The sequence below is a fragment of the Streptomyces dryopteridis genome, assembly GCF_049606955.1.
Taxonomy (GTDB): domain Bacteria; phylum Actinomycetota; class Actinomycetes; order Streptomycetales; family Streptomycetaceae; genus Streptomyces.
Window position 1 is genome coordinate 4,995,827 of sequence record NZ_CP187113.1, and the last position, 228,806, is coordinate 5,224,632.

A 228,806-nucleotide genomic window follows, 5' to 3' on the forward strand; every position below is an offset into this window, starting at 1 on the left:
CGTGATCAACGGCTTGCCGCCCGCCCCGTCCGGGGTGGTCGTCGCGTGCTTGGCCCACACCCCCGCGTAGCAGTCCGCCTGGAGCTCCACCTTCACGGCGTTGCTGTTCGCGCCCTGCCGGCCGTCCTGGGCCCGCTGGAGGGTGCCGGTCAGGTTCTGGATGTGGTGCCCGTACTCGTGGGCGATCACGTACGCCTGCGCGAAGGGCCCGCCGCTCGCCCCGAACTTCGTCCGCAGCTCCTGGAAGAAGCCCAGGTCCAGGTAGACCCGCCGGTCGCCCGGGCAGTAGAAGGGCCCCACCGCCGCCGTGGCCGCCCCGCACGCCGTGTTCACCCGCCCGGTGAAGAAGCGCGTGGTCGCGGGGGAGTAGCTGCCGCCGCGCCGGGTGAACTCCTGCCGCCAGAAGTCCTGCACGCTGTTGACCACCCCCACCAGCCGGCAGTCCTCCCGCGCGTTCGCGTCCCGCCCGGTCTTGCACGCCTGCTGCACCTCGGCCACCGAGGACGAGGTCTCGCTGGGCTCCGGCTCCCCCGAGGACAGGCCCAGCTGATCCGGCCCGATCCCGAAGAACAAACCCAGCAACAGGGCGATGAACCCCACGATGCCGCCGCCCACGGCGGCCCGACGGCCCCCGAGCCGGCCGCCGCCCCGCGAGTCCTCGACCTCCGAGGTGTCCAACCGGGCGTCGTCGTCGAACTGCATGCGGCACCGCCTCGTGCTCCGCGGGCCCGCCCCAGCGGCGACCCCACCCATTCGTCCTGCTCATTCATCCTGATGGGCCCCCGGTCCCACCGCCCACCGCGCCGGGGCCGAACGGGCGAACACGTGTGCGCCACGGCGGGTCCGAGGCCCCGGAAAGAGCTTGCGGGCCCCCGGTAGACTCGTTCCCATGGCTTTTTCCCTCACGGACTAGCGAGACGGCCCCGAGGCCCCGGATCCTCCCCGGCGCCCTGTCCTCCCGCGTTCCCACCCCCTTCCGCCGTACCCGTCCCGCCCTGGAGTAGTCCGTGATCACCGCCACCGGCATCGAGCTGCGCGCCGGCGCCCGCATCCTCATCGAGAACGCCTCCTTCCGCGTCGCCAAGGGCGACCGGATCGGCCTGGTCGGCCGCAACGGCGCCGGCAAGACCACCCTCACCAAGTGCCTGGCCGGCGAGGGCCAGCCCGCCGCCGGCAGCATCACCCGCTCCGGCGAGGTCGGCTACCTCCCCCAGGACCCGCGCACCGGCGACCTCGACGTGCTCGCCAAGGACCGCATCCTCTCCGCGCGCGGCCTCGACAGCCTGCTGCGCAAGATGCGCGCCAACGAGGAGCGCATCGCCAACGGCAGCGGCGCCACCCGCGACAAGGCGCTCAAGCAGTACGAACGCCAGGAGACCGAGTTCCTCACCAAGGGCGGCTACGCCGCCGAGGCCGAGGCCGCGACCATCTCCGCCGCCCTCGGCCTGCCCGACCGGGTGCTCGACCAGCCCCTGCACACCCTCTCCGGCGGCCAGCGCCGACGGGTGGAGCTGAGCCGGATCCTCTTCTCCGACGCCGACACCCTGCTCCTCGACGAGCCCACCAACCACCTCGACGCCGACTCCATCGTCTGGCTGCGCGACTACCTCAAGACCTACCGCGGCGGGTTCATCGTGATCTCCCACGACGTGGACCTGGTCGAGACGGTGGTCAACAAGGTCTTCTACCTCGACGCCAACCGCTCCGTCATCGACGTGTACAACATGGGCTGGAAGCTCTACCAGCAGCAGCGCGAGGCCGACGAGAAGCGCCGCAAGCGCGAGCGCCAGAACGCCGAGAAGAAGGCCGCGACCCTCAACGCCCAGGCCGACAAGATGCGCGCCAAGGCCACCAAGACCGTCGCCGCCCAGAACATGGCCCGCCGCGCCGAGCGCCTGCTCTCCGGGCTGGAGGGGGTCCGCGTCCAGGACAAGGTCGCCAAGCTCCGCTTCCCCGACCCCGCGCCCTGCGGCAAGACCCCGCTGACCGCCGAGGGGCTCTCCAAGTCCTACGGCTCGCTGGAGATCTTCACGGACGTGGACCTCGCCATCGACAAGGGCTCCCGCGTGGTCATCCTCGGCCTCAACGGCGCCGGCAAGACCACCCTGCTGCGCCTGCTCGGCGGGGTGGAACAGCCCGACACCGGCCAGGTCACCCCCGGCCACGGCCTCAAGCTCGGCTACTACGCCCAGGAGCACGAGACCCTGGACCCGGAGCGCACGGTCCTGGAGAACATGCGCTCCTCCGCCCCCGACCTCGACCTCGTGAGCGTCCGCAAGACCCTCGGGTCCTTCCTGTTCTCCGGCGACGACGTGGACAAGCCCGCCGGGGTGCTGTCCGGCGGCGAGAAGACCCGCCTGGCCCTGGCCACCCTCGTGGTCTCCTCCGCCAACGTCCTCCTCCTCGACGAGCCCACCAACAACCTCGACCCGGCCAGCCGCGAGGAGATCCTCGGGGCCCTGCGCACCTACAAGGGTGCCGTCATCCTCGTCACCCACGACGAGGGGGCCGTCGAGGCCCTCGAACCCGAGCGGATCATCCTCCTGCCCGACGGCGTGGAGGACCTCTGGGGCCCCGACTACCGGGACCTGGTGGCCCTCGCCTGACCGGTCCGGGCGTCCCGGAGACACCCTGATGGATCATTCGGCCCACCGGTGATCCACCATCTGTGTGAGACGGTCTCGTACCCCCGTCGTCTGTACATCGACCCCGCCGACGCGCCCCGCGCGCGCCCCCGGCGGGGTCGACGCTTTCCCGGCGCCCCCGCTGACCTGCTGATTCATTCCCGATTCCGGAAAATGTGACCGAGGTCATGCGAGGGAAGGGAAGATTCCGTTCTGCACCCTCGTGCCCGGCGACGGAAATGCCACGCCGCCGACCTTGTCGAATGGGTGGCCAGGAACGCCGGGAGGGGTGATCATGAGAAGTCCAGAGCGCACTTCCCACGAGGAGGCACGGGTGGCCGAGACTCTGAAGAAGGGCAGCCGGGTGACCGGCGCCGCGCGCGAGAAGCTCGCGGCAGACCTGAAGAAGAAATACGACGCCGGTGAGAGCATCCGGGCGCTGGCCGAGTCAACGGGCCGGTCCTACGGATTCGTGCACCGGATGCTGAGCGAGTCCGGAGTCGTCCTGCGCGGACGCGGCGGGGCGACCCGGGGAAAGAAGGCGGCAGCGGCCTGACGCTGTGACCATCGGATGAGCCGAGGAATCGAAACCTTTCGGTGACCCCCCGGTCGGTCCGCGGACCGATCCGGGTGGTTACTGTGCAGTCACTTGTGAGGTGACCGCACACACCGGAAGGGTGGGCACGCATGACTCTGCTCGACAAGGACGGCGTACGGGTGACCGCGGAGGACGCGGTCGCCACGGTGACCCTGACCAACCCGGCCAAACGAAACGCCCAGTCCCCCGCGCTCTGGCGGGCATTGGCACTGGCCGGCCGGTCACTCCCCGGCTCCGTTCGCGTCGTCGTGCTCACCGGCGAAGGACCCTCCTTCTCCGCCGGGCTCGACCGGCAGGCGTTCACCCCCGAGGGCTTCGAGGGCGAACCCTCCTTCCTCGACCTGGCGCGGGGCTCCGACGAGGAGCTCGACGCCACCATCGCCGAATACCAGGAGGCGTTCACCTGGTGGCGGCGCAACGACATCGTCACGATCGCGGCGGTCCGGGGCCACGCGATCGGAGCGGGCTTCCAGCTCGCGCTCGCCTGCGACCTGCGGGTGGTCGCGGACGACGTGAAGTTCGCCATGCGCGAGACCAGCCTGGGACTGGTGCCGGACCTCACCGGCACCCGGCCGCTCACCGAGCTGGTCGGCTACGCGCGCGCCCTGGAGATCTGCGCCACCGGACGGTTCGTCCACGCCGAGGAGGCGGAACGGATCGGCCTGGCCAACCTCGTCGTTCCCGGAGCCGAACTCGACGGCGCCGTCCGTGACCTCACGGGCGCGCTGCTCGCCGCGCCCCGGGACGCCGTCATCGAGACCAAGGCGCTGCTGCGCGGCGCCCTCGACCGCGACCCCGAGGCCCAGCGGGCCGCCGAGCGCGCCGCCCAGGCGCGCCGACTGCGCGACCTGGCCGGACTCTCCGACTGACCCCGCGGGCCCGCGCGCCGCGCCCGCACACACGAACGAGGACCCGCCCCGGCACGACCGGGGCGGGTCCTCGTCGTTGGCATGGCGACCCGCGTGCGGGGCACAAGCGCGGAACACGGCCGACCGGCACCGACCGGTCACGTCACCCGGGCTCCGGGCCCCCGCCCCCGTACCGTGGGCGAGGGCGCCGCCACCGAGCGTGACGGCGGCGCCGTCGTCCGGCCCCGAGGAAAGGCGAGAGCGGCATGAGCGAACCCACAGCGGCCTCCGAACGCACCACCCCCAAGGACCCGGGCGAACGGGGTCGCACCACCATCGCCGACGGCGTGGTCGAGAAGATCGCCGGCCTCGCCGCCCGCGAGGTCCTCGGGGTGCACGCCATGGGCAGCGGGCTGTCCCGCACCCTGGGCGCGGTCCGCGACCGGGTGCCCGGCGGCGCCCGCTCCTCCGTCACGCGCGGGGTGAAGGCCGAGGTCGGCGAGGTGCAGACGGCCCTCGACCTGGAGATCGTGGTCGACTACGGGGTCTCCATCCGCGAGGTGGCGCGGGCCGTCCGCGAGAACGTGATCTCCGCCGTCGAGCGGATGACCGGACTCCAGGTCGTCGAGGTCAACATCGCGGTCAGCGACGTGAAGCTGCCCGACGAGGAGGACGAGGAGCCCGAGAGCCGCCTCCAGTGACCCCCCGCCCCCACCACACCCCCTCGGAGACCGGATGAACAGGGCCGCCCTCGGCCTCGTGGCCGGCATGGCCCTCGGCTTCGCCGCCTGGTTCGGCGGCTTCGGCGCGTTCCTGCTGGTCGCCGCCCTCGGTGCGGTCGGCCTCGGGATCGGCCGGTGGCTCGACGGGGACCTCGACCCCGGCGAGTTCCTGCGCCCCCGCGACCGCGACGACCGACGCCGGTGAGCCGGGTGCCCGCCCCGGCCGCGCCGCGCCGCCCGGCGCCGGCCCCGCCCGAGGCCGCCGACCGGGGCGCCACCCGGATCGCGGACCGGGTGATCGCCAAGATCGCCGCGCAGGCGGCCCGGGAGGCGCTGCGCGCGGCCGACCGCCCGCCGCCCCCCGAGGCGGCCCCGCCGCACGCCACCGTCGTCGTCCACCACGACACCGCGCGGGTGCGGATCGTGATGGAGACCGGCTACCCCGTGGACCTCGCCGGGCAGGCCGCCGCCGTGCGCGCCCGGGTGATCCGGCGGGTCGCCGAGTGCGCGGAGCTCACCGTGCGCGAGGTGGGCGTGGACGTGGAACGGCTGCACCCGAACGCGCCGGGGGCCGCGCGGGCCGCCGGCGCCGGGCGGGTGCGATGAGCGGCCCGCCCGTCTCCCTCGCCAAGGACTCCGGGGCCGGCGCCGCTCCCGAGGTCGCGCCGCCCGCCGCGATCCGGCCGCGCCGGTTCCGGGCCGGGCGCCGGCTGCCCGCCGTCCTGGTCGCGCTCGGGCTGGGCGGCGCGGCCGGACTGTTGCTGTACGACGTGCTCGCGGACCGGGCCGGGCGGGGTCACTGGCGGCTGCGGGGCCGGGCCGCCGACCTGCTCGCCGAGCACACCCCCGCCGACCCCGCCGTGCTCGGATCGGCCGTGGTGCTCGCGCTGCTCGGGCTCGCGCTGCTGTGGTTCGCGCTGACCCCGGGCCGGCGCGGGCTGGTCCCGCTGGCCGCCCCGCCCGGGGTGCGGGTCGGGATCGGGCGTCGGGACGCGGGCCGGCTGCTGCGCGACCGGGTCCTGGAGGTGCCCGGGGTGCGCGGCGCGCGGGTCAGGGTGCGCGGCGCGGGCCGGGTCCGGATCGGGGTGCGGGCCTCCTCGCACTTCCGGGACCTCGACGAGGTCCGGGCCGACGTGGTCGAGGCCCTCGACGCCGGGATCGCCGAACTCGCCCCGGCCCGGGCGCCGCGCCGGCGGGTCCGGGTCGTCCGCCCCACCGAGAAGGGATGAGGTCCGTCGTGCTCGGAGTCGTCAACCGGATCCTGCTCGCCCTCGTCGGCCTCGTGCTGCTCGGCGGGGCCCTCGTGCTCGCGCTGGGCCCGGCCCCGTTCGGCTCCGGCCGGCACCGGCCGCTGCTCGACGCGGCGCACCGGGACCGGCTGCTGCCGGACGGGCTGCCCTGGTGGGTGCCCGCGCTGGGCCTGGGCCTCGTGGTGCTGCTCGCGCTGTGGTGGCTGCTGGGCCAACTGCGCCGGGACCGACCGGCGGCGGTGGTCGTGGACACCGGCGACGGGGGCGGGGCGCGGCTGCGGGCGACCGCCCTGGAGGCCGCCGTCCGGGCCGAGGTGCTGGCCCTGGACGGGATCGACGGCTGCCGGGTCTCGCTCCGGGGACGGCGCCGGCGCTCGGCCCCCGGGCTGCGGGTGGTGCTGCGGCTGGAGCCCGACGCGGCCCCCGACGCGGCGCTGGCGGCGGTGGCCGGACCGGTGCTGGAGCACGCCCGCGCGGTGACGGGCCTGCCCGGGTTGACCGCGCACCTGCGGCTGCGGGTGACGGCCCCGGGATCGGGGCGGGTGACCTGAGGCGGTACGGGGCAGGGATGCGTCATGACGTCCATTCAGCCCCGCCCGTCCCGTCCGTCCCCTCCGTCTCCTCAGTCCGCCGCGTCCCCGTTGATCACCGCCGAGCTGCGGGACCGGCTGACCGCCCCGCACCTGTGGTTCGTGGCCACGGTGGACGAGGAGGGCGCCCCGCACGTCACTCCGATGTGGGTGGGGACGGACGGGGACACGGTGTGGTTCAACACCGCCGAGGGCCGGATCAAGGAGCGCAACCTGCGGCGGGACCCGCGGGTCACCCTCGCGCACGTGGCGCCGGACAACCCCTTCGACCGGGTGTGGATCCGGGGTCGGGTCGAGTCCTTCACGACGGGTCCGGAGGCGGACGCGGACATGGACGCGCTGGCGCGGGCCTACGCGGGCACCGAACGCTACGAGTTGGGCATCCCCGGCGAGCGCCGCGTGACGATCCGGGTGCGGCCGGAGCGGGTGCGGCGGGTGGTCGGGGTGGAGCCGATGCCGCCGGGCACCCCCGGGTCGGTGCCGCCGTCCCGGGGGTGAGCGGGCTCAGAAGCCGTGCCGGGCGCCGCCGTCGACCGGGAGCATCAGGCCGGTGAGGTAGGAGGCGGCGGGGGAGAGGAGGAAGGCGGCGGTGGCGCCGAACTCCTCCGGGGTGCCGTAGCGGCCGAGCGGGATGGCGGCCTCGTTGCGGGCGCGGGCGGCGGCCGCGTCCCCGGACAGGGCGTCGAGCTCGCGGACCCGGTCGGTGTCGATGCGGGCCGGCAGCAGGCCCACCACGCGGATCCCGCGCGGGCCGAGGTCCACGGAGAGGGACTTGGCGAAGCCGGCCAGGCCGGGGCGCAGTCCGTTGGAGATGGTCAGGCCCGGGATCGGCTCGTGCACGGAGCCGGAGAGCACGAAGCCGATGACCCCGCCCTCGCCGAGTTCGGCGGCGGCGGCGCGGGCGAGGCGGACGGCGCCGAGGAACACGGACTCGAAGGCGGCGGCCCACTGGTCGTCGGTGTTGTCGGCGGCGGCGCCGGGGGCCGGGCCGCCGACGCTGACGAGGACGCCGTCGAAGCGGCCGAAGCGTTCGCGGGCGAAGGCGATCAGTCGGGCCGGGGCCTCAGGGTCGGCGTTGTCGGCGACGAGGCCGGCGGCGTTCGGGCCGAGTTCGGCGATGGCGTCGGCCACCCGCTTCTCGTCGCGGCCGGTGATCACCACCCGGGCGCCGTCGGCGGTCAACTGCCGGGCGGAGGCGAAGCCGAGGCCGCGGGTGGCGCCGGTGACGAGGTAGACACGGTCCTTCAGTCCAAGATCCATGCCCCTACGCTACGCCGTCGGCGACCCGGACCCCAGCGGTCGGCCGGCGGCGTCGGAGCCCTCCGGATCGGCCGCGGCGGGCTCGTCCCCGTCGGGGCCGTCCCCGGCGGTCGCGGCGGCGCGAGCGGCGGCGCGGGCCCGGTCGCGGACCTCGCGGCGGACCAGGACCACCCAGCCCACCGGGACCATCGCGGCGAACAGCCACCACTGCACGGCGTAGGCCATGTGCGGGCCGATGGACTCGTGGTCGGGGTCGGAGACGAGTTCCGGTGTGCCGTTCGCGGGCAGCGGGGCGGTCTGCTCCAGGTAGCCGGCCAGCACCGGCTTGCCGATCCGGGCCGCCTGCTGCTCGCTGTTGATGCGCATGACCTGCCGCTCGGGCAGGCCCTTCTTCTCCTTGATGCCGCTGGAGTCGGTCTCGTCGGCCTTGAGCCGGCCGGTGACGGTGACCTCGCCGGCGGGCGCGGGCGGCACCGGCGGGTAGGCCGTGAGGTCGTCGCCGCGCGGGATCCAGCCCCGGTTCACGAGCACCACGCGGCCGTCGTCCTGGACGAGCGGGGTGACGACCATGAAGCCGACCTCGTCGTCGTTGGAGGTGCGGGTGCGCACGACGACCTCGTTGGCGGGGTCGTAGCGGCCGGTGGCGGTGACCGCCCGCCAGCGCTGGTCGGAGCGGACCTCGCCACCGGGGGCGGACAGTTCGGACATGGGGACCGGCTTCGCCGTCAGGTTCGCGGCGATCATCGCGTTCTGCGCGACCCGGCGTTCGTGGCGGTGGAACTGCCAGAAGCCCAGCTCGATCATCGCGGGGATGAGCACGAGGCCGATGAGGGCGAGGATCACCCACTGACGGGTCAGGAGGAAGCGGTACACGCCACGACGGTACCCCGCCGGGCCGGCCGGTCGGCGCCCGGGGGCCGGGCCGCCGGCCGGGGGCTCAGCGGGCGCCGGCGGCGGTGGCGCTGCCCACCTTGTCCACGATGCCCTTCCTGCCCTCGGCGCGGGCGCAGTGCCCGCCGCAGTACCAGTGCCCGTCGACCTCGACGCCCTGTCCGATGATCTGGACCCGGCAGTGCTCGCAGATCGGCGCCATCCGGTGGATCGCGCAGGAGAAGGAGTCGAAGACGTGCCGGGCGCCGTCCTGGGTCTCCACGTAGAACGCCAGCTCGTAGTCGTTTCCGCAAACTTCGCATCGTGCCATGAGCGGCATGCTCGGGGGCGCGGTGGGCGGCGGCAAGGAGCCGGGCACCGGCGCGGACCCGGGTTCAGCCGTTCGGCGGAACCCGGGGCGGGCGGGACGGGCGGGGAGGGGTCAGGAGTCGGCGGGGGCCACGTCGCGCAGCAGGTGCGTGAACGCCGCCTCGTCGAGCACGGGGGTGCCCAGGGTGCGCGCCTTGACGATCTTGGAGGTGCCGGAGTCGGGGTCGTTGGTGACGAGCAGGCTGGTGAGCCGGGACACGCTGGTCGAGACGTGCAGTCCGGCCGCGACGGCCCGGTCCTCCAGCAGCTCGCGCTCCACGGAGGTGTCGCCGGAGAACGCCACCCGCATGCCCTGCTTCAGGGGCGCGCCGTCGGCGTACCGGCCCGGGTTGGGGTACGGGCAGGCCGGGCGGCGGCGCGAGGGCCGCCAGGACGCGGCGGCCGAGCGGTACCCGCCGGGGCCGCCGGGCTGCGCGCCGATGGCGGGGCGGGCCGGGCCGTCGGACCACTCGGTCAGCGGCCGGCACTCCAGCAGCGGCAGCCGCACCCCGGCCCGCGCGGCGGCGTGCAGGGAGGGGCGGAACGCCTCGGCCAGCACCCGGGCGTCGTCGAGGGCGTTGTGCGCCTGACGCTGCTCCACCCCGTAGTGCGCGGCCAGCGATTCCAACTTGTGGTTGGGCAGCGGCAGGTCGAGTTCCTTGGCCAGGGCGATCGTGCACAGCCGGCGCCGCACGGGCACGGTCACGGCGGCCCGCGCGTACTCGCGGGCGATCATCTGCCAGTCGAACATCGCGTTGTGCGCCACCAGGACCCGGTCCGCGAGCCGTTCGGCGAACTCGCCGGCGATGTCTTCAAAGAAGGGGGCGTCGGCGAGTTTCTCGCTGGTCAGGCCGTGGATCCAGACCGGTCCGGGATCGCGGCGCGGGTTGACCAGGGTGTACCAGTGGTCCTCCACCTCGCCCCGGGCGTCGACCCGGTAGACGGCGGCGGACACGATCCGGTCGTCGCGCGCGAGACCGGTGGTCTCCACGTCGACCACGGCGTACCCCTGGGGCCAGGTGTCGGGCCAGGCGGCGGTGCCTGCGGTCTGTCGGTCGTCGAGCATGGTCACCGAGCATACGGGGCCCGGCCGACACCCCGGTCCGCCCAGGGTCGGGTTCCGGCCTCGGCCGGGCCCCGCGAGGAGGCCCTCCGGGGTCGGCGGCAGCGGTCCCGGCTGCCGGCCGGCCGGCTCGGGGAACGTGCGCTGCGCCGGCCCGCGCGCGCCCTCGGGCAGGGGGCCGCCCGGCGTCCCGGCGCGGAACGGGGGCGGCCCGTCGGGGTCTTGGGGGCCGGTCGGGGGCGCGGGCGGGAGGTCCGGGCCGTCGGGGTCGAGGCCGGCGAGGATCCGGTCGGCGAGGTGTGGGGGCCGCTCGCCGGGCCGGCGCGGGAAGCGGAGGGCCCCGGACGCACGTTCGCCGGCCGGGTCCGGGACCTTCGGCCCGAATCCCTCCCGACCCCCGGTTCGACCCTCGGTCGGACTCGCGACAGGGATGCCGAGGGGTCCCCCGGGGTGAAACGCCCCACGCCCCCCCGGCGCCGCCGGGCGGGTTCCTCCTGCGCGCACGCGAGCACGCCTCCCGCCGTCGGCCGGAGGTCCGGGGGTCAGCCCGCCGGGGGCACGTCCGGGTCCGTGATCAGGGCCGTGACCAGGGCCCGCACCGAGAGCGCGAACAGCCGGTCGGGTCGGGCCGGGCGGGCCAGGGCGCGGGAGAGCGCCGGGTCCTCGGGGCCCTGCGCCTCCTCCCACAGCGCGCCCTCGCCGGCCGTGTGCGCGGGGGAGCGCTCGCGGCTGCGCTCCACCAGCACGAAGCCCACGATCTGGAACTGCACCGCCCGCACCGCGTCCGCCGCCCGCGCCCCGCGCAGCCCGGCCGCGTGCAGCTCGTGCGCCAGGGCACGCTGCGCGGGCAGGAACATGCGCTCGGTCAGGCCGCGTTCGTGGACCATCGCGATCAGGTGCGGGTGGGCGTGCACCTCGCGGCGCAGGGCGCGGGCCACCGACAGCACCCGTTCGACGGGGGTGCGGCCCCGGGCCCGGACGGCGCCCATCTCGGCGACCGTCCGTTCCACCAGGGCCTCCAGCAGGCGCTCCCGGTTGCCGACGTGCCAGTAGATGGAGGTGACGGCGGTGCCGAGGTCGGCGGAGAGGCGGCGCATGGTGAGGGCGCCGGGGCCCTCGGCCTTGACCAGGGCGGCGGCCCGGTCGAGCACGTCCTCGCGGGTGAGCGTGGTGCGCGGCATCGGTGTCCCCCGGATCGATTCGGCACCGAATTCTCTGAGTAATCGTCAGAATCGGTGTGTGAAGCGGTATTTACCCTTCATCGCCGTCGGTGTAACTGTGTTACAGACACCCCGTCGCGGGGGCTCGGAACCACACCGGTGAAAGGTGGATCCCCATGGCACGCGTACGGTACGGAGCGCGCACCGAGGCCGAGATCTCGGCCGCGCGCGAGAAGAGCACCAAGCTCCCCGACATCTGGTCCACCGGCGTGGTGGCCGTCTGGGAGACCGACCCGGCCGTGGTGGCGGCCGTGCTGCCACCGCCCCTCAAGCCCGCCGAACGCCCCCTGGTCCGGGCCAACATCAGCGCCGTGGACCTGCCCGGCTACCCGCTCGGCGCCGGCTCCGTGGCCGTGGCCGCCCGGCACGGCGGGGTCGAGGGCTGGTACCCGCTGGTCATGCCGATGAGCCACGAGCGGGCCCTGATCGGGGGCCGCGAGGTCTTCGGCGAGCCGAAGAAGCTCGGCGAGGTCACGGTGGACCGCGAGGGCCTCGTCGTGCGCGCCGCCCTGGCCCGGCACGGCATCGCCTTCGTGGAGGTGCGCGGCGCCGTGTCCGAGGCGCTGCCGCTGCCCGAGACCACCGTGAAGACCGACTTCTACTTCAAGTTCCTGCCCGCCGTGGACGGCCGGGGCTTCGACGCGGACCCCGTCCTCGTGCACGTCACCCGTGAGGAGAAGGTCCGCAGGCTGGAGCGGATCACCGGCGACGTGGTGCTCCGCGAGTCCATGTACGACCCGGTCGCCGACCTCCCCGTGCGCCGGCTCGTCGAGATCACCATCGGCGAGAAGACCACCGACCAGAAGGGCCGCGTCGCCGAACGCGTCAGCGCCCAGGCCCTGCTCCCGTTCATCCACCAGCGCTACGACGACCCGCAGCAGATCCTCGACGGGCCGCCCGAGGGGAGCGTGTGATGCGACTCGAACCCGGACAGACCGCCGTCGTCACCGGCGCCGCGAGCGGCATCGGCCTGGCGATGGCCCGCCGCTTCGCCGCCGAGGGCCTGCGCGTGGTCCTCGCCGACGTGGAGGCCGCGGCCCTGGAGCGCGCGGCCGAGGAACTGCGGGCCGAGGGCGCCGAGGTCCTCGCGCACCGCGTGGACGTCTCCGAGCGCGACTCCGTCCTCGCGCTGGCCGACGCCGCCTACGACGCGTTCGGCGCCGTGCACGTGCTGTGCAACAACGCCGGGGTCGGCTCCGGCGCCGAGGGCCGGATGTGGGAGCACGAGCCCAACGACTGGAAATGGGCCTTCTCCGTCAACGTGTGGGGCGTCTTCCACGGCATCCAGGCGTTCGTGCCCCGCATGATCGCCGGCGGCGCCCCCGGGCACGTGGTCAACACCTCCTCCGGCGACGGCGGCATCGCCCCGCTGCCCACCGCCTCCGTGTACGCCGTCACCAAGGCGGCCGTGGTCACCATGACCGAGTCCCTCTACGCCCACCTCAAGGCCGAGGGCGCCTCCGTCGGCGCCTCCGTCCTCTTCCCCGGACCGCACATGCTGCGCACCGGGCTGTGGGAGTCGCACCGCAACCGGCCCGAGCGCTACGCCAAGGAACGCCCGCGCCGCAGCCCCTACCGCTCGCTCGACCAGTACGAGCGGGCCATGAAGGACGCCGGCCACGAGGTCGAGTTCACGCCCGTCGAGGAGGTCGCCGAGCACGTCGTGGACGGCATCCGCGCCGACCGCTTCTGGATGCTCCCCGACAGCGAGCACAGCGACCGCCAGATCCGGGCCCGCAGCCGGTCCATGTTGGACCGCGCCAACCCCGGGTACCTCGAACAGTTCATCCTCGACCGATAGGGAGCAGGACCGTGACGGCACAACCCGACCTCCCCGCGGGTCCCGAGGACCCCTACCTGATCATCTCCTCCGACTGCCACGCCGGACTGCCCACCGAGCGCTACCGGCCCTACCTCGACCCCCGCTTCCACCGCGAGTTCGACGCCTTCCTCGGCGAGCGCGACGCCCGCCGCGCCGAGGCCACCCGGCTCGGGATCCGCAACGAGGCGTTCGCCGAGAAGTGGTTCCACGACCACGAGGAGGGGCTGCGCGGCGGCTGGGACACCGGCCAACGCCTCAAGGAGCTCGACGGGGACGGGGTCGCCGCCGAGGTGGTCTTCCCCGACGCCGACGCCGTGGACAGCCAGACCGCGGCCCCCTTCGGCGTCGGCCTCGGCCTCTCCGGCGACCAGGACCCGGCCCTCGGCATGGCCGGCGCCCAAGCCCACAACCGCTGGCTCGCCGAGTTCGTCTCCGAGAACCCCGAGCGGCACCGCGGGGTCGCGCTGCTGCCGATCACCGCCGACCCGAAGGCCGTGGTCGCCGAGATCCACCGCGCCAAGGAGTCCGGGCTCGGCGCCCTCATGATCCCCTCCATGTGGGTGGACCAGGCGCCCTACCACGACCGGCGCTACGACCCGATCTGGGCCGCCGCCGCCGAGACCGCCATGCCGATCCTCACCCACTCCGGGGCCGCGCCCCGCCACGAGTACGGCGAGCACCTCGGCATCTACGTCTCCGAGGTCACCTGGTGGCCCGCCCGCCCGCTGTGGTTCCTGCTCTGGTCGGGGGTCTTCGAGCGGCACCCCGGGCTGAGGTTCGGGGTCGCCGAGTCCGGCTGCTGGTGGCTGCCCAACCTGCTGTGGTTCATGGACCGGCTCTACCTCGGCGCGCACGGCGGCAAGAAGCTCTCGCCCTTCGCCGAACTGCGCCGCCCGCCCAGTGAGTACGTGGACCGGCAGGTGTTCGTCTGCGCCACCAACACCAAGCGCCGCGAGCTCGCGCAGCGCTACGAGATCGGCGTCGACAACATCCTCTGGGGCTCGGACTTCCCGCACCCCGAGGGCACCTGGCCCAACACCCGCACCTGGCTGCGGAACACCTTCCACGACATCCCCGTGGACGAGACCCGCCGAATGCTCGGCCTGGCCGCCGCCGAGGTGTTCGGCTTCGACACCGAGGCCCTGGCCCCGATCGCCCGCCGGATCGGCCCCACCCCCGCCGACCTCGGCCAGCCCGCCGACCAGGCCGCCGTCACCGCCTCCTGGGCCCGCTCCCGCGAGACCGGCCGGCACTGGCTCACCGGCTCCGACTTCCCCGTCCTGGGGGCCGACCGGTGAACGCCGACGCGAGGGCCGGCGCGGACCGGTACACGGTGATCTCCGCCGACTGCCACGCCGGCGCCGACCTCCTCGACTACAAGCCCTACCTGGAACGCCGACTGCACGAGGAGTTCGACGCCTGGGCGGCCACGTACGTCAACCCCTACGAGGACCTCCTCGCCGACACCGCCGACCGCAACTGGAACTCGGCCCGCCGGCTCGCCGAACTGGAGGCGGACGGCATCGTCGCCGAGGTGGTGTTCCCCAACACCATCCCGCCGTTCTTCCCCAAGGCCGCCCTGATGGCCCAGCCGCCCACCCGCGCCGAGTACGAACTGCGCTGGGCGGGTCTGCAGGCCCACAACCGGTGGCTGGCCGAGTTCTGCCGGGACGCCCCCGGCCGGCGCGCCGGCATCATCCAGATCCTGCTCAACGACGTGGACGCCGCCGTCGCCGAGATCCGCCGGGGCCGCGAGGCCGGGCTCACCGGCGGGATCCTGCTGCCCGGGGTGCCGCCCGGCTCCAGCGTGCCCGAGCTGTACTCCGAGGCGTACGACCCGATCTGGGCCGTGTGCGCCGAACTCGACGTGCCCGTCAACCACCACGGCGGCTCCGCCTCCCCGCCGCTCGGCGAGGAACCGGCGGCCCGCGCCGTGTTCATGGTGGAGACCACCTGGTTCTCCCACCGCGCCCTGTGGCACCTGGTGTTCGGCGGGGCCTTCCGCCGTCACCCCGACCTCCGGCTCGTGCTCACCGAACAGGGCTCCGGCTGGATCCCGGGCGTGCTGCGGATGCTGGACTACTACCACGGCCGACTGGTCGGGGCGGCCACCCGCGCGGCCACCGCCGAGTCCAAGTTCGGCGCCGGACTGGCCGAGTCCATGGGGGCCCCGCCCAGCGAGGTGTGGCGGGAGAACTGCTTCGTCGGGGCCAGCTTCATGCGCCCGCACGAGGTGCCGCTGCGGGACCTGATCGGCCTCGACAAGATCATGTGGGGCAGCGACTACCCCCACGACGAGGGCACCGCCCCCTACACCCGCGAGGCCCTGCGGGTGGCCTACGCGGGCCTGCCCCGCGAGGAGGTGGCCGCGATGGTCGGCGGGAACGCCGCCCGGGTCTACGGCTTCGACCTGCCGGCCCTCGACAAGATCGCCGAGCGGTGCGGGCCGCTGGTCTCGGAGGTCGCGCGGCCCCTGACCGAGGCCCCGGCCGACGCCACCAGCCCGGCCTTCGCCAAGGGGGGCTCCGTCCGGGTCTGGTGACCGGGGCGGGTGGGCGGCGCGGCACTCTCCCCGGTGTCGCGCCGCCCGTCCGGGGCCCGCTTCGCCCCGTTTGGGCTACCGTCGGTAACTTCCGGGTGGCGGTCGGGAATACCGATCGGTAACAACCTCTTCCGTCGGCCCGCGGGGCCGCCCTATGGTGCCCCCATGTCCAATCTGCCCGACGTCGTGCTGTGGTCCGTGCCGGCCTTCGTGCTGCTCACCGTCATCGAGATGGTGGCGCACCGACTCCATCCCGACGAGGACGCCGCCGGCTACGAGACCAAGGACACCGCCACCAGCCTGGGCATGGGCCTGGGCAGCCTCGCCTTCGACGCCCTGTGGAAGATCCCGGTCGTCGCCGTCTACACCTTCGTGTACGAGCTCACCCCGCTGCGGGTGCCGCTGCTCTGGTGGACCTTCCCGCTCATCCTGCTCGCCCAGGACTTCTGCTACTACTGGCAGCACCGCGGCCACCACGTGGTCCGCATCCTGTGGGCCTGCCACGTCGTGCACCACAGCAGCCGCAAGTTCAACCTCAGCACCGCCCTGCGCCAGCCCTGGACCAGCGTCACCTCCTGGCCCTTCTACCTGCCGCTGATCCTGCTGGGCGTGCACCCCGCGCTGATCGCCTTCTGCTACTCCGTCAACCTGCTCTACCAGTTCTGGATCCACACCGAACGCATCGGCCGGCTGCCGCGCCCCTTCGAGTACGTCCTCAACACCCCCTCCCACCACCGCGTCCACCACGCCTCCCAAGGCGGCTACCTGGACCGCAACTTCGGCGGGATCCTGATCGTCTGGGACCGGATGTTCGGCTCCTGGGTCGGCGAGACCGTCCGACCCGAGTACGGCCTCACCAAGAACATCGACACCCACAACCCGCTGCGCGTGGCCACCCACGAGTACGCCGCCATCGCCCGCGACCTGCGGGCCGCCACGAGCGCCCGCGAGGGCTTCGGCCGGGTGCTGCGCGGCCCCGGCTGGCAACCGACCGCGAAGCCCGCGCCCGCCGCCGAGAGCGTGCCCGCGCCCGCTCCCGAGGCCGCGCCCGCCGTCCGTCCCGCCGAGCCCGCCGAGCCCGCCGCGTGAGCCCCCGTCCCCGGCCCCGTCCCCTCGTCCCGCCCCGGTCCGCCCGCCGCGAGCGCGTCGCCCGCGCCGCCCTGATCGCCTTCGCCCTCGCGGCCGCCGCCGACCTCGGCTCCCTGCTCCTGGGCTGGAGCCCCGGCCACCCCCTGTTCAAGCCCCTCCTGATGCCGCTGCTGGCCGCGCACGCCGCCGCCCTCGGCGCCCCCCGGCTCCTGCTCGCGGCCCTCGCCTTCGGCTGGGGCGGGGACGTGGCCCTGCTCTTCGACGCCGACCCCGCCTTCCTCCTCGGCATGGGCTCCTTCGCCCTCGGCCACGTCTGCTGGCTGCTGCTCTTCCGCGGCCGCCGCACCGACCGCCGGCTCGCCCTCGGCTACGCCCCGGCCCTCGTCGGCACCCTCGTGCTGCTCTGGCCGGACCTGCCGCCCGAGCTGCGGGTCCCGGTGGCCGGGTACAGCCTGCTGCTGACCGCGATGGCCTGGCGTTCGGCCGCCCTCGGGCGCGCCGCCGGGATCGGCGGGGCCCTGTTCCTGCTCTCCGACACCCTCATCGCCACCGGCGTGGCCCAGTGGCCGCAGGCCCCCCGACCCGACTTCTGGATCATGGCCACGTACCTCGCGGCCCAGCTCCTGCTGACCCGGGGAGTGCTCGCCGGCGAACAGGCGTACGGTGGGGAGGCCGTCACCGCGGCACGAGCCACCACGGCACGACCTGCTGTCTGAACCACCGAAGGACCACCCCCCTATGCGCGCCACCGTCATCCACGCCCCGCACGACATCCGCGTGGAGGAGGTGCCCGACGCCGCGATATCCGCCCCCGGCGACGCCGTGGTCCGCGTCCTGCGCGCCTGCATCTGCGGCAGCGACCTCTGGGCCTACCGGGGCGAGGCCCGGCGCGAGCCCGGCCAGCGGATCGGCCACGAGTTCCTCGGCATCGTCGAGGAGATCGGCGCCGACGTCGGCGGCGTCCGCGTCGGCGACCTCGTCGTGGCCCCCTTCATGTGGTCCTGCGGCACCTGCGCGTACTGCGTCGAGGGCCTGCACACCTCCTGCGTGCGCGGCGGCTTCTGGGGCTCGGTCGGTTTCGACGGCGGGCAGGGCGAGGCCGTGCGCGTCCCGCAGGCCGACGGCACCCTGGTCCGACTGCCCGCCGACGCGGCCTCCGACGACCGGCTGCTGACCTCGCTGCTCGCCCTCTCCGACGTGATGGGCACCGGCCACCACGCCGCCCTCGGCGCGGGCGTGCGCCCCGGCTCCACCGTGGCCGTGGTCGGCGACGGCGCGGTCGGCCTGTGCGGGGTGCTGGCCGCCAAGCGGCTGGGCGCCGAGCGGATCATCGCGCTCGGCCGGCACACCGCCCGCACCGACATCGCCCGCTCCTTCGGCGCCACCGACGTGGTCGCCGAACGCGGGGAGGCCGCCGAGGCCGCCGTGCGCGAGCTGACCGGCGGCGCCGGCGCGCACGCCGTGATCGAGGCCGTCGGCACCGAGCAGTCCATGCGCACCGCCCTGAACATCACCCGCGACGGCGGCTCCATCGGCTACGTGGGCGTGCCCCACGGCAGCGGCACCGGCCTGGACCTCGGGGTCATGTTCGACCGGAACATCTCGCTGCGCGGCGGGGTCGCCCCGGTCCGCGCCTACCTGCCCGAGCTCCTCGGCGACGTGCTCGACGGGATCATCGACCCGGCTCCCGTCTTCGACCGCGCCGTCACCCTCGCCGAGGTCCCCGAGGGCTACCGCGCGATGGACGACCGCAGCGCCCTGAAGGTCCTCATCACCCCCTGAGCCCCGCGCCCGCGGACAGCGCGGACACGGGGCCCCGTACCGGCCCGCTCAGCGGGTCACTTGACGGCCTTCAGGGCGTCGACCACGCCGGCCCCGTAGTAGCCCGTCTGCCCCCACTTGGCCTCGCAGGTGACCGCGTCGATCAGGGCGCCGGAGGCGTCGTAGATCTGCGTGGGGCAGCCGGTCCGCGTGGCCTGCGCCTTCAGCAGGGCCTGGAGCTGCGCGGGCGAGGCGTTCGGGTGCCGGCTCTTGAGCAGGGCCGCGACGCCCACCACGTGCGGGGTGGCCATCGAGGTGCCCTGCTTGTAGCCGTAGCCGCCGCCCGGGAGGGTGGACAGGATCCGCCCGTTGGCGTCCGGGGTGGCCGGGATCTGCCACTTGTCGCCGCCCGGGGCGGCCACGTCGGCGACGCCGAGCCCGTAGCTGGAGTAGTACGAGCGCAGGCCCTTGTCCCCGGTGGCGGTCACGGTGACCACGCCCGGCAGCTGGGTCGGCAGGTCCAGGCAGACCTTCGGGTCGATCTCGCGGGGCACCGGGGTGCCGTCGTCGGGGCTGGTGTTGTCCAGGATCCGGTCCGCGGACAGGTCCCAGTTCTCGTTGCCGGCGGCGGCCACGTTGAGCACGCCCTTGCGCTCGGCGTAGCGGCTCGCCCGGGTCAGGGCCTCCACCAGGGCCTTCTGGTCGTCATCGGTCTTGCAGTTGAAGTACCAGGGGTCCACGTAGTACGAGTTGTTCGTGACGGCGATGCCCTTGTCCGCCGCGAACATGAAGGCGCAGACCACGGCCTCGGTGTAGAAGAGGCTGGTGGTGGGCTCGCTCACCTTGATCGCGGAGACCCTCACCCCGGGCGCGACCCCGGCGATGCCGGCCCCGTCCCGCGCGGCGGCGATCGTGCCGGCCACGTGGGTGCCGTGGTCGCTGCCGTCCGGGTAGGGCCGCCAGGCGCCCTCGGTGGTGTCGGGCACCCCGCCCACGCAGTTCGCGGACTGGCCCTTGGAGAAGTTCGGCGCGAGGTCGGGGTGGGTGTCGTCCACGCCCGTGTCGATCACGCCGACGGTGACCCGGCGGCTGCCGTCGTCGATCTTCTGCGCCTGGTCGGCCTTGATGGCCCGCAGGTCCCACTGGTTGGGCTCCAGCGGCTCCTGGCCGGGCGTGGCCTTCGCGGCGGACCGGGCGGCCTCGGCGGCCGTCAACCGGACCGTGCTGCCCTCCTCCGTGGTCTGCACGGCCTGCAACGGGGCGGTGCGGGTCGCGCCCACCGACACGAACAGGCGCTTGTCGGCGCGCAGGGTCCGGGCGAACTCGGGATTGTCCGAGCGGGCCACGACCACGCCGATCCTCTCGTGCGCGATCACGACGGTGCCGCCGGCGCGGGTGATCGCCTTGCGGGCCTGCGCCGCCGTGCCGTACGCCGTGAGGTTGGCGACGTAGCTGAGCAGCGGGCCGGTCGCCCGGTTCGCGGCCGGCGCGGCGGCCGTCCCCGAGCCCGCCGTCGTCCCCTGCGGGGCGGCCGAGGCCCCGACGGCGGGGAGGAAGGCGAGCGAGGCGGTGAGGGCCAGCCCGAGGGGGACCGTCAGCCGCCGGCGGCCGTTTCCGAGATGAGTCATGGGGTCTCCGGATCATCCGCGAAAAATCCGTCCGAACGCCGATTGCGTCGGACGCGTACATGACACGCGAAACTAGCGGTTTCGCAGCACCGCGCGCCACGGTCGCGACCACATCCGATCACCCTCTTTTCACCGCTGATCGCCGCTCGGCCCATCTCCTTCACCCGCCGAGGTGAACCGGTCCGCGCCCCGGCCCGTGCCGTTGACAAGGGGGACCCCCACGCCGTCCCCTCACGAACACCGGCGGCGGCCCGACTGCCCCCGCACACCTGCCTGCCCGCCCCAGCGAGGAGAGTCGCCCGTGTCCCCCGAAGCCGCGTCACCGCCGCCCCCCGCGCCGCCCACGCCGGAGGATTTCCAGCGGGTCCAGGCCAGTGCGGAGTTCGCCGAACTCCGCCGCGCCCACCGCTCCTTCGCGTTCCCCCTCACCGTGGCCTTCGTGGCCTGGTACCTGCTCTACGTGCTGCTCTCGAACTACGCGGGCGGCTTCATGGGCACCAAGCTCGTCGGCAACGTCAACGTCGCCCTCGTGTTCGGCCTCGCCCAGTTCGCCACCACCTTCCTCATCGCGTGGTGGTACTCCCGGCACGCCGCCCGCTCCCTCGACCCCAAGGCCGAGGCCATCAAGTCCCGCCTGGAGGCCGGAGAATGAGCAACGCCCCCACCCTCGTGCTGGCGGTCGGCGCCGACGAACGCCCCCTGGTCATCACCCTGTTCGGACTCTTCGTGCTGGCCACTCTCGGCATCACGATCTGGGCCGGCCGGCAGACCCGGGACGCCGCCGACTTCTACGCCGGCGGCCGAGGCTTCACCGGCTTCCAGAACGGCCTGGCCATCTCCGGCGACTACATGTCCGCCGCGTCCTTCCTCGGCATCGCGGGCATCATCGCCCTCAAGGGCTACGACGGCTTCCTCTACTCCATCGGCTTCCTCGTCGCCTGGCTCGTCGCCCTGCTCCTGGTCGCCGAGCCGCTGCGCAACTCCGGCCGCTACACCATGGGCGACGTGCTGGCCTACCGGATGCGGCAGCGGCCCGTGCGCACCGCCGCCGGCACCTCCACCATCGTCGTGTCGATCTTCTACCTGCTGGCCCAGATGGCCGGCGCGGGCGTCCTGGTCTCCCTGCTGCTGGGCATCACCAGCGAGGCCGGACAGATCGGCGTGGTCGCCCTCGTCGGCGTCCTGATGATCGCCTACGTCACCATCGGCGGCATGAAGGGCACCACCTGGGTGCAGATGGTCAAGGCCGTCCTCCTCATCGCCGGCACCCTCCTCATCACCTTCCTGGTGCTGTGGAAGTTCGACTTCAACATCTCCTCCCTGCTGGGCAAGGCCGCCGAGAACAGCGGCCACGGCTCCGCCTTCCTCGAACCCGGCCTCAAGTACGGGCTCACCGGCACCTCGAAGCTGGACTTCATCTCGCTGGGCATCGCCCTCGTCCTGGGCACCGCCGGACTACCGCACATCCTGATCCGCTTCTACACGGTGCCCACCGCCCAGGCCGCCCGGAAGTCCGTGAACTGGGCCATCGGCATCATCGGCGCCTTCTACCTGATGACCATCGTGCTCGGCTTCGGCGCCGCGGCCCTGCTCAGCCCCAAGGCCATCACCGACTCCAACCCCGCCGGCACCACCGCCGCCCCCATGCTGGCCGAGGAACTCGGCGGCGGGGCCGGCACCACCGGCGGCGCGATCCTGCTCTCCGTGATCTCCGCCGTGGCCTTCGCCACCATCCTCGCCGTGGTCGCCGGCCTCACCCTCGCCTCGTCCTCCTCCTTCGCCCACGACCTGTACGTGAACGTGATCCGCAAGGGCGAGGCCACCGAGAAGGAGGAGGTCCGGGCGGCCCGCTGGTCCACGGTGGCCATCGGCGCCGTCGCCATCGGCCTCGGCGCCCTGGCCCGCGACCTGAACGTGGCCGGGCTGGTCGCCCTGGCCTTCGCCGTGGCCGCCTCCGCCAACCTCCCGACGATCCTCTACAGCCTCTTCTGGAAGCGGTTCACCACCCAGGGCGCCCTGTGGTCCATCTACGGCGGCCTGATCTCCTCCGTGGTCCTCGTGCTGTTCTCGCCCGTGGTCTCCGGCAACCCCAAGACCTCCATGTTCAAGGGCGTCGACTTCCACTGGTTCCCCCTGGAGAACCCCGGCATCATCTCCATCCCCCTCGGTTTCCTCCTCGGCTGGCTCGGCACCCTCCTGTCCAAGGAGGAGCCGGACGCCGCCAAGTACGCCGAGCTGGAGGTGCGCTCCCTCACCGGAACAGGCGCGCACTGAAATCGTCCGAACACCTTCCGTGGCCGCGTCGTACGTCCCTACGACGCGGCCACGTCGCGTCTCGTCCGTTCCGGCACCCCGTCCCACCCGTCCGGTCGCGTAGGCTCGAATACAGCGCGCGACCTTCGACGAATCGGACCAGGGAGGGGGCCACCCGTGCTCATCGACACCTTCGGCCGCACGGCCACCGACCTGCGGGTCTCACTCACCGACCGGTGCAACCTGCGGTGCACCTACTGCATGCCCGAGGAGGGCCTGCAGTGGCTGGGGAAGAGCGACCTGCTCACCGACGACGAGATCGTCCGGCTGATCGACATCGCCGTCACCCACCTCGGGATCACGGACGTCCGCTTCACGGGCGGTGAGCCCCTGCTCCGTCCCGGCCTCGTCGGGATCGTGGAGCGCTGCGCCGCCCTCGAACCCCGGCCCCGGATGTCGCTGACCACCAACGGCATCGGCCTGGCCCGCACCGCGAGCGCCCTCAAGGCCGCCGGCCTCGACCGCGTCAACGTCTCCCTGGACACCCTGCGGCCCGAGGTCTTCAAGACCCTCACCCGCCGCGACCGGCACAAGGACGTCATCGCCGGCATGGCCGCCGCCCGCGACGCGGGGCTGACCCCCGTCAAGGTCAACGCCGTCCTGATGCCCGGCCTCAACGAGGACGAGGCCCCCGATCTGCTCGCCTGGGCCGTGGAGAACGAGTACGAGCTCCGCTTCATCGAGCAGATGCCGCTGGACGCGCAGCACGGCTGGAAGCGCGAGGGCATGATCACCGCCGGTGACATCCTCGCCTCCCTGCGGACCCGCTTCGAGCTGACCGAGGAGGGCGCCGAGGAACGCGGCACGGCCCCCGCCGAACGCTGGATCGTGGACGGCGGCCCCGCCACCGTCGGCGTCATCGCCTCCGTGACCCGCCCCTTCTGCGGGGCCTGCGACCGCACCCGGCTCACCGCCGACGGCCAGATCCGCACCTGCCTGTTCGCCACCGAGGAGTCCGACCTGCGCGCGGCCCTGCGCTCGGGCGCCCCGGACGAGGAGATCGCCCGGCTGTGGAAGGTCGCCATGTGGGGCAAGAAGGCCGGCTCCGGCCTCGACGACCCGAGCTTCCTCCAGCCCGACCGGCCGATGTCGGCGATCGGCGGCTGAGCGCCGACTCCCGCACGCCCGAGAGCCGGGCACCCCCGCGATCCGCGAGGGGTGCCCGGCTCTCGGCGTACCGGGATCGCGGGGGAGGGGGGCTCAGGCGCCGGGCGCGGGCCGCTCCGAGCCCGGCGGCGGGGACCACTCGGCCAGGGGCACCACGTCCTTGAGGAACCCGCGGATCCCGAGGAACTTCGTCAGGTGTTCGCGGTGCTCCGCGCACGAGAGCCAGGTCTTGCGCCGCTCGGGCGCGTGCAGCTTCGGGTTGTTCCACGCCAGCACCCACACGGCCGGGGCACGACAGCCCTTGCCGGAACAGATCGGGTCCTCGGGGTGCTCGCTGGGGGCGCCGAACAGGAAGCCGGCGCCGGTATCGGGGGAGTTCACGCACTCCACCCTACGAAACCCGCGCCCCGACCGCCCCGCCCCGACCGCCCCGCCCCGACCCCGTTCCGGGATCCGGACACGACGACGCCGGGCAGCCACGGGGGGAGCTGCCCGGCGTCGGACTGTCGCTCCGACGGGGGATGCGGAGCGCGTAGGCAGTATGGCACGGGGGACCCGTCCCGGTGCAGCCAATCGTCAGGATTGCTCTGAGCTTTCCTTGAGGTTTCCCGTCCCGAGCATCGGACGGGTCGGCGGCGGCACGAAGGTCGAGGGCAGGTGGGGGGTCGACTCCCGTCCCGCGTTCGCGATCACCACCGCGATGTACGGCAGCAGCACGCCCGCCGCGAGGGCCACGATCGCCACGATGCGCTGCACGTCCCACAACACCACCGTCGCGATGACCGCGACCGTGCGGATGAGCATCGAGATCACGTAGCGCCGCTGCCGGCCCCGCACGTCCTCGTCCAGGCCCATCCGGGCCCCGGTGATCCTGAAGACCTGGGCCTGACCGGCGCCGTTCCGTTTCGTCCCTGGCACTGTCCCACCACCAAAAATCCACCGCCGGGACCGGATCCCGGGCCCCTTCACGGTACGCGGTGCCCGCCGGACGGGGGAGGGCGGGTGCCCCCCGAACGGACCTGTCCGACATGCGGAGTACGTCCATCCGGTCGAGACTGGGCCCACGTGCGCACACCGCGCCCTGAGGAGGCGACATGCACTGGTTGTGGGCGATCATCGTCGGACTGGTCCTGGGTCTGATCGCCCGGGCGATCCTGCCCGGCAGACAGCACCAGCCGCTCTGGCTGACCGTCATCTTCGGCATCATCGGCGGGGTCCTCGGCAACGCGGTCGCCGGGTGGATCGGGGTCCACGACACCCGGGGCGTGGACTGGATCAGGCACCTGCTCCAGCTCGCGGGCGCCGTCGTGATCGTCGGCCTCGGCGACATGGTCTACCTGGCCCTGCGGGGCAACCGGCGCACGGTGTAGGGCGCGGCGACGGCGAAGGGGCCGGTCCCGGACTTCACGTCCGGGACCGGCCCCTTCTTGCGCGTGGACGACGGGTCAGCCGGTGACCTCGACCGCCGCCAGGTTCTTCTTGCCGCGCCGCAGCACCAGCCAGCGGCCGTGCAGCAGCTCACCGGCCTCCGGCACCGCGTCCTCGGAGAGGACCTTCGCGTTGTTCACGTACGCGCCGCCCTCCTTGACCGTGCGCCGCCCGGCCGACTTGCTGGCCACCAGGCCCGTCTCGGCCAGCAGGTCCACCACCGGCGCGAGCTCGGCGACCTTCGCGTGCGGCAGCTCGGAGAGGGCCGCCGCCAGCGTGGCCTCGTCCAGCTCGGCGAGGTCGCCCTGCCCGAACAGGGCCTTGGACGCCGCGATCACGGCGGCCGCCTGCGCGGGGCCGTGCACGAGCGCGGTCAGCTCCTCGGCCAGCGCGCGCTGCGCCGCCCGGGCCTGCGGACGCTCGGCGGTCTGCGCCTCCAGCTCCGTCAGCTCCTCGACGGACTTGAAGGACAGGATCCGCATGTACGTCGAGATGTCCCGGTCGTCCACGTTCAGCCAGAACTGGTAGAACGCGTACGGCGTGGTCATCTCCGGGTCCAGCCAGACGGCCCCGCCCTCGGTCTTGCCGAACTTGGTGCCGTCCGCCTTCACCATCAGCGGGGTGGCCAGCGCGTGCGCGGTCGCCCCCGGCTCCAGGCGGTGGATCAGGTCCAGGCCGGCCACGAGGTTGCCCCACTGGTCCGAGCCGCCCTGCTGGAGGGTGCAGCCGTAGCGCCGGTACAGCTCCAGGAAGTCCATGCCCTGGAGGAGCTGGTAGCTGAACTCGGTGTAGCTGATGCCCTCCTGCGACTCCAGCCGGCGGGCCACGGAGTCCTTGGTCAGCATCTTGTTGACGCGGAAGTGCTTGCCGATGTCCCGCAGGAACTCGATGGCCGACAGGCCGGCCGTCCAGTCCAGGTTGTTGACCATGACGGCCGCGTTCTCGCCCTCGAAGGACAGGAAGGGCTCGATCTGCGTGCGCAGCCGGTTCACCCAGTTCGCGACCGTCTCGGGGTCGTTCAGGGTGCGCTCGGCGGTCGGGCGCGGGTCGCCGATCTGGCCGGTGGCCCCGCCGACCAGCGCCAGCGGCCGGTGCCCGGCCCGCTGGAGCCGGCGCACGGTGAGCACCTGCACGAGGTGACCCACGTGCAGGGAGGCCGCCGTCGGGTCGAAGCCGCAATAGAACGTGACCGGACCGTCCGCGAACGCCTTGCGGAGCGCTTCCTCGTCGGTGGACTGGGCGAACAGCCCGCGCCACTTCAATTCGTCGACGATGTCCGTCACGGTCTTTTCGACTCCTCGGTGTGTGGTCAGATGTCCGACCAGTCTAAACGGGCCCGTCCCCCGCCCCGCCCCGACGTGTCGAGGCGGCGCGGGGGACGGCCGGGGGAGGGGCGGGAGCGGGCGGGCTCAGACGCCCTGGCTCACCGAACTCATGTTGAAGTCCGGCACCCGCAGCGCGGGCATCGCCGTCCGCGTGAACCAGTCGTTCCACTCGCGCGGCAGGGTCCGCTCGGTGCGCCCGGCCTCCACCGCCCGCGACAGCAGGTCCACGGGGGACTCGTTGAAGCGGAAGTTGTTGGCCGCGCCGACCACCTCGCCCCGCTCCACCACGTACACCCCGTCCCGGGTCAGCCCGGTCAGCAGCAGCGTCGCCGGGTCCACCTCGCGGATGTACCACAGGCAGGTCAGCAGCAGCGCGGGACCGTCGTGCCCGAGCCCGGCGACCATCTCGTCCAGGGACTTCACGCCCCCGGCCTCCAGCACCAGGTTCCCGAACGCGGGGGAGACCGGCAGCCCGGTCAGCTCCGCGCTGTGCCGGGTGGTGGTGAGCCGCTTCAGCTCCCCGTCGCCGATCCACTCCACGGGACCGATCGGCAGCCCGTTGTCGAACACCGACGCGTCGTCGCCCGAGCTGTGCGCGATCACGAACGGCGCCGACTCCAGGCCCGCCTCGCGCGGGTCGCTGCGCAGGGTCAACGGCAACGGCGACAGCCGCTCGCCCACCCGCGTCCCGCCGCCCGGCTTGGAGAACACGGTGCGGCCCTCGGCCGCGTCCCGGGCCGCCGCCGACCACATCTGGTAGATCAGCAGGTCCGCGACGGCGGTCGGCGGCAGCAGGGTCTCGTAGCGGCCGGCCGGCAGCTCCACCTTCCGCTCCGCCCAGCCCAGCCGGACCGCCAGCTCCTCGTCCAGGGCCAGCGGGTCCACGTCCGCGAAGTCCCGGGTGGCCCGTCCGGCCCACGCCGACCGCGAGCGGTCCGGGGACTTGGCGTTGACCTCCAGGGTCCCGTTGGGCTGGTCGTGCCGCAGCCGCAGGCCCGTCGAGGTGCCCAGGTAGGTGGAGACCAGCTCGTGGTTGGCGAAGCCGTACAGCTCCCGCCCGCCCGCGCGGGCCCGCGCGAACGCCGCGCCCAGGGCCGGCGCGAACGCGTCGAACACGGCGGAGGAGGTCTCGGCGGGCGGCGCCGTGAAATCGGCCGACGCGGGCACGCCGGACACCAGCTCCCGCGCGTCCTCCGCCGGCGCCGCCGTGCGCGCCGCCGCCTCGGCGGCCCGCACCAGCCCCTCCACCTCGTCGCGGGTGACGGCCGCGCGCGAGACCACGGCCGAGGCCGTGCCCTCCTTGCCGTCCACCGTCGCGATCACCGTCAGCGTCCGCCCCCGGGTCACCCCGTTCGTGGTCAGGGCATTGCCCGCCCACCGCAGGTTCGCGCTCGACTCCTCGTCCGCGATCACCACGCAGCCGTCGGCGGTGGACAGCTCCAGCGCCCGCTCGACGATCTCGTGCGGCTTGTGACTCGTCGCCATCAGCGTCCGGCCTCCTGGGTGGTGTTGAGGATGTTCACGTCGCGGAACAGGGCCGAGGGGCAGCCGTGGGAGACCGCCGCGACCTGCCCCGGCTGGGCCTTGCCGCAGTTGAAGGCCCCGCCCAGCACGTAGGTCTGCGGGCCGCCGACCTTCTCCATCGAGCCCCAGAAGTCCGTGGTGGTCGCCTGGTAGGCCACGTCCCGCAGCTGCCCGGCCAGCCGGCCGTTCTCGATCCGGTAGAACCGCTGCCCGGTGAACTGGAAGTTGTAGCGCTGCATGTCGATGGACCAGGACCGGTCGCCGACCACGTAGATCCCGCGCTCCACGCCCCCGATCAGATCCTCCGTGGACAGCCCGCCCGGATCCGGGGCCAGGGACACGTTCGCCATCCGCTGCACCGGCACGTGACCGGGGGAGTCGGCGAAGGCGCACCCGTTGGAGCGGCCCAGGCCGGTCAGCGCCGCGATCCGACGGTCGAGCTGGTAGCCGACCAGGGTGCCGTCCTTGACCAGGTCCCAGGACTGGGCCTCGACGCCCTCGTCGTCGTAGCCGATCGTCGCCAGCCCGTGCTCCGCGGTCCGGTCGCCCGTCACGTTCATGATCGGCGAGCCGTAGCGCAGCGAACCCAGCTTGTCGAAGGTCGCGAACGAGGTGCCCGCGTACGCGGCCTCGTAGCCCAGCGCCCGGTCCAGCTCGGTGGCGTGCCCGATCGACTCGTGGATGGTCAGCCACAGATTGGAGGGATCCACCACGAGGTCGTAGCGGCCCGCGGTCACGCTCGGCGCCCGCATCTTCTCCGCGAGCAGCCCCGGGATCTCCTCCAGCTCCCGGTGCCAGTCCCAGCCCGTGCCCGTCAGGTACTCCCAGCCGCGCCCGGCCGGCGGGGCGATCGTGCGCATGGACTCGAACTCGCCGCCCGCGCCGTCCACCGACACCGCGGTGAACTGGGGGTGCACCCGCACCCGCTGCTGGGTGGTGGAGGTGCCCGCGGTGTCCGCGTAGAACTTGTTCTCGTGCACGGCGAGCAGCGAGGCGTCCACGTGCGTGACCCCGTCGGCGGCCAACAGGCGCGCGCTGTGGTCGGCGAGCAGCGCCGCCTTCTCCTCGTCGGGCACGGAGAAGGGGTCCACCTCGTAGGAGGAGACCCACACCTTGTCGGCGTGCACCGGCTCCTCGGCCAGCTCCACCCGCTCGTCCGAGCCGGCCGCCCGGATCACCTTCGCCGACAGCTTCGCCATGGCCACGGCCTGCCCGGCCACCCGTGCCGCGGCGTCCATGGTCAGGTCCACGCCCGAGGCGAAGCCCCAACTGCCCTCGTGCACCACGCGCACCGCGTAGCCGAGGTCGGTGGTGTCCGAACCACCCGCGGGTTTGGCGTCCCGCAACCGCCACGAGGCGCTGCGGATCCGCTCCAACCGGAAGTCCGCGTGCGTGGCCCCCAGGGCCCGCGCCCTGGCCAGGGCCGCGTCCGCGAGGGCCCGCAAGGGCAGCGCGGTGAAGGACGGATCGATTCCGTGGACCACGGGCGGCCTCACTCTCCTGATCTCGGTGCCGAAGACTCGCACGGGGAAGTCAACCACGCCCGGTCCCGCCGACCACCCCGGTTTTCCCCGGCCTTTCTGTAGGGATTCGACACAGACCCGGGTGTCGCCCTGTCGATGCCGGATTCTGCGGAACCCCGACCGGCCCGATAGGTTTCCGGTATCCAGACTGCTAGCGAAAGGGTGATCCGTTGAGCCGCTCGGTTCTCGTCACCGGAGGAAACCGGGGCATCGGCCTCGCCATCGCCCGCGCCTTCGTCACCACCGGTGACAAGGTCGCGATCACCTACCGCTCGGGCGAGCCCCCGGAGGCCCTCACCGAGCTGGGGGTCCTCGCGGTCCGCTGCGACATCACCGACTCCGAGCAGGTGGAGCGGGCGTACAAGGAGATCGAGGAGAGGCACGGGCCCGTCGAGGTGCTGGTGGCCAACGCCGGCATCACCAAGGACACCCTGCTCATGCGCATGTCCGAGGACGACTTCACGTCGGTCCTCGACACCAACCTCACCGGCACCTTCCGCGTCGTCAAGCGCGCCAACCGCGGCATGCTCCGCGCGAAGAAGGGCCGCGTCGTCCTCATCTCCTCCGTGGTCGGCCTCCTCGGCTCCGCGGGCCAGGCCAACTACGCCGCCTCCAAGGCCGCCCTGGTGGGCTTCGCCCGCTCCCTCGCCCGCGAGCTCGGTTCCCGCAACATCACCTTCAACGTCGTCGCCCCCGGCTTCGTGGACACCGACATGACGAAGGTGCTCAGCGACGACCAGCGCGCCGGCATCGTCTCCCAGGTCCCGCTCGGGCGCTACGCCCAGCCGGAGGAGATCGCCGCGGCGGTCCGCTTCCTCGCGTCCGACGACGCCTCGTACATCACCGGAGCCGTCATTCCCGTTGACGGCGGATTGGGCATGGGTCACTGATCACCATGAGTGGAATTCTCGCCGGCAAGCGCATCCTCGTCACGGGTGTGCTGATGGAGTCCTCCATCGCCTTCCACACCGCGCGACTCGCCCAGGAGCAGGGCGCCGAGATCATCCTCACGGCCTTCCCGCGCCCCACGCTGACCGAGCGCATCGCGAAGAAGCTGCCGAAGCCGGTCAAGGTGATCGAGCTGGACGTCACCAACGACGAGCACCTCGCCCGCCTGGAGCAGGTGGTCCGTGACGAGCTCGGCGGCCTCGACGGCGTCGTGCACTCCATCGGCTTCGCCCCGCAGGACGCCCTCGGCGGCAACTTCCTCAACACCCCGTTCGAGTCCGTGGCCACCGCCATGCACGTCTCGGCCTTCTCCCTGAAGTCCCTGACCATGGCCTGCAAGCCGCTGTTCCCGGCGGAGGGCGCCTCGGTCGTCGGCCTCACCTTCGACGCGAAGTTCGCCTGGCCGCAGTACGACTGGATGGGCCCGGCCAAGGCCGCGCTGGAGGCCACCAGCCGCTACCTCGCCCGCGACCTGGGCAAGGAGAACATCCGCTGCAACCTGGTCGCCGCCGGCCCGATCGGCTCCATGGCCGCCAAGTCCATCCCCGGCTTCAGCGAGCTGGCCTCCGTCTGGGACCACCGCTCCCCGATGGAGTGGGACATGTCCGACCCGGAGCCCACCGGCAAGGCGATCGTGGCGCTGCTCTCCGACTGGTTCCCCAAGACCACCGGCGAGATCGTGCACGTCGACGGCGGTCTGCACGCCGTGGGCGCCTGACCGCACCCGCACCCCGCGTCCCGAGGGGCCGCGCGCACCGGAACGTTCCGGCGCCCGCGGCCCCTCGCGCGTTTCTTCGCTCGGACGCACGCCCGACCGGCTCCCCCCGGGTCGTGAACCGGGACGAACCCGGTCAGACTGGCCGAGTTGAGGGAGGGTGCGAGGATCCGGTCCGCCGGCCCCGCCCCGTGCGATCGACGACGAGGAGGTGCCGGGGTGCGCGCGAGGCCCGGACGAGCGGTGGCCCTCCTGGCGGGCGCGGTGGTGGTGACGGGCCTCGTGGCCCCCGTCCTGCCCACCGACCCGCCGCTCCCGCCGGCCGACGTGCGCGCGGTCGCCGCCCTCGCGGGCGCCACCGCCCACGGCGACCTCGCCCGGGTGGACGCCCTGCGCGAACCCGGGGCCCGGCCGCCCGTGGACCCGCCCGCAGAACCCCCGGCCCCACCGCCCCGGCCCGCGTCGGGGGGCCTGTTCGGCGCCGACTGCGCGGTGGTGGTCACCGGCTCCACCGTCGCCGCCGACTGCCACAACCCCTACCCGGACACCGACCGGATCCGGCTGCACGTGGAGTGCGACCGCTGGTGGGACGTGGACGGCGACAGCGCCGCCACCGCCGTCCTCCCCGCCGGCCGGACCCGACTGCTGGGCCGCTGCTGGAAAGAGGTCCGGGCCGCCTGGGTCACCCACCACCGGCAGGACTGACCCTCAGCTCGCGGCCGGGACCACCGCCACCCCGTCGCGCAGGCAGACGAAGGGGTAGCCGGCCGCCTCGGAGGCCGCCGCGTCCCCGTCCCCGCGCCGGATCGCCTCGATCAGCCGGGCGTGGTCCAGGTGCGCGGCCGGGGTCAGCTCGGTGCCCACGTCGGTGCGCAGCCACTCGGCGACCAGATCGCCGAGGTCGGCGTACAGCTCGATCAGCACCTCGTTGTGCGAGGCCGCCACCACCGCCATGTGCAGGCTCACGTCGGCCGCCACGAACAGCTCCGCGTCCCCGCTCGACCACGCCTCCTCCCGACGCGCGAGCAGCGCGTCGAGCTGGGCGAGGTCCCGTTCGGTGCGCCGCTCGGCGGCCAGCCGGGCCCCGGAGGACTCCAGGGTGGAGCGCAGCTCGGCGATGTGCCGGGGGTCGGCGCCCGCGAACCGGCGGTGCATCACCCCGGCGAGCTCGCTGGTGGCCAGCACGTAGGTGCCCGAACCCTGCCGGATGTCCAGCAGCCCGTTGTGCGCCAGGGCGCGCACGGCCTCGCGGACGGTGTTGCGGGCCACCCCCAGCAGCTCCACGAGTTCCGGTTCGGTCGGGATCCGCGATCCCACCGGCCATTCACCGGTGGTGATCTGGTTCCGGAGCTGGGCGATCACCTGGTCGACGAGGGCGGCGCGACGGGGGGAGGTCAGCGGCATGTCGTTCTCTCTCGGGGACGGCGCGAGTTTCCGGCGGACACTGGACAACCAATCATCCCATGATTCTATGATGGTCCGATGCACGACGACGAACTCCGTACCCTCGATCGGCCCACCGGCCGCCCGGACGCCCCCGCGTCCCCCGCCCTCGCGACCCGCGCCCCCGCGACCCCGCTTCCCGAAGGGCCCCGGTCCCGCCGGCTCGGCGCCTTCCTCGTCGTCGGCATCGTGCTGGCCGCCCTCAACCTGCGGCCCGCCATCACCAGCCTCGGAGCCCTCTTCGAGGAGACCCGCGAGGGCCTCCACATGAGCGGCACGGTCGCCGGCCTCATCACCTCCGTGCCCGCCCTGTGCTTCGCCGTCTTCGGCGTCACCGCGCCCCGCCTCTCGCGCCGCTTCGGCCCCGCCGCCGTGGTCTGCGCGGGCATGGCCGCCGTGGCCGCGGGCCTCATAGTGCGCCCCTTCGCGGACGGCGCCGTCGGGTTCCTGGCCGCGAGCGCCCTGACCCTGGCCGGCATCGCCCTGACCAACGTGCTGCTGCCGGTGGTCGTCAAGCGCTGGTTCCCCGACCGCGTCGGCACCATGACCGGCCTGTACTCGATGGCCCTGGCCGCCGGCACCTCCCTGGCCGCCGCCGCCACCGTCCCCCTGACCACCGCCCTCGGCGGGAACTGGCGCGACGGGCTCCTGGTGTGGGCCGTCCTCGGCGTCCTCGCCTTCCTGGTCTGGCTGCCCCTGGTCCGCGCCGTCCGCCCCGCCAAGGCCGACGCCGGCGCGAGCGCCCCGGCCGCCGCCCCGAGCGCCGGCCCGAGCGTCCTGCGCAGCCGCACCGCCTGGGCGCTGGCCGTCTACTTCGGCCTCCAGGCCACCGGCGCCTACATCACCATGGGCTGGCTCCCGCAGATCTTCCGCGACGCGGGCGTCTCCGCCGAGACCGCCGGCGTGCTCCTCGCCGTCACCATGGCCATGGGCGTCCCGCTGGCCTTCGTCATCCCCAACCTCGCCGGCCGGATGCGCAACCAGGGCCCGATAGCCGCCGGACTCGGCCTCTTCGGCCTCGTCGGCTACCTCGGCCTCTACCTCGCCCCCGCCGGCGGCGCCTGGGCCTGGGCCCTCCTCCTCGGCGTCTCCAACTGTGCCTTCCCACTGGTCATCACGCTGATCGGGCTGCGCGCCAAGTCCCCGGCCGGCGTCGTGCGGCTGTCCGCCTTCGCCCAGTCCACCGGCTACCTCATCTCCATCCCCGGCCCCCTCCTCGTCGGCACCCTCTACCAGCACAGCGGCGGCTGGGACCTCCCGCTGCTGCTGATGAGCGGGCTGCTCGTGCCGCAGATCGCCCTCGGCCTGCTCGCCGGCCGGGACCGCACGATCGAGGACGAATGCGGCATGAAAGACTGACGGCATGAGCGTCCTCGAACCGAACCCGAAGAACGGGCACAAGAAGCTCGGCCTCGTCCTCGGCGCCATGCTCGGCGTCACCGTGATCATCGCGATCATCGCCACGATCGCCTCCCCCTGACCGGCCCGGGCCCCCACCCCGACCCCGAGACGATCTCGGGGTCGGGGTGGGGGAAACCCCCGAGAGAAGCGGGGGACAGGCTCAGGGACGACTGGGGGAGAAACCCGATGGGCCCCGGCCCCCGCCTTCCGTAGATTCGACGGCAGAGCCCACCGCGCGCCCGCGCGGGCGGGCGCCAGCCCCTCGCCCACGGAGACGGACATGCCGGTCGACCCCCGCACCCCCGCGCGCCCCACCGCCTCCGCCCGTCCCGGCACCCGCCTCACCTGGTGGACCCCGGTCCTGCCCGCGCTGGTCTTCACCGCCCTGCTCCTGCTGCTCACCCTGGGCACCGGCGACGCCAACGCGGCCTCCGAGGGCGGCACCCTCGGCCGGATCACCGGCCGCGTCCTGACCGTCCTCGGCTGAACCCGACCCCGATGAGGGCCCCGGCCGGCGCGCGCCCGCACGACACGCCGGGGCGCGGTCGCCCGTGCGGGTGAGCCCCGATCCGCCCCGCACCCCGTCCCCCGATCCGTGCGAAGCTGAGGGCCATGAGCGCCGACACCATCCGCAGGATCGTCCTCCTCCGGCACGCCAAGGCCGATTGGGGCCAGGAAACCGACCACGAACGCCCGCTCGCCGACCGGGGCCGCAAGGACGCCCCCGTCGTCGGCCGCCGGCTCGCCGGGCTCGGCTTCGACCTCGACCTCGCCGTCTGCTCCACGGCCGCCCGCACCCGCGAGACCTGGAAGCTGGCCGTCGCCGAACTCGCGACCCGCCCCAGGACCGTCTACGAGGAGCGGGTCTACGAGGCTTCCCTCGGCGAACTCATCGCGGTCCTGAACGAGACCCCCGACGGGGTGGAGAACCTGCTGCTCGTCGGGCACAACCCGGGGATCCACGCCCTGGCCGACGCCCTGGCCGGGGAGGCCGAGGGGGACGCCCTCGCCCGCATGAACCGCTCCGGCTACCCCACCTCCGGACTCGCCGTGCTCACCTTCACCGGCACCTGGAAGTCCGTGGAACACGGGGTCGGCACCCTCGTCGACTTCTGGAGCCCCCACTCCTGACCCGCCGTGGGCACACCCCGCCACGACGAAGGGCGGGGGCGCGCACGGGGAAGACCCCGTCGCACCCCCGCCCCCGCGCGGCCGACCGACCTCACACCAGGTCGGCGGCCTCCACCTCTTCCCGGGTGATCCCCAGCAGGTACAGCACGGCGTCCAGGAACGGCACGTTCACCGCCGTGTGCGCGGCCTCCCGCACCACCGGCTTCGCGTTGAACGCCACCCCCAGACCGGCCGCGTTCAGCATGTCGAGGTCGTTCGCCCCGTCCCCGATCGCCACCGTCTGGGCCAGCGGCACCCCGGCCTCCGCCGCGAACCGCCGCAGCAGCCGCGCCTTCCCGGCCCGGTCCACGACCTCGCCGACCACCCGGCCGGTCAGCTTCCCGTCCACGATCTCCAGCGTGTTGGCCGAGGCGAAGTCCAGCCCGAGCCGCTCCCGCAGATCGTCCGTGACCTGCGTGAACCCGCCCGAGACCACGCCCACCTGGTAGCCCAGTCGCTTCAGGGTGCGGATCAGGGTCCGCGCGCCCGGCGTCAGCCGCACCTCGGCGCGGACCTTGTCCACCACCGACTCGTCCAGACCCGCCAGCAGCGCCACCCGCGCGTGCAGCGACTGCTCGAAGTCCAACTCCCCGGCCATCGCCCGGGCCGTCACCGCCGCCACCTCCTCCTCGCAGCCGGCGTGCGCGGCGAACAGCTCGATGACCTCGTCCTGGATCAGCGTGGAGTCCACGTCCATCACCACCAGGCGCTGGGCCCGCCGGTGAAGCCCGGCCGAGACCACCGCCACGTCCACGCCGAGAGCCGAGGCCGCCGTGGCCAGCGTCGTGCGCAGGGGCTCGGTCTCCACGCCCGACACGGCGAACTCCACCGCCGTCACCGGGTACTTCGCCAGCCGGAAGATGCGGTCGATGTTGCCGCCCGTGCCGGTGATCCGGGCCGCGATCTGCGCCGTGGACTCGGCGGTCAGCGGATGCCCCAGCACCGTCACGTGCGAGCGGCCGCTGCCGCGCGGCCGGTTGTCGCCGGTGCCGGAGATGATCTCGGCCTGCAACTTCAGCGACTCGGCCCAGCTGTGCACGGTCGCCCGCAGCTCGCCCTCCCCGCCCGGCGAACCGGGACGGGTGACGAGGGCACACAGCACGATCCGGCCGCGCGTGACGACCTGCTCGATGTCGACCACGTCGACCGAGTAGGCGGCGAGGGTGTCGAACAGTCCGGCGGTGATCCCGGGACGGTCCTTGCCGAAGATCTTGACGAGGAGGGTGGGGGCGTCGGAAATCTGCGAAGCGCTCATGGTGCCCTCACCGTATCGTCCCCGCTCGGCCGCCCCACCCCCCGTCCCACCAGACGGTCACCCGCTCCGCCGAACTCCCTCACCCCACCCCGGACCCCGGCGGCCGGGGCGGCGGGAACGACGGCGGGGGCGGCGGCCCCGGGGGTGGCGGTGGGACGAACGGCGCCCGCCCCGCCGCCCGCGTCCGCCCGTCCGGATCCGCCCCCGGCCCCGGCCCCGACCCCGAGGGCCCGCTCCGGTACGGGTTCACCACCGGCCCCGCCCCGCCCGGCGGCACCGGAGGCCGGTACGGCCCCCACGCGCCCTCGCCCTCGCCCCCGCCCCCGCCGGCCGCCGGGCCCGGCCCGCCCGCCGCGCCCCCTCGGCCCCGTCCCACCAGCCCCGCCACCACTCCGATCCCCGCACCCCACACCGCACCCCACGACACCGCCCGCACCGGATCCACCGCCAACCGCGCCCCCAACCCCGTCAGATCCACCCCGAGCACTCCCAGGGACGCGTCCAGCGAGAACCGCGTCGCCCACGCCACCACCCCCAGCCCGGCCGCCGTCACCACCACCGACCGCGCCACCGCGCCCGGCACCCGCACCCCCGGCGAACCCCGCCCCACCACCACCCCCACCAACACCGCGAGCACCACCGACCCCACCGTCGGCAGCCACACCCACCACCCCTCCCACCCGGCCACGTCCCCCACCGACACCGACCGCCCCACGAACCACCGCGCCACCGGCTCCGGCAACCACCGCGACGCGTCCCCCCGCACCGACCCCTCCCACGGCACGCCCCACGCCGCCGCCCACCCCGTCCAGCCCCCGTTCGGCGCCCCCAACAACAGCGCCCCCACCGCCGCCCCGAACACCCCGCGCCACAAGCCCGCCACCACACCGCCCACCCACACCAGACCCACCGGCACCGCCGCGAGCACCAGCAACCCCCGCACCGGCGCCCGCCACCGCGCCCACCCCACCGGCCCGTGCCGCGAGACCGCCAGCGCCACCACCAACACCACCAGCACCCACCCCAGCGCCCCGAGCACCGTGGCCGGCACCTCCACCGCGAAGCCCACTCGGGCCTTCGCCTCGATCAGATCCCCCACCCGATCCGGCAACAACCCGCCCAAATCCGGCAGATCCCACCCCGGCACCTCCAACCCCGGCACGTCCACTCCCGGCACCGACACCGAGGGCCGGGGCACCGCCGGCGAGGGCAACCGGGCCCCGTCCAGGGTCACCACCTCCCGCCCCCAGGCCCCCGAGGCCGCCGCCACCCCCGCCCACAGCGACGCCACCACCCCGGCCCGCGCCGCGAGTTCGGCCCCCCGCCCGCGCGCGCACCGCGCCGTGCGCAGGAACACCGCCCCCAGGACCACCGCGCCCACCACCGACACCCCGAGCGGCACCAGTTCCAGGGACCCCTCGGCGCCCGCGCCCCCGGGCATCCCGAACACCGAGAGCTCACCGGTGGGTCGGATCCGCCCGCCCGCCGCCGCGATGACCGTCGCCGCCGTCATCGCCCCGAGCGACCCTCCGGTGTCCGTGACCCCCAGCAGCCACAGTCCGAGCGCCGCGACCCCCGCCATGGCGGCCGCGGCCGTCCCGACCGCGAGCAGCGCACCGGCCGAAAAGGAACCCCATCGCATCGCGCGCACGAGCCCGACCCCCGAACCCTCGTCGGCCGGCCCGCCCCGCAGAACCGGGTACGGGCCCGCGAATTCCGCCTCTCCTCACTGTCCGCAGGCGGGCGGCCACCGTCAACGCGCGGTCGTCGACGGGTTGTGACACGGCCCGGATTCCCCTCGGGCCCGCGGGCCTGAAATAGTTCCCCCCGATGTACGCCATCCCTAGACTCCCTGACGTCAGGGGGATTCTCGGGGGACAAGCAAGTGGGGCTGGAGTGCCGGAACTCGTACTGCAAGTGAACGGAAGGACCTGGACGCTGGATCCGTCCCGGTCGTACGCGCTGGGGCGCGATCCCCAGGGGGACGTGGTCATCGACGACGCCAGGGTCTCCTGGCGGCACGCCACGCTCCGCTGGGACGGGCGCGGTTGGGGGATCGAGGACCACGGTTCCACCAACGGCACCTGGCTGCGGGGGGCCCGGGTGGAACGGGCCGAGCTGTCCCCGGGCACCCCGGTGCACCTGGGCAACGCCACCGACGGCCCGCGGCTGGACCTGATCGGGCAGCCCGCCCCGGTCGTCGCGGGCGGTGGGGCGCACTGGTCGCCCGACCCGGGCGCCGACTTCGGGCACGTGGGGATCCCGGGCCAGGGCGGCCCGCGCCAGGGCCAGGCGGCCGGTGGGGCCCACGCGGACCGCAGCCCGACCACCTTCCACCAGATCGCCGTCGGCCACGTGATGCGGATCGGCCGCGCGCTCGACAACGAGCTGGTCGTCTCGGACCTCCAGGTCTCGCGGCACCACGCCGAGTTCCGCGCCACCGCCGGCCGGTTCGAGATCCACGACCTCGGCAGCCACAACGGCACCTACGTCAACGGCCAGCCGCTGGCGAAGTCGGGTTCGGCCTCGCTGGGCCCCAACGACATCGTGGGCGTGGGCCACTCCACGTTCCGGATCGTGGGGGACCGGCTGGAGGAGTTCGTCGACACCGGCGAGGTCTCCTTCTCGGCCCGGCACCTGACGGTCACCGTGGACGGCGGCAAGCAGATCCTGAAGGACGTGTCCTTCGGGGTGCCCGAGAAGTCGCTGATTGCGGTCATCGGCCCGTCCGGCTCCGGCAAGTCCACCCTGCTCAAGGCGCTCACCGGCTACCGGCCCGCCAACCAGGGCGACGTGCTCTACGACAACCGGAACCTGTACAAGCAGTTCGCCGAGCTGCGCCAGCGCATCGGTCTGGTCCCGCAGGACGACATCCTGCACAAGGAGCTGACCGTCCGCACGGCCCTGAAGTACGCGGCCAAGCTCCGCTTCCCCGGCGACACCGCCGAGACCGAGCGCGCCGCCCGGATCGACGAGGTCCTGCGCGAGCTGAAGCTCGACATCCACAAGGACAAGAAGATCACCTCGCTCTCCGGAGGCCAGCGCAAGCGCGTCTCGGTCGCCCTGGAGCTGCTGACCAAGCCCTCGCTGATCTTCCTCGACGAGCCGACCTCGGGCCTGGACCCGGGCATGGACCGCGACGTGATGCAGCTGCTGCGCGGGCTCGCCGACGACGGCCGCACGGTGCTGGTGGTCACGCACTCCGTGGCCGAGCTGGCGATCTGCGACAAGCTGCTGGTGATGGCCCCGGGCGGCTCCGTCGCCTACTTCGGCCCGCCGGACGAGGCGCTGAACTTCTTCGGCTACGAGACCTGGGCCGACGTGTTCTCCGCGTTCGAGAACTACCGCGACTTCGACTGGGCCGGCCGCTGGAAGGGCTCGCAGCACTACCAGCTCTACGCCGCCGACCTCGACAACGCGGCCCCGCAGCCGGCCGTCGTGGCCCCGGTGGCCCAGGTGCGCCCGCCCAAGCCGCAGGGCTGGGGCTCGCAGCTGTTCACGCTGATCCGCCGCTACGTCACCGTCATCGCCTCCGACAAGGGCTTCCTGGGCCTGATGGTGATCCTGCCGGCGGTGCTGGGCGTGGTCTCCACCGTCATCCCGGCCACCTTCGGCCTGGCCCCGCCGACCCCGCCGTCCCGGTTCAACGGCGACGCGGGCACGATCATGCTGATCCTCGCGGTCGGCATGTGCTTCTCGGGCGCCGCGAACTCGGTCCGCGAGCTGATCAAGGAGCGGGTGATCTACGAACGGGAGCGGGCCACCGGCCTGTCCCGCTCGGCGTACCTGATGTCCAAGGTCATCGTCCTCGGCGTGATCACCGCCCTCCAGGGCGTGATCATCTGCGTGATCGGCTTCGTGCCGCGCGATCTGCCCGCCGAGGGCCTGCTGATGCCGCCGGCCGTCGAGCTGTGCCTGTCGGTGATCGCTCTGGGCTTCACGTCGATGATGTTCGGCCTGGTGATCTCCTCGCTGGTGAAGACCGCCGAGAAGACCATGCCGCTGCTCGTCATGTTCGCGATCGTCCAGGTCGTCTTCACCGGCATCCTGTTCAAGATCTACGACACGGTGGGCCTGGAGCAGTTCGCGTGGCTGATGCCCTCGCGCTGGGCCATCGGCGCGGCCGGCACCACCCTGAACCTCGGCAAGCTGATGCCGCCGTGGGACCAGGACGACCCGACCAACACCGACCCGCTGTGGGACGCCACCGTCGGCCAGTGGGCGCTGGACATCTCCGTGCTGCTGGCCCTGGGCGTGATCTGCGGGTTCGCCGTGGCCCGGCTGCTGCGCCGGCACGAGCCGGAGGTCATGCGCAAGTAGCCCTCGAACGCCCGCGGGGCGGCACCCGAGGACCGTGTGTCGGTCCGGGTGCCGCCCCGCGGGCGTGCGGTGCCTCGGCTCAGTAGGCGCTGTTGACGTTGTCCATGGAGCCGTAGCGGTCGGCCGCGTAGTTGCAGGCGGCGACGATGTTGGCGACCGGGTCGTACTGGTCGAACTTGGTGCCCTTGACGTGGTACGTCTTGAAGGTCGGGTAGATCACCTGCAGCAGGCCCTTGGAGGGGATGCCGTTGCGGGCGTTGATGTCCCAGTTGTTGATCGCCATCGGGTTGCCGCTGGACTCGCGCATCACGTTGCGGTGGATGCCCGCGTAGGTGCCGGGGATGCCCTCGCGCTTCATGATGAACAGCGCCTCGCGGATCCAACCGTCCAGGTTGTTCGCGAACACCGGCATCCGGGCGGCGGAACGGCTCGCGGTCTGCTCGGCCTCACGGGTCTTGGCGGCCTTCGCCTTCGCGGCGGCGTCGTCGGCGGCGACCTTGGCCTGCTTCACGGCCACGGCGCTCTGCGCGTTCACGTGCTGCGCCGTGCCGGCCAGCTTCACGTCCACGACCTTGGCCACGGCCACGGGCGCCGCGGCGATCTCCACCGGCTGCCCGGTCTCGCCCGCCCCGGCGGGGACCAGGGTGAGGGCCAGGGCGGCGGCGCCGAGACCGGCGACGGCGGCGAGGGCGATCTTGTGGGTCTTGGTCGGACGACTGTGACCGGCGGGGGAGGACGCGGACATGGGACACACACCTTCACGAGCGGGGGTTCCCTCCGGCGGGAACGGCTCGGAGAGGGTCGGACGACGCGCCGCCGGGGTTCGGGACCCTGTGCGGCGCTCGGTGACGGGAGCCATTGTTAGCGGCCGTGAAATCCCCGGGCAAAGGTGTGACCTACGAAGCCGGGTAGTGGATCACGGACCCCCGCCGCCCCCCTCCCGCACCCGCTCGAACCCCCGTGATCAGCCCTCCCGCACCCCCGGCGGATCAACTAACGGGCTTCGTAAGTGACCTGCGTCCTATGCTCGGGCTCACATCAGGCACGTAACAATCTCACCGCCCGTCGCGAAAGCGAAGCGGAACGTGACGACCGAGGTCCCGGGACCTACTCCCCGGGGTCCCGCGGACCTCCGCCCGTGGCCCCATCCGGCCGGACACGCTCCGCGACTACGGTGATCACATGGACACCCCGCCCCCGACGCCGGCCCCCGGACCCGCCGGACCGGCCGCCCTCGCGGCCGTCAGCGCCGCCGTCCTCGCGATCAACCGGCACTCCGCCGTCGAGGACGTCCTGCGCACGATCGTCGCCTCCGCCCGTACCCTCCTCGGCGCCGAGTACGCCGCCCTCGGCGTCCCCGACGACCACGGGGGCTTCGCCCAGTTCGTCGTGGACGGGGTCACCGAGGAGCAGTGGCGCCGCATCGGCCCCCTGCCCCGCCGGCACGGGGTGCTCGCGGCCATGCTCGACACCGACGGCGCCGAACGCCTCGGCGACGTGCGCGCCGACCCCCGCTTCGAGGGCTGGCCCGGCGCCCACCCCGACATGTCCCACTTCCTCGGCATGCCCGTGCGCGACGGCGACGAGACCATCGCCGCCCTCTTCCTCGCCAACAAGACCCCCACCGCCGCCCCCGCACGCCCCGAAAGCACCGAACCGCATAAAGAGGACAAAGAGGGAGTGGACCCGCCCGCCCCCACCGGCCCCGGCTTCACCGCCGAGGACGAGGCCCTCCTCGGCCTCCTCGCCCAACACGCCGCCATCGCCCTCACCAACGCCCGCCTGTGGGAACGCAGCCGCGAACTCACCATCGCCGAGGAACGCTCCCGCCTCGCCCACGAGCTCCACGACGCCGTCAGCCAGAAGCTCTTCTCCCTGCGCCTGACCGCCCAGGCCGCCGGCGCCCTCGTCGACCGCGACCCCGCCCGCGCCAAGGAGGAACTGCACCGCGTCACCGCGCTCGCCGCCGAGGCCGCCGACGAGCTGCGCGCCGCCGTCACCGAACTGCGACCCGCCGCCCTCGACGAGGACGGCCTCGTCGCCACCCTCCGCAACCACGCCCACGTCCTCGACCGCGCCCACACCGCCCACGTCACCTTCACCTGCGACGGCGTCCGCGCCCTGCCCGCCGCCCAGGAGGAGGCCCTGCTGCGCGTCGCCCAGGAAGCCCTCCACAACGCCCTGCGCCACGCCGACCCCGCCCACGTCACCCTCACCCTCGCCCGCGCCCCCGGCCGCGCCGCCGACACCGGAGCCCTCCTCACCGTCACCGACGACGGCACCGGCTTCGACCCGCGCGCCGTCCGCCGCGCCGGCCGCCGCCTCGGCCTGGTCTCCATGCGCGACCGCGCCGCCGGCGTCGGCGGCCGGCTCCACGTCCGCTCCGCGCCCGGCCGGGGCACCACCGTCGAGATGGAGGTCCCCGGTGGCTGACCACACCGCCCCCACCCCCCGCATCCGCGTCCTCATCGTCGACGACCACCAGGTCGTCCGCCGGGGCCTGCGCACCTTCCTGGAGGTCCAGGACGACATCGAGGTCGTGGGCGAGGCCGCCGACGGCACCGAGGGCGTCGCCCGCGCCGAGGCGCTGCGTCCCGACGTGGTCCTCATGGACGTGCGCATGCCCGGCCTCGACGGCGTCTCCGCCCTGCGCCTGCTCGCCCGCTCCGAGCACCCGCCCCGGGTCCTGATCGTCACCAGCTTCACCGAACGGCGCACCGTGATCCCCGCCCTCTCGGCCGGCGCCGCCGGCTACCTGCACAAGGACGTGGACCCCGAGGCCCTCGCCCTCGCCATCCGCTCCGTCCACGCCGGCCACGTGCTGCTCCAGCCCGAGATCGCCGCCGCCCTCCTCAGCCGCGAGGACCAACCCGCCGGCACCGGCCGCGGCACCACCCTCACCGAACGCGAACGCGAGGTCCTCACCCTCATCGCCCAAGGCCGCGCCAACCGCGAGATCGCCCGCGCCCTGGTCCTCTCCGAGAAGACCGTCAAGACGCACGTCTCCAACATCCTCATGAAGCTCGACCTCGCCGACCGCACCCAGGCCGCCCTCTGGGCCGTCCGCCACGGACTCACCGACACCCCCTGAACCGGAGCCGTCCCGTCCGCGCGCACTTTTCATCCTGTCGGGCGAATGTCGCCCACATGGCGTATCCGCCCCCGCCGACCCCGCGTTCTCCCCACGAGTCGCGAGGACGCATCGCGGCGAACGCACTGGAGGAAAACGAACGTGAAGAACATCAAGAAGGCCGCCGCCGTCACCATGATCGCCGGCGGACTCGTGGCCGCGGCCGCGGGCGTCTCCTCGGCCCACGGCGGCGGCGCGTCGGCCTCCGGCGAGGCCCACAACTCGCCCGGCGTCGCCTCCGGCAACCTCGCGCAGCTCCCCGTGCACGTCCCGGTCAACGCCGTCGGCAACACCGTCGACGTGATCGGCCTGCTCAACCCCGTCTGGGGCAACACCGGCGCCAACCACTGACGCGCCGCCCCACCGGACACCGCACCACCACGCTCCGCCTCGGCCCCGCTCCCCCCACTCTCCCCGGGAGCGGGGCCGAGCCGCGTCCACGCCCCGAGCCGCGCCTAACGCTTCCCGCGCTCGCGCTCCTCCACCGCCGCGTTGTACGCCGCCACCCGCGCCCGCCGAGCCACCCGCTCCACCGGCCGCAGGGCCTCCAGCCGCGCCGCCATCTCCGAGGCCGACACCGCCCCGCCGTGCCCGCTCTCGTGCGCCACCCCCACCAACAACCCGATCCGCCGCGCCGACTCCAGCACCCGCGCCGCCCGCGCCGGATACCCCGGGGCCAACAACTCCCCGTCCGCCTCCGCCCGCGCCCGGAACACCTCCCGCGCCACGTCCGCCACCGGCCCCGACGCCGCCACGTCCAAGCGCGTCAACACCTCCGTCGCCTCCCGCAGGGCCTCCGCCAGTTCCCGCTCCGCCTCACCCAACGACGGCACGTCCGCCGGCGGCGCCTCCCGCACCGGCAGGCAGTGCCACAGCACCGACACGTGCCGGTCCCCGGCCGGCCCCACCGCCGTCGGCTCCGGCACCAGCCCCCACGCGGCCCCCAGACACACCACCGCCTCCCCGGCCGCCAACGCCCGCGCGTTGAACTCCGGCGGCCCGCTCAACCCCAAGGGGTGCCCCGGAGCCGGCAACGCCACCCGCAACCCCGTCACCCCCAGCGCACGCAACCGCCCCAAGGCCAACGACAGACCCACCGGCCCGTCCTCACCCGGCAGCCCCGCCACCCGGTGCACGGCGTCCTCGCCCACGACCTCCACCACGACCTCGTCGGGCGAGACCAGACCTGACAACAAAGCGTTCCCCCAGGCGGCCAGGCGCCCCGAACGCGGTTCATCGAACATCCCCCCACCTTACGGATCCCGCCCCACACCCACCTCGGGACCGGACCGTGCCACGAGTGGCGTAGGTTTTCCTTTTGGGGCTGCGCCGGCCGGCGCACGAGCACACCGTGACTGCAAGGGGTGACAACACGCTCATGAGCGACGTTCTGGAGCTGACGGACGTATCCGTGGTCCGCGAGGGCCGGGCTCTGGTGGACCAGGTGTCCTGGTCGGTCAAGGAGGGGGAGCGCTGGGTCATCCTCGGCCCGAACGGGGCCGGCAAGACCACCCTGCTCAACCTCGCCTCCAGCTACCTGTTCCCCACCAAGGGCACCGCGACCATCCTCGGGTCCACCCTCGGCAAGGTCGACGTCTTCGACCTGCGCCCCCGCATCGGCATGGCCGGCATCGCCATGGCGGACAAACTGCCCAAGCGGCAGACCGTCCTCCAGACCGTGCTCACCGCCGCCTACGGCATGACCGCGAGCTGGCGCGAGGAGTACGAGGAGGTCGACGAACAGCGCGCCCGCGCCTTCCTCGACCGGCTCGGCATGACCGAGTTCCTCGACCGCCGCTTCGGCACCCTCTCCGAGGGCGAACGCAAGCGCACCCTCATCGCCCGCGCCCTCATGGCCGACCCCGAGCTCCTCCTCCTCGACGAGCCCGCCGCCGGCCTCGACCTCGGCGGCCGCGAGGACCTCGTCCGCCGGCTCGGGCGCCTCGCCCGCGACCCCTACGCGCCCTCCATGGTCATGGTCACGCACCACGTCGAGGAGATCGCCCCCGGCTTCACCCACGTCCTCATGATCCGTCAGGGCAAGGTCGTCGCCGCCGGTCCCATCGACCTGGAACTGACCTCCCGCAACCTCTCCGTCTGCTTCGGCCTGCCGCTGGTCGTCCAGCGCACCGAGAACGACCGCTGGACCGCCCAGGGCCTCCCCCTGGGCTGACCGGCCCGACCGACGGCCCGCGAGGCCACGGACGGAACCGGCGGACGGAAGCGGGACGACGAGCGGACCCCCGCCGTCGCCCCGTTCCGTCCGCCGACCCCGCGACCTACCATTGACCACGTGGACATCGACGCGTGGGTGTGGTGGCTCATCGGCGCGGTCGGACTCGGCATCCCGCTGGTCCTGACCGCCCTCCCGGAATTCGGCATGTTCTCCGTCGGCGCGGTCGCCGCGGCCGTCACCGCCGCCCTCGGCGGCGGGATCGTCGCGCAGGTGCTGGTCTTCGTGATCGTCTCCGTCGCCCTCATCGCGGTGGTCCGACCCATCGCCAACCGCCACCGACGCCAGACCCCACGCCAGGCCAGCGGCGTCGACGCCCTCAAGGGACGCACCGCCCTCGTCCTCGAACGCGTCGACGGCAGCGGCGCCGGCCGCATCAAACTCGCCGGGGAGATCTGGTCCGCCCGCGCCCTCGAACCGGGCGTCAGCTACGAACCCGGCCAACAAGTCGACGTCGTCGACATCGACGGGGCCACCGCCGTCGTCATGTGAGGCACCGTCATCCGAGACCGCGAGACTCGCGGAGCCGATCTCTGCGAGACTTCGAACCACGCCCAACTGGCCGACACCCGCCAGGCGGAAGGATTACGGGGAGCCATGCAACCGATCATCATCGTCCTGATCATCCTGGTGTTGTTGGTCTTCGTGGCCCTGGTCAAGACCATCCAGGTGATCCCCCAGGCCAGCGCCGCCATCGTCGAGCGCTTCGGCCGCTACACCCGCACCCTCAACGCGGGCCTCAACATCGTCGTCCCGTTCATCGACTCGATCCGCAACCGCATCGACCTCCGCGAGCAGGTCGTGCCGTTCCCGCCGCAGCCGGTGATCACCCAGGACAACCTCGTCGTCAACATCGACACCGTCATCTACTACCAGGTGACCGACGCCCGGGCCGCGACCTACGAGGTCGCCAGCTACATCCAGGCCATCGAGCAGCTCACCATCACCACCCTGCGCAACATCATCGGCGGCATGGACCTCGAACGCACCCTCACCTCCCGCGAGGAGATCAACGCGGCCCTGCGCGGCGTCCTCGACGAGGCCACCGGCAAGTGGGGCATCCGCGTCAACCGCGTCGAACTCAAGGCCATCGAGCCCCCGACCTCCATCCAGGACTCGATGGAGAAGCAGATGCGCGCCGACCGCGACAAGCGCGCCACGATCCTCCAGGCCGAGGGCATCCGCCAGTCCGAGATCCTCCGCGCCGAAGGCGAGAAGCAGTCCTCCATCCTCCGCGCCGAGGGTGACGCCAAGGCCGCCGCCCTGCGCGCCGAGGGCGAGGCCCAGGCCATCCGCACCGTCTTCGAGTCCATCCACGCCGGCGACCCCGACCAGAAGCTCCTCTCCTACCAGTACCTCCAGATGCTCCCGAAGATCGCCGAGGGTGACGCGAACAAGCTCTGGATCGTGCCCAGCGAGATCGGCGACGCCCTCAAGGGCCTCTCCGGAGCCATCGGCAACTTCGGCCCCATGGGCGGCGGCGCCGCCGGCCTGCGCCGCGAGGACCGCGGCGACGAGGGCGACACCGGGACCCGCACCCGCCGCGAGGCCCCGCCCCTCGACTGACCGCCCCCACCCGCACCACAGCGCCCCCGGCCCTCACGGACCGGGGGCGCCCGCGTTCCCACCCCACCCCTCCTGCATGATCGTCGGCGAACACCCCGACCCCGGGTCGTCCGGGGCGGGGAGGTGAACCGTCATCCGAAGGAGAAGGTCTTGTCCCTCTGGGAAGCCCTCGCCATCCTGCTCGCCGGCGTCGCCGCCGGCACCATCAACACCATCGTCGGCTCCGGCACCCTCATCACCTTCCCGGTGCTCCTCGCCACCGGCCTGCCGCCCGTCACCGCCAACGTCTCCAACACCCTCGGCCTCGTCCCCGGCTCCATCAGCGGCGCCATCGGCTACCGCGCCGAACTCCGCGGCCAGACCCGACGCGTCCTGCGCCTGGGCACCGTCGCCCTCCTCGGCGGCCTCGCCGGCGCCGCCCTCCTGCTCGTCCTGCCCTCCGAGTCCTTCGACACGATCGTCCCCGTCCTGATCGCGCTCGCCCTCGTCCTCGTCGTCCTGCAACCCCGCCTCGCCGCCGCCCTGCGCCGCCGCCAGGGCGCCGACCCCACCCGCGCCCCCCACCCCGACGGCGGCCCCGTCCTCCTCGGCGGCATGCTCCTCGCCAGCGCCTACGGCGGCTACTTCGGCGCCGCCCAGGGAGTCCTCTACCTCGCCCTCATGGGCCTGCTCCTCCACGACGACATGCAGCGCGTCAACGGCGTCAAGAACATCCTCGCGGCCCTCGTCAACGGAGTCGCCGCGATCTTCTTCCTCTTCGTCGCCGAATTCGACTGGTGGGCCGTCGCCCTCATCGCCGTCGGCTCCACCCTCGGCGGCCAGATCGGCGCCAAGGTCGGCCGCCGCCTGCCCCCCACCGCCCTGCGCGCCCTGATCGTCATCGTCGGCACCGTCGCCATCGTTCAGCTCCTGCTCCGCTGACCCGCCCCCCCCCCACACACGAAAGGGAGGGCGGACGGGGCACACGCCCCGCCCGCCCTCCCCGACGACGTTCCCCCGCGGCGGATCACCCCACCCGGATCACGCCCCCCGCGCCAACCACTCCGGCAGCCCCTCCTGCCCCGCCACCCCCAACGCGGCGAGCATCGCGTCCGCCGGCGAGGGCACGAACGGCCGCCGCAACAACGGCATCCCCGCCTGCTCCGGCGTCCGCGCCGCCTTGCGGTGGTTGTCCTCCGCGCACGAGGCCACCGTGTTCAACCACTCGTCCCCGCCGCCCTGCGCCCTCGGCACCACGTGATCGACGGTCGTCGCCCGCCGCCCGCAGTAGGCGCACCGGTGTTGGTCCCGGACCAACACCCCCCTCCGCGACCACGGAGCGTGTCTTCGGAAGGGCACCCGCACGTACCGGGACAGCCTGATCACCCGGGGCAGCGGCAACTCCACGGCGGCCGCCCGCACCCGCAGACCGGGGTGGGACTGTTCGACGACGGCCTTCTCCTGGAGCACCAGCACGACGGCCCGATTCAGCGTCACCGTCGACAGCGGCTCGAAGCTCGCGTTCAGCACCAGCGTGTCCCGCATCTCGCCCACCTCCCGTGCGCAGGCCCGCGGCCACCGGCGGCAGCGACGCCCGCAACCACTCTGGCCGCGCGCGCCACGCGGGACAACGCAATAAAAATGCCCGGTCCGGGACCCATTCAGTCCCCGGACCGGGCAAACAGCCGGCGAACGATCGAAGATCGTCGACCCGAACTCGACCCCGAGTTCGAAAATCAGCCCTCGGCGGGCCCCTCGTACTCACCGATCAACTGCGCCCGACCGATCGTCGCGAACCGCAGATTGAACCCGACCACGGCCGGCGACGCGTCCGCGTCCGGCCCCAGCACGGCCCGGTCCACGGCGTACACCGTGAAAACGTACCGGTGCCGCTCCCCGGCCGGCGGCGCCGCCCCGCCGAAATCACGCGACCCGTAGTCGTTGCGCACGTGCACCGCACCCGCCGGCAGCCCCGGGAACTCCCCGCCGCCCGCGCCCGCCGGCAGCTCCGTCACCGATGCCGGGATGTCGAACAGCACCCAGTGCCAGAACCCGCTGCCGGTCGGCGCGTCCGGGTCGAAACAGGTCACCGCGAAACTCTCGGTGCCCTCCGGGAACCCCGACCAGCGCAGCGCCGGGGACAGGTTCCCCTCCGCGTACACCTGCGCCGGACCCAGCTCCCCGCCGGGCTTCAGCTCCGGGCTCTCCACCGTGAACGCCGCCACCTCGGGGTGGAAGGCGTGCGGCAACGGCGCCCGCCCGCCGACACCCGCGCTCGCGTCACTCATCAGCTCTCGTCTCCCTCTTCTTCTCGTTCTCGTCTTCCCGCCGACGCCCGGACCTCAGAACCAGTTGCGGCGCGAGCCGACGGACGCGATCCACTCGTTGAGGTAGGCCGCCCAATCCGTGTGCTCCCAGTCCCGCTGGGACACCTGGAAGCACCGGTAGGTGTCACTGCCCTCGGAGAACAGACCGGGCTTCTTGTCCATCTCCAGCACCACGTCCATCTCGTGGGCGTCGGCCACGAAGGTCAGCTCCACCTGGTTCAGCCCCCGGTACTGCGACGGCGGCAGGAACTCGATCTCCTGGTAGAACGGCAGCGTCTGCCGGGTCCCGCGAACGTGCCCCTGCTCCATGTCCGCGGACCGGAACCGGAAGCCGAGCCGGATGAACGCGTCGAGGATCGCCTGCTGCGCCGGCACCGGGTGCACGTGGATCGGGTCCAGGTCCCCGGCGTCCACGGCCCGCGCGATCGCCAGCTCGGTGCTCACCCCGATGTTCATGCCGCGCAGCTGCTGCCCGTCGACGTGCGTCACCGGGGTCTCCCACGGGATCTCCAGCGCGAACGGCACCACGTGCTGCGCACCGGCCGCGACCTCGAAGGCCCCGCCGAGCCGCTGCGTGGTGAACACCAGGTCCCGCTTGTACTCGGAGTCCCCGCTCTCCACCTCCACCCGCGCCTGGAGCCCGACCGTCAGCCCCTCGATCCGCTGCTCCACGGATCCGCCCTGGATGTGCACCTCACCCTGCACGATCCCGCCGGGCACGACGTTCGGCTCGGTGATGATCGTGTCCACGGAGGCGCCACCGGCGCCCAGACTGGCGAACAGCTTCCGGAATCCCATGTCCACATCTCCTGTGTGTCGCTGTCGTGTCGGTGACGAGGCGGGCGCCGCCACCGGCGTCCCGCTCGCCCCTACCCACGCGGAACGATAGGGCTCGGTTGCGCCGCACCCGACTCCACTACCCTCGGGCGGATGAGCGCGCGCCCCGACCGTACGCCCCTGCCCCGCAGCTTCTACGACCGCCCGGTGCTGGACGTGGCCCCCGACCTCCTCGGCCGCACCCTGGTGCGACGCACCGAGGACGGCCCGGTGGAGCTGCGCATCACGGAGGTGGAGGCGTACCTGGGCGCCGAGGACCCCGGCTCGCACGCCTACCGCGGGCGCACCGCCCGCAACGCCTCGATGTTCGGCCCGCCCGGACACGCCTACGTGTACTTCATCTACGGCATGTGGTTCAGCCTGAACCTGGTGTGCGGTCCCGAGGGCGTCGCGAGCGGGGTCCTGGTGCGCGCGGGGGAGATCGTCGAGGGGGCGGAGATCGCCCGCAAACATCGACTCTCGGCCAAAAAGGACACAGAACTGGCCAAGGGCCCGGCCCGCCTGGCCGCGGCCCTGGCCGTGGACCGGTCCCTGGACGGCACGGACCTGTGCGCCGGCCCGAGCGCGCCCCTGGAGGTGCTGGGCGGTTCGCCGGTTTCGTCCGAGCAGGTCACGAGCGGTCCCCGGACGGGAGTGGCCCCGCCGGGAGACGTGCATCCGTACCGTTTTCGGATCATCGGAGATCCCACCGTCAGCCCCTACAGGGCCCATGCGCCACGCCGCCGCTCAAGTTGACTCGGACCTGACGAACCCGTAATGTTGCCCAAGCCGCTTCACCAGGGTCAACGCCTTTACGGCGAACCCCGAGCGGCCAACCCACCACCTACTGCAAACCCTGACGGGTCCTTGTTCGGCATGTCCGAATGCGATCCGATCGGCTCGATTATGAGTCGAGGGGAATTCTCGGTAACGTGGTGCCCCGCCGAAAGGCAAAGCCCCTCCGATGGGCATTGGAATTCGATTCCGAACCGGAAACGGTGCGGAAAGGATCTGATAGAGTCGGAGCCGCCGGAAAGGAAATCGCGAAAGCGAGGAACTGGAAAGCGCCGAGGAAATCGGGCCGGAAACGGTGTGATAGAGTCGGAAACGCAAGAACGAAAAACAAGAGCAAGAACGAAGGAAGCGCCCGGAGGGCCCGGAAACGGGAACGAAGGAAGCGTCCGCACCTTGAGAACTCAACAGCGTGCCAAAAATCAACGCCAGATATGTTGATACCCCGTCTCTTCGGAGACGAGGTTCCTTTGAAAAGTCCTCGGACGATCCTCTTCGGATCGTGTGAGGCAACCACACAGCGAGGACGCTGTGAACAGACGGCCACATTCCGGCCTATGTCTGTTCCGCTCAACGCGAGTGGGCACCGGATTACCGGTAAACATTCACGGAGAGTTTGATCCTGGCTCAGGACGAACGCTGGCGGCGTGCTTAACACATGCAAGTCGAACGATGAAGCCCTTCGGGGTGGATTAGTGGCGAACGGGTGAGTAACACGTGGGCAATCTGCCCTTCACTCTGGGACAAGCCCTGGAAACGGGGTCTAATACCGGATACGACTCGGGAAGGCATCTTCTCGGGTGGAAAGCTCCGGCGGTGAAGGATGAGCCCGCGGCCTATCAGCTTGTTGGTGGGGTGATGGCCTACCAAGGCGACGACGGGTAGCCGGCCTGAGAGGGCGACCGGCCACACTGGGACTGAGACACGGCCCAGACTCCTACGGGAGGCAGCAGTGGGGAATATTGCACAATGGGCGAAAGCCTGATGCAGCGACGCCGCGTGAGGGATGACGGCCTTCGGGTTGTAAACCTCTTTCAGCAGGGAAGAAGCGAAAGTGACGGTACCTGCAGAAGAAGCGCCGGCTAACTACGTGCCAGCAGCCGCGGTAATACGTAGGGCGCAAGCGTTGTCCGGAATTATTGGGCGTAAAGAGCTCGTAGGCGGCTTGTTACGTCGGATGTGAAAGCCCGGGGCTTAACCCCGGGTCTGCATTCGATACGGGCAGGCTAGAGTTCGGTAGGGGAGATCGGAATTCCTGGTGTAGCGGTGAAATGCGCAGATATCAGGAGGAACACCGGTGGCGAAGGCGGATCTCTGGGCCGATACTGACGCTGAGGAGCGAAAGCGTGGGGAGCGAACAGGATTAGATACCCTGGTAGTCCACGCCGTAAACGTTGGGAACTAGGTGTGGGCGACATTCCACGTCGTCCGTGCCGCAGCTAACGCATTAAGTTCCCCGCCTGGGGAGTACGGCCGCAAGGCTAAAACTCAAAGGAATTGACGGGGGCCCGCACAAGCGGCGGAGCATGTGGCTTAATTCGACGCAACGCGAAGAACCTTACCAAGGCTTGACATATACCGGAAACGGCCAGAGATGGTCGCCCCCTTGTGGTCGGTATACAGGTGGTGCATGGCTGTCGTCAGCTCGTGTCGTGAGATGTTGGGTTAAGTCCCGCAACGAGCGCAACCCTTGTCCTGTGTTGCCAGCATGCCCTTCGGGGTGATGGGGACTCACAGGAGACCGCCGGGGTCAACTCGGAGGAAGGTGGGGACGACGTCAAGTCATCATGCCCCTTATGTCTTGGGCTGCACACGTGCTACAATGGCCGGTACAATGAGCTGCGATACCGTGAGGTGGAGCGAATCTCAAAAAGCCGGTCTCAGTTCGGATTGGGGTCTGCAACTCGACCCCATGAAGTCGGAGTCGCTAGTAATCGCAGATCAGCATTGCTGCGGTGAATACGTTCCCGGGCCTTGTACACACCGCCCGTCACGTCACGAAAGTCGGTAACACCCGAAGCCGGTGGCCCAACCCTTGTGGAGGGAGCTGTCGAAGGTGGGACTGGCGATTGGGACGAAGTCGTAACAAGGTAGCCGTACCGGAAGGTGCGGCTGGATCACCTCCTTTCTAAGGAGCACAGTACCGATTGCAGGCGAATGTTCTGCACGGTCAGCTCATGGGTGGAACGTTGATTAGTTGGCACAATCGGTGAACATCTTTCGCTAGTACTGCTTCGGCGTGGAACGCGGTGTGATGGGATCGGATTGTGCTTGGCACGTTGTTGGGTCCTGAGGGTACGGCCACTTGTTGGTCTGCCTTCGGATTCCGGCCCCAGTGAACTCGAGCCTCAGCGGCTTGGGGTGGTGGGTGGCTGGTCGTTGTTTGAGAACTACACAGTGGACGCGAGCATCTGTGGCCAAGTTTTTAAGGGCGCACGGTGGATGCCTTGGCACCAGGAACCGATGAAGGACGTGGGAGGCCGCGATAGGCCCCGGGGAGCTGTCAACCGAGCTTTGATCCGGGGGTGTCCGAATGGGGAAACCCGGCAGTCGTCATGGGCTGTCACCCGCTGCTGAACACATAGGCAGTGTGGAGGGAACGAGGGGAAGTGAAACATCTCAGTACCCTCAGGAAGAGAAAACAACCGTGATTCCGGGAGTAGTGGCGAGCGAAACCGGATGAGGCCAAACCTGTGATGTGTGAGACCCGGCAGGGGTTGCGTCATGGGGGTTGTGGGAATGAGCTTTCACGATCTGCCGGTCGTGAGGCGAGTCAGAAACCGTATGGATAGGCGAAGGACATGCGAAAGGTCCGGCGTAGAGGGTAAGACCCCCGTAGCTGAAATCTGTACGGCTTGCTTGCTCATCTCCCAAGTAGCACGGGCCCCGAGAAATCCCGTGTGAATCTGGCGGGACCACCCGCTAAGCCTAAATATTCCCTGGTGACCGATAGCGGATAGTACCGTGAGGGAATGGTGAAAAGTACCGCGGGAGCGGAGTGAAATAGTACCTGAAACCGTGTGCCTACAAGCCGTGGGAGCGTCGGAACGAGGCTTGCCTTGTTCTCGTGACTGCGTGCCTTTTGAAGAATGAGCCTGCGAGTTAGCGGTGTGTAGCGAGGTTAACCCGTGTGGGGAAGCCGTAGCGAAAGCGAGTCCGAACAGGGCGTTTGAGTTGCACGCTCTAGACCCGAAGCGGAGTGATCTAGCCATGGGCAGGTTGAAGCGGAGGTAAGACTTCGTGGAGGACCGAACCCACCAGGGTTGAAAACCTGGGGGATGACCTGTGGTTAGGGGTGAAAGGCCAATCAAACTCCGTGATAGCTGGTTCTCCCCGAAATGCATTTAGGTGCAGCGTCGTGTGTTTCTTGCCGGAGGTAGAGCACTGGATAGGCGATGGGCCCTACCGGGTTACTGACCTTAGCCAAACTCCGAATGCCGGTAAGTGAGAGCACGGCAGTGAGACTGTGGGGGATAAGCTCCATGGTCGAGAGGGAAACAGCCCAGAGCATCGACTAAGGCCCCTAAGCGTACGCTAAGTGGGAAAGGATGTGGAGTCGCAGAGACAACCAGGAGGTTGGCTTAGAAGCAGCCACCCTTGAAAGAGTGCGTAATAGCTCACTGGTCAAGTGATTCCGCGCCGACAATGTAGCGGGGCTCAAGCGTACCGCCGAAGTCGTGTCATTGCAGCAATAGGGCCAACGCCTGCTGTGATGGGTAGGGGAGCGTCGTGTGCCGGGTGAAGCAGCACCGGAAGGTAGTTGTGGACGGTTCACGAGTGAGAATGCAGGCATGAGTAGCGATACAAGAGTGAGAAACTCTTGCGCCGATTGACTAAGGGTTCCTGGGTCAAGCTGATCTGCCCAGGGTAAGTCGGGACCTAAGGCGAGGCCGACAGGCGTAGTCGATGGACAACCGGTTGATATTCCGGTACCCGCTTTGAAACGCCCAATATCGAATCCTCTGATGCTAAGACCGTGAAGCCGTCCTGGAGCCTTCGGGCAAAGGGGAGTGGTGGAGCCGTTGATCCAAGGTGGTAGTAGGTAAGCGATGGGGTGACGCAGGAAGGTAGTCCAGCCCGGGCGGTGGTAGTCCCGGGGTAAGGGTGTAGGACGCACGGTAGGCAAATCCGTCGTGCACATAGTCTGACCTGATGCCGAGCCGATTGTGGTGAAGTGGATGATCCTATGCTGTCGAGAAAAGCCTCTAGCGAGTTTCATGGCGGCCCGTACCCTAAACCGACTCAGGTGGTCAGGTAGAGAATACCGAGGCGTTCGGGTGAACTATGGTTAAGGAACTCGGCAAAATGCCCCCGTAACTTCGGGAGAAGGGGGGCCACGTCTGGTGATGAGTCTTGCACTCTGAGCTGGGGGTGGCCGCAGAGACCAGCGAGAAGCGACTGTTTACTAAAAACACAGGTCCGTGCGAAGCCGTAAGGCGATGTATACGGACTGACGCCTGCCCGGTGCTGGAACGTTAAGGGGACCGGTTAGTGACCTTTCGGGGTTGCGAAGCTGAGAACTTAAGCGCCAGTAAACGGCGGTGGTAACTATAACCATCCTAAGGTAGCGAAATTCCTTGTCGGGTAAGTTCCGACCTGCACGAATGGCGTAACGACTTCTCGACTGTCTCAACCATAGGCCCGGTGAAATTGCACTACGAGTAAAGATGCTCGTTTCGCGCAGCAGGACGGAAAGACCCCGGGACCTTTACTACAGTTTGATATTGGTGTTCGGTTCGGCTTGTGTAGGATAGGTGGGAGACTGTGAAGCGGCCACGCCAGTGGTTGTGGAGTCGTCGTTGAAATACCACTCTGGTCGTGCTGGATGTCTAACCTCGGTCCGTGATCCGGATCAGGGACAGTGTCTGATGGGTAGTTTAACTGGGGCGGTTGCCTCCCAAAGAGTAACGGAGGCGCCCAAAGGTTCCCTCAGCCTGGTTGGCAATCAGGTGTTGAGTGTAAGTGCACAAGGGAGCTTGACTGTGAGACCGACGGGTCGAGCAGGGACGAAAGTCGGGACTAGTGATCCGGCGGTGGCTTGTGGAAGCGCCGTCGCTCAACGGATAAAAGGTACCCCGGGGATAACAGGCTGATCTTCCCCAAGAGTCCATATCGACGGGATGGTTTGGCACCTCGATGTCGGCTCGTCGCATCCTGGGGCTGGAGTCGGTCCCAAGGGTTGGGCTGTTCGCCCATTAAAGCGGTACGCGAGCTGGGTTTAGAACGTCGTGAGACAGTTCGGTCCCTATCCGCTGTGCGCGTAGGAATATTGAGAAGGGCTGTCCCTAGTACGAGAGGACCGGGACGGACGAACCTCTGGTGTGCCAGTTGTCCTGCCAAGGGCATGGCTGGTTGGCTACGTTCGGGAGGGATAACCGCTGAAAGCATCTAAGCGGGAAGCCTGCTTCGAGATGAGTATTCCCACCTCCTTGAGAGGGTAAGGCTCCCAGTAGACGACTGGGTTGATAGGCCAGATGTGGAAGCCCGGTAACGGGTGAAGCTGACTGGTACTAATAGGCCGAGGGCTTGTCCTCAGTTGCTCGCGTCCACTGTGTTAGTTCTGAAGCAACGAACAGTTGCTGGTTTATTGAGCAGAACACAACTATAAAGTGTGCTTGTTCGCTCGAAACCGATAGGGTTTCGGTGGTCATAGCGTTAGGGAAACGCCCGGTTACATTCCGAACCCGGAAGCTAAGCCTTTCAGCGCCGATGGTACTGCAGGGGGGACCCTGTGGGAGAGTAGGACGCCGCCGAACAATTATTCAAAGGACCCTTGGTCCCAGCGTTCAGCGCTGGGGCCAAGGGTCCTTTTTGTTTTTCTTTCCATTGCTTGACTGCTACACGCCGAAGCGCGACCCCGGGCAGGGTGCGCGAGAATGGCTTGCGGTACCCCGAAGACAGGAGTCACACCCATGTCCAACTCTCCCGACGATCGTCCGGAGCGCGAGCCTCGTCGCAACGACGGTGGTGACAGGGGCGGTTCCCGCGGCGGTTTCCGTCGTGACGACCGTGGCGGCCGCCCTGCCGGCGACCGTGGTGGCTTCCGTCGTGACGACCGTGGCGGCGACCGTCCGTCGTACCCGCGTCGTGACGACCGCCCCTCCGGTGGGTACCGGGGTCGCGACGATCGCGGTGGCGACCGTCCCTCGTACCCGCGCCGTGACGACGACCGCTCGTCCGGTGGTTTCCGCCGTGACGACCGCGGTGGCGACCGTCCGTCGTACCCCCGTCGCGACGACCGTCCCTCCGGCGGTTTCCGCGGGCGTGACGACCGTGGCGGCGACCGTTCCTCCTTCCCGCGTCGCGATGACCGTGGGGGCGACCGCCCGTCGTTCCCGCGTCGTGATGACGACCGTGGTGGGTTCCGTCGCGATGACCGCGGCGACCGTCCCTCCGGCGGCGGCTTCCGTGGGCGTGACGACCGTGGCGGCGACCGTCCGTCCTACCCGCGTCGCGACGACCGGCCGTCCGGCGGGTTCCGTCGCGATGACCGGGGTGGGGACCGTCCGTCCTTCCCGCGTCGTGACGACCGTCCCTCCGGTGGTGGCTTCCGTGGCCGTGACGACCGTGGCGGCGACCGTCCGTCGTTCCCGCGTCGCGATGACGACCGTGGCGGGTTCCGTCGCGATGACCGCGGCGACCGTCCCTCCGGCGGCGGCTTCCGTGGGCGCGACGACCGCGGTGGCGACCGTCCGTCCTACCCGCGCCGTGACGACCGGCCCTCGGGCGGTGGCTTCCGTCGTGACGATCGTGGTGGGGACCGTCCGTCCTACCCGCGTCGTGACGACCGGCCTTCCGGTGGGTTCCGTGGGCGCGATGACCGTGGCGGCGACCGCCCGTCGTTCCCTCGTCGGGACGACGACCGTGGCGGGTTCCGTCGCGACGACCGCGGCGACCGCCCCTCCGGCGGCGGGTTCCGTGGGCGTGACGACCGCGGTGGCGACCGTCCGTCCTACCCGCGTCGTGACGACCGGCCTTCCGGTGGGTTCCGCGGCCGCGATGACCGTGGCGGCGACCGTCCGTCGTTCCCCCGTCGTGACGACCGTGGGGACCGCCCGTCCGGTGGCGGTTTCCGTGGGCGCGATGACCGTGGCGGCGACCGTCCCTCGTACCCGCGTCGTGACGACCGTGGGGACCGCCCGTCCGGTGGCGGTTTCCGTGGGCGCGACGACCGCGGTGGGGACCGTCCGTCGTTCCCGCGTCGTGACGACCGTGGCGACCGCCCCTCCGGTGGTGGCTTCCGCGGCCGTGACGACCGTGGTGGCGACCGTGGTGGGTTCCGCGGGCGGGACGACCGGGGTGGCGACCGCGGTGGGTACCGCGGGCGTGACGACCGCGGTGACGACCGTGACTTCCGCGACCGCGACCGGGAGCCCGTGAAGCGGCTGCCGATCGACGACGACGTCACCGGTCACGAGATCGACGACGACGTGCGCCAGGAGCTGCTCAGCCTGCCCAAGGGGCTCGCCGAGGAGGTCTCCCGCAACCTGGTCATGGTCGCGCGCCTCATCGACGAGGACCCCGAGCGGGCCTACGCCTACTCGCGGATCGCCCTGCGCCTGGCCTCCCGTGTCGCCGCCGTCCGCGAGGCCGCCGGCTTCGCCGCGTACGCCACGCAGAAGTACAACGAGGCGCTCGCGGAGTTCCGCGCCGCCCGTCGCATGACCGGCTCGGTCGAGCTGTGGCCCGTCATGGCCGACTGCGAGCGCGGCATGGGCCGCCCCGAGCGCGCGCTGGCCATGGCCGGCGAGCCCGAGGTGCAGAAGCTGGACAAGGCCGGTCAGGTCGAGATGCGGCTCGTGGCCGCCGGCGCCCGCCGGGACATGGACCAGCTCGACGCCGCCATCGTCACCCTCCAGAGCCCGGAGCTGGCCTCCAACTCCGTCCAGCCCTGGACCGCCCGCCTGCGCTACGCCTACGCCGACGCGCTGCTCGCGGCCGGCCGTGAGGAAGAGGCGCGCGACTGGTTCGCGAAGACCGTCGAGGCCGACAAGGACGGCAGCACCGACGCCTCCGACCGACTCGCCGAGATGGACGGGGTCGAGTTCGTCGACGCCCTCGACACCGACGAGGACGAGGACGGCGCCCGCGACGCCGAGGACCGCGACGAGCGGGACGAGGACGACGAGGACGAGGCCGGCGACTCCGACGAGGACCGCGGTGGCTACCGCGAGGACTTCGACGACGAGGCCGAGCTCGACGACGAGGACGACGAGGACGACGACCAGGACCCGGCGGAGGTCGCCGCGGCCGAGGCCGTCCGCGACGCCACCGAGTACTACGACGAGGACGACGACGAGTACGAGCCCGCCGAGGCTCCCGCCGACGCCGACCGCGCCGACCGCGACAAGGGCTGAGGCCCACCGCGACACCGAGAAGGGCGGTGCCCCCGGAGAGTGACCACTCTCCGGGGGCACCGCCCTTCGGCGTTTCCGGCGGTCAGGCCAGGGAGCGCAGGACCAGGCCCGTGGCCGGCTTCGGGCCGAAGGACGTGGACTTGCGGGGCATCGTCACACCCTGCCGGGCCAGGTCGCGGACCACGTCCTCGCGGACCGGGTGCAGCAGGACCGCCGTGCCGCCCAGGCGCGCGGCCATGTCCACGGTGGCCTGGGCGTCGTGGATGTAGGCGATGTGCTCGGGCTCGTCCGGGACCCGCCACAGCTCGTCCAGCAGCGTCGCGTGCAGGACCGTGGCGTCCAGTCGGCGCCATGCCTCGGGCCGGTCGTGCCGGACGGTGCGGTCCAGGAGCTCCGGGTCCGGGTCCGTGACGAGGTGGAAGGCGCCGTCGCCGGCGAGGAGGAAGGCGGTGCCGGCCGCCGATGCCTCCGTCAGCTCGGCCAGGGCCTCCGGCACGGTCAGCCCGTCCCCGAGGGCGCGGACCGTGAACGCGCCGCCGTCGAGTGCGGCCAGGGCCCGGGCCGGGGGCAGGCGGCGCAGCAGCCGGTGGATGGCGCGGACCCGCAGCGGGTGGCGGCGGGTGTCGACGAGGAGGACCAGGCCGCGGTCCCAGGGGCCGCCCGCCGGGTGTTCGGCCCGCAGGCGCAGGTAGGTGGCCCAGCGGTGGTGGCCGTCGGCGATGAGGGCCTGCCGGTCGGCGAGGTCGGCGGTGACGGCGTCCAGCTCGGCCGGGTCGGTGACCGCCCACAGGCGGTGCCGGACCCCGTCCTCGGTGGTGGTGGTCAGCAGCGGGGGCCGGTGCGAGGTCGTGTCCTCGACGACGTCGGCCGCCGAGCGGTCGTGGCCGGGGGCCGGGCCGTCGCCGCCGACGTACGTCAGCAGCAGCGGCTCCAGGTTCGCGGCGGTGGCCCGCATCAGGCCGGCGCGTTCGGCGACCACGTCCGCCATGACGTCCTCGTGCGGGAGGACGACGCCCTCGGCCGGTTCCGACAGGTCCAGGGTGCCGATGAGGCCGCGCTGGACGATGCCGCCCTGGCTCTGCTCGTACACGTACAGGGCGGGTTCCGGGTCGGCGGCGAGGACGCCCTCGGCGAGCCAGGCGGCCAGGGTGCGGGCGGCCAGTTCGTCGCGGTCGGCGGGGCTCGGGGCCTGGGGCAGGATCAGCCGCACGATGTTGTGCGGGTCGGAGGACTCCAGGTGGTGGAGTCCGTCGGGGCGGACCACGACGTCGTACGGCGGGGAGGTGACGGCGGCGAGACTGCCGACGCGTTCGGGGACGTACCGCAGGCCGCGGAACGGGGTCAGGCGCAGCCCGGACGTCTTTGTACCAGGTGTGGTCATCCCAGCATCGTAAGTGTCCGTTCACGATGCGAGATGATCGGGGGAGCGGCGGTTCCCGAACGGGTCCGCCGCCCGCCCCCGAACGCGAAGCAGCGAGGAGACACCAGGATGAGCCGGCAGCGCAGGACCAGCCCCGCGGGCAGCGAGCGAGCCCTGCACCGCGCGTACGACACGGCCCTGCTCGACCTCGACGGGGTGGTGTACGCGGGCGGCGCGGCCATCGCGCACGCCGTGGACGCGCTGGCCTCGGCCCGGGCCGACGGGATGCGGCTGGCGTACGTGACCAACAACGCCCTGCGGACCCCCGACGCGGTCGCCGAGCACCTGACGGAGCTGGGCGTCCCGACCGGGGCGGGGGACGTGGTGACCTCGGCGCAGGCCGTGTCCCGGTTGATGGCCGAGGAGCTGCCGGCGGGCGCGAAGGTGCTCGTGGTGGGCGGGGAGGGGCTGTGGGTCGCGCTGCGGGAGCGGGGGCTGGAGCCGGTGGAGTCGGCCGAGGACGGTCCGGTGGCGGTGGTGCAGGGCTTCGGGGGGCCCGAGCTGGCGTGGGGGCGGTTCGCGGAGGCGGCGTACGCGATCGAGGCGGGGGCCGCCTGGTACGCGTCGAACACGGACCTGACGATCCCGGGGGCGCGGGGGATCGCGCCGGGGAACGGGGCGGCGGTGGAGGTGGTGCGGATCGCGACGGGCAAGGAGCCGAAGGTGGCCGGGAAGCCGTTGCCGCCGATGCACCGCGAGACGATCCTGCGGACCGGGGCCGAGCGGCCGCTGGTGGTGGGGGACCGGCTGGACACGGACATCGAGGGCGCGTTCAACGGCGGGGTGGACTCGCTGCTGGTGCTGACCGGGGTCACCGACGGGGCGGTGCTGTTGCGGGCGGTGCCCGAGCACCGGCCCACGTTCGTCGACCGTGACCTGCGGGGCCTGCTGACCGGGCAGCCCGAGGTGACGGGGGACGCCGAGGGCGGTTTCGGCTGCGGGGGGTGGACGGCGCGGGCCGACGCGGCCGCCGGTGAGCTGCTGCTGTCCGGCGAGGACGGGGACCCGCTGGACGGGCTGCGGGCGCTGTGCGCGGCGGCCTGGACCGAGGGCGGGGACGGGGCCTGCGGGCTGGACGCGGGCAAGGCCCTGGCGCGGCTCGGGCTCTGAGGGGCCGGGGGAGGGGGGCTTTCGGCCGGCCTGCCCCGGGTCGAAGGTAGGCTAGCCTAACCTTCGTGTTGGTCGAGAGTCCTCCCCGAGGGAACGTCGCGGCGGAGTACGCCGTCCCACGTTCACGCAGCGTCGCGCGCGCCGCCGGTCTGGTGGTGTCGTGCGTCCTCCTGGCGGTGGTCGCGGTGCTGAGCATCGCGATCGGCGCGAAACAGATGCCGCTGGACCAGGTCTGGCACGGCCTGTTCTCGTTCACAGGTACCCCCGAGGACGTGGTGGTGCGCGATCTGCGCGTGCCGCGCACCCTGCTGGGCGTGCTGGTGGGCCTGGGGCTGGGTCTGTCGGGGGCGGTGATGCAGGCGTTGACCCGCAATCCGTTGGCGGAGCCCGGGATCCTCGGGGTGAACGCGGGGGCGTCGGCGGCCGTGGTGACGGCCATCGCGTTCTTCGGGGCGACCGGCCTGACGGAGTTCGTCTGGTACGCGTTCGCCGGCGCCGCGATCGTGTCGGTGCTGGTGTACGTGCTGGGCGGGAGCCGGGCGGCGACGCCGGTGCGGTTGGCGCTGGCGGGGACGGCGGCGACGGCGGCCCTGATGGGCTACGTGAACGCCGTGCAGTTGTTGAACAACACGGCCCTGGACAAGCTGCGGTTCTGGTCGGTGGGCTCGTTGTCCTCGGCGACCATGGACACGGTGACCCTGGTGGCGCCGTTCCTGCTGCCCGCCGCGGCCGTGGCCCTGTGCCTGGGGCGGTCGCTGAACGCGATGGCGATGGGTGACGACACGGCGCGGGCGCTGGGCGCGGGGCTGAACCGGACCCGGTTCCTGGCGATGGCCGTGGTCACCCTGCTGTGCGGGGCGGCGACCGCCGCGTGCGGGCCGATCGTGTTCGTCGGGCTGATGGTGCCGCACATGGTGCGGGCGTTCACCGGGCCGGACATGCGGTGGGTCCTGGCGTACTCGGCGGTGCTGTCGCCGGTGCTGCTGCTGGGCTCGGACGTGGTGGGGCGGGTCGTCACCCGGCCGGCGGAACTCCAGGTGGGCATCATGACGGCGTTGATCGGCGGGCCCGTCTTCATCTGGCTGGTGCGACGCAAGAGGACGGCGAAGCTGTGACGGCGAACAAGGGCGCGCGGCCGAGGGCGCTGCGCGGGCCGGGTTTCTCGGTGCGGGTGGAGCCGCGCGCGGTGCTGGCCTCGGTGGGGCTGGCGGTGTGCGGGGTGGTGCTCGCGGTGCTGTTGATCGGCACCGGGGACTTCGAGATCGCGCCCGGGGACGTGGTGGCGAGCCTGCTGGGCCACGGCGATCCCGCCGACGAGTTCATCGTCACCGACCTGCGGCTGCCGCGGGTGCTGGTGGCCCTGCTCGTGGGCGCGGCGCTGGGGCTGGCGGGCGCGGTGTTCCAGTCGGTGTCCCGCAACCCGCTGGGCTCGCCGGACATGCTCGGGTTCGAACAGGGCGCGGCCGTGGGCGCGCTCGTGGTGATCGTGCTGTTCCACGGCGACGCGACGGCGGTGGCCGGGGGCGCGCTCGTGGGCGGTCTGGCGACGGGTCTGGCGGTGTACCTGCTGGCGTTCAAGCGGGGGGTGCACGGTTATCGGCTGGTGTTGGTGGGCGTGGGCACGACGGCGATGCTCGTCGCCGCGATCCAGTACCTGCTGACGAAGGCGCAGGTGGTCGAGGCCACGCGGGCGATGGTGTGGCTGACCGGGTCCCTGGCCGGGCGGGACTGGGCGCAGGTGTGGCCGCTGCTCGTGACGTGCGCGGTGCTGTTCCCGCTCGTGCTCGGGCAGGGGCGGGCGCTGCGGATGATGGAGATGGGCGACGACGCGGCCAGTGCCATGGGGGTGCGGGTGGAGCGGACCCGCGGGCTGCTGCTGCTCGCGGGGGTCGTGTTGACGACGGCGGCGGCCGCGGCGGCGGGGCCGATCACGTTCGTGGCCCTGGCCGCGCCGCAGTTGGCGCGGCGGTTGACGGGGTCGGCGGGGTCGAACCTGGTGTCCTCGGCGCTGATGGGGGCCGGGTTGTTGGCGGTGTCGGACTGGGGCTCGCAGCGGGTGTTCGGGTCGGACCAGTTGCCGGTGGGCGTGGTGACCGGGCTGGTCGGCGGGGTGTACCTGCTGTGGTTGTTGGTCAGTGAGCGCAGGGCGGGTCGGATATGAGGACGAAGGGCACGGGAATGGGCACGGGCACGGTCGCGGACGGTACGGCGGGGACCCGGCGGTTGCGCGCCGAGGACGTGACGCTGGGCTACGACCAGCGGGTGATCGCGCGGAACCTGTCGGTGGACATCCCCGACAACTCGTTCACGGTGATCGTCGGGCCGAACGCGTGCGGGAAGTCCACGCTGCTGCGGGCGCTGGCCCGGATGTTGCGGCCGGCCGCGGGGCGGGTGCTGCTCGACGGGCAGGCGATCTCTTCGCTGCCGGCGAAGAAGGTGGCGCGGACCCTGGGGCTGTTGCCGCAGTCCTCGATCGCGCCGGACGGGATCACGGTCGCCGACCTGGTCTCCCGGGGCCGCTACCCGCACCAGGGGCTGCTGCGGCAGTGGTCGCCGCAGGACGAGCGGATCGTGGCCGAGTCGATGGCCGCGACCGGGGTCGCCGAGCTGGCCGACCGGGCCGTGGACGAGCTGTCGGGCGGTCAGCGGCAGCGGGTGTGGATCGCGATGGCGCTGGCGCAGCAGACGCCGCTGCTGCTGCTCGACGAGCCGACCACCTACCTGGACATCCACCACCAGATCGACGTGCTCGACCTGTGCGCGGAGCTGCACGAGAACCAGGGTCGGACCCTGGTGGCGGTCCTGCACGACCTGAACCACGCGGCGCGCTACGCGACCCACCTGATCGCGATGCGGGACGGGAAGGTGCTGGCGGAGGGGCCGCCGGCGGAGGTGGTCACCGCCGAGCTCGTGGAGCGGGCCTTCGACCTGCGGTGCCGGATCATCGAGGACCCGGAGACGGGCACCCCGCTGGTGATCCCGGCGGCCCGGCAGCCGCGCCGGGCCCCGGCCGGGGTCGCCTGAGCGGGCGGGCTCAGAGCAGGGAGCGGAGTTTGAGCAGGTCGCGGAAGCCGGCCTCCAGGCGGACCCGGCCCGAGGCCCAGGCGCTCGCGAAGTTCAGCCGGCCGCCGACCATGGCCACCAGGTCGTCCCCGGTCATGGCCAGTCGGATCTCGGCCTTGGTCCGGGGCGGCCCCGGGTGCCGGTCGGCGACCGTGATCCGGCCGTGTTCCAGCCGGCCCGTGAACGTCTCGTCCAGGTCGGTGACGTGGCAGCTCAGGGACCGGTCGAGCGCGGCCGCGCCGCGTACGCCGGAATCGGCCCGAGCCAGGTTGTCGGACAGGGTGTCGAGTGCGTCGCGGCACTCCTCGATCGTCGCCATCGTGATCACGACCGTACCTCAGTGCGGTGACGGACGCCCCGGGGGCCGTACGCGGTAGCGTCTGGGCCATGAACGACAGCGGCACCCCGCTCGGCCCGCCCGCCGACACCGTCCGTCCGGAACCCGCCCCCGCGCCCGCGCCGCCCGAGCCCACCGGGCACCCCGAGGTGGACGCGGCCCTGGCCCGGCTCGTGGCCGTCGACCACCTCCCGGCGGACTCCCGGGTCGATGTGTACGAGGATGTACACCGAGGGCTGCGCGCCGCGCTGACCGCGCTGGACGCGCCGGCCCCGCCCGTACCGCACGACAACAGGAGCTGAACCCACCGTGGCAGGAGTGGCACGCCGCCGACTGGACGCCGAACTGGTCCGCCGCAAGATGGCGCGGTCGCGCGAGCACGCCGGGCAACTCATCGCCGCCGGTCGCGTCACGGTCGGCGGGGCCACGGCGACGAAGTCCGCCACCCAGGTGGAGACCAGCGCCGCCCTCGTGGTCCGCGCCGACGACGACGACCCCGACTACGTCTCCCGGGGCGGGCACAAGCTCGCCGGGGCGCTGGCCGCCTTCACCCCCCTGGGCCTGCGGGTCGAGGGCCGCCGCGCCCTGGACGCGGGCGCCTCCACCGGAGGGTTCACCGACGTGCTGCTGCGCGCCGGGGTGGCGCACGTGATGGCCGTGGACGTGGGCTACGGGCAGCTCGCCTGGTCCCTGCAGAGCGACGAGCGGGTCACCGTCAAGGACCGCACCAACGTGCGCGAACTGACCGTGGAGCAGCTCGACGGGATTCCCGTCGACCTGATCGTCGGCGACCTGTCGTTCATCTCCATCGGGCTGGTGCTGCCCGCCCTCGTGCGCTGCGCCGCCCCGGACGCCGACTTCGTGCTCATGGTCAAGCCGCAGTTCGAGGTCGGCAAGGAGCGCCTCGGCAGCGGCGGGGTCGTGCGCAGCCCCGAGCTGCGGGCCGAGGCGGTGCGGGAGGTGGCCGCGCGGGCGGCCGGCCTGGGCCTGGGCGTGCTCGGCGTGACCGCGTCACCGCTGCCCGGGCCCTCGGGGAACGTCGAGTACTTTCTGTGGATGCGGGCGGGGGCTGCGGCACTCGACCCGGCGGACGTCGATCGTGCGGTGGCGGAGGGGCCGAAGTGAGCGAGATTTCCAAGGGGGGCTCGGGCGAGGCGCCCGAGGGGACGGGCGCGGAGCCGGGACGGACGGTGTTCCTGCTGGCGCACACCGGCCGGCCGGCCGCGATCCACAGCGCGGAACGGGTGGTGCAGGGGCTGCTGCGCTCCGGCCTGGGGGTGCGGGTGCTGGCCCACGAGGCGGTGGACCTGCCCGGGCTGCCGCCCGAGGTGGGCCTCGTCGACGAGACCGCGCCCGACGTGCTGGCCGGCTGTGAACTGCTGATCGTGCTGGGCGGTGACGGGACCCTGCTGCGGGGCGCCGAGTTCGCGCGCTGCTCCGGGGTGCCGATGCTCGGCGTGAACCTGGGCCGGGTCGGGTTCCTCGCCGAGGCCGAACGCGACGACCTCGACAAGGTCGTCGACCGGGTCGTGGAGCGGGCCTACGAGGTCGAGGAACGCATGACCGTGGACGTGGTCGTCCGCAGCAACGGCGACGTGGTCCACACCGACTGGGCCCTCAACGAGGCCGCCGTCCAGAAGGACGCCCCCGAGCGGATGCTGGAGGTGGTGCTGGAGATCGACGGCCGGCCCGTCTCCGCCTTCGGGTGCGACGGCATCGTCTGCGCCACCCCCACCGGCTCCACCGCCTACGCGTTCTCGGCGGGCGGGCCCGTGGTGTGGCCCGAGGTCGAGGCCCTGCTGATGGTCCCGATCAGCGCCCACGCCCTGTTCGCCAAGCCGCTGGTGACCTCCCCCGACACGGTCCTGGCCGTCGAGGTGAAGGCCGACGCGGCGCACGGGGTGCTGTGGTGCGACGGACGGCGCACGGTGGCGCTGCCCCCGCAGGCCCGGGTCGAGGTCCGGCGCGGGGAGATCCCCGTCCGACTCGCCCGACTGCACCACGCCTCCTTCGCGGACCGGCTCGTCGCCAAGTTCGCGCTGCCCGTCTCCGGCTGGCGCGGCGCCCCGCACTGACGCGCGCGGACCGCCCCGGGTCCCGGACACGCGTCCCGCCGGCCGGTGCGCGCGTCCGGGACGATGAAACCTCTGTAAGGTCTTCTGCGTGCTTGAGGAGATGCGGATACGGTCGCTCGGGGTCATCGACGACGCGGTGGTCGAGCTGTCGCCGGGGTTCACCGCGGTGACGGGCGAGACCGGCGCGGGCAAGACCATGGTCGTCACCAGCCTCGCCCTGCTGCTCGGTGGCCGGGCCGATCCGGCCCTGGTCCGGATCGGCGCCCGCAGCGCCGTCGTGGAGGGCCGGCTGCGGATCCGCCCGGACGGGCCGGTCGCGGTGCGCGCCGAGGAGGCGGGCGCCGAACTCGACGACGGCACCCTCCTGATCAGCCGCACCGTCTCCGCCGAGGGCCGCTCCCGGGCCCACCTCGGCGGCCGCGCCGTGCCCGTCGGGCTGCTCGCCGAACTCGCCGACGAACTCGTCGCCGTCCACGGCCAGACCGACCAGCAGGGCCTGATGCGCCCCGCCCGGCAACGGCAGGCCCTCGACCGGTACGCGGGCGCGGCCGTCGGCGGCCCGCTGGAGAAGTACGCGGCCGCGTACCGGCGGCTGCGGACCGCCGCCGCCGAACTGGAGGAGATCACCACCCGGGCCCGGGAACGCGCCCAGGAGGCCGATCTGCTGCGGTTCGGGCTGGAGGAGATCGCCGCCGTCGAACCCCGCGCCGGCGAGGACGTCGAACTCGCCGCCGAGGCCGAACGCCTCGGCCACGCCGAGGCCCTCGCCGCCGCGAGCCGGCTCGCGCACACCGCCCTCGCGGGCGACCCCGAGGACCCCGAGGCCGTGGACGCCGGCACCCTCGTCGCCGGCGCCCACCGGGCCCTGGAGGGCGTGCGCGGCCACGACCCGGCCCTGGCCGCCCTCGCCGACCGGATCGGGGAACTGGGCATCCTGCTCGCCGACGCCGCCGGCGACCTCGCCGGCTACGCCGAGGACCTCGACGCCGACCCGCGCCGTCTCGCGGCCGTGGAGGAGCGCCGGGCCCTGCTCACCGGCCTCACCCGCAAGTACGGGCCGGGCGTGGACGCCGTGCTGGCCTGGGCCGAGACGGGCTCGGCGCGCCTGCTCGAACTCGACGGGGACGACGAACGGATCGTCGAACTCACCGCCGAACGCGACGCGCTCCGCGCCGAACTCGGGCGTCTCGCGCAGGAGTTGACCGACGCGCGGACCGGGGCCGCCGAGCGGTTCGCGGCCGCCGTCACCGCCGAACTCGCCTCGCTGGCCATGCCCCACGCCCGGGTCACCATCGACGTCCGCCAGACCGAGGACCCCGGCGGCGAGGGCATCGAGGTCGGCGGCCGGACCGTGCTGCACGGGCCCACCGGAGCCGACGAGGTCGAGCTGCTGCTCGCCCCGCACCCCGGGGCCCAGCCCCGGCCCATCGCCAAGGGCGCCTCGGGCGGCGAACTCTCCCGGGTCATGCTCGCCGTGGAGGTGGTGTTCGCGGGCGCCGACCCCGTCCCCACCTACCTCTTCGACGAGGTCGACGCGGGCGTCGGCGGCAAGGCGGCCGTGGAGGTGGGCCGCCGGCTCGCGAAACTCGCCCGGTCCGCGCAGGTCGTCGTGGTCACCCACCTGCCGCAGGTCGCGGCCTTCGCCGACCGGCAACTGCTGGTGGAGAAGACCCACGACGGATCCGTCACCCGCTCCGGGGTCACCGTCCTCGAAGGCGAGGACCGGATCCGGGAACTCTCCCGGATGCTCGCGGGCCAAGAGGACTCCGAGACGGCCCGCGCCCACGCCGAGGAACTCCTGGCCGCCGCCCGGGCCGACGCCTGAGCCGCGCCCGACGCGGCCGGACCACCGGTCCGGCCGCCCGGCCGGGCCCGGGCGGGACCGGCGGCCCGCACCCGAACGGGTGGCGGCCGGTACCCGAACGGCCCCGATCCCTTCGGGTGAGTCCACCCCGCACTGACGCCGAACGCGCCCGTGTGGGTGACGATTCACGAGAACTCCTCGTTTCCCGTCCGGAATTCGCCCGCGGACGGTCCCGGAACGCGCGTGCGGGCCGGCATCCTGGCAACCGGACACCGTCCCCGTCCCGCACCTCCACGCCTCCCCCCAGGAGCCCCGGCCCGTGAGCAGCACCCCGGTACCCGACCAGCCCTTCGGGCGCCCCCCGCTGCGCACCGTCCAGGTCTTCGGCGACACCGACGCCGACAGCGCCGGACACGTCCGCTCCCTGGCCGGCGGCCTCGCCGCCCGCGGGGTCCGCGTCACCGTCTGCGCCCCCGTCGCCGCCGAGGGCGCGCACGACTTCACCGGCGCCGGGGTCCGCTTCGCCCCCGCCTCCGTCGCCGCCCTGCGGGCCGCGTGCGCCGGCGCCGACCTCGTCCACGCCCACGGCACCGCCGCCGCCGGCCGGGCCGCGCTCGCCGTCCGCGGCCTGCGGCTGCCGCTCGTGGTCACCTGGCACGGGGAACCCGAGGACACCGGACCCTGGCGACACCTCACCCGCGTGATCGAAAGACGCGTGGCCCGCGCCGCCGCCGTCGTCCTCGGCGGCTCCGCCCACCAGGTCGACCGGGCCCGCGAACGCGGCGCCCGCGACGCCCGCCTCGCCCCCGCCGGCCTCCCCGCCGATCCCGCGACCCCCACCCGCGACCCCGACAAGACCCGCGCCGAACTCGGCGTCACCGGCCGCCCGCTGATCCTCTCCGTCGGCGGCCCCGAACCCCACCGCGACCACCACCTGCTCCTCGACGCCGCCCGCGCCTGGCGCGCCCTCGACCCCACCCCCCTCGTCCTCGTCGTCGGCGAAGGCCCCCGACGCCAGGGCCTGGCCCGCCGGATCGAGACCGAGGGCCTGCCCGTCCGACTCCTCGGCCGCCGCCCCGACCTGCCCGACCTGCTCGCCGCCGCCGACCTCGCCGTCCAACCCGAGAACTCCCCGGCCCGCTCCCTGCCCGCCCAGGCCGCGCTGCGCGCCGGCGTCCCCCTGGTCGCCGCCGGCGACGGCGCCATGCCCGAACTCGTCGGCACCGCCGCCCTGCTCGTGCCCCACGGCGACGCCCACGCCCTCGCCGACGCCGTCACCGACCTCCTCGCCGACCCGGCCCGACGCACCGCGCTGGCCGCCGCCGGCCGGGCCCAGGCCGAGACCTGGCCCACCGAGGACGACACCGTCGCCCAGGTCCTCGCCGTCTACGACGAACTCGTCGAACGCCGCCGCTGAACCCGGGCGCCGGTCCCGGGCGCCGGATGCCGGGGCCTCAGGCCGTGCCCGTGTGCCGGCGGGCCCGCAGGGCCAGGCTCAACGACAACACCGTCTCCGGATCGTCCAGATCGGTGCCGAGCAGCTCCGAGATCCGCGCCAGCCGGTTGTACAGGGTCTGCCGGTTCAGGTGCAGCTCACGGGCCGTCTCCGCCTTCCGGCCCGCGTGCGCCAGATACGTCTCCAACGTCGGCAGCAACGGCGGCCGCGAACCCGCGTCGTGGGTCCGCAAGGCCCCGATCGCCCGGTCCACGAACGCCGCCAGGTCCGGGTGCTCCCGCAACCGCCACAGCAACAGGTCGATGTCCAGGCGCCGCGCGTCGTACCACGGGCGGGCCGGCAGCCCGGCCGCCGCCGTGGCCGTCTCCGCCGCGTGCCGCAAGCCCGCCGAGGCCGCCGTCCACCCGCCCGGCACCCCCACCACGACCACCGGCGCCGACCCCGCCCGGTGCAACCCGGCCCGCTCCACCCCCGCCCGCAAGGCCCCCGCCACCCGATCGGCCACCGCCGCCCGCTCCGACTCCGCCCGCAGCCCCAACAACAACGGCACCCGGCCCTCCACCGGCCGCACCCCCAACAGCGCCGGCACCCCCAGCCCCGAGATCTCCTCCCACACCGCCCGCGCCAACACCGCCCAGTTCCCCGCCGGCCCCGCGTCCGTCGTCAACCGCATCACCACCGGCAACAACGGCCCCTCGCCGGGCCGGAAACCCAGCACCCGGGCCTGCGCCGGCGCGTCCTGCGCCGCGATCCGCCCCTCCGCCAGATCCGTCAGGAAGTCCCCGCGCCCCCGCGCCGCCAACTCCTCCTCCTGCCGGGCCTGCATCAACACCACGGCCAACACCCCCGCCGCCCGCTCCGCCGCCATCCGGTGCACCGGCAACAACGGCGCCGCCACCCCCAACAGCACCAGCCGCGCCCGGATCGCCGTGCCGCCCGCCCCACCCGCCGGCACGTCCACCAGCACCGTGTTCCCCGAGGGCTCGTCCTCCGGCCGGCCCCGCAGCCCCTCCCACACCTGGAGCGGATCGGCCCCCTGATCGCCCGCCCCACAGGCCGCCGCGTACAACAGGCGCGCGTCGGGCGTCTCCAGGAACACCGGATTGCCGGTGAAATCCGCCAGGATCCGCAACACCTGCGGAATCCCGCCCCCGTCCAGCAGCGCCTGGGTACAGCGCCGGTGCACCTCCTCGGCCCGCTGCAACAACGCGTAGTGCCCGTTGACGATCTCGGTGTGCACCTCCTCCGTCACGGTCACGAACGGAACCTCCCGGTGCAACTGCACCAACGGCAGCCCCACCGACCGCGCCGTCTCCACCAACGGCCCCGGCAACCGCGCGAACCGCGGCCCCAGCTCCACCACCAGCGCCGAGATCCCCCGGTCCGCGAGCCGCCGCACGAACGCCCGCTGCTCGGCCGGCCGGGTGCCCAGCCCCAGCCCCGTGGTCAACAGCAGTTCACCGCCCTTGAGCAGGGACGCGATATTGGGCACCTCGCCCGCGTGCACCCAGCGCACCGTCCGCCCCAGCCGGTCCGCGCCCGCCACCACCTCGGGGAGACCGCTGCGCAGCCCCGGCAGTTCGAGCGCGCGCTGGACCGTGATTCCGCCCTGGTTGTCCATGTGGTCGGACGTTAGCGCTCCGATCCCGCCCGTCACGCGGCGGGGGTGATGTTGTGGTTGAAGCGGAACGCGTTCCCCGGGTCCCACTCCCGCTTCACCGCCGCCAACCGGCGCGCGTTCTCCGCGCCCAGGCCCGCCGCCACCCGGTCCGCCCCCTCGTCCCCGATGAAGTTCAGGTACACCGCGCCCGAGGACCACGGACGCATCGCCTCCCGCACCGACCGCACCCAGTCCCGGCAACGGTCGTCGTCCGCCGGATCCGCCCAGATCGCGAACGGGTGCACGGCCCACGGCGAGTCCCGGTAGGGCACCGGCCACGCCGGATCGCCTTCGGCCACCGCCCCGCCCAACGGGAACAGGATGTGCTGGGTGCCGGTGGCCGTCGGCCGGGTGTCCGCCAGCGCGCAGAACGCCGCCGCCGCCTCGTCCGGCAGAGCCGTCAGGTACTCCGCCGACCAGTGGTTCCGCAGCCCCGGCGGGTCGTCGATCATGCACTGGAGCTCGGCGTACGGGATCGCCGTGACGATCTCGAACTCGTGCGGCACCGCCAACAGCGGCTCCGCCAGCTCCCGCATCTCCTTCTCCGGACCCGCGTACGTCAACAACGCGGCCCACAACGGGGTCCCCACCAGGTGCGGGGGCACGAAGGGCTCCGGCGGCGCCGTCAGGTTGATCACCCCGCCCGAGGCCGCCCGCGGGGCCCCCGTCATCAGCTCCCGGAACGCGGCCACGACCTCCGGGCCCCGCTCGGGCGCGTGGAAGACGAAGGCCATCGAGGTCTCCGGCAGCTCGTGCAGGCGCAGGGTCAGCGCGGTGGCCACCCCGAAGTTCCCGCCGCCGCCGTGCAGCGCCCAGAACAGCTCCGGGTGGTCCTCGGCGGTCGCCGTCACGCACCCGCCGTCCGCGGTCACCAGCTCCACGCTCAGCAGGTTGTCCACGGCCAGCCCGAAGGCCCGGTCCAACCAACCCGAACCCCCGCCCAACACGAACCCGCCCACCCCGGTCGTGGAGACCCGGCCGCCCGTGGTGGCCAGGCCGTAGGGGGCGCAGGCCCGGTCCAGGGCGCTCATCGTGGCCCCGCCCTCCACCCGGACGGCCATCGAACCGGGGGAGACGGTGACCGAGGACATCCGGCGCAGGTCCACCACGAGCGCGCCGTCGCCCAGGGCCGAACCCGCCACGCTGTGCCCACCGCCGCGCACCGCGACCGGCAGACCCTGCTCACGGGCCCACCGGACGGCGGTGACCACGTCGCTCTCGTCCTCGACCTGCGCGATCACCGCCGGCCGGCGGTCGACCATCGCGTTGAACACCGTCCGCGCGGCGTCGTACGTCTCCCCGTCGCCCGGAGCGAGCACCCGGCCGGAGAGGTCCTCGCGCAGCGCGTCCAGCGCGCTCCGACTCGGTACGGGGAGTTCGACGGAGGCCATCACGGGCCCCCTTCCGCCAAGGTGGACAGAGGACCCCTCCAGCGTAGTCAGCCCCCGTACGCCCCGCTCGCCGTGAGCCGCAGGGCCGTGTCGATGAGGGGGACGTGGCTGAATGCCTGCGGGAAGTTGCCGACCTGGCGGCCCGCGTGGGAGTCCCACTCCTCGGCGAGCAGCCCCAGGTCGTTGCGCAGGGCCAGCAGCTTCTCGAAGAGCCGCCGCGCCTCGTCGACCCGGCCGATCATCGCGAGGTCGTCGGCCATCCAGAACGAGCAGGCCAGGAACGCGCCCTCGTCGCCCGCGAGACCGTCCACGCCCGCCTCGTGGCCGGCGGTGGGGTAGCGCAGGATGAACCCGTCGGGGGTGGACAGCTCGCGCTGGATCGCCTCGATGGTGCCGATCACCCGCTTGTCGTCGGGCGGCAGGAAGCCCATCTGCGGGATCAGCAGCAGGGAGGCGTCCAGCTCCTCGGAGCCGTAGGACTGGGTGAAGGTGTTGCGCTCGGGGTCGTAGCCCTTCTCGCACACGTCGCGGTGGATGGTCTCGCGCAGCTCCCGCCAGCGCTCCAGCGGACCGTCCGCGTCCCCGGACTCGATCAGCTTGATCGTGCGGTCCACCGCGACCCAGGCCATCACCTTGGAGTGCACGAAGTGCCGGCGCGGGCCGCGGACCTCCCAGATGCCCTCGTCCGGCTCGTTCCAGTGGGTCTCCAGGTAGCGGATCAGCTTGAGCTGGAGCAGCGAGGCGTAGTCGTTGCGGGCCAGGCCCGTCATGTGGCCCAGGTGCAGGGCCTCGGTGACCTCGCCGTACACGTCGAGCTGCAACTGGTGCGCGGCGCCGTTGCCGACCCGCACCGGGCGCGAGCCCTCGTAGCCCGGCAGCCAGTCGAGTTCCGTCTCGCCGAGCTCCCGCTCGCCCGCGATCCCGTACATGATCTGGAGGTTCTCGGGGTCGCCCGCCACGGCCCGCAGCAGCCAGTCCCGCCAGGCCGCCGCCTCCTCGCGGTAGCCGGTGCGCAGCAGCGAGGACAGGGTGATCGCGGCGTCGCGCAGCCAGGTGTAGCGGTAGTCCCAGTTGCGGACCCCGCCGATCTCCTCGGGCAGCGAGGTGGTGGGGGCGGCGACGATCCCGCCGGTGGGGGCGTAGGTGAGGGCCTTGAGGGTGATCAGGGAACGGATCACGGCCTCGCGGTAGGGCCCGTGGTAGGTGCACTGGGCGACCCACTCGCGCCAGAACTCGCCGGTGGCGGCGAGGGCGGCCTCGGCGTCCGGGGTCTGCGGGGGTTGGCGGTGGCTGGCCTGCCAGGAGATCGCGAAGGCCACCCGGTCGCCGGGGCCGACGGTGAAGTCGGAGTAGGTGGTGAGGTTCTTGCCGTACGTGTCGGCGTCGGTGTCGAGCCAGACCGAGTCGGGCCCGGCGACGGCCACGGTGCGCCCGTCGACCTTGTGCACCCACGGCACGACCCGCCCGTAGCTGAACCGCATCCGCAGCGCCGAGCGCATCGGGACCCGGCCCGCGACGCCCTCCACGATCCGGATCAGCTGCGGGGCGTGGGTGTCGCGCGGGGGCATGAAGTCGATCACCCGGACGGTGCCGCGGGGGGTGTCCCACTCGGACTCCAGCACCAGGGAGTCCCCCCGGTAGCGGCGGCGGGTCGCGGCGGGGGCGACGGCGTCGCCCGGGACGGCCGGGCCGATCCGCCAGAAGCCGTGTTCCTCGGTGCCCAACAGGCTCGCGAAGACGGCATGGGAATCGAACCGCGGCAGACACAACCAGTCCACCGAGCCGTCCCGGCAGACCAGTGCGGCGGTCTGCATGTCCCCGATCAGTGCGTAATCCTCGATGCGCCCGGACACGTTGCATCTCCAGTCGAACGGCCACGTCCGCCCCGAAGGGCGCTTGCAGGTTTGCGCTCGGCGCGGTCACGCCGTGCGCTGACTCCTATGGGGTTCCGCGAGTGCTCTGCTGTTCCGGCGGCGGGGACGGATGGTCCGGCGACCGGCTACTCGGCGGCGATGTGAGCGATGTCCGAGCAGGATATGACGGCACCCTAGTGATCCGATCGAGCCGAGCGGGAATGCGGGTCCGCCGAACGGGTGACCAGCGAGGACGTGCGACCGAAGGGGTGCGGGACGGCGTGTCGGGCGCCGTGTTCGCACGGTCACGTGTGCGACACGCGGCGTGTGCGAGTCGGGTGCGCGAGGAGCGGGCCGGAGGGGCGGGAGCCCTTGGGAACAACGGGCGGCGGGCCGGTCGGGGCGTGTCCGGGCCGGTGTCCGGAGGCGTTCAGGGCGAGGCGCTGATAGGCTGGTACCCCGTGGACCGGTGGTCTGCCTGTGCGAATCAGGAGCCCCGCAACCGCAGCTTCGGCACCCCCGGAACGCCCCGTCAGGGCCCGGTGGACCGCCGCACCGCACGCACTCACCTCGCGACCACGGGAGCCCCCCTTTGGCGATGCCGACACGTTCGACGACCAAGCACATCTTCGTCACCGGGGGTGTCGCCTCGTCCCTCGGCAAGGGCCTGACCGCCTCCAGCCTGGGCGCGCTGCTCAAGGCCCGCGGCCTGCGGGTGACGATGCAGAAGCTCGACCCGTACCTCAACGTGGACCCGGGCACCATGAACCCCTTCCAGCACGGCGAGGTGTTCGTCACCAACGACGGCGCCGAGACCGACCTGGACATCGGCCACTACGAGCGCTTCCTCGACGTGGACCTCGACGGCTCGGCCAACGTGACCACCGGCCAGGTCTACTCGCAGGTCATCGCCAAGGAGCGGCGCGGCGAGTACCTCGGTGACACCGTGCAGGTCATCCCGCACATCACCAACGAGATCAAGCACCGCATCCGGCGCATGGCCACCGACGACGTCGACGTGGTCATCACCGAGGTCGGCGGCACGGTCGGCGACATCGAGTCGCTGCCGTTCCTGGAGACCGTCCGCCAGGTGCGTCACGAGGTCGGTCGCGACAACGTGTTCGTCGTGCACATCTCGCTGCTGCCCTACATCGGTCCCTCGGGCGAGCTGAAGACCAAGCCGACCCAGCACTCGGTGGCCGCGCTGCGCAACATCGGCATCCAGCCGGACGCGATCGTGCTGCGCGCCGACCGCGAGGTGCCCACGTCCATCAAGCGCAAGATCTCGCTGATGTGCGACGTGGACGAGGCCGCCGTGGTGGCCGCGATCGACGCCAAGTCGATCTACGACATCCCGAAGGTGCTGCACACCGAGGGTCTGGACGCGTACGTGGTGCGCAAGCTGGACCTGCCCTTCCGCGACGTGGACTGGACGGTGTGGGAGGACCTGCTGGACCGGGTCCACAACCCCGACCACGAGGTCAAGGTCGCGCTCGTCGGCAAGTACATCGACCTGCCGGACGCCTACCTGTCGGTGACCGAGGCGCTGCGCGCCGGCGGTTTCGCCAACAAGGCCCGGGTCCAGATCAAGTGGGTCACCTCCGACGACTGCAAGACCCCGGCGGGCGCGGCGGCGCAGCTGTCCGACGTGGACGCGATCTGCGTGCCCGGCGGCTTCGGCGACCGCGGTGTCAACGGCAAGGTCGGCGCGATCACCTACGCCCGCGAGAACGGCGTGCCGCTGCTGGGCCTGTGCCTGGGTCTGCAGTGCGTGGTCATCGAGGCCGCCCGCAACCTGGCCGGGATCCCGGAGGCGAACTCCACCGAGTTCGACGCCTCCACCCCGCACCCGGTCATCTCCACGATGGAGGAGCAGCTCGCGTTCGTGGAGGGCGCCGGCGACCTCGGCGGCACCATGCGCCTGGGCCTGTACCCGGCGAAGCTCGCCGAGGGCTCCCTGGTGCGCGAGGCGTACGGCGACCAGGCGTACGTGGACGAGCGCCACCGGCACCGCTACGAGGTGAACAACGCCTACCGCGCGGAGCTGGAGCAGAAGGCCGGTCTGGTCTTCTCCGGTGTCTCCCCCGACAACAAGCTGGTGGAGTACGTCGAGTACCCGCGCGAGACGCACCCCTACCTGGTGGCCACCCAGGCCCACCCGGAGCTGCGCTCGCGCCCGACGCGCCCGCACCCCCTCTTCGCCGGTCTCGTGAAGGCCGCCGTGGAGCGTCAGCAGCGCGCGAAGTAGTCACCGCGCACCACTACGGTGGACAGCCGGGTCCCGTGATCGTCACGGGTCCCGGCTGTCGCGCGTTCCAGGGCGGGCGGCGGGCCGAGCACGGGAGGTTCGAGGGTCATGGGCAACGACGGGATCGCGGACGCGCCGGAGGCGTGGGAGGTCGTGAGCGTCTCGGAGCCGTTCCGGGGCGCGAAGACGGCGGTGGCCTCGGACGAGGTGCGGATGCCGGACGGGAAGGTGGCGCGCCGGGACTACCAGGTGCACCCGGGTTCGGTGGCGGTGCTGGCGCTGGACGAGGAGGGGCGGGTGCTGGTCCTCAACCAGTTCCGGCACCCCGTGCGGCACCGGTTGTGGGAGCTGCCGGCGGGGCTGCTCGACGTGCCGGGGGAGAACCCGTTGCACGCGGCGCAGCGCGAGCTGTTCGAGGAGGCGCACGTGACCGCCGGCCGGTGGTCGGTGCTGGTGGACTTCTTCACCTCGCCCGGCGGTTCGGACGAGGCGGTGCGGGTGTTCCTGGCCCGGGACCTGGCGGAGGCGGCGGGGGAGCGGTACGAGGCGCACGGGGAGGAGCTGGACATGGGGGTGGCCCGGGTGCCGCTCGGCGAGTTGGTGGCCGGGGTGTTGGAGGGTCGCCTGCAGAGTCCGGTGATGGTGTCGGGGACCCTGGCGCTGACGGCGGTGCTGGCGTCGGTGGCGGGCGCGGAGGGTCTGAGGCCGGCCGACGCGCCGTGGCCCGCCCGACCTTTTGCGATCTGACCCTCCAACAGACCGGTATGAAGATCTGCTGATCCGATTGGGCGACCTGTCCGCCCGGCTCCCCCCGTTCCGTCGCTCTGTGTGAATTACGCTCGACACCCCGGAGGCAGGAGAGGAGCGGATCCGTGACGGATTTCGTCGGGCGTCGGCGTGAGCTGAAGGAGTTGCGCGAGGACATCGCGCGCACGGGACTCGACACGCTCTCCGGTCGCAAGGCCAAGGCACCCCGGGCCAGGGTGCTGCTCGTGGCCGGGCGACCGGGATCGGGTCGGACCGCGTTGGCCCGTCGCTTCGTGGCCGAGGTGGCGGAGCGTTACCCGGACGGCGTGCTCGCCACCCGGCTCACCGGACCCGACGGCACGGCCACTCCCGGTGACCGCGCCGCCCGGGACCTGTTGGAACAACTCGGCGCGGCCCCGGTGCCCGGGGCCTCCGAGGACGACCTCGGGGCCGCCCTGCGCGCGGCCCTCGCCGACCGCCGCGCCGTCCTCCTCCTGGACGACGCCGCCGACGCCCCGCAGGTGGACGCGCTGCTGCCGGACACCCCGGACTGCCTCGTCGTCGTCACCGCGCGCGGCCCGCTCACCGGCATCCCCGACGTGCGCCCCTGCACCCTGGGCGGCCTCGACACCCCGGCCGCCCTCGAATGGGTCTCCGGGCGGGTCGGCGAGACCCGGATCACCGTGGACCCGCGCGCCGCCGAGAGCCTGGTCGAGGCGTGCGAGGGACTCCCCGCCGCCCTCGCCCTGGCCACCGGGCTGCTCGCCGCCCAACCGAAGACCTCGGTGGCCGACCTCGCCAAGCGGCTGCACGACATGCCGCACGCCGGCGACGGACCGTTGGGCCGAGCCTTCCGGCTGGTCCACGGGGGCCTGCGGCAACCCGCCCAGCGCACCCTGCGGCTGCTGCCGCTGGCCCCGGCCGGACTCGTCGACTCCCATGTCACCTCCGCCCTCGTCGGCTGCTCGGTGGCCGCGGCCCAGACCACCCTCGACGACTTCGTCGGCCTCGGGCTGCTCACCCCCGAGGAGGACGGGCTGTACCGGGTGCCCGGCTGCCTGCTGCCCGCCCTGCGCGAGCTGCTGGAGACCAAGGAGCGCCCGTCCGAGGTGCGCCTGGCCCGGGCCCGGATGCTGGAACGCACCGTGCGGCTGTTGCACTCCTGCCGCAGCGTGGCCGAGGAGGTGGACGAGGAGGAGCTCAAGCCCGAGGAACTGCCCCGGGCCCTGCGCTTCGCCGACCGCGCGGGAGCCGAACGCTGGCTCGACACCCGCCGCCCCGGCCTGCTGGCCGCCGCCGCCCTCGCCGTGGCCGACGGGGAGCTCGACACCCTGGCCCGCCGACTGGTCTCGGCCCTGGTCCGGGCCCTGGCCGCGCACCACGGCACCGAGGCCGTCGCCGCCGACCTGTACGGGCTGCACGAACTCGTCCTCGACGTGGCCGAGCGCCGCGAGCTGCCCCGGGAGAAGGCCGCCGCCCTGCTCAACCTCGGTGACCTCGACGCCGAGACCGGCCGCACCCAGGAGGCCCTGGTCCGCTACCGGGCCGCGCTGGAGGCCGGACAGGCCGCGCGGGACCCGTACGCCGTGGGCCGCGCGATGGAATCCGTCGGGGGCGCGCACCTGGAGCTGGGGGACTGGTTCCGGGCCGCCGACTGGTTCGGCCGCGCCCTGGCCCGCGCCCTGGCGAGCGGGGAGCGGGCCGACGAGGCCCGGCTGTACGGCCGGCTGGGCAACGCGCAGATCCTCGCCGGGCGCTACGGGGACGCCCTGCGCAGCTGGCGCGCGGCCGGCTCCGGCTACCGCCGGCTCGACGATCTCCCGGGCCGGGCACGGGCGTTGAGCGAGGTGGCCCGGGTGCAGGAGTACGCGGGCCGGCCCGAGGAGGCCCTGCACACCTGCCGGGAGGCGATCGAGCTCGCCCGCAAGGCCGGTGACCGGCGACTTCAGGCCGCGCTCCAGGTCCGTTTGGCCGACACGCTGGACCGCCTCGGCGACCCGGCCGCGGCCCGTCTGCACCGCTCCACCGCCGAGAGATTGCTGGAAGAAGACCCGACGGCCTACGAAATCCGTAGTGGTTCTGCGTGAGATTATTGGTTTGCAAGGCTAGACAGCGCGGCTCCCTTCATTAGACTGGCTCCACCAGGTCATCCCGTGGTGCATCCCTTGTGTGCTGCCACACACGGGTATGTATTGGAATGCACCGTAAAACCCCCCTGAGCCAAGGACCGTGATCGACGTGAAGGTCGGCATCCCCCGCGAGGTCAAGAACAACGAGTTCCGGGTGGCCATCACCCCGGCCGGCGTGCACGAGCTGGTGCGCCACGGCCACCAGGTCTTCGTGGAGCAGAACGCCGGTGTCGGCTCCTCGATCACCGACGCCGAGTACGTCGCCGCCGGTGCCGAGATCCTCGGCACCGCCGACGAGGTGTGGGCCACCGCCGACCTGCTGCTGAAGGTCAAGGAGCCCATCGCGGAGGAGTACCACCGCCTCCGCAAGGACCAGACCCTCTTCACGTACCTGCACCTCGCGGCCTCCCGCGCCTGCACGGACGCCCTGCTGGAGTCCGGCACCACCGCCATCGCCTACGAGACGGTGGAGCTGGCCAACCGCGCCCTGCCGCTGCTCGCCCCGATGTCCGAGGTCGCGGGCCGCCTCGCCCCCCAGGTCGGCGCCTACCACCTGATGCGCTCGGCCGGCGGCCGCGGCGTGCTCCCCGGCGGGGTCCCCGGCACCGCCGCGGCCAAGGCCGTCGTCATCGGCGGCGGGGTCTCCGGCTGGAACGCCGCGCAGATCGCCATCGGCATGGGCTTCCACGTGACCCTGCTCGACAAGGACGTCAACAAGCTCCGCGAGGCCGACAAGATCTTCGGCACGCGGATCCAGACCATCGTCTCCAACGCCTTCGAGCTGGAGAAGGCCGTCCTGGAGGCCGACCTCGTCATCGGCGCCGTGCTCATCCCCGGAGCCAAGGCCCCGAAGCTGGTCACCAACGAGCTGGTCTCCCGGATGAAGCCCGGAAGTGTCCTTGTCGACATCGCGATCGACCAGGGCGGCTGCTTCGAGGACTCCCGTCCGACCACGCACGCCGAGCCCACGTTCGAGGTGCACAACTCGGTGTTCTACTGCGTGGCCAACATGCCCGGCGCGGTCCCGAACACCTCCACCTACGCGCTGACCAACGCGACCCTGCCCTACATCGTGCAGCTCGCGAACCTCGGCTGGGTCGAGGCCCTGCGCCGTGACCCGGCCCTGGCCCTGGGCCTCAACACGCATGAGGGACAGGTCGTTTACGGCCCCGTCGCCGAGGCCCACGGCCTGGAGACCCTGCCCCTGGCCTCGCTGCTCGGCTGATCCCGACAGCCCCACCCGACGCCCCCGGGGCGTCCCCGACGGCGACACGACACACCGTCAACGAATGCCGTCAATCTCACGCATCCGGCCGGACCTTGCTCGCGAGGTCCGGCCGGCGGCGTATCCGGATCCGTCCGCGACGCGCTCAACTCGCCGCGAAGATAACCCTTTAACCGATTCGTGAACCTGCGAAACTTCCCTCCGAGGGCGCGTACGCCCTTGACAGCGTGGCCGGAGGGCGCCGACACAGGGCCCCGGGTCCGGCGGATTGTGTTGCTGCGAGGCGCTGACACGCCATAGAGTCCAGAACCGTCGGCATAGTGCCACGCTGACCTATCGACAAGTGTCCTGGTCACGTCCGAGGAGGTAAGACGACTTGTGAATGAGTCGACATTTACTCCTGGGGGTGGTGGTCATGCGGGGACGCCGGTGCGGGCCCACGGACCGACGGGTCTCGAAGCCGTCGGCTCCGTAGCGGTCCGCACCTTCACCCACCACCAGCACCTGACGACATCCCCGAACAGCATGGACGGCCCAGACGTGAACTCCATGGCCGGCGACCCGAGCGGCGACGCGCCCACCGGTTTCGCCGACTACGACGGACTGCCCGAGGGGCAGTTCTACGACCCCGACGCCGAATACGAGCCCGACCCCGAATACGCGGCCACCCTCGCCCCCGACGCCGCCCGGCAGCGTCGGGAACGGATCGGCCCCACCGGGCGACCGCTGCCGTACTTCCCGATCCCCGGTCCGCTCAGCGACCACGGACCGGCGAAGATCATCGCGATGTGCAACCAGAAGGGCGGCGTCGGCAAGACCACGTCGACCATCAACCTGGGCGCCGCACTCGCCGAATACGGCAGACGCGTCCTCCTCGTCGACTTCGACCCGCAGGGCGCCCTGTCGGTCGGCCTCGGCGTGAACCCGATGGAGCTGGACCTGACGGTCTACAACCTGCTCATGGAGCGGGGCATGTCGGCCGACGAGGTGCTGCTCAAGACGGCGGTCCCCAACATGGACCTGCTCCCCAGCAACATCGACCTCTCCGCCGCCGAGGTGCAGCTCGTCAGCGAGGTCGCGCGCGAATCCACCCTCCAGCGGGCCCTGAAGCCGCTGATGGCCGACTACGACTACATCGTGATCGACTGTCAGCCCTCGCTCGGCCTGCTCACCGTGAACGCCCTGACGGCCGCTCACAAGGTGATCGTGCCGCTGGAGTGCGAGTTCTTCGCGCTGCGCGGTGTGGCGCTGCTCACCGAGACCATCGAGAAGGTGCAGGAACGGCTCAACCCCGACCTGCAGCTCGACGGCATCCTCGCCACCATGTACGACTCCCGCACGGTGCACAGCCGCGAGGTGCTGGCGCGCGTGGTCGAGGCATTCGACGAGCACGTGTACCACACCGTCATCGGACGCACCGTCCGCTTCCCGGAGACCACCGTCGCCGGCGAGCCCATCACGACCTACGCCTCCAACTCCGTCGGCGCCGCCGCCTACCGCCAGCTGGCCAGGGAGGTGCTCGCCCGGTGTCACGCCGAGTGAGTCTGCCCGGAGCCGACGAACTGTTCCGCACCACCGGGGGCATGGCCCTGTCCGCCCCGGCCGGCTCCCGCCGCGCCGGCGACGAGGCGACCCCCGAGGAGCACGGAACGGCCGTCGGCGACGCGTCGCGGACCCGCCCCCGGGGACCGGAGGAGGCCGACACGGCGGAACCCACGGTCGGGGCGCCCCGGCGGCCGCAGGAAGGTTCTTCCGCACAGGCGGCCGGAACCGGGGCCGCCGGCGCCCCCCGCCCGGTCCCGGGGGCGTCCGGCGCCTCCCGCCGCAAGGGACGCGGCGGCCGCCGCCCCAGCGGCCGGGAACGCCACGACGAGAAGATCACCGTCTACGTCTCCGCCGAGGAACTCATGGACCTCGAACACGCGCGCCTCGTGCTGCGCGGGGAGCACGGACTGGCCGTGGACCGCGGCCGCATCGTCCGCGAGGCGGTGGCCGTGGTCCTCGCCGACCTCGAATCCCGAGGGGACGCGAGCATCCTGGTCCGCCGCCTGCGCGGCCGCTGAGCCTAGGCTTGTGTGTCGTCAGCGTCCCACCGGCCGAAGGCACCGATGCCCCACCCGCACAGTCCCGCCCCACCGCGCCCGGACCCCGCCGCCCCGGCCGCGGCGGGGGTCCCGGACGGGGTGTTCACCCTGCGCCTGGACAATTTCGAGGGTCCCTTCGACCTCCTCCTGCACCTGATCTCCCGGCACAAGCTGGACATCACCGAGGTGGCCCTCTCCAAGGTCACCGACGAGTTCCTCGCCCACCTCAAGGCCCTGGGCCCGGACGGCGACCTCGACCGCACCACCGAGTTCCTGGTGGTCGCCGCCACCCTCCTCGATCTCAAGGCCGCCCGGCTGCTGCCCGTCGCCGTGGTCGAGGACGAGGCCGACCTCGCCCTGCTGGAGGCCCGCGACCTGCTGTTCGCGCGGCTGCTCCAGTACCGCGCCTACAAGACGGCCGCCGCCGTGCTCGCCGAACGCGCCGACCGAGAGGCCCTGACCCGGCCCCGCACCGTCGGCCTGGAGCCGCACCTGGCCGGGCTGCTGCCCGAGGTCGTCATCGGCGTCGGCCCCGAGGGACTGGCCGAGATCGCCGCCCGCGCGCTGCGGCCCCGGCCCGCGCCCGAGGTGTACACCGACCACATCCACGCGCCGCTGGTCAGCGTCCGCGAACAGGCCGAGATCGTGATCGCGATGCTCCGCGAGGGGGTCGGCGCGGCCACCTTCACCGAACTGATCGCCGACGCCCCCGACACCCTGACCGTCGTGGCCCGCTTCCTGGCCCTCCTGGAGCTCTACCGCGAGCGCGCCGTGGCCCTTGACCAACCCGAGGCCCTCGCGGCCCTCACGGTGCGCTGGAGCGGCGCGCAGGGGGATCCGGCGCCGCGGGTCACCGACGAGTTCGACCGGCCCCCGGAGCCCGAGGAGGAGCCCGCGGGCCGCCGGCGCCCGCGCCGGCCCCGTGCCCGGCCCGCCGCGACCACCGGGCCCGCCGCCGTACCCGCCCCCGAGGAGAACCGATGACCGAGACCGCCGTCCGGGCCGCCGCCGTGCCGCTCGCCCCCGCCCTGGAGGCGGTGCTGATGGTGGTGGACGAGCCCGCCCGCGAGACCGACCTGGCCCGGGTGGTGGGCCGCACCCCGGCCGAGGTGCGCGTGGCCCTGCTGGACCTGGCCGCCGAGTACCGGGAACAGGGCCGGGGCTTCGAACTGCGCGAGATCGCCGGCGGCTGGCGCTTCCACTCCGCCCCGGCCTGCGCGGCGGCCGTGGAGGCGTACGCCCTGGACGGGCAGCAGGCCCGGCTCACCCAGGCGGCGCTGGAGACCCTGGCGGTGATCGCGTACCGGCAGCCGGTGAGCCGATCGCGGGTCTCGGCGGTGCGCGGGGTCAACTGCGACGGGGTCGTGCGCACCCTCCTCCAGCGGGGTCTGGTGGCCGAGGCGGGGACGGAACGCGAAACAGGTGCGATCCTGTACAGGACGACGAACCTCTTTCTGGAGCGGATGGGCCTGCGCGGCCTGGACGAGCTGCCGGAGCTCGCGCCCTTCCTGCCGGATGTGGACGAGATCGAGGCCGAGACACCGGAAGGTGTCCCGTCGTTCGATCCGGACGCTCCGGATTCGGCTCAGGACGCAGACGACAAGACGGAACTTTGATGCGAAGCAGCGGCGGCAACGGCGGCAACAGGAACAGCGGCAAGAGCGGCGGGCGCGGTAACTTCCGCGGCGCCGGGAACTCGCGCGACGACCGGCAGGGTGGTCAGGAGCCCTCGCGCCCGCGCCGTCCCCGCCCCGAGGAGCGCCGTTACGACGTCGGTCCCGAGGGCGAGCGCTCCGGCACGGCGCGCGGCGGTCAGGGCTCCGGCACGGGCGGCGGCCGCTCCGGCGGCGGCGCCCGCGGCGACCAGGCCCGCGGCGGCGCCAAGGGCGGACCGCGCACGGGCGCGGGTCGTCCCGGCGGTTCGGGCGGGCGCGGCGGCCAGGGTGGTCAGGGCGGTCGCGGCGGGTACGCCGGCGGTCGTTCGGGCGCCCCGTCCCGGCCCCGCGAGTACGAGGCCCGGCAGGAGGAGCGCAACCGCGAGCGGTACGCGAACAAGCCCGAGCTGAAGCTGCCGAAGACCTTCCCGGGCGCCGAGCAGGAGGGCGAGCGGCTCCAGAAGGTGCTCGCGCGCGCCGGCATGGGCTCGCGGCGGGCCTGTGAGGAGCTGGTGGAGCAGGCGCGGGTCGAGGTCAACGGTCGGATCGTGACCGAGCAGGGCCTGCGCGTGGACCCGGAGAAGGACGAGATCAAGGTGGACGGCCTGACCGTCGCCACCCAGTCGTACCTGTTCTTCGCGCTGAACAAGCCGGCGGGCGTGGTCTCCACGATGGAGGACCCCGACGGCCGGCAGTGCCTGGGCGACTACGTCACCAACCGCGAGACGCGGCTGTTCCACGTGGGCCGGCTGGACACCGAGACCGAGGGCATCATCCTCCTCACCAACCACGGTGAGCTGGCCCACCGGCTGACCCACCCCAAGTACGGGGTGAAGAAGACCTACCTGGCGGCGATCAACGGCAACCTGCCGCGCGATGTCGGCAAGCGGCTCAAGGACGGCATCGAGCTGGAGGACGGCTGGGCGCGCGCGGACGAGTTCCGCGTGATCCAGCAGACCGGCAAGAACTACCTGGTCGAGGTCGTGCTGCACGAGGGCCGCAAGCACATCGTGCGCCGGATGCTCTCCGAGGCCGGATTCCCGGTGGAGAAGCTGGTGCGCACGGCGTTCGGTCCGATCGGGCTGGGCGACCAGAAGTCGGGCTGGCTGCGGCGGCTGACCAACACCGAGGTCGGCATGCTGATGCGCGAGGTCGGCCTCTAGACCCCCCTTTCACGCGGCGCGGGCCCGTGTCGTCCTTCGGGACGGCGCGGGCCCGCGCCGTTTTCGTCCGCGCCGTTTCGCGCGGGTCGAAAAGGGCTTGTGCCGACCCCTGGCCTCGGGTTTATAGTCGACCTGACCATTAAAGGGGGTCCTCGTGAGCTGGACCGAGGTACTGGGCTTCGCCACCGGCGCGCTGTGCGTCTGGCTGGTGGCCCGCCAACACGTGGCGAACTGGCCCATCGGCATCGCCAACAACGTCTTCTTCATCGTGCTGTTCGCCCAGGCCGGCCTGTACGCCGACGCCGGCCTCCAGTTCGTCTTCATCGCCCTGGCCGCCTACGGCTGGTGGTCCTGGACCCACGGGGGTGGTCCGGGGCGGCCCGCCGACGGCCGGAGCCTGCCGGTGCGCCGCACCACGCGCGCCGAATGGCTCGGCCTCGCGGCGGCCGGGGCGGTGGGGACCCTCGCCCTCACCCTGCTGCTGGCCCGCGCCACCGACTCCACCGTCCCCTTCTGGGACGCGCTCACCACCGTGCTGTCCCTGTGCGCCACCTACGGGCAGTGCCGCAAGCTCGTGGAGTCCTGGTGGCTGTGGATCGCCGTCGACCTCGTCTACATCCCCCTGTACGCCCACAAGGGCCTGTACCTGACCGCCGTGCTCTACCTGGGCTTCCTGAGCCTGTGCGCGATCGGCCTGCGCGACTGGCGCCGCTCCCTGACCGACGCCGGCGCCGAGATCCCGGTGGCGAGCCGATGAGCGCCCGCTTCGGCCACGGCCTGGTCCTCGGCAAGTTCTATCCGCCGCACGCCGGCCACCACCACCTCGTGGACACCGCCCTGGCCCGCTGCGCCCGCCTGACCGTGCTCGTCTGCGCCTCCTCCGTCGAATCGATCCCGCTCGCCGACCGGGTCGCCTGGATGCGCGAGGCCCACCCCGGGGCCGAGGTGGTCGGGGCCGTGGACGAGCACGAGGTGGACTACGCGGACCCGGCCGTCTGGGACGCGCACATGGCCGTGTTCCGCGCCGCCGTGCCCGACCCGGTGGACGCCGTGTTCACCTCCGAGCCCTACGGCACCGAACTCGCGCGCCGCTTCGGCGCCGCCGAGGTCCGGGTGGACCAGGGCCGCGTCCGCTTCCCGGTCTCCGGCACCGCCGTCCGCGCCGACCCGGTCGCGGCCTGGCCCCACCTCGGCCCCGCCGTCCGCGCCGCCCTGACCCGCCGCGTGGTCGTCCTCGGCGCCGAGTCCACCGGCACCACCACCCTCTCCCGCGACCTCGCCGCCCACTACCGGGCCCGGGGCGGGGTGTGGGCCGACACCGGCTGGGTCCCCGAGTACGGCAGGACCCTCAGCGAGGAGAAGCTGGCCGCGCTGCGCGCCGATGACCCCGCCGCCGACTGGTCCGGGGTCGTCTTCGACAGCGCCGACTTCCCCCGCATCGCCGCCCGCCAGGACGCCGACGAGGAGGCCGCCGCCCGCGCCGGCTCGCCCGTGCTGATCTGCGACACCGACTCCTTCGCCACCGGGATCTGGCACGAGCGCTACCTCGGCGGCCCGCACCCCGGGGTCACCGCGATCGCCGACCGGGTCCGGCGAGACCTGTACCTGCTCACCGACCACGTCGGCGTGGACTTCGAGGACGACGGACTGCGCGACGGCGAACACCTGCGCCCCTGGATGACCGACCGGTTCCGCGCCGAACTGGAGCGCACCGGCCGCCCCTTCCTCACCCTGCGCGGGGACCGCGCCGCCCGGCTCGCGCGGGCCGTCACCGCCGTGGACGAACTCCTCGCCCGCGGCCACGACTTCGCCGACCCCCTCCCGGAGCACCGATGACCCACGACGCCCCGCCCGGCTACGACCCGAGCGCCTTCACCCCCTTCGCGGTGACCGTGGACCTGGCCGTGTTCACGATCCGGGCCGGCCGGCTGTGCGTGCTGCTGATCCGGCGGGGCGCCGCCCCCCACGCCGGGGCCTGGGCCCTGCCCGGCGGGTTCCTGCTGCCCGCCGAATCCGCCGAGACCGCCGCCCGTCGCGAACTCGCCGAGGAGACCGGCCTGCCCGAGGACCTCGTGGCCGGGCTGCACCTGGAGCAGTTGCGCACCTACAGCGAACCGGACCGCGACCCGCGGATGCGGGTGGTCTCCGTGGCCTTCACCGCCCTCGTGCCCGACCTGCCCGAACCCGCCGAGACCGGCGGCGGGGACGCGGCCGGCGCGGCCTGGGTCCCGGTCACCGAGGCCCTCGCCGGTGCGGCCGGGCCGTGGGGCGCGCTCGCCTTCGACCACGCCCGGATCCTCGCCGACGCCCGCGAACGGATCGGCGCCAAGCTGGAGTACACCTGCCTGGCCACCGCCTTCTGCCCGCCCGAGTTCACCCTCGGCGAGCTGCTCGCCGTCTACGAGACCGTCTGGGACACCGCCCTGGACCGGCCCAACTTCCGCCGCAAGGTGCTCGCCGGACCCGGCTTCGTCGAACCCGTGCCCGGCGCGCCGGCCCGACTCACCGGCGGCCGGGGCAAACCCGCCGCCCTCTACCGGGCCGGCCCCGCCCGCACCCTGCACCCGCCGCTGCCCCGCCCGCCCCGACCCGCGCCCGGCACCCCCGGGGCCGCCGAAGGAGACCGCCCGTGACCCCCGACCCGTCCGCCGCGTCCGCCCGCACCGCCCTGCGCCCCGCGACCGGCACCCTGATCGGCCTCGCGCTCGGCGACGCCCTCGGCTTCCCGACCGAGTTCCACAGCGTCCCCTCGATCCTCGCCAAGACCGGCCCCTGGCGGCAGATGGCCCTGCCCCGGCCCGCGTTCGTCACCGACGACACCCAGATGACCCTGGCCCTGACGCGGGCCCTCACCCGGACCGGCTCCGACGCGCCGGGCGCGCGCCCGGACCCCGAACGGCTGGCCGGGGCGCTCCGCGAGGAGTTCGTGGCCTGGTCCGTCTCGCCCGAGAACAACCGGGCCCCGGGCCGGACCTGCATGGACGCCTGCCGGCTGCTGGCCCGACCGGACCGGGACTGGCGCGACGCCAGCCGGATCGGCTCCAAGGGCTGCGGGGCCAACATGCGGGTCGCACCCGTCGGCCTGATGACGCACTGGACCCCGGAGGAACGGGCGGGCGCGGCGCAGCTCCAGTCCGCCCTCACCCACGGCCACCCCACCGCCCTGGCCGCCTCCGACCTCACCGCGCACGCCGTGTGGCTGCTGGCCTCGGGCGCGGACCCGACCGGGCTGGTCGGCCGGCTGCGCAGTTACGCCCTGGACAACCGCACCCGCTACCACGAGCGCTGGCTCGGCGACCTGTGGATGCGCACCTCCTCCGACGCGAGCCCCGAGTCCTTCATGGCGCGCGGCTGGGACGAGTGCCTGGGGGTGCTGGAACGGCTGCGGCGGGCGCTGGTCGAGCCGCGTCCCGAACTCGACCCCTGCGAGGCCACGGGCGACGGTTGGATCGCGGAGGAGGCGCTGGCCACCGGGCTGCACGCCTTCCTGCTCTTCCCCGACGAACCGCTGACCGCGCTGCGCCGCGCGGCCTGCACCCGGGGCGACTCCGATTCCATCGCCTGCCTGACCGGGGCCTTCGCGGGTGCCTGGCTGGGGGCGCGGGCCTGGCCGGCGGCCTGGCGCGAGCACCTGGAACACCGCGACGAACTGCTCGCGCTCGGCGCCCGCTGGGAGGGCTAGCTCGTCCCGGGGGTGAGCGCCGAGGCGCGGCGGGCGCGGATCAGCAACTCCTCGACCCGGGCCCGGTCGGGGTGCTCCGGCAGCGGGGAGCGGGTCAGGGCCGCGTCGGCCTCGGCCCGCAGCCGGTCCGCCCACGCCGCGATCTCCTCCCAGGACAGCTCCCCGCGCTTGACGGCGAGCAGCCGCTCCCGCTCCGCGCCCACGTCCACGGTGAGCCGGCCGGTGCGCAGCAGGTCCCGGCCGGAGGCCAGCAGCCGCAGCAGGTGCACGGCGGGCTTCCGGCGGGGGACGCCGTCCGCGCGCACACCGGCCAGGAGCCGGCGCCGCTGCCGGTCGGCGTACCCGACGAAGCTGCCGTGGGCGCGGCGGGAGAGGAACGCGCCGCGCAGTTCCCGCAGTTCCTCGCCGACCGGGGTGATCCGCTCGACGAGGGGCGAGTGCAGGACCTCCAGCACATTGGGGTCGGCGTCCAGGGCGAGGGAGCAGAAGCGCTCCAACTCCCAGGAGAACTCCTCGTCCCGGGGGCCGTCGAGATGGGTGGGCGGCTTCTCGAAGCCCCAGAACAGCGGGGTCGGGGCCAGGAACACCCCGCGCCGGTCGGTGTCGCTGTCCTCGTCGGCCAGTCCGAAGGCGCGCGACCCGGTCACGCAGGAGTAGACGGTGTGGTCCCTGACCAGGTCGAGTGCGTCCATCGCCCGAGGGTAGGCGGGCGGCTCGGGCTCAGGCGAGGGAGATTTCGCCGCTCGCGGAGACGGTGATGGGCTTCTCGGCGAGCGGGCGGGTCGCGGGGCCGTGCCGGACGGCGCCGTCGGTGTCGGCGAACCGGCTGCCGTGGCAGGGGCAGTCGATGGTGCCGGCGGCGACCTTGTTCACCAGGCAGCCCTGGTGGGTGCAGACGGCGGTGAAGCAGTGGAAGGCGCCGGCGGTGGGCTGGGTGATCACCAGCTTCTCGTCCTTGAGGACGGTCCCGCCGCCCACCGGCACGTCGGCGGCCTTCACCGGCAGTTTCCGACCGGCGGGGGAGGCCGAGCCCGAGGCCGAGGCCGAGGGGGCGGCGGTGGTGGGCGGGCCGCTGTCCGGGCCGATGGAGGCCGCCGGGGTCGAGGCGCGGCCCGTGGCCCCGCCGGTCGAGGCGCGGGAGCCGGTGGGCGCGGTCCCGCCGGCGTTCGTTCCGGCGCCGCAGGCCACCAGGGCCCCGCCGGTCAGGGCGGCGGCGCCGAGGGCGAGCACGCCGCGCCGGGCGTTCGTCCCGGCGGGCTCACGGGGAGGGGTGGGGTCGACGGTGGGTTCGGGCACGGGGACGCACGCTCCTGACACGGCCGAGAAGAACCGGCGGAACCGGGTGTTCCGGGCAAACCGGTCGGACGGTCAGCCATCCTGGCCCCTGTCCGCCCCCGCACGTCGGACCCACGCCGCAGCGGTCGCCGATCAGCCCGCCGCGCGGGGAGTCGCCGCCGCCCGCCCGTCAGCCGTCCACACCACGTCCCACAACCGCACCGCCGCCGCCCGCTCCAGCGGCCCGTACACGTGCGGGTACCGGCCACCCGTGCCCGGCTCCCGCCGCACCTCGTGCCCCAACAGCGCCTCGTCCAGCTCCACCGCCACCAGACCCGACACCTCCCGGTACCGCTCGGCGGCCACCTCCAGCGCCACGGCCAGATCGGCGGAACAGTGCGTGAAGCCCTCGGCGGCCAGCGAGGGCGAGGCGTACGGGACCCCGGGGCGGGCGGACCAGTCGGCGAGGGGGACGAGGTGGAAGATCATGCCCCCGGTTCTACCCGACGCCCCGCCCCGAGTGGCGACCGGCCGCGCCCGGGGCGACATTGGCGGGGGGCACACCCCACGTCCTCGACGAAAGGCGCGACCATGGCGGGCAACGACCTCGGCTCACTCCTCGGCGGTCTCCTCGGCGGGGGCGGCCAGGGCGGCTCCGGAGGCGGCGGCAGCATCCTCGGAGCCCTCCTCGGCGCCCTCATGGGCGGCGGCCAGGGCGCCGGTACCCAGGCCGGCGCGGCGGCCGGCGGGAACAATCCGCTCGGCGGCCTCCTCGACATGCTCACCAAATCCGGCCTCGCCGACCAGGCCCAGTCCTGGATCGGCACCGGGGACAACCAGCCCGTCAGCGCGCAGCAGGTGCAGCAGGCCCTCCCCGACGACACCCTCGCCCAGGTCGCCCAGCAGGCCGGCGTCACCCCCGAGGAGGCCGCCGACCAGCTCGCGCAGGCCCTCCCGCACGCCGTGGACAAGCTGACCCCCGGCGGCGAGGTGCCCACCGCCTCCCTGGAGGACATCATCCGGCAGCAGAACCTCTGACGCCGGACCGCCGCACGCGCAACCTCCCCACCAGGCCGTTCCCGGGGCCGGACCCACCCGGTCCGGGCCCCGGGCCGTGCCCACTACCCTGGGGACGCGCCGTCCGCGCCCTGAAGCCACGCCCCGGGAGCCACCAGTGAGAACCGCCGTCGTCATCGGAACCGGACTGATCGGCACCTCGGCGGCCCTCGCGCTCGTCGGCAGCGGCGTCACCGTGCACCTCGTCGACCACGACCCCGACCAGGCCCACACCGCCGCCGCCCTCGGCGCCGGCACCGACGCGCCCCCCGAGGGACGCGTGGACCTCGCGATCATCGCCGTCCCGCCCGCCCACGTGGCCGCGACCCTCGCCGACGCCATCGGCCGCGACCTCGCCGCCGTGTACGTGGACGTGGCCAGCGTCAAGGGCGGCCCCGGACGCGAACTGCGCGCCCTGGGCGTCGACACCACCCGCTACCTCGGCACCCACCCGATGGCCGGCCGCGAACGCTCCGGCCCCCTCGCCGCCACCGCCGACCTCTTCGAGGGCCGCCCCTGGGTCCTCACCCCCACCCGCGACACCGACCACGAGATCCTCAACCGGGCCCTCGAACTGGTCTCCCTGTGCCGCGCCGTCCCCGTGGTGATGGACGCCGACGCCCACGACCGGGCCGTCGCCCTCGTCTCCCACACCCCCCAGCTCGTCTCCAGCATGGTCGCGGCCCGGCTGGAGGACGCCGAGGAGGCCGCCGTCCGCCTCTGCGGCCAGGGCATCCGCGACGTGACCCGGATCGCAGCCTCCGACCCCCGCATGTGGATCGAGATCCTCTCCGCCAACCCCGGGCCCGTCGCCGACGTGCTCGCGGGCGTGGCCGCCGACCTCGACGAGACCGTCCGCGCCCTGCGCGGCCTGGACTCCGCCGACGAGGCCAAGCGCCGCGAGGGCGCCGAGGGCATCGCCGACGTGCTGCGCCGGGGCAACGCCGGCCGGGTCCGCGTCCCCGGCAAGCACGGCGCCGCTCCCACCGCCTACGAGACCGTCGTCGTCCTCATCGGCGACCGCCCCGGCGAACTCGCCCGGATCTTCGCCGACGCCGGCCGCGCCGGGGTCAACATCGAGGACGTCCGCATCGAGCACGCCAACGGGCAGCAGGCCGGCCTGGTCCAGCTCACCGTCGACCCCGCCGCCGTCGCGACCCTCACCGAGGCCCTGCGCGCCGGCGGCTGGGCCCTGCGCACCGGCTGAGACGCACCGCCCGGGGCCCCCTCGGGCCTCGGGCGCCAAACCCGGGAGACCGGGGCTCGCCGGGGCCGGTAACCTTGTGTCGGGGGCGTGTGTGGCGCGCCCGGACCACGAACCGCAGCCAGGAACCGATCAGGAAGGTGCTCCCCGCCGTGGAAACCACCGCTCCGTCCGCCGTGACCGTCGCGATCGACGGACCCTCGGGCACGGGCAAGTCCAGCACCTCGAAGGCCGTCGCCGCCAAGCTCGGCCTGCGCTACCTGGACACCGGCGCCCAGTACCGGGCGATCACCTGGTGGATGATCACCAACGGGATCGACCTGACCGACCCCCAGGCCATCGCCGTGGCCGCCGCCAAGCCCGTGATCGTCTCCGGCACCGACCCGGCCGCCCCCACCATCACGGTGGACGGGGTCGACGCCGCCGGCCCGATCCGCACCACCGAGGTCACCTCCAAGGTCAGCGCCGTCAGCGCCGTCCCCGAGGTCCGCACCCGGATCACCGCCCTCCAGCGTGAGATCGCCGCCGAGGCCGCGACCGAGGCCGCCGGGATCGTCGTCGAGGGCCGCGACATCGGCACCACCGTGCTCCCCGACGCCGACCTCAAGGTCTTCCTCACCGCCTCCGCCGAGGCCCGCGCCGCCCGCCGCAGCGGAGAGCTCGGCACCAAGGCCGCGGCCGAGGTCGCCGCGACCAAGGAAGCCCTGATCAAGCGGGACGCCGCCGACTCCGGCCGCGCCACCTCCCCGCTGGCCAAGGCCGCCGACGCCGTCGAGGTCGACACCACCGACCTCACCCTGGACCAGGTCATCGAGTGCGTGGTCACCCTGGTGGAGGCCCGCCGCGCCGGCGAGCCCGCCCCCGAGGTGGGTGCCCCCGCGTGACCGACCAGACCCCGCCGCCCTCCCTCGCGGGAGCGGCGGTCGGCCGACGCATCGGCATCGGCCTCATGTACGGCTTCTGGAACCCGAGGGTGCTGGGCGCCTGGAAGGTGCCCACGACCGGCCCGCTGATCATGGCCGTCAACCACGCGCACAACCTCGACGGCCCCATGCTCATGGGCACCGCGCCCCGGCCCGTCCACTTCCTGATCAAGAAGGAAGCCTTCGTCGGCCCCCTCGGCCCGTTCCTCACCCGGATCGGGCAGGTCAAGGTGGATCGTTCCGGCACCGACCGGACCGCCGTCACGAACGCGCTCGGCGTGCTGGAACGCGGCGGGGTCCTCGGGATCTTCCCCGAGGGCACCCGGGGCGAGGGCGACTTCGCCTCCCTGCGCGCGGGCCTGGCCTACTTCGCGGTGCGCACCGGCGCCCCCGTCGTGCCCGTGGCCGTCCTCGGCAGCGCGGAACGGCGCGGCCGGCTCGTCAAGGGCCTGCCACCGCTGCGCGGCCGGGTCGACGTGGTCTTCGGAGACGCCTTCGAGGCCGGCGACGGCACCGGACGCCGCACCCGCACCGCCCTGGACGCCGCCACCCACCGGATCCAGGACCGATTGACGGCCCACCTGGCCGACGCCAAGCGCCGCACCGGCCGCTGAGCGAGACTTGATCCGAGGCCCCCACGGCCCCGGCTCGACGACAGACCCCAGTAGTGCCGGCGGGACGCACACGCCCCACCGGCACCGATCACCACGAACGACGAGGAACGGACTTCATGAACGACCAGCACGACCACGGAGCGCTCGGCGACACCGAGTACGCGGAGTTCATGGAGCTCGCCGCGGGAGAAGGCTTCGACATCGAGGACGTCGAGGGCGCCATCGAGGAGGCGGGCGGCGGCCCGCTGCCCGTGCTCGCCGTCGTCGGCCGCCCCAACGTGGGCAAGTCGACCCTCGTCAACCGGATCATCGGCCGCCGCGAGGCCGTCGTCGAGGACAAGCCCGGCGTCACCCGCGACCGCGTGAACTACGACGCCGAATGGGCGGGCCGCCGCTTCCGGGTCGTCGACACCGGCGGCTGGGAGCAGGACGTCCTCGGCATCGACGCCTCCGTCGCCAGCCAGGCCGAGTACGCGATCGAGACCGCCGACGCCGTGGTCTTCGTCGTGGACGCCAAGGTCGGCGCCACCGACACCGACGAGGCCGTCGTCCGCCTGCTGCGCCGCGCCGGCAAGCCCGTCGTGCTGTGCGCCAACAAGGTCGACGGCCAGAGCGGCGAGGCCGACGCGACCGCCCTGTGGTCCCTGGGCCTGGGCGAGCCGTGGCCCGTCTCCTCCCTGCACGGCCGCGGCACCGGCGACCTCCTCGACGAGATCCTCAAGGTCCTCCCCGAGGCCCCCGAGCAGACCTTCGGCGCCGGTGCCCTCGGCGGTCCCCGCCGCATCGCGCTGGTCGGCCGCCCGAACGTCGGCAAGTCCTCCCTCCTGAACAAGGTGGCCAAGGAGGACCGGGTCGTCGTCAACGAGCTGGCCGGCACCACCCGCGACCCGGTCGACGAGCTGATCCAGCTCGGCGGCACCACCTGGAAGTTCATCGACACCGCCGGCATCCGCAAGCGGGTCCACCTCCAGCAGGGCGCCGACTACTACGCCTCGCTCCGCACGGCGGCCGCCGTGGAGAAGGCCGAGGTCGCCGTCATCCTGATCGACTCCTCGGAGCAGATCAGCGTGCAGGACCAGCGGATCATCACGATGGTCGTCGAGGCCGGTCGCGCCGTGGTCATCGCGTTCAACAAGTGGGACACCCTCGACGAGGAGCGTCGCTACTACCTGGAGCGCGAGATCGAGACCGAGATGCAGCAGGTCTCCTGGGCGCCCCGCGTGAACGTCTCGGCGCTCACCGGCCGCCACATGGAGAAGCTGGTCCCGGCGATCGAGACGGCCATCGCCGGCTGGGAGACCCGCGTCCCCACCGGCCGCCTGAACGCCTTCCTCGGCGAGATCGTGGCCGCGCACCCGCACCCGATCCGCGGCGGAAAGCAGCCCCGCATCCTCTTCGGCACCCAGGCCGGCACCAAGCCGCCCCGGTTCGTGCTCTTCGCCTCCGGCTTCCTGGAGCACGGCTACCGCCGCTTCGTCGAGCGTCGTCTGCGCGAGGAGTTCGGCTTCGAGGGCACCCCGATCCACATCTCGGTGCGGGTCCGCGAGAAGCGCGGGGCCAACAAGAAGAAGTGACCGCCGGCCGCGCAGCGGCAAGCGGCGGCAGGACGGGCGCCGGTGACCCCCAGGGGGTGGCCGGCGCCCGTCGGCGTTCCTACCAGCCCCGGCGCGGGGCCGGCGGCAGCGCGGCCGGCACGGCGTACATCGGCTGGGCGGGCCGCCCGCCCGGGTACCCGGGCGGCGGGGCGCCCCACCCGGGGGCGACGGGCTGGGGCGGCAACTGTCCGGCGCCCACCGGCACGGGCATCGGCATCGGCGCGGGCATCGGCATGGGGGCGACAGGGGGGAGCGGCCCGGTTCCCGGCCCCGGGCCGGGTCCCTGCGGCGCCGGGTAGCCGAGCGGGGCCTGCGGCATCGGCATCATCCCGGGGCCCTGCATCGGCACCTGCATCGGGGCCTGCATCGGGACCTGCGCGGGTGCCTGCATCGGGGGCTGGACGGGCGCGGGCATCGGCGCGGCCATCTGCGGCGGGGGCGGCGGCGGGGGCGTCCAGCCGCCCGGGGGCAGCGCGGGCGGCAGCGCCGGCGGCCCGGACTGCCAGGGCCCGCCCGGCTGCCACCCGTAGTCCGTCCACCCGCCGCCGAACCCGCCCCGCCCGCCGTACGGATCCACCCGCGCGCCCCCCGTGAACCCCCGGAACCCCAGGTCCTCCTCGCCGGTGCGGTCGCCGGGCAGGGCGCGGAAGGAGTGCAGGTACTCGGCGTACAGGGCGTCGAAGATCGGGGTGGGCGAGGCGGGCACCACCGGCGCGGACCCGGGGGCGGCCGCGGGAGCGCCGGCCGCGGACCATCCGGAGTAGGAGGCCCCCGGGGCGCCGGAGGGGGCCGGGACGGTGCCGGCGAGACCGTGGGAACCCTCCCGGCCGTACGCGGGGCGCATCGGCGGGATCTGGGGCGAGGGTGACGGGCCGCGTGTGGGTTCGTATGGGTGCACGTATCCGACAACGAAACCGGCCCGGCCCCGGATGCGGCCGCCCGTGCAAAAACGCAGATCGCCGGGGGTGCGCGGGACGGACCGCGCACCCCCGGCGGGCACACCGTCCGGCCCCGCCGCGCGGGATGCGCGCGAGGGCGGGGCCGGACGGGGAACGGCGCGCGGACCCCCGGAGGAAGGGGTGCGACGTCGCGCCGGAGGGAGGCCGCGGGACGGGGCGAGGGGGCGGGGGGCCGGTCGGACGGGCGCCGACCGGCCCTCCCGGCTCACCGGGTCCCGGAAGCGGACCTCGGGGTCGGGACGGGCCGGCTCAGGTGCCGGCGAGCGGCATGGACGCGGCCACGAGCTTGCCGGCGGCCGCCGCCTTGTCGAGGGCCTCCCGCAGCAGGTCCTCGCGCGGCTGCTGGCCGATGGAGCCGACCGGGGCCGCGTAGATCAGGACCCGCTTGGTCTTGTTCACGGCGGCCCGCCAGCCCTCGGTCACCGACAGCGCCTGGTGCGCCTGCCACCAGGCGATCGAGCCGGGCTGGAGCACGGAGTGCAGCTGACCGGCGGCGACCAGCACCGACCAGCCCTCCAGCGGGGAGGGCAGGGTGGTGGTGTCGGTGACCGGGATGAACCCCTGCTCGATCAGGAGGGGCAGGAAGTCGTCGCCGGGGCCGGTGGTGCCGGGGCGGGCGATCGGCGCGGTCGGCTCGACCACGAGCGCGGGGTGCAGGTCCCCGCCGATCAGCACGAGACCGCTGGTGATGCCGAGCACGGCCTGCGCGGGGGCGGCCGGTTCCTCGTCCTCGTCCCCGGCCTCGCCGGTGATGCTGCGCACCGCGCCCTGGAGCTGCTCCTCGGAGACGGCGACCACCTGGGAGGGGATGCAGGCGGCGTGGGCGAAGGCGAGGACGGCGGTCTCGTCGCCGACGAACAGCACGGTGCTGGTCCGCTCGCGCTCGGGGTCCCCCGGGGTGCGGCAGGAGGTGCAGTCGTAACTGCCCGGCGCGTTCTCGCCGGCGAGCAGCAGGTCGGCTTCTTCGTCGCCGATCTCGGCGCGGACGTCATCGCTGACGTCGAGCATGCGCGGCACGGGGGGACTCCTCTGGCTGGGCGGGGCTGGACGGATGGATCGGGCGCGGTGCGCGGCCGGTCGAGAGGGCCGGCTCGCGGGGCTCAACGTCGAGGGTGGGGGAGGGGTCACGCCGGACGAGGGAACGGAATCGAACCCGACCCCCGATCGGGTGAACGCCGGTTTCGGCTGCTTTCGGATGCGTCAACTCCTGGGCGCAAAAAGGCGATTGGTGATCGGTGCGCGGGGTCGCCGGAGGCCGCCCAGAAGGGCCGTCCGGGTGGGGCGGCGGGGGGCGCGGCGCGGGACGCGGGGAGGGCCGACGGGGGCCGCCTAGCGTGATCCGATGGTTCGCTTCCGGAACCGGTGCGATGCGGCACCGGCAGCAGGGGCCCACCGGCCCGGACACCGCGGCCCCCGTGACGGCTCCTTGACCGGCCCCGTCACGGCGGCCCTCGCCCTCGCCCTCGTCGCCCTGTGCGCGGCCCCGCCGGCCCTGGCCGACGCGGCCCCGCCGGCCGGTCCCGGGCCGACGGCCGCGCGGCGGGTCTGCGGGCCCGACGGGAAGGGCGAATGGCCCTGGGACTGCGTGGCGGACTGCGAGAGCAGCGGACGCTGGGACACCAACACGGGCAACGGCTTCTACGGCGGGCTCCAGTTCTGGCAGCCGACCTGGGAGGAGCACGGCGGGCGGGCCTACGCCCGCCGCGCGGACCTGGCCACCCGAGGTCAACAGATCACGGTGGCCGAGGCGGTCCTCGGCGATCAGGGCTGGGGCGCGTGGCCGGTCTGCTCCGAGCGGTACGGCCTGGCGGGCCGGATGCACGTGGTCCGGGCCGGCGACACCCTCGGCGCGGTCGCGCGCCGGCACGCCGTGGCGGGCGGGTGGCGGGCCCTCTACGAGCTGAACCGCGCCCTCGTCGGCCCCGACCCGAACCGCCTCGCCCTGGGGATGCTCCTCGCCCTGCCCCCGAAACCGGCCACGACCGCGCCGGGGCCCGCGGCGAAGGCCGCCCCCGGTCCGACGCCGAGCCCGGCCCCGTGACCCGAGCGGGTCGGGTGCCCGGGGGCGCTCGGTAGGTTGGGGGGATGTTGGATGCCTCGGCGCGGTTGTTGCGCCTGTTGTCGTTGTTGCAGGCACACCGGGAGTGGAGCGGCTCCGACCTCGCCGAGCGGCTGGGGGTGACGCCCCGGACCGTGCGCCGGGACGTGGACCGCCTGCGGGAGCTGGGCTACCCGGTCAACGCGACCCCCGGGGTCGGCGGCGGGTACCAGCTGGGGGCCGGGGCCGAACTGCCGCCGCTGCTGCTCGACGACGAGGAGGCCGTGGCCGTGGCCGTGGGCTTGCGGACCGCCGCCGGGAACGGGGTCGAGGGGATCGGCGAGGCGTCCGTGCGGGCCCTGGCCAAACTGGAGCAGGTGCTGCCGGGCCGGTTGCGCCGGCGGGTGGCCGCGCTCAACGAGTTCACCGTCTCCGTGCTGCGCGGGCCCGCCCGCTCCACCGTGGACCCGGCGGTGCTGACCGAGCTGGCCTCCGTCTGCCGGGACCACGAGCGGCTGCGGTTCGCCTACCGCGACCACACCGGCAACGCCACCCGACGACTGGTGGAGCCGTTCCGGCTGGTCTGCACCGAGCGGCGGTGGTACCTCGTGGCCTGGGACGTGGACCGGGCCGACTGGCGGACCTTCCGGGTGGACCGGATCGAACCGAGGCCCCCGCACGGCCCCCGCTTCGAGCCCCGGCCCGGCCCCTCCGAGGACCTCGCCGACTACGTGTCCCGGGGCATCTCGCACGGGGTGCACGCGGCCAAGGCGGTGGTGCGGATCGCCGTGCCCCGCGAGGTGGCCGCCTCCTTCATCCGACCCGTGGACGGGACCCTGGAGGACACCGAGGACGGCGGCTGCCTGGTGCGGACCGGGGCCGCCGACCTCGACGGGCTCGTCGTGCGCCTGCTGTTCCTCGGCAGCGCCTTCGAGGTGGTCGAGCCGCCGGAACTGGTGGAGCGGATCCGGGTCATGCGCGACCGGCTCTCCGCCGCGCTGCCCCCGGACGGGCCCCCGAAGGTCGAACGCACCCCTTCCGGAGGGGACTTCCGGGCCTGAGCGGGGGGATTTCCGACCCCCGCGAGGGCGGCCTTCCGGGACGCCCGGAGCGAGGGCCCGCGCGGAATCGCGATTTTCCCGGACGGTTCACCGGAGGTCGGCGCATTTTGCCCGCGGACCCCGTCCGGGGGTTTTCCGGCCGGGGCGTGTCGGGGGTGACGGGGATTGTGCCGACGGGCCCGTCCCCGCTTTCACGATGCCGGTTCGAGTGAAGCCCCGTCGTGAAACGCCCGTCGAGAATTCGTGACCCAAGCGTGACCCGGGCCCCCGCGTGGCGGGCCCGGACGCGCGAACGCCCCGGCCGGTCGGCCGGGGCGTTCGGAGGTCGTCGCGGACGGGGTCAGGCCCCGGGCACGGGGCGGGCGCCGCCGGCCCGCGGACCGCGATCGGCGTGCGGCGGACGCCGGCTGCCGGTCGGGTTGGCGGGGGTCCGTTCGGAGCGGATCAGATGCCGGGCCGGGGCGCCGTGCCCGACCGCGCGGCCCGCGCCGGCGGGGCGGGGAACCGGGGCGCCGGCCGGGTGCTCCTCCTCGCCGGCGGCGCGGGCCAGGACCACGCGCGCGGCGACGGGGGCCGGGACCGGAGCGGGCACGGGGCCGGGCGCGCCGTCGGGAACCGGGGAACGGCGGCCGAGCACCGTGTCGCGCAGCGCCAGGATCCACTCCTCGGCCCGGGCGATCAACGGCTCGCACCAGGGCAGCGCCAGCAGGATCAACAGCCCCGCCGCCCAGCCCAGCAGGACGTCGCTCACCCAGTGGGTGCCCAGGTAGACGGTGGTGGCGCCGACGCTGAGGGAGACCACGGCGGAGGCCACCGAGAGGTTCCGGCGCGTACGCGCCGTGGACGCCAGGTAGGCGAGGATCCCCCAGGTCACGACCGCGTTCGCGGTGTGCCCGGACGGGAATATATCGCCGCCGGCCCAGAGCTCGGCCGAGCCGATCCGGGTCGCGTAGTGCGGGCCGAGCCGGCCCAGGCCCAGCTTGACCGCGCCCACCGTGACGTTCAGCAGCAGCAGCGCCGCGCCGAGGGTCAACAGCGGACGGATCGTGTGCTGTCGCCAGGAACGCCAGCCCAGCCACGCCATGATCATGACCGCGGTCGGACCGCGCTGCCCCAACACCACCAGGTAGTCGAGGAACGCGTGGAGCTGCGGCCACTGCTGGTAGGGCCGGAAGAGCATGATCTGCCAGTCGAGCCGCACCAGCCACGAGGTGGTCAGCACGGCGACGACGATGGTCAGGTAGAACACGAGCGTGAACGCGAAGAGCACGACACGATGCCGGCTCATCTGCGGCGGACGCAGATGAGCCGGTCTCTCGGGTTCCCGGTCCAGGCGGGCGAAGAGCCGCTCCGAACGCGTGGGGATTGGGCCGGTACGCACTCAATCGACGTTACCGCCCGGCGACGGGGCGTCCGGTCCGTACGCGGGGTTTGTGATGACCATGTGATGTGGGTTCGGTCTCGTTCGGGTCTCGTTTACCCGCCCGTCGATCCGCGCCCTCGCAGGGAATTCGCGGGCGGCGGAGAATTCCCGCGCACCATTGCGCGGGCCCGACCGGCCGGCATTTCCTTTGCGTTTCCATGGGCGGGAATTTTCCCTTCCGCGCCCCTTCCCGACCCCTCCCCGCCGCTCACGGGGGACCCGAGCCCATCAGCCAGAACGCCCCGTACCCGGCCGCCACCACCGTCAGCGCCACCGGCACCCCCACCGCCCACCCGCGACGGGCCCGGGCCAGCGCCAGGGCCGGCGGCAACACCAGCGGGAACGCCGGCAGCAGCAACCGGGGCTTGGAGCCGAAGTACCCCGAAGCGCACAGCGCCAGAGCCACCACGATCCCCGCGAACAGCACCAACGGCGCCGGCAGCCGCGAGCGCGCGCACCAGACCAGACCGGCCACCACCAGGGCCACGCCCAACGCCAACCCCACCGCCCCGACCGCCCCCGCCGGCCCCGAACCCGCCAGCCGGACCAGGAAGCGCGCGAAGGCCGCCCCGCCGTCGAACCCGTTGCCCCACCCGCCCTGCACGTCGAGGTAGCCGAACAGCCCGCCCCCCGTGCGCGCCCCCACCCACAGCACGTACCCGGCCGCGCCCGCCGGCGCGAGCAGCAGCCCCGCCGCCGTGCGCCACGAGCCCCGGCCCGCCCGCCACGCGAGCAGCCCGGCCAGCCACACCCCGGCCACCACGGCCGCCCCCACCGGCCGGGTCAGCCCCGCCCCGGCCGCCAAGAGCCCCGCCCACAGCCAGTGCCCGCGCAGCGCCCCGTACAGGGACCACACCGCGAGCGCCGTGAACAGGGCCTCGCTGTACGCCATCGACTGCACGATCCCCACCGGCAGCGCCGCCCACAGCGCCGCCGCGAGCACCCCGGCCCGCGCGCCCGTGCCCCGTCCCCACAGGTGCTCGCACAGCGCGTACAGCCCGATCGCCGCCGCGCACCCCGCGACCGCCGAGACCACCAGCCCGGCGTCCCCGTACCCGAGCCCCGTGACGGCCGCCACACCCCGCTCCAGCCACGGCAGCAGCGGGAAGAACGCCAGGTCCGCGTGGACGTCGCCGTTCGGCAGCGCCACCTGGTACCCGTACCCGTCCGCCGCGATCCGCGCGTACCAGAGCGAGTCCCAGCGGGCCGCGAGCCGGGTGTGCGCGTCCTCGCCCACCACCCGCCCCCACACCGCGAGCGTCGCCAGCACGGTCAGTCGGACCGCCGCGAACGCGGCCAGGGCGGGCGCGGCCCGCCGCACCACAAGATCTCTCACGGGCATGATTATCCGGCGGCCGACAGGTCCCGAGCGGCCACCCGGCCGGGGCCGACGGGCGCGCGCGGAGGGCCGGCGGGGAGGGAGTGGCACACGCCACAGGCCGGTGTCGGGCGGGGTGAGAGCTTGGCCACGTGACCTCCGGGCGAACTCGCGTACGCTGACTGTTCACTCGCGTGTCGATGCCGGACCCCGCCCGCGGGCGCCCCGCCGCAGCGTCGCGACCGACCCTTCGCGGCGTCGCCGGTCCGCCGAGTGCGCGGGATATCCAGGAGGTACATGCATGTCAGGGCAGCACACGGCCGGAGACGGTCGGGCCCCTCTCCCCTGGCAGCGGCGGCGGACCGGGCGGTCCCTCGCGCTCCGGGCCGAGGACTCCGGGGCCAACCGCTGGGTGATCCTCGCGGTGCTGTGCGTGAGCCTGATCCTCGTGGCCCTCGACGCCACGATCCTGCACGTGGCCGTGCCGGCCGTGACCGAGGACCTGCGGCCCGGCTCCATCGAGCTGCTGTGGATCGTGGACGCCTACCCGCTGGTCTGCGCCTCCCTCCTGATCCTCTTCGGCACCCTCGGCGACCGCGTCGGCCGCCGCCGGATCCTGCTGCTCGGCTACGCCCTGTTCGGGATCTCCTCGGTGGTGGCGGCCTTCGCCGGCGACGCCCAGGTGCTCATCGCGGCCCGCGCCCTGCTCGGCGTCGGCGGGGCGATGATCATGCCCGCGACCCTGTCGATCCTGCGGCAGGTCTTCCCCGACCGGCGCGAGCGGGCCCTGGCCATCGGCATCTGGACGGCGGTGGCCGCGATCGGCGCGGCCGGCGGACCGGTGCTCGGCGGGTTCCTCGTCCAGCACTTCTGGTGGGGCTCGGTCTTCATCGTCAACATCCCGCTGATGGCCGTGCTGCTGCCGCTGGGCATGCGACTGCTGCCCGAATCGCGCGGCGCGCACGACGGCCCCTGGGACGTGGTCGGCGCGCTGATGGCGGCGGCCGGCGTGCTCGGCGCGGTGCTCGGCGTGAAACGGGCCGGCGCGGAGCAGACCTTCCTCGACCCGCGCGCCCTGGTGCCGCTGCTGCTCGGACTGGGCCTGCTCGTGCTCTTCACGCGCCGGCAACGGCGCCGCGAGCACCCGCTGATCGACATGCGGATGTTCTCGCGGGCCACGTTCACCAGCTCCGTGGGCTGCATCGTGCTCGCCATGCTGGCCCTGGTCGGGCTGGAGCTGATCGCCGTCCAGTACCTCCAGCTGGTGCTCCGACTGAGCCCGCTGGAGACCGGGCTGCGCCTGCTGCCGCTCACCTTCGCCGCGATGGCGGCCGGCGCCACCGGCTCCTGGACCCTGCAACGGGTCGGCCCCCGACGCATGGTCTCGCTCGGCTTCGTGCTCACCGCCGGCGCCGTGCTGCTGCTCACGCTGATGGGCACCGAGGACCGGTTCACGCTGCTGACCGTCGGCTTCGTGCTGCTCGGCTTCGGCCTCCAGACCACCCTCTTCGCCGCCTACGAGTCCATGCTCAGCGAGGCCCCCGCCGAGACCGCCGGCGGGGCCGCCGCGATCGGCGAGACCTCCTATCAGCTCGGCGCCGGCATGGGCATCGCCCTGCTCGGCTCCGTGATGAACGCCGCCTACGCCCCCGGCCTGACCGACCTGTCCGGGGTGCCCGCCGAGGCCGCCGCCGGGGCCCGCAACTCGCTGGGCGAGGCATACCAGATCGCGGACGAGCTGGGCGGGAAGGCGGGCGGGATCCTGCACGACGCGGCCCGCGACTCCTTCGTGCACGGCCTGCACGTCACCCTCACCGTCAGCGCCGGCCTGCTGCTGCTCGGCGCCCTGATCGCGCTGCGCCTGCCCCGGATCGCCGAGGCCGCGAACGGCGGCGACGAACTCGCCGAGCCGGCCCCGATCCAGACCCCCGCCCCCGTCGAACGCGCGGCCCTGCCCGTCCCGCCGGCCCGGTCGTCCGGAGCGCACGCCGGCCCCGCCGGTCGCCCGGCGGGCGCGGCCCCCGGAGCCGTGGCCCCGCAGCCCGGCGGCCCCGGCGGACCCACCGGTCCCGGCACGACCGGCGGCCCCGGACCGGCCGCGCGGCGCCCGGGCGGCCCCAGGGCCGGGTCTGGACGCGCGCACCCCTGAGCCCTAGGGTCGGGCTCGCGGACCGACGCCCACCCCCGCCCACCGGCCCCTTCGCCCCGCGAAGAGCCCCGGGCGGTCGGCGGGCGGGCCGGGCCGCGCACGTCAGGATCGTCACCGTCGCCGGTTCGGCCGCCCGGGAGGCCCCGTGTCCTTCGTCCCCACCGACCCCCTCGGCATCGACGAGCTCCTCGAACCCGAGGACCTCGCGATCCGGGACACCGTGCGCGCCTGGGCCGCCGACCGGGTGCTGCCGCACATCGCGGACTGGTACGAGGCCGGGGAACTGCCCGGGATCCGCGAGCTGGCGCGCGAACTGGGCGGCATGGGCGCGCTGGGCATGTCCCTGACCGGCTACGGGTGCGCGGGCGCGAGCGCCGTGCAGTACGGACTGGCCTGCCTGGAGCTGGAGGCCGCCGACTCCGGGATCCGCTCGCTGGTCTCCGTGCAGGGCTCCCTGGCCATGTACGCGATCCACCGCTTCGGCTCCGAGGAACAGAAGACCGCGTGGCTGCCGGCGATGGCGGCGGGCGAGGCCATCGGCTGTTTCGCCCTGACCGAACCCGATCACGGCTCCGACCCGAGCGGGATGCGCACCCACGCCAAGCGCGACGGCACCGACTGGGTCCTCACCGGCCGCAAGATGTGGATCACTAACGGGTCGGTGGCGGACGTCGCCGTGGTCTGGGCGCGGACCGACGAGGGCATCCGCGGCTTCGTGGTCCCCACCGACAGCCCCGGCTTCTCGGCCCCCGAGATCAAGCACAAGTGGTCGCTGCGGGCCTCGGTCACCAGCGAGCTCGTGCTGGACGGGGTACGGCTGCCGGCCGAGGCGGTACTGCCCGGCGCGACCGGGCTGAAAGGCCCGCTGAGCTGCCTCAGCCACGCCCGGTACGGGATCGTGTGGGGGGCCATGGGGGCGGCCCGCGCGAGTTTCGAGGCCGCGTTGGAGTACTCCCGGACCCGCGAGCAGTTCGGCCGGCCCATCGGCGGCTTCCAGCTCACCCAGGCCAAGCTCGCCGACATGGCCGTGGAGCTGCACAAGGGGATCCTGCTCGCCCACCACCTGGGGCGGCGGATGGACGCGGGCGTCCTGCGCCCGGAGCAGGTCAGCTTCGGCAAGCTCAACAACGTCCGCGAGGCGATCGAGATCTGTCGCACGGCGCGGACCGTGCTCGGTGCCAACGGCATCTCGCTGGAATACCCGGTGATGCGGCACGCGACCAACCTGGAGTCCGTGCTCACCTACGAGGGGACGGTCGAGATGCACCAGCTGGTGCTGGGCAAGGCGCTCACCGGGCTCGACGCCTTCCGCTGAGCGGGGGAGTCGACGGCGGGCGCCCCGCTCAGCTCTGGTTGAAGAACCCGTCCCCGGCGCGGGCCTCGGCCTCGCCGGTGACGATCCGGGTGTCGGCCGGGGTCAGCAGGAAGACCCGGGTCGCGACGCGTTCGATGGAGCCGCGCAGGCCGAAGGTGAGGCCGGCGGCGAAGTCCACGACGCGCTTGGCGTCGGAGGGGTCCATCGAGGACAGGTTGACGATGACGGGCACGCCCTCGCGGAACAGCTCGCCGATGCCCCGGGCGTCCCGGAACCCGTCGGGGGTGACGGTGGCGATCCGCCGGCCGCGGTCGGCGGCCGAGTCGGAGGCCACCCGCACGCGGGCGTCGGTCACCCAGGGGTCCCCGGCGGCCTGACCCTGCGGGGCCTCCGCGTACTCGTCGTCGTAGTAGCGCTCGTCGTCACCGTCCTCGACCAGCCCCAACCAGGCACTCGCCTTGCGCACCGAGCCCATGGACGCCTCCTTTCATCGCGGTCTGTCGGTCTGTCATCTCCGCTTCCCCATGTTCGTCCATGATGCTGACAACTCGCCAAGTGGACAGCCTTGGCGCACGGGTTTCGTGACGTGACTGGTGCACAAGGACCGGTGTGGGATAAGGGGCGATACGGGCTGACCGCTGCTGTCTGAGTGAAAATACGACCGCAGCCTCCATTCGAGTGGTGCCCGCGTACGAGCGGGTGAATCGCCGGAGCTCGATACGATGCCCAGGAGACCTGCGCACGACACACGGGGGCGAGAAATGTTCGGAATTGTCAGACCTTGCACGCATCGGTTGGGGGACCGACTGAAAGCCGAGTGGACGGCCCACCTCTGCGGCCTCTGCCTCGCCCTCGGCAAGGACCACGGGACCTTCTCCCGGCTCGTCACCAACTACGACGGCCTGCTCGTCTCCGTCCTGACGGACGCTCAGGCCGGGCCCCGCCCCGGCACCCGACGCACCGCCGGGCCCTGCCCGTTGCGCGGCATGCGCACCGCGACCGTGGCGGAGGGTCAGGGCGCGCGACTGGCCGCCGCCGTCTCCCTCGTCCTGGCCTCCGCCAAGCTCCGCGACCATGTCGCCGACCGCGACGGCCTGTTGGCCCGCGCCCCGATGGCCGCCGCCGCCCGCCGCGTCGCCCGCTCCTGGGACCGGGCCGGCGCCCGCACCGGCGCCTCCCTCGGCTTCGACACCGCCGTCCTCGTGGACGCCGTGGACCGGCAGGGGGACGTGGAGGCGCTGGCCGGGCCCGGCACCCCCGTGCTCGTGGTCACCGAACCCACCGAGACCGCCACCGCCGCCGCCTTCGCCCATACCGCGCATCTGGCCGGTCGGCCAGGCAACGCCGAGGCCCTGGCCGAGGCCGGCCGCCGCTTCGGACGCCTCGCCCACCTCCTCGACGCCGTCGAGGACCAGACCGCCGACGCCGCCGCCGGCGCCTGGAACCCGCTCACCGCCACCGGCACCTCCCGGGAGGAGGCCCGCCGCCTCGCCGACGAGGCATTGCACGAGATACGCGTCTCGCTGAAGCGGGTCGAGTTCACCGACCGGGGCCTGGCCCACCGGCTCCTCGTCCACGAACTGCGCAACTCCGTGGACCGCGCCTTCGGCACCACGAGCTGCGGCCACGGCCCCCAGGCCGCCCACGGCACGGCGGCCCACGGCGCCCCCGCGCCCCCGCCCGCCAACCCCTACGAGGCCGACCCGGCCCGTCCCGTCACCCCCGGCCACAACCCCTTCCGCGACGCCCCCGGCGGCCCCGGGTACCCGCCGCCGCCCGGTGGCGGCGGCGGTGGCGGCGGTGGCGGAGGCGGACGGGGGCCGCGCCCGCCGCGCGGACTGCTCGCCGGCTGCGCCGCGGCCATCGGCCTCTTCTGCACCTGCCAGGTCTGCTGCGCCGAGACCTACGAGGGCCCCTGGTCGCGCCAGGAACGCGAGGGCCTGTGCCACAAGTGCGACTGCGGCGACTGCTGTGACGGCTGCGACTGCTGCGGGGACGACTGCTGCTGCGACGGGTGCGACTGCTGCGATTGCAGCTGCTGACCCCTCGCCCCCGAGACCGACCCCGGAGAACCCCATGACCCTGCCCGCACGCCTGGAACCCCTGTACGCGCAGTACGACCACGCCCTGGGCCGACTGTTGGAGCGCCTCGACGGCGGCCCCTCCGGCGGTTTCGACAGCGGCAACGGCACCCGGATCCCCGTGCCCCCGCTCACCGACGCCGAGCTCCTCTGGGAACCCGTGCCCGGCTGTTGGTCCGTGCGCCGGCACGCCGACGGGCCCGGGGAGCGCGCGAGCCTGCTCACCGGCGCCGGGGAGTGGGGCCGCGACGCCACCCCGCCCCCGCACCCCGCCCCGCCCCCCTTCACCACCCTCGCCTGGCGCCTGGACCACCTCGTCGAGATGCTCACCCTGCGCGCCGACCACACCGTCGGCACCCGCTCCCTGACCCGCGAGGACCACCGCCCCCGGGGCACCGCGAAGGAGGCCGTCGACGCCCTGCGCACGGCCGGCGAGGCATGGCGCGCGGCCCTGCTCGCCGCCGACGACACCGCCCTCGACACCATCGGCCACAGCCGCTACCCCTACGGGAGCGACCCGGAGGATCCCTTCGTCGAGACCGTGTGGTGGGTGAACCAGGAAGTGCTGCACCACGGCGCCGAGATCGCGTTGCTGCGCGATCTGCACCGGGGGCGCGCCGGGTCCTGAGTCCGGGCCGGCCCGGGTGGGTGACGTTCGTGTTTCGTGTTCGGCCTCCGACGGCCCGCGGCGCCCCGACGGCCGAACACACGTGGCACTGTGGCGGGCATGAGCGATCGAGACGACCGCGCCGCCGCCTGGCGCGACTGGCACGACGCCCGCCTCGCGGGCATCACCGCCCCCTACGGCCCCCTGGCCCTCACCGGAACCCACTGGCTCGCCGACCACCCCGACGGTGAACTCCCCGACCTGCCCGGCACCTGGCGGGTGGGGGAGGACGCCGACACCGTCCTGCTGACCGCCTCCGCCGCCGACGGCATCACCCTCGACGGCGCGCCCGTGGACGGCACCGTCACCCTCGGCGTGGACGAGAACGCGGCCGGCGCCCGCGTCGCCCTCGGCGAGCGCCGGGTGGCCGTGCTGCGGCGCGAGGGCGAATGGGCCGTGCGCCCCTTCGACCCCGCCGCCGAGACCCGCGCCGCCTTCCCCGGCGTGGTCGCGGCCCCCTACGACCCGGCCTGGGTGCTCCCCGGCCGCTTCGAGCCCTACGACGACGAGGGCGGGGTGCGCACCGTCCGCGTCGAGAACGCCGACGGCCGCGAGCGCGGCCTCGGCCTCGGCGGGGAGCTCGTCTTCGAGCGCGAGGGAGTCGAGCACCGCCTGAAGGTGGTCGTGGACGGGGCCGACGGCGGGCTGTGGGCCGTGTTCGCCGACGAGAGCTCCGGCGGCGACAGCTACCGCTTCCGCTTCCTGCGCCCCGGCGCCCCCGCCGCCGACGGCTCGATCGACGTGGACCTCAACCGCGTCACCCTCCCGCCGTGCGCCCTCGTGGACCACTTCATCTGCCCCTTCCCGCCGCCGGGCAACACCCTGCCGTTCGCCGTCGACGCCGGGGAGCGCCGGGTCGGCGCCGCCGAGCTCGCGGAGGCCGCCGCGTGAGCCGCGGCGCCTGTACCAAGGGCGTGCTCACGGCCGCCGTCGCCGTGCTCGCCCTGACCGCCGCCGTCCCGCCCCGCGCCACCGCCCACCCGGCGGACGGCGCGGGGCGGGCCGCGCTCCTGGCCGCCGCCGATCGCGCCCTGACCGACGCGGACGTGGCCGGCACCGCCTGGTACCAGGACCCCGACGAGCACGGGACCCCCCACCTCGTGCTCCTCGCCGACCCCCGGGTGCACTCCGACGACCTCGACCGGATCACGGCCGCCGCCGGCCCCGCCGCGGCGGCCCTGCTGCGTCTGGAACGCCTGCCCGCCCCGCTCGTGAAGCTGATCTCCGGCGGCGACCCCATCTGGGCCGGCAACGGCCGCTGCTCGCTGGGGTTCAACGTCCGGGACGCGAACGGCAAGGGCTACGCCCTCACCGCCGGCCACTGCACCGCGATCGGCGGCACCTGGTACACCGACGGCCGGCACACCGTGCCGCTGGGCCCCACCGTCGACTCCCGCTTCCCCGAGGACGACTTCGGCCTGATCGCCCAGGACAACCCGGGCGTGCCCACCCCCGGCACGGTCGGAACGGTGGACGTCACCGGCGCGACCGACCCCGCCCGGGGCATGGCCGTCAGCCGGCGCGGCTCCACCACCGGCACCCACTCCGGACGGATCACCGGGCTGGGCGCGAGCGTCAACTACGGCGGCGGGGACATCGTGCGCGGCCTGATCCGCACCGACGTGTGCGCCGAACCCGGCGACAGCGGGGGCCCGTTGTACTCCGGGACCCTCGCCGTCGGCCTCACCTCCGGCGGCAGCGGCGACTGCCGGGTCGGCGGGACCACCTTCCACCAGCCGGTGCGGGAGGCGCTCGACGCGTACGGGGTCGCGGTGTACTGACCGCGCGCCCCGCGCCGACCCCGCGCCCGCCGTCGCGCACCCTGGACGTTCCGCCCCCATCCGGGAGAATGGCCGGGGTGCGCGGGGTGTCGGGCCGTCGGCCCGGGGCCGACCGGGCCCACGGGGAGGCGGGCGGATGAAGCGGATCGGCGTGACCGGGCACCGGGTCATACCGGAGGGCCTGCTCGATCACGTGCGGGCCCGGCTGTGGGCCGTGCTCGACGGTCACGAGGGGCCGCTGGAGGCCCTGTCCAGCCTCGCCGACGGGGCCGACCAGATCTTCGCCGACCTCGCGCTGGCCCGGGGCGCCGAGCTGACCGCCGTGATCCCCAGCGCCGACTACGCCGAGACCTTCAACGGGCCCCGGGCGCGGGCCCGTTACCAGGCTTTGCTGGACCGGGCCGGGCAGGAGGTGCGACTGCCGTACCCCACCGCGACCGACGCCGCCTACTACGCCGCCGGCGCCTACATCGTGGACGGTTGCGACCGCCTGGTGGCCGTCTGGGACGGCCGGCCCGCGCGCGGCCACGGCGGCACCGCCGAGATCGTGGCCTACGCGCGGGGCCTGGGCAAACCCGTCACCGTGATCTGGGGCGAGGGTTTCGAGCGGCCCTGAGCGCCGTCGGGGCGGCTCAGGCGCTGTGCCGGGCCAGCCAGTCGGTGTGCTGCGGGGACACGTAGCGTTCGGTCTCCCACACCGCCCCCGGCCACTGCTCCTCGGTGATCGTGGTCTGCATCACGACCATCATCGCCGAGAGGTCCTGCTCGATCAGGGTGTGCGCCTCGATCAGCGGCTGGTGCCGGCGCATCTCGCTCCAGGCCGCGCAGGCCACCGCCGCCGTGCCCGCGAGCCCCGCGAGCCGGCCGTCCGTGCCCGCGCCGAAGGCGTCCCACAGGGCCAGGAGCAGGGCGAGGGCGGTGGCCACCCCGACCGCCGAGGACCACACGACGGCGGTGCGACGGGCCCCCGAGGCGCGCCGCCGGTACCAGTCGCGCTGCTCGATCAACCGGTCGCGCACGTAGGTCTCGCGTCGGGTCGCGTGGTCGGCGGCGCGCAACCGCCGCATCGCCCCGGTGATCTCGGCCCCCGTCGGCACCGTGCCCTCGCCCCGGGGGTCCCGCCAGCCCATCTTGCGCAACTCCTCCAACCCCGCCTCCAGTCGGGCGTGGTAGAGCCGCTCGGGCTCGGCGACGGAGGAGTCGAACGGGGCCCCGTGCACGGCGTACCGCCAGGCCACCGATTTCACGAACTCGGCCGCGCTGCGCTGGAGTTGCCACTGCGGGCGGGCCTTGCGCCGGCGGCCCCGGAAGGCCGAGACGAGCACCCCCAGGTAGGCCAGGGCCGCGCACAGGGCGAACACCGAGACCCCGCCGGGCCGGAACACGGCCGTCAACGCGCCCGCGGCCACGCCCAGGGTCAGCAGGAGCAGCCGGGTCCGGCCCGCCAGCCCCGTCTCCCGCTGCCGGGCCACGGCCTCGCGGTCGCTGTGGTGGAACAGGGCGGGTAAGTCCTCCGCGCGCAGGGTGACGGCCGATCCGGTCGGCAAAGGATCTTTCATGAATCCCCCTCGATCGGTCGAATACGGAAGTCGGACCGATCGCTTCCGTATTCGATCAGGTGTCCCGCAACCGCTGAATGGGTGACGTCCTGTTCTGTTGATCTTCGAAATGAATAGAATCCACCCGAGGCGGGAACTTCGTTCCCGCCCGGAGAAGACCCCCTCCACTCGAAGAGATGCCCGAGGACGGTGCAGTGAACACGTCAGCCACCCCCCAGAACGACCCCGATGCCCCGCACCGCACCCTCCTTTCGGAGGTCGACGTCCGGGGGGTCGAGGCCGTCGACGCGCTGAGCCGATTGTTCGCCGAGGAAAAGCGCCGGGGCGCGCGCCCGGCGATCTTCAACTCCGCGCTCTGAAAGCCCTTTCGGAAGCCTAGACTGACCGCATGACCGGTCCGATCGCATTTCGCGAGATCGTCCTCAAGGTTCACAGCAGGTGCGATCTCTCCTGCGATCACTGTTATGTGTACGAACACGCCGACCAGAGCTGGCGGACCCGCCCGAAAGTGATCTCCCCCGAGATCGTCGCGCTGACCGCCGCCCGGCTCGCCGAACACGCGCGTGCGCACGCCCTTCCCTCCGTCACGGTCATCCTGCACGGAGGGGAGCCCCTGCTGGCCGGCCCCGACCGGCTCCGGCTGGTCTGCGAGGAGTTCACCCGCGCCCTCGACGGGATCGCCGCCCTCGACCTGCGGATGCACACCAACGGGCTCCGCCTCGACCGGCGCTTCCTCGACCTCTTCGCCGAATACGGCCTCAAGGTCGGCGTCTCCCTCGACGGGGACCGCGCCGCCAACGACCGGCACCGCCGCTTCGCCGACGGACGCACCAGCCACCCCCTCGTGCTGGCCGCCGTGGACCTGCTGCGCTCTCCCCCCTACCGGCACCTGTACCAGGGCCTGCTGTGCACCGTGGACGCCGCCAACGACCCGCTCGCCGTCGTGGACGCCCTCGTCGCCCTCGAACCGCCCCGGATCGACTTCCTGCTGCCGCACGCCACCTGGGAGCACCCCCCGCCCCGCCCCGACGGAGCCCCCGACACCTACGCGCGCTGGCTGTTGCGGGCCTTCGACCACTGGGACCGGCTCGGCCGCCCCGTGCCCGTGCGGATCTTCGACTCCCTCTTCTCCACCCTGCGCGGCGGCCCCAGCCTCACCGAATCCCTCGGCCTGACCCCCACCGACCTCGTCGTCGTGGAGACCGACGGCTCCCTGGAACAGGTCGACTCCCTCAAGAGCGCCTACGAGGGCGCCGCCGCCACCGGCTTCCACGTCCGCGAACACCCCCTCGACCTCGTCGCCCGCCACCCCGGGGTCCGGGCCCGACAGCTCGGCCTCGACGGGGTCGGCCCCACCTGCCGGACCTGCCCCGTCGTGCGCTCCTGCGGCGGCGGCCTCTACACCCACCGCTACCGGCCCGGCAACGGCTTCGACAATCCCTCCGTGTACTGCGCCGACCTGCGGGAACTCGTGGACGGGGTGGCCGGGCGGATCGCCGCCGAGGCCCTCGCCCCCGCCCTGCGCGAGCCCGCCCTGCGCACCGCCGGCCAGGACCGGCTCACCCGCCTCCTGCCGGCCCGTCTGCACGCCGAGTTCGCCGGCCGGCCCGCCTGGGACCGCCCTTGGGCCGCCCTGCTGGAGGTGGAGGCCGCCGGCCCCGAGGGCGCCCGCGCCGTGGACACCGTCCTCGCCCACCCCTACACCCGGGCCTGGGCCCTGGCCGCGCTGGCCGCCGGGGACCCCGACCGGCGCGCCGACCTCGCCGCCCCCCGGCTCGCCGCCCTCGCCGCCGTCGCCGCCCTGCGCGCCCGCCGGCCCGAGCCCGTCGAGGTCCCCTACCGTGCGGGCCTCCTGCACCTGCCCACCCTCGGCACCCTGCGCCTGGGCGGCCCCGACAGCAGCGGCACCGTCGTCCTGCGCGACGACCCCGACGCCGAGGACGGCGGCTGGTGGGCCCGGATCGGACGCGGCGAACTGCGCTGCGCCCCCGGGGCCGGGGACGTCCACTGGCAGCCCCTGCGCACCCTGCCCGGCCCCGGCGCCGCCGCCGGCGGACCCGAGACCCTGCTCCTGGACGACCTCGACCCGCACCGCGACTGCCACCCCCGCCCGCCCGCGCCCCGGCTCGACGCCGGCCGGGCCCGCGAATGGGCCGGCCGACTGGCCCTCGCCTGGGCCGAACTGCGCCGCCGCCGGCCCGCGTTGCCGCCCGGCTGCCTGGACCCGCAGGCCGACCTCGGCGTCCTCACCCCCCTGCTGCCCGGCCCCCGCGCCGCCGGCCCCGCCCCCGGCCGGGCCGGGCCGGGCGCGGTCGGCCTGGTCTGGACGGACCCGCCCGCCGCGCTGGCCCCCGCCCTGCTGGTGGCCGCCCGCCGGGCCCGCCTGCGGGAACTCGCCGAGGTCGCCGACCTCTACGCCCTCGACGGACAACGCGCCCACCCCTCCCCGTGGGGCGGCCCCGACTTGCCCTTCTCCGCCCTCCTCGGCGAGGTCGCCGACCGGCTCACCCTCGCCGTCTGGGCCCTGGCCGGGGGCGGCGCCGACCCCGAGGGCGTGGCCCGGGTCCGCGTCGGCCTGGACCGGCTGGCGGGCGCCGCCGAACCCACCCTCTCCGGGCTGCGGGTGGTGGCCGACCTCGCGGAGGAGCTGAAGGCGGCGGGCGGGTGAGCCCCGGCGGGGAACCGCCCCGCGAGCAGGTCGTGACCGCACTCGCCCGGGACCTGGCCCGGCTCGGCCTGAGCGCCGGGGCCCGGGTCCTCGTCCACGCCGCCCTGCGCGGCACCGGACTGCGCGCCGAGGAACTCGCCGCCGCCCTGCGGCGGGCGCTCGGACCCGAGGGCACCCTGGTCGTGCCCGCGTTCACCCCCGAGAACTCGGCCGGCTCCCGCGCCCACCTCGCCCGCGTCGCCGGACTGGACCCGGCGGGCGCGCGCGCCTTCCGGGCCCGGATGCCCGCCTTCGACCCGGCCCGCACCCCCGGCCACGGCACGGGGGTGTTCGCCGAACGGATCCGCACCGCTCCCGGGGCCGCGCGCAGCGAGCACCCGCAGAGCTCCTTCGCCGCCCTCGGCCGGGACGCCGAGCGCATCTGCGCCGATCACGCATGGAATTGTCACCTGGGGGAGAAGTCCCCTCTGGGAACGCTGGGTCGAGAAGGGGGACAGGTACTCATGATCAATGTGGGATTCGACGCGTGTACCGCCTTCCACCTCGCCGAATACCGCGTTCCGAGCCCCGAGACCCGCACCTATTGCTGCGTGGTGGGACTTCCGGAAGGGGACCGCTGGATCGGATACCGGGACATCGCCCTGGACGACACGGACTTCGCGCGGATCGGAGCGGCCATTCCGCCCCGACTCGTGCGCGACGGCCGATTGGGAAGCGCGGGGGCGCGACTTTTCCCGATCGCCGGAGCGGTCGCGCACGCGGTCGCGTGGATGACCGAAAACAGACGCTGATTGACTGAACCACGAGGGGATCCGGCGCGGACGTTTCGTCAATGATGTTCCTGCGCCGCATCTTCGGGACGGGGGACGTGTGCCCGCATCAATGCAGCCGTACTTCTTCCTCAGCTACGCGCACACACCGAGGTTCGGGCCCGGCGGCCCCGACCCCGACATGTGGGTGGAGCGGCTCTTCCGCGACCTGTGCAGCCACGTGATGGCCCTCACCGACCTGCCGGCCGGCTCCGACGCGGGCTTCATGGACCGGGAGATACGCAGCGGCGAGGGCTGGTCCGAACGGCTCGGCACGGCCCTGGCCCAGTGCCGGGTCTTCGTCCCGCTCTTCTCCCCCCGCTACTTCGCCAGCGAGATGTGCGGCAAGGAGTGGTTCGCCTTCGCCCAGCGCACCATCCACCACGGCGCCGTGCACGACCGACCCGCCGAGGCCATCGTCCCGGCCCTGTGGGTCCCCGTGCCCCCCTCGCAACTCCCCGGCCCCGCCGAACGACTCCAGTTCAACCACAACACCTTCGGCGACCGCTACGTCACCGACGGCCTCTACGGGCTCATCAAACTCCGCAGCTACGCCGAACAGTACGAACGCGCCACCTACGAACTCGCCAAACGCATCGTCCGGGTCGCCGAACAGGTCCGCCTCGACGCCGGCCGCCCCCTGGACTACCGCTCCGTCCCCAGCGCCTTCGGTCCCCGCGACGGAGCCGGCGGCGCCAAGCACCTCCAGGTCACCGTGGCCGCCGGCACCCGCCACGACCTGCCCGAGGGCCGCGACCCCGAGTACTACGGCGAGTCCGCCCTCGACTGGAACCCCTACCACCCGATGACCCGCCGCCCGGTCGCCTACGTGGTCGAGGACCTCGTCCGCTCCCTCAACTACCGCACCACCACGGTCTCCTTCGACGACGAGGCCGGCTCCGGGGACGCCAAACAACCCCCCACCCGGCCCGAGATCCTCCTCGTCGACCGCTGGGCCCTGGCCGACGAACACCGCCGCCGCAGACTCGCCGCCTTCGACCAGGAACACCGCCCCTGGATCACCGTCGTCGTCCCCTGGAACCGCTACGACCCGCAGAGCCGCGCCCACGAGGGGGAACTCGTGGACCGGCTGGAGGAGACCATGCCCGTCAAGATGGGCCAGGGCCGGGCCGCCAGCCGCGCCGCAGCCAACGGGGTCTCCGGCATGGAGGCCCTCGGCCAGATCCTCCCGCAGGTGGTCGAGGCCGCCGCCCAACAGTTCCTGCGGCACGCCCAGGTCTACCCGCCCGCCGGCGCCGGCGCCGGACCCGCCGAACGCCCCCGCCTGCTCGGCCCGATGGGCATCGGACCCGCCCCCGAACCACCGCCCCGCGCCCCGGCCCCGTTCCCCGCCGGCCCCGACACCGGCCCACCGGACCCACCGCCCGGCGGCAGACGCTTCCGCCTCACCGGCGGGTACCCCGACCGCCCCGCACCGCGACCCCAGCACCCCGACGCCCGAGACGACCGCGAAGACACCACAGACCCGGGGGACACGGATGACCAGCAGTCGTGACGGACGCATCGTCACCTTCTACTCCTACAAGGGCGGCACCGGCCGGACCATGGCCCTGGCCAACACCGCCTGGATCCTGGCCGCCAACGGCAAACGGGTCCTCGCCGTGGACTGGGACCTGGAGGCCCCCGGCCTGCACCGCTTCTTCCACCCCTTCCTCGACCCCTCCACCCTCGGCGCCACCACCGGGGTCATCGACCTGATCAGCGAGTACGCCTGGGCCGCCACCCGCCCCGAGGCCCGCGCCGGGGACTGGCACACCCACTACGCCCGGATCCAGCCGCACGCCGTCTCCCTGACCCCCGAGGCCCACGGCTGGAGCTTCCCCGACGGCGGCACCCTCGACTTCGTCTCCGCCGGCCGCCAGAACCGCGAGTACTCGGCCACCGTCGCCACCTTCGACTGGGACAACTTCTACGACCGCCTCGGCGGCGGCCTCTTCTTCGACGCCCTGCGCGCCGACATGAAGGCCAACTACGACTACGTCCTCATCGACAGCCGCACCGGCCTCTCCGACATCGCCGACATCTGCACCGTGCACCTGCCCGACGTGCTCGTGGACTGCTTCACCCTCTCCGACCAGTCCATCGACGGCGCGGCCTCGGTGGCCCGCCAGATCGCCGAGCGCTTCGGCGACCGGGGCATCGCCATCTACCCCGTCCCCATGCGCATCGACGAGGGCGAGAAGGAGAAGGCCGACGCCGGCCGCGCCCTGGCCCGGCTGAAGTTCGACGGCTTCCCCGGCGGCCTCGGCGGGGACGAGGCCACCGCCTACTGGGGCGCGGTCGAGATCCCCTACCGGCCCTACTACGCGTACGAGGAGACCCTGGCCACCTTCGGCGACGAGGCGGGCCTGACCAACTCCCTCCTCTCCGCCTTCGAACGGCTCACCCACGTGATCACCCGGGGCGAGATCGCGACCATGCCCGTGATCGTGGAGGACACCCGGCTGCGGATCCGCGACGCCTTCACCCGCCGCCGCCCCTCCCTGCCCGCCGACCTCTTCCTGTGCTACGTGGCCGAGAACCGGATGTGGGCCGACTGGGTCGAGTCCGTCCTGACCCGGGCCGGCTTCCGCGTCGTGCCCCGCGACGTGTCCGCCGAGCGGGCCCCGCACGCCGGGCCCGGGGACACCATCGGGGGCCTCGGGCTGTCGGTGGACACCGGGGCCCGCACGCTGGTGCTGCTGTCGGCCGCCTACCAGAAGTCCGGCCGGGCCATGGCGCTGTGGCACCGCGCCGCCGCCGAGGACGCCGCCCTGCCCACCCGACGGCTGATCCCGCTGCGGGTGGGCGACGTGCGCCCCACCGGCGACCGGCAGCACGACCGGCTCACCGTGGACCTCTCCCGGCTCGACGAGACCCACGCCACCGCCGCCCTGCTGCGCGCCGTGGAGCGCCCCCCGGTGCCCGTGGACGGACTCGGCGGGCCCGGACAGCCCGGCCCGCGCTTCCCGGGCACCGTGCCCAAGATCTGGAACGCCCCGCCCCGCAACCCCGGGTTCACCGGCCGCGGGGTGGTGCTGGAGCGGATGCGCGACCAGCTCGGCGGCGGGATCTCGGTGGTGCTGCCCCAGCCGCAGACCCTGTACGGGCTCGGCGGCGTGGGCAAGACGCAGGTGGCGCTGGAGTACGTGCACCGGTTCATGGCCGACTACGACCTGGTGTGGTGGATATCCGCCGAGCAGGTGGAGGACGTGGTCGCCGGCCTGTCCGAGCTGGCCGTGCGGCTCGGCGCGCAGACCGGCGAGGACATGGCGGCGGCCTCGCTGGAGGCCCTGGACCTGCTGCGCCGGGGGGTGCCCACCTCGCGCTGGCTGCTGGTCTTCGACAACGCCGACGACCCCGAACAGCTCAAGCGCTACCTGCCGCCGGCCGGCCCCGGGCACGTGCTGGTCACCTCCCGAAACCAGAGCTGGTCGGGGTACGGGGACGCGCTGCCGGTGGACGTGTTCCTGCGCGAGGAGTCCGTGGAGCACCTCCAGCGCCGGGCCCCGGGGCTGACCAAGGAGGACGCCGAACAGGTGGCCACCGCCGTCGGGGACCTGCCGCTGGCCGTGGAGCAGGCCGGGGCGTGGATCGCCGAGACCGCCACCCCGGTGGGCACCTACCTCGAACAGCTCGCCCAGCAGGCCGCCCGGGTGCTCGCGCTCAGCCGGCCGGCCGGATACCCCGAGCCGGTCGCGGCCACCTGGAACGTGTCCATGGACCGGCTGCGCAGCCGGTCCCCGGCCGCCGTGCGGCTGCTCCAGTTGTGCGCGTTCTTCGCGCCCGAGCCGATCTCGGCGAACCTGCTCTACAGCAAGGAGATGATCGAGGCCCTCAAGCCCTACGACGCCTCGCTCCAGGAGAAGCTGGTGCTGGGGCGGGTGATCCGCGAGATCGGCCGGTTCGCCATGGCCAAGGTGGACCAGGTGGGCAACAGCATCCAGGTGCACCGGCTGGTGCAGGCCGTGATCCGCTCCCAGCTGAGCGAGGAGGAGCAGCGGGCGGCGCGGCACACCGTGCACCGGATCCTGGCCGGGGCGCGGCCGGACGACGACGAGCCCATCGACAACCCGCAGACCTGGCCGCGGTTCGCGGCGATCTGGCCGCACCTGAACCCCTCCGAGGCCCGGGACTGCCACGAGCCGGAGACCCGGCGGCTGCTGCTGGACCGGGTGCGCTACCTGTGGAAGCGCGGGGACTTCAACGCGGCGTACGCGCTCGGCGAGGAGCTGCGCGAGCAGTGGCGCGAGAGCCTCGGCAACGACGACCTCCAGTACCTGTACCTGCGCTTCCACCTGTCGAACATCCTGCGTTCGCGGGGCCGGTTCGTGGAGGCCCGGGAGTTGGACGAGGTGACCCTGGAGCGGCAGCGGGCGGTGCTGGGGCCCTCGCACCCGCACACGTACATGACCACCAGCGGCCTGGCGATGACCCACGGCGCCCTCGGCGACTACGAGACGGCGCGCGAGCTGGCCACCGCCGCCTACGAGGGCTTCAACGAGATCTTCCACGAGGCCCACCCGCGGACCCTGGCCGCCGCGAACAACCTGGCCCTGAACATGCGCATGATCGGCCGCTACCGGCGGGCGCGGGAGCTGGACCAGGACGTGTACCGGCTGCGCACCGAGGTGCTCGGCCCGGACCACCCGTACACCCTGTCCTCGGGCCAGAACCTGGCGCGGGACCTGCGGGAGATCGGCGAGTACGAGGAGTCGGTGCAGCTGCTGTCGCGGACCTACGAGGCGTACAAGCGGACCCTGGGCCGCAGCTTCCCGGGCACGCTGGCGGCGGCGAAGAACCTGGCGGTCTCGCTGCGGCGGGCCGGGCGGCTGGAGGACGCGCTGCGGCTGACGACCGCGACCCGCAACCGGTACCGGGTGAAGTACACCTCGGTCAATCCCGACCTGCTGGCCTGCGATCTGAACCTGGCCTCCGACCTGTACGCGACGGGGGACGTGGAGGGGGCGTTGCGGGTGGTGCGCGAGGTGGTGGAGGAGTACCTGCGGGTGCCCGGCGAACGGCACCCGTACACCCTGGCGGCCCGCAACAACCTGGGGGTCTTCCTGTGGGGAGCGGGGGACCCGGACGCGGCCCGGGTGGTGCTGGCCGAGGTGGTCGCGGCGATGCGGGAGGTGCTGGGGGAGGAGCACCCGCACACGGTGTTCGCGGGGCTGAACCTGGCGAACGCGCTGGCCGATCTCGGGGACGTGTCGGGGGCCCTGGCGCTGGAGCGGGACGGGGTGCCCCGGCTGCGGTCGGCGCTGGGCCGGGAGCACCCGGAGACGCTGGCGGCGGAGTCGAACCTGGCGATCAGCCTGGACGTGGTGGGCCGGCCCGAGGAGGCGGCGCGGCTGCGCAACCGGGTCTCGGTGGAGCTGGCCCGCAAGCTGGGGGAGGAGCACGCGCTGGTGCGGTACGTGCGCGAGGAGCGGCGGATCCACCGGGACCTGGAGCCGCTGGCGGTGTGAGCGGACCGGCCGTGCCCGCCCCGTCCCGGCGGGTGGGCGCGGCCGGTCGGGGCTCAGGCGGGTCGGCGGTCGCCGGCCTCGTCGCGGACGGCGGGGCCCTGGGGGTGCGGCAGGTCGCGCAGCAGCCACAGCAGGATCCGGGGCAGGGCGCCGAGGGCCGCGAAGTGGGCGCCGCGCGGGTCGAAGGCGGCGATGGCGCGGGGGATGCGCTCGGCCAGCCAGCGGGAGTGGCCGATGGGGGAGAAGACGTCCTGTTCGCCGTGCCAGAGCAGGACCGGGCCGGGGATGTCGGCGGGGTCCAGGCCCCAGGGGCGGGCCAGGGCGAGGGCGTCGTCGATCCAGCCCCAGGCCGAGACGCGCACGGCCTCCTGGTAGTTCAGTTCCAGCATCCGGCGCAGGTTGGCGTCGGCGATGTAGGCCCGGTCGTCGGGGGACAGCTCGTGGCGCAGTTCGTAGAGGAGCCGGCCGGGGTCGACGCGGATGGCGTCGGCGCGTTCGGTCAGGCGGGCGATCAGGGTGTCGGGGTCGTGGCCGGCGGTGGTGTACTCGCGGACGTTGAAGGGGGTCATGCCCTCGAACCAGTCCAGGCCCTCGGCGTCGCGGGGGGCCAGGGCGACCAGGGCGGCGGTGCGGGTGACGCGGTCGGGGAGCAGGGCGGCGCAGGCCAGGGCGTGCGGGGCGCCGCCGGAGCGGCCGACGACGGCGAAGCGGTCCAGGCCGAGGGCGTCGGCGACGGCCGCCACGTCGGCGGCGGCGTCGGCCACGGTGCGGCCGGGCAGCCGGTCGGAGCCGCCGTAGCCGGGGCGGTCGGGGGAGATCAGGCGGATGCCCCGGTGGTAGAGGGTCATGCCCCGGGGGGTCGGGCCGAGCCGGCAGCCGGGGGTGCCGTGCAACAGGAAGATGGGGCGGCCCTCGGGGTCGCCCATGGTCTCGACGGTCAGTGCGCGGCCGTCCGCCGCCCGTACCCGGTGCAGCACGGATCCTCCCCCTTCCGTCCCGTCGGGCGTGGCGCTCAACGCCGGACGGGTCTCCTGCGTCCCTGTGGTCACGGGCCCCCGCCGGGCCGGGTGTTTCCCCGCGCCGGACGGGCCCGAGGGGCCGGGGCGATTGTGCTCCGTTCCGGCCGGACGCGATAGGGCGCGCGCATGGGGCGCACGGGGTCGCGCTTTCGCCCAAAATTCTTGTGAAAGTTTTCACAAGCGCACAGGGGGCTTTGGTCCTTCCGTATCGTCGCAGGTCAGAACGGGTCCCGTGGGGGAGTGAACGATGGTCAACGGCCCTAGGGCCCGGAGGGTAGGGGCTTTTTCGGCGGCCTCGCTTCCGTTTTCGGGTGTCGAATTGAGTCATCAGGAAAAAGCGGTCCCGGTCGTAATGAAGGAGTTCCTGCCATGCAGGCCAACGAGATGGTCGACACCCTGGTCCTCGGCGCGCTGAAGGCGCTGGACCGGTTCGAGACGTTCGACCAGGAGCAGGTCGACCACATCGTCAAGAAGGCTTCCCTGGCCGCGCTCAGCGCCCACGGCGAGCTCGCCAAGCTGGCGGTCGAGGAGACCGGGCGCGGCCTGTTCGAGGACAAGGCCGTCAAGAACCTCTTCGCCTGCGAGCACGTGGTCAACTCGATGCGCGGGCTGAAGACGGCGGGCGTCATCCGCCGCGACGAGCTGAACGGCATCACCGAGATCGCGGAGCCCGTCGGCGTCGTCTGCGCGATGACCCCGGTCACCAACCCGACCTCGACCACGATCTTCAAGGCGCTGATCGCGCTGAAGACCCGCAACCCGATCATCTTCGCCTTCCACCCCTCCGCGCAGAACTGCTCGGCCGAGGCCGCCCGGATCGTCCGCGACGCGGCGATCGAGGCCGGTGCCCCCGAGAACTGCGTGCAGTGGGTCACCGCCCCCTCCATGGAGGCCACCGGCGCCCTCATGAACCACCCGGGCGTCTCCACCATCCTGGCCACCGGCGGCAACGCGATGGTCAAGGCGGCCTACTCCTGCGGCAAGCCCGCCCTGGGCGTCGGCGCCGGCAACGTCCCGGCCTACGTCCACAAGAGCGCCAAGCTGGGCCGCGCGATCCACGACATCGTGCTCTCGAAGGCATTCGACAACGGCATGATCTGCGCCTCCGAGCAGGCCGTCATCCTCGACGCCGAGATCTACGACCAGGGCATCGCCGAGTTCAAGCGACTGGGCGCCCACGTGGTCAGCGCCGCCGAGAAGACCAAGCTGGAGGAGTTCATCTTCGGCACCACCGCGTTCGCCGAGAACTGCGCCGGGGCCAAGCTGAACCCGAACGTCGTCGGCAAGTCCCCGCAGTGGATCGCCGAGCAGGCCGGCTTCACCGTGCCCGAGGGCACCTCGATCCTCCTGGCCGAGTGCCACGAGGTCGGCGACGGCGAGCCCCTGACCCGCGAGAAGCTCTCCCCGGTCCTGGCCGCCCTGAAGGCCGGCTCCACCGAGCAGGGCCTGGACCTGGCCGCCAAGATGGTCGAGTTCCACGGCCTGGGCCACAGCGCCGCCATCCACGCCGAGGACGAGGAGCTCGTCGAGGAGTTCGGCAAGCGCGTCAAGGCCATCCGCGTGATCGCCAACTCGCCCTCCACCTTCGGCGGCATCGGCGACGTCTACAACGCCTTCCTGCCCTCCCTGACCCTGGGCTGCGGTTCCTACGGCCACAACTCGGTCTCCAACAACGTCACCGCGGTCAACCTGATCAACATCAAGCGGATCGGACGGCGCAACAACAACATGCAGTGGTTCAAGGTCCCGCCGAAGATCTACTTCGAGCGCAACTCCATCCGCTACCTCGGCGAGATGGACGGCATCAGCCGGGTCTCGATCGTCACCGACAAGACCATGGTCGCCCTCGGCTTCGTGCAGAAGGTCACCGACATCCTGAACTCGCGTCCGGGTTCGGTCGCCATCCAGGTCATCGACAACGTCGAGCCCAACCCGGAGCTGGCCACCGTGCAGACCGGCGCCGCGATGATGCGGGAGTTCAAGCCCGACACCATCATCGGCCTCGGCGGTGGCTCCCCGATGGACGCCGCCAAGATCATGTGGCTGATGTACGAGCGCCCCGAGGTCGAGTTCGCGGACACGAAGGAGAAGTTCTTCGACATCCGCAAGCGCGCCTACAAGTTCCCGTCGCTGGGCGAGAAGGCCAAGATGGTGGCCATCCCGACCACCTCGGGCACCGGCTCCGAGGTCACCCCGTTCGCCGTCATCTCCGACCCGGCCGCGGCCCAGAAGTACCCGCTCGCCGACTACGCGCTGACCCCGAACGTCGCCATCGTCGACCCGGTCCTCCCGATGCGCCTGCCGGCCACCGTGACCGCCGACTCCGGCTTCGACGCCCTGACCCACGCCACCGAGGCGTACGTCTCGGCCTACTCGAACGACTACACCGACGGCCTGTGCCTCCAGGCCATCAAGCTGATCTTCGAGAACCTGGAGCGCTGCGTCGTCGACGGGGCCAACGACCCCGAGGCGCGCGAGAAGATGCACAACGCGTCCACCGTCGCGGGCATGGCCTTCGCCAACGCCTTCCTCGGCCTGGTCCACGCGATGGCGCACACCCTGGGCAACACCTTCCACGTCGCCCACGGCCGCACCAACGCCCTGCTCCTGCCGCACGTGATCCGGCACAACGGCACCGTCTCCCACAAGGCCACCCCGTGGCCCAAGGCCGAGGTCTACCGGGCCCCGGAGCGCTTCCAGGAGATCGCCAAGATGCTGGGCCTGCCGGCCGCCACCCCGGCCGAGGGCGTGGAGTCCTACGCCCGCGCCGTGGAGGAGCTGCGCGCCAAGTGCGGCATCCCGGCCTCCTTCGCCGAGGAGGGCGTCGACGAGGCGGCCTTCATCGAGGCCCTCCCGCAGCAGGCCATGAACGCCTACGCCGACCAGTGCGCCCCGGCCAACCCGCGGATGCCGATGATCGACGACATGAAGCAGCTCATGCGCCAGGCCTACTACGGCAACGTGGCCGGTGCCCCGGCCGAGGTCGAGGCCGCCCCGGCCGCCAAGAAGGTCGCCAAGAAGAAGTAAGGGCCCCCGCCCCCCTGGTACCCCCGTCCGCCCGGGTGCCGCCCCCGAGACCCGGGAGCGTCATCCGGCGGCCGGGACCGCAATGCCGACGCCCGTCGGACCGTCACCACGGTCCGGCGGGCGCCGGCGTTTCCCGTGTGCGGGGCCGCTCAGGACTCCGGGTGTTCCTCGGGGGCCAGGAAGCGGCCCATCGGGAGGACCTGGCGGCCCCAGGTCGCGGCCATGATCTGACCGGCCAGCAGGTAGAGGGCCCCGAACGCGGCCAGCAGACCGGCCCAGCCCGTGACCCGGTTCCACAGCTCCGAGCCGGTGAACCCGCTGACCGTCATCGCGACGAAGACCACCAGCACCATGCTGAAGGTCAGCAACAGCACCAGGTGGATCCGCCAGGACCCCAGCCACAGCACGAAGACCACGAACACCCACGGCAGGGTGAACAGCCCGCTCACGTCCCCCCGCAGGGCCGGATCGGTGGCCGGCAGCACCCACTGGAGCAGGCACGCCTTCGCCATCCAGAACAGGCCGAAGCCGCCGAAGACGGTGGCGTGCCAGGTGTCGCCGCGCTGGGCCTGGAACAGGCCCGCCAGCAGCTGGGCCAGGCCGCCGATGAAGAAGCCCACCAGCGGCAGCACCGAGTGCGAGAGCTTCTCGGGGAAGATCCCGGCGTCGATGCCGGTGGCGATCGTGGTGACCACGATGAAGCCGGTCAGGCCGAGCGCGCCGAGCTGCGCCTGCGCGCTGGGCTCCATGCGCTTGACGGAGACGGCCTGCTCGGCCGGGCCCTGCCGGTTGCGGAACGCGTGCTCGCTCATCGGCCCGCCCCCTTCGCGTCGTCCTCGACGCCCGACCCGACGGCGGGTCCGGGCGTGCCCTTGTGGAACACGGCGCAGGCCAGGGTGATCGCGGAGCCGACCACGGCCCACGCGGCCAGCACCAGCATCGGGCCGCCCGCGTCGTTGCCCCGGAAGTAGGCGATGGACCGGGCCGCCCAGGTGCCCGCGCCGGGCGGCAGGGCCGGGCCGATGGCCTGCCAGAACGGCGGCAGCAGCGGGTACGGGTAGGCGCCGCCGGCGCTCGGGTTGCCCAGGACCACCACCAGCAGGATCGCCAGGCCGATGCCCACCACCCCGGCGAGGCCCTGGAGGGCCAGGGTGATCGCGCCCACCGCGAACACCAGCAGCGCGCCCAGCCCCCACAGCGCCGCGATGCTGCCGGGCAGCGCCCCCAGGACCGGCCCGGCGATGACGGCGCCGAGCAGGCCCGCGACCACCGCGTACGCCAGCAGCGCCCCGAGGCGGATCACCGCCCGGCCGGAGGTCGCGGGCCGGGCGCCCGCGCTGATGGCGAGGATCGCGGCGCACAGGTAGCCGCCCACGCACCAGCCGACCACCAGGTAGAACGAGGACAGGCCGCGGGCGTCGCCCTTGGCGGCCGGGGCCACGTCCACCACCTTCACGGTGCGCCCCTGGCTCTTCTCGGCCAGGGTCAGGATCTCCTCCAGGGCCTGCGAGAGGGAGGCGCCGCCGCCGCTCGCGACCAGCAGCCGGTCCGCGGTGCCGGTCGGGTCGACGACCAGGGCGCCGTCCACCTCCCGCTGTTCGATCAGCCGGACCGCCTCGGCCTCGTCGGCGGCGGTGCGGGTGTCCAGGGGGCCGCCGGGCAGCTTGTCGAGGTTGCCGGCGGTGGTCCGGGTCAGCTCGGGCACCGGGGACACCACGGCGAACGGGATGTCGCGGGGCTCGGGGTGGTGGAAGGCGCCGACGTACGAGGTGACGAAGGCCAGTTGGAGGGCGAGCACCCCGAGGACCAGCAGTCCGGCCCGCAGGGTGACGGCGTCCTTGAGCTCGGCGAGGAACCCGCCCGGCGGGGTCGCGGTGGTCTGGGTCATGTCCCCACGCTCGGTGCGCCGCGCCCTTCGCGCAGCAAGGGATGGACCGGACGGGTGACGCCCGACCCCTCCGGAACGGCCCGCTCCGATTTCGTGTCGCACGTGTGTTCGAAACTGTTCTATGGTGGAGAGAGGGGAGGTGGTCCACGGGTCGATCGAGCAGGGAGAGGCAGGCGGGAGGTCCGGTGCCGTCGTTCACCCATCTGCGCGTCGCGTCCGGGTACTCCGCCCGGTACGGGGCCAGCGCGCCCGACCGGCTTGTCGCCCGCGCCGCCGAGCAGGGCGCCGACGCCCTCGCCCTCACCGACCGCGACACCCTCGCCGGCGCCGTCCGCTTCGCCAAGGCGTGCGCCGCCGCCGGGATCCGCCCGCTGTTCGGCGTGGACCTCGCGGTGCCCGAGGCCGAACCCGCCGGGGTCCCGGCCGCCGCCCCCGCACCCGGCACCCCCGTGGTCCGCCGCCGCACCCCCGTCAAGGGCGGCGCCTTCCTCGACGAGTCCGCGCCCCGCGCCCTCTTCCTCGCCCGCGCCGGCGCCCGCGGCTGGGCCGAACTGTGCCGGCTGGTCACCGCCGCCCACGCGGGCCGCCCCGGCCGCTCCGCCGCCGACCCGCCCCGGCTCGCCGCCGCCGACCTCCCGGCCCCCGACCGGAGCGGGCCGCCGGCCGCCGACGCCCTCCTCGTGCTCCTCGGACCCGACTCCGAGGTGGGGCGCGCCCTGTCCGCCGGCCGCCCCGACCGCGCCGCCCGGCTGCTCGGGTACTGGCGCGAGCGGTACGGGGACGCCGTCCGCCTCGAAGTCGTGCACCTGGGTCGCACCGGGACCGGCCCCGGCTCCCTGCGGGCCGCCGCCCGCACCCTCGCCCTCGCCGTGGACCGGGGCGTGCCCGCCGTGCTCACCAACGCCGTCCGCTACGCCGACCCCGGGCAGGGCCCGGTCGCCGACGTGCTCGACGCCGCCCGCCGGCTGGTCCCGATCGACCCGCGCGGCCCCCTCGACGGCGGCGAGCGCCGACTGAAACCGGCCGCCGAGATGACCGCCCTCGCCGAGGCCGTCGCCGACGCCGCCGGCCTGCCCCGGGCCGCCGCCCACGCCCTCCTCGACGAGACCGAGCGGGTCGCCGACGCCTGCCGCGTCGACCCCGCCGAGGACCTCGGCCTGGGCACCGCGCACCACCCCGAACCCCACCTCGTGGGCGCCGCCCGCCGCGACGCCCACCGGGTCCTGACCGGCCGCTGCACCGCCGCCGTGCTCCGCCGGGGCCTGGCCGACCGGCCCGGGTACTGGGACCGGATGCACGCCGAACTCGACGTGATCGCCCACCACGGCTGCGCCACCTACTTCCTCACCGTGGCCGAGGTGGTCGCCGACACCCGCCGCGCCGGCATCCGGGTCACCGCGCGCGGCTCCGGCGCCGGCAGCCTCGTCAACCACCTGCTGGGCATCGCCCACGCCGACCCCGTCGAACACGGACTGCTGATGGAACGCTTCCTGTCCGTCCGCCGCCCCGTCCTGCCCGACATCGACATCGACGTGGAGTCCGCCCGCCGCACCGAGGTCTACCGACTGATCCTCGACCGCTTCGGCCCCGAACGGGTCGCCGTGGTCGCCATGCCCGAGACCTACCGGGTCCGGCACGCCCTGCGCGACGTGGGCGCCGCCCTCTGCCTGGACCCCGCCGAGATCGACTCCCTCGCCCGCGCCTTCCCCCACATCCGGGCCAAGGACGCCCGAGCGGCCCTGGCCGAACTCCCCGAACTGCGCGAACTGCGGGCCCGACAGCACGAGTACGGGCGGCTGTGGGAGCTGGTCGAGGCCCTGGACGGGCTCTCGCGGGGCACCGCCATGCACCCGTGCGGGGTGCTGCTCTCCGACGCGAGCCTGCTCGCCCGCACCCCCGTCGTGCCCACCGGGGTGGACGGCTTCCCGATGAGCCAGTTCGACAAGGAGGACGTGGAGGACCTGGGACTGCTCAAACTCGACGTGCTCGGGGTGCGGATGCAGTCGGCGATGGCCCACGCCGTGGCCGAACTCGGCCGCACCGGCACCGCCCCCGACCTCGACGACCCCGCCCAGGTCCCGCCCGAGGACCCCGCCACCCACGCCCTGATCCGCTCCGCCGAGACCCTCGGCTGCTTCCAGATCGAATCCCCCGGCCAACGCGACCTCGTGGCCCGACTGGCCCCGCGCACCTTCCACGACCTCGTCGTGGACATCTCCCTGTTCCGGCCCGGCCCCGTGGCCGCCGACATGGTCCGCCCCTTCATCGAGGCCCGGCACGGCCGCGCCCCGGCCCGCTACCCGCACCCCGACCTGGTGCCCGCCCTGCGCGAGACCCACGGGGTGGTGGTCTTCCACGAACAGGTCATCGAGATCGTCCACGTCATGACCGGCTGCGGGCGGGCCGAGGCCGACCGGGTCCGGCGCGGGCTGTCCGACGCCGGTTCGGTGGGCCGGATCGAGGTCTGGTTCGGCGAACTGGCCCGGGAACGCGGGTACACGCCCGAGACGATCGCGCGGGTCTGGGAGATCGTGGCCGCGTTCGGCAGCTACGGGTTCTGCAAGGCGCACGCGGTGGCCTTCGCGGTGCCCACCTACCAGTCGGCCTGGCTCAAGACCCACCACCCGGCCGCGTTCTACGCCGGGCTGCTCACCCACGACCCGGGCATGTACCCCAAGCGGCTGCTGCTGGCGGACGCCCGGCGACGGGGGGTGCCGGTGCTGCCGTTGGACGTGAACCGGTCCTCCGTCACCCATCGAATCGAACTGGTGTGCGGTCCCGGGGGCGGGGCGGACACCTGGGGGGTGCGGCTGGCCCTCGCCGAGGTGCACGGCATGTCCGCCGAGGAGGCCGCCCGGATCGAGGCGGGCCGCCCCTACCGCTCGCTGCGGGACTTCGTCGACCGGGCCCGCCCGAGCCGGCCCGTCGCCGAACGGCTCGCCCGGGTCGGCGCCCTGGACGCCTTCGGAGCCAACCGGCGCGACCTGCTGCTGCACCTCTCCGAGGCGTACGGGGCCGCGCGCCCGGCCGGCCCCGCCGAGCAACTGCCCTTCGCCGAGACCGCCGGGACCGCCGAGACCGCCGGGACCGGGCGGGCCGCCGCCGGTCGTCGGGGTTCGGCCCGGGTGGCCGGCACCGGCCTGCCCGACCTCGACCCCGTCGAACGCCTCAGCGCCGAGCTCGCCGTCCTCGGCCTCGACGCCTCCCGGCACCTCATGACCGACCACCGCGCCTTCCTCGCCGAACTCGGCGTCACCCCCGCCGACGCCCTGGCCGGCCTCCCGCACGGCCGGCGGGTCCTCGTCGCCGGCGCCAAGGCCGCCACCCAGACCCCGCCGATCCGCTCGGGCCGCCGGGTGGTCTTCACCACCCTCGACGACGGCTCCGGCCTGGTCGACCTCGCCTTCTTCGACGACAGCCACGAACGCTGCGTGCACACCGTCTTCCACTCCTTCCTGCTCCTCGTGCGCGGGGTGGTGCAACGGCGCGGGCCCGCGCTCAGCGTGGTCGGGGACGTGGCCTGGGACCTCGCCGAACTCGCCGAACTGCGGTCCGGGGCGGGCGGGTTGGACGCCGTCGCCGACCGCCTCGCCCGCCCCGACCCGGCCGCGACCCCCGCCGAGGAGCCCGCCGGCGCGCCCGCCGATCGGGCCGCGCCCGCCGTCGACCCGGGGCGGCGGATCCGGCTCGGCAACGGCTACACCCTCAACCCCTGGGCCGACCTGCGCCCGGCCGGCGACCCCGCCCCCACCGGCCGCAGGCTCTGGCACTCCAGCCCCGGAAGCGCGGGGTGAGCGCCGTGACCGTGCTGTGCCTGCGCGCCCCCGGCCCCGAGGAGACCTGGCAGACCCTGCTCGCCCTCGTCGCCGAGATCACCCCGACCGCCGAGGCCCGGCCCCCGCACACCGTCCTCGCCGAGGTCTCCGGCAGCGTCCGGATGCTGGGGCGCGACCCCGCGGGCATCGCCCGCCTGCTGCGGGTGCGGGCCCTGGCCCTGTACGGGCTGGACTGCGCGATCGGCGTCGCCCCCAACCCGATGCTCGCCGCGATGGCCGGCCCGCCCGGCCCCGGGATCCGCACGGTGGACGACACCCCCGAGGCCATCGCGGCCTTCCTCGGGCCCCGCCCCGTCACCGCCCTCACCGACATCGGCCGCGCCGCCGCCCGCACCCTGACCGGCCACGGGCTGGACCGGATCGGGAAGGTCGCCGCCACCCCCGAGGCCACCCTGCGCCGGATCCTCGGCCCCCGCGCCGCCCGCCTGGTCCACGACCGCGCCCGCGGCCTGGACCCCACCCCGGTCACCCCGGGCGGGAACGTCCACGCCCTCGGCGTGACCCGCTCCTTCGACCGGCACGAACTCGACGCGGGGGTCCGCGACCGGGCCCTGCTCGCCCTCGCCGCGGACCTCGGCCGCCGGCTGCGCGCCGAGGACCGGATCGCGCGCGCCCTGACCCTCACGGTCCGGCACGCCGACCGCGCCCTGCTCACCCGCACCCGGCGACTGCCCGAACCCACCGCCCACACCCCGCTGTTGATCGGCACGGCCCGCGCCCTGCACGAGTCCCTGGGGCTGCAACGGGCCCGGGTGACGGGCCTGTCGCTGCGGGCGGAGGAGGTCACGGCGGCGGGCGCGCACACCGGCGGGCAGCTCACGCTCGACCGGGGTACGGAGAACGCGCGCCGCCTCGAACCCGTCCTCGACCGGATCGCGGCCCGCTGGCCCACCTGCCCCGTGGGCCCGGCGGCGGCCCTGAGCGCCTGAACTCAGCCCCCGGCCCCGGCCCCGGTCCCGCTCTCGGTGTCGCCTTCGGCGGCGTCCTCGGGCCGGGCCGGCGGGGGGAAGGCCCCGGCCGCCGCGTCGGTCTGGGCCAGTCGGCGCACGGCCGCGAAGACGGCGTCGCCGAGGACCGTGCCCACGACCACGCTCTCCACCATCCGCTCCCGCCCCCGCTGCGCGGCCACGTACGCGAGATCGGCCGCCGCGACCCCCTCGGCCGCGTCCGCGTAGGAGTCCAGCACGTCCAGGAACTCCGGGTGTCCCACGGCCGTGACCGCCGCCAGCGCCGCCGCCAGGGCCTCGCCGGCCGGGCTCCGCGCCTCGGTCCGCCAACCCCGCCGCTCCACCAGGGACTCGACCCGGGCCCGGGCCGACTCCAGGTCCGCGCCGGGGCGTTCGGGATGCCGGGGCACCACGCCCTCGGCGGCCGCGCCGAGCAGCTTGAACACCGGCCGCTCCCGGTCGTCCACGGCCCGCAGCACCTCGCGCACGGCCGTCACCGACAGGCCGCCCACGTCCACCATGGCCCGGATCACGCGCAGCCGGTGCTCGTGCGCGGTGTCGTACGCGGCCTGGTTCGGGCTGGTCAGGCGGCCGGGGGGCAGCAGGCCCTCCCGCACGTAGTACTTGATCGTCGCCACCGAGACCCCGGTCCGGTCGCTCAACTCGCCGATGCGCACCCGCTGTTCCTCTCGTCGCCCATTGCCATTCCGCCCCTCATTATGGATAGTGGGGCTATCGGATAGTGGATAGTGCCACTATCCGTGATCACGTTCGTCGCTCTCGGGGGGATTCGATCATGCGCTTAACCCTGCCCACACCCGCCGCCGGTCTGCACCGGCCCCTGCTCGGTTTCGCCGGTCTCATGGTGCTCACCGCCCTCGGCTCCGCCGTCGGTCTGCTGGTCGACGACCGGGTCCTCACCGGCGCCCCGATCTGGGCCAAGCCCTTCAAGTTCGCCGTCTCCTTCGTCGCCTACTCCCTCTCCCTGGCCTGGGCGATCTCCCTGCTGCCGCGGTTCCGCCGCGTCGCCTGGTGGGCCGGGACCGCGGTGGTCGCGACCTCCCTGATCGAGATGGTCCTGATCGTCCTCCAGGTGTTCCGGGGCCGCCGCAGCCACTTCAACCAGGCCACCCCCTTCGACGTTCAGGTGTACGACGCCATGGCCGGCACCGTCGTCGTGCTGTGGCTGGCCACCCTGCTGATCGCCCTGTGCCTGCTGCGCGCCCCCCTCGCCGACCGGGCCACCGCCTGGGCCCTGCGCCTGGGCTCGTTCCTCGCGCTCGCCGGCGCCGGCGTCGGCTTCCTCATGGCGGGCCCCACCCCCGAACAACTCGCCCGGGGCGAAGGACGGCCCGAGAGCGGGGCCCACTCCGTCGGCGTCCCCGACGGCGGGCCCGGCATGTTCCTCACCGGCTGGTCCACCACCGGCGGCGACCTGCGGATCCCGCACTTCTTCGGGATGCACGCCCTCCAGCTCCTGCCCCTGCTGGTGCTCGCCCTGACCGCCCTCGCCCCGCGCCTGCCCGCCCTGGCCGCGCCCCGCGTCCGGCTCCGCCTGGTCCTCGTGGCCGCCGGCCTGTACACCGGCCTGTTCGCCCTGCTCACCTGGCAGGCCCTGCGCGGCCAACCGCTGTCACGGCCCGACGCCCTCACCCTCGGGGCCCTCGCCGCCCTGCTCCTGGCCGGCGCGATCGGCGTGCTCCTCGCCCTGCGCCCCGGACCCGGCGCCGCGCCCGCCCCCGCCGCGCCCGAAGCCCCCCGGAAGGTCCCCGCGTGAGCGCGTTCCTCTTCACCCTCTCCTTCCTGCTCGCCGCCCCCGTCTGGGCCCTGATGATCCTGGCCCCGGGGCTGCGGCTGACCGCGCGGATCGCGGCCTCGCCGCTCACCGCCGTGCCCGTGGCCCTGGTGTACGCCGTGCTCGGGGCCCGGATCGCGCCCGAGCTGTGGGCCCTGGTCACCGGCCCCGACCTCGCCGGGTTCCAGGCCCTGGCCGCCGACGCGAGCGGCGCGGGGGCCGCGGCCGCGTGGGCGCACATCATCGCCTGGGACCTGCTGGTGGGCCAGTGGATGTACCGCGAGTCCCGCCGGCTGGGGATCGCCCCCTGGGTGAGCGGCCCGGTGCTGCTGCTGACGATCCTGCTCGCCCCCGTCGGCCTGCTGGTCTTCCTGCCGCTGCGGGCCCTGGCGGGTCGGGCGGCCCGGCGACGGGAGCCGGCGCGCCTCGCGGCCTGACGCCCGGCGCGGGGGAGGGGGCCGCCGCTCCGGGGGTGACGCGCCGTCACCCCTGGGGGTGGGCCTCCCGGTTTTTACCGGCGCGTAACTTCCCCTCTTCGGCGCTCGTCCGTACGTTGTCGACGAGCAGCACCTCGTGATCCGGATCGCGGGTTCCCCCACGGCACCACCCCCACGACCTGCGAGGAGTTCACCTCATGCTGCCCGAATCCCCGCTCCGACGGCTGCTGCGCCCGCTCGCCGTCCTCGCCCTGGCCGCCGCCGCGCTGGTCCCCGCCGGCGCGGCCGCCGCCGCCCCCGCCCCGGCCGCCGTCACCGCCCCGACCGCCGCCGCGTCCGCCGCGTTCGGGTCCCGGGACCGGGGCTGGAACGACTGGACCTGCCGGCCCTCCGCCGCCCACCCCCGTCCCGTGGTCCTCGTGCACGGCACCTTCGGCAACGCGATCGACAACTGGCTCGGCTTCGCCCCCTACCTCGTGGACCGGGGCTACTGCGTCTACTCCCTCGACTACGGGCAGCGCCCCGGGGTGCCGCTGATCAACGGCCTCGGCCCGGTGGAGGAGTCCGCCGGACAGCTCGCCTCCTACGTGGACCGGGTGCTGGCCGCGACCGGCGCCGCCGAGGTCGACCTCGTCGGCCACTCGCAGGGCGGCATGATGCCCCGCTGGTACCTCAAGGAACTCGGCGGCGCCGCCAAGGTGCGCGCGCTCGTCGGCATCGCCCCCAGCAACCACGGCACCACCCTGCTCGGTCTCACCGGGCTGCTGCCCTACTTCCCGGGCGCCCGCGACCTGCTCACCGCCAACACCCCCGGGGTCGCCGACCAGATCGCCGGCTCCCCGTTCATGACCCGCCTGAACGCGGGCGGGGACACCGTGCCCGGGGTCGACTACACCGTCATCGCCACCCGCTACGACGAGGTGGTCACCCCGTACCGGACCCAGTTCCTCGACGGGCCGAACGTGCGCAACGTGCTGCTCCAGGACCTCTGCCCGGTCGACCTGTCCGAGCACGTGACCATCGCGCTGACCGACCGGATCGTGTGGCACGAGGCCGCGAACGCCCTCGACCCCGCGCACGCCGAACGGACCACCTGCGCCTCGGTGCTCGGCTGACCGGAGGGCGGTCGGCCGGCGCGGCGGTCGCGCGGGTGGTCCGTTCGGGGCCGCCCGGGTCGCGCCGGCCCGTCCGGGGGGACGTGACGGGAGGGCGCGACGCGGGCGGTGTCGGGAGCGGGGTCGATCAGCGGCCGTGGCGACCGGCGGCGGCCCGACGACGGGTCAGGCCGAAGAGCACGGCGGCGCCGGCCGCGAGGGCTGCGGCCCCGCCGATCGCGATCGTGGTCGTGGTGTCCGAACCACCGGTCTCGGCCAGGTTCTCGCCCGGACCGCCGGCCGGGGCCGGGGCGTTGGCCTCGCTCGTCGAGGGGGCCGGCTTGCCGACGGTGTTCGGCTTGTCCTTGCCGTTGGTCTTCGCGTCGTCGTCACCGTGACCCGCGTGCTCCACGGTGGACTTGTCGGTGGCCTCCTCGAACTGCGCGTCGGTGGGGACCTGGGCCAGCGGGCAGTCCGGGTCCACGCCCGGGATGCCGGTGCCGGCGCCGGAGCCCGGCTTGCCGCCGCCCGTGCCGGGCTTGCCGGCGCCGCCGGTGCCGTTGCCGGCCGTCCCGTTGCCGCCGGTGCCGTTGCCCGCGCCGCCGTTGCCGCCCGTGCCCGTGCCGGAGCCCGGCTTGCCCTCGCCCGTGCCGCCGTTCCCGGCCCCGCCGGTGCCGTTGCCGCCGGTGCCGTTCTGGCCGCCGTTACCGCCGTTGCCGCCGTTCCCGCCGCCGGTGCCCGCGCCGGAGTCCTTGCCGAAGACCACGTCGGAGCAGCTGTAGAAAGCCTCGGGGCTGTCCGAACGCTGCCACACGCTGTAGATCAGGTGCCGGCCGGACTTGTTCGGGACGGTCCCGGAGAACACGTAGTCACCGCTCTGCATGCCCGGGTCGGTGACCTTCGCGAACGGGGCGGCCTCCAGGTCGGACCACTTCAGCGGCTTGGTCGGGTCGTAGCCGTCCTTCGTCACGTACAGCTCGAAGGAACCCTTGTGCGGGGCCGTGCCCTTGTACCGGAAGGTGTGCGCGCCGGACTTCATCGGGCTCGCCGGCCAGTCGGCGCGCGGCAGGTCCAGGCCCTTGTACTTGGCGTTGCCCGCCGAGCAGAGCTGCCCGTCCGGGATCAGCGACTTGGACTGGCCGGCGGCGTTCGCGATGTTCACCGCGTTCCAGTCGTAGAACGCCTGCGCCCCGCTCGCGGCGACGGCGGCCTTGCAGGCGTCGGACTTCGGCGATTCCGGGCCCTCCGCGTAGCAGGCGGCCACCCGGCTGACCGGGTCCGTCATCGACCCGTGGGCGGCCGCCGGGGTGACGGCGTACGCGGCCACGGCGAGCGGCAGGGCGCCGAGGGTGAGGGCGCGGGCGGCGGTCCGGGAGCGGCGTGCGGACATGGGTGGATCTCCTTCGGGGCGGAGCGGGGTTCGTCGGGGCACCGGAGGCGGACACGTGTCGACGCACGGTCCGGGCTGTGCGGCGCCGATCGCACGTGGTGCGTGCGCGGCGCCGCCTCCGGCCCTCCCTGGCACCGCCAACCTAGCCGGCCCAAGCCCCCGCCCCGCCGGAAAACCGGCCTCCGGGCCCATCCTTAGGGTTCGGTTAAGGAACCCCTAAGCACCGGCACAGGAACCGGCGGGCGGCTCGCTCGTTCTCACGGGTTTCGGCCGGCCCCACCCCGTCGACCTGCCGAAAACCGTCGCTCAGGCCCCGGTGTCCGCGTCGAGCAGGGCCCGCAGGCCCGGTCCGCGCGCCCAGCCCTCCAGTTCGTCCAGGGCCGCCGAGGCCGCGGCGGCCGCCGCCGGGTCCCGCTCGGCCAGGCCGCTCGCCGCGAACTCGTCCTCGTCCAGCCGCAGCACCGACCCGCCGTCCGCCGACACCCACAGGTCGAGGTCCAGGTCCTCCACCGTGATCCGCGCCCCGGTGCCGTCCGGACCGGCCGGGGTCACCTCGGCCGGGCGGGTCACGTCGCAGTACCAGCCCTTGAGGACCCCCGCCCCGTCCCACACCTCCTTCACCGCGAACCACCGGTCGCTCCAGTAGTGCTCCACGAACACGTCCCCCGGGGCGAAGCGCACGAAGCCGAAGTCCCGGGTCCCGGGCGCGGCCCACGGCGCGCGCACCGTGATCCGCGAGCCCCGCGCGGCCACCGGCTCGGCCGGGTACGCGATCTTCAGCCGGCCGGCCTTCACCAGAGAGACCGTCACGCTCGCGGGCCCGACGCCCCCGCCCCCGCCGCTCACGCCGACTCCTCGGCCCGGCGCGCGAACCGGGTCTCGCCGGAGGCCACCGCGTACCCCAGAGAGGTGTTCACGGCGAGCATCGGCGCGTTGCCGTTGTCGTTGCCGGTCAGCGCCGTGTGCGCGCCGCGCCCCCGGGCCAGGCGCAGGGCGTGGGTCTTCGCGAGCCGGGCCAGTCCCCGGCCCCGGAACTCCGCGAGGGTGCCGGTCATGCCCGTCGCGTACCGGCCCGCGCCGTCGATCCGGCCCGCGGTGAAGGCCGCCGGCCGCCCGTCGACGAGGACCACGAGGGTCAGCTCGGGATCCAGCGCCGGACTGTTCCACACGTGGGTGCGCCACCACGCGAAGTCCGCGAACTCCACCTCCACGTCCCCCGGTTCGTCGGCGCTGACCGCCGCGTCCAGCAGGAACATCGGGTGCGGGTCGGCCGCCCAGTCCGAGGCCGGCCTCAGTGTCACCCCGGGCGGCGGCGGCCCCGGGTCGGCGGGGGTGCCCGTGGTCAGGTCCAGGCTCAGGAAGCTCGCCGAGCGGCCCGGGGAGAACCCGCGCCGCTCGGCGAACGCCCGCGGCTCGGCCTCGTCCGGCACCCAGACGAACAGGTCACGGGCGCCCAGCCGGGCCAGGTGCTCCTCGGCGGCGGCGAACAGGGCGCCGCCCGCGCCCAGGCCCCGGGCCTCGGGCAGCACGTCCACCGAGAGCCGGGCCTGACCGGCCGTCGGACTGTCCTCGACGAGCTCGGCCGAGGCGACGCCGACCGCCCGGCCCTCCTCGGTCTCGGCCAGCCACATCCGCAGCCCGGAGGCGTCGCCGGCGGTGGCGAGGCGGAAGGAGACGTCGTCGGCCATGGTCGGCAGCCAGGGCAGGGTCACGGACCGGATCCGGGCCGCGGCCTCTGCGTCGGATCGGTCTGCGGTGCGCAGTTCGCGCACCCGTACGGACAACGAACCATTGATCATGCCGTCGACGCTACGCCCGTACCCGACCCCCTTTCACCCGGTTTTCTCCGTGCCCGGCCGGGGTCGGGCGGGGCCGGGACGCGGGTGCGCGAGAATCGGGGCGTGTCCCCGAGCCCGTCGGCCCGTGCGCCGAAGAACGCGTCCCCGTCCGTGCCCGCCGTCGCCCCCGCGCCGGTGGCCTTCCACCCGGTGATCGACCCGGCCGGCTCCCTCCCGCCCTTCGAGCAACTGCGCGCGCAGGTCACCGAGGGCGCCCGCTCCGGGGAACTGCCGGTGGGTCTGCGGCTGCCCTCGGTCCGGGCGCTGGCCGAGGAGCTGGGGCTGGCGGCCAACACCGTGGCCAAGGCGTACCGGGCCCTGGAGTCCGACGGGGTGGTCGAGACCCGGGGCCGGCACGGCACCCTCGTGGCCGCGACCGGGGAGGGCCCGGCCCGTCGGATCGCCGAGGCGGCCGGGGAGTACGCCGCGCTCGCGCTGCGGCTCGGGCTGACGGAGACCGAGGCGCTGGCCGCCGTGACCGAGGCCCTGCGCTCCCGACGCACCGGCTGAGCCCCGCCCCTCAGAGGTACATCCCGGCCCGTTCGCCCTCGGGCTGGTCCGGGAGCAGGGCGCCGGACGGGCCGCCCCGGCGCAGCGCGTACAGCTCCGCCAGGGTGGCGCCCTCGCGCGGCACGCCCTCCTCCCGGCCCAGCCACTCCACCGCCTCCGGCCGGGTGAGCCGGCCCACCTCGATCCGGGCCAGACAGCGCCCGGGTCGGACCACGGCGGGGTGCAGCCGCTCCAGGTCCTCGTTGGTGGTCACGCCGACCAGCACGTTGCGGCCCTGCCCGAGCAGACCGTCGGTCAGGTTCAGCAGCCGGGACAGGGCCTGCCCGGCGGTGTGCCGGGCCTCGCCCCGGATCAGTTCGTCGCAGTCCTCCAACAGCAGCAGCCGCCACCGGCCCTTCGCGGTGCCCTCGTCCTCCCCGATCGCGATGTCCATCAGGTAGCCCACGTCGTTGAAGAGCCGCTCCGGGTCCAGCACGCAGTCCACCTGGCACCAGTCGCGCCAGGACCGGGCCAGGGTGCGCAGCGCCGAGGTCTTGCCGGTGCCGGGCGGCCCGTGCAACAGCAGCAGCCGGCCCGCGATGTCGTCGGGGGTCACCTTCATGAGCCGGTCCAGGGCCCCGGCCACCGGCGCCGTGTAGTTGGGCCGCACCTCGGGCCAGGTGCCGGCCGAGATCTGCCGGGTGCTGCGGTACGGGCCGCGCCGGGGCGAGACGTACCAGAAGCCCATGGTGACGTTCTCGGGCTGCGGCGCGGGCTCGTCCTTGACCCCGTCGGTGGCCCGGCCGAGCACCTCGGCCGCCAACTCCTCCGAGACGGCGGTCACGGTGACGTCCGCGCCCCGGCTCCAGCGGGAGACGAGCAGGGTCCAGCCCTCCCCCTCGGCGAGCAGGGCGCTGCGGTCGCTGTCCCGGGTCGCGCGCAGCACGGTCGCGGCCGGCGGCAGCAACGTGGCCTCCGGTTTCACCCGGTCGAGGCTGACGCTGTGCGAGTAGGGCTGCTCGCCGGTCGCGAACCGGGCGAGGAAGAGGGCGTCGACGACGTCGGTCGGCGAATCGCTGTCGTCGACGGTGAGGCGGATCGGCAGGACGTGGTGCGGGTCTGCTGCTGACATGGCGCCATGATCGGGCACGCGGGCCCGCCCCGCACCCGTCTTTCGTCGACCGGGGCGCCGACGGGCGGCCGGCGGGCCGTCACCCCGCATCCCGTCGGGGGGTGTTCGCGTTGGCGTTCCCGGGGCGTCGCGCGGTCCTCGTGACCCCGTCCCGCCCTCGTCATTTTTGGCATGAACACTTCCGCTCGGACCGTTCCGCCGGTACACAACCCCAGGACGCCCAACCCCCACACAGGAGACCGCACATGAGAATGTCGCGATCGGCCGCCCTCACGTCCTCCCTCCTCCTCGCCCTCGGCGCCGCCCTCCTCGGCGCCGCGCCCGCGACCGCCGCCCCCGCCGCCGGCGTGGACTACGTCGCCGTTGGGGACTCCTACTCCTCCGGCGTCGGCGCCGGCGGGTACGACTCCGGCAGCGGGAACTGCAAACGCACCACGCGCGCCTACCCGGCCCTGTGGGCCGCCGCCAACGCCCCCGCCTCCTTCGCCTTCACCGCCTGCTCCGGCGCCCGCACCGACGACGTGCGCACCGGCCAACTCGGCCCGCTCACCTCCGCCACCGACCTCGTGAGCATCACCGTCGGCGGCAACGACGCGGGCTTCTCCGACGTCATGACCACCTGCGTGCTCCAGTCCGAGGCCACCTGCGTCGGCCGCGTCAACCAGGCCAAGGGCTACGTGGACAGCACCCTGCCCGGCAAACTCGACCAGGTCTACGACGCGATCCGCGCCAAGGCCCCGAACGCCAAGGTGGTGGTCCTGGGCTACCCCCGCTTCTACAAGCTGAACGGCACCTGCGTCGCCGGGCTCTCCGAGACCGAACGCTCCGCCATCAACGGCGCCGCCGACTACCTCAACGCGGCCGTGCAACGCCGCGCCGCCGCCCACGGGTTCACCTTCTCCTCCGTGGTCGGCACCTTCACCGGCCACGAGATCTGCTCCTCGGCCTCCTGGCTCAACAGCGTCAACTGGACCAACATCGGCGAGTCCTACCACCCGACGGCCACCGGCCAGTCCGGCGGCTACCTCCCGGTCTTCCGCTCCGCCGCCTGACCCGACCCGACCCGATCCGACCCGTCCGGGCCCCGGTCCGACCCCGCGCGCGAGCGCTCAGGTCGGGTCGGGGCCCGGCCCGGTCCCGGTGGAGGGACGCGGCTCGGGATCGCCCGGGCCCGGACCGCCCGGACCGCCCGGGGGAGCGGAGGCCGAGGCCGAGGGCTCCGGCCCCGGCGGCGTGCCCGGCTCCCCGCCCGGGGACGAGGCCGTGGCCGAGGGCCCGCCGGGATCCGGACCCGGGTCCACCCCAGAACCGCACACCACCCGCACCTCCAGCCACGGCGAGGCCGCCGTCTCCGGGGTGCTCGTCTCCAGCCGCACCGCCGCCGGCGTGTGCGGGCCCGCCCCCGTGACCGCTCCGCCCACCGCCCGGCTCAGGGTCCGCGCGAGCGGGTCCCCCGACCCCCAGCGCAGGGTGGTCGGCTCCGACAGGGCCGTGCCGTCCCGGTCCACCCACCGGTAGGAGACCAGCGCCGGGGTCCGGTCCACCGTCAACGTCACCGCCACCAGCGGGGCCGCCGCCCCCGGCGGGCAGACCCCCTCGTACCGGCCCGGCTCCCCGGCCGCCGTCACCCGCACCCGGGTCGCCGTCTGCGTGCCGGCGCCCGGGTCCGGCTCCGCCGGCGCCCCGCCCCGGGCGCTCCGTCCCGGCGCCGCCGCCTTCGGGTCCGCCGTTCCCGACCGGCCCTCCCCGCTCGCGGCGCCCCGGCCCGGCCCCGGGCCCGCCGACCCGGCCGCGGCCTCCGTGCGCAGCGCCCACCACCCGCCCACCACCAGGGCCACGAGCAGCAGCAGCCCGAGACCCGCGAACCCGGCGGCCCGGAGCGTGGCCCGCTCCTGGGCCCGGTAGCCCTTCGGGTCCGGGTCCCCGGCTGCCCCGCCCGACTCCCCGGGCGCGGCCATCGCGAAGGGTTCGGCGCGCGGATCGAAACCGCTCCAGTCCGGGGCCGCCGCCCGCCCCGCGTCCCCGCCCGCCCGGCCCCCCGGCGCCCGCGCCGGACCCGCGAGCCGGCCGAGGCCCTCCCGGATCCCGGCCCCGCCGGCGCCGAGCGGCACCCCGGCCGGCCCGTGCGCGGACCCGGAACGCGCCGAGGCCCCCGCCGACCCCGACCCCGACCCCGATCCCGATCCCGCGGCGGAACCGATCCCGCCGGTGCCCGTCGTGGTCCGTCCCCCCGGGCGCTCGGCCGCGACGGCCCGCAGCAGCCCGGCCGCCGCCGAGGCCGACAGCCGGCGCCCCGGGTCCTTGTGCAGCAGCCCGGTCAGCACGGGGGCCAGCGGGCCCGCCCGGCGCGCCGGCGTGGGCTCCTCGCCCACCGCCGCCCACACCGTCTCCGGCGGACTCGCCCGCCGGAACGGCGAGACCCCCTCCACCGCCGCGTACAGCAGGGCGCCCAGGGACCACAGGTCGGAGGCCGGCCCCACCTCCCCGCCCAGCACCCGCTCCGGCGCCAGGTACTCGGGGGAGCCCACCAGCTCGCCGGTCAGGGTCAGCGCGGTGGCCCCCGCGTACCGGGCGATCCCGAAGTCCGTCAGCACCACCCGCCCGTCGTTGCCGATCAGCACGTTCGCGGGCTTCACGTCCCGGTGCAGCACCCCCGCCGCGTGCGCCGCCGCCAGGGCCTCCGCCAGCCGCTCGCCCAGCGCCGCGACCCGGCCCGGCTCCATCGGCCCGTCCGCCTCCAGGGTCTCGGCCAGCGAGATGCCCCGCACCAGCTCCATCACGATCCACGGCCGGCCCGCCTCGGTGACCACGTCGTAGACCGTCACCACCCCCCGGTGGGAGACCCGCGCCGCCGCCCACGCCTCCCGTTCCAGCCGCGCGTACCACCGCGCCGCCTCCTGCGGGTCCGCGCCCGAGGCCGGCCGCACCTCCTTGACGGCCACCTCCCGCGCCAACACCTCGTCCCGGGCGCGCCACACCACGCCCATCCCGCCCCGCCCCACCGGCCCCAGCAGGCGGTAGCGGCCGGCGACGATCCGGTCCTCGGTCACGGAGCCTCCCCGCAGCGATGTGACGTTCCGTACGTCCGGTCGAGAATCGACGGAAGGGTGATGGAGCGAACGCGCGAACGGATCGGCGTACGCCCGGTCGTGCGACGATCACTCAACGTTACCCGCACGGGGCCCCGTCGACACCGGAACCGGCGAGCGGGCCGCCGGGGCCCGCGAATTCACACGGAGGGTGACGGTCCGTCGCACTGAGTGACAGTCAACTACCGTTCTGTTACAGGGCAATTCACACGAGCGGGATACCCGACCCCCGCGTCGGGGCGATAGGGTTACCCTGCCCGGGCCGGGTGCCCTCGTACGGGTGGGGAGAGATCATGGAACAGATAGCAATGCGCAGCAGGCCGCCCCGCGTGCCTGCCATCAACTGCGGCAGCGGCGCGACCAGCAAGCGCCTCGACCGTCACCTCGCGGTGCTCGGCGGCCCCGCCGTCCCGCACCGGGAGACGGCCGAGGCCACCCTGCTGATGCGCGAGCTGACCACCCGCGACCACGCCCGCCAGGGGCGGAGCCGGAACGAGCGGGTCTCGCTCTTCGCTCCCCTGCGCCGCCTGCGGCGCACGCTCTTCGGCAGCCGCCGAGGCTGACCCCGCCCCGTCCCCGTACGACCTCGGCCCCGACCGTCACGCGAGGACCGCCCGGAACCCGGGCGGTCAGGCGGTCACCCCCTCCCGGCGCAGCGCCGCGATCTCCGGGTCCGTCATCCCCAGGGCCCGCAACACGGCGTCGGTGTGGGCACCCAACCCCGGCACCGCCCCCATCCGCGCCTCCGGCCCGTCCGGCAGCCCCACCGGCGGGCGCAAGGCCGCCAGGGGCCCCACCGGCGTGTCCACCGACCGCCACCGGTCCCGGGCCGCCAACTGCGGGTGCGACCCCACGTCCGCGAGCGTGTTCAGCCGCGCGCACGCCACCCCGGCCGCTTCCAGCGCCGCCACCGCATCCCCGGCCGTCAGCTTCGCGAGCGCCCCGCCCACCAGCGCGTCCACCTCCGCCCGCCGGGCCGTGCGGGCCGCGTTCGTGGCGTACGCCGGGTCCGTCGCGAGCCCCGGATCCCCCAACACCTCCCGCGCCAGCCGCGCCCACTCCCGATCGTTCTGCACGGCGAGCAGCACCGGGGTGCCGTCGGCCGTCGGATAGGCGTCGTAGGGGCTGATCACGGCGTGCGCCAGCCCGGTGCGGGCCGGGGCGGTCCCGCCGTGCAGGGTGTGGTGCAGCGGGTGCCCCATCCACTCGGCGAGCGCGTCCAGCATCGACACCTCCACCACGCCCCCGCGTCCCGTGACCCCGCGCCGCACCAGCGCGGCCAGCACCCCGGTCAGGGCGTACATGGCGGCGGCGATGTCGGCGACCGGGATGCCGGCCTTGACGGGGGAGTCGGGGGTGCCGGTGACGGAGACCAGGCCGGCCTCGCACTGCACGAGCATGTCGTAGGCCCGCTTGTGCGAGTAGGGGCCGGTCGGGCCGTAGCCGGAGAGGTCGACGGCGATCAGCCGGGGGTGCTCGGCGCACAGGGTCGCGGCGTCCAGGCCGAGCCGGGCGGCGGCGCCGTGCGAGAGGTTCTGCACGAACACGTCGGCGTCGGCGATCAGCCGGCGGGCCAGGGCCAGGCCGCGCGGGTCCTTGAGGTTCAGGGCCACCGACTCCTTGCCCCGGTTCGCCCACACGAAGTGCGAGGCCAGCCCGGCGGCTGCGGTGTCGTAGCCCCGTGCGAAGTCCCCGCCGTCGGGCCGCTCCACCTTGACCACCCGGGCGCCGAGGTCGGCGAGCTGGCGGGTGGCGAAGGGGGCGGAGATCGCGTGCTCGACGGTGACGACGGTCAACCCGTCCAACGGCAGCGGCTGCGGGGCCCCGACGGGGCGCGTGGTGTCCATGCGCCATCCTGCCCCGATCCCGCCCCCGCCCGCGAGCGGCCGGGGCGGAGACGGTCTACGGGGATTCGACGGTGACGGTGAAGGAGAAGCGGTCGCCTCGGTAGCGGATGCGGGCCACGTCCACCACGCGGCCGTGCTCGTCGTAGGTGACGCCGGTGTAGTGCAGGATCGGGCTGAGCAGGGGCACGTCGAGGAGTTCGGCGGTGAGCGGGTCGGCGAGGCGGGCCTCGACCGTGTCGGTGATCCGGCTGATCCGCACCCCGACCACGTCCCGCAGCACCTTGGTCATCGGCTGCCGCTCCAGGTCGGCGGCGGTGATCGCGGCGGCGGGCCCGGGCAGGACCGCGTTCTCGGCCCAGTTGGTGGGCTCCCCGGTCTCCTCGTCGCGGCGCAGCCGGCGGAAGGTGACCACCTCCGGGGTGTCGGGGAAGTACTCGGCCAGGTCGCCCGGGACCGGGCCGGTCGCGCTGCCGAGCACGGTGGTGACCTCCCCGGACTGTTGGGCGACGATGGCGTCCACCGAGCCCAGCAGCCGGACCGGGGACCCGCGCCGGGCCCCCGGTTCGATGAAGGTGCCGCGCCGGCGGTGCCGGCTGATCAGGCCCTCCGCCTCCAACTCCTTGAGCGCCTGCCGCATGGTCAGCACGCTCACCCCGTAGTGCTCCGCGAGCCGTTCCTCGGTGGGCAGGCGCAGCGGGGCGTCCGGACCGCGCCCGAGTATCGAGGCCCGCAGGGACTGCGAGACCTGGTACCAGAGGGGGAGCTTGCGGTTCAGGACCAGGGAGTCGGGGGCGAAGACGGTCACGAGCGGTTCTCCTCCGTGCGGAAGTGGCGCTCCAGACCCTGCCAGACCTCGTCGTACCCCCGCTGGAGGTGGTCGGCGTCGGCGGCGCGGGCGGTGGTGGTGATGGGGCGGCGGGTCTCGAACATGAAGGCCAGGCCGTCGTCCACGCGCTGCGGACGCAGTTCGGCGGCGCTCGCCTTGTCGAAGGTGTCCCGGTCCGGGCCGTGCGCGGACATCATGTTGTGCAGCGAGCCGCCGCCGGGCACGAAGCCCTCGGCCTTGGCGTCGTAGGCCCCCTCGATCAGGCCCATGTACTCGCTCATCACGTTGCGGTGGAAGTAGGGCGGCCGGAAGGTGTCCTCGCCGACCAGCCAGCGCGGGGCGAAGACCACGAAGTCGGCGTTCGCGAGCCCGGGGGTGTCGGTGGGGGAGGTGAGCACGGTGAAGATCGACGGGTCGGGGTGGTCGTGGCTGATCGTCCCGATCACGTTGAACCGGCGCAGGTCGTAGACGTACGGCGCGTGGGTGCCGTGCCAGGCGACCACGTCGAGGGGGGAGTGCTCGTAGCGGGCCGACCAGAGGTTCCCGCAGAACTTGTTGACCACCTCCACCGGCTCCTCCACGTCCTCGTACGCGGCCGCGGGGGCACGGAAGTCGCGGGCGGCGGCCAGGCCGTTGGCGCCGATCGGGCCCAGCTCGGGCAGCTCGAAGGGGCGGCCGTAGTTCTCGCAGACGTAGCCGCGGGCGGTGCCGTCGAGGAGGTCCACGCGGAACCGGACCCCGCGCGGGATCAGGGCGATCTCGCCGGGGCCGACCGCGAGCAGGCCCAGCTCGGTGCGCAGCAGCAGGCCGCCGCGCTCGGGCACGATCAGCAGTTCGCCGTCGGAGTTCCCGAAGACCCGCTCCATGGGGGCGTTGGCGGCGTAGAGGTGCACGGCCATGCCGTCGCGGGCGGTCGGGTCGCCGTTGCCGCCCAGGGTCCACAGGCCGGCGAGCCAGTCGGTGCCGGGGGCGGGCTCGGGCAGCGGGTTCCAGCGCAGCCGGTTGGGGTCGGGGACGCGCTCGTCGAAGGGACCGGCGGCCAGGGCGCCGTTGTCGATCCGGGTGAAGGCGGGATGCGCGGCCGAGGGTCGGATCCGGTACAGCCAGGAGCGCCGGGTGTGGGCGCGGGGCTCGGTGAAGGCGCTGCCGCTGAGCTGTTCGGCGTACAGGCCCAGGGGGGCGCGCTGGGGGGAGTTGCGGCCGTGGGGGAGGGCGCCGGGGACGGCCTCGGTGGCGTGCTCGTTGCCGAAGCCGGTCAGGTACGTCAGCCCGGCCGCGGTCTTCCGGGCCGTCTCGGCCGCCCGCTCGCTCATGATCGCTCCACTCTCGTCGTTGCAATCCTATGGTCGACAGTAGGATTCCCGCCGCCCCGGCGTCAACGGTTGACCGGCGGGTCGCGAGCGCGAGGAGTTGGTGCGCGGGGGGATCCCAAAAGGTGAGCGTTGCTCTACTCTCTCGCGCATGTCGTGGACCCGCAGGTTCCCTGCCGTGCCGGCGGCGCTCCTCGCCGCCCTCCTCGCGCTCCTGTCGCTCGGCGCCGTCCTGGCCGCCGCGCCCCCCGCCCTCGCCCACGAGGAACGCCCCGTCACCTTCCCCGACGGCTCCGGTTCCGTGCCCGCCCACCGCACCGGCGAACCCGACCTGCTCGTCTGCAAGACCGACCGGGCCGAGTTCGAACGCCGGATCTCCGGCTACCCCGCCGAGCTCAGGACCCGCAACCTCACCCTGTGGGACCGCTGCCAGAAAGAGGGCAGCCGCCACCTCCAGCAGGCCGTGGACCGCGTGGACCGCCCCGGCGTGAACATCGCGATCCTCCCCGGCCTCTACGAGGAGGAGCCCTCGCTGCCCGCGCCCACCGGGGCCTGCGCGAAGCTCAGCGCCCCCAACTCCTCCCTCGGCTACCAGATCCTCAGCTGGGAACAGCAGAACGCCTGCCCCCACAACCAGAACCTCGTCGCGATCATGGGGAAGAAGAACCTCCAGATCGAGGGCACCGGAGCCTCCCGCGAGGACGTGGTCATCGACGCCAAGTACCGCAAGCTCAACGCGATCCGCGCCGACCAGTCCCACGGGATCTACTTCCGCAACTTCACCGCCCAGCGCACCACGTTCAACTCGCTGTACGTGCTCGCCGGCGACGGCTTCGTCATCGACGACGTGCTCACCCGCTGGAACGACGAGTACGGCTTCCTGACCTTCGCCTCCGACCACGGCCTGTACAAGAACTGCGAGTCCTACGGCAACGGCGACTCCGGCATCTACCCCGGCAGCGCCTCGAACATCAACGACGGCCGCGGCTACGACGTGCCCCGCTACTCCATCGAGATCACCGGCTGCCGCAGCCACCACAACATGGTCGGCTACTCCGGCACCGCCGGCGACTCCGTCTGGGTCCACGACAACGAGTTCGACCACAACATGGGCGGCGCCTCCATGGACAGCGCCTTCCCCGGCCACCCCGGACTCCCGCAGAACCACGCCAGGTTCGAACGCAACGACATCCACGACAACAACCAGGACTACTACCGCCACGTCGCCGACGGCACCTGCGCCAAACCCCCCATCGAGCGCGGCTACGAACGCGGCGTGGTCTGCCCGCAGATCTCCATGCCCCCCGGCAGCGGCATCATCACCGCCGGCGGCAACTGGAACCTCTACGAGGACAACTGGGTCTACGGCCACGAACGCACCGCCTTCTACCTCAGCGCCGTCCCCGCCTTCATCCGCGGCGAGGAGGCATGGGCCAAACAGGCCGACACCTCCCACCACAACCGCTACGCCGGCAACGTCCTCGGCCGCGACAAGAGCGGCAACCCCCGCCCCAACGCCACCGACGTGTGGTGGGACGGCCAGGGCAGCGGCAACTGCTGGCAAGCCGACGCCGCCGGCACCAGCCCCGGCGCCCCGCCCGTCTGCGGGGCCGCGCGCGGCGAGGTCTCCGGCGCCTCCGCCCGCCTCGTCGGCGAACCCGTCAAACTCGTCCAGCTCCTGATCTGCGCCGACTACAACGTCCAGGCCCGCCGCCTGCCCGCCGGCTGCGACTGGTACGGGGCCACCGGCCTCGCCCGCGTCGAGACCCAACTCGCCCTCGGCGTCGCCGCCGTCCTGCTGCTGGTCGGCGGCATCCTGTGGCACCGGCGGCTGCGCCGCTCCCGCCTCGCCGGCGCCGCCGCCCTCCTCGGGCTGCTCGGCCTCGGCCTCGACGTGGCCGGCACCACCACCGGCCTCGCCGCCGGCCCCGTGCCCGCCCTCGGCCTGCTCCTGCTCGGCCTGTGGTGGGCGGGCACCGGCCTCGCCCTGCGCCCCGCCCGGCCCTGGCTCGCCCGCCTGACCCTGCTGCTGGGCGCCCTCACCCTGCTCGACGCCTTCGACAAGGCCGTCCTGATGATCCCCTGGATCCCGCTCTCACCCGCCTGGATCCGCGGCCTGATCGCCGTGGTCTGGGTGCTGTGGGCGGTCGTGGCCTCCGCCCGACCCGGACCCGCCGTGCCCGCCGCCCCGCCCGGGAACGGCGGGGACCCGGCCGGGGACCGCGCCCCCGTGCCCACCGGCCCCGCCCCCGCAGCACGGGCCCGCGCCGCCCGTCCCGCCCCGCACCCCGCCCGCGACGAGGAGGGCCCCCGATGACCCGCCCCACGCGCACCACTCGTCGTCCCGCCCCGACCACCACCGCCGGCCGGGCCGCCGGCGCCCTCGCCGTCCTCGTGCTCCTGCTGGCCGGCTGCGGCGGCCGGGCCACCACCCACCACAAACCCGGCACCACCCACGAACAGGCCACCGGCGCCGTCGGCACCCTCCTGGCCGCCGACGACGGCGCCGGCCACAAACTCCGCCAGGTCCCCGCCGCCGGCGCCCCCGAGGTCACCCTCGCCGTCCGCCCCGACAGCGAGGACGGCTGGAACCTCCACCTCACCACCGAGAACTTCGCCTTCACCCCCGACAGCGTCGGCGGCGCCGCCGTCCCCGCCGCCGGCCACGCCCACCTCGAACTCGACGGCCGCAAGATCGCCCGCCTGTACGGCCCCTGGTTCCACCTCCCCGCCGACCGGGTGCCCGCCGGCCGGCACACCCTCACCGTCCGCCTCTACGCCGACGACCACACCGCCTGGGCCGTCGCCGGCAAACCCGTCCAGGCCGCCGCCGACCTCACCTCCGACGGCGCCACCGGCTCCCACCCCCACCCCGGGGCCTCCGCCCCCACCGCCCCGGCCCCGAGCACACCCCCGGCCGCCCCCGCCGTCGACCGCACCGTCACCATCGGCGTCCGCGACGGCAAGGTCACCCCCGCGCCCGGCCGCACCAACCTCACCAAGGGTCAGCGCGTGGCCCTCACCGTCACCAGCGACCGCGCGGACACCCTCCACGTGCACGGCTACGACAAGGAACTCGCCCTGCCCGCCGGCCGCCCCGCCACCCTCGTCCTCACCGTCGACCGCACCGGCCTCTTCGAGGTCGAGACCCACGAGACCGCCCTGGTCCTGACCCAACTCCTGGTCCGGTGATCCCCCTCGCGCACGGCGTCGGCTCCCGGCACGACCTGCCCGTCTCCCCCTTCTACGCCTTCGCCGGCGCCTTCACCGCCCTCTTCGTCTCCTTCCTCGCCCTCGGCCTGCTCTGGTCCGCCTCCCGCTTCCGGGGCGACGCGGCCGGCCGCCCCCTGCCCGCCGCCCTCGCCCGCGCCGCCGACGCCCCCGCCACCCGCCACACCCTGCGCGCCCTCGGCCTGCTCGCCGCCCTCGGCCTCCTCGCCCACCTGCTGTTCGGCCCCGAGGACCCCGGCCGCAACCCGGCCGCCGGCGCCGTCTACGTGCTGTTCTGGGTGGGCCTCGTGCCCGCCTCCCTGCTCCTCGGCCCCGTCTGGCGCCTCCTCAACCCCCTGCGCACCCTGCACGCCCTCGGCTCTCTCGCCCTGCGCCGGATCCGCGGCCGCGACCCCGCGCACCGCCCGATCCCCGCCCGACTGGGCCTGTGGCCGGCCGCCGCCGGGCTGTTCGGGTTCACCTGGCTCGAACTCGTCGCCCCCGACCCCGCCGACACCCGCCTGCTGCTCGCCGCCGGCCTCGGCTACGCCGCCCTCCACCTGGGCTGCGCCGCCCGCCACGGCCCCCGCTGGTTCGACGAGGCCGACGCCTTCGACGCCTACTCCACCCTCCTGGCCCGCCTCTCCCCCCTGGGCCGCCGCACCCCCGACCGGCGGCTCGTGCTGCGCGGCCCCTTCCACGGGCTCGACGGCACCCCCGGCCGCCCCGGGCTCGTCGCCGTGGTCTGCGTGCTCCTCGGCTCCACCGCCTACGACGGGTTCTCCGACCACCCCCGCTGGATCGACACCGTCCAGACCTCGCCCCTGGGCCGCACCACCACCGCCGGCCTCGGCCTGCTCGGCGCCGTCCTCCTCGTCGCCGCCCTCTACGCCCTGTGCACGCTCGCCACCCGCCTGGTCAGCGGCCCCCACCCCGGCCCCCTCACCGCCTTCGCGCACTCCCTCGTCCCCATCGCCCTGGGCTACCTCGTCGCCCACTACGTCTCGCTCTTCCTCACCGAGGGCCCCCGCACCCTGGCCCTCGCCCTCGGCGCCCAGGACCCGCCCGCCCCCGAACCACCCCTCGCCCCCGGCACCCTGGCCGCCCTCCAGGTCGGCGCCGTCGTCACCGGGCACGTCCTCGGCGTGATCGCCGCCCACGACCGCGCCGTGCGCCTCTTCCCGCCCGCCCGGGCCGTCGCCGGCCAACTCCCGCTGCTCGCCCTGATGATCGTCTACACCACCGGGGGCATCGCCCTGCTGCTCAACTGATCCGGGAGCGCGGCATCATGGTCCCTGTGTCCCACCCCCACCCGCCCCTGCGCCGCACCCCCGTCCAACAGCGCAGCGCCGACCGGCTCGCCCGGATCCTCGACGCCTGCGCCGAGGTGCTCGACGAGACCGGATACGAGAACCTCAGCACCCGCCTGGTCGCCCAACGCGCCGGCGTGCCCATCGGCTCCGTCTACCGCTTCTTCGGCAACAAACGCGCCATGGCCCAGGCCCTCGCCCACCGCAACCTCGACAGCTACGCCGCCGGCATCGCCCGCCGGCTGCGCACCCTGCCCACCGGCCACTGGCGGCCCGTGGTGGACGCCGTCCTCGACGAGTACCTCGCGATGAAACGCTCCGTGCCCGGGTTCGCCCTGGTGGACTTCGGCGTGCCCCCGGCCCCGCCCGGCGCCGCCGGCGCACCCGGGCCCGGCGCCGGCGAAGGGCCCCCGACGGGCCCCGCCGGACCCGAGGCCGACCCCAACCCCCTCGTCGCCGACCGGATCACCGCCCTGCTCTGCGCCCACCTCGGCCGGACCCCCGAGCCCGCCCTCACCCGGGCCGTGCTCGTGGCCGTCGAGGCCACCGACGCCCTCGTCCGCCTCGCCTTCCGCACCGACCCCGCCGGGGACCCCGCGATCGTCGCCGAGACCCGCGCGATGATGCACGCCTACCTCGCCCGGGTTCTCGACCACTGACCCATCGCACCGCCCTGAGCTGCGGTTTAGCTCATATTGCGCACGGGCTCATCCCTTGTGGGCCCGAAGCGGCCGACCGTACGTTCCCCGCATGTCGACCCTCCTCGGTTTCGCGATGATCGCGACCTTCCTGGTCCTGATCATGATGAAGAAGATGTCGCCGATCGCGGCGCTCGTGCTCGTCCCCGTGCTCTTCTGCGTGCTCGTCGGCGACGGCGCGCAACTCGGCGACTACGTCATCGAGGGGGTCGGCAAACTCGCGCCGACCGCCGCCATGCTGATGTTCGCCATCGTCTACTTCGGCCTCATGATCGACGTGGGCCTCTTCGACCCGATCGTCCGGGGCATCCTGCGCTTCTGCAAGGCGGACCCGGTGCGCGTGGTCGTGGGCACCGCCGTGCTCGCCGCGATCGTCTCCCTCGACGGCGACGGCTCCACCACCTTCATGATCACCGTCTCGGCCATGTACCCCCTCTACAAACGCCTCGGGCTCAGCCTCGTCGTGCTCACCGGCGTCGCGGCCACCGCCAACGGGGTCATGAACACCCTGCCCTGGGGCGGTCCCACCGCCCGCGCCGCCACCGCGCTCGGCCTGGACGCCGGCGACATCTTCGTCCCGATGATCCCCGCCCTCGCCGTCGGCCTGCTCTTCGTGTTCCTCCTCGCCTGGATCCTCGGCCTGCGCGAACGCCGCCGGCTGGGCACCCTCGCGCTCCCCGTCGAAGCCCCCGCCGAGCCCGCCCTCGCCACCGCCGGCCCCTCCGCCTCCGCCCCCTGCGCCGTCGGCCCGCGTCCGAGCGCCGGCGCGGGCGGCGACGCCGACGGGACCCCCGCGGCCGAGCCCGACGCCCCGGCCGCCTTCGAGGGCCTCGACCCGCACCGACCCACCCTCCGCCCCCGCCTGTACTGGTTCAACGCGGCCCTCACCCTCGCCCTCCTCGCCGCGATGATCACCGAACTGCTGCCGATCCCCGTCCTCTTCCTGATCGCCGCCGCCGTCGCCCTCACCGTCAACTTCCCCCACATGCCCGACCAGAAGGCCCGGCTCGCGGCCCACGCCGACAACGTCCTCAACGTCTCCGGCATGGTCTTCGCCGCCGCCGTGTTCACCGGGGTCCTCACCGGCACCGGCATGGTCAAGGACATGGCCGACTGGCTGGTGGGGGCCGTGCCCGACGCGATGGGCCCGCACATGGCCCTGGTCACCGGCCTGCTCAGCCTGCCCCTGACCTACTTCATGTCCAACGACGGCTTCTACTTCGGCGTCCTGCCCGTCCTCGCCGAGGCCGGCGCCGCGCACGGGGTCTCCCCGCTGGAGATCGCCCGCGCCTCCCTCGTCGGGCAGGCCCTGCACATGTCCAGCCCGCTGGTGCCCGCCGTGTACGTGCTCGTCGGCATGGCGAAGGTCGAGTTCGGCGACCACACCCGGTTCACCGTGAAATGGGCCGCCCTCACCTCGCTGGTCGTGCTCGCCGCCGGGATCGTGTTCGGCATCGTGTGATCCGGCCGGCCGCCGCCCCCGGACCGACCCCGGGGGCGGACGCGCGTCGGAGGGCGTTTGTAGGGTGACGGGGTCCCGTACGGAGCTCCGGAGAGGAAACCCCATGGCGTCGTCCCCCCGCACCGAACCCGTCCCGCCGTTCGGCGAGCACCGAGACCTGTACCTCGACGGCCGGTGGCGGCCCGCCCTCGGCACCGACGCGATCGAGGTGGTCAACCCCGCCGACGAGAGCGTCCTGGGCTCCGTCCCGGCCGGCTCCGCCGAGGACGTGGACGCCGCCGTGGCCGCCGCCCGGGCCGCGCTGCCCGCCTGGTCGGCGACCCCGCCCGCGCGCCGCGCCGAGTACCTGACGGCCCTGCGGGACCGACTGGTGGCCCGCACGGAGGAGTTCGCCGCCGTCATCACCGCCGAACTCGGCTCCCCGACCGTGTTCTCCCAGCGCGTGCACGTCGGCGCGGCCGTGGCCGTGTCCGGCTCCTTCGCCGACCTCGCCGCCTCCCACCCCTTCGAGGAACGCCTGGGCAACTCCACCGTCCTGCACGTCCCGGTGGGCGTGGTCGGCGCGATCACCCCGTGGAACTACCCGCTGCACCAGGTCGTGGCCAAGGTGGCCCCGGCGCTGGCCGCCGGGTGCACGATCGTCCTCAAGCCCGCCGAGAACACCCCCTTCACCGCCCGGCTCCTCGCCGACCTCCTCGACGGCATCGGGCTGCCCGCCGGCGTGTTCAACCTGGTCACCGGACGCGGTCCCGAGGCCGGTCGGGCCCTGGTCGAACACCCCGGCGTGGACCTGGTCTCCTTCACCGGCTCCTCCGCCGTCGGCAGCGCGATCGGGGCCGCGGCCGGCGCGGCCGTGAAGCGGGTCGCCCTCGAACTGGGCGGAAAATCGGCCAATGTCATTCTGCCGGGAGCGGACCTCGCCAAGGCCGTGCGCGCCGGCGTCCAGCACGTCATGAACAACGCCGGGCAGAGCTGCAACGCGCAGAGTCGCATGCTCGTGCACGTCGACGACCTCGACGAGGCCGTGGCCCTGGCCGCCGAGGCCGCGCGCGCCGTCACCGTCGGGGACCCGACCGATCCGGCCCACCGGATGGGCCCGGTGATCAGCGCCCGACAGCGGGACCGGGTCCGCGGGTACATCGAGAGCGGGGTCAAGGAGGGCGCCCGGCTCGTCGCCGGCGGCCCCGAGGCCCCCCTGCCGCGCGGTCACTGGGTCGCCCCGACCGTGTTCGCCGGCGTGACCCCCGACATGACCATCGCCCGCGAGGAGATCTTCGGCCCGGTCCTGTCGATCCTGTCCTACACGGACGAGGAGGAGGCCCTGCGGCTCGCCAACGACAGCGAGTACGGGCTCGGCGGCGCGGTGTGGGCGGCCGACGCGGAGACCGCGACGGCCTTCGCGCGGCGCCTGGAGACCGGGCAGGTCGACGTCAACGGCGGCCGCTTCAACCCGATCGCGCCCTTCGGCGGGTTCAAGAAGTCCGGGGTCGGCCGCGAACTGGGCCCGCACGGCCTGAGCGAGTACCTCCAGACCCGCTCGTTGCAGTACTGACGTGACCGACCCCGCCCCGTCCCCGCACGAGAAACGAGGACCCGAGATGGTCCGTGCCGCCGTCCTGCCCGCCGTCGGAGCCCCCCTGGAGATCCGCGAGATCCGGCTGCCCGAGAGCCCCGGTCCGGGCCGGGTCCGGATCCGGCTCGCCGCCGCCGGCGTCTGCCACTCCGACCTGTCCCTGACGAACGGCACCATGCGCGTGCCCGTCCCCGCCGTCCTCGGCCACGAGGGCTCCGGCACCGTCCTGGCGGTGGGGGAGGGGGTGACCCACGTGGCCCCCGGCGACCCCGTGGTCCTCAACTGGGCCCCCAACTGCGGCACCTGCCGGCACTGCGCGATCGGCGAGGTGTGGCTGTGCGAGGGGGCCCTCGCCGGGGTCGGCGCGGTGTACGCGCACGACGCGGCGGGCACCGAGCTGCACCCGGGGCTGAACGTGGCCGCGTTCGCCGAGGAGACCGACGTGGCCGCCGGCTGCGTGCTGCCCGCCCCGCCGGGGGTGCCGCTCGTCGAGGCCGCGCTGCTCGGCTGCGCCGTCCTCACCGGTCACGGGGCCGTGCACCACAACGCGCGGGTGCGGGCCGGGGAGACGGTCGCGGTGTTCGGCGCGGGCGGGGTCGGGCTGGCCGCGATACAGGCCGCCCGGATCGCCGGCGCGGGCCGGATCCTCGCGGTGGACCTCTCCCCGGCCAAGGAGGAGTTGGCGCTGAAGGCCGGCGCGGACGCGTTCGTCACCGCCTCCGAGACCACCCCGAAGGAGATCAGGGCCCTGACCGAGGGCTGGGGCGCGGACGTGGCCGTGGACTGCGTGGGCCGCGCGGACACGATCCGCCGGGCCTGGGAGTCCACCCGGCGCGGCGGGCGCACCACCGTCGTCGGCATCGGGGGCAAGGACCAGCGGGTGGAGTTCCACGCCCTGGAGCTGTTCCACTTCGCCCGCACCCTCACCGGTTGCGTGTACGGCGACAGCGACCCGGCCCGCGACCTGCCGGTCCTCGCCGAGTACGTGCGGGCCGGTCGGCTCGACCTCGGGGCGCTGGTCACCTCCCGGATCGACCTGGACGGGATCCCGGCCGCGTTCGAGGACATGGCGCGCGGCCGGGGCGGCCGGGCCCTGGTGGTCTTCGACGGGCGGTGAGTAGCGTCGGCGCCCGGCCTGAGTACCCGCGCGGATGCCGGGCCGGGCGCCGGCGCGGGACGCTGCGGTCATGACCGAGTCGACCGCAGCACCGCGCAACTCCGGGGCCTATTACGGCCAGGCCATCGCCTCCTTCGCGCTGGCCCTGGCCGCGGTGGCCCTCGGGATCTGGAACATGGACGCCGACGGATGGGTCCGCGCCTTCCTCGGCGTCGGCGTCCTCTACCTGACCACCTCCGCCTTCACCCTCGCCAAGGTGATCCGGGACCGGCAGGAGGCCGAGGGCATCGTGAACCGGGTGGACCAGGCCCGGATGGAGAAGATCATGACCGACTACGACCCCTTCCACCCCCGGCCGGGCGGTCCGAAGCAGGGTCCGGGTCACGGCCCCGGCCCGGCCCCCCAGTCCCCGCCCCGCTGACCGGCCGCCGCCCCGCCCGAGGCTCACCCCGCCCGAGACCCACCCCGTCCGTCACCTAAGCGCCCGCTCAGTCCTCCGGTATCGTGTGCGGTTCGAACGCGGGCACGCCGCGGGCACGGGCCGGTCGGAAGGTGGGCGGAGATGGACGAGCCGAAGGCCGGGCACGGCCCCGATCCCCTCGCCGAGGGCGCCGCCTGGGAGCAGGTCACCCCGGACGCGGCCCGGCGGCTGCTGATCGCCGCCGTCGACGCCTTCGCGGCCCGCGGCTACCACGCCACCACCACCCGCGACATCGCCGGCCGCGCCGGCATGAGCCCGGCGGCCCTCTACATCCACTACAAGACCAAGGAAGAGCTGCTCCACCGGATCAGCCGGATCGGTCACGACAAGGCCCTGCGGATCCTGCGGGCCGCCGCCGAGGCCGAGGGCGGCCCCTCGCGCAGGCTCGACCTCGCGGTCCGCTCCTTCGTCCGCTGGCACGCCGCCCACCACACCACCGCCCGCGTGGTGCAGTACGAACTCGACGCCCTCGACCCGGAGCACCGCGCGGAGATCGTGCTGCTGCGCCGGGAGAGCGAGGCCGTGATCCGGGGCATCCTCGCCGACGGGGTCGCCGCCGGAGCCTTCGACGTGCCCGACCTGTCCGGCACCACCCTCGCCGTGCTGTCCCTGTGCATCGACGTGGCCCGCTGGTTCGACGCGGCCGGCCGGCGCACCCCGGACGAGGTCGGCGACCTGTACGCCGACCTCGTGCTGCGCATGGTGGGCACCCCGGGGGTCCCGGGCGCCGGGGCTCAGAAGTAGTAGCGCGACAGGGTCCGGGCCACGCACACGGGCTTCTCGCCGCCCTCCCGTTCCACCGTCACCGTCGCCGCGACCTGCACCCCGCCGCCGACCTCCGTCACCTCGGTGATCTCGGCCACCGCCCGCACCCGCGAGCCCACCGGCACCGGCGCGGGGAAACGGACCTTGTCCACGCCGTAGTTGACGCCCATCCGCATCCCCTCCACTCGCATGATCCGGGGCACCAGACTCGGCAGCAGGGCCAGGGTGAGGTAGCCGTGCGCGATGGTGGAACCGAACGGCCCGGTCGCGGCCCGCTCCGGATCCACGTGGATCCACTGGTGGTCCCCGGTGGCGTCGGCGAACAGGTCGATCCGCTTCTGGTCCACCTCCAGCCACTCGCCGGGCCCGAGCGTGTCGCCGATCCCGGCGCGCAACTCCTCGGCGGACGTGAAGACCCTCGGCTCGACGGCCATGTGCGCGCTCCCCTGACTCCCGTGCGCCGGGGCACCCGGGTCCTCGACCCGGCCCCGCACGCCGACCATGCTGAACAAGCGTTTGCTCAGCATGGTCGGCAGGTCGGCCGGCTGTCAACGACCCGCCCGGGCGCCTCGACTACCCTCGGCCCGATGCCGCAGATTCCCGAGCACGTCCAAGAACTCACCGTCGGCCAGCTCGCCGCCCGCAGCGGCGCGGCCGTCTCGGCCCTGCACTTCTACGAGGCCAAGGGGCTCATCAGCAGCCGTCGGACCACCGGCAACCAGCGCCGCTACTCCCGCGACGCGCTGCGCCGGGTGGCCTTCGTGCGGGCCGCCCAACGCGTCGGCATCCCGCTCGCCTCCATCGGCGAGGCCCTGGCCTGCCTGCCCGACGGGCGCACCCCCACCCACGAGGACTGGGCGCGGCTCTCGGAGACCTGGCGTACCGAACTCGACGACCGGATCAACCGGTTGAACCGGCTGCGCGACCACCTCACCGACTGCATCGGCTGCGGCTGCCTGTCGCTGGAGACCTGCGTGCTGTCCAACCCCGACGACCGGATCGGCGGCCGGGGCTTCACCGGCTCCCGGCTCTGACCCCCCTCGGGTCGCTCCCCGGGAACAGCGCGGCACGGACCAGGGCCGCGCTGTCCGGGGCGGGCCTCCCGTCCGGCAGCGTCAGCACGTCCCCGATCCCGATCCGCGCCCCCGCCCCGCTCCGCAGGGCCGCCCGCAGCGCCGGCCACGCGGCCCCGTCCCGACCGAACACCGTCACGGGCACCGGCGGGTCCGGGCACGGGCGCCGGGCGGCCGTGACGGGCCCGGTCGGCGCGCCCCCGCCGGTCGACGGCCACTCGCACACGATCCGCACCCCCGGCACGCGCCCCGCCCACACCAGCGCACGCCCGAGCGCGCTCCGTCCCCGACGGTCCGCGCGCCGCCCCGGAATTGGCGGAATGTGTGCGTCCACCCCGAGCCCGAGGCCGGCCGCCGCCACCGTGAGCGCCGCCGCGCCCGGTTCGTCGAAACGCACCGCCACCCGGTCCGGCAGCTGCTCCCAGCCCCCGAACCGGCGCAACCGGGACCCCGGATCGGGCTCGGTCGCCACGCTCACCGGCACCACCAAGGCGACCCCGGGCCGCCCCGCCACGACCCGCGAGGCCCGCAGGGCCGCCACCACCGGCCCCACCACCCGGGGCGACAGACTCTGCCGCCCGCACGGGGTCCGGGGCGAGACCTCCAGGGCCACGGGGGCCCCCGGCCCGACGGCCCCCGCCGCCGCGAACACGTCGAGCACCGCCTCCGCCGCCGACACCAGCCCGGCCGGGGAGAGCGGCACGGCCGCGCCGTCCGCCCCCGTCCGCGCCCCGTTCAACGCCACCGTCCACCCCGCGCCGCCCGCCGTGCCCGCCACGTCCGCCACACCCGACACCGCGCCCCCCGTGCTAACGGTCGGCCTGCTCGGCGGCCCACACCGCCCGGGGCACCACGATCCCGCACCCCGAGCACACCGGTCCACCCCACCCGGGCCGCTCCGACCCGGCCGAGCGCCGGTCCAACTCCCGGGCCCCGCACACCGGACAGGCCGCCTCGGGGCTTCCCGTCTCCAGGGCCCGCACCAGCCGCCGCATCACCTCCGCCAGGTCCCCGTCCGGCCGCACCCCCGGGTCCGCGCACCGCACCACCGAGGCCCGCTCCCACGCCCCCGACCCCTCCGACCAGGCCGGCACCCCGGGCCGGCGCACCCCGTGGTGCTTCTCGCGGCGCCGCCGGTCGGCGAAACCCCGCTCGAACTCCAACCACACGTCCCGGGCCGCCTCCAACTCCTCCAGCGCCGCCACCAGCCGATTCGGATCCGCCGCACGGTCCTCGGGCGCGATGCCGTGCCGCGCACACAGGTGCCACCACGTCGCCCGATGTCCGTACGGCGCGAATCTCTCCAGACAGCGGCGCAGGGAGTGGCGCCGCAACGCCATGTCGTTCCCCGCGTCGCGCACCTGACCGGCCAGACTACGGAACCCCGCCATCACACCTTCACCTCGCATCACCACGACCGACTTCGCACGATCGACTCCGCTTCTCACCATGCCCGGTCCGGGGCGGGCGCATGTGGGGGCGGACGAGGCGCGGCGGTGGCACATGGCCAAAACCCGCGCCCCACCGGGCGACGGCGACCGGGAGACGGCGGACCCTCTCGGGGTCAGGGCCCCAACTCCCCGGCCGACACGACCAGCCGGGCCAGCTCGGGATGGCAGATGTCCCCGTGCGCCCCCGAGGGCGCCCCGCCGCGCCGCACCACCGCGGCCGCGTCCACGCTCACGCACCCGCCGCGCGGCAGGCCCGAGGCCAGGGCCCGGTCCAGGGTCAGCCGGGGCGCGCCGGCCACGGCCCGCACCCCGTCGTACCCGATCGCGCCCCACCGCTCGCCCAGACCCAGCAGCCCGCGCTCGTCGCCCGAGGTCCGCGAGGCCAGGGGGTAGAACACCCCGAGCGCCGTGTCGTGCGCCGAGTGGCAGGCCACCACCGGCCCCGCCACCCGCCCCTGCAACCCGGCCAGGGCCCCGCCCACGCCCGGGTCGTGGGGGAGCGCGGTCGAGAACGCGTGGTGCGAGAACGCCCCCTGGAGCAGGGTCAGCGAGCGCACCCAACGGGCCCCGGGCGGCACCGCCCGCAGGGCGAACGCCGACAGCCGGGCCCCGAAGCTGTGCCCGATCAGGTGCACGCGCAACGCGGGCCGGGCGGCGGCCAGGCCCGCCAGCAGCGGCCCCAGACCCCGTTCGCCCACGGTCCCGGCCCGCCGCTTCATCTCGAAGTAGGTGGCCTGCCGCAGCAGTTCACGGGCCCCCTGCCACAGGGCGCGCCGTTCGTCGGCGAGGAAGGCCGTCCGCGCGCCGGCCCGCGGACCGGCCCCGGCCGCCTCCGCCCACCCCACCGGCACCTCCACCGACCCGCCGGCCTCCGCGAGGGCCACCGCCAACTCCCGGCAGGCCCGCAGCGGATCACCCGTGAACAGGGCCGGCCCGCCGGAGCCCGTGCCCACCCCGCACAGCCGGGCCACCGCCACCCCGAAGCCGGCCGCCGCCTCGGGGCCGGCCGGCCGCTCCTCCAGCAGCGCCGCCAGCCGGTCCACCTCCGCCTCCCGGCCCGGCCAGAACGCCCGCAGCGCCGCCACGGTCGCCGGGTCCAGCCCGGCCCCGTGCCCCGGCAGGGCCAGTGACGGGCGGACGGGGTCCAGATCGGGGATCGGCTCGTCCGAGAACCGCATCGACGGCCACACCACTCCCACGTACCCCACCCGCACCCCGGGCCCGAGCAGCGCCGGGAACGGGGCCAGGAACCGGTCGTACAAGCGGGTCGCCGAGGACCGGTCGCTGTTCCACCCGTGCGCGAACACCACCAGATCGGTGGCGTCCAGGCGCGCCACCGCCGCCCGTGACGCCGGGTCCACGTCCCCGTCGGCGTCGAAGGTCAACTCCGCGTACGGTCGCACGCCCACACCCGCCATGTCGGCTCCCCTCGGATCCGCGCCACGCCCACCCGGGCAGCATCCCGCCGCCGGCCCCGGCCGGCCAGAGCCGGCGCGGACCTCGGCGCGGACCCCCGCCGGGCGCGGCTCACCCCGGGTACAGCAGCCGCCCCGCGCGCTCCGCCGCGAACCGCTCCAGGCCCGCCCGCCAGGACCCCGTGATCTCCTCCGGATCCGCCCCCCGGTCCACCAGCGACCGCAGCGCGTCCGTGCCCGCCAGGCGGTCCACGAACCGGTCCGGGGTCCACGCGAAGCCCGACCACACCCGCCGCGCCGTCACCAACAGCCCGACCCCCGCCAGCACCGGATCGAAGCGCTCCGGATCGTGCACCAACACCCGCACGCCCCCGCACACCTTCCCCTGGAACTTCGAGAAGGTCGGGGTGAACCACGCCTCCCGGAACCACACCCCCGGCAGCCCCAGGCCCTGCGCCGCCTCCGCCCACCGCCGGTCGATCCCCACCGCCCCCACCACCTCGAACGGGGTGGTCGTGCCCCGCCCCTCCGACACGGTGGTCCCCTCGAACAGACAGGTCCCCGGGTACACCAGCGCCGTGCGCGGGGTCGGCACGTTCGGACTCGGCGGCACCCACGGCAGCCCTGTCCCCTCGAACCGCGTGCCCCGCCGCCACCCCCGCATCCGCACCACCTCCAGCGAGACCCGCACCCCCTCCGCCGCGAGCCACCGGTCCCGGAACCACAGGGCCAACTCCCCGATCGTCAACCCGTGGCACAGCGCGATCGGCACCCGGCCCACGAAACTCGCGTACGCCGGGTCCAGCACCGGCCCCGAGACCCGCAGCCCGCCGATCGGATTGGGCCGGTCCGGCACCAGCACCGCCACCCCCGCCGAGGCCGCCGCCCGCAGGCAGTCGTACAGCGTCCACACGTAGGTGTAGAACCGCGCCCCCACGTCCTGCACGTCCACCACCAGCAGCTCGATCCCCGCCGAGGTCAGCAGCCGGGCCAGCGCCGGACCGGACACCCCGTGCGTGTCGTACACCGGCAGGCCCGTCGCCGGGTCCCTCGCCGTCCCCTCCGACCCGCCGGCCTGCGCCGTGCCCCGGAACCCGTGCTCGGGCCCGAACACGGCCACCAGGTCCACCCCTTGGGCCGCGTGCAGCACGTCCACCAGGTGCCGGGCGTCGGAGGTGATCCCCGTCGCGTTCGTCACCACCCCGACCCGCCGGCCCCGCAGCCGCGCGAAGTCCTCCTCGACCAGCCGGTCCGTGCCCGTCACCACCCGGACCGGCCCGCCCGCCGCCGCGCCCGCCGCCGGACCCGCCGCCGCGACCCCCGCGACCGCCGACCCGCCCACGGCCCCCGCCGCGCCCAGGAACCCGCGCCGCGACATCCCGTCCCGCACAACCCGCTCGCTCCGTGCCATCCGGTCACGGTAGGCGGCTTGTCCGGTGATCGGATCTTCCGCGCGGCCCGCCACGCGCACGGGTCCCCCCGTCGCCCCGTCCCGACCCTTACGCGGAGGCATACCGACCGGTTAGTCTCCGCCTCGTCCGCCCGCCGCGAGACCACCCAGAGCGCCGAGACCACCGAGGAGCACCGCCGTGGACAGCCACCAGGGGACCCGAGTCGTCGTCACCGGAGCGGGCGGCGGCATCGGCGCCGCCCTCGCGCACCGCTTCGCCGCCGAGGGAGCCACCGTCGTCGTCAACGACCTCGACGCCGCCAAGGCCGAGGCCGTGGCCGGCGCGATCACCGCCGCGCTCGCCGCCCGCCCCGGCGGCCCCGACCCCGAGGCCCGGGTCCTGGCCCTGCCCGGGGACGCCGCCGACGCGGCCGCCGGCGCCCTCGACCTCCTCGCCGGCCGGGTGGACGTGTACTGCGCCAACGCCGGGATCGGCGCGGGCGGCGACGCCTTCGCCGGCGACGAGGTGTGGGAGGCGGCCTGGGAGACCAACGTGATGGCGCACGTGCGCGCCGCCCGCACCCTCCTGCCGCACTGGCTGGAGCGCGGGGACGGCCGTTTCGTGGCCACCGTCTCGGCCGCCGGACTGCTCTCCATGATCGGGGCGGCCCCGTACAGTGTCACCAAACACGGAGCCCTCGCCCACGCCGAGTGGCTCTCCCTCACCTACCGCCACCGCGGCCTGCGGGTGCACGCCGTCTGCCCCCAGGGAGTGCGCACCGACATGCTCACGGCCTCCGGCACCGCCGGCGAACTCGTCCTCGCCCCCACCGCCATCACCCCCGAGGACGTCGCCGACGCCGTGTTCACGGGCATGGCCGAGGACCGCTTCCTGATCCTCCCGCACCCCGAGGTCGCCGGGTACGCCCGGGCCCGCGCCGAGGACCCCGACAGGTGGCTGCGCGGCATGAACCGCGTCCAGCGGGCCTGGGAGGAACGCCGGTGACCCGCCCCGCCCCCGCCGCGCCCGCCCCCTCGCCCTACGCGGCGCGGCCCTGGCTCGCGCTCCTCTCCCCGGACCAGCGGGCCCCCTTCACCCCCCTGCCGAGCCCCGTGCACGCCCTGCGCGCCGCCGCCGCCCGCGCCCCCCGGCACCCGGCCCTCGTCCACGAGGCGGGCTCCCTCGCCTACGCCGAACTCGACGCCCGCACCGACACCCTCGCCCGGCACCTGCTCGCCCTCGGCCTCGGCGACGGGGCCCGGATCGCGGTCCGGCTCCAGAACGGCCCCGCCCTCGTCCTCGCCGCCCTCGCGGTCTGGAAGGCCGGCGCCGTCCTCGTCCCCGTCAACCCCATGTACCGGGCCGCCGAACTCCGGCACGTGCTCACCGACTCCGGCGCCCTCGCCCTGATCCGCGCGCACACCCCGACCGCCGCCGACGACCCGGCCGCCGGCCTCGCGGACGGGCTCGCCGACACCCCCGTGCGCGTGCTGCTCACCACCGACGAGGACACCCCGCGCCCCGCCCGCCCGGCGTCCGCGCCGCCCGGCACCGCCGCGCACGACCTGTGGACCCTCGCCGAGGACCCGCGGCCCGAGGCCCTGCCCCCGCTGCCGGCCCCGCCCGGCCCCGAGGACACCGCCCTGCTCGGCTACACCTCCGGCACCACCGGCGCCCCCAAGGGCGCGATCAACCCGCACGGCGCCCTCACCCACAACGCCGGCCGCCAGGTCGCCGGCCACCCGATACCCGAGGGCGCGGGCTACCTCGTCCTCGCGCCCCTGTTCCACATCACCGGCCTGGTCTGCGAACTCGTCGCCTGCCTGATCAACGCCGGCACCCTGATCCTCACCGGCCGATTCGACGCCGGCCGCCTGCTGCGCGCCTGCCGCGCCCACCGCCCCGCCTACACCATCGGCCCCACCACCGCCTGGCTCGCGCTGATCGCCCACCCCGAGGCCGACCGGGACGCCTTCGCCTCCTTCCGCGTCACCTCCTGCGGCGGCGCCCCCGTCCCCGCCGCCCTCACCGCCCGGCTGCGCGCCGAGTTCGGCCTCGTGCTGCGCCCCGGCTACGGCCTCACCGAGACCACCGGCGGCTGCGCCTCCGTCCCCGTGCACCACCCCGCCGAGGGCGTGGTCGACCCGGCGAGCGGCACCCTCTCGGTCGGGGTCCCCGGCGCCGAAACCCTGATCCGGATCCTCGACGACGCCGGCCGGGAGGTGCCGCTGGGCGCACCGGGCGAGATCGCCGTGCGCGGCCCCCAGCTCGCCCGCGGCTACTGGAACCGCCCCGAGGCCGACGCCGAGGCGTTCCCCGACGGGGAACTGCGCACCGGGGACATCGGCTTCATGGACGAGGCGGGCCGGCTGTACGTGATCGACCGCAAGAAGGACATGATCAACGCCTCCGGGTTCAAGGTCTGGCCCCGCGAGGTAGAGGACGTGCTGCACGCCCACCCCGGGGTGCACGAGGCCGCCGTGGTCGGCGTCCCCGACCCCTACCGGGGCGAGACCGTCGTCGCCTGGATCGTGCCGCGCGGATCGGTCGAGGACCCCGCCGGGCTGGTCGCCGAGCTGCTCGCGCACTGCGCGGACCGCCTCGCCGCCTACAAGCGGCCCCGCCGGATCGAGTCCGTCCCTGTCCTTCCGCGCACCGGCAGTGGCAAGATCCTGCGGCGGGAACTGCGCGAGCGTGGCTGAGAACAGCCGACCGGCCCCCCGCCCGACCCGTGAAAGGGCAGGTGAGCCCGTGCCCCCCGACCCGCACGCCCCGGCCGCCGACCCCCCGCCCGCCGACGCGGTGCCCCCCGACCCCGTGCCCGCCGACGCCGCGGGCGATCCGCGGACGGCCGCCGTGCCCCGCCGGCTGCTCGCCGAGGCCACCCGCCTGTTCGCCGAACGCGGCTACGACCGCACCTCGGTGCAGGAGATCGTGGCCGCCGCCGGTGTCACCAAGGGCGCGCTGTACCACTGGTTCGACTCCAAGGACGACCTGCTCCACGAGGTCTACGCCCGGATGCTGCGCCGCCAGCAGGCCCGCCTCGACGCGATCGCCGACTCCGGGGACCCGGTGGCCGACCGGCTCCGGGCCGCCGCCGCCGACGTGGTGGTCACCACCATCGAGCACCTCGACGACGCCACGATCTTCTTCCGCTCCATGCACCAGCTCAGCCCCGACCGGCAGATCCGGGTCCGGGCCGAGCGGCGCCGCTACCACGAACGCTTCCGGACCCTGGTGGAGGAGGGCCGGCGCGACGGGGTCTTCGCCGAGGTCACCCCCGCCGAACTGGTCGTGGACCACTTCTTCGGCTCGGTGCACCACCTAGCCGTCTGGTACCGCCCCGACGGTCCGCTGGCCCCCCGCGAGATCGGCGAGCACCTCGCCGACCTGCTGTTGCGCGCCCTGCGGCCCTGAGACACGCGCGCGGGCCCGCCCTCCGGGAGGAGGACGGGCCCGCGCGCGAAGAGGGGGTGCGGGCTCAGCCGAGCGGGAGCACCTTGCGGCCCCAGGTGGACTCGGCCACCCCGGCGCAGGAGACGTACCAGGCGATCACGGCGCAGCCCAGGCCCATGAAACCACCGGTCTTCCCCAGCGCGGTGACCTCGGTCAGGTCGCCCAGCGCCAGGAACAGGAAGGTCAGGGCGAGCAGGATGAACAGCGCGCGGTGCGCGAGGTCCAGCTTGAGGGCCGCGATGGACATGTACGCGGTGAAGACGAACCAGCCCACGAGGAACAGGCCGGTCGCGATGTGCGCCTGGTCGGCCGGCAGGCCGGGCACCACGAACTTCACGTACGCCGCGAAGGTCATCCAGAAGGCGCCGTAGGACACGAACGCGGTGGTCCCGAAGGTGTTGCCGCGACGGAACTCCATCAGACCGGCCACGAACTGGGCCAGCCCGCCGTAGAACAGGGCCAGCGGCAGCACGACGGCGCTGAGGGCGGCGTTGCTCACCAGCCCCGAGTTGAACATGCTCAGCACGAAGGTGGTCATCGCGAACGCCGCCAGGCCGAGCGGGCCGGGGTTGGCGAGCGCGGCCGGCGCCGGAGCGGCGGTCGGGGCCGGCGCGGCGGTGCCGGCGGCCTCACGGGTCAGGGTGGAGCTGGTCATGGCGATGTGAGCTTTCGAATTCGGGGGAATACCCGAATATATCGGACTTCTGTACTGGTCTGGACCACGTACCGGCCCAGACCCGGCCCACACCCGCCCCGACCAGCCCCCGCCGCCCCCCCCGCCGCCGGCCCGCTCAGCCCCGCGCGCCCCCGTCCGCCCGCTCCCCGCCGTGCCGCCGCAGCTCGCGCCGGGCCAGCGAACGCTGGTGCACCTCGTCCGGACCGTCCGCCAACCGGAGGGTCCGCGCCGCCGCCCACAGCTCCGCCAGCGGGAAGTCCTGCGAGACCCCGCCCGCGCCGTGCAGCTGCACCGCCCGATCCAGGATCTCCACCACCGCCCGGGGAGTCGCGATCTTGATGGCCTGGATCTCGGTGTGCGCGCCCCGGTTGCCGACCGTGTCCATCAGCCAGGCCGTCTTCAGCACCAGCAGCCGCAGCTGTTCCACGCTCACCCGCGCGTCCGCGATCCAGTTCCCGACCACGCCCCGGTCCGCGAGCGGCCCGCCGAACGCGGTCCGCTCCGTCGCCCGCCGGCACATCAGCTCGATGGCCCGCTCGGCCATCCCGATCAGCCGCATGCAGTGGTGGATCCGCCCCGGCCCGAGCCGCGCCTGGGCGATCGCGAACCCCGAGCCCTCCTCGCCGATCAGGTGCGAGGCCGGCACCCGCGCCCCGTCGAAGACCACCTCCGCGTGCCCGCCGTGGTCGTGGTCGGCGTATCCGTAGACGGTCATGGCCCGCCGCACCTCCACCCCCGGGGTGTCGCGCGGCACCAGCACCATCGACTGTCGGCGGCGCGGATCGGGGTGCTCCGGGTCCGTCATGCCCATCACCACGAACACCTCGCAGCGCGGGTTCATCGCCCCGGAGATGTACCACTTGCGACCCGTGATCGCGTACGAGGACCCGTCCGCCGAGCGCTCGATCCGGGTCCGCACGTTCGTCGCGTCGGAGGAGGCCACCTCCGGCTCGGTCATCGCGAACGCCGAGCGGATCTCCCCGGCCAACAGCGGCTCCAGCCACCGCTTGCGCTGCTCCTCGCTGCCGAACTGCGCCAACACCTCCATGTTCCCGGTGTCGGGGGCCGCGCAGTTCGTCGCCATGGGCGCCAGGTGCGGGCTGCGGCCGGTGAGTTCGGCCAGCGGCGCGTACTGGAGGTTCGTCAGTCCCGCCCCCCACTCGGGGTCGGGCAGGAAGAGGTTCCACAGGCCCCGGCGGCGGGCCTCGGCCTTCAACTCCTCGAAGACGGCCGGGGTGCCCCACGGATCGGCCAGCGCGGCCCGCTGGGCCGCCGCCACCGGCTCCGCCGGGTACACGTGCTCGTCGAGGAACTCCCGCAGCCGATCGGCCAGTTCCACGGTCCGGGCGTCGAACGCGAAATCCACGGTGCTCAGCCTTCCCCTCGATCGTGGGCCGCCAGCGTCGCGCGGCCGTGCTCCACGAAGACCGGCACCAGATCGCCGATCCGCTCGAACCCCGGACCCACCGTCTTGCCCAGGGTGTACCGCAGGTGGATCCCCTCCAGGATCACCGCGAGCTTGAACCAGGCGAACGCCGTGTACCAGCCGATCGCCCCCGGGTCCCGCCCCGACCCGGCCGCGTACCGCTCGACCAGCGTCGCCGCGTCCGGATGCCCCGCCGCCCCGGCCGTCGTGGCCACCGGCAGGTCCGCGATCCCCAGGTCGGTGCCGTACATCACGAGCAGCCCCAGGTCCGTCAACGGGTCCCCGAGCGTGGACATCTCCCAGTCCAGCACCGCCCGCACCCGCTGGTCGACCGGGTCCAACAGCGCGTTGTCCAGCCGGAAGTCGCCGTGCACCACCGTCGGCGCGGGGGAGCGGGGCACGCGCCGGCCCAGCGCCTCGTGCAACGCGTCGATCCCCGGCAGCTCCCGGCCCCGCGAGGCCGCGAGCTGCTTGCCCCACCGGGCCAGCTGCCGGGTCAGGAAGCCCTCCGGCCGCCCGAAATCGGCCAGCCCCACCGCCGCCGGGTCCACGGCGTGCAGCTCCACCAGCGTGTCCACCAGCCCCAGCACCGCCGCCCGGGTCCGCTCCGGCCCCAGCGGGGCCAACTGCCCGGCCGTCCGGTACACCGTCCCCGTCACGTGCTCCATCACGTAGAACGGCGCCCCCAGCACCTCCTCGTCCGCGCACAGCGCCACCGGCTCGGGCACCGGTACCGGCGTCGAGCCCAGCGCCGACAACACCCGGTGCTCGCGCCGCATGTCGTGCGCGGTGGCCAGCACGTGCCCCAGCGGCGGCCGGCGCACCACCCAGCGCGCCGTCCCGTCGGTGACCAGATAGGTGAGGTTGGAGCGGCCGCCCTCGATCAGGGTGCCGGTCAGCGGCCCCGGCGCCAGATCGGGCCGGACCCCGGCCAGCCAGGACCGCAGCCGCGCGGTGTCCAGACCGCGCGGATCGGCGGGCCCGGCCGGACCGGCGGACGGGGACGGATCGGGACCAGCGGGCATCGGGACTCCTCCACCGGGGCGAGGGACGCGGGGCGGCGCGGGCGCGCGGCCCTCATCCTGCCGACCGGTCGGTATGCCGTCCAGAGCCCGGACCGGATCCACCCGCGCCGATTCCCGCGCCCCGCCCGGTTCGCCCCGCCGCGTCCCCGTTCGCCGGGCACGCCGGCGGGGACCTCAGTGGTCGTCGTAGTGGCCCTCGTGCGCGGCGTGCCGGTGCCCGTCGTGCAGGTAGTCCACGTGGTCCCCGTGCGGCACGCTCTCGTGCCCGCAGCCCTCCCCGTGCGCGTGCTCGTGCGCCGCGTGGGACACGTGGCCGGAGGGCTCGCACTCGTCCCAGTGGCCCGCGTGCTCGCGGTGCAGGTGCCCGTCGTGGGCGTAGTCCGTGTGGTCTCCGTGCGGCACCGCCCGGTGCCCGCAGTTCTCGCCGTGCTCGTGTCCGTGCGTGGTGTGCTCGGTGTGCAGAGTGCTCATGGACGCACACGCTAGTGGCGCCCGTCACACCCCGCCCGTCGACGCGAGCGCGGCCCGCCGATCCGCCGAAAGGGGGACGACCCGACGATCACACCGGCCCGTGCGATCAGAGGATCGTCGCGCCGGCCACCGCGCACAGGGCCAGCACGCACAGCGCCGCGCCCCGCGCCGTGCCCACCCCCAGCCCCGTCGGCCGCGCCCCGGCCAGCCCCCGGATCCGCCGGTGCGCCACCGCCAGGAACACCAGCCACAGCAGGACCACCGCCCCCGCCCCGGCCGCCGCCCGCGCCGCCTCCGGGGCCCCCAGCGCCTGCCGCACGGCCAACACGGCCGTCACCGCCCCCGTCAGCGTCGTGCGCCGCCAGGCCAACCGGGTCCGCTCCGGCTGCAACCCGGCGTCCCGCTCCTCGCTCACCGGACCCGGGTCCAGCCCAGCAGCACCACCAGCACCATCGCCAGGGCCACCAGCCCCACCCCGACGCTCAGCAGCACCGGGAACCGGGACACCGGCAGGTCCTCCCGCCGGCGCATGGCCCGCTCGCACCGCGCCCAGTGGTTCACGGCCCGCAGCGCGCAGGCCGCCCCCACCACCAGCAGCGCGAGCGCCACCCCCACCCGCACCCCCCAGCGCAGGTCGGGCAGGAACTGGTCCACCGCGAACCCGCCGCCGACCAGCGCCAGCGCGGTCCGGATCCAGGCCAAGAACGTACGTTCGTTAGCCAGACTGAAGCGGTAATCGGGCGTCTCGCCCTCGTCCCGAAGCCGCCCCGGACTCCACCACAGCCGTATGTCCCGCGCGAATTCGATCACCCGTCCAAATTACCGCCGGCCCCCGGACCCGGCCCCTCCGCCCCCGGACCCCCGCCCGCCCGCAACCTCCGGTACGCCTCCAGCCCGTCCGGCACCCACGAGCGCCCCGGCTCCCGCAACCACTCCCCGATCCGCTCCTCCGGCACGAACGCGTGCCAGGCCACCTCCGACTCCTGCGGGGACACCGGCCCCTCCCACCGCACCTCGTACACCGCCGACCACCACGAACCGGCCTCCCCCTCGAACAGGAACCGGAACAGGGGCGTCGGCCGCTCCAAGCCCGACACCCCCAACTCCTCCTCGGCCTCCCGCAGCGCCGCCTCGTCGTAGCCCTCCCCGGCCCCGACCACCCCGCCCACGAACAGGTCCCAGCACCCCGGGAACACCTGCTTGGTGTCCGTCCGCCGGTGCACGAACACCTGCCCCGCCCCGTCCCGGACCAACACGAACACGCACCGGTGCCGCAGCCGCTCCGCGTACACCCGGCCCCGGGGCGCCCGCCCCGTCACCCGGTCCGCCGCGTCCACCACGTCGAGCACCTCCGCCGCCGGATCCTCCACCACCGCTCCCCACCCTTCGCACCGGGACTGTTGACGGGTCACCCCCGCGTGGTCAGGATCTTCCCACCACCGAGGGAGGCCACCACCCATGGCATTCGACGCCGACGTCATCGTGATCGGGGCCGGCCTGTCCGGTCTCGTCGCCACCGCCGAGCTGGTCCGCGCCGGCCGCAAGGTGCTTCTGCTCGACCAGGAGTCCCGCGCCTCCCTGGGGGGCCAGGCGCACTGGTCCTTCGGCGGCATGTTCCTCGTGGACTCGCCCGAACAGCGCCGGATGCGGATCCGCGACAGCCGCGAACTCGCCCTCCAGGACTGGTTCGGCACCGCCGGCTTCGACCGGCCCGAGGACGACTGGGGACGCCGCTGGGCCGAGGCGTACGTGGACTTCGCCGCCGGCGAGAAACGCGCCTGGCTGCACGCGCGCGGGGTCCGCTTCTTCCCCGTGGTCGGCTGGGCCGAACGCGGCGGCTACGACGCCCGGGGCCACGGCAACTCCGTGCCCCGCTTCCACATCACCTGGGGCACCGGCCCCGGCATCGTCGAACCCTTCGCCCGCGCCGTCCGCGACGGGGTCACCCGCGGCCTGGTCCGGCTCGCCTTCCGCCACCGCGTCACCGGCCTCGCCCGCACCGCCGGCGTCCTCGACACCGTCACCGGCGACCTCCTCGCCCCCGACGACGCCGAACGCGGCGCCGCCACCAACCGCGAGGTGGTCGGCTCCTTCACGCACCGCGCCCAGGCCGTGATCGTCACCTCCGGCGGCATCGGCGGCAACCACGACCTCGTCCGCAAGGCATGGCCGGCCCGGCTCGGCACCCCGCCCGACCGCCTGCTCTCCGGGGTCCCCGCCCACGTGGACGGCCTGATGCTCGGCATCGCCGAGGCCGCCGGCGCCCACCACGTCAACCAGGACCGCATGTGGCACTACACCGAGGGCATCGGCAACTGGAGCCCGATCTGGGACAAGCACGGCATCCGCATCCTGCCCGGCCCCTCCTCCCTCTGGCTCGACGCCGAGGGCCGCCGACTGCCCGTGCCCCTCTTCCCCGGCTTCGACACCCTCGGCACCCTCGAACACATCCAGCGCACCGGCCACGACCACACCTGGTTCGTGCTCAACCAGCGGATCATCGGCAAGGAGTTCGGCCTCTCCGGCTCCGAACAGAACCCCGACCTCACCGGCAGGTCCGTCCGCCAAGTCGTCGACCGCGCCCGCCAGGCCGTCCCCGGACCCGTCAAGGCATTCATGGACCGGGGCGCCGACTTCCTCGTCGACCGCGACCTCGACCGCCTGGTCCGCCGGATGAACGCCCTCACCGGACTCGACCTCCTCGACCCCGCGGCCGTCCGCGAGGAGATCACCGCCCGCGACCGCGAGATCGCCAACCCCTTCACCAAGGACCTCCAGGTCACCGCCATCCACGGGGCCCGCCGCTACCTCGGCGACCGACTCATCCGCACCGCCGCCCCGCACCGCATCCTCGACCCCGCCGCCGGCCCCCTGATCGCCGTCCGCCTCTCCATCCTCACCCGCAAGTCCCTCGGCGGGCTTCAGACGGACCTCGACTCCCGGGTCCTGACCCCCGAGGGCGAACCCCTGCCCGGCCTGTACGCGGCGGGGGAGGCGGCGGGCTTCGGCGGCGGGGGAGTGCACGGCTACCGGGCCCTGGAGGGCACCTTCCTCGGCGGCTGCGTCTTCTCCGGCCGCGCCGCCGGCCGGGCCGCCGCCCGCGCCACCGCCTGAGCGGGCACGGGAACGGGAACGGGAACGGGAACGGGCCGGCGCGGAACCCCGCACCGGCCCGCCCCGGACACCGTCCGGCCCGCCCTCACCCCCCGACCGGCACCACCCGGAACCGCTCGCAGACCACCAAGGTCGCGTCGTCCACCCTGAACCCGGGATCGCCCAGCGCCTCCCGCATCGCCGCCGAGTGGAAGAACTCCTCGTGCGTCCGCCGCCACTCGGCCACCGTCACGTACCCCTCGCCCTCGTCCACCGCGTGCCGCGCGTCCACCTCCGCCACCGGCACCACCCGCGCCGCGACGATCTCCACCACCGCCACCGGCCGCTCCGCCGAATCGACCAGCAGACTCCGGTCCCCGACCCGCGGCAGCGGCTCCCCCTCCACCTCGTACTGGGCCAACAGCCCCGTGGTCGTGGTCTTCTCCCCGGACAACACCGCCGCCACCAGGCGATCGCGCAAGGGCCCGGGGAAACCGAGCTGGAAGGGCGGGAGGTCGAGGCCGTCGAAAGCGGCGGAAGGAGTCGTCATGGCCGCACCGTACGCAGCCCGAGCCCGGGCGAACCACCGAATTCCGACCCCCCAACCCCCGCCATACCGGCCAACTGACCCCGGTCTGAAACCAGTTGAATTGCGCCGGCCTGCCCGCCCCGAACTTGACGCGGAGCTGTGCCCACCGGTTTGCTGTGCGTGATCTTCTCCGTACGGCCGATCACGGCCGCCCGGATCTCTCGTCGACCCCCGGCCCGCGCCCATGGAGGGACAACGCGGATGACCCCGCCGCCCCCGCCCCTGGGCCGCCCGCGCAAGAAGGACGACCGGCTCTTCGACCCCGCCCTCGGCGACGAGGGCCTCGTCGACACCCGCGCCCAGTTCACCCAGGGCCGCTGGACCGCCGCCCGCGCCCTCCTCGCCGCCACGGGCGAGGACTGGGACCGCCGCGGCCACCGGGTCACCGTCCTCGCCGACACCCCCAACGCCGCCGTCTGGGCCCGCGAATGGCTCCTCGCCGAACCCGACAGCGCCGACGCCGTCCTCCTCCTCGCCTGCGCCGACGTCCACGGCGCCCTGCGCACCCGCGGCCCCCGGGTCACCCCCGAACACGCCGCCGACCTCTGCCTGCGCGCCGCGACCCTGCTCCCCGCCGACCCCACCCCCTGGCTCGCCCTCCTGATGCTCAGCCGCGCCCACGGCAGCTCCGAGGAATTCGGCCGCCACTTCGACCAGGTCCGCGTCCGCCACCCCGAACACCACCACGCCCACCACCTGATGGTCGCCCACCTCGCCGAACGCGGCGCCCGCACCGGCCCCGACCTGCTCCACGAGGTTTACGACTTCGCCGCCTGGGCCGCCGAGGAAGCCCCCGCCGACTCCCCCCTCGCCGTCCTCCCCGTCATCGCCCACGCCGAACGCTTCCGCGTCCTGGGCGCCGACCCCGACCCCGCCGGCGCCGACGTCACCGCCCACTGGTCCGGCCGCCGCGCCCGCCACATCCTGCGCGGCGCCTTCGACTGGTGGCTCGAATGGGAACGCGACGACCACCCCCGCAACCGGGTCGACCTCAACTTCCTCGCCCACGCGAAACTCGGCGAGGGCCGGCCCGCCGAGGCCGCCGCCCTCTTCCACCGGATCGGCCGGCACGCCACCCGCGCCCCCTGGTCCTACCCCGACCGGGACGCCCACGCCGCGTTCCTCGCCGCCCGCGAAGCGGCCCTCGGCACCGTCTGACCACCGCCCCACCCCCTCGCACGCACCACGCACCACGGCGCCCGCACCGCGCACCCGCCCACCGAAGAACCGCGCACGCACCCGAAAGGCAGGACCCGCCATGGCGACGGGCAGCTCCACCACGCTCACCTCCGATCCGGAGATACGCACCTACAAGGGACAGGACCGCGCCCTGCGCGCCGGCCGGCTCGGCACCGCCGGCCTGCTCCTGTCGGTGCTCGCCGCCAGCGCCCCCCTGATGGTGGTGGCCGGCGTGATGCCGACGACCTTCGGCGTCATGGGCATCGTCGGACTCCCGCTGCTCTTCGTGATCCTCGGCGTCATCCTCGCCCTGTTCGCCGTCGGCTACGCCGAGATGAGCCGGCACGTGCACAACGCCGGCGCCTTCTACGCCTACATCGCCCGGGGCCTGGGCCCCACCGCCGGCGCGAGCGCCTCCCTGGTGGCCCTCGTCGCCTACAGCGCCATGCAGGTCGGCGTCTACGGCATCCTCGGCTTCGAGGTCGCCGGACTCCTCGACACCTACCTCGGGCTCTCCGTGGCCTGGTGGATCCCCGCCCTGGCCGGCGTGGCCCTCACCGGAGCCCTCGGCTGGCTCAAGATCGACCTCAACGCCCGCGTGCTCGGCGTGCTCCTGGCCATCGAGACCGTCCTCGTCGTCGTCTTCGACGTGGTCGCCTTCGCCGACCCCGGCCCCGAGGGCGTCTCCCTGGCGGCCTTCGACCCGGCCACCCTCTCCGGCGCCGGCCTCGGCACCGCCCTGTGCTTCTGCATCGCCGCCTTCGTCGGCTTCGAGCAGTCCCCGGTCTACGCCGAGGAGACCAGCAAGCCGCAGATCGTCGTCTCCCGCGTCATGTTCCTGGCCATCGCCTTCGTCGCGGTCTTCTTCGCCATCAGCTCCTGGGCCCTGACCGTGGCCGCCGGCCCCGCCCAGGTCGTCGACTCCGCCCGCGAGACCGGCCCCCAGATGCTCTTCGCCCTCACCGAGTCCCGCCTGGGCACCGTCTTCACCGACGTGCTGCACGTGCTGTTCGTGACCGGCATGGTCGCCGCCATGCTCAGCTTCCACAACGTGGTCGCCCGCTACGCCTTCGCCATGGGCCGCGAGGGCCTGCTGCCCGCCGCCTTCGGCCGCACCAACCCCGGCACCGGCGCCCCCGCCACCGGCTCCCTGCTCCAGACCGCCGTCTCCGTCCTCGTCGTCGCCGCCTTCGCCCTCACCGACGACGCCCCCGCCGGCGACCCCACCACCCCCGTCGTGCACCTCTTCACGTGGATGGGCAGCGTCGGCGCCCTCGGTGTGATCCTCCTCATGGCCGCCGCCTCCGCCGCCGTCATCGCCTTCTTCGTCCGCCGGGGCACCGCCGGCGCCCAGGTCTGGCGCCTGATCGCCGCCGGCGCCTCCGGCGTCGCCCTGCTCGTCATCGCCGGCTACACCGTCAAGGACTTCGGCGTCCTCGTCGGCGCCGGCGAGGGCTCGGCCCTCTCCTGGGTGCTGCCCGGACTGATCCTCCTGGCCGCCCTGGCCGGGCTCGTCCTCGGTCTGGTCAAGAAGTCCCGCGACCCCGAGGCCCACGCCCGCATCGGCCTGGGCAACGAGGCGTTCCGCCTCGAACGCGCCGCCGCCGACACCCCGCCCGCGCCCTGACCCACCCCCGATCCACCCGGCGGCCCGGCCCCGGGACCACCGTCCCAACGGCCTTGTTTCGCACGCTTCCGCAGGCCCCCGACACCCGATTCGAAGGGTGTCGAGGGCCTGCGGCGTTAACGCTGGTTTTTTGCGGGTAGCGGGGGCTCGTGGTCTATTGGTGCGATCACACCACCGGAAGAGCCGGATCCGGATCCCCACCAGGGGCCCGGCAGGCCCTTCCACCTGCCTTGTCCCACCCACGAAGGCGACGTCCGTACATGAGCGACCGCACCCTCGCGAAGGAAGCGACCCCCACCCCGCCCCCGCGCGCCCCCCGGCACGTGGACGCGGGCGACGAGGGCTACAGCAAGGATCTCAAGCCCCGCCACATCAACATGATCGCCATCGGCGGGGCGATCGGCACCGGCCTCTTCCTCGGCGCCGGCGGCCGGCTCGCCGGCGCCGGCCCCTCCCTGGCCATCGCGTACGCGGTCTGCGGCGTCTTCGCCTTCTTCGTCGTCCGCGCCCTGGGCGAGCTGGTCCTCTACCGGCCCTCCTCCGGCGCCTTCGTCTCCTACGCCCGCGAGTTCATGGGCGAGAAGGGCGCGTACACGGCCGGCTGGCTGTACTTCCTGAACTGGTCGACCACCACGGTCGCCGACATCACCGCCGCCGCCACCTACGCCCACTTCTGGGCCATGTTCAGCGACGTCCCGCAGTGGATCCTCGCCATGATCGCCCTGTCGGTGGTCCTCACCGCGAACCTGATCTCGGTGAAGTACTTCGGCGAGATGGAGTTCTGGTTCTCCCTCGTCAAGGTCGCCGCCCTGACGATCTTCCTCATCGTGGGCATCTGGCTCGTCGCCACCAGCCACGAGATCGACGGCCACACCCCCGGCCTGTCCAGCATCACCGACAACGGCGGCCTCTTCCCCGTCGGCGTCCTGCCGATGCTCCTGGTCATCCAGGGCGTCGTCTTCGCCTACGCCTCCGTCGAACTGTGCGGCGTCGCCGCCGGCGAGACCGAGAACCCCGAGAAGATCATGCCGAAGGCCATCAACTCGATCATGTGGCGGGTCGGGATCTTCTACGTCGGCTCCGTGGTCCTGCTGGCCCTGCTGCTGCCCTACACGGCCTACTCCGACAAGCAGAGCCCCTTCGTCACCGTCTTCGACAAGCTCGGCGTCCCCGGAGCCGCGGGGATCATGAACCTGGTGGTCCTCACCGCCGCCCTCTCCTCCCTCAACTCCGGCCTCTACTCCACCGGCCGCATCCTGCGCTCGATGGCCCTGGCCGGCTCCGCCCCCAAGTTCACCGGCGTCATGAACAAGGGCAAGGTCCCCTACGGCGGCGTCCTGTTCACCGCCGCGTTCGGCGTCGCCGGCGTCGGCCTGAACTACTGGATGCCCGGCGAGGCGTTCGAGATCGTCCTCAACCTGGCCTCCCTCGGCATCCTCGGCACCTGGGCCATGGTCATGCTCTGCTCGCTGTTCTTCTGGCGCCGCGCGAAGGCCGGCCTCGTGGACCGCCCCTCCTACCGCCTGCCCTGGGCCCCGTACACCCAGATCGTCACCCTCTGCTTCCTCGTCACCGTCCTGGTCCTGATGTGGAGCGACGGCGGCGTGGGCCGCACCACGGTCATGCTGCTCCCGGCCATCGCCGCCGCCCTGGTCCTCGGCTGGTTCGCGGTCCGAGGCCGCGTCGCCACGATCGCGGCGGCCGCCGGCGCCGGCGACACCCCGCCCGCCGACAAGTAGCCCCACACCGCACCCACACCCCGGCCCCGGCCGCCCCTCACCAGGGGCCGCCGGGGCCGTTGTGCGTGAACATCCCGTGACGAGATCCGCCCGCCCGACGGCCCCTGTTCTGCCCATGTGTTCCACCGGATCGCGCCAACTTCTGTCCGAAACGTCCGGTCGCCGCGCGACCCCCCGCCCTCGGGTTGCCCGACAGTCGGGCAACCGGGGAGGAACCCATGAGCGCATATCCCTGAGAATCCCCCGAATTATCAGGACCCCGAACCGGCACCGACCACGGGCGCAAACCTCCCCAATCCCCGTGAACCGGGCGGCGTCGCGACTTCCGGCCCCATGATCCACTCACCCCCGGAAAGCACCCGCATTTGCTAGCGTGCGCCCGGTCGTGAAAGCCGCCCGCACGAAACTCCCGGGCGTCGTGTCCTCGACTCGGAGGGAATCGGAGGGAAAACGTGTCACGGAGCGAAAAGACCCGGCGGGGCGCACGCCCCGGCCCCGAGGAATCGACTTCCGAGACTTCCGGGACCTCCGGGAATTCCCCCACGACACCCCGGGACGACGCGCACGCACCCATGCGCCCCCCGATCGGGATTCCCGGGCGAGCGGATTCGCGCGGCCCACGGGAAAAACCGGCGGCCCCGCCCCCGTGCCCGAGCACGCCGCCCGGACGGCGCGCCCCGCGGGGCCGCCCGCACCCCCACCCCCACCCCTGAGCAGACCGCCCGCCCCGCCGCCCGGCCCCGCCGGTCCGCGGCCCCGGGTGGCCCCTTTCGAACACGAGACACGGCGCCACGAACCATGGACACCCCCCTCCCCACACCCGCACCCCCGCGCGTCGGCTACCGCGAGCTGTTGGCCCCCCGGCCCCGCCGCCTCCTGGTCGTCACCGGCGCCGTCTCCCGACTGCCCCTCGCCGGCGCGGGCATGGCGATCGTCCTCGCGACGAGCGGCGCCACCCGGTCGTACGGCCTGGCCGGCACGGCCTCGGCGCTGTACGTGGTCGCCTCGTCCGTCATGGCCCCCCTGCACGCCCGCCGGATGGACCGCACGGGCCAGCGCCGGATGCTGCTCCTCGCCGCCGGCGCCCAGACGGCCGCCCTCCTCTGCCTCGTGCTGTTCTGCCGGACGCCCGGGTGGTGGCAGGTCCCCGGGATCCTCGTGACCTCCGCCGCGGCCGGCGCCGCCCAGGTCGACATCGGCTCCGCGGTACGGGCCCGCTGGGCGTACGCCGTCCCGGACCGGGTCGCCCAACAGACGGCCTTCCTCCTCGAATCCGTGGTCGACGAGATGATGTTCGTCCTCGCGCCCATGGCCATCACCGCCGTGACGGTCACGCACAGCTGGGCGGCGCCCGCGATCGTCCTCGTCGGCCCCGTGGTGGGCTGGATGCTGCTGGCCCGTCAGACCGGCACGGAACCGCCGCCCCTGCCCGCCCCCGGCCCCCGGGGGAAGCGCGCCGTCTCCATGGCCGGCTCCCGTTCCCTCGTCGCGGCCTTCGTGGGCATCGGGACGTACTTCGGCTCCCTGGAGATCCTCGTGCTCGCCCTCGCCGACGCCGGCGGCGAACCCCGGTGGGCCGGCTACACCCTGGCCGCGTGGGCCCTCGGCAGCGCCTCGGCCGCCCTGCTCGCGGGGCCCCGCCTCGGCCGCCTGGCGCCCGAACGGGTCTTCGTGTCCGCGATCGCCTGGATGGCGGCGAGCGGTCTGCTCCTGCCCCTGGTCGGTGACGGGCTGCCCCTGGTGGGGGCCTGTTTCCTCTCCGGCGTCGGCGCCGCCCCCGCCATCGGATCTGGCTTCTCCCTCCTGCGCCGCCGGACCGCCGGCGCGGCCGAGGGGATGAGCTGGGCCTCGTCCGGCATGGGCGCGGGCACCACGATCGGGGCGTTCACGGGCGGCTGGCTGGCGGACCGGACCGGCGACGACGCGGCCTTCTGGCTGTGCGCGGCCTTCGGCGCGATCGCCTTGGCCCTCGCCTGGCGGGCGTTGTCGGAACACACCCCCGACGCGGCCGGCACTCCGCACTGACCCGCCACGGCCGTCTCCCCCGCGAACCCCGGGCACCCCGTTCGCGGTGGGCTCCCGTGCGCCCCGATTCCCGGGAGCCCCTTCGGGCGCCCCGGTCGAACGCCGAGTTTCCCCAAGCGAAAGGAGATGCCATCGTGATGGCGATACGAGGTCGATGTACGGGCGCCCGCGCGGCGTTCCCCATGAGGTCGACGAGCCCGTCGGAGCCGTCCCGCGAGCGCGTCGCGGCCCCGACCGCCCGCGCGAGGGGGTGGGCGGCGTGAAGGTCGACGCGGCGACCCTGGCCCGCCGGTACGAGGACGCGCGCGACCCGGGACGCCGGGTGCCCGACCCGGTCGACTTCGCGCTCGACCGCGACCTGTGCGTCTCCATCGCGGACTGGTACGACGGCGCCCCCGACTCCTGGGACCACCCGGAGTCCCGGCGCCAGTACGACGTCCTCAAAGCGGAGACCCTCCGCCAGTTCGAGGCCATGACCCGCGCGGGCGTCCGCGTCCGCCCCTGGCTCGGGGAGGGCCAGCCCTACCGGGACTCCGCGGAGTTACGGCGCGACGTCGCCGACTCCGGCGTCCTGTTCGTCTACCTCACCAGCGACGGCCACGGCACCGGCGGCTCGACCCCCGACGCGGTCTCCCACCCCATGGTCGAGCCCACCGACCACGTCGTCGACGGGGTTCGGTTCGCCCACAACGACGTCTTCCGCGCCGTCCACGACTTCTTCGGTCACGTGGCCCGGGGCAACCCCTTCACCGCCCGGGGCGAACACCTGGCGGCCTGGGACCACAGCCGCATGTATCCGGAGGATTGCCATCCGGCACTGCTCACGGAAACCCTCGGCCAAATCTGCTGGTTCTATTACGGCCCCCATCTCCGGGATTCCGACGGACGCGTTCCCCTGCCCGGTGCCCCGGGCTACACGCCGCCCAGCGGTCGCCCGTACTCACCGCAGAAGACCGTCCCGCTGCCGACCGAGTTCGTGTCCGCGTTCTTCTCCCTTTTCCCGTAGTCACCCCCCGCGGCTTTTCCGCCGGCTTTCCCGCGGGACGAACCGCCGGGAGCCGAATTCCGCCGCACCGTGAGCACGTCACCCCGCGCCCCTCGGCGCGGGGCGACCGGCCCCGCGCCGGGCCCCGGGCACACGAAGAAGGACCCCAGCGATGCTGGGGTCCTTCAGTGGTGTCCGAGGGGGGACTTGAACCCCCACGCCCGATAAAGGGCACTAGCACCTCAAGCTAGCGCGTCTGCCATTCCGCCACCCGGACAAGGTGTCTGTCGTGCGTCCCTCGCGGGCCGCTCCGACGAAGAGAACATTACCAGGGTTTCCGAGCACCCCGAGCACTCCCGCCCCCCCGTGCACCGCCTCCGACCTCGGGAGGGGTGTTGGGCGGCCGGGGCCCCCGGGGTGAGGATGGGGAGCAAGGGCAAGGCCGCATCGAGCAGTGGGAGGAAGCAGCGTGAGCGAGTCGAGCGCGGGACGCACCGTCTCCGGTGAGGACGAGGTCGTCGACCTCTGTCGGGACCTGATCCGGATCGACACCAGCAACTACGGCGACCACTCGGGTCCCGGCGAACGCAAGGCCGCGGAATGGGTCGCGGAGAAGCTCGCCGAGGTGGGCCTGGAACCGAAGATCATCGAGTCGCACAAGGGCCGGGCCTCCACCGTGGCCCGGATCGAGGGCGAGGACCCCTCCCGTCCGGCGCTCCTCATCCACGGCCACACCGACGTGGTGCCGGCCAACGCGGCCGACTGGACCCACGACCCCTTCGGCGGCGAGATCGCCGACGGCTGCGTCTGGGGCCGGGGCGCGGTCGACATGAAGGACATGGACGCGATGACCCTCGCGGTCGTCCGCGACCGGCTGCGCAGCGGCCGCAAGCCCCCGCGCGACATCGTGCTCGCGTTCCTCGCCGACGAGGAGGCCGGCGGCGTGTACGGCGCCCGGCACCTCGTGGACAACCACCGGGACCTGTTCGACGGGGTCACGGAGGCCATCGGCGAGGTCGGCGGCTTCTCGTTCACCGTCAACGAGAACCTGCGCCTGTACCTGGTGGAGACCGCGCAGAAGGGCATGCACTGGATGCGGCTCACCGTGGACGGCACCGCCGGCCACGGCTCCATGACCAACAACGACAACGCCATCACCGAGCTGTGCGAGGCCGTCGGCCGACTCGGCCGGCACCAGTGGCCGGTGCGCGTGACCAAGACGGTGCGCTCGTTCCTCGACGAGCTCTCCGACGCCCTGGGCACCCCGCTGGACCCGGACGACATGGACGCCACCCTCGCCAAGCTCGGCGGCATCGCCAAGATGGTCGGCGCCACCCTGCGCAACTCCGCGGCCCCCACCATGCTCGGCGCCGGCTACAAGGTGAACGTCATCCCCGGCCAGGCCACCGCCCACGTCGACGGCCGCTTCCTGCCCGGTTACGAGGACGAGTTCTTCGCCGACCTCGACCGGATCCTCGGCCCCCGGGTCCGCCGCGAGGACGTGCACGCCGACAAGGCGCTGGAGACCGAGTTCGACGGGAAGCTGGTCGACGCCATGCAGGGCGCGCTGCGGGCCGAGGACCCGATCGCCCGCGCCGTGCCGTACATGCTCTCCGGCGGCACCGACGCGAAGTCCTTCGACGACCTCGGCATCCGCTGCTTCGGCTTCGCGCCGCTCCAGCTCCCGCCGGAACTGGACTTCGCGGGCATGTTCCACGGGGTCGACGAGCGGGTGCCGGTGGACGGCCTCAAGTTCGGCGTCCGGGTGCTGGACCGGTTCATCGACAACTGCTGACCCCGCCCCGGGGAGGGACCCGGAGGGGAATCGGACGGGTGTGCGCGGACCACCGGGAAGAGTGAACCGACTCATACGCTCGTAGCCCCGGTGGAGCCTCCTCGTTACAGGTGGTGCGGCCCGCGGCTGGGACCGCATTTACCAACCAGGAGGAATCATGCTGAAGAAGGTTGTGGCCGTCGCCGCTGCCACCGGTGGTCTCGTTCTCGCGGGTGCCGGCCTCGCCGCCGCCGACGCGGGCGCGCAGGGTGCGGCCGTCGGTTCCCCCGGTGTCCTGTCGGGCAACGTCATCCAGGTCCCCGTCCACGTTCCCGTGAACGTGTGCGGCAACACCGTCAACGTGATCGGTCTGCTGAACCCCTCGTTCGGCAACACCTGCGTCAACGCCTGACACAGCTGAGCCCCGGGCTCCGGAACGCGCTCCACGCGTTCCGGGGCCCGTAGGGCTTTTCGGCCGTGTTTTCGGCCAATCTCGCGACAACATCTCGACGGTCCGGCGCGCGTGGCGGGGGAGCCACAGTGGTCACGGTGCCGGCCGGGACGGACCCGAGTCGGGGTCCGTCCGCACCCAGGGAGGGAAGCACGACAATGCGACGACAGATCGTCACCAAGCGCACCCTGTTCACGATGGCGGCGGCCGGCGGGGTCCTCGCCCTCGGCACCGGCTACGCCCAGGCGGGCACCGGCCCCGGGGCGGGAGCGGCGGGCCACGCGACGGGATCGCCCGGGGTGCTCTCCGGCAACACGGTGCAGGCGCCCGTGGACGCGCCGGTGAACCTGTGCGGCAACAGCGTGAGCGTGGTGGGACTGCTCAACCCGTCGTTCGGCAACACCTGCGGCAACGGACACGTCGGCAAGCCGAAGCCGAAGCCCCAACCGGAAGACCCCTGCGACCACCCGGGCCACCCGGGGCACCCGGGTCACCCCGGCAACCCGGGCACTCCGGGCAACCCCGGCACGCCCGGGAACCCCGGTACTCCCGGCAACCCGGGCACGCCTGGAAACCCCGGTACTCCCGGCAACCCGGGGACTCCGGGCAACCCCGGTACGCCCGGTACTCCGGGCAACCCCGGCACCCCTGGCAACCCGGGCACGCCCGGCAATCCGGGGACCCCCGGGAACCCGGGCACGCCGGGTAACCCCGGTACTCCGGGCAACCCCGGCACCCCTGGGAACCCGGGCACGCCGGGTAACCCCGGTACGCCGGGCAACCCCGGCACGCCGGGTACCCCTGGCAACCCCGGCACCCCGGGCAACCCCGGTACGCCGGCCACGCCCGGGAACCCCGGTACGCCGAACAACCCCGGTCCCCAGACCGGCCCGCAGCTCGCGCAGACCGGGGCCGACGGGGTCGCCACCGCCGCCCTGCCGCTCGCCGGCGGCCTCCTGCTCGGCGGCGCGGTGCTCTACCGGCGGGCCCGCCGGTCCGGCGTCTGATCCACCCGTCCACCGGCCCGACGGGCCGTGCGCACGGTGGTTCCGGGGCGTCCCGCGAGGGCGCTCCGGAACCTCCGGCGGGTCACCAGGTGGCCCGTACCTGACGGATGATCCGGCGGCGCAACCGCACTCTGCGGCTGCCGTCCCGGTGCAGCGTCAGCCGATCCAACTCCCAGTGCCCGTATTCGGCATGGTCGGTCAGCATGCGGGTGGCCTCCTTGCGAGGGACTCCGCGCGGCACGTACACGTCGACAAATTCGTATTCCGGCATCGAATCCATTGTGCGGGCAAGGGCCCGCTACGGATAGCGTCTGCACCATGTCTGATGCCGCTCTGCCCACCGTTGCCGAGGTACGCGCCGCCGCCGAGGCGGTCAAGGCCGCACTGGACCGTCACCTCGCGGCGGTCGAGAGCAGGTCCGGGGACGACGACCCGGCCGTCCACGCCGCCTTCAACGAACTCGCCGCCGCCGCGGAGGAGTACGACGAGCTCCTCTACGAACGCCACGACGAGGTGACCCCCTTCGAGATCCCCAGCCCGGAGGACGCCTTCCGCTACACCGGCCCCGCCGAACCCGTCGCGTTCAGCGTCCTGGTCCGCCGGGACTACGCGGTCAGCGAACCCCGGCGCCTGCTGGCCCAGGCCGAGCGGATCGCCGCCCACGACCGCGAGGTCGCCCAGCTCCACGACGGCACCGCCGCCGGGGCCCTCGGGGTCCTCTTCGACGAGTACGAGCCCGACGAGATCGCCGGTCGGGCCGCCGACTTCGGACTGGAGGAGGGGGACGCGACCCTGTGGGTCGTCGCCTCGGAGGAGGTGCCGGAACCGGGGGAGTGGCTGGATTCCCCCTTCGAACACACCGACCCCGGTCAGGTCCTGCACCGCTTCGACGCCAGTTCCGTCTTCGACGAGGACGAGGGCGACCTCGACGTCTCCGACGGTGACGTCGACGTCGACCCCGACGAGGACGCCGACGACGGGACGCCGGCCGGCGCCCGCCACTGAGCCCGCCGGACGCCGACGCGCGGGGGCCCCGGGAACCGTCACGGTTCCCGGGGCCCCCGCGCGTCCCGGCGTCAGCCGGCCTCGGGGGTCGGGGCCGTCGCCCGGGTCAGGGCCCGCAGCAGGCCCGTCAGCCGCGTGGACCGGGCCGGCACGTGCCGCTCCGCGACCGCGCGCGGCAGTTCGCGGTCCACGCCGTGCACCACCGACAGGTGCCGCCCGGCCCGGCCGAACGCCGTGTACACCCACTCGCGGGTCAGCCCCGCGCCCGCGTCCCCGGGCAGGACGACGACCACCGCCGCCGCCCGCGTCCCCACCGCCTGGTGTCCGGTGACCGCCCAGCCGTGCCGCAGCGCCCCGGCCGTCACCTGCTCCGGGGTCACCGCCACCGTCCCGTACGGGGCCGGGCAGTCCACGCGCAGGCCCGCCTCGTCCGCGCCCGTCACGCGGCCGGGCACGGCCCGGCCCGGCGCCGGCACGTACGCGACCAGGTCGCCCGGGTCGAAGCCCCCGAACCGGCCCGGTCCCGGGTTCAGCCGCTGCTTGAGGGCCGTGTTCAGGGCCCGGGTGCCCGCCGGTCCGCCGTGCCCCGGGGTCAGCACCCGCACCTCGTCGGCCGGTACCCCGAAGGCGCGCGGCACGGACTCGGTGACGAGCTGCACCGTGCGGTGCACCGCCTCGGCCGGCTCCCGCACCGGCACGATCACGATCTCCTTGTCGGGCGCGGGCACCTGCTGGAGCTCGCCGATCCCGATCCCCGACACCAGCTCGCCGAGCGGCCCGGGGTCCGGGGTGCGGGACGCGATCTGCGGGCACGCGCGGGAGGCCAGCAGGTCCGCGAAGACCCGGCCCGGCCCCGCCGAGCCGAGCACGACCGGATCGCCCGAGAGCACCAGCCGGGCCCCGTCCGGGACCGCCTCGACGAGCGCGGCGGCGGCCTCCACGTCGAGCTGGGGGGCGTCCAGCACCAGCAGCACGTCCACCGCGAGCCGGCCCTCCGCGTCCCGCGCCGGTCCCTCGACGCCCGCGATCAGCCCGGCCGTCGACACCGGGGCGTCGGTGGCCTCCGCGGCGTCGGCGGGGGCGTCGGGCGGGGTCGGCAGGGCCCAGGGGGCGTGCGCGGCCACGCAGACGCGCAGACCCAGCGTGCGCGCCGCGCGCGCCACCGCGAACACCTCGGCCCGCGCCGCCTCGCCGCCCGTGTGGGCCACCAGGCCGTGCGCGGCCACCGTGCGCACCAGGGCGCCGGCGGACACCCCCCGGGCCTCCTGGGCCACCCGTTCCCAGCCCGCGAGGTCCGGGCCGGCCGCCGCGTCGAAGGTGTTCACCAGGCGGGCGAGGGAGTCGGCGAGGCTCTCCTCGGCCAGGGCGAGGCGCTCGGAGCCGACGAGCACCCGCATGGGCACCTCGGCCTCCTCGCCGTCGTCACCCGTTCCGGTGGCGGAGCCGGTCCCGGTTGTGGGGGCGGGGGAGCCGGGGGCGGAGTCCTCCACGGGCTCGTGGAAGACGAGGACCTCGCCCTCCTCGGCGGCCTCGGCCAGCGCGCTCTCGGGGTCGGCGACGCCGAACCGGGCCAGGTCGGCGCGGAGGGACTCGGCGGTCACGGCGGTGTGCCCGGCCGTCGCGGCCCGCTCCAGCAGCCGGCCCAGCAGGGCGGCGCAGCGGCGCGGGTCGGCGGGGCCGGCCTCGGCGCCGAGGAGGGCGCGGGCGAAGCCGTCGGCCTGCTCGGAGGTCACCTCGGCCAGGTCCAGCAGCCGCCAGGGGTTGTCGGCCAACTCCTCGGCCGCGTGCGGCCCGAGCACGGCCGCGACCCGGTCGGCCAGGGCGCGGGGGGCGCCGCCGCGGGTCAGGACCCCGGCGACCTCCGCCACGGCCTCGGCGGCGGGCGGTGCGGCGGCCGGCGCCGGGGTGGGCGCGGGGACCGCGGGCCGGGCGGGCGCGGGCTCGGCGCGGCGGGGGGCCGGGGCGGGGGCCTCGTCGAAGACGGGGAGGTCCGGGCGGTCGCCGGACTCGACGGCGCGGACGGCGGCGAGCAGATCGGCGGCCTTGCCGCTGAGGGCGGCGCCGGCGGTGACGGGTTCGGTCCGAGCGGCCTTGCGGCGGGCGATCCGTTCCCGTTCGATCTTCTGCGCGGCGAGCTCGGCCGCGGCCTCGGACAACGCGGGCGCGGCCTCCCCGTCACCCTTCTCACCCCCGGCCACCTCGGCCGCGTCCCCGGCCCCGGCGTCGGCCGCGTCCCCGGCGTCGGCCGCGTCCCCGGCGTCGGCCCCGGCCTCGGCCGCGTCCCCGGCCTCCACCTCGGCCCCAGCCTCCGCCTCGGCCCTGGCGCCACCGTCGGCCTCAAGGTCGGCCCCGGTCTCCGTCTCGGTTCCGGCGTCGGCCTCCATGTCGGCCCCAGCGCCGGCCTCGGCCTGAACGTCGGTCCCGGCCGTGGTCCCGGCCTCGACCCCGGCCTCCGCGCCGGCCTCGGTCTGAACGTCGGTCTTGGCCTCGGCCTCGGTGTCGGCCGTGTCCTCGGCCTCGGCTCCAGGCTCGACCGTGTCCTCGGCCCCGGGCTTCGTCTCTGCCTCGGCGCCCGCTGCGGGTTCGGCCCCGGGCTTTGTCTCCGCCTCGGCTCCGGCTGCGGGCTCGGGCTTCGCCTCCGTTCCCGGCCTGGGCTCGGCCTGCGCCTGTGCCTCGGGCTCGGGCTCGGGTGTGGGGGAGGTTTCGGGGGTCGGGTCCTGCGGGTGTTCGGCCCCCGGGGCGGCGGCTTCGGGGCCGGCCGTGTCGGTGTCCGCCTCCGAGGGCGGCGTCCGGGTGGGGTCCGTGCTCACAGGGTGCTCCAGTCGTGGTCGGGGTAGCGGTGGACCGGGGCCGACACATCGGCCTGCGCCCGGCGGATCTCCTCGGGAAGACTAAGGCTCTCGACCGACAGGGCCGCGCCGAGCCGCACGACGGTCCGGGCCCACACGCTCGGGGCGGTGACCCCCCGGCCGGTCCCTTACCCACGCCGGGGCCATCTGAGCCGTGGTCACGGCCGAGCCCCGCGCGGCGGTGACGCCCGCGTCGGTGATCCGGTGTCCGGTGTCGCCCGGACAGGGTTCCGCGAACGCGGCCATCGTGTCCGAGCCGCACCGCGAGCCGCGGGGCACGTCCTCCCGGTACTTGCCGGTGGGCACGCTCCGGTCCGGCGGGGCGGGAGGAGGGCGGCAGGACGGGGCCGAGGTCCCGGCGGGCAGGCAGGCAGGCAGGAGTTCGCGTTCCGCGCCGCGCCGCACGGGGGAGTGCTCGACCCGGGCGCCGGCCGGGCGGGTGCGCGGGCCGGGCGCGGCGGTTGCCGGGTGGCGGCCTTGGCGAGCTGCCGCCCGCTGAGGCCGGCGCAGCCCGCGTACCGGGCCCGGCCGCCGTTCACGGCGAGATCGAGGGTGCCCGGGCCCGCCGCGTATCGGGCCCGGGCCCCGCTCACGGCGAGGTCGAGGGCGCCGGGGTTCTCCTCGGCCGGGGTGCGCGGGCGTGGCCCTGCCATGGCCACAGGTCCGCGTGGTCGGTGCCCGGCCGGGCCGGCGAGGGCGGCCGGCGGGAGTCGTCGTGGCCGCAGTCGGGTTCGGCGACCGCACCGGCCTCGTGCCCCGCCGGGTCCCGGCGACCGCACGAGGCCGTCGAGGAGCCGCCCGAGGTGGTGTTCGGCCTCGCCGCCGCCGTACGCGTCGGCGGTGTCCACGAGGGTGCCGCCGGTCTCCCGGAGGACCTTGAGCCGTTCGGCCGCCGCCTCCTCGCCCGCCTCCCGGCCCCAGGTCAGGGCGCCCGGGCCGATCCGGGGCCCGCGCAGGCCCGTGCGGTCCGGACGCCTCCGCTCCGCGTCTCGCGTCCTCGCAGGGAACGGGCCGCGTCCGGCCGTGGCCTGCCGGAACCGGGCGGGGCGCGCTAGAGTCCCCGCACCGGCACGTTACCGGCCGGTAAGCCAATCGAATCGAGGGGACGACCTATGCGGCTCGGCATCAATCTCGGCTACTGGGGTGCGGGCATGGACGCCGACAACCTCGCCGTCGCCCAGGAGGCCGACCGGCTCGGCTACGACGTCTGCTGGGCCGCCGAGGCGTACGGCTCCGACGCGCCGACCGTGCTGGCCTGGGTGGCCGCGCAGACCACCCGGATCGACGTGGGCTCCGCCATCCTCCAGATCCCGGCCCGCCAGCCCGCGATGACGGCGATGACCGCCGCCACCCTCGACTCCCTGACCGGCGGCCGGTTCCGGCTGGGCCTGGGCGTCTCCGGCCCGCAGGTCTCCGAGGGCTGGTACGGGGTCCGCTTCGACAAGCCGCTCTCGCGCACCCGCGAGTACGTGGAGATCGTCCGCAAGGCCATGAGCCGCGAGCGCCTGACCCACGAGGGCGAGCACTGGACCCTGCCGCTGCCCGAGGGCCCGGGCAAGCCGATCAAGCTCACCGTGCACCCCGTCCGCGAGCGGATCCCGCTGTACATCGCGGCCATCGGCCCGAAGAACCTGGAGCAGACCGGCGAGATCGCCGACGGCGCCCTGCTGATCTTCCCCTCCGCCGAGCACCTGGAGGAGACCGCGCTCGCCCCGCTGCGGGCCGGCCGCGCCAAGGCCGGGCTGACCCTCGACGGGTTCGACGTGTGCCCGACCGTGCCGCTGGCCGTCGGCGAGGACGTCGCCGCGCTCGCCGACACCTTCCGCCCCTACACCGCCCTGTACGTGGGCGGCATGGGCAGCCGGAAGCAGAACTTCTACAACCGGCTCGCCCAGCGCATGGGCTACGAGAAGGAGGCCGCCGAGATCCAGGACAAGTACCTGGCCGGCGACAAGCAGGGGGCGGCCGCGGCCGTTCCGCACTCCCTGATCGACTCCACCACTCTGCTCGGGTCCGTGGACCGCATCGCCGACGGGATGCGGGCCTACGCGGCGGCCGGCGTCACCACCCTGACCCTGGCCCCGGCCGGGTTCACCCGGGAGGAGCGGCTGACGGCGCTGCGCGCCGGGGTCGAGGCCCTGGAGCGGTCCGGCACGGCCTGATCCCCTCCCGCCCCGCACGGGAGCACCACGCACGGGAGCGTCACGCACGAGAGCGCCGACCGGGGGTCCGGTCGGCGCTCTCGTCGCTCCCGGGCGGGGAGCGGGGTCCGCGGCCGTGGTGGGGGCTCGGGGGTCTTCCCCGCCACGGCCGTCACCCCCCTCAACGCGCGGGGCGCCCGCGGGGTTACGCACCCCGCGTTCACCCCTTCGCGTCCGTCGAACGGCCGACCGGAGCAGTCCCTCCGGTTGCCCGGCCCCCGGGCCCGCCGTTGACTGGGCCGCAGGACCCGCCCGTACCCGCACGAAGGGGGTGTCGCCGTGCTCTCCGCCCGCGGCCTCTTCGAGGAGATCGTCGACAACGACGACTCCTACCGGCTGTTCTGCTCCATCGCCGCCGGCGGCGAGGCGCAGGGCGGTTGGGAGAACGCGCGGATCGCCGCGCTCGTCCCGCCTTCCCTCGCCGAGCTCGCGCCCAAGATCGTCCGGCACGGCGCCGACGAGGACAAGCACGGCCGGATCTTCGCCGCGCTGCTGCGCAAACGCGGCCTCGACCCCGTGCCCGTGCCCCCCGAGACCGACTACACGATGCTGCTGGAGCGCCGGGGCATCGGGCTGTCGCACGCCGTCCTGCGCGGGGCGGAGCCCCTCACCGAACGCGACGTGATCGTCTACCTCGCGCACAGCCGGGTCACCGAACAACGCGCCTCCGAACAGATGCGGCTGCTGCGCCGGCTCTTCGGCGACCACCCCGACCTCGGCCGCGCCGTCCGCGTGATCAGCGCCGACGAGGACAACCACCTCGCCTACTGCCACGAGGAACTGCTCCGCCTCAACGCCCGCGGCCACGGCCGGCTCATCCAACGGGTGCTGCGCACCTGCGCCCTGGCCGAGATCGCCGTCTACCGCGACGTCAGCCTGGCCGTGATGGACCACATGGGCCGCATCCTCGGCTGGTCGCCCGCCAAGGCCCGCACCCTGGCCGCCGGCATCCGCGCCGCGCACGCGTGGGAACGGTTCGCGGGCTGGCACCGGATGACCGACCTGCGTCCGCCCGCCCGTCGCGACGCCCTCGGCGGCCCCCTGCCCGCCCCCGTGCGCGGGCTCGTCTGAGCCGGGCCCGGCCGCGGGGGCTCAGAGCCAGCCGCGTCGCTTGAACATCCGGTGCAGGCCCACGCACAGTCCGGCCATCACCAGCAGCACCCCCGGGTAGCCCCACCACTGGCCCAGCTCGGGCATGTGCTCGAAGTTCATGCCGTAGATCCCGGCGACCATGGTGGGCACGGCCGCCATGGCCGCCCAGGCCGAGATCTTGCGCATGTCGTCGTTCTGTCGCACGCCCATCTGCGCCAGGTGCGCGGCGAGGGCGTCCGACAGCAGCCGGTCCAGGCCCTCCACGTACTCGTTGGCCTTGGTGAGGTGGTCGGCGACGTCCCGGAAGAAGGGCCGGGAGTGCTCGTGCACGAAGGGCACGGTGCCGAACGCGAGCCGGTCCATCGGCTGGGCGAGCGGGCCGGTGGCCCGACGGAACTCCAGCACCTGCCGCTTGAAGCCGTAGATCCGGGCCGCCGTGTTCTTGGCGTCGCCCGCGTTCGGGGCGAACACCTCCGCCTCCAGCTCCTCCAGGTCGGCCTGGAGCTCGGAGGCCACGTCGATGTAGTGGTCGACGACGGCGTCGGCCACGGCGTACAGCACGGCCGTGGGCCCGTGCCGCAGCACCTCCGGGTCCTCCTCCAGCCGGTGCCGGACCTCGGTCAGCGGGGCCCCGTCGCCGTGCCGGACGGTCACCACGAAGGAGTCCCCGATGAAGACCATCACCTCGTCGGCGGTGACGGTGTCGGTGTCGTCGTCGTAGCGCACCGGCTTGAGGACCACGAAGAGGGAGTCGTCGTACACCTCCAGCTTGGGCCGCTGGTGCGCGGTCAGGGCGTCCTCCACGGCCAGCGGGTGCAGTCCGAACTCGTCGCGGACGTGCTCGAACTCGTCCGCCGTCGGCTCGTGCATGCCCACCCACAGGAACGCGTCCCCGCGGGCGCGTGCCGCTTCGAGGGCGTCGGAGAGGTCCTCCGGCGCCGCGGTCCGCTCACCGTTCGCGTACATCGCGCAGTCCACCATCACGCCGCGCATTGTGCCCCGCCGCGAGCGCGTCACGCACCTCGTCGGGCCGCGGGTCGGCGCGCCGTCCGCTGCCCGTACCCTGGGCCCCATGGCCACGCTGATCCTCGTACGACACGGGCGTTCCACCGCCAACACCGCCGGGGTGCTCGCCGGCCGGACGCCGGGGGTGCACCTCGACGAGCGGGGCCGGGAGCAGGCCGCGGCCCTGCCCGGCCGGCTGGCCGGGGTCCCGGTGGACGCCGTGGTCAGCAGCCCGTTGGAGCGCTGCCGCGAGACGATCGCGCCGCTGCTCGCCGACCGCCCCGGCACCCCGCTGCACGTGGAGGAGCGGATCTCGGAGTGCGACTACGGCGACTGGGCCGGTCGCAAGCTCGGCGAGTTGACGGACGAGCCGCTGATGCGGATCGTGCAGCAGCACCCCTCCGCCGCCGCGTTCCCCGGCGGCGAGTCCATGCGCGCGATGCAGGCGCGGGCGGTGGACGCGGCTCGGGAGTGGAACGAGCGGATCGAGGCCGAGCACGGCCCGGAGGCCGCGTTCGTGATGTGCTCGCACGGGGACATCGTGAAGTCCCTGGTGGCCGACGCCCTGGGCATGCACCTGGACCTCTTCCAGCGGATCCAGGTCGACCCCTGCTCGGTCACCGTCATCCGCTACACCCCCGTCCGGCCCTTCCTGCTGCGGCTCGGGGACACCGGGGAACTGTCCGGGATCGCCGCCCGCCGGGTGCCCGCCGACGCCGATCCGGCGGCCGGCGCCGCCTCCGGGGACGAAACGCCCGAAGCCGGGACGACGGGGGCGGGCGACGCCGTCGTGGGCGGTGGTGCGGGCGCTGCGTGATCGCCGGGCGCAGTAGGGTGGACCGACCGGGCGTCGACCCGGCACCCGCCCCCCTGTCGCCGAGACCTGGAGTTCCGGACGTGCCTCGTCAGGTGTTCCTCTACGACCCCCCGGACCGTTTCGTGGCCGGCACGGTCGGCCTGCCCGGGCGCCGCACCTTCTTCCTCCAGGCCACCGCCGGACACCGGGTGACCAGCGTGTCCCTGGAGAAGACCCAGGTCGCCGCGCTGGCCGAACGGATGGACGAACTGCTCGACGAGGTGGTCCGGCGCACCGGCGGCAACGCGGCGGTGCCCGCGATGGCCACCACCGAGTCCGCCGACACCGCGCCGCTGGACGTGCCGGTCGAGGAGGAGTTCCGGGTCGGGACCATGGCGCTGGCCTGGGACGGCGAGGAACAGCGCATGATCGTCGAGGCGCAGGCCCTGGTGGAACTCGACGCGGAGTCCGAGGAGGACCTCGCCGAGGCCGAGGAGCGCCTGCTCCAGGACGAGGAGAACGGGCCGCCGATGCTGCGGGTCCGCCTCACCGGGGCCCAGGCCCGGGCCTTCGCCAAGCGCGCTCTGGACGTGGTCAACGCCGGCCGCGCCCCGTGCCCGCTGTGCAGTCTCCCGCTCGACCCCGAGGGCCACGTCTGCCCGCGCCAGAACGGCTACCGGCGGCAGGCGTGAGCACCGTGACCGGCATCGAGGAACTGTTGGCCGAGGGGGAGCTGACGGTTCTGGGCCGGATCCCGCAAGCCTCCAACGCGGTCCTGCTGTGCACCGTCACCCGTGACGGCGCCGGCGTCGAGTGCGTGTACAAGCCCGTCAAGGGCGAGCGGCCGCTGTGGGACTTCCCCGACGGCAACCTCGCCCGCCGCGAGCGCGCCGCCTACCTGGTGTCCGAGGCCACCGGCTGGGGGCTGGTGCCCCCGACCGTGCTGCGCGACGGGCCCTACGGCGAGGGCATGGTCCAGCTGTGGCTCGACGCGGCCGGCGGCGCCCCCGAGGGCGAAGGGGTCGAAGGGGGCGAGGCGACCGACGAGAGCGGGGCCGGCGGCGGGCCCGACACCGAGGCCGCTGCCGGGCCCGAGCCGATCGGCGGGCCGCCCGGGGCCTCGCTGCTGGCGCTGGTGGACGGCGAGGAGGCGGGGGAGGGCTGGCGCCCGGTGGCCTTCGCCGAGGTCGGCGAGGGCCGCACCGCGCTCCTCGTGCACGCCGACGACGAACGGCTGCGCCGGCTCGCCGTCCTGGACGCCGTCATCAACAACGGCGACCGCAAGGGCGGGCACCTGCTGCCCACCCCCGACGGCCGGCTGTACGGCATCGACCACGGAGTGAGTTTTCACACGGACGACAAGCTCCGCACCCTGCTGTGGGGATGGGCCGGGGAACCCCTCACCGAGGAGGCGCTGACGGTTCTCGGCCGGCTTTCCGGGGAACTGGCCGAGGGCGGCCCGCTCGCCACCCGTCTGGCCGAACTGATCACCGGGGCGGAGCTGGACGCCGTACGGGCCCGCGTGGCCGCCCTGCTGGCCGCCCGGACCCATCCCAGCCCCTCGGGGGAGTGGCCCCCGATCCCCTGGCCCCCGGTCTGACCGGCCCGAACGCCACGTGTATCGCCTGCCACACCGGGGGCGAAACCACAAGAGAGCGCTTTCGGCCGATGACCGGATCCGGTTCGTTTCCGGAACATCCGTGCGGTTAGTCTCATGACATGCATGCCTGGCCCGCTTCTGAGGTTCCCGCCCTGCCCGGCAAGGGCCGCGACCTCCGGATCCACGACACCGCGACCCGGGGGACCGTCACCCTGGTCCCCGGTCCCGTCGCCCGCATCTACGTCTGCGGGATCACCCCGTACGACGCGACCCACCTGGGTCACGCGGCGACCTACAACGCGTTCGACCTCGTTCAGCGCGTGTGGCTCGACACCAAGCGGCAGGTCCACTACGTCCAGAACGTCACCGACGTGGACGACCCGCTGCTGGAGCGGGCCGTGCGCGACGGCGAGGACTGGGAGGCGCTCGCCGAACGCGAGACCGCCCTCTTCCGCGAGGACATGACCGCCCTGCGGATGCTCCCCCCGCGCCACTACATCGGCGCGGTCGAGGCCATACCGGCGATCGTCCCCCTCGTGGAACGGCTCCGCGACGCCGGCGCCGCCTACGAACTCGACGGCGACGTGTACTTCTCCGTCGAGTCCGACGCCCACTTCGGCGAGGTCTCCCACCTCGACGCCGAGGCCATGCGGATCCTCTCCGCCGAACGCGGCGGCGACCCCGACCGCGAGGGCAAGAAGAACCCCCTCGACCCGATGCTGTGGATGGCCGCCCGCGAGGGCGAACCCAGCTGGGACGGCGCCAGCCTCGGCCGGGGCCGCCCCGGCTGGCACATCGAGTGCGTCGCCATCGCCCTGCAACACCTGGGCATGGGCTTCGACGTGCAGGGCGGCGGCTCCGACCTGATCTTCCCGCACCACGAGATGGGCGCCTCCCACGCCCAGGTCCTCACCGGCGAGTTCCCCATGGCCTCCGCCTACGTGCACGCCGGGATGGTCGGCCTCGACGGCGAGAAGATGTCCAAGTCCCGCGGCAACCTCGTCTTCGTCTCCGCGCTCCGCCGCGCCGGCGTCGACCCGGCCGCGATCCGCCTGGCCCTGCTCTCCCGCCACTACCGGGCCGACTGGGAGTGGACCGACGCCGTCCTCGACGAGGCCGTCGCGCGCCTCGACCGCTGGCGCGCCGCCGTCTCCCGCCCCGACGGCCTGCCGGCCGACGCGCTCCTCGAAGAGGTCCGCGAGGCCCTCGCCGACGACCTCGACGCCCCGGCCGCCCTCGCGGCCGTGGACCGCTGGGCCGAGGCGCAGCTCGCCGACGGCGGCGAGGACGAGGCCGCCCCCGGCCTGGTCTCCCGCACCGTCGACGCCCTGCTCGGCGTCGCCCTCTAGCCACGCTCCCGGGGCCTCGCCCCCGACCGCACCCGGACTCCTCCGCCCCCACGGGCGGGGGAGTCCTCTCGTTCCCGGCCCGCCCCGGACGCGAACCGGCCCCCGGCCCCGCCCGTACGAGACGGACGGGGACCGGGGGCCGGTCCGACACGCGCGCGGCCCTGCCGCGCGCTCACTCCTGCGGCGGGGGCTCCTCGCCCGGCGCCGACTCCTGAGAGCCCGGGGCCGACCCCGGCTCCTCCGGCTCCGGCCGCCGCCGGGCCTGCGCCTTCCCCGACCCGCCCGCGACCCCGGGATCCCGGAAGTAGGACCCGGCCTCGCCGGCCGTCCCCGGATCCGGCGCCGGATCACGCCGCCGCAGATACCGCTCGAACTCCCGTGCGATCGCGTCGCCGGATGCCTCCGGCAGGTCCGCGGTGTCCCGCGCCTCCTCCAGCGTCTGCACGTACTCCGCCACCTCGCTGTCCTCCGACGCGAGCTGGTCCACGCCCACCTGCCAGGCCCGGGCGTCCTCCGGCAGCTCACCCAGCGGAATCCTGATGTCGATCAGGTCCTCCAACCGGTTCAGCAACGCCAGCGTCGCCTTCGGGTTCGGCGGCTGCGACACGTAGTGCGGCACCGCCGCCCACAGCGACACCGCCGGCACCCCCGCGTGCGTGCACGCCTCCTGCAGGATCCCCACGATGCCCGTCGGACCCTCGTACCGGGTCTCCTCCAGGTCCATCGAGCGCGCCAACCCCGGATCCGAGGTCACCCCGCTCACCGGCACCGGGCGCGTGTGCGGGGTGTCCCCGAGCAGCGCGCCCAGGATCACCACCATCTCCACGCCCAACTCGTGCGCGAACCCCAACAGTTCGTTGCAGAACGAACGCCACCGCATGGACGGCTCGATCCCCCGGACCAACACCAGGTCCCGGGGCTTGGCCCCGCCCACGCGCACCACCGACAACCGCGTGGTCGGCCACGTGATCTTGCGGACCCCGTTGTCCAACCACACCGTCGGCCGGTTGACCTGGAAGTCGTAGTAGTCCTCGGCGTCCAACGCCGCGAACACCTCGCCTTTCCACTCCCGGTCCAGATGCGCGACCGCGCCGGAAGCCGCGTCGCCCGCGTCGTTCCAGCCCTCGAACGCGGCCACCATGACCGGGTCGATCAGCTCGGGCACGCCCTCAAGCTCGACCACCCAGGTCTCCTTCCGAAGTTCCCTTGCGTACACGGGTCAGCCTAAGCCCACACCCGAGCGCCGCCACAGCCCGCGGGAGGGGGCGGTCCGAGCCCGGACCGCCCCCTCCCGCGCCCACCGACGCCCGTGAGCTCCCGCGCGCTGCCATGCCTCACACATGTACCGCGCGGGCCCTCGTTAAGCCTGTTCCCGCAGCATTTCCTCGACCCGGGTCCGCACCCGCTCGTCGTCGAGACCGCGCACGGTCACCGTGGTGCGCCGACGCAGCACGTCGTCCGCGGTCCGCGCCCACTCGAAGTCCCGGGCGTAGGCCACCTGCGCCCAGATCTCCGGGCCGTCCTCGTGGATCCGCTCGCCCAGCGCGGGGTCCTCGTTGACCAGCCGGGCTATGTCGAAGGCCAGCGAACCGTAGTGCGAGGCCAGGTGCCGCGCGGTCAGCGGGTCCATGCGGGTGCCCGGGTCCCGGTCCACCAGCAGCCGGTGCGCGACCGCGTTCGGGTTCGCCACCCCCGGCAGCGGCACCCGCCGCACCAGCGAGCCCACCGGCTCCATGTCCTCCGACAACGGGCTGCCCGGCAGCTTCGCCAGCTTGTCCATGACCACCCGGCCGATGTGCCGGTAGGTGGTCCACTTCCCGCCGGCCACCGACAGCATCCCGCCGCGGCCCTCGGAGACCACCGTCTCCCGCTTGGCCTTCTCCACCCCGCCCGGACCCCCGGGCAGCACCCGCAGGCCCGCGAACGCGTACGTCATCAGCGAACGGTCCAGGTCGGCGTCCTTCACCGAGAACGCGGCCTCGTCCAGGATCTGCGCGATGTCCTTCTCGGTGGCCCGCACGTCCGCCGGGTCCCCCTCGTACACCTCGTCGGTGGTGCCCAGCAGCAGCTGGTCCTCCCACGGCAGCGCGAAGGTGATCCGGTACTTGTCGATGGGGGTGGCCATCGCGGCCCGCCACGGCGAGTTCCGCTTCAGCACGATGTGCGCGCCCTTGGACAGCCGGATCGAGGGCGCCGCCTGCGGGTCCTCCATCCGCCGCAGGTGGTCCACCCACGGGCCGGTGGCGTTCAGCACCACCCGGGCGTCCACCCCGAACTCGGTGCCGTCGAGCCGGTCGCGCAGCTCCGCGCCCGTGACCCGGCCGCGCGTGGAGCGCAGCCCCGTCACCTCGGCGTGGTTGAGGACCACGGCCCCCGACTCCACGGCCGCGCGCACGGTCATCACCGCGACCCGCGAATCGTTCATCTGGTGGTCGTGGTACACGGCCACGGCCTTGAGGTTCTCGGTGCGCAGCGCCGGGTTCTCGGCGGCGGCGCGGGCCGGGCTGATCACCCGACCGATGCCGTCGCCGAACGCGGACAGCGCCGAGTACGCGAACACGCCCGCGCCGAGCTTGGCCGCGCCCACCGGGCCGCCCTTGTAGACGGGCAGGTGGAAGGTGAGCGGGTTCACCAGGTGCGGGGCCACGTCCTTGGCGAGGACGCGGCGCTCGTGGTGGTTCTCGGCGACCAGCTTGACCGCGCCGGTCTGCAGGTAGCGCAGGCCGCCGTGGACGAGCTTGGAGGAGGCCGAGGAGGTGGCGCCGGCGAAGTCGCCGGCGTCCACCATGGCCACCCGCAGACCGGCCTGCGCGGCGTGCCAGGCCACCGAGGTGCCCAGGATGCCGCCGCCGACGACCAGCAGGTCGTAGGTGGCCCGGGAGAGTCGGTCACGGACCTCCGCGCGCCCGGGGTTGGCGCCGGCGTTCCGGTGGGTGCCCAGAGCGGGCGCGGTCTGCGGGGTGTTCATCTGTGTGGCTCCTCGTCCTCGCGTGCTCGACCGACCGTGGGGGCGGTCAGCCGTCGGTCTCGTCGTCGATCCAGCCCATGGTCCGCTCGACGGCCTTGAGCCAGTTCTTGTACTCGCTGTCCCTCGTGGAGGCGTCCATCCGGGGGGTCCACTCGGCGGCCCGGCGCCAGTTGGCGCGCAGGGCGTCGGTGTCGGGCCAGAAGCCGACGGCGAGGCCGGCGGCGTAGGCCGCGCCGAGGCAGGTGGTCTCGGCGACCATCGGGCGCACCACGGGGGCGTCCAGGAAGTCCGAGAGGGTCTGCATCAGCAGGTTGTTGGAGGTCATGCCGCCGTCGACCTTGAGGGCGGCCAGCTCGACGCCGGAGTCCTTGGTCATGGCGTCGGTGATCTCGCGGGTCTGCCAGGCGGTGGCCTCCAGGACCGCGCGGGCGATGTGCGCCTTGGTGACGTAGCGGGTCAGGCCGGCGATCACGCCGCGGGCGTCGGAGCGCCAGTACGGGGCGAACAGGCCGGAGAAGGCCGGCACGAAGTAGGCGCCGCCGTTGTCCTCGACGGAGGAGGCCAGGGTCTCGATCTCGGCCGCCGACTTGATCAGGCCCATCTGGTCGCGCATCCACTGCACCAGCGAACCGGTGACGGCGATGGAGCCCTCCAGCGCGTAGACCGGCTTCTGCTCGCCGATCCGGTAGCCGACGGTGGTCAGCAGGCCGCTGTAGGAGTTGATGATCTGGTCGCCGGTGTTCATGAGCATGAAGGTGCCGGTGCCGTAGGTGGACTTGGCCTCGCCCTCGGCGAAACAGGTCTGGCCGAACAGGGCGGCCTGCTGGTCGCCGAGCGCGGAGGCGACGGGCACCCCGGCCAGCACGCCGTCCTTGACGTGCCCGTAGACCTCGGCGGAGGAGCGGATCTCGGGCAGGACGGCCGCGGGCACGTCCATGGAGTGCAGGATCCGCTCGTCCCAGGCCAGCTCGTGCAGGTTCATGAGCATGGTGCGGGAGGCGTTGGTGACGTCGGTGACGTGCACCCCGCCCTCGGTGCCGCCGGTCAGGTTCCAGATGACCCAGGAGTCCATGGTTCCGAAGAGGATGTCCCCGGCCTCGGCGCGCTCGCGCAGCCCCTCGACGTTGTCGAGCAGCCAGCGGATCTTCGGGCCGGCGAAGTAGGAGGCCAGCGGCAGGCCGGTCTCGCGGCGGAAGCGGTCCTGGCCGACGTTGCGGCCCAGTTCCTTGCACAGCGCGTCGGTGCGGGTGTCCTGCCAGACCAGCGCGTTGTGCACCGGCTCGCCGGTGTGGCGGTCCCACAGCAGGGTGGTCTCGCGCTGGTTGGTGATGCCGATGGCCTTGACGTCGGCGGCGGTGATCTCGGCCTTGGCGATGGCCCCGGCCACCACCTCCCGGACGTTGGCCCAGATCTCCTTCGCGTCGTGCTCGACCCAGCCCGGCTTCGGGAAGATCTGCTCGTGCTCCTTCTGGTCCACCGAGACGATCCGGCCGTCGCGGTCGAAGACGATGCAACGGGAGGAGGTGGTGCCCTGGTCGATCGCGGCGATGAAGGGGCCGGTGTTGCTGGTCATGTGGCTGCTCCTGGCAGGTGTCGCGAGCTCGTCGGCTCGGAGGGAGAGGCGCGGCGTCCGGGTCGCGGGGGAGGCGGGGCCGGGCGTCACGCGGTGCCGTGTGGGGGAGATGGTGGTCAGGCGAACGCGAGGTTGTACAGACCGCCCGCGAGGGCGGCGCCGACCAGCGGGCCGACCACCGGGATCCAGGCGTAGCCCCAGTCGGAGCCGCCCTTGTTCGGCAGCGGGAGCAGCGCGTGCACGATCCGCGGACCGAGGTCGCGCACCGGGTTGATCGCGTACCCGGTCGGGCCGCCGAGGGAGAGGCCGATGCCGACGACGACGAAGGAGGTGATCAGCACGCCGATCACGCCCAGGCCCTTGCCGTCGGCCTGCAGGCCCTGGGTGAGGATCGCCAGGACCAGGACGGCGGTGCCGATGATCTCGGTGGCGAGGTTCTGGACCGTGTGGCGGATCTCGGGGCCGGTGGAGAAGATGCCGAGCACCGGGCCGGCCTGGTCGTGCGGGTGCGGGTCCTCCGGGCCGAGCTTGGCGTCCCGGACGTGCTCCGGGTCGGCCAGGTGCGCCCGGAACTGCCCGTAGTACGCGATCCACATCAGCACGGCGCCGAGCATCGCGCCGAGCAGCTGACCGGCCAGGTAGACCGGAACGTCTCCCCAGGCGCCGTCCTTGACGGCGATGCCGACGGTGACCGCGGGGTTGAGGTGGGCGCCGGAGAGCGGCGCGGACACGTACGCGGCGATCAGCACGGCGAAACCCCAGCCGAAGGTGATCGCGAGCCAGCCGGCGTTGCGTGCCTTGGAGCTCTTCAGCGTCACGGCGGCGCACACGCCACCGCCGAGCAGCGTGAGCAGGGCGGTCCCGATGGTCTCGCCGATGAAGATGTCGGAGCTGGACACCCGCGACTCCTTTGTCTACGTCCAGAGGTGGGCGGACCCCGGGTCCCTCCGGAGGTCCGCGCACTCGGTGAGTGCGTCACCGGTCCTTGGCCTTGCCCACCCTAACGCCTATTGCCGGTAGGTGTTCGACAATGCCGACCGATGAACGGCAGTTTTCCGCCCGGGTGAAGAACGCGTCAAGGGGCGGCGGAACCTCAATGTCGCATCGTTACCACTCGGTACGATCGTCCAAAACCGGCCAAGTCGGGGTCAGGACACACGAGGAAACGGCCAACCAGAGGCACGCGAAACGGTGAAAACAACGCCGAATCGGTTCAGCAGCGACCCGAAGTGACCCGAACCGATCGACCGACCCCCGGAACGACGACGGCGGACCGGAGGCCGACAATGCCGTCCCGATCCGCCGCACCCCCACCAAGGGGCCCCACGCCCGCGCCGAAGCGCTCAGAAACGCCCCGCCCCCAGATCCCGCGAGACCGCCCGCGCGCAGTCCCGCACCGCCGCCACCAACGCCGGCCGCGGCTCCCCGGGCTCCCCGCACACCCGCTCCACCGCCCCGGCCACCGCCACCGCGCCCACCGGCATCCGCCGCCGGTCGTGAATCGGCGCCGCCACCGACGCGATCCCCTCCCAGGTCTCCTCCAGGTCCGCCGCCCACCCCCGCGCCCGGGTCAGGTCCAACACCCCCTCGAACGCCGCCGCACCCGTCACCGTCCGGGCCGTGAACGCCTCCCGCTCCCCCTCCACGGCCTCCGAGTGCGCCACCGGGTCCCAGGCCGACAGCACCTTGCCCAGCGCCGTCGAGTGCAGCGGCTGCATCGCCCCCACCTCCAGCACCTGACGACTGTCGTCCGGCCGGAACACGTGGTGCATGATCAGCACCCCGCTCTGGTGCAACACCCCCACGTACACGCTCTCACCGCTGGCCCGCGCCAGGTCGTCGGTCCACACCAGCGCCCGCGCCCGCAGCTCGTGCACGTCCAGATAGCTGTTGCCCAGGCGCAGCAGCTCCGCGCCCAGCTGATAACGGCCCGAGGCCGCGTCCTGCTCCACGAAACCCTCGGCCTGGAGGGTGCGCAGGATCCCGTGCGCGGTGCCCTTCGCCAAGCCCAACGACGAGGCGATGTCCGAGAGCCCCAGCCGACGCTCCCCGCCCGCCAGGAGTCGCAGCATCGCAGCGGCTCGTTCGAGCGACTGGATGTTCCGTGCCATCGCGCAGCCTCCTGCTGACCCAAAGACGTGGTTCGACAATGCCGAACTCTATCGGTCGATGTCGACCTCACGCATGATGGGGAAAGCATGTCAAGAGCGCGTCGTCCCGGCCAAGCCCGCCGACGCGCGCCGTCCGCCCCGTGGGACACCCTCACCGGTCCGGACCCCGCACGGTTACCCTGAGCCCGTGCACCCGGCGTCACGCCCGGGCGCAAAGCCGACAGCCGTCGCATCCCAGGGAGCTGCACCATGGCCTCGTTGCCCCACTCGTCCGCCGCCGACACCCAGAGCCGGGCCGACGCCCTCCGTGAGGCACTGGCCACCCGTGTGGTGGTCGCCGATGGTGCGATGGGCACCATGCTCCAGGCCCAGGACCCCTCCCTGGAGGACTTCGAGCAGTTGGAGGGCTGCAACGAGGTCCTGAACGTGACGCGTCCCGACATCGTGGCGAATGTCCACCGTGAGTACTTCGCGGCGGGTGTGGACATGGTGGAGACGAACACGTTCGGTGCGAACTTCTCGGCGTTGGGCGAGTACGAGATCACCGACCGGAACTTCGAGCTGTCCGAGGCCGGTGCCCGGATCGCCCGCGAGGTCGCGGACGAGTTCACGGCGAGCACCGGGCGGCAGCGGTGGGTCCTGGGCTCGGTGGGCCCGGGCACGAAGCTGCCGACGTTGGGTCACATCGACTTCCGGACGATCCGTGACGCCTATCAGGTGAACGTGGAGGGTCTGTTGTCCGGTGGCGCGGACGCCCTGGTCATCGAGACCACCCAGGATTTGTTGCAGACCAAGGCGTCGGTGATCGGCGCGCGCCGTGCTTTGGACGCGTTGGGTCTGTCGGTGCCGCTGATCGTGTCGGTGACGGTGGAGACCACCGGCACCATGCTGCTCGGCTCGGAGATCGGCGCCGCGCTGACCTCGCTGGAGCCGCTCGGGATCGACATGATCGGCCTGAACTGTGCCACCGGCCCCGCCGAGATGAGCGAGCACCTGCGGCACCTCGCCCGCAACGCGCGGATTCCGCTCTCGTGCATGCCGAACGCGGGCCTGCCGGTGTTGACGAAGGACGGCGCGCACTACCCCCTGGGCCCGTCGGAGCTGGCGGACGCGCAGGAGTCCTTCGTCCGCGAGTACGGGCTGTCGCTGGTCGGCGGCTGCTGCGGCACCACCCCCGAGCACCTGCGGCAGGTCGCCGAGCGTGTCCGCGGTCTGACGCCGACGGTGCGGGAGCCGCGGCCGGAGCCGGGTGCGTCGTCGCTGTATCAGGCGGTGCCGTTCCGGCAGGACACCTCCTACATGGCGATCGGTGAGCGGACGAACGCGAACGGGTCGAAGAAGTTCCGTGAGGCCATGTTGGAGGCCCGGTGGGACGACTGTGTGGAGATGGCCCGGGATCAGATCCGTGAGGGCGCCCACATGCTCGACCTGTGTGTGGACTACGTGGGCCGTGACGGTGTCGCGGACATGGAGGAGTTGGCGGGGCGTTTCGCGACCGCTTCGACCCTGCCGATCGTGTTGGACTCCACCGAGGTTCCGGTGTTGCGGGCCGGTCTGGAGAAGCTGGGTGGCCGGGCGGTGATCAACTCGGTGAACTTCGAGGACGGCGACGGTCCGAACTCGCGGTTCGCGCAGGTCGCCGCTCTGGCCGGGGAGCACGGTGCGGCCCTGATCGCGTTGACGATCGACGAGGAGGGCCAGGCCCGCACCGTCGAGAACAAGGTCGCGATCGCCGAGCGTCTCGTCGAGGACCTGACGGGGAACTGGGGCATCCGCGAGTCGGACATTTTGATCGACACGCTCACGTTCACGATCTGTACCGGGCAGGAGGAGTCCCGGGGTGACGGCATCGCCACCATCGAGGCGATCCGGGAGTTGAAGCGCCGCCGGCCGGAGGTGCAGACCACCCTGGGCCTGTCGAACATCTCCTTCGGTCTGAACCCCGCCGCCCGCATCCTGTTGAACTCGGTGTTCCTCGACGAGTGTGTGAAGGCGGGTCTGGACTCGGCGATCGTGCACGCGTCGAAGATTCTGCCGATCGCCCGTTTCGACGAGGAGCAGGTCACCACCGCTCTCGATCTGATCTACGACCGGCGTGCGGAGGGTTATGACCCGCTGCAGAAGCTGATGGCCCTCTTCGAAGGCGTCAACACCAAGTCGTTGAAGGCCGGGAAGACGGAGGAGCTCCTCGCCCTGCCGTTGGAGGAGCGGTTGCGGCGGCGGATCGTGGACGGGGAGAAGAACGGTCTGGAGGCCGATCTCGACGAGGCGTTGACGGAGCGGCCGGCGCTCGCGATCGTCAACGACACGCTGCTGGAGGGCATGAAGGTCGTCGGTGAGCTGTTCGGTTCCGGGCAGATGCAGTTGCCGTTCGTGCTCCAGTCGGCCGAGGTGATGAAGACGGCGGTCGCGCATCTGGAGCCGCACATGGAGAAGTCCGACGCGGAGGGCAAGGGCACCATCGTCCTGGCGACCGTCCGCGGGGACGTCCACGACATCGGCAAGAACCTCGTGGACATCATCCTCTCCAACAACGGCTACAACGTCGTCAACCTCGGCATCAAGCAGCCCGTGGCCGCGATCCTGGAGGCCGCCGAGGAACACAAGGCCGACGTCATCGGCATGTCGGGTCTCCTCGTGAAATCCACCGTGATCATGAAGGAGAACCTCCAGGAGCTCAACCAGCGGAACATGGCCGCCGACTATCCCGTCATCCTCGGTGGCGCCGCCCTGACCCGCGCCTACGTCGAACAAGACCTCCACGAGATCTACGAGGGCGAGGTCCGCTACGCCCGTGACGCCTTCGAGGGCCTGCGCCTCATGGACGCCCTGATCGCCGTCAAGCGCGGCGTCCCCGGCGCGACCCTGCCCGAACTCAAGCAGCGGCGCGTCGCCAAGCGCGACACGCCGTTGGAGATCGTGGAGCCCGAGTTGCCGGCGCGCTCGGACGTGTCCGTGGACAATCCGATCCCGACGCCGCCGTTCTGGGGCACCCGTGTCATCAAGGGCATTCCCTTGAAGGACTACGCCTCCTGGATCGACGAGGGCGCCCTCTTCAAGGGCCAGTGGGGGCTGAAGCAGAACCGCGCCGGCGGCCCCGACTACGAGGAGCTCGTCGAGACCGAGGGCCGCCCCCGCCTGCGCGGCCTGCTGGAGAAGCTGCACACGGAGAACCTGCTGGAGGCCGCCGTGGTCCACGGCTACTTCCCGTGCGTCTCCAAGGGCGACGACCTGATCATCCTCGACGACGCCGGCAACGAGCGCACCCGGTTCAGTTTCCCGCGTCAGCGGCGTGGTCGGCACCTGTGTCTCGCGGACTTCTTCCGGCCGGAGGAGTCCGGGGAGGTCGACGTCGTCGGGCTCCAGGTGGTCACCGTCGGCTCCAGGATCGGCGAGGCCACCGCCAAGCTGTTCGCCGCCGACGCCTACCGCGACTACATGGAACTCCACGGCCTGTCCGTGCAACTCGCCGAGGCCCTCGCCGAGTACTGGCACGCCCGGGTCCGCTCCGAACTCGGCTTCGCCGGCGAGGACCCCGCCGACGTCGAGGACATGTTCGCCCTCAAATACCGCGGCGCCCGCTTCTCCCTGGGCTACGGGGCCTGCCCCGACCTGGAGGACCGCGCGAAGATCGCCGACCTCCTGCGGCCCGAACGCATCGGCGTCCACCTCTCCGAGGAATTCCAGCTCCACCCCGAACAGTCCACCGACGCCATCGTCATCCACCACCCCGAAGCGAAGTATTTCAACGCACGCTGATCGAGATCGACGTACACTTGTCGGTCCCACCAGGCCGGTCGCCTGTTCCCCGGAGGGCTCACGCCCCGCGCGGAAAAGGCGGCCGGCCTTCTCGTCTCAGCGAAGGGCGTGCCTATGACCAGCACCGTTTCCGCCTCCCTCACCCCCGCGAGGGAGGGCTCGGCCCTCCAGGCGGTGCTGCTCGACATGGACGGCACCCTCGTGGACACCGAGGGCTTCTGGTGGGACGCCGAAGTCGCCGTCTTCGCCGAACTCGGCCACCGGCTCCAGGAACCCTGGAAGGACGTGGTCGTCGGCGGCCCCATGAGCCGCAGCCTCGGCTTCCTCATCGAGGCCACCGGCGCCCGCGTCGACATCGCCGAACTCAGCGTCCGCCTCAACGACGCCTTTGAGGCCCGCATCGCCGACCGCGTCCCCCTCATGCCCGGCGCCGACCGCCTCCTCGACGAACTCCAGGCCGCCGGCGTCCCCACCGCCCTCGTCTCCGCCTCCCACCGCCGCGTCATCGACCGCGTCCTGCACTCCCTCGGCCGCGACCGCTTCACCCTCACCGTCGCCGGCGACGAGGTCCCCCGCACCAAGCCCCACCCCGACCCCTACCTCATCGCCGCCCACAGCCTCGGCGCCCACCCCGCCCGCTGTGCCGTCGTCGAGGACACCAACACCGGCGTCGCCGCCGCCGAGGCCGCCGGCTGCCGCGTCGTCGCCGTCCCCTCCGTCCAGCGCATCGCCCCCGCCCCCGGACGCACCGTGGTCGCCTCCCTCGAAGAGGTCACCCTCCCCTTCCTGCGCTCCCTCGTCACCTCCGTCAACTGACCCCTCACGCTCCGTGTCCGGCCGCCGCCCCGGCCGGCTCACGCGAGAAAACCCCGCGAGCGGGCCCGGAGGCCGAAATTCCCCCGGTCGAAGCCCCCACCACGGGTGAGCTTTGTCACCAGGAACGGCCCACCCGGGCATCTTTCCCCCACACCCACCCCACCCCTGTGTCCGGTTTCGTCATCCACTGACCGAATCCTCCGACACCCCTCGGCTCACCACGAGTTCACACGCGCCGCCCCGCCCCGCGCCGGCACCCCGACACGATTCCGGCCGGCCCCGCCCCGGCCACTACTGTCGGTCGCGGCACCACGCCGCATCTCCGCCGTCCCGCCCCACCCACCCGGTGGCCGGGACCGCGTGGACCGATCGTCAACACACCGGCCCGATCGTTCCGCCCCACAGGGCGCGCCGCGTGCTGCCTCCACCGCAGTGACCTAAGTGCCGGTCGAGGGAGAACGTCGAAGTGAACCGCAAGACCCTGGTGCTCACGGCCGCCGCCGGCCTGCTCACCCCCACGCTCGCCGCCTGCGGCACCACCGGAGCCGGCAACGCGAGCGACGGCGCCATCGTCGTCGGCACCACCGACCGCTTCCAGGCCGGAGCCGCCGCGCCCGCCCCCTTCGACCCCGCCCACGCCTACGACGCCGGCGCCTGGAACATCCTGCGCCAAACCGTCCAGACCCTCCTGCACACCCCGCGCGGCGGCGGCAGCCCCGTCCCCGAAGCCGCCTCCGACTGCCGCTTCACCGACCACGGCAGCCAGACCTACCGCTGCTCCCTGCGCCCCGACCTCACCTTCTCCAACGGCGACCGACTCACCGCCGAGGACGTCAAGTTCTCCATCGAACGCGTCCTCGCCATCAAGGACGAGAACGGCCCCTCCGCCCTCCTCTCCGGCATCGACAAGATCGAGACCCAGGGCGAGGACGGCGTCGTCTTCCACCTCAAGTCCGCCGACGCCACCTTCCCCTACAAGCTGGCCACCCCCGCCGCCGGCATCGTCAACAAAGCCGCCTACAACGCCGCCGCCCTGCGCCCCGGCTTCGAGATCGACGGCTCCGGCCCCTACACGATGCGCGCCGAGGTCGAGAACGGCCGCCTCACCCGCGCCGTGTTCACCCGCAACAAGCACTACAAGGGCGACCTCAAGCTCCACAACGACACCGTCGAACTGCGCACCTTCGACGACTCCGCCGCCATGACCAAGGCCCTCGCCGACAACCGCGTCCAGGTCGTCTCGCGCACCCTGTCCCCGGCCGCGATCGCCGAACTCTCCGCCAAGCCCCCGCACGGCGTCCGCCTCGTGCCCATGCCCGGCCTGGAGATCCGCTACCTCGCCTTCGACACCGAGGACCCCGCCGTCAAGGACAAGGCCGTCCGCCAGGCCCTCGCCGCCGTCGTCGACCGCGACAAGCTCGTCGAGAAGGTCTACGGCCCCGCCGCCGTGCCCCTCTACTCCCTCGTGCCCAGCTCCGTCCCCGGGCACGTCAACTCCTTCTCCAACAAGTACGGCAAGCCCGACAAGGCCGCCGCCGAACGCCTCCTGCGCGAAGCCGGCGTCAAGGGCCCCGTCAAACTCACCCTCGACTACACCACCGACCATTACGGCGACGGCACCGCCGCCGAGTTCGCGGCCCTGAAGGACCAACTCGACGCCACCGGCCTCTTCGCCGTCACCCTCCGCGGCACCCCCTGGTCGGAATTCCGGCCCGCCCAGAAGAAGGGCGACTACGCCGCCTACGGCCTCGGCTGGTTCCCCGACTACGCCGACCCCGACAACTTCCTCGCCCCCTTCCTCGAAGCCGACAACTTCCTCGGCACCCCCTACGCCAACCCCCTGGTGCGCAACAAGCTCATCCCCGAGTCCCGCAAGGCCGCCGACCGCAACGCCGCGGCCTCCGCGATCACGGAGATGCAGGACGTCGTCGCCGACGACGTGCCCGTCCTGCCCCTGTGGCAGGGCAAGCAGTACGTCGCCGCCCGCGACGACATCACCGGAGTGGAGTGGTCCGTCAACTCCATCTCCGACCTCCAACTGTGGGAACTGGGCCGGGGGACCGCAGGCTGAGACCCACAGGCAACGACCGGCCGCCCCCCTGCGGCCGGTCGCCCACGCCGACCCCGAAGGACCATCAGGTGAAGATACGGAAGCCCTGGATCGCCGCCCCCCTGGGCGCGGCCACCGCCGTCACGCTGCTGACCGGCTGCGGATCCGGCGACGGAGGCGGAGCCGGCACCGGCGACGCCGCCGCCGTCATCATGGGCATGTCGGACGACGTGAAGTCCGTGGACCCCGCCTCCGGCTACGACCCGGGCTCCTGGATCGTCTTCAACAACGTCTTCCAGTCCCTCCTCGCCTTCCCCAAGGGCGGCACCACCCCCGAACCCGACGCCGCCCAGAGCTGCGGGTTCGTCGGCGCCGGCGGCACCACCTTCCGCTGCGTGCTGCGCCCCGACCAGAAATTCAGCAACGGGCACGCGCTCACCGCGAAGGACGTCAAGTTCTCCTTCGAACGCACCCTGCGCATCGCCGACGAGGCCGGCCCCGCCGTCATGCTCTCCTCCATCGCCGGCATCGACACCCCCGACGACAAGACCGTCGTCTTCCGCCTCAAGCACGCCGACGCCACCTTCCCGAGCAAGATCGCCTCGGGCGCCGGCGCCATCGTCGACAGCCGCGAGTACCCCGCCGACGCGCTGCGCACCGACGGCAAGGCCATCGGCTCCGGGCCCTACACCCTCGACGTCCACGAACCCCACAAGCAGCTCCGGTTCGCCGTCAACCCCGAGTACTCCGGCGCCGCCAAGCCCCGCAACTCCGGCGTCACCCTCAAGCTCTACGACCGCGACCAGGCCGCCCTGCGCGCCGCCGTCGAGAAGGGCGAGATCGACCTCGCCTTCCGCGGCCTGTCCGCCGCCGACGTGGCCGGCCTCGACACCGCCGGCGCCGGCGGGGTCACCGCGGTCCAGGGCACCGGCGCCGAGGTCCAGCACCTCGTCTTCAACCTCAAGGACCCCGTCCTCGGCAAGGCCCCCGTCCGCCAGGCCATCGCCCAGCTCATCGACCGCGGCGCCCTCGTCAACGACGTCCACCACGGCACCGTCGACCCCCTGTACTCCATCGTCCCGGCCGGGATCGCCGGCCACACCACCGCCTTCTCCGACCGCTACGGCCTCAGCCCCCGACCGGACAAGGCCCGCGAGATCCTCCAGAAGGCCGGCATCACCGGCAAGACCGCCGTCACCCTGTGGTCCACCCCCTCCCGCTTCGGCCCCGCCACCGACCCGGAGATGCGGGCCATCGCCCAGCAGCTCAACGCGAGCGGCCTGTTCAGCGCCGAGGTCAAATCCGTCGAGTACGAGCGGTACGAGAAGGACGTCCAGGCCGGCAAGTACGGCATCTACGTCAAGGGCTGGGTCCCCGACTACCCGGACCCCGACAACTTCACCCAGCCCTTCTTCGGCCCCGGCAACGTCCTCGGCAACCACTACGAGAACGACGAGATCACCGACCGCATCCTCCCCGCGACCGCCGCCGCCACCGACCGCACCGCCACCACCGGCGACTACGCCCGCCTCCAGGCCCTGGTCGCCGAGGACGTCCCGATGATCCCGCTGTGGCAGGGCAAGCAGTACGCCGTGACCCGCCCGAACGTCAGCGGCGCCCAGTGGTCCCTGGACTCCTCCACCGTCTTCCGCTTCGCGGAACTCGGCAAGAGCTGACCCGACCCGCGCGCCCCGGCCCGGCGGGCCCCGTCAGGACCCGCCGGGCCGCACCAGACCGCTCTCGTACGCGTACACCGCCGCCTGTACCCGGTCCCGCAGCCCCAGCTTCGTCAGCACGTGCCCCACGTGCGTCTTCACGGTGGTCTCGCTCACGAACAGGTCCGCCGCGATCTCCGCGTTCGACAGGCCCCGCGCCACCAGCCGCAGCACCTCGACCTCCCGCTCGGTCAACGTGCCCAGCGCCGAGGGCATCCGCTCCTCGCCCGAGGGCAGCCGGCCCGCGTACTTGTCCAACAACCGCCGCGTGATGCTCGGCGCCAGCATCGCCTCGCCCGCCGCGACCACCCGGATCGCCTGCACCAGCTCGTCCGCCGGCGCGTCCTTCAGCAGGAACCCGCTGGCCCCCGCCCGCAGCGCCTCCACCACGTACTCGTCCAGGTCGAAGGTGGTCAGCACCAGCACCTTCGCCGGCCCGTCCCGACCCGGCCCGGTGATCTGCCGGGTCGCCTCCACCCCGTCCATGCGCGGCATCCGGATGTCCATCAGGACCACGTCCGGTTGCAGGGCCCGCACCTGCTCCAGGGCCTGCAGGCCGTCCCCGGCCTCCCCGACGACCGCCAGCTCCGGCTCCGCCTCCAGGATCATCCGGAACCCGGTGCGCAGCAGCGGCTGATCGTCGACCAACAGGACACGGATGGCCACGGGAGACCTCGTCTTCGTAGGGAACCAGGGCAGAACCACCGACCATTCTGCCCTGATCCGCGACTCAGACCCCGCCCGTCCCCTCCTCGGGGGCCCGTGACGGACGCGGCACCACCGGCAGCGGGTACACCGGGGGAGTGCCCCCGAACTCCGGACACAGGGCCTGGTGATCACACCAGCGGCACAACGGCCCCCGACGCGGCGACCACTCGCCGGTCGCCGTCGCCTCCCGGATCGCCTCCCACAGCGCCAACAGCCGGCGCTCCACCCGCTCCAGGTCCGCCGGCACCGGATCGTGCGTGATGATCTCCCCGCTGCCCAGGTACACCAGCTGCAGGCGACGCGGCAGCACCCCCTTCAGCCGCCACACCACCAGCGCGTAGAAGGTCATCTGGAACAGGGCCTCGTGCGCGTACTGCGGACGCGGCGCCTTGCCCGTCTTGTAGTCGACGATCCGCACCTCACCGGTCGGCGCCACGTCCACCCGGTCGATGATCCCCCGCAGGCGCAGCCCCGACTCCAGCTCCGTCTCCACGAAGAACTCGCGCTCCACCGGCTCCAGGCGCGTCGGGTCCTCCAACGCGAACCACCGGTCCACCAGCGCCTCGGCCTCGCCGAACCAGCGCGCCAACGCCTCCGGATCCGGCTCCGGCCCCGCCGCGGGCTCCGCCCCGGCGCCCGCGGCCGCCTCGTCCGCCGCCGCCCGCAACAGGCCGGCCAGCTCCGGGCGCCCCGACACCAGCCGGTCCCACTGCCCCGGGATCAGGGCCTTGGCCGCCGGCGCCGTCCGCTCCACCGCCGGCACATCGAACAAACGTTCCAGCACGGCGTGCACCAAAGTGCCCCGCGTCGCCGCCGCACTCGGCTTCTCCGGCAACCGATCGATCACCCGAAACCGGTACAACAACGGACACCGCATGAAATCGCTCGCCCGAGACGGCGACAAGGAGGAAGGAGGAGCCGACACGACCGGCACGCCGCCACCGTCACCGGCACCGTCCGCAGCCGCCCGCACCGAACCGGAACCGGGAGTCGTCATGACACACAACCCTACCGACCCACCGCCGACCCGACACCGACCACGCCCGCATACCATCGACGCCGGCACCCCTCGCACTGCATGATCGGAGCATCACACCGCGCAACCGCCACCCCCACCCCACCACCCCCACCGCACCACGACCACAAAGGACCACCCGTGGCAGACCCCGACGACACCGGCGCGCGCCGCACCCGACGCCCCGAACCCGGAGGCGGCTACCTCATGGGCCGCCCCTTCGGCGTCCCCGTCTACGTCTCACCCAGCTGGTTCCTGGTCACCGCACTCATCACCTGGCTCTTCGGCGGACGCCTCGACACCGTCCTCCCCGAACTCGGAGCCGGCCGCTACCTCGTCGCCCTCTTCTTCGCCCTCGCCCTCTACGCCTCCGTCCTCGTCCACGAACTCGCCCACGCCCTCGTCGGCCTCCGCTTCGGACTCCCCGTCCACCGCATCCAACTCCAGTTCTTCGGCGGCGCCACCCACGTCGACGACGCCCGCACCCCCGGCCGCGAATTCCTCCTCGCCTTCGCCGGCCCCCTCCTCTCCCTCGTCCTCACCCTCGGCTTCTGGCTCGGCGCCCGCGCCGTCGAACCCGGCACCGTCCCCGGCGTCCTCCTCATCGGACTCGCCGTCGCCAACCTCATCGTCGCCGTCTTCAACCTCCTCCCCGGCCTCCCCCTCGACGGCGGCCGCATGCTCCGCGCCCTCGTCTGGGCCCTCACCGGCAAACCCATGACCGGCACCATCGCCGCCGCCTGGGTCGGCCGCGCCATCGCCGTCACCGTCCTCCTCGGCCTCCCCCTCCTCACCGAGACCGGCGACGAGCTCGGCGGCATGAACACCGTCATGAACGCCCTCCTCGCCGCCATCCTCGCCGCCATCATGTGGACCGGCGCCGGCAACAGCCTCCGCGTCGCCCGCCTCCGCGAACACCTCCCCGCCCTCCGCGCCCGCGCCCTCACCCGCCGCGCCATCCCCGTCCCCGCCGCCACCCCCCTCTCCGAGGCCCTCCGCCGCGCCGACGAGGCCGGCGCCCGCGCCCTCGTCGTCACCGACACCGCCGGCACCCCCACCGCCATCGTCCGCGAGACCGCCATCGCCGCCGTCCCCGCCCACCGCCGCCCCTGGGTCGCCGTCAGCGGCCTCGCCCAGGACCTCACCGACGGCATGCGCCTGCCCGCCGACCTCGCCGGCGAAGACCTCCTCGACACCCTCCGCGCCACCCCCGCCACCGAATACCTCGTCGTCGAGGACGACGGAGCCGTCTACGGAGTCCTCTCCACCCAGGACGTCGAGCGCGCCTTCGTGAAGGCCATGGCACGGCCCCGCCGCTGAACCCAATACACTGGTCACATGTCCGAACCGACCGGTGCCGCCCGCCGACGCGGGCCCTTCAAGGTCGGGGACCAAGTTCAGCTCACCGACCCCAAGGGACGCCACTACACGTTCACGCTCGAAGCCGGGAAGAATTTCCACACCCACAAGGGTTCCTTCCCCCACGACGAGCTGATCGGCGCTCCCGAGGGCAGTGTTGTCCGAACCACCGGGAACGTCGCGTACCTCGCGCTGCGTCCCCTGCTCCCCGACTACGTCCTGTCCATGCCCCGCGGCGCCGCCGTGGTCTACCCCAAGGACGCGGGCCAGATCCTGGCCTTCGCCGACATCTTCCCCGGCGCACGCGTCGTCGAGGCGGGGGTGGGATCCGGCTCCCTCAGCAGCTTCCTCCTGCGCGCCATCGGCGACCAGGGCATGCTCCACAGCTACGAGCGCCGGTCCGACTTCGCCGAGATCGCCAAGGACAACGTCGAACGCTACTTCGGCGGCCCCCACCCCGCGTGGCAGCTGACCGTCGGCGACCTCCAGGACAACCTGTCCGACACCGACGTCGACCGCGTGATCCTCGACATGCTCGCCCCCTGGGAATGCCTCGACGCCGTCTCCAAGGCGCTCGTCCCCGGCGGCATCCTCTGCTGCTACGTGGCCACCACCACCCAGCTCTCCAAGACCGTCGAGTCCATCCGCGAGATCGGCTGCTTCGCCGAACCGCAGCCCTGGGAATCGATGATCCGCAACTGGCACGTCGAGGGCCTCGCCGTCCGACCCGATCACCGCATGATCGGCCACACCGGCTTCCTCGTCACCGCCCGCCGCCTCGCCGACGGAGTCGAACCCCCCATGCGCCGACGCCGCCCCGCCAAGGGCGCCTACGGCGAGGACTACGAAGGCCCCAACAGCGGCGCGGCCACCCGAGGCTGACCCGCCCCACCGCAGCCCAACACGACGGCGCCGCGGCGCGATTCCCCCCGACCGGACGGGAACCGCGCCCCGGCGCCGTCTCGTTGTCCCGGCGAACGCACACGGGTACGAACCGGCCGCACCGGTATGACAGGATGCCCGCACCGCCTCGGCAGCACCAGGAGACCCGCGTGGCGCACGTCACCCCCCAGCCCGACCGGCCCGCACCCCACGCGCACACCCGCGCCCGCCCCCGGCACTGGATCGGCACCGCCGCGGCCCTCGCCGCGACCCTCGCCCTCGCCACCCTCCTCGGCCCCGCACCCGCCGACGGCGCCCCCGCCGCGGCCCCCGGACCGAACACCGCCGGCCCCGACACCACCAGGACCCGCACCACACCCCCCGGCACCGACGGGGTCACCTGGCCCCTCGACTGCCGGGGCCAGGGCCACCGCGTCCTCGACCGGGCCGACGGGGACCTCGACGGCGACGGCCGCCCCGAGACCACCGCCCTCGTCACCTGCGACGTCGGCGCCGGCACCCCGCCCCAGGCCCTCTACGTCCTGGCCCACGGACCCGCCGGCCCCCGGGTCGTCGCCACCCTCGTCGCCCCCGCCGAACGCCGCTCCGTCATCGACCTCGCCGTCCGCGCCGGCACCGTCCACGCCACCCTGCTCGGCTACTCCCGCCCCGACCTCCCGCGCTGTTGTCCCGACCGGATCACCCCGGCCGACTGGCGCTGGACCGGCCGCGAATTCCGCCGCGAGAACGACGAAGAAACACCGAACCAAAAGGTTTGAGAGAAACCCCCACCGGACAGAGGGATCACTCCGCGTCCGGGCCGTACACCTCCACCCCGTCCGAAACCCGACGCACGTGGATGCAATCACCCGGACATTCCCGCGCCGAATCCACCACGTCCGTCAACAACGGCAACGGCACCGGAGTCGTCGCCCCCGGCGCCTGCAACAGCTCGTCCTCCGCGCTTTTCACGTACGCCAGACCGTCGATGTCCAACTCGAACACCTCCGGCGCGTACTGCGCGCAGATCCCGTCCCCCGTGCACAGATCCTGATCGATCCACACCTCCAGGGCCTCCCCGGCCCCCGTACCCGCCTCCGCGAGAACCTCCTGTCGCACGGTCATCTCTCCTGCCGTCCCCTGTGCTTGCCGACTGCCCCCGACGGCCCCGCGCGACAAGTCACGCCGACCCCGACGGGTGTTGAACGTCTCGACCTTACAACCGGCTGCTTTCCGATGTTGTCCGGTGGGTATTTCCCTGGCGTGAGGGAGTACGCAAGGGTGAAGATCGGACACGCCCCTACCGTCTTTGTGATCTAGGGGTTTCAATCACCACCAGCCCAGGTAGGGTCAGGAAGCGTCCAGCTCCCTTTGGAGGAGGTGAGGACCGTGGCAGCCCACGACGACGACATCAACCGCGGCATCCGGCCCGGGCGAGGGTCCGAAGACCCCGCCGGTCAGGTTGCCTCACTAGAGCAGGAGATCGCCGTCCTGCGGCGCAAGCTCGCCGACTCTCCGCGCCACGCGCGGATTCTCGAAGAGCGGATCGTCGAACTCCAGACCAATCTGGCCGGCGTCTCCGCGCAGAACGAACGCCTGGCCAACACGCTCCGCGAGGCCCGCGACCAGATCGTGGCCCTCAAGGAGGAGGTCGACCGGCTCGCACAACCGCCGGCCGGGTTCGGTGTCTTCCTGCAGGCCAACGAGGACGGCACCGTCGACATCTTCACGGGGGGCCGCAAGCTCCGCGTGAACGTCAGCCCCAGCATCGAACCCGAGGACCTCCGACGCGGTCAGGAGGTCATGCTCAACGAAGCGCTCAACGTGGTCGAGGCCATGGAATTCGAGCGCGCCGGGGACATCGTCACCCTCAAGGAGATCCTCGAGGACGGCGAACGCGCCCTGGTGGTCGGGCACACCGACGAGGAACGGGTGGTGCGGCTCGCCGAGCCGCTGCTGGACATCACCATCCGCCCCGGCGACGCCCTGCTCCTCGAACCCCGCTCCGGGTACGTCTACGAGGTCGTCCCCAAGAGCGAGGTCGAGGAACTCGTCCTCGAAGAGGTCCCGGACATCGACTACGAGAAGATCGGCGGCCTGGGCGACCAGATCGAACTGATCCGCGACGCGGTCGAACTCCCGTACCTCTACCCGGACCTCTTCAAGGAACACGAGCTCCGCCCGCCCAAGGGCATCCTGCTCTACGGCCCCCCCGGCTGCGGAAAGACGCTCATCGCCAAGGCGGTGGCCAACTCCCTCGCCAAGAAGGTCGCCGAGGCCACCGGACGCCCCGCCGGCAAGTCCTACTTCCTCAACATCAAGGGCCCCGAACTCCTCAACAAGTACGTCGGCGAGACCGAGCGCCACATCCGCCTGGTCTTCCAACGAGCCCGCGAGAAGGCGAGCGAGGGCACCCCCGTCATCGTCTTCTTCGACGAGATGGAATCCCTCTTCCGCACCCGAGGCTCCGGCGTCAGCTCGGACGTGGAGAACACCATCGTCCCCCAGCTCCTCGCCGAGATCGACGGCGTCGAGGGCCTGGAGAACGTCATCGTCATCGGCGCCTCCAACCGCGAGGACATGATCGACCCGGCCATCCTGCGCCCCGGGCGCCTGGACGTGAAGATCAAGATCGAGCGGCCCGACGCCGAAGCGGCCAAGGACATCTTCGCCAAGTACCTCAAGGCGACCCTGCCCCTGCACGCGGACGACCTCTCCGAACACCAGGGCTCGCCCGACGTGGCGGTCCACAGCATGATCCAGACCGTCGTCGAGCAGATGTACGCCGAAACCGAGGAGAACCGCTTCCTCGAGGTCACGTACGCCAACGGCGACAAGGAAGTCCTCTACTTCAAGGACTTCAACTCCGGCGCGATGATCCAGAACATCGTCGACCGGGCCAAGAAGATGGCCATCAAGGCCTTCCTCGAACACAACCAGAAGGGCCTGCGCGTCTCCCACCTCCTCCAGGCATGCGTGGACGAGTTCAAGGAGAACGAGGACCTGCCCAACACCACCAACCCGGACGACTGGGCCCGAATCTCCGGCAAGAAGGGCGAGCGGATCGTCTTCATCCGCACCCTCGTCACCGGAAAGCAGGGAGCCGACACCGGCCGCTCCATCGACACGGTGGCGAACACCGGTCAGTACCTCTGACCACCAGGGCCGGCTGCGGACGCCCCCACCCCGGGCGTCCGCGGCCGACCCGTTCCCCGACCACGCGCACCGGCCGGGAAACACCCCCACGGCGGCACCACGGCACCACGGCACCACCACGGCCCGTCGATTCATTTCGGCCGGAGGAACGCGCCCCGGGCAATGCGGGAAATGATCTCCCCACCGACGCGTCGCCGCTCTAGGCTCTTCGTCACCGCCCGAGGCGGAGCGCGGGGACGGGCACCGCACACGCACCGGAACGAAGCGGTACTGGAGCGCCGCTCCCATGGCGGGGAGCGACGCCGGGCAAGGAGGGCCGCATGACCGTAAGGCGCGTCATGGGGATCGAGACGGAGTACGGGATCTCCGTCCCCGGTCACCCGAACGCCAATGCCATGCTCACCTCGTCCCAGATCGTCAACGCGTACGCCGCGGCGATGCACCGGGCGCGCCGCGCCCGCTGGGACTTCGAGGAGGAGAACCCGCTGCGGGACGCCCGCGGCTTCGACCTCGCCCGCGAGGCCGCCGACAGCAGCCAGCTCACCGACGAGGACATCGGCCTCGCCAACGTCATCCTCACCAACGGCGCCCGCCTCTACGTGGACCACGCCCACCCCGAGTACAGCTCCCCGGAGATCACCAACCCCCGGGACGCCGTGCTCTGGGACAAGGCCGGCGAACGGATCATGGCGGAGGCGGCCGAACGCGCGGCGCAGCTGCCGGGGGCCCAGCCGATCCTGCTCTACAAGAACAACACCGACAACAAGGGCGCCTCCTACGGCACGCACGAGAACTACCTGATGAAGCGGGAGACCCCCTTCTCGGAGATCGTGCGCCACCTCACCCCCTTCTTCGTCTCCCGGCAGGTGGTCACCGGCGCGGGCCGCGTGGGCATCGGCCAGGACGGTCGGGACCACGGCTTCCAGATCAGCCAGCGGGCCGACTACTTCGAGGTCGAGGTGGGTCTCGAGACCACCCTCAAGCGCCCCATCATCAACACCCGCGACGAACCGCACGCGGACGCCGAGAAGTACCGGCGGCTGCACGTGATCATCGGGGACGCGAACCTCTCCGAGATCTCCACGTACCTCAAGCTCGGCACCACCTCGCTGGTGCTCGCGATGATCGAGGACCGGTTCATCACCGCCGACCTGGTCGTGGACCAGCCGGTCCGCACCCTGCACCAGGTCAGCCACGACCCGGACCTGCGCCGGCTGATCACCCTGCGCAGCGGCCGCACCCTGACCGCCGTGCAGCTCCAGATGGAGTACTGCGAGCTGGCGCGCAAGTACGTGGAGGAGCGTTTCGGCTCCGACGCGGACGAGCAGACCCGGGACGTGCTGCTGCGCTGGGAGGACGTGCTCGGACGCCTGGAGAGCGACCCCATGAGCCTGGCGGGGGAGCTGGACTGGATCGCCAAGCGGGAGATCCTGGAGGGCTACCGGCGCCGCGACACCCTGGAGTGGGACGCGGCCCGCCTGCACCTCGTGGACCTTCAGTACGCCGACGTGCGCCAGGAGAAGGGCCTGTACAACCGGCTCGTGGCGCGCGGGCGGATGAAGCGGTTGCTGGACGAGGACGAGGTGACCAGGGCGGTCTCCAAGCCCCCGGAGGACACCCGCGCCTACTTCCGCGGCCGCTGCCTGGAGCAGTACGCGGACGACGTGGCGGCGGCCTCCTGGGACTCGGTGATCTTCGACCTGCCGGGGCGGGACTCGCTCCAGCGGGTGCCGACCCTGGAGCCGCTGCGCGGGACCAGGAACCACGTGAAGGAACTCCTGGACCGGTGCCGGACGGCCGAGGACCTGGTCAGGGTGCTTTCGGGCGGCTGAACAGGGATGATTTCCGGCCGGCCGGGAATCATCATTCCGACGGGACGTCGACAGATGTTCGGGCGGAAAGTCGGGCACCTCACGGGGGGTCCGACGTAGGGTCTGATCTTGGGATCCCGATTCCGGGATCACCACACGGCACGTGTGAACCGAGCGGGGTGAGGGAGACATGGCGACCAAGGACACCGGCGGCGGACAGCAGAAGGCCACGCGCTCGACCGAGGAGGTCGAGGAGACGACGGCCGAGGCGAGCTCGGACCTCAAGGAACGACAGGAGAAACTCTCCGACGACGTGGACTCCGTCCTCGACGAAATCGATGACGTGCTCGAGGAGAACGCGGAGGATTTTGTCAAGTCATTCGTGCAAAAAGGTGGAGAATAAGGCGAATGACCTTCGAATCCAAGGGAGCTCCGCCATCATGGCGGCGTGAATCTGGAAACGAAGCATTGCCGCCGCTGCGCACGGGACTTGGGCCTCGCCGACTTCGCGGTCGACCGGAATCGAGGGGACGGTCTCCAGCCCTACTGCCGTGAGTGTGTGGCCGCCTACTCGGCGGCCCACTACCGCAGGAAGCAGGAGGCCAAGGGCAAGACGGTGCGCGAGAAGGTGGACGTGCCGCCCGGCCACAAACTGTGCTGTCGGTGTGGGGAGGTGAAGCCCCACACCGACTGGCACAAGAACGCCTCGGCCTCGGACGGCTTGGCGACGATGTGCAAACCATGCCGGTCGTCCTATGGCCGTGCGGGGCATCTCAAGCGAACCTACGGCTTGACCGAGGCCGAGCGGGAGGCCATGGTCTTCGCCCAGGGCGGGGTCTGCGCGATATGTCAGGACGCCCCGCCCGAGCATGTGGATCACGATCATCGGACGGGTAAGGTCCGAGGCGTACTGTGCTTCAGCTGCAACGCCGCACTGGGGCAGTTCAAGGATCGGCCGGACGTCGTCAGGCGTGCTGCCGCTTATCTGGAAGGAAGCGCGTGGAAGCCAACACTCGTGGTATGGGGCGTCTGCCGGCAGCCTTCCTGACGCCGGGGTCCTCGTCCTTCATGGATTTCCTGGCCTCGCACTCCCCGGAGCTGCTGCCGTCCCGCCGAACCCTGCCGGAGGGGGTCGTCGAGGCCCCGCACGGCACCACCATCGTGGCCGCCACCTTCCCCGGGGGCGTGGTCCTCGCGGGTGACCGGCGCGCCACCATGGGCCACATGATCGCCCAGCGCGACATCGAGAAGGTCTTCCCGGCCGACGAGTACTCGGCCGTCGGCATCGCCGGCACCGCGGGTCTCGCGGTCGAGATGGTGAAGCTGTTCCAGCTGGAGCTGGAGCACTTCGAGAAGGTCGAGGGCGCCACGCTCTCGCTGGAGGGCAAGGCCAACCGGCTGTCCACCATGATCCGCGGCAACCTGGGCATGGCCATGCAGGGCCTGGCCGTGGTGCCGCTCTTCGCGGGCTGGGACGAGGGCCGCGAGAAGGGCCGGATCTTCTCCTACGACGTCACCGGCGGTCGTTCGGAGGAGCACGGCTTCGCGGCCACCGGCTCCGGTTCGGTCTTCGCCCGGGGCTCCATGAAGAAGCTCTACCGGCCGGACCTGACGGAGGAGCAGGCCACCACCCTCGTGGTGCAGGCGCTGTACGACGCGGCCGACGACGACTCGGCCACCGGTGGCCCGGACCTGGCCCGCGGCATCTTCCCGATCGTCTCCGTCATCACCGACGAGGGCTTCCGCAAGCTCACCGACGCCGAGTCCGGCGCAGTCGCCCGCGCGGTGACCGACCGTCGGAACGAGCAGCCCGACGGCCCGCGCGCCGCCCTGCTCTGACCCGCCAGACCTCTCACAGCCCTCCGAAGAAAGGGACGGAAAGCCGGTGTCGACTCCGTTCTACGTCTCCCCCCAGCAGGCCATGGCCGACCGGGCCGAGTACGCCCGCAAGGGCATCGCGCGCGGTCGCAGCCTGGTCGTGCTCCAGTACGCCGACGGCATCGTCTTCGTCGGCGAGAACCCCTCGCGCGCCCTGCACAAGTTCAGCGAGATCTACGACCGGATCGGCTTCGCGGCCGCCGGCAAGTACAACGAGTACGAGAACCTGCGGATCGGCGGGGTGCGCTACGCCGATCTGCGCGGCTACACCTACGACCGGGACGACGTGACGGCCCGGGGTCTGGCCAACGTGTACGCGCAGACCCTCGGCACGATCTTCTCCTCGGCCGGCGAGAAGCCGTACGAGGTGGAGCTCGTGGTGGCCGAGGTGGGCACGACGGCCGCCGGGGACCAGATCTACCGGCTTCCGCACGACGGGTCCATCGTGGACGAGCACGGCTCGGTCGCGGTGGGCGGCAACGCGGAGCAGATCAGCACCTTCCTCGACCAGCGGCACCGCGACGGGATGACCCTGGCGGAGGCCCTGAAGCTGGCGGTGCAGGCGCTGTCCGCGCAGGCCAACGGCGCCGACCGGGAGATCCCGGCGGACCGGCTGGAGGTCGCGGTGCTGGACCGGACGCGTTCGCAGCAGCGCAAGTTCAAGCGGATCCGGGGCCGGCAGCTCGCGCGGCTGCTGGAGGCCGAGGTGCCGGCGGCGGCGCAGGCCGACGCCGTGGAGAACGACGAGGCCCCGGAGGACGCGGAGGGCTAGACCCGCGGCCGGGCCCGCGGCCCGGTCCGCGTGCGGAGTGTTTCGACCGGTGCCCCGGTGTCCGTCCCCTCGGGGGCGGGTGCCGGGGCACCGGCGCGTTCGGGGTCAGGGGCGCGGCGCGGGGCCGGTGGAGCCGCGGACGGTGAGGGTGACGGGGACCTCGGGGCCGAGCACGGGGCGCGCGGCGCCGTCGAGGACGGCGAGGAGGGCGGTCATGCCGGCCTCGCCGACCTCCTCGGCGGGCAGGTGGACGGTGGTGAGCTCGGGGTCGAGGGCGCCGGCGAGGGCGAGGTCGTCGAAGCCGGTGACGGAGAGGTCCTCGGGGACGCGCAGTCCGTGTCGGCGGGCGGCCTTGCAGGCGCCGGCGGCGAGGAGGTCGTCGTCGCAGACGATCGCGGTGGGGCGGTCGGCGGCGGCGGTGTCGTGGAGGAAGCGGTCGAGGACGGCGTGGGCGGCGGCGACGTCGAGGGGGGAGCGCAGGGTGGTGAGGCGTGCGCCGTCGGCGGTGTGGAGGCGGTCGGCGAGGGCCCGGGCGCGGACGTCGAAGGTCCAGGAGTCGACGGCGGAGGCGAGGTGGAGGAAGTGGCGGTGGCCGTGGTCGAGGAGGTGGTCGGCGGCCTGGCGCATGCCGTCGGCGACGGCGAGGTTGACGTAGCCGGCGGCGGTGGGGCCGGTGGGGTCGCTGTCGAGCATGACGAGGGGGAGGTGGGGGGTGCGGAAGACGTGGAGGGCGTCGGCGGCCATGGAGGAGGCGATGACGCCGTCCAGGGCGGCGCCGGCGGAGGGGAAGGGGTCGCGGGCGGGGCCGGTGCCGTCGGGGGAGGGGTAGAGGACGAGGCCGAAGCCGTGTCGGGCGGCGACGCGGGCGGCGCCGGTGTAGACGCGGGCGAAGAACTCGTTGGTGAGGGCGGGGACGACGAGGAGGGCGGTGCGGGTGGAGCCGAGGCGGAGGTTGCGGGCGGCGAGGTTGGGGCGGTAGCCGAGTTCGTCGGCGGTGTGGCGGACGAGGTCGGCGGTGCGGGGGGAGACGCGGCCGCGCCATTTGTCGCCGAGGACGAGGGAGACGGTGGCCTGGGAGACGCCGGCGGCCTTGGCCACGTCCCGGCTGGTGGGTCGGGTCACGGTGGCTCCTGGGGGGGTGGGGTGGGGGGTTGCGGCTGGACCGGGTGCGTGGGGTCATGGTACGTATGACCCCGCGAAGTTATACGTATGACCCGGGTTCTGCCGGGCGGAGGGAGCCCCGGATGGCCGGCGGATACGCGGACCTGCTCAGGACCAGGCACGCGGCGAGACTGCTCGTGTCCACGTTGATCGGGCGGTTGCCGAACGGCACCGCGCCGATCGCGATCGTGTTGTTCGTGCGGGCCGAGGGCGGCGGGTACGGGCTGGCGGGCGCGCTGGCGGCGGCGTACGGGGTGGCGAACGCGGTCGGGCAGCCGTTGCTGGGCCGGATGGTGGACCTGTACGGGCAGCCGCGGGTGCAGTTGCCGGCGGCCGTGGTCTCGGCCCTGGGGGCGGCCTGGTTGGCGCTGGGGGGCATCGGGACGCTGCCTGCGGCGTACGCGGCGGTGGTGGTCGCGGGTCTGTTCACGCCGCCGTTGGAGGGGGGTCTGCGGGCCCTGTGGCCGAGCGTGCTGGGCGGGCGCGAGGAGCGGGTGCACGCGGCGTACGCGATGGACGCGGTGGCCCAGGAGGTCATGTTCACGGTGGGGCCGTTGTTGGTGACCCTGTGCGTGGCGCTGTGGGATCCGGCGGCGGCGCTGTTGGTGATCAACGGTCTGGGGTTGTTGGGGGCGCTGTCGGTGGTGTCGTCGAGGCCGTCGCGGGAGTGGCGCAGTGCTCCGCGTGAGGCGCACTGGTTGGGTGCTCTGCGGTCGCGGGGGCTGGTGGCGTTGTTGGCGGCGTTCTTCTTCGTGGGGACGGCGTTGGGGTCGATCACGGTGTCGGCGTCGGCGTACGCGGACGGGCACGGGGACGCGAACGTGGTGTACGGGTGGATCATGGCGGCCCTGGGGCTGGGCGCGCTGGTGGGTGGTGTGGCGTACGGGGCGCGGAGCTGGGCGGGTGCTCCGGAGCGGCGGTTGCAGGTGTTGATCGCGTTGTTGGCGGTGTGCTACCTGCCGCTCACGTGGGCTCCGGGTCCGGTGGGGATGACGTTGTTGGCGGCGTTGGCGGGGGTGTTCCTGGCGCCGGCGATCGCGTGCGCGTTCATCGTGGTGGACCGGCACGCTCCGGTGGGGACGGTGACGGAGGCGTTCTCGTGGTTGGTGACGTTCTTCGGTGTGGGGTCGGCGATGGGTACGGCGGTGGCGGGTCCGGTGTTGGAGGCGGCCGGGGTGTCGTGGGGGTTCGCGGTGGCGGGGGTCGGTGGTGCGGTGGCGTTGGCGGTGCTGACGGTGACTCGGAAGGTGTTGGAGGTTCCGGTCGGGTCGGGGGTTTCGGTGCCGGTGGGGGCGGGTGGTCCGGGTCCTGTCGGGTGAGTCGGGGCGGGATTGTCGGGGACGCGTTCACAATGTGGGTTGCCAACCCGGTTTCAGATCAGTGCCGAAGGCGTAATGTTCAGACATGGACCGCCGCATTTTCGGGCTGGAGAACGAGTACGGCGTCACGTGCACGTTCAGGGGGCAGCGCCGACTGTCGCCTGACGAAGTGGCGCGCTACCTCTTCCGCCGTGTCGTGTCATGGGGCCGCAGCAGCAATGTCTTCCTGCGGAACGGTGCCCGCCTGTACCTCGACGTGGGTTCGCATCCGGAATACGCAACTCCCGAATGCGACAACGTGACCGAGTTGGTCACGCACGACAAGGCCGGCGAGCGTATTCTCGAAGGTTTGTTGGTCGACGCGGAGCGTCGGCTGCACGAGGAGGGAATCGCGGGGGACGTCTACCTGTTCAAGAACAACACGGACTCGGCGGGCAATTCGTACGGGTGTCACGAGAACTATCTGGTGGCGCGGCACGGGGAATTCTCGCGGTTGGCCGACATCCTGATCCCGTTCCTGGTGACCCGGCAGTTGATCTGTGGGGCGGGGAAGGTGCTCCAGACGCCGCGGGGCGCGGTGTTCTGCGTGTCGCAGCGCGCGGAGCACATCTGGGAGGGCGTGAGTTCGGCGACGACCCGGTCGCGGCCGATCATCAACACGCGGGACGAGCCGCACGCGGACGCGGAGCGCTACCGTCGGCTGCACGTGATCGTGGGCGACTCGAACATGTCCGAGACGACCATGCTACTGAAGGTCGGGGCGACCGATCTGGTGCTGCGCATGATCGAGGCGGGCACGGTGATGCGGGATCTGACGCTGGAGAACCCGATCCGGGCGATCCGTGAGGTCAGTCACGACACGACGGGGCGCCGGAAGGTGCGTCTGGCCAGTGGTCGGGAGGCTTCGGCGCTGGACATCCAGCGGGAGTACTACGAGAAGGCGGTGGACTTCGCCGAGCGGCGGGGGATCCGGACCGGCACGGTGGAGCAGGTGCTGGAGCTGTGGGGTCGGACCCTGGACGCGATCGAGGCGGAGGACCTGGGTCGGATCGACACGGAGATCGACTGGGTGATCAAGCACCGGTTGATCGAGCGGTACCGCGAGAAGCACAACATGACCATGTCGAACCCGCGGGTCGCGCAGATAGACCTGGCGTACCACGACATCCACCGCCGGCGGGGGTTGTACTACCTGTTGGAGCGGAAGGGTCAGACGGCGCGGATCTGCAACGACCTGAAGATCTTCGAGGGCAAGTCGGTGCCACCGCAGACGACGCGGGCCCGTCTTCGGGGTGATTTCATCCGGCGGGCGCAGGAGCAGCGTCGGGACTTCACGGTGGACTGGGTGCACCTGAAGTTGAACGACCAGGCGCAGCGGACGGTGCTGTGCAAGGACCCGTTCCGGTCGGTGGACGACCGGGTGGAGA

Annotated in this window: 204 protein-coding genes, 1 tRNA gene, 3 rRNA genes and 1 pseudogene (2 of these 209 running past the window's edge); 134 read left to right on the top strand and 75 right to left on the bottom strand. The window is 73.5% G+C overall.

All coding sequences use genetic code 11. The features are described from left to right. On the bottom strand, positions 1-702 hold the 5' portion of the coding sequence (gene ypfJ, locus ACN20G_RS21345; RefSeq protein ID WP_424214408.1) for a KPN_02809 family neutral zinc metallopeptidase. It extends 192 nt beyond the left edge of the window; only the first 702 of its 894 coding nucleotides appear in the window; it begins with the start codon at positions 700-702; its stop codon lies beyond the left edge, outside the window. Positions 703-1,007: 305 nt separating this feature from the next. Here ypfJ and ACN20G_RS21350 point away from each other — a divergent pair, with 305 nt between their 5' ends. The 9 genes from ACN20G_RS21350 (at position 1,008) to ACN20G_RS21390 (ending at position 7,130) form a co-directional block, all read left to right on the top strand. After that, on the top strand, positions 1,008-2,606 hold the full coding sequence (locus ACN20G_RS21350; RefSeq protein WP_424214409.1) for an ABC-F family ATP-binding cassette domain-containing protein: 1,599 nt from the start codon (positions 1,008-1,010) through the stop codon (positions 2,604-2,606). A 352-nt stretch (positions 2,607-2,958) separates the two neighbouring features. Continuing rightward, complete coding sequence (locus ACN20G_RS21355; protein ID WP_424214410.1) at positions 2,959-3,180, top strand: helix-turn-helix domain-containing protein; 222 nt, start codon at positions 2,959-2,961, stop codon at positions 3,178-3,180. A gap of 131 nt (positions 3,181-3,311) precedes the next feature. Then, complete coding sequence (locus ACN20G_RS21360; RefSeq protein ID WP_424214411.1) at positions 3,312-4,091, top strand: enoyl-CoA hydratase/isomerase family protein; 780 nt, start codon at positions 3,312-3,314, stop codon at positions 4,089-4,091. Positions 4,092-4,336: 245 nt separating this feature from the next. After that, complete coding sequence (locus tag ACN20G_RS21365; RefSeq protein WP_424214412.1) at positions 4,337-4,771, top strand: Asp23/Gls24 family envelope stress response protein; 435 nt, start codon at positions 4,337-4,339, stop codon at positions 4,769-4,771. A gap of 34 nt (positions 4,772-4,805) precedes the next feature. Continuing rightward, on the top strand, positions 4,806-4,997 hold the full coding sequence (locus ACN20G_RS21370; protein WP_424214413.1) for a hypothetical protein: 192 nt from the start codon (positions 4,806-4,808) through the stop codon (positions 4,995-4,997). Continuing rightward, positions 4,994-5,398, top strand: coding sequence for a hypothetical protein (locus ACN20G_RS21375; protein WP_424214414.1), 405 nt, complete (start codon positions 4,994-4,996; stop codon positions 5,396-5,398). The genes ACN20G_RS21370 and ACN20G_RS21375 overlap by 4 nt, the downstream gene beginning before the upstream one ends. After that, entirely contained in the window at positions 5,395-6,021 is a 627-nt protein-coding gene (locus tag ACN20G_RS21380; protein ID WP_424214415.1) for a DUF6286 domain-containing protein, read from the top strand. The genes ACN20G_RS21375 and ACN20G_RS21380 overlap by 4 nt, the downstream gene beginning before the upstream one ends. Next, positions 6,018-6,593 (top strand): alkaline shock response membrane anchor protein AmaP, encoded by a 576-nt coding sequence (locus ACN20G_RS21385; protein WP_424214416.1) that lies wholly within the window; start codon positions 6,018-6,020, stop codon positions 6,591-6,593. The genes ACN20G_RS21380 and ACN20G_RS21385 overlap by 4 nt, the downstream gene beginning before the upstream one ends. Positions 6,594-6,617: 24 nt before the next feature. Further along, a complete protein-coding gene (locus ACN20G_RS21390; RefSeq protein WP_424214417.1) occupies positions 6,618-7,130 on the top strand; it encodes a TIGR03618 family F420-dependent PPOX class oxidoreductase in 513 nt (170 codons plus the stop codon). Positions 7,131-7,136: 6 nt separating this feature from the next. Here the strand turns inward: ACN20G_RS21390 and ACN20G_RS21395 are convergent, their stop codons facing one another. The 5 genes from ACN20G_RS21395 to ACN20G_RS21415 form a co-directional block, all read right to left on the bottom strand. Further along, positions 7,137-7,892 carry an SDR family oxidoreductase gene (locus tag ACN20G_RS21395; protein ID WP_424214418.1) on the bottom strand — a complete coding sequence of 252 codons (756 nt, stop codon included), beginning with the start codon at positions 7,890-7,892 and terminating at the stop codon, positions 7,137-7,139. 9 nt (positions 7,893-7,901) lie between these two features. Next, positions 7,902-8,765, bottom strand: a complete 864-nt coding sequence (locus ACN20G_RS21400) for an SURF1 family protein (RefSeq protein WP_424214419.1) — start codon at positions 8,763-8,765, stop codon at positions 7,902-7,904. Positions 8,766-8,829: 64 nt separating this feature from the next. Beyond that, the gene (locus ACN20G_RS21405) at positions 8,830-9,093 is read right to left on the bottom strand and encodes a hypothetical protein (RefSeq protein WP_424214420.1); all 264 of its coding nucleotides are present in this window, start codon (positions 9,091-9,093) and stop codon (positions 8,830-8,832) included. A gap of 111 nt (positions 9,094-9,204) precedes the next feature. Beyond that, on the bottom strand, positions 9,205-10,197 hold the full coding sequence (locus tag ACN20G_RS21410) for a DEDDh family exonuclease (protein WP_424214421.1): 993 nt from the start codon (positions 10,195-10,197) through the stop codon (positions 9,205-9,207). Positions 10,198-10,736: 539 nt separating this feature from the next. Continuing rightward, positions 10,737-11,375 carry a TetR/AcrR family transcriptional regulator gene (locus tag ACN20G_RS21415; RefSeq protein ID WP_424214422.1) on the bottom strand — a complete coding sequence of 213 codons (639 nt, stop codon included), beginning with the start codon at positions 11,373-11,375 and terminating at the stop codon, positions 10,737-10,739. A 155-nt stretch (positions 11,376-11,530) separates the two neighbouring features. Here ACN20G_RS21415 and ACN20G_RS21420 point away from each other — a divergent pair, with 155 nt between their 5' ends. From ACN20G_RS21420 to ACN20G_RS21450, 7 genes are all read left to right on the top strand, one after another. Further along, positions 11,531-12,328, top strand: a complete 798-nt coding sequence (locus ACN20G_RS21420; RefSeq protein ID WP_424214423.1) for an acetoacetate decarboxylase family protein — start codon at positions 11,531-11,533, stop codon at positions 12,326-12,328. Beyond that, positions 12,328-13,215: an SDR family NAD(P)-dependent oxidoreductase gene (locus ACN20G_RS21425; RefSeq protein WP_424214424.1), complete on the top strand. Its 888-nt coding sequence runs from the start codon at positions 12,328-12,330 to the stop codon at positions 13,213-13,215. The genes ACN20G_RS21420 and ACN20G_RS21425 overlap by 1 nt, the downstream gene beginning before the upstream one ends. A gap of 11 nt (positions 13,216-13,226) precedes the next feature. Continuing rightward, positions 13,227-14,534 (top strand): amidohydrolase family protein, encoded by a 1,308-nt coding sequence (locus ACN20G_RS21430; RefSeq protein ID WP_424214425.1) that lies wholly within the window; start codon positions 13,227-13,229, stop codon positions 14,532-14,534. Beyond that, complete coding sequence (locus ACN20G_RS21435; RefSeq protein ID WP_424214426.1) at positions 14,531-15,778, top strand: amidohydrolase family protein; 1,248 nt, start codon at positions 14,531-14,533, stop codon at positions 15,776-15,778. Before ACN20G_RS21430 ends, ACN20G_RS21435 begins: the two co-directional genes overlap by 4 nt. A gap of 165 nt (positions 15,779-15,943) precedes the next feature. Then, entirely contained in the window at positions 15,944-16,867 is a 924-nt protein-coding gene (locus tag ACN20G_RS21440) for a sterol desaturase family protein (RefSeq protein ID WP_424214427.1), read from the top strand. Beyond that, positions 16,864-17,583 (top strand): lysoplasmalogenase, encoded by a 720-nt coding sequence (locus ACN20G_RS21445; protein ID WP_424214428.1) that lies wholly within the window; start codon positions 16,864-16,866, stop codon positions 17,581-17,583. The genes ACN20G_RS21440 and ACN20G_RS21445 overlap by 4 nt, the downstream gene beginning before the upstream one ends. A gap of 22 nt (positions 17,584-17,605) precedes the next feature. Then, positions 17,606-18,649 carry a zinc-dependent alcohol dehydrogenase family protein gene (locus tag ACN20G_RS21450; RefSeq protein WP_424214429.1) on the top strand — a complete coding sequence of 348 codons (1,044 nt, stop codon included), beginning with the start codon at positions 17,606-17,608 and terminating at the stop codon, positions 18,647-18,649. A 56-nt stretch (positions 18,650-18,705) separates the two neighbouring features. Here the strand turns inward: ACN20G_RS21450 and ACN20G_RS21455 are convergent, their stop codons facing one another. Continuing rightward, complete coding sequence (locus ACN20G_RS21455) at positions 18,706-20,256, bottom strand: S8 family serine peptidase (RefSeq protein ID WP_424214430.1); 1,551 nt, start codon at positions 20,254-20,256, stop codon at positions 18,706-18,708. 301 nt (positions 20,257-20,557) lie between these two features. Between ACN20G_RS21455 and ACN20G_RS21460 the strand changes: the two genes are divergently transcribed. From ACN20G_RS21460 to moaA, 3 genes are all read left to right on the top strand, one after another. Then, complete coding sequence (locus ACN20G_RS21460) at positions 20,558-20,908, top strand: DUF485 domain-containing protein (protein ID WP_424214431.1); 351 nt, start codon at positions 20,558-20,560, stop codon at positions 20,906-20,908. Next, complete coding sequence (locus ACN20G_RS21465; RefSeq protein ID WP_424214432.1) at positions 20,905-22,530, top strand: solute symporter family protein; 1,626 nt, start codon at positions 20,905-20,907, stop codon at positions 22,528-22,530. Before ACN20G_RS21460 ends, ACN20G_RS21465 begins: the two co-directional genes overlap by 4 nt. A 156-nt stretch (positions 22,531-22,686) precedes the next feature. Beyond that, positions 22,687-23,676 (top strand): GTP 3',8-cyclase MoaA, encoded by a 990-nt coding sequence (gene moaA / locus ACN20G_RS21470; protein WP_424214433.1) that lies wholly within the window; start codon positions 22,687-22,689, stop codon positions 23,674-23,676. A gap of 93 nt (positions 23,677-23,769) precedes the next feature. Here moaA and ACN20G_RS21475 read toward each other — a convergent pair whose 3' ends face one another. After that, positions 23,770-24,057: a hypothetical protein gene (locus ACN20G_RS21475; protein ID WP_424214434.1), complete on the bottom strand. Its 288-nt coding sequence runs from the start codon at positions 24,055-24,057 to the stop codon at positions 23,770-23,772. A gap of 195 nt (positions 24,058-24,252) precedes the next feature. After that, positions 24,253-24,594 (bottom strand): DUF3099 domain-containing protein, encoded by a 342-nt coding sequence (locus tag ACN20G_RS21480; RefSeq protein ID WP_424214435.1) that lies wholly within the window; start codon positions 24,592-24,594, stop codon positions 24,253-24,255. 176 nt (positions 24,595-24,770) lie between these two features. Between ACN20G_RS21480 and ACN20G_RS21485 the strand changes: the two genes are divergently transcribed. Continuing rightward, the gene (locus ACN20G_RS21485) at positions 24,771-25,046 is read left to right on the top strand and encodes a GlsB/YeaQ/YmgE family stress response membrane protein (protein WP_424214436.1); all 276 of its coding nucleotides are present in this window, start codon (positions 24,771-24,773) and stop codon (positions 25,044-25,046) included. 75 nt (positions 25,047-25,121) lie between these two features. Here the strand turns inward: ACN20G_RS21485 and tyrS are convergent, their stop codons facing one another. From tyrS to ACN20G_RS21500, 3 genes are all read right to left on the bottom strand, one after another. Further along, a complete protein-coding gene (tyrS, locus tag ACN20G_RS21490) occupies positions 25,122-26,387 on the bottom strand; it encodes a tyrosine--tRNA ligase (protein WP_424214437.1) in 1,266 nt (421 codons plus the stop codon). Between the two features lie 126 nt (positions 26,388-26,513). Then, complete coding sequence (locus ACN20G_RS21495; RefSeq protein WP_424214438.1) at positions 26,514-27,914, bottom strand: metallopeptidase TldD-related protein; 1,401 nt, start codon at positions 27,912-27,914, stop codon at positions 26,514-26,516. Continuing rightward, the gene (locus ACN20G_RS21500; protein ID WP_424214439.1) at positions 27,914-29,437 is read right to left on the bottom strand and encodes a TldD/PmbA family protein; all 1,524 of its coding nucleotides are present in this window, start codon (positions 29,435-29,437) and stop codon (positions 27,914-27,916) included. The genes ACN20G_RS21495 and ACN20G_RS21500 overlap by 1 nt, the downstream gene beginning before the upstream one ends. Before the next feature lie 209 nt (positions 29,438-29,646). Between ACN20G_RS21500 and fabG the strand changes: the two genes are divergently transcribed. From fabG to ACN20G_RS21515, 3 genes are all read left to right on the top strand, one after another. Continuing rightward, positions 29,647-30,366 carry a 3-oxoacyl-[acyl-carrier-protein] reductase gene (gene fabG / locus ACN20G_RS21505; protein WP_424214440.1) on the top strand — a complete coding sequence of 240 codons (720 nt, stop codon included), beginning with the start codon at positions 29,647-29,649 and terminating at the stop codon, positions 30,364-30,366. 5 nt (positions 30,367-30,371) lie between these two features. Continuing rightward, positions 30,372-31,142: an enoyl-ACP reductase FabI gene (fabI, locus tag ACN20G_RS21510; RefSeq protein WP_424214441.1), complete on the top strand. Its 771-nt coding sequence runs from the start codon at positions 30,372-30,374 to the stop codon at positions 31,140-31,142. A 216-nt stretch (positions 31,143-31,358) separates the two neighbouring features. Next, entirely contained in the window at positions 31,359-31,844 is a 486-nt protein-coding gene (locus ACN20G_RS21515) for a hypothetical protein (RefSeq protein WP_424214442.1), read from the top strand. Positions 31,845-31,847: 3 nt separating this feature from the next. Here ACN20G_RS21515 and ACN20G_RS21520 read toward each other — a convergent pair whose 3' ends face one another. Further along, the gene (locus ACN20G_RS21520) at positions 31,848-32,543 is read right to left on the bottom strand and encodes a FadR/GntR family transcriptional regulator (protein ID WP_424214443.1); all 696 of its coding nucleotides are present in this window, start codon (positions 32,541-32,543) and stop codon (positions 31,848-31,850) included. A 78-nt stretch (positions 32,544-32,621) separates the two neighbouring features. Between ACN20G_RS21520 and ACN20G_RS21525 the strand changes: the two genes are divergently transcribed. From ACN20G_RS21525 to ACN20G_RS21540, 4 genes are all read left to right on the top strand, one after another. After that, a complete protein-coding gene (locus ACN20G_RS21525; protein ID WP_424214444.1) occupies positions 32,622-33,941 on the top strand; it encodes a CynX/NimT family MFS transporter in 1,320 nt (439 codons plus the stop codon). 4 nt (positions 33,942-33,945) lie between these two features. Beyond that, positions 33,946-34,062 (top strand): SGM_5486 family transporter-associated protein, encoded by a 117-nt coding sequence (locus ACN20G_RS21530; protein WP_424214445.1) that lies wholly within the window; start codon positions 33,946-33,948, stop codon positions 34,060-34,062. A 201-nt stretch (positions 34,063-34,263) separates the two neighbouring features. Next, positions 34,264-34,470: a hypothetical protein gene (locus tag ACN20G_RS21535; RefSeq protein ID WP_424214446.1), complete on the top strand. Its 207-nt coding sequence runs from the start codon at positions 34,264-34,266 to the stop codon at positions 34,468-34,470. A 125-nt stretch (positions 34,471-34,595) separates the two neighbouring features. Beyond that, positions 34,596-35,114 (top strand): SixA phosphatase family protein, encoded by a 519-nt coding sequence (locus ACN20G_RS21540; protein ID WP_424214447.1) that lies wholly within the window; start codon positions 34,596-34,598, stop codon positions 35,112-35,114. A gap of 91 nt (positions 35,115-35,205) precedes the next feature. On the opposite strand, the gene serB is transcribed toward ACN20G_RS21540, so the two are convergent. Further along, on the bottom strand, positions 35,206-36,408 hold the full coding sequence (gene serB / locus ACN20G_RS21545; protein ID WP_424214448.1) for a phosphoserine phosphatase SerB: 1,203 nt from the start codon (positions 36,406-36,408) through the stop codon (positions 35,206-35,208). Positions 36,409-36,487: 79 nt separating this feature from the next. Then, a complete protein-coding gene (locus ACN20G_RS21550) occupies positions 36,488-38,050 on the bottom strand; it encodes a streptophobe family protein (RefSeq protein ID WP_424215621.1) in 1,563 nt (520 codons plus the stop codon). A 254-nt stretch (positions 38,051-38,304) separates the two neighbouring features. Between ACN20G_RS21550 and ACN20G_RS21555 the strand changes: the two genes are divergently transcribed. Then, on the top strand, positions 38,305-40,728 hold the full coding sequence (locus tag ACN20G_RS21555) for an FHA domain-containing protein (RefSeq protein WP_424214449.1): 2,424 nt from the start codon (positions 38,305-38,307) through the stop codon (positions 40,726-40,728). 79 nt (positions 40,729-40,807) lie between these two features. On the opposite strand, the gene ACN20G_RS21560 is transcribed toward ACN20G_RS21555, so the two are convergent. Then, on the bottom strand, positions 40,808-41,473 hold the full coding sequence (locus ACN20G_RS21560) for a transglycosylase SLT domain-containing protein (protein WP_424214450.1): 666 nt from the start codon (positions 41,471-41,473) through the stop codon (positions 40,808-40,810). 437 nt (positions 41,474-41,910) lie between these two features. Between ACN20G_RS21560 and ACN20G_RS21565 the strand changes: the two genes are divergently transcribed. From ACN20G_RS21565 to ACN20G_RS21575, 3 genes are all read left to right on the top strand, one after another. Beyond that, complete coding sequence (locus ACN20G_RS21565) at positions 41,911-43,161, top strand: GAF domain-containing sensor histidine kinase (protein ID WP_424214451.1); 1,251 nt, start codon at positions 41,911-41,913, stop codon at positions 43,159-43,161. Continuing rightward, a complete protein-coding gene (locus tag ACN20G_RS21570; RefSeq protein WP_424214452.1) occupies positions 43,154-43,819 on the top strand; it encodes a response regulator in 666 nt (221 codons plus the stop codon). Before ACN20G_RS21565 ends, ACN20G_RS21570 begins: the two co-directional genes overlap by 8 nt. Positions 43,820-43,960: 141 nt before the next feature. Continuing rightward, complete coding sequence (locus ACN20G_RS21575; RefSeq protein WP_424214453.1) at positions 43,961-44,209, top strand: chaplin; 249 nt, start codon at positions 43,961-43,963, stop codon at positions 44,207-44,209. A 104-nt stretch (positions 44,210-44,313) separates the two neighbouring features. Here the strand turns inward: ACN20G_RS21575 and ACN20G_RS21580 are convergent, their stop codons facing one another. After that, entirely contained in the window at positions 44,314-45,102 is a 789-nt protein-coding gene (locus ACN20G_RS21580; protein ID WP_424214454.1) for a hypothetical protein, read from the bottom strand. A gap of 134 nt (positions 45,103-45,236) precedes the next feature. Between ACN20G_RS21580 and ACN20G_RS21585 the strand changes: the two genes are divergently transcribed. The 4 genes from ACN20G_RS21585 (at position 45,237) to ACN20G_RS21600 (ending at position 48,578) form a co-directional block, all read left to right on the top strand. Then, positions 45,237-46,031, top strand: a complete 795-nt coding sequence (locus ACN20G_RS21585) for an ABC transporter ATP-binding protein (RefSeq protein ID WP_424214455.1) — start codon at positions 45,237-45,239, stop codon at positions 46,029-46,031. Positions 46,032-46,151: 120 nt separating this feature from the next. After that, the gene (locus ACN20G_RS21590) at positions 46,152-46,583 is read left to right on the top strand and encodes an NfeD family protein (RefSeq protein ID WP_424214456.1); all 432 of its coding nucleotides are present in this window, start codon (positions 46,152-46,154) and stop codon (positions 46,581-46,583) included. 105 nt (positions 46,584-46,688) lie between these two features. After that, complete coding sequence (locus ACN20G_RS21595) at positions 46,689-47,657, top strand: SPFH domain-containing protein (protein WP_424214457.1); 969 nt, start codon at positions 46,689-46,691, stop codon at positions 47,655-47,657. A 150-nt stretch (positions 47,658-47,807) separates the two neighbouring features. Continuing rightward, entirely contained in the window at positions 47,808-48,578 is a 771-nt protein-coding gene (locus ACN20G_RS21600; RefSeq protein WP_424214458.1) for a sulfite exporter TauE/SafE family protein, read from the top strand. Between the two features lie 99 nt (positions 48,579-48,677). Here ACN20G_RS21600 and ACN20G_RS21605 read toward each other — a convergent pair whose 3' ends face one another. The 3 genes from ACN20G_RS21605 to ACN20G_RS21615 form a co-directional block, all read right to left on the bottom strand. Continuing rightward, a complete protein-coding gene (locus tag ACN20G_RS21605; protein WP_424214459.1) occupies positions 48,678-49,181 on the bottom strand; it encodes an HNH endonuclease in 504 nt (167 codons plus the stop codon). A 191-nt stretch (positions 49,182-49,372) separates the two neighbouring features. Then, positions 49,373-49,924: a YbhB/YbcL family Raf kinase inhibitor-like protein gene (locus tag ACN20G_RS21610; protein ID WP_424214460.1), complete on the bottom strand. Its 552-nt coding sequence runs from the start codon at positions 49,922-49,924 to the stop codon at positions 49,373-49,375. Between the two features lie 54 nt (positions 49,925-49,978). Next, positions 49,979-50,761 carry a sporulation protein gene (locus ACN20G_RS21615; RefSeq protein WP_424214461.1) on the bottom strand — a complete coding sequence of 261 codons (783 nt, stop codon included), beginning with the start codon at positions 50,759-50,761 and terminating at the stop codon, positions 49,979-49,981. Positions 50,762-50,893: 132 nt separating this feature from the next. Here ACN20G_RS21615 and ACN20G_RS21620 point away from each other — a divergent pair, with 132 nt between their 5' ends. From ACN20G_RS21620 to rrf, 4 genes are all read left to right on the top strand, one after another. Beyond that, positions 50,894-51,535 (top strand): DNA-3-methyladenine glycosylase, encoded by a 642-nt coding sequence (locus ACN20G_RS21620; protein ID WP_424214462.1) that lies wholly within the window; start codon positions 50,894-50,896, stop codon positions 51,533-51,535. A gap of 640 nt (positions 51,536-52,175) precedes the next feature. After that, positions 52,176-53,699 (top strand): 16S ribosomal RNA (locus tag ACN20G_RS21625). 287 nt (positions 53,700-53,986) lie between these two features. Next, positions 53,987-57,105: ribosomal RNA gene (locus ACN20G_RS21630) — 23S ribosomal RNA — on the top strand. A gap of 105 nt (positions 57,106-57,210) precedes the next feature. Beyond that, positions 57,211-57,327: ribosomal RNA gene (gene rrf, locus ACN20G_RS21635) — 5S ribosomal RNA — on the top strand. Together the 16S, 23S and 5S rRNA genes form the textbook arrangement of a ribosomal RNA operon. Positions 57,328-57,408: 81 nt before the next feature. Here the strand turns inward: rrf and ACN20G_RS21640 are convergent. Further along, on the bottom strand, positions 57,409-58,986 hold the full coding sequence (locus tag ACN20G_RS21640; RefSeq protein ID WP_424214463.1) for a hypothetical protein: 1,578 nt from the start codon (positions 58,984-58,986) through the stop codon (positions 57,409-57,411). 15 nt (positions 58,987-59,001) lie between these two features. On the opposite strand from ACN20G_RS21640, the gene ACN20G_RS21645 reads away from it, so the two are divergent. Beyond that, positions 59,002-59,928 carry a hypothetical protein gene (locus ACN20G_RS21645; protein WP_424215622.1) on the top strand — a complete coding sequence of 309 codons (927 nt, stop codon included), beginning with the start codon at positions 59,002-59,004 and terminating at the stop codon, positions 59,926-59,928. A gap of 82 nt (positions 59,929-60,010) precedes the next feature. On the opposite strand, the gene ACN20G_RS21650 is transcribed toward ACN20G_RS21645, so the two are convergent. Then, on the bottom strand, positions 60,011-61,309 hold the full coding sequence (locus ACN20G_RS21650; RefSeq protein ID WP_424214464.1) for a DUF1015 family protein: 1,299 nt from the start codon (positions 61,307-61,309) through the stop codon (positions 60,011-60,013). A 108-nt stretch (positions 61,310-61,417) separates the two neighbouring features. Here ACN20G_RS21650 and ACN20G_RS21655 point away from each other — a divergent pair, with 108 nt between their 5' ends. The 4 genes from ACN20G_RS21655 to ACN20G_RS21670 all read left to right on the top strand — a co-directional run bounded on the left by ACN20G_RS21655 (position 61,418) and on the right by ACN20G_RS21670 (position 65,482). Beyond that, positions 61,418-62,458 (top strand): HAD hydrolase-like protein, encoded by a 1,041-nt coding sequence (locus ACN20G_RS21655; protein WP_424214465.1) that lies wholly within the window; start codon positions 61,418-61,420, stop codon positions 62,456-62,458. A gap of 68 nt (positions 62,459-62,526) precedes the next feature. Continuing rightward, positions 62,527-63,573: a FecCD family ABC transporter permease gene (locus ACN20G_RS21660; RefSeq protein WP_424215623.1), complete on the top strand. Its 1,047-nt coding sequence runs from the start codon at positions 62,527-62,529 to the stop codon at positions 63,571-63,573. After that, positions 63,570-64,619, top strand: coding sequence for a FecCD family ABC transporter permease (locus ACN20G_RS21665; RefSeq protein ID WP_424214466.1), 1,050 nt, complete (start codon positions 63,570-63,572; stop codon positions 64,617-64,619). Before ACN20G_RS21660 ends, ACN20G_RS21665 begins: the two co-directional genes overlap by 4 nt. Positions 64,620-64,636: 17 nt before the next feature. Continuing rightward, a complete protein-coding gene (locus tag ACN20G_RS21670; RefSeq protein WP_424214467.1) occupies positions 64,637-65,482 on the top strand; it encodes an ABC transporter ATP-binding protein in 846 nt (281 codons plus the stop codon). Positions 65,483-65,492: 10 nt separating this feature from the next. On the opposite strand, the gene ACN20G_RS21675 is transcribed toward ACN20G_RS21670, so the two are convergent. Then, on the bottom strand, positions 65,493-65,840 hold the full coding sequence (locus tag ACN20G_RS21675; protein ID WP_424215624.1) for an SCP2 sterol-binding domain-containing protein: 348 nt from the start codon (positions 65,838-65,840) through the stop codon (positions 65,493-65,495). Positions 65,841-65,908: 68 nt separating this feature from the next. Here ACN20G_RS21675 and ACN20G_RS21680 point away from each other — a divergent pair, with 68 nt between their 5' ends. From ACN20G_RS21680 to ACN20G_RS21700, 5 genes are all read left to right on the top strand, one after another. After that, complete coding sequence (locus ACN20G_RS21680; protein WP_424214468.1) at positions 65,909-66,160, top strand: hypothetical protein; 252 nt, start codon at positions 65,909-65,911, stop codon at positions 66,158-66,160. Between the two features lie 7 nt (positions 66,161-66,167). Further along, positions 66,168-66,983, top strand: coding sequence for a TlyA family RNA methyltransferase (locus ACN20G_RS21685; protein ID WP_424214469.1), 816 nt, complete (start codon positions 66,168-66,170; stop codon positions 66,981-66,983). 5 nt (positions 66,984-66,988) lie between these two features. Next, entirely contained in the window at positions 66,989-67,933 is a 945-nt protein-coding gene (locus tag ACN20G_RS21690; protein WP_424215625.1) for an NAD kinase, read from the top strand. 100 nt (positions 67,934-68,033) lie between these two features. After that, positions 68,034-69,758: a DNA repair protein RecN gene (recN, locus tag ACN20G_RS21695; protein WP_424215626.1), complete on the top strand. Its 1,725-nt coding sequence runs from the start codon at positions 68,034-68,036 to the stop codon at positions 69,756-69,758. A gap of 298 nt (positions 69,759-70,056) precedes the next feature. Continuing rightward, complete coding sequence (locus tag ACN20G_RS21700; protein WP_424214470.1) at positions 70,057-71,154, top strand: glycosyltransferase family 4 protein; 1,098 nt, start codon at positions 70,057-70,059, stop codon at positions 71,152-71,154. A gap of 37 nt (positions 71,155-71,191) precedes the next feature. Here the strand turns inward: ACN20G_RS21700 and ACN20G_RS21705 are convergent, their stop codons facing one another. From ACN20G_RS21705 to ACN20G_RS21715, 3 genes are read right to left on the bottom strand one after another with little or no spacing between them, the layout of a single operon-like run. Further along, entirely contained in the window at positions 71,192-72,814 is a 1,623-nt protein-coding gene (locus ACN20G_RS21705) for a PucR family transcriptional regulator (protein ID WP_424214471.1), read from the bottom strand. A 32-nt stretch (positions 72,815-72,846) separates the two neighbouring features. Beyond that, on the bottom strand, positions 72,847-74,244 hold the full coding sequence (locus ACN20G_RS21710; protein WP_424214472.1) for an FAD-binding oxidoreductase: 1,398 nt from the start codon (positions 74,242-74,244) through the stop codon (positions 72,847-72,849). 47 nt (positions 74,245-74,291) lie between these two features. Beyond that, entirely contained in the window at positions 74,292-76,058 is a 1,767-nt protein-coding gene (locus ACN20G_RS21715; RefSeq protein WP_424215627.1) for a glycoside hydrolase family 15 protein, read from the bottom strand. A 637-nt stretch (positions 76,059-76,695) separates the two neighbouring features. Here ACN20G_RS21715 and ACN20G_RS21720 point away from each other — a divergent pair. After that, complete coding sequence (locus ACN20G_RS21720; RefSeq protein WP_424214473.1) at positions 76,696-78,345, top strand: CTP synthase; 1,650 nt, start codon at positions 76,696-76,698, stop codon at positions 78,343-78,345. On the opposite strand, the gene ACN20G_RS21725 is transcribed toward ACN20G_RS21720, so the two are convergent. Further along, positions 78,327-78,455, bottom strand: coding sequence for a hypothetical protein (locus ACN20G_RS21725; RefSeq protein WP_424214474.1), 129 nt, complete (start codon positions 78,453-78,455; stop codon positions 78,327-78,329). The two genes, ACN20G_RS21720 and ACN20G_RS21725, sit on opposite strands and share 19 nt — an antisense overlap. Between ACN20G_RS21725 and ACN20G_RS21730 the strand changes: the two genes are divergently transcribed. The 12 genes from ACN20G_RS21730 (at position 78,454) to ACN20G_RS21785 (ending at position 91,030) form a co-directional block, all read left to right on the top strand. Then, positions 78,454-79,092, top strand: a complete 639-nt coding sequence (locus ACN20G_RS21730) for an NUDIX domain-containing protein (protein ID WP_424214475.1) — start codon at positions 78,454-78,456, stop codon at positions 79,090-79,092. The genes ACN20G_RS21725 and ACN20G_RS21730 overlap by 2 nt on opposite strands. A 125-nt stretch (positions 79,093-79,217) precedes the next feature. Continuing rightward, the gene (locus tag ACN20G_RS21735; protein WP_424214476.1) at positions 79,218-81,179 is read left to right on the top strand and encodes a tetratricopeptide repeat protein; all 1,962 of its coding nucleotides are present in this window, start codon (positions 79,218-79,220) and stop codon (positions 81,177-81,179) included. Positions 81,180-81,330: 151 nt separating this feature from the next. Further along, positions 81,331-82,446, top strand: a complete 1,116-nt coding sequence (ald, locus tag ACN20G_RS21740; protein ID WP_424215628.1) for an alanine dehydrogenase — start codon at positions 81,331-81,333, stop codon at positions 82,444-82,446. A 378-nt stretch (positions 82,447-82,824) separates the two neighbouring features. Beyond that, on the top strand, positions 82,825-83,988 hold the full coding sequence (locus ACN20G_RS21745) for a ParA family protein (protein ID WP_424214477.1): 1,164 nt from the start codon (positions 82,825-82,827) through the stop codon (positions 83,986-83,988). Further along, on the top strand, positions 83,973-84,509 hold the full coding sequence (locus ACN20G_RS21750) for a hypothetical protein (RefSeq protein ID WP_424214478.1): 537 nt from the start codon (positions 83,973-83,975) through the stop codon (positions 84,507-84,509). The genes ACN20G_RS21745 and ACN20G_RS21750 overlap by 16 nt, the downstream gene beginning before the upstream one ends. 45 nt (positions 84,510-84,554) lie before the next feature. Beyond that, the gene (locus tag ACN20G_RS21755; protein ID WP_424214479.1) at positions 84,555-85,514 is read left to right on the top strand and encodes a segregation and condensation protein A; all 960 of its coding nucleotides are present in this window, start codon (positions 84,555-84,557) and stop codon (positions 85,512-85,514) included. Further along, positions 85,511-86,146: an SMC-Scp complex subunit ScpB gene (gene scpB, locus ACN20G_RS21760; RefSeq protein WP_424214480.1), complete on the top strand. Its 636-nt coding sequence runs from the start codon at positions 85,511-85,513 to the stop codon at positions 86,144-86,146. Before ACN20G_RS21755 ends, scpB begins: the two co-directional genes overlap by 4 nt. After that, the gene (locus ACN20G_RS21765) at positions 86,146-87,348 is read left to right on the top strand and encodes a pseudouridine synthase (RefSeq protein WP_424214481.1); all 1,203 of its coding nucleotides are present in this window, start codon (positions 86,146-86,148) and stop codon (positions 87,346-87,348) included. The genes scpB and ACN20G_RS21765 overlap by 1 nt, the downstream gene beginning before the upstream one ends. Before the next feature lie 154 nt (positions 87,349-87,502). Beyond that, positions 87,503-88,105, top strand: a complete 603-nt coding sequence (pnuC, locus tag ACN20G_RS21770) for a nicotinamide riboside transporter PnuC (protein ID WP_424214482.1) — start codon at positions 87,503-87,505, stop codon at positions 88,103-88,105. Next, positions 88,102-89,184, top strand: coding sequence for an AAA family ATPase (locus tag ACN20G_RS21775; protein ID WP_424214483.1), 1,083 nt, complete (start codon positions 88,102-88,104; stop codon positions 89,182-89,184). Before pnuC ends, ACN20G_RS21775 begins: the two co-directional genes overlap by 4 nt. Next, on the top strand, positions 89,181-89,981 hold the full coding sequence (locus ACN20G_RS21780) for an NUDIX hydrolase (RefSeq protein ID WP_424214484.1): 801 nt from the start codon (positions 89,181-89,183) through the stop codon (positions 89,979-89,981). Before ACN20G_RS21775 ends, ACN20G_RS21780 begins: the two co-directional genes overlap by 4 nt. Beyond that, the gene (locus ACN20G_RS21785; protein ID WP_424214485.1) at positions 89,978-91,030 is read left to right on the top strand and encodes an ADP-ribosylglycohydrolase family protein; all 1,053 of its coding nucleotides are present in this window, start codon (positions 89,978-89,980) and stop codon (positions 91,028-91,030) included. Before ACN20G_RS21780 ends, ACN20G_RS21785 begins: the two co-directional genes overlap by 4 nt. Here ACN20G_RS21785 and ACN20G_RS21790 read toward each other — a convergent pair. From ACN20G_RS21790 to ACN20G_RS21800, 3 genes are all read right to left on the bottom strand, one after another. Then, on the bottom strand, positions 91,027-91,722 hold the full coding sequence (locus ACN20G_RS21790; RefSeq protein ID WP_424214486.1) for a nucleotidyltransferase domain-containing protein: 696 nt from the start codon (positions 91,720-91,722) through the stop codon (positions 91,027-91,029). The genes ACN20G_RS21785 and ACN20G_RS21790 overlap by 4 nt on opposite strands. A gap of 28 nt (positions 91,723-91,750) precedes the next feature. After that, positions 91,751-92,326: a Rieske (2Fe-2S) protein gene (locus tag ACN20G_RS21795; RefSeq protein ID WP_424214487.1), complete on the bottom strand. Its 576-nt coding sequence runs from the start codon at positions 92,324-92,326 to the stop codon at positions 91,751-91,753. A 132-nt stretch (positions 92,327-92,458) separates the two neighbouring features. After that, complete coding sequence (locus ACN20G_RS21800; RefSeq protein WP_424214488.1) at positions 92,459-92,794, bottom strand: DUF952 domain-containing protein; 336 nt, start codon at positions 92,792-92,794, stop codon at positions 92,459-92,461. Between ACN20G_RS21800 and ACN20G_RS21805 the strand changes: the two genes are divergently transcribed. The 5 genes from ACN20G_RS21805 (at position 92,783) to der (ending at position 97,676) form a co-directional block, all read left to right on the top strand. Continuing rightward, on the top strand, positions 92,783-93,343 hold the full coding sequence (locus tag ACN20G_RS21805) for a YidB family protein (RefSeq protein WP_424214489.1): 561 nt from the start codon (positions 92,783-92,785) through the stop codon (positions 93,341-93,343). The genes ACN20G_RS21800 and ACN20G_RS21805 overlap by 12 nt on opposite strands. A 136-nt stretch (positions 93,344-93,479) precedes the next feature. After that, positions 93,480-94,568 carry a prephenate dehydrogenase gene (locus ACN20G_RS21810; protein WP_424214490.1) on the top strand — a complete coding sequence of 363 codons (1,089 nt, stop codon included), beginning with the start codon at positions 93,480-93,482 and terminating at the stop codon, positions 94,566-94,568. Positions 94,569-94,717: 149 nt separating this feature from the next. Beyond that, positions 94,718-95,449: a (d)CMP kinase gene (gene cmk / locus ACN20G_RS21815; RefSeq protein WP_424214491.1), complete on the top strand. Its 732-nt coding sequence runs from the start codon at positions 94,718-94,720 to the stop codon at positions 95,447-95,449. A 65-nt stretch (positions 95,450-95,514) separates the two neighbouring features. Then, positions 95,515-96,102 carry a lysophospholipid acyltransferase family protein gene (locus ACN20G_RS21820; RefSeq protein WP_424215629.1) on the top strand — a complete coding sequence of 196 codons (588 nt, stop codon included), beginning with the start codon at positions 95,515-95,517 and terminating at the stop codon, positions 96,100-96,102. A 116-nt stretch (positions 96,103-96,218) separates the two neighbouring features. Next, on the top strand, positions 96,219-97,676 hold the full coding sequence (der, locus tag ACN20G_RS21825; RefSeq protein WP_424214492.1) for a ribosome biogenesis GTPase Der: 1,458 nt from the start codon (positions 96,219-96,221) through the stop codon (positions 97,674-97,676). 79 nt (positions 97,677-97,755) lie between these two features. On the opposite strand, the gene ACN20G_RS21830 is transcribed toward der, so the two are convergent. Beyond that, positions 97,756-98,541 carry a hypothetical protein gene (locus tag ACN20G_RS21830; RefSeq protein ID WP_424214493.1) on the bottom strand — a complete coding sequence of 262 codons (786 nt, stop codon included), beginning with the start codon at positions 98,539-98,541 and terminating at the stop codon, positions 97,756-97,758. 364 nt (positions 98,542-98,905) lie between these two features. After that, entirely contained in the window at positions 98,906-99,673 is a 768-nt protein-coding gene (locus tag ACN20G_RS21835) for a hypothetical protein (RefSeq protein WP_424214494.1), read from the bottom strand. Between the two features lie 409 nt (positions 99,674-100,082). Here ACN20G_RS21835 and ACN20G_RS21840 point away from each other — a divergent pair, with 409 nt between their 5' ends. Together ACN20G_RS21840 and ACN20G_RS21845 are read left to right on the top strand one after the other, a co-directional pair. Continuing rightward, complete coding sequence (locus ACN20G_RS21840; protein WP_424214495.1) at positions 100,083-100,697, top strand: transglycosylase family protein; 615 nt, start codon at positions 100,083-100,085, stop codon at positions 100,695-100,697. A 44-nt stretch (positions 100,698-100,741) separates the two neighbouring features. After that, on the top strand, positions 100,742-101,755 hold the full coding sequence (locus ACN20G_RS21845; RefSeq protein ID WP_424214496.1) for a helix-turn-helix transcriptional regulator: 1,014 nt from the start codon (positions 100,742-100,744) through the stop codon (positions 101,753-101,755). A 340-nt stretch (positions 101,756-102,095) separates the two neighbouring features. Here the strand turns inward: ACN20G_RS21845 and ACN20G_RS21850 are convergent, their stop codons facing one another. Further along, positions 102,096-103,136, bottom strand: coding sequence for a phosphatase PAP2 family protein (locus ACN20G_RS21850; protein ID WP_424214497.1), 1,041 nt, complete (start codon positions 103,134-103,136; stop codon positions 102,096-102,098). A 250-nt stretch (positions 103,137-103,386) separates the two neighbouring features. Further along, a complete protein-coding gene (locus tag ACN20G_RS21855; RefSeq protein ID WP_424214498.1) occupies positions 103,387-104,520 on the bottom strand; it encodes a hypothetical protein in 1,134 nt (377 codons plus the stop codon). 277 nt (positions 104,521-104,797) lie between these two features. On the opposite strand from ACN20G_RS21855, the gene ACN20G_RS21860 reads away from it, so the two are divergent. Both ACN20G_RS21860 and ACN20G_RS21865 read left to right on the top strand, forming a co-directional pair. Beyond that, positions 104,798-106,645: an MFS transporter gene (locus tag ACN20G_RS21860; RefSeq protein ID WP_424214499.1), complete on the top strand. Its 1,848-nt coding sequence runs from the start codon at positions 104,798-104,800 to the stop codon at positions 106,643-106,645. Between the two features lie 145 nt (positions 106,646-106,790). Beyond that, on the top strand, positions 106,791-107,960 hold the full coding sequence (locus tag ACN20G_RS21865) for an acyl-CoA dehydrogenase family protein (protein WP_424214500.1): 1,170 nt from the start codon (positions 106,791-106,793) through the stop codon (positions 107,958-107,960). 28 nt (positions 107,961-107,988) lie between these two features. Here ACN20G_RS21865 and ACN20G_RS21870 read toward each other — a convergent pair whose 3' ends face one another. Continuing rightward, positions 107,989-108,435: a cell division protein SepF gene (locus tag ACN20G_RS21870; protein WP_424214501.1), complete on the bottom strand. Its 447-nt coding sequence runs from the start codon at positions 108,433-108,435 to the stop codon at positions 107,989-107,991. A 286-nt stretch (positions 108,436-108,721) separates the two neighbouring features. On the opposite strand from ACN20G_RS21870, the gene ACN20G_RS21875 reads away from it, so the two are divergent. The 5 genes from ACN20G_RS21875 to ACN20G_RS21895 all read left to right on the top strand — a co-directional run bounded on the left by ACN20G_RS21875 (position 108,722) and on the right by ACN20G_RS21895 (position 113,105). After that, positions 108,722-110,002 carry a DUF5685 family protein gene (locus ACN20G_RS21875; RefSeq protein WP_424214502.1) on the top strand — a complete coding sequence of 427 codons (1,281 nt, stop codon included), beginning with the start codon at positions 108,722-108,724 and terminating at the stop codon, positions 110,000-110,002. A 34-nt stretch (positions 110,003-110,036) separates the two neighbouring features. Next, on the top strand, positions 110,037-110,669 hold the full coding sequence (locus ACN20G_RS21880) for a DinB family protein (RefSeq protein WP_424214503.1): 633 nt from the start codon (positions 110,037-110,039) through the stop codon (positions 110,667-110,669). Between the two features lie 99 nt (positions 110,670-110,768). Then, positions 110,769-111,599, top strand: a complete 831-nt coding sequence (locus ACN20G_RS21885) for a DUF1684 domain-containing protein (protein WP_424214504.1) — start codon at positions 110,769-110,771, stop codon at positions 111,597-111,599. Continuing rightward, the gene (locus ACN20G_RS21890; RefSeq protein ID WP_424214505.1) at positions 111,596-112,489 is read left to right on the top strand and encodes a S1 family peptidase; all 894 of its coding nucleotides are present in this window, start codon (positions 111,596-111,598) and stop codon (positions 112,487-112,489) included. The genes ACN20G_RS21885 and ACN20G_RS21890 overlap by 4 nt, the downstream gene beginning before the upstream one ends. Before the next feature lie 136 nt (positions 112,490-112,625). Further along, positions 112,626-113,105 (top strand): hypothetical protein, encoded by a 480-nt coding sequence (locus ACN20G_RS21895; RefSeq protein WP_424214506.1) that lies wholly within the window; start codon positions 112,626-112,628, stop codon positions 113,103-113,105. Between the two features lie 16 nt (positions 113,106-113,121). Here the strand turns inward: ACN20G_RS21895 and ACN20G_RS21900 are convergent, their stop codons facing one another. After that, complete coding sequence (locus ACN20G_RS21900; RefSeq protein WP_424214507.1) at positions 113,122-114,048, bottom strand: DUF4231 domain-containing protein; 927 nt, start codon at positions 114,046-114,048, stop codon at positions 113,122-113,124. Between the two features lie 176 nt (positions 114,049-114,224). On the opposite strand from ACN20G_RS21900, the gene ACN20G_RS21905 reads away from it, so the two are divergent. The 5 genes from ACN20G_RS21905 to fxsT all read left to right on the top strand — a co-directional run bounded on the left by ACN20G_RS21905 (position 114,225) and on the right by fxsT (position 122,996). Next, positions 114,225-114,407 carry a hypothetical protein gene (locus tag ACN20G_RS21905; RefSeq protein ID WP_424214508.1) on the top strand — a complete coding sequence of 61 codons (183 nt, stop codon included), beginning with the start codon at positions 114,225-114,227 and terminating at the stop codon, positions 114,405-114,407. Between the two features lie 29 nt (positions 114,408-114,436). Next, positions 114,437-116,716, top strand: a complete 2,280-nt coding sequence (gene fxsBH / locus ACN20G_RS21910) for a radical SAM/SPASM protein FxsBH, inactivated beta-hydroxylase extension form (protein ID WP_424214509.1) — start codon at positions 114,437-114,439, stop codon at positions 116,714-116,716. A 32-nt stretch (positions 116,717-116,748) separates the two neighbouring features. After that, positions 116,749-117,507 carry an aminoglycoside N(3)-acetyltransferase gene (locus ACN20G_RS21915; RefSeq protein ID WP_424214510.1) on the top strand — a complete coding sequence of 253 codons (759 nt, stop codon included), beginning with the start codon at positions 116,749-116,751 and terminating at the stop codon, positions 117,505-117,507. Positions 117,508-117,598: 91 nt separating this feature from the next. Further along, entirely contained in the window at positions 117,599-119,041 is a 1,443-nt protein-coding gene (locus ACN20G_RS21920) for a TIR-like protein FxsC (protein WP_424215630.1), read from the top strand. After that, positions 119,025-122,996, top strand: a complete 3,972-nt coding sequence (gene fxsT, locus ACN20G_RS21925) for an FxSxx-COOH system tetratricopeptide repeat protein (protein ID WP_424214511.1) — start codon at positions 119,025-119,027, stop codon at positions 122,994-122,996. The genes ACN20G_RS21920 and fxsT overlap by 17 nt, the downstream gene beginning before the upstream one ends. A gap of 53 nt (positions 122,997-123,049) precedes the next feature. Here the strand turns inward: fxsT and ACN20G_RS21930 are convergent, their stop codons facing one another. After that, entirely contained in the window at positions 123,050-123,973 is a 924-nt protein-coding gene (locus ACN20G_RS21930) for an alpha/beta fold hydrolase (protein ID WP_424214512.1), read from the bottom strand. Between the two features lie 411 nt (positions 123,974-124,384). Here ACN20G_RS21930 and adhE point away from each other — a divergent pair, with 411 nt between their 5' ends. Beyond that, positions 124,385-127,042 carry a bifunctional acetaldehyde-CoA/alcohol dehydrogenase gene (adhE, locus tag ACN20G_RS21935; RefSeq protein WP_424214513.1) on the top strand — a complete coding sequence of 886 codons (2,658 nt, stop codon included), beginning with the start codon at positions 124,385-124,387 and terminating at the stop codon, positions 127,040-127,042. 149 nt (positions 127,043-127,191) lie between these two features. On the opposite strand, the gene ACN20G_RS21940 is transcribed toward adhE, so the two are convergent. Together ACN20G_RS21940 and ACN20G_RS21945 are read right to left on the bottom strand one after the other, a co-directional pair. Continuing rightward, positions 127,192-127,854, bottom strand: a complete 663-nt coding sequence (locus ACN20G_RS21940; RefSeq protein WP_424214514.1) for an acetate uptake transporter — start codon at positions 127,852-127,854, stop codon at positions 127,192-127,194. Beyond that, entirely contained in the window at positions 127,851-128,930 is a 1,080-nt protein-coding gene (locus ACN20G_RS21945; protein WP_424214515.1) for a DUF3533 domain-containing protein, read from the bottom strand. Before ACN20G_RS21945 ends, ACN20G_RS21940 begins: the two co-directional genes overlap by 4 nt. A gap of 185 nt (positions 128,931-129,115) precedes the next feature. On the opposite strand from ACN20G_RS21945, the gene ACN20G_RS21950 reads away from it, so the two are divergent. Beyond that, positions 129,116-132,724, top strand: a complete 3,609-nt coding sequence (locus ACN20G_RS21950) for a DNA polymerase III subunit alpha (protein WP_424214516.1) — start codon at positions 129,116-129,118, stop codon at positions 132,722-132,724. Then, positions 132,721-133,695, top strand: coding sequence for a DNA polymerase Y family protein (locus tag ACN20G_RS21955; RefSeq protein WP_424214517.1), 975 nt, complete (start codon positions 132,721-132,723; stop codon positions 133,693-133,695). The genes ACN20G_RS21950 and ACN20G_RS21955 overlap by 4 nt, the downstream gene beginning before the upstream one ends. A 2-nt stretch (positions 133,696-133,697) precedes the next feature. On the opposite strand, the gene ACN20G_RS21960 is transcribed toward ACN20G_RS21955, so the two are convergent. Further along, the gene (locus tag ACN20G_RS21960; RefSeq protein WP_424214518.1) at positions 133,698-134,390 is read right to left on the bottom strand and encodes a MerR family transcriptional regulator; all 693 of its coding nucleotides are present in this window, start codon (positions 134,388-134,390) and stop codon (positions 133,698-133,700) included. A gap of 185 nt (positions 134,391-134,575) precedes the next feature. Between ACN20G_RS21960 and ACN20G_RS21965 the strand changes: the two genes are divergently transcribed. The 3 genes from ACN20G_RS21965 to ACN20G_RS21975 all read left to right on the top strand — a co-directional run bounded on the left by ACN20G_RS21965 (position 134,576) and on the right by ACN20G_RS21975 (position 137,060). Beyond that, a complete protein-coding gene (locus tag ACN20G_RS21965; RefSeq protein ID WP_424215631.1) occupies positions 134,576-135,490 on the top strand; it encodes a hypothetical protein in 915 nt (304 codons plus the stop codon). Beyond that, on the top strand, positions 135,487-135,945 hold the full coding sequence (locus ACN20G_RS21970) for an abscisic acid-deficient protein Aba4 family protein (RefSeq protein ID WP_424214519.1): 459 nt from the start codon (positions 135,487-135,489) through the stop codon (positions 135,943-135,945). Before ACN20G_RS21965 ends, ACN20G_RS21970 begins: the two co-directional genes overlap by 4 nt. 197 nt (positions 135,946-136,142) lie before the next feature. Next, positions 136,143-137,060: an esterase/lipase family protein gene (locus ACN20G_RS21975; protein ID WP_424214520.1), complete on the top strand. Its 918-nt coding sequence runs from the start codon at positions 136,143-136,145 to the stop codon at positions 137,058-137,060. Positions 137,061-137,187: 127 nt separating this feature from the next. On the opposite strand, the gene ACN20G_RS21980 is transcribed toward ACN20G_RS21975, so the two are convergent. From ACN20G_RS21980 to ACN20G_RS21990, 3 genes are all read right to left on the bottom strand, one after another. After that, complete coding sequence (locus ACN20G_RS21980) at positions 137,188-138,429, bottom strand: lytic polysaccharide monooxygenase auxiliary activity family 9 protein (protein WP_424214521.1); 1,242 nt, start codon at positions 138,427-138,429, stop codon at positions 137,188-137,190. 306 nt (positions 138,430-138,735) lie between these two features. Then, positions 138,736-139,275 (bottom strand): DUF402 domain-containing protein, encoded by a 540-nt coding sequence (locus tag ACN20G_RS21985; RefSeq protein WP_424214522.1) that lies wholly within the window; start codon positions 139,273-139,275, stop codon positions 138,736-138,738. Next, positions 139,272-140,228, bottom strand: coding sequence for a GNAT family N-acetyltransferase (locus ACN20G_RS21990; protein WP_424214523.1), 957 nt, complete (start codon positions 140,226-140,228; stop codon positions 139,272-139,274). Before ACN20G_RS21990 ends, ACN20G_RS21985 begins: the two co-directional genes overlap by 4 nt. A 174-nt stretch (positions 140,229-140,402) precedes the next feature. Between ACN20G_RS21990 and ACN20G_RS21995 the strand changes: the two genes are divergently transcribed. Beyond that, positions 140,403-140,777, top strand: a complete 375-nt coding sequence (locus ACN20G_RS21995; protein ID WP_424215632.1) for a GntR family transcriptional regulator — start codon at positions 140,403-140,405, stop codon at positions 140,775-140,777. A 10-nt stretch (positions 140,778-140,787) separates the two neighbouring features. On the opposite strand, the gene ACN20G_RS22000 is transcribed toward ACN20G_RS21995, so the two are convergent. After that, positions 140,788-141,888: a DUF5925 domain-containing protein gene (locus tag ACN20G_RS22000; RefSeq protein ID WP_424214524.1), complete on the bottom strand. Its 1,101-nt coding sequence runs from the start codon at positions 141,886-141,888 to the stop codon at positions 140,788-140,790. Between the two features lie 245 nt (positions 141,889-142,133). On the opposite strand from ACN20G_RS22000, the gene ACN20G_RS22005 reads away from it, so the two are divergent. Next, the gene (locus ACN20G_RS22005) at positions 142,134-142,940 is read left to right on the top strand and encodes an SGNH/GDSL hydrolase family protein (protein ID WP_424214525.1); all 807 of its coding nucleotides are present in this window, start codon (positions 142,134-142,136) and stop codon (positions 142,938-142,940) included. A gap of 57 nt (positions 142,941-142,997) precedes the next feature. Here ACN20G_RS22005 and ACN20G_RS22010 read toward each other — a convergent pair whose 3' ends face one another. Further along, positions 142,998-144,938 (bottom strand): serine/threonine-protein kinase, encoded by a 1,941-nt coding sequence (locus ACN20G_RS22010; protein WP_424214526.1) that lies wholly within the window; start codon positions 144,936-144,938, stop codon positions 142,998-143,000. Positions 144,939-145,270: 332 nt separating this feature from the next. Here ACN20G_RS22010 and ACN20G_RS22015 point away from each other — a divergent pair, with 332 nt between their 5' ends. Continuing rightward, on the top strand, positions 145,271-145,540 hold the full coding sequence (locus tag ACN20G_RS22015) for a hypothetical protein (protein WP_424214527.1): 270 nt from the start codon (positions 145,271-145,273) through the stop codon (positions 145,538-145,540). A gap of 66 nt (positions 145,541-145,606) precedes the next feature. Here the strand turns inward: ACN20G_RS22015 and ACN20G_RS22020 are convergent, their stop codons facing one another. The 3 genes from ACN20G_RS22020 to hmgA are packed head-to-tail and all read right to left on the bottom strand — an operon-like array spanning position 145,607 to position 148,963. Next, on the bottom strand, positions 145,607-146,824 hold the full coding sequence (locus ACN20G_RS22020) for a CaiB/BaiF CoA transferase family protein (RefSeq protein WP_424214528.1): 1,218 nt from the start codon (positions 146,822-146,824) through the stop codon (positions 145,607-145,609). A gap of 55 nt (positions 146,825-146,879) precedes the next feature. Next, positions 146,880-147,629 carry a GntR family transcriptional regulator gene (locus ACN20G_RS22025; protein WP_424214529.1) on the bottom strand — a complete coding sequence of 250 codons (750 nt, stop codon included), beginning with the start codon at positions 147,627-147,629 and terminating at the stop codon, positions 146,880-146,882. Continuing rightward, a complete protein-coding gene (gene hmgA / locus ACN20G_RS22030) occupies positions 147,626-148,963 on the bottom strand; it encodes a homogentisate 1,2-dioxygenase (protein ID WP_424214530.1) in 1,338 nt (445 codons plus the stop codon). The genes ACN20G_RS22025 and hmgA overlap by 4 nt, the downstream gene beginning before the upstream one ends. A gap of 148 nt (positions 148,964-149,111) precedes the next feature. On the opposite strand from hmgA, the gene ACN20G_RS22035 reads away from it, so the two are divergent. From ACN20G_RS22035 to ACN20G_RS22075, 9 genes are all read left to right on the top strand, one after another. Next, positions 149,112-151,277: a right-handed parallel beta-helix repeat-containing protein gene (locus ACN20G_RS22035; protein WP_424214531.1), complete on the top strand. Its 2,166-nt coding sequence runs from the start codon at positions 149,112-149,114 to the stop codon at positions 151,275-151,277. Beyond that, positions 151,274-152,152 carry a hypothetical protein gene (locus ACN20G_RS22040; RefSeq protein WP_424214532.1) on the top strand — a complete coding sequence of 293 codons (879 nt, stop codon included), beginning with the start codon at positions 151,274-151,276 and terminating at the stop codon, positions 152,150-152,152. The genes ACN20G_RS22035 and ACN20G_RS22040 overlap by 4 nt, the downstream gene beginning before the upstream one ends. Next, entirely contained in the window at positions 152,149-153,441 is a 1,293-nt protein-coding gene (locus ACN20G_RS22045; protein ID WP_424214533.1) for a hypothetical protein, read from the top strand. Before ACN20G_RS22040 ends, ACN20G_RS22045 begins: the two co-directional genes overlap by 4 nt. A gap of 17 nt (positions 153,442-153,458) precedes the next feature. Continuing rightward, positions 153,459-154,139 carry a TetR family transcriptional regulator gene (locus tag ACN20G_RS22050; RefSeq protein WP_424214534.1) on the top strand — a complete coding sequence of 227 codons (681 nt, stop codon included), beginning with the start codon at positions 153,459-153,461 and terminating at the stop codon, positions 154,137-154,139. Positions 154,140-154,230: 91 nt separating this feature from the next. Next, positions 154,231-155,640, top strand: a complete 1,410-nt coding sequence (locus ACN20G_RS22055; RefSeq protein WP_424214535.1) for a CitMHS family transporter — start codon at positions 154,231-154,233, stop codon at positions 155,638-155,640. Between the two features lie 103 nt (positions 155,641-155,743). After that, positions 155,744-157,192: an aldehyde dehydrogenase family protein gene (locus tag ACN20G_RS22060; RefSeq protein WP_424214536.1), complete on the top strand. Its 1,449-nt coding sequence runs from the start codon at positions 155,744-155,746 to the stop codon at positions 157,190-157,192. 46 nt (positions 157,193-157,238) lie between these two features. Next, positions 157,239-158,330 carry a Zn-dependent alcohol dehydrogenase gene (locus ACN20G_RS22065; RefSeq protein WP_424215633.1) on the top strand — a complete coding sequence of 364 codons (1,092 nt, stop codon included), beginning with the start codon at positions 157,239-157,241 and terminating at the stop codon, positions 158,328-158,330. Positions 158,331-158,400: 70 nt separating this feature from the next. Next, positions 158,401-158,751, top strand: coding sequence for a YiaA/YiaB family inner membrane protein (locus ACN20G_RS22070; protein WP_424214537.1), 351 nt, complete (start codon positions 158,401-158,403; stop codon positions 158,749-158,751). Positions 158,752-158,892: 141 nt separating this feature from the next. After that, positions 158,893-159,555 carry a TetR/AcrR family transcriptional regulator gene (locus ACN20G_RS22075; protein WP_424214538.1) on the top strand — a complete coding sequence of 221 codons (663 nt, stop codon included), beginning with the start codon at positions 158,893-158,895 and terminating at the stop codon, positions 159,553-159,555. Here ACN20G_RS22075 and ACN20G_RS22080 read toward each other — a convergent pair. Beyond that, positions 159,546-160,010 (bottom strand): MaoC family dehydratase, encoded by a 465-nt coding sequence (locus ACN20G_RS22080; protein WP_424215634.1) that lies wholly within the window; start codon positions 160,008-160,010, stop codon positions 159,546-159,548. The two genes, ACN20G_RS22075 and ACN20G_RS22080, sit on opposite strands and share 10 nt — an antisense overlap. Before the next feature lie 153 nt (positions 160,011-160,163). Here ACN20G_RS22080 and soxR point away from each other — a divergent pair, with 153 nt between their 5' ends. After that, entirely contained in the window at positions 160,164-160,610 is a 447-nt protein-coding gene (gene soxR, locus ACN20G_RS22085; protein ID WP_424214539.1) for a redox-sensitive transcriptional activator SoxR, read from the top strand. Here soxR and ACN20G_RS22090 read toward each other — a convergent pair. The 4 genes from ACN20G_RS22090 to ACN20G_RS22105 all read right to left on the bottom strand — a co-directional run bounded on the left by ACN20G_RS22090 (position 160,591) and on the right by ACN20G_RS22105 (position 164,926). Further along, positions 160,591-161,436, bottom strand: coding sequence for a 3-keto-5-aminohexanoate cleavage protein (locus ACN20G_RS22090; protein WP_424214540.1), 846 nt, complete (start codon positions 161,434-161,436; stop codon positions 160,591-160,593). The two genes, soxR and ACN20G_RS22090, sit on opposite strands and share 20 nt — an antisense overlap. A 22-nt stretch (positions 161,437-161,458) precedes the next feature. Beyond that, positions 161,459-162,040 (bottom strand): hypothetical protein, encoded by a 582-nt coding sequence (locus tag ACN20G_RS22095; RefSeq protein ID WP_424214541.1) that lies wholly within the window; start codon positions 162,038-162,040, stop codon positions 161,459-161,461. Positions 162,041-162,213: 173 nt separating this feature from the next. Beyond that, complete coding sequence (locus ACN20G_RS22100; protein ID WP_424214542.1) at positions 162,214-163,518, bottom strand: serine-threonine protein kinase; 1,305 nt, start codon at positions 163,516-163,518, stop codon at positions 162,214-162,216. A gap of 109 nt (positions 163,519-163,627) precedes the next feature. Beyond that, entirely contained in the window at positions 163,628-164,926 is a 1,299-nt protein-coding gene (locus ACN20G_RS22105) for an exo-beta-N-acetylmuramidase NamZ family protein (RefSeq protein ID WP_424214543.1), read from the bottom strand. 178 nt (positions 164,927-165,104) lie between these two features. On the opposite strand from ACN20G_RS22105, the gene ACN20G_RS22110 reads away from it, so the two are divergent. From ACN20G_RS22110 to ACN20G_RS22120, 3 genes are all read left to right on the top strand, one after another. Beyond that, the gene (locus tag ACN20G_RS22110; RefSeq protein ID WP_424214544.1) at positions 165,105-165,911 is read left to right on the top strand and encodes an SDR family NAD(P)-dependent oxidoreductase; all 807 of its coding nucleotides are present in this window, start codon (positions 165,105-165,107) and stop codon (positions 165,909-165,911) included. Then, the gene (locus ACN20G_RS22115) at positions 165,908-167,608 is read left to right on the top strand and encodes a class I adenylate-forming enzyme family protein (protein ID WP_424214545.1); all 1,701 of its coding nucleotides are present in this window, start codon (positions 165,908-165,910) and stop codon (positions 167,606-167,608) included. The genes ACN20G_RS22110 and ACN20G_RS22115 overlap by 4 nt, the downstream gene beginning before the upstream one ends. Positions 167,609-167,723: 115 nt before the next feature. Beyond that, a complete protein-coding gene (locus ACN20G_RS22120; protein ID WP_424215635.1) occupies positions 167,724-168,323 on the top strand; it encodes a TetR/AcrR family transcriptional regulator in 600 nt (199 codons plus the stop codon). A 64-nt stretch (positions 168,324-168,387) separates the two neighbouring features. Here ACN20G_RS22120 and ACN20G_RS22125 read toward each other — a convergent pair whose 3' ends face one another. The 7 genes from ACN20G_RS22125 to ACN20G_RS22155 form a co-directional block, all read right to left on the bottom strand. Then, positions 168,388-169,017, bottom strand: coding sequence for an acetate uptake transporter (locus tag ACN20G_RS22125; RefSeq protein WP_424214546.1), 630 nt, complete (start codon positions 169,015-169,017; stop codon positions 168,388-168,390). Positions 169,018-169,153: 136 nt separating this feature from the next. Continuing rightward, on the bottom strand, positions 169,154-170,404 hold the full coding sequence (locus ACN20G_RS22130) for an acyl-CoA dehydrogenase family protein (RefSeq protein ID WP_424214547.1): 1,251 nt from the start codon (positions 170,402-170,404) through the stop codon (positions 169,154-169,156). 5 nt (positions 170,405-170,409) lie between these two features. After that, positions 170,410-171,489, bottom strand: coding sequence for a phosphotransferase family protein (locus ACN20G_RS22135; protein WP_424214548.1), 1,080 nt, complete (start codon positions 171,487-171,489; stop codon positions 170,410-170,412). Positions 171,490-171,663: 174 nt separating this feature from the next. After that, on the bottom strand, positions 171,664-171,960 hold the full coding sequence (locus ACN20G_RS22140) for a hypothetical protein (RefSeq protein WP_424214549.1): 297 nt from the start codon (positions 171,958-171,960) through the stop codon (positions 171,664-171,666). Positions 171,961-172,066: 106 nt separating this feature from the next. Continuing rightward, complete coding sequence (locus tag ACN20G_RS22145; RefSeq protein ID WP_424214550.1) at positions 172,067-172,375, bottom strand: DUF202 domain-containing protein; 309 nt, start codon at positions 172,373-172,375, stop codon at positions 172,067-172,069. Beyond that, the gene (locus ACN20G_RS22150; protein ID WP_424214551.1) at positions 172,372-172,770 is read right to left on the bottom strand and encodes a YidH family protein; all 399 of its coding nucleotides are present in this window, start codon (positions 172,768-172,770) and stop codon (positions 172,372-172,374) included. Before ACN20G_RS22150 ends, ACN20G_RS22145 begins: the two co-directional genes overlap by 4 nt. Continuing rightward, on the bottom strand, positions 172,767-173,333 hold the full coding sequence (locus tag ACN20G_RS22155) for an NUDIX domain-containing protein (RefSeq protein ID WP_424214552.1): 567 nt from the start codon (positions 173,331-173,333) through the stop codon (positions 172,767-172,769). The genes ACN20G_RS22150 and ACN20G_RS22155 overlap by 4 nt, the downstream gene beginning before the upstream one ends. Before the next feature lie 85 nt (positions 173,334-173,418). On the opposite strand from ACN20G_RS22155, the gene ACN20G_RS22160 reads away from it, so the two are divergent. Further along, positions 173,419-175,074, top strand: coding sequence for an FAD-binding dehydrogenase (locus ACN20G_RS22160; protein WP_424214553.1), 1,656 nt, complete (start codon positions 173,419-173,421; stop codon positions 175,072-175,074). An 85-nt stretch (positions 175,075-175,159) separates the two neighbouring features. Here ACN20G_RS22160 and ACN20G_RS22165 read toward each other — a convergent pair whose 3' ends face one another. Further along, complete coding sequence (locus ACN20G_RS22165) at positions 175,160-175,603, bottom strand: ASCH domain-containing protein (RefSeq protein WP_424214554.1); 444 nt, start codon at positions 175,601-175,603, stop codon at positions 175,160-175,162. A 240-nt stretch (positions 175,604-175,843) separates the two neighbouring features. Here ACN20G_RS22165 and ACN20G_RS22170 point away from each other — a divergent pair, with 240 nt between their 5' ends. The 5 genes from ACN20G_RS22170 to ACN20G_RS22190 all read left to right on the top strand — a co-directional run bounded on the left by ACN20G_RS22170 (position 175,844) and on the right by ACN20G_RS22190 (position 183,218). Next, complete coding sequence (locus ACN20G_RS22170; protein WP_424214555.1) at positions 175,844-176,800, top strand: hypothetical protein; 957 nt, start codon at positions 175,844-175,846, stop codon at positions 176,798-176,800. Positions 176,801-176,900: 100 nt separating this feature from the next. Further along, entirely contained in the window at positions 176,901-178,448 is a 1,548-nt protein-coding gene (locus tag ACN20G_RS22175; protein ID WP_424214556.1) for an APC family permease, read from the top strand. A gap of 260 nt (positions 178,449-178,708) precedes the next feature. Next, on the top strand, positions 178,709-180,187 hold the full coding sequence (locus ACN20G_RS22180; RefSeq protein WP_424214557.1) for an amino acid permease: 1,479 nt from the start codon (positions 178,709-178,711) through the stop codon (positions 180,185-180,187). A gap of 798 nt (positions 180,188-180,985) precedes the next feature. After that, the gene (locus ACN20G_RS22185; RefSeq protein ID WP_424214558.1) at positions 180,986-182,212 is read left to right on the top strand and encodes an MFS transporter; all 1,227 of its coding nucleotides are present in this window, start codon (positions 180,986-180,988) and stop codon (positions 182,210-182,212) included. Between the two features lie 259 nt (positions 182,213-182,471). Further along, on the top strand, positions 182,472-183,218 hold the full coding sequence (locus tag ACN20G_RS22190; RefSeq protein WP_424214559.1) for a crotonobetainyl-CoA--carnitine CoA-transferase: 747 nt from the start codon (positions 182,472-182,474) through the stop codon (positions 183,216-183,218). A 168-nt stretch (positions 183,219-183,386) separates the two neighbouring features. Here ACN20G_RS22190 and ACN20G_RS22195 read toward each other — a convergent pair. Then, positions 183,387-183,474: transfer RNA gene (locus ACN20G_RS22195), tRNA-Leu, on the bottom strand. A 192-nt stretch (positions 183,475-183,666) separates the two neighbouring features. On the opposite strand from ACN20G_RS22195, the gene ACN20G_RS22200 reads away from it, so the two are divergent. From ACN20G_RS22200 to ACN20G_RS22210, 3 genes are all read left to right on the top strand, one after another. Then, positions 183,667-184,992 (top strand): M20/M25/M40 family metallo-hydrolase, encoded by a 1,326-nt coding sequence (locus tag ACN20G_RS22200; protein ID WP_424214560.1) that lies wholly within the window; start codon positions 183,667-183,669, stop codon positions 184,990-184,992. 157 nt (positions 184,993-185,149) lie between these two features. Beyond that, the gene (gene chpH, locus ACN20G_RS22205; RefSeq protein ID WP_424214561.1) at positions 185,150-185,383 is read left to right on the top strand and encodes a chaplin ChpH; all 234 of its coding nucleotides are present in this window, start codon (positions 185,150-185,152) and stop codon (positions 185,381-185,383) included. Between the two features lie 197 nt (positions 185,384-185,580). Then, positions 185,581-186,429, top strand: a complete 849-nt coding sequence (locus tag ACN20G_RS22210; RefSeq protein ID WP_424214562.1) for a chaplin family protein — start codon at positions 185,581-185,583, stop codon at positions 186,427-186,429. Positions 186,430-186,511: 82 nt separating this feature from the next. On the opposite strand, the gene ACN20G_RS22215 is transcribed toward ACN20G_RS22210, so the two are convergent. Next, a complete protein-coding gene (locus ACN20G_RS22215) occupies positions 186,512-186,700 on the bottom strand; it encodes a DUF5703 family protein (protein WP_424214563.1) in 189 nt (62 codons plus the stop codon). A 47-nt stretch (positions 186,701-186,747) separates the two neighbouring features. Here ACN20G_RS22215 and ACN20G_RS22220 point away from each other — a divergent pair, with 47 nt between their 5' ends. Next, a complete protein-coding gene (locus tag ACN20G_RS22220; protein ID WP_424214564.1) occupies positions 186,748-187,434 on the top strand; it encodes a hypothetical protein in 687 nt (228 codons plus the stop codon). Between the two features lie 71 nt (positions 187,435-187,505). On the opposite strand, the gene ACN20G_RS22225 is transcribed toward ACN20G_RS22220, so the two are convergent. Both ACN20G_RS22225 and ACN20G_RS22230 read right to left on the bottom strand, forming a co-directional pair. Further along, on the bottom strand, positions 187,506-189,818 hold the full coding sequence (locus ACN20G_RS22225; protein ID WP_424215636.1) for a helix-hairpin-helix domain-containing protein: 2,313 nt from the start codon (positions 189,816-189,818) through the stop codon (positions 187,506-187,508). A gap of 422 nt (positions 189,819-190,240) precedes the next feature. Further along, a pseudogene (locus ACN20G_RS22230) lies at positions 190,241-191,239 on the bottom strand (aldo/keto reductase). Between the two features lie 156 nt (positions 191,240-191,395). On the opposite strand from ACN20G_RS22230, the gene ACN20G_RS22235 reads away from it, so the two are divergent. After that, positions 191,396-192,445 (top strand): LLM class F420-dependent oxidoreductase, encoded by a 1,050-nt coding sequence (locus ACN20G_RS22235; RefSeq protein ID WP_424214565.1) that lies wholly within the window; start codon positions 191,396-191,398, stop codon positions 192,443-192,445. Between the two features lie 318 nt (positions 192,446-192,763). Next, the gene (locus ACN20G_RS22240; RefSeq protein WP_424214566.1) at positions 192,764-193,555 is read left to right on the top strand and encodes a ferritin-like domain-containing protein; all 792 of its coding nucleotides are present in this window, start codon (positions 192,764-192,766) and stop codon (positions 193,553-193,555) included. Between the two features lie 21 nt (positions 193,556-193,576). Here ACN20G_RS22240 and ACN20G_RS22245 read toward each other — a convergent pair whose 3' ends face one another. After that, a complete protein-coding gene (locus ACN20G_RS22245; protein WP_424214567.1) occupies positions 193,577-194,569 on the bottom strand; it encodes a magnesium and cobalt transport protein CorA in 993 nt (330 codons plus the stop codon). A 79-nt stretch (positions 194,570-194,648) separates the two neighbouring features. Here ACN20G_RS22245 and ACN20G_RS22250 point away from each other — a divergent pair, with 79 nt between their 5' ends. The 4 genes from ACN20G_RS22250 to mshC all read left to right on the top strand — a co-directional run bounded on the left by ACN20G_RS22250 (position 194,649) and on the right by mshC (position 198,326). Continuing rightward, entirely contained in the window at positions 194,649-195,398 is a 750-nt protein-coding gene (locus tag ACN20G_RS22250; protein ID WP_424214568.1) for a histidine phosphatase family protein, read from the top strand. Between the two features lie 80 nt (positions 195,399-195,478). Then, complete coding sequence (locus ACN20G_RS22255) at positions 195,479-196,069, top strand: DUF3090 domain-containing protein (RefSeq protein ID WP_424214569.1); 591 nt, start codon at positions 195,479-195,481, stop codon at positions 196,067-196,069. Further along, positions 196,033-196,977 (top strand): SCO1664 family protein, encoded by a 945-nt coding sequence (locus ACN20G_RS22260; RefSeq protein ID WP_424215637.1) that lies wholly within the window; start codon positions 196,033-196,035, stop codon positions 196,975-196,977. Before ACN20G_RS22255 ends, ACN20G_RS22260 begins: the two co-directional genes overlap by 37 nt. 119 nt (positions 196,978-197,096) lie before the next feature. Beyond that, positions 197,097-198,326 (top strand): cysteine--1-D-myo-inosityl 2-amino-2-deoxy-alpha-D-glucopyranoside ligase, encoded by a 1,230-nt coding sequence (mshC, locus tag ACN20G_RS22265; RefSeq protein ID WP_424214570.1) that lies wholly within the window; start codon positions 197,097-197,099, stop codon positions 198,324-198,326. Between the two features lie 172 nt (positions 198,327-198,498). On the opposite strand, the gene ACN20G_RS22270 is transcribed toward mshC, so the two are convergent. The 5 genes from ACN20G_RS22270 to ACN20G_RS22290 form a co-directional block, all read right to left on the bottom strand. After that, the gene (locus ACN20G_RS22270) at positions 198,499-199,509 is read right to left on the bottom strand and encodes a PAC2 family protein (RefSeq protein WP_424214571.1); all 1,011 of its coding nucleotides are present in this window, start codon (positions 199,507-199,509) and stop codon (positions 198,499-198,501) included. 177 nt (positions 199,510-199,686) lie between these two features. After that, positions 199,687-201,294, bottom strand: a complete 1,608-nt coding sequence (locus ACN20G_RS22275; protein ID WP_424214572.1) for an FAD-dependent oxidoreductase — start codon at positions 201,292-201,294, stop codon at positions 199,687-199,689. A gap of 46 nt (positions 201,295-201,340) precedes the next feature. Then, a complete protein-coding gene (gene glpK, locus ACN20G_RS22280) occupies positions 201,341-202,867 on the bottom strand; it encodes a glycerol kinase GlpK (protein ID WP_424214573.1) in 1,527 nt (508 codons plus the stop codon). Positions 202,868-202,983: 116 nt separating this feature from the next. After that, positions 202,984-203,766, bottom strand: coding sequence for an MIP/aquaporin family protein (locus tag ACN20G_RS22285; RefSeq protein ID WP_424214574.1), 783 nt, complete (start codon positions 203,764-203,766; stop codon positions 202,984-202,986). 444 nt (positions 203,767-204,210) lie between these two features. Further along, positions 204,211-204,978 carry an IclR family transcriptional regulator gene (locus ACN20G_RS22290; protein ID WP_424214575.1) on the bottom strand — a complete coding sequence of 256 codons (768 nt, stop codon included), beginning with the start codon at positions 204,976-204,978 and terminating at the stop codon, positions 204,211-204,213. A 249-nt stretch (positions 204,979-205,227) separates the two neighbouring features. On the opposite strand from ACN20G_RS22290, the gene metH reads away from it, so the two are divergent. From metH to ACN20G_RS22310, 4 genes are all read left to right on the top strand, one after another. Continuing rightward, complete coding sequence (gene metH / locus ACN20G_RS22295; protein ID WP_424214576.1) at positions 205,228-208,737, top strand: methionine synthase; 3,510 nt, start codon at positions 205,228-205,230, stop codon at positions 208,735-208,737. 114 nt (positions 208,738-208,851) lie between these two features. Beyond that, positions 208,852-209,553: an HAD family hydrolase gene (locus ACN20G_RS22300; RefSeq protein WP_424214577.1), complete on the top strand. Its 702-nt coding sequence runs from the start codon at positions 208,852-208,854 to the stop codon at positions 209,551-209,553. A gap of 466 nt (positions 209,554-210,019) precedes the next feature. Beyond that, complete coding sequence (locus ACN20G_RS22305; RefSeq protein ID WP_424214578.1) at positions 210,020-211,624, top strand: ABC transporter substrate-binding protein; 1,605 nt, start codon at positions 210,020-210,022, stop codon at positions 211,622-211,624. 68 nt (positions 211,625-211,692) lie between these two features. Next, complete coding sequence (locus ACN20G_RS22310) at positions 211,693-213,279, top strand: ABC transporter substrate-binding protein (RefSeq protein ID WP_424214579.1); 1,587 nt, start codon at positions 211,693-211,695, stop codon at positions 213,277-213,279. Between the two features lie 33 nt (positions 213,280-213,312). On the opposite strand, the gene ACN20G_RS22315 is transcribed toward ACN20G_RS22310, so the two are convergent. Continuing rightward, positions 213,313-213,984 (bottom strand): response regulator, encoded by a 672-nt coding sequence (locus ACN20G_RS22315; RefSeq protein WP_424214580.1) that lies wholly within the window; start codon positions 213,982-213,984, stop codon positions 213,313-213,315. Positions 213,985-214,048: 64 nt separating this feature from the next. Further along, complete coding sequence (locus ACN20G_RS22320; RefSeq protein WP_424214581.1) at positions 214,049-215,023, bottom strand: RecB family exonuclease; 975 nt, start codon at positions 215,021-215,023, stop codon at positions 214,049-214,051. A gap of 159 nt (positions 215,024-215,182) precedes the next feature. Between ACN20G_RS22320 and ACN20G_RS22325 the strand changes: the two genes are divergently transcribed. The 3 genes from ACN20G_RS22325 (at position 215,183) to ACN20G_RS22335 (ending at position 218,061) form a co-directional block, all read left to right on the top strand. Continuing rightward, entirely contained in the window at positions 215,183-216,361 is a 1,179-nt protein-coding gene (locus ACN20G_RS22325; protein ID WP_424214582.1) for a site-2 protease family protein, read from the top strand. A gap of 18 nt (positions 216,362-216,379) precedes the next feature. After that, positions 216,380-217,282, top strand: a complete 903-nt coding sequence (locus tag ACN20G_RS22330) for a tRNA (adenine-N1)-methyltransferase (RefSeq protein WP_424214583.1) — start codon at positions 216,380-216,382, stop codon at positions 217,280-217,282. 170 nt (positions 217,283-217,452) lie between these two features. Continuing rightward, positions 217,453-218,061, top strand: coding sequence for a hypothetical protein (locus ACN20G_RS22335; RefSeq protein WP_424214584.1), 609 nt, complete (start codon positions 217,453-217,455; stop codon positions 218,059-218,061). A gap of 25 nt (positions 218,062-218,086) precedes the next feature. Here the strand turns inward: ACN20G_RS22335 and ACN20G_RS22340 are convergent, their stop codons facing one another. Next, positions 218,087-218,407, bottom strand: a complete 321-nt coding sequence (locus ACN20G_RS22340) for a ferredoxin (RefSeq protein ID WP_424214585.1) — start codon at positions 218,405-218,407, stop codon at positions 218,087-218,089. Between the two features lie 264 nt (positions 218,408-218,671). Between ACN20G_RS22340 and arc the strand changes: the two genes are divergently transcribed. The 6 genes from arc to prcA all read left to right on the top strand — a co-directional run bounded on the left by arc (position 218,672) and on the right by prcA (position 224,899). Further along, complete coding sequence (gene arc, locus ACN20G_RS22345) at positions 218,672-220,438, top strand: proteasome ATPase (RefSeq protein ID WP_424214586.1); 1,767 nt, start codon at positions 218,672-218,674, stop codon at positions 220,436-220,438. Between the two features lie 320 nt (positions 220,439-220,758). Further along, the gene (gene dop, locus ACN20G_RS22350) at positions 220,759-222,270 is read left to right on the top strand and encodes a depupylase/deamidase Dop (RefSeq protein ID WP_424214587.1); all 1,512 of its coding nucleotides are present in this window, start codon (positions 220,759-220,761) and stop codon (positions 222,268-222,270) included. Between the two features lie 169 nt (positions 222,271-222,439). Beyond that, positions 222,440-222,652 (top strand): ubiquitin-like protein Pup, encoded by a 213-nt coding sequence (locus tag ACN20G_RS22355; RefSeq protein WP_424214588.1) that lies wholly within the window; start codon positions 222,440-222,442, stop codon positions 222,650-222,652. A 45-nt stretch (positions 222,653-222,697) separates the two neighbouring features. Beyond that, positions 222,698-223,297: an endonuclease VII domain-containing protein gene (locus ACN20G_RS22360; RefSeq protein WP_424214589.1), complete on the top strand. Its 600-nt coding sequence runs from the start codon at positions 222,698-222,700 to the stop codon at positions 223,295-223,297. Then, positions 223,249-224,088, top strand: coding sequence for a proteasome subunit beta (gene prcB, locus ACN20G_RS22365; protein WP_424214590.1), 840 nt, complete (start codon positions 223,249-223,251; stop codon positions 224,086-224,088). The genes ACN20G_RS22360 and prcB overlap by 49 nt, the downstream gene beginning before the upstream one ends. Before the next feature lie 46 nt (positions 224,089-224,134). Beyond that, the gene (prcA, locus tag ACN20G_RS22370; protein WP_424214591.1) at positions 224,135-224,899 is read left to right on the top strand and encodes a proteasome subunit alpha; all 765 of its coding nucleotides are present in this window, start codon (positions 224,135-224,137) and stop codon (positions 224,897-224,899) included. 105 nt (positions 224,900-225,004) lie between these two features. Here prcA and ACN20G_RS22375 read toward each other — a convergent pair whose 3' ends face one another. Continuing rightward, positions 225,005-226,021, bottom strand: coding sequence for a LacI family DNA-binding transcriptional regulator (locus ACN20G_RS22375; protein WP_424214592.1), 1,017 nt, complete (start codon positions 226,019-226,021; stop codon positions 225,005-225,007). A gap of 122 nt (positions 226,022-226,143) precedes the next feature. Between ACN20G_RS22375 and ACN20G_RS22380 the strand changes: the two genes are divergently transcribed. Both ACN20G_RS22380 and pafA read left to right on the top strand, forming a co-directional pair. Continuing rightward, entirely contained in the window at positions 226,144-227,379 is a 1,236-nt protein-coding gene (locus ACN20G_RS22380) for an MFS transporter (protein WP_424214593.1), read from the top strand. An 85-nt stretch (positions 227,380-227,464) separates the two neighbouring features. Next, positions 227,465-228,806, top strand: partial view of a Pup--protein ligase gene (pafA, locus tag ACN20G_RS22385; RefSeq protein ID WP_424214594.1) — the 5' portion only. The gene runs 20 nt beyond the window's last position; 1,342 of the gene's 1,362 nt are visible here — the first part of the coding sequence; the start codon lies at positions 227,465-227,467; its stop codon lies off the right edge, out of view.

Coding starts and splice junctions, on each gene's coding strand:
- ACN20G_RS22165 (WP_424214554.1), bottom strand. CDS start 175,603: ATGACGACTCCTTCCGCCGCTTTCGACGGCCTCGACCTCCCGCCCTTC.
- ACN20G_RS21380 (WP_424214415.1), top strand. CDS start 5,395: ATGAGCGGCCCGCCCGTCTCCCTCGCCAAGGACTCCGGGGCCGGCGCC.
- metH (WP_424214576.1), top strand. CDS start 205,228: ATGGCCTCGTTGCCCCACTCGTCCGCCGCCGACACCCAGAGCCGGGCC.
- ACN20G_RS21530 (WP_424214445.1), top strand. CDS start 33,946: ATGAGCGTCCTCGAACCGAACCCGAAGAACGGGCACAAGAAGCTCGGC.
- ACN20G_RS22330 (WP_424214583.1), top strand. CDS start 216,380: ATGTCCGAACCGACCGGTGCCGCCCGCCGACGCGGGCCCTTCAAGGTC.
- ACN20G_RS22020 (WP_424214528.1), bottom strand. CDS start 146,824: ATGGACACCACGCGCCCCGTCGGGGCCCCGCAGCCGCTGCCGTTGGAC.
- glpK (WP_424214573.1), bottom strand. CDS start 202,867: ATGACCAGCAACACCGGCCCCTTCATCGCCGCGATCGACCAGGGCACC.
- ACN20G_RS21800 (WP_424214488.1), bottom strand. CDS start 92,794: ATGATCTTCCACCTCGTCCCCCTCGCCGACTGGTCCGCCCGCCCCGGG.
- ACN20G_RS21780 (WP_424214484.1), top strand. CDS start 89,181: ATGACCCACGACGCCCCGCCCGGCTACGACCCGAGCGCCTTCACCCCC.
- ACN20G_RS21670 (WP_424214467.1), top strand. CDS start 64,637: ATGGGCACGGGCACGGTCGCGGACGGTACGGCGGGGACCCGGCGGTTG.
- ACN20G_RS21360 (WP_424214411.1), top strand. CDS start 3,312: ATGACTCTGCTCGACAAGGACGGCGTACGGGTGACCGCGGAGGACGCG.
- ACN20G_RS21560 (WP_424214450.1), bottom strand. CDS start 41,473: ATGTCCGCGTCCTCCCCCGCCGGTCACAGTCGTCCGACCAAGACCCAC.
- ACN20G_RS22170 (WP_424214555.1), top strand. CDS start 175,844: ATGACCCCGCCGCCCCCGCCCCTGGGCCGCCCGCGCAAGAAGGACGAC.
- ACN20G_RS21730 (WP_424214475.1), top strand. CDS start 78,454: ATGGGCAACGACGGGATCGCGGACGCGCCGGAGGCGTGGGAGGTCGTG.
- ACN20G_RS21990 (WP_424214523.1), bottom strand. CDS start 140,228: ATGATCAATGGTTCGTTGTCCGTACGGGTGCGCGAACTGCGCACCGCA.
- ACN20G_RS22050 (WP_424214534.1), top strand. CDS start 153,459: ATGGTCCCTGTGTCCCACCCCCACCCGCCCCTGCGCCGCACCCCCGTC.
- ACN20G_RS21705 (WP_424214471.1), bottom strand. CDS start 72,814: ATGGACAACCAGGGCGGAATCACGGTCCAGCGCGCGCTCGAACTGCCG.
- ACN20G_RS22235 (WP_424214565.1), top strand. CDS start 191,396: ATGCGGCTCGGCATCAATCTCGGCTACTGGGGTGCGGGCATGGACGCC.
- ACN20G_RS21855 (WP_424214498.1), bottom strand. CDS start 104,520: ATGCCCGTGAGAGATCTTGTGGTGCGGCGGGCCGCGCCCGCCCTGGCC.
- ACN20G_RS21830 (WP_424214493.1), bottom strand. CDS start 98,541: ATGCGCCCCGCGTACGGCCGGGAGGGTTCCCACGGTCTCGCCGGCACC.
- ACN20G_RS21880 (WP_424214503.1), top strand. CDS start 110,037: ATGACCCTGCCCGCACGCCTGGAACCCCTGTACGCGCAGTACGACCAC.
- ACN20G_RS22065 (WP_424215633.1), top strand. CDS start 157,239: ATGGTCCGTGCCGCCGTCCTGCCCGCCGTCGGAGCCCCCCTGGAGATC.
- ACN20G_RS22040 (WP_424214532.1), top strand. CDS start 151,274: ATGACCCGCCCCACGCGCACCACTCGTCGTCCCGCCCCGACCACCACC.
- ACN20G_RS21720 (WP_424214473.1), top strand. CDS start 76,696: ATGCCGACACGTTCGACGACCAAGCACATCTTCGTCACCGGGGGTGTC.
- ACN20G_RS21650 (WP_424214464.1), bottom strand. CDS start 61,309: ATGACCACACCTGGTACAAAGACGTCCGGGCTGCGCCTGACCCCGTTC.
- ACN20G_RS21550 (WP_424215621.1), bottom strand. CDS start 38,050: ATGCGATGGGGTTCCTTTTCGGCCGGTGCGCTGCTCGCGGTCGGGACG.
- ACN20G_RS21675 (WP_424215624.1), bottom strand. CDS start 65,840: ATGGCGACGATCGAGGAGTGCCGCGACGCACTCGACACCCTGTCCGAC.
- ACN20G_RS22100 (WP_424214542.1), bottom strand. CDS start 163,518: ATGGCGGGTGTGGGCGTGCGACCGTACGCGGAGTTGACCTTCGACGCC.
- ACN20G_RS21965 (WP_424215631.1), top strand. CDS start 134,576: ATGGTGCTCACCGCCCTCGGCTCCGCCGTCGGTCTGCTGGTCGACGAC.
- serB (WP_424214448.1), bottom strand. CDS start 36,408: ATGAGCGCTTCGCAGATTTCCGACGCCCCCACCCTCCTCGTCAAGATC.
- ACN20G_RS21535 (WP_424214446.1), top strand. CDS start 34,264: ATGCCGGTCGACCCCCGCACCCCCGCGCGCCCCACCGCCTCCGCCCGT.
- ACN20G_RS21905 (WP_424214508.1), top strand. CDS start 114,225: ATGCCCGAGGACGGTGCAGTGAACACGTCAGCCACCCCCCAGAACGAC.
- ACN20G_RS22000 (WP_424214524.1), bottom strand. CDS start 141,888: ATGTCAGCAGCAGACCCGCACCACGTCCTGCCGATCCGCCTCACCGTC.
- ACN20G_RS21940 (WP_424214514.1), bottom strand. CDS start 127,854: ATGAGCGAGCACGCGTTCCGCAACCGGCAGGGCCCGGCCGAGCAGGCC.
- ACN20G_RS21900 (WP_424214507.1), bottom strand. CDS start 114,048: ATGAAAGATCCTTTGCCGACCGGATCGGCCGTCACCCTGCGCGCGGAG.
- soxR (WP_424214539.1), top strand. CDS start 160,164: ATGCCGCAGATTCCCGAGCACGTCCAAGAACTCACCGTCGGCCAGCTC.
- ACN20G_RS22180 (WP_424214557.1), top strand. CDS start 178,709: ATGAGCGACCGCACCCTCGCGAAGGAAGCGACCCCCACCCCGCCCCCG.
- ACN20G_RS22355 (WP_424214588.1), top strand. CDS start 222,440: ATGGCGACCAAGGACACCGGCGGCGGACAGCAGAAGGCCACGCGCTCG.
- ACN20G_RS22290 (WP_424214575.1), bottom strand. CDS start 204,978: ATGGCACGGAACATCCAGTCGCTCGAACGAGCCGCTGCGATGCTGCGA.
- ACN20G_RS21610 (WP_424214460.1), bottom strand. CDS start 49,924: ATGAGTGACGCGAGCGCGGGTGTCGGCGGGCGGGCGCCGTTGCCGCAC.
- ACN20G_RS21975 (WP_424214520.1), top strand. CDS start 136,143: ATGCTGCCCGAATCCCCGCTCCGACGGCTGCTGCGCCCGCTCGCCGTC.
- ACN20G_RS21465 (WP_424214432.1), top strand. CDS start 20,905: ATGAGCAACGCCCCCACCCTCGTGCTGGCGGTCGGCGCCGACGAACGC.
- ACN20G_RS21775 (WP_424214483.1), top strand. CDS start 88,102: ATGAGCGCCCGCTTCGGCCACGGCCTGGTCCTCGGCAAGTTCTATCCG.
- adhE (WP_424214513.1), top strand. CDS start 124,385: ATGCAGGCCAACGAGATGGTCGACACCCTGGTCCTCGGCGCGCTGAAG.
- ACN20G_RS22160 (WP_424214553.1), top strand. CDS start 173,419: ATGGCATTCGACGCCGACGTCATCGTGATCGGGGCCGGCCTGTCCGGT.
- der (WP_424214492.1), top strand. CDS start 96,219: ATGAACGACCAGCACGACCACGGAGCGCTCGGCGACACCGAGTACGCG.
- fxsT (WP_424214511.1), top strand. CDS start 119,025: ATGACCAGCAGTCGTGACGGACGCATCGTCACCTTCTACTCCTACAAG.
- ACN20G_RS22210 (WP_424214562.1), top strand. CDS start 185,581: ATGCGACGACAGATCGTCACCAAGCGCACCCTGTTCACGATGGCGGCG.
- ACN20G_RS21755 (WP_424214479.1), top strand. CDS start 84,555: ATGCCCCACCCGCACAGTCCCGCCCCACCGCGCCCGGACCCCGCCGCC.
- ACN20G_RS22095 (WP_424214541.1), bottom strand. CDS start 162,040: ATGGCGGGGTTCCGTAGTCTGGCCGGTCAGGTGCGCGACGCGGGGAAC.
- ACN20G_RS21595 (WP_424214457.1), top strand. CDS start 46,689: ATGCAACCGATCATCATCGTCCTGATCATCCTGGTGTTGTTGGTCTTC.
- ACN20G_RS22035 (WP_424214531.1), top strand. CDS start 149,112: ATGTCGTGGACCCGCAGGTTCCCTGCCGTGCCGGCGGCGCTCCTCGCC.
- ACN20G_RS21420 (WP_424214423.1), top strand. CDS start 11,531: ATGGCACGCGTACGGTACGGAGCGCGCACCGAGGCCGAGATCTCGGCC.
- ACN20G_RS22380 (WP_424214593.1), top strand. CDS start 226,144: ATGGCCGGCGGATACGCGGACCTGCTCAGGACCAGGCACGCGGCGAGA.
- ACN20G_RS22125 (WP_424214546.1), bottom strand. CDS start 169,017: ATGACCAGCTCCACCCTGACCCGTGAGGCCGCCGGCACCGCCGCGCCG.
- ACN20G_RS21860 (WP_424214499.1), top strand. CDS start 104,798: ATGTCAGGGCAGCACACGGCCGGAGACGGTCGGGCCCCTCTCCCCTGG.
- ACN20G_RS22140 (WP_424214549.1), bottom strand. CDS start 171,960: ATGAGCACTCTGCACACCGAGCACACCACGCACGGACACGAGCACGGC.
- ACN20G_RS21980 (WP_424214521.1), bottom strand. CDS start 138,429: ATGTCCGCACGCCGCTCCCGGACCGCCGCCCGCGCCCTCACCCTCGGC.
- ACN20G_RS21565 (WP_424214451.1), top strand. CDS start 41,911: ATGGACACCCCGCCCCCGACGCCGGCCCCCGGACCCGCCGGACCGGCC.
- hmgA (WP_424214530.1), bottom strand. CDS start 148,963: ATGAGCGAGCGGGCGGCCGAGACGGCCCGGAAGACCGCGGCCGGGCTG.
- ACN20G_RS21655 (WP_424214465.1), top strand. CDS start 61,418: ATGAGCCGGCAGCGCAGGACCAGCCCCGCGGGCAGCGAGCGAGCCCTG.
- ACN20G_RS22175 (WP_424214556.1), top strand. CDS start 176,901: ATGGCGACGGGCAGCTCCACCACGCTCACCTCCGATCCGGAGATACGC.
- ACN20G_RS21820 (WP_424215629.1), top strand. CDS start 95,515: ATGTACGGCTTCTGGAACCCGAGGGTGCTGGGCGCCTGGAAGGTGCCC.
- ACN20G_RS22300 (WP_424214577.1), top strand. CDS start 208,852: ATGACCAGCACCGTTTCCGCCTCCCTCACCCCCGCGAGGGAGGGCTCG.
- ACN20G_RS22075 (WP_424214538.1), top strand. CDS start 158,893: ATGGACGAGCCGAAGGCCGGGCACGGCCCCGATCCCCTCGCCGAGGGC.
- ACN20G_RS21440 (WP_424214427.1), top strand. CDS start 15,944: ATGTCCAATCTGCCCGACGTCGTGCTGTGGTCCGTGCCGGCCTTCGTG.
- ACN20G_RS22245 (WP_424214567.1), bottom strand. CDS start 194,569: ATGCGCGGCGTGATGGTGGACTGCGCGATGTACGCGAACGGTGAGCGG.
- ACN20G_RS21845 (WP_424214496.1), top strand. CDS start 100,742: ATGTTGGATGCCTCGGCGCGGTTGTTGCGCCTGTTGTCGTTGTTGCAG.
- ACN20G_RS21580 (WP_424214454.1), bottom strand. CDS start 45,102: ATGTTCGATGAACCGCGTTCGGGGCGCCTGGCCGCCTGGGGGAACGCT.
- ACN20G_RS21455 (WP_424214430.1), bottom strand. CDS start 20,256: ATGACTCATCTCGGAAACGGCCGCCGGCGGCTGACGGTCCCCCTCGGG.
- ACN20G_RS21945 (WP_424214515.1), bottom strand. CDS start 128,930: ATGACCCAGACCACCGCGACCCCGCCGGGCGGGTTCCTCGCCGAGCTC.
- mshC (WP_424214570.1), top strand. CDS start 197,097: ATGCATGCCTGGCCCGCTTCTGAGGTTCCCGCCCTGCCCGGCAAGGGC.
- ACN20G_RS22250 (WP_424214568.1), top strand. CDS start 194,649: ATGGCCACGCTGATCCTCGTACGACACGGGCGTTCCACCGCCAACACC.
- ACN20G_RS21415 (WP_424214422.1), bottom strand. CDS start 11,375: ATGCCGCGCACCACGCTCACCCGCGAGGACGTGCTCGACCGGGCCGCC.
- chpH (WP_424214561.1), top strand. CDS start 185,150: ATGCTGAAGAAGGTTGTGGCCGTCGCCGCTGCCACCGGTGGTCTCGTT.
- ACN20G_RS21790 (WP_424214486.1), bottom strand. CDS start 91,722: ATGGACGCACTCGACCTGGTCAGGGACCACACCGTCTACTCCTGCGTG.
- ACN20G_RS21885 (WP_424214504.1), top strand. CDS start 110,769: ATGAGCGATCGAGACGACCGCGCCGCCGCCTGGCGCGACTGGCACGAC.
- ACN20G_RS22185 (WP_424214558.1), top strand. CDS start 180,986: ATGGACACCCCCCTCCCCACACCCGCACCCCCGCGCGTCGGCTACCGC.
- recN (WP_424215626.1), top strand. CDS start 68,034: ATGCGGATACGGTCGCTCGGGGTCATCGACGACGCGGTGGTCGAGCTG.
- fxsBH (WP_424214509.1), top strand. CDS start 114,437: ATGACCGGTCCGATCGCATTTCGCGAGATCGTCCTCAAGGTTCACAGC.
- ACN20G_RS21370 (WP_424214413.1), top strand. CDS start 4,806: ATGAACAGGGCCGCCCTCGGCCTCGTGGCCGGCATGGCCCTCGGCTTC.
- ACN20G_RS21715 (WP_424215627.1), bottom strand. CDS start 76,058: ATGCAGACCGCCGCACTGGTCTGCCGGGACGGCTCGGTGGACTGGTTG.
- ACN20G_RS21615 (WP_424214461.1), bottom strand. CDS start 50,761: ATGGGATTCCGGAAGCTGTTCGCCAGTCTGGGCGCCGGTGGCGCCTCC.
- ACN20G_RS21585 (WP_424214455.1), top strand. CDS start 45,237: ATGAGCGACGTTCTGGAGCTGACGGACGTATCCGTGGTCCGCGAGGGC.
- ACN20G_RS22215 (WP_424214563.1), bottom strand. CDS start 186,700: ATGCCGGAATACGAATTTGTCGACGTGTACGTGCCGCGCGGAGTCCCT.
- ACN20G_RS22055 (WP_424214535.1), top strand. CDS start 154,231: ATGTCGACCCTCCTCGGTTTCGCGATGATCGCGACCTTCCTGGTCCTG.
- ACN20G_RS22015 (WP_424214527.1), top strand. CDS start 145,271: ATGGAACAGATAGCAATGCGCAGCAGGCCGCCCCGCGTGCCTGCCATC.
- ACN20G_RS21525 (WP_424214444.1), top strand. CDS start 32,622: ATGCACGACGACGAACTCCGTACCCTCGATCGGCCCACCGGCCGCCCG.
- ACN20G_RS21365 (WP_424214412.1), top strand. CDS start 4,337: ATGAGCGAACCCACAGCGGCCTCCGAACGCACCACCCCCAAGGACCCG.
- ACN20G_RS21710 (WP_424214472.1), bottom strand. CDS start 74,244: ATGGCCTCCGTCGAACTCCCCGTACCGAGTCGGAGCGCGCTGGACGCG.
- dop (WP_424214587.1), top strand. CDS start 220,759: ATGACCGTAAGGCGCGTCATGGGGATCGAGACGGAGTACGGGATCTCC.
- ACN20G_RS22005 (WP_424214525.1), top strand. CDS start 142,134: ATGAGAATGTCGCGATCGGCCGCCCTCACGTCCTCCCTCCTCCTCGCC.
- ACN20G_RS22105 (WP_424214543.1), bottom strand. CDS start 164,926: ATGGCACGGAGCGAGCGGGTTGTGCGGGACGGGATGTCGCGGCGCGGG.
- ACN20G_RS22275 (WP_424214572.1), bottom strand. CDS start 201,294: ATGAACACCCCGCAGACCGCGCCCGCTCTGGGCACCCACCGGAACGCC.
- ACN20G_RS21405 (WP_424214420.1), bottom strand. CDS start 9,093: ATGGCACGATGCGAAGTTTGCGGAAACGACTACGAGCTGGCGTTCTAC.
- scpB (WP_424214480.1), top strand. CDS start 85,511: ATGACCGAGACCGCCGTCCGGGCCGCCGCCGTGCCGCTCGCCCCCGCC.
- ACN20G_RS22070 (WP_424214537.1), top strand. CDS start 158,401: ATGACCGAGTCGACCGCAGCACCGCGCAACTCCGGGGCCTATTACGGC.
- ACN20G_RS21495 (WP_424214438.1), bottom strand. CDS start 27,914: ATGGCGACGAGTCACAAGCCGCACGAGATCGTCGAGCGGGCGCTGGAG.
- ACN20G_RS21765 (WP_424214481.1), top strand. CDS start 86,146: ATGCGAAGCAGCGGCGGCAACGGCGGCAACAGGAACAGCGGCAAGAGC.
- ACN20G_RS21725 (WP_424214474.1), bottom strand. CDS start 78,455: ATGACCCTCGAACCTCCCGTGCTCGGCCCGCCGCCCGCCCTGGAACGC.
- ACN20G_RS21540 (WP_424214447.1), top strand. CDS start 34,596: ATGAGCGCCGACACCATCCGCAGGATCGTCCTCCTCCGGCACGCCAAG.
- ACN20G_RS22320 (WP_424214581.1), bottom strand. CDS start 215,023: ATGACGACTCCCGGTTCCGGTTCGGTGCGGGCGGCTGCGGACGGTGCC.
- ACN20G_RS22080 (WP_424215634.1), bottom strand. CDS start 160,010: ATGGCCGTCGAGCCGAGGGTCTTCACGTCCGCCGAGGAGTTGCGCGCC.
- ACN20G_RS21390 (WP_424214417.1), top strand. CDS start 6,618: ATGACGTCCATTCAGCCCCGCCCGTCCCGTCCGTCCCCTCCGTCTCCT.
- ACN20G_RS21680 (WP_424214468.1), top strand. CDS start 65,909: ATGAACGACAGCGGCACCCCGCTCGGCCCGCCCGCCGACACCGTCCGT.
- ACN20G_RS21410 (WP_424214421.1), bottom strand. CDS start 10,197: ATGCTCGACGACCGACAGACCGCAGGCACCGCCGCCTGGCCCGACACC.
- ACN20G_RS21485 (WP_424214436.1), top strand. CDS start 24,771: ATGCACTGGTTGTGGGCGATCATCGTCGGACTGGTCCTGGGTCTGATC.
- ACN20G_RS22225 (WP_424215636.1), bottom strand. CDS start 189,818: ATGGAGGCCGACGCCGGAACCGAGACGGAGACCGGGGCCGACCTTGAG.
- ACN20G_RS22220 (WP_424214564.1), top strand. CDS start 186,748: ATGTCTGATGCCGCTCTGCCCACCGTTGCCGAGGTACGCGCCGCCGCC.
- ACN20G_RS21870 (WP_424214501.1), bottom strand. CDS start 108,435: ATGGGCTCGGTGCGCAAGGCGAGTGCCTGGTTGGGGCTGGTCGAGGAC.
- ACN20G_RS21425 (WP_424214424.1), top strand. CDS start 12,328: ATGCGACTCGAACCCGGACAGACCGCCGTCGTCACCGGCGCCGCGAGC.
- ACN20G_RS21605 (WP_424214459.1), bottom strand. CDS start 49,181: ATGCGGGACACGCTGGTGCTGAACGCGAGCTTCGAGCCGCTGTCGACG.
- ACN20G_RS22060 (WP_424214536.1), top strand. CDS start 155,744: ATGGCGTCGTCCCCCCGCACCGAACCCGTCCCGCCGTTCGGCGAGCAC.
- ACN20G_RS21395 (WP_424214418.1), bottom strand. CDS start 7,892: ATGGATCTTGGACTGAAGGACCGTGTCTACCTCGTCACCGGCGCCACC.
- ACN20G_RS21450 (WP_424214429.1), top strand. CDS start 17,606: ATGCGCGCCACCGTCATCCACGCCCCGCACGACATCCGCGTGGAGGAG.
- ACN20G_RS21920 (WP_424215630.1), top strand. CDS start 117,599: ATGCAGCCGTACTTCTTCCTCAGCTACGCGCACACACCGAGGTTCGGG.
- ACN20G_RS21385 (WP_424214416.1), top strand. CDS start 6,018: ATGAGGTCCGTCGTGCTCGGAGTCGTCAACCGGATCCTGCTCGCCCTC.
- ACN20G_RS21895 (WP_424214506.1), top strand. CDS start 112,626: ATGAAGCGGATCGGCGTGACCGGGCACCGGGTCATACCGGAGGGCCTG.
- ACN20G_RS21520 (WP_424214443.1), bottom strand. CDS start 32,543: ATGCCGCTGACCTCCCCCCGTCGCGCCGCCCTCGTCGACCAGGTGATC.
- ACN20G_RS21620 (WP_424214462.1), top strand. CDS start 50,894: ATGAGCGCGCGCCCCGACCGTACGCCCCTGCCCCGCAGCTTCTACGAC.
- ACN20G_RS21875 (WP_424214502.1), top strand. CDS start 108,722: ATGTTCGGAATTGTCAGACCTTGCACGCATCGGTTGGGGGACCGACTG.
- ACN20G_RS22135 (WP_424214548.1), bottom strand. CDS start 171,489: ATGCCCGCTGGTCCCGATCCGTCCCCGTCCGCCGGTCCGGCCGGGCCC.
- ACN20G_RS22340 (WP_424214585.1), bottom strand. CDS start 218,407: ATGACCGTGCGACAGGAGGTTCTCGCGGAGGCGGGTACGGGGGCCGGG.
- fabI (WP_424214441.1), top strand. CDS start 30,372: ATGAGTGGAATTCTCGCCGGCAAGCGCATCCTCGTCACGGGTGTGCTG.